The organism is Thermus parvatiensis (assembly GCF_001535545.1).
GTDB lineage: Bacteria > Deinococcota > Deinococci > Deinococcales > Thermaceae > Thermus > Thermus parvatiensis.
Genome location: NZ_CP014141.1, coordinates 57672 through 279969, shown reverse-complemented (window position 1 = coordinate 279969; position 222298 = coordinate 57672). Strand labels below are relative to the sequence as shown.

Annotated in this window: 176 protein-coding genes, 10 tRNA genes, 2 rRNA genes, 1 other RNA gene and 62 pseudogenes (2 of these 251 only partly in view); 119 read left to right on the top strand and 132 right to left on the bottom strand. The window is 68.8% G+C overall.

From position 1 onward, the window contains the following. On the bottom strand, positions 1-639 hold the 5' portion of the coding sequence (locus tag AV541_RS01590; RefSeq protein ID WP_060384092.1) for a DEAD/DEAH box helicase family protein. The gene continues 75 nt to the left of window position 1, outside the view; only the first 639 of its 714 coding nucleotides appear in the window; its start codon is at positions 637-639; its stop codon lies off the left edge, out of view. Between the two features lie 32 nt (positions 640-671). On the opposite strand from AV541_RS01590, the gene AV541_RS01585 reads away from it, so the two are divergent. Next, positions 672-1169: a hypothetical protein gene (locus tag AV541_RS01585; RefSeq protein WP_008633771.1), complete on the top strand. Its 498-nt coding sequence runs from the start codon at positions 672-674 to the stop codon at positions 1167-1169. Positions 1170-1172: 3 nt separating this feature from the next. After that, complete coding sequence (locus tag AV541_RS01580; protein ID WP_060384091.1) at positions 1173-2018, top strand: carbohydrate ABC transporter permease; 846 nt, start codon at positions 1173-1175, stop codon at positions 2016-2018. Here AV541_RS01580 and mltG read toward each other — a convergent pair. The 4 genes from mltG to alaS are packed head-to-tail and all read right to left on the bottom strand — an operon-like array spanning position 1997 to position 6729. Beyond that, positions 1997-3016: an endolytic transglycosylase MltG gene (gene mltG / locus AV541_RS01575; protein WP_060384090.1), complete on the bottom strand. Its 1020-nt coding sequence runs from the start codon at positions 3014-3016 to the stop codon at positions 1997-1999. The two genes, AV541_RS01580 and mltG, sit on opposite strands and share 22 nt — an antisense overlap. Beyond that, the gene (gene ruvX / locus AV541_RS01570; RefSeq protein WP_060384089.1) at positions 3000-3407 is read right to left on the bottom strand and encodes a Holliday junction resolvase RuvX; all 408 of its coding nucleotides are present in this window, start codon (positions 3405-3407) and stop codon (positions 3000-3002) included. Before ruvX ends, mltG begins: the two co-directional genes overlap by 17 nt. After that, the gene (locus AV541_RS01565) at positions 3388-4071 is read right to left on the bottom strand and encodes a hypothetical protein (protein WP_060384088.1); all 684 of its coding nucleotides are present in this window, start codon (positions 4069-4071) and stop codon (positions 3388-3390) included. The genes ruvX and AV541_RS01565 overlap by 20 nt, the downstream gene beginning before the upstream one ends. 9 nt (positions 4072-4080) lie before the next feature. Then, positions 4081-6729: an alanine--tRNA ligase gene (alaS, locus tag AV541_RS01560; RefSeq protein WP_060384087.1), complete on the bottom strand. Its 2649-nt coding sequence runs from the start codon at positions 6727-6729 to the stop codon at positions 4081-4083. A gap of 23 nt (positions 6730-6752) precedes the next feature. Here alaS and AV541_RS01555 point away from each other — a divergent pair, with 23 nt between their 5' ends. The 10 genes and pseudogenes from AV541_RS01555 to AV541_RS01510 all read left to right on the top strand — a co-directional run bounded on the left by AV541_RS01555 (position 6753) and on the right by AV541_RS01510 (position 18507). Then, on the top strand, positions 6753-7037 hold the full coding sequence (locus AV541_RS01555; RefSeq protein WP_008633778.1) for an NIPSNAP family protein: 285 nt from the start codon (positions 6753-6755) through the stop codon (positions 7035-7037). Between the two features lie 44 nt (positions 7038-7081). After that, positions 7082-8224, top strand: coding sequence for an ABC transporter permease (locus AV541_RS01550; protein ID WP_008633780.1), 1143 nt, complete (start codon positions 7082-7084; stop codon positions 8222-8224). 17 nt (positions 8225-8241) lie between these two features. Continuing rightward, positions 8242-8922 carry an ABC transporter ATP-binding protein gene (locus tag AV541_RS01545; RefSeq protein ID WP_008633781.1) on the top strand — a complete coding sequence of 227 codons (681 nt, stop codon included), beginning with the start codon at positions 8242-8244 and terminating at the stop codon, positions 8920-8922. A gap of 47 nt (positions 8923-8969) precedes the next feature. Next, the gene (locus tag AV541_RS01540; protein ID WP_060384086.1) at positions 8970-10301 is read left to right on the top strand and encodes an FAD-dependent oxidoreductase; all 1332 of its coding nucleotides are present in this window, start codon (positions 8970-8972) and stop codon (positions 10299-10301) included. Positions 10302-10447: 146 nt separating this feature from the next. Continuing rightward, positions 10448-11755: an isocitrate lyase gene (gene aceA / locus AV541_RS01535; protein ID WP_060384085.1), complete on the top strand. Its 1308-nt coding sequence runs from the start codon at positions 10448-10450 to the stop codon at positions 11753-11755. A gap of 71 nt (positions 11756-11826) precedes the next feature. Then, a pseudogene (locus AV541_RS12965) lies at positions 11827-14581 on the top strand (hypothetical protein). Positions 14582-14663: 82 nt separating this feature from the next. Further along, on the top strand, positions 14664-15416 hold the full coding sequence (sufC, locus tag AV541_RS01525) for a Fe-S cluster assembly ATPase SufC (protein ID WP_060384084.1): 753 nt from the start codon (positions 14664-14666) through the stop codon (positions 15414-15416). Beyond that, a pseudogene (gene sufB / locus AV541_RS01520) lies at positions 15413-16818 on the top strand (Fe-S cluster assembly protein SufB). Before sufC ends, sufB begins: the two are co-directional and overlap by 4 nt. A 62-nt stretch (positions 16819-16880) precedes the next feature. Beyond that, positions 16881-18175, top strand: a pseudogene (sufD, locus tag AV541_RS01515) (Fe-S cluster assembly protein SufD). Between the two features lie 29 nt (positions 18176-18204). Next, a complete protein-coding gene (locus AV541_RS01510) occupies positions 18205-18507 on the top strand; it encodes a Rieske (2Fe-2S) protein (RefSeq protein ID WP_038035633.1) in 303 nt (100 codons plus the stop codon). Here the strand turns inward: AV541_RS01510 and trpD are convergent. The 4 genes and pseudogenes from trpD to AV541_RS01490 form a co-directional block, all read right to left on the bottom strand. Beyond that, the gene (trpD, locus tag AV541_RS01505; RefSeq protein WP_008633798.1) at positions 18504-19493 is read right to left on the bottom strand and encodes an anthranilate phosphoribosyltransferase; all 990 of its coding nucleotides are present in this window, start codon (positions 19491-19493) and stop codon (positions 18504-18506) included. The genes AV541_RS01510 and trpD overlap by 4 nt on opposite strands. Next, entirely contained in the window at positions 19481-20062 is a 582-nt protein-coding gene (locus AV541_RS01500) for an anthranilate synthase component II (protein WP_060384083.1), read from the bottom strand. Before AV541_RS01500 ends, trpD begins: the two co-directional genes overlap by 13 nt. After that, positions 20059-21446: pseudogene (trpE, locus tag AV541_RS01495) on the bottom strand (anthranilate synthase component I). Before trpE ends, AV541_RS01500 begins: the two are co-directional and overlap by 4 nt. A 136-nt stretch (positions 21447-21582) precedes the next feature. After that, entirely contained in the window at positions 21583-21984 is a 402-nt protein-coding gene (locus AV541_RS01490) for an acyl-CoA thioesterase (protein ID WP_060384082.1), read from the bottom strand. 38 nt (positions 21985-22022) lie between these two features. On the opposite strand from AV541_RS01490, the gene AV541_RS01485 reads away from it, so the two are divergent. From AV541_RS01485 to AV541_RS01470, 4 genes are all read left to right on the top strand, one after another. Further along, a complete protein-coding gene (locus AV541_RS01485) occupies positions 22023-22205 on the top strand; it encodes a P-loop NTPase family protein (RefSeq protein WP_008633803.1) in 183 nt (60 codons plus the stop codon). Continuing rightward, positions 22184-22660: a hypothetical protein gene (locus AV541_RS01480; protein WP_060384081.1), complete on the top strand. Its 477-nt coding sequence runs from the start codon at positions 22184-22186 to the stop codon at positions 22658-22660. The genes AV541_RS01485 and AV541_RS01480 overlap by 22 nt, the downstream gene beginning before the upstream one ends. Before the next feature lie 390 nt (positions 22661-23050). Beyond that, positions 23051-24745, top strand: coding sequence for a M3 family oligoendopeptidase (locus AV541_RS01475; protein ID WP_060384080.1), 1695 nt, complete (start codon positions 23051-23053; stop codon positions 24743-24745). Positions 24746-24769: 24 nt separating this feature from the next. After that, the gene (locus AV541_RS01470) at positions 24770-25222 is read left to right on the top strand and encodes an arsenate reductase ArsC (RefSeq protein WP_060384079.1); all 453 of its coding nucleotides are present in this window, start codon (positions 24770-24772) and stop codon (positions 25220-25222) included. On the opposite strand, the gene ubiE is transcribed toward AV541_RS01470, so the two are convergent. Then, on the bottom strand, positions 25219-25881 hold the full coding sequence (ubiE, locus tag AV541_RS01465) for a bifunctional demethylmenaquinone methyltransferase/2-methoxy-6-polyprenyl-1,4-benzoquinol methylase UbiE (RefSeq protein ID WP_060384815.1): 663 nt from the start codon (positions 25879-25881) through the stop codon (positions 25219-25221). The genes AV541_RS01470 and ubiE overlap by 4 nt on opposite strands. 91 nt (positions 25882-25972) lie before the next feature. Here ubiE and AV541_RS01460 point away from each other — a divergent pair. Further along, a pseudogene (locus AV541_RS01460) lies at positions 25973-27786 on the top strand (ABC transporter permease). Then, positions 27783-28705, top strand: a pseudogene (locus tag AV541_RS01455) (ABC transporter permease). The pseudogenes AV541_RS01460 and AV541_RS01455 overlap by 4 nt, the downstream one beginning before the upstream one ends. Here AV541_RS01455 and AV541_RS01450 read toward each other — a convergent pair. From AV541_RS01450 to AV541_RS01430, 5 genes and pseudogenes are all read right to left on the bottom strand, one after another. Continuing rightward, complete coding sequence (locus AV541_RS01450; RefSeq protein ID WP_060384078.1) at positions 28693-28950, bottom strand: hypothetical protein; 258 nt, start codon at positions 28948-28950, stop codon at positions 28693-28695. The pseudogene AV541_RS01455 and the gene AV541_RS01450 overlap by 13 nt on opposite strands. Next, positions 28947-29483: a flavin reductase family protein gene (locus tag AV541_RS01445; protein ID WP_060384077.1), complete on the bottom strand. Its 537-nt coding sequence runs from the start codon at positions 29481-29483 to the stop codon at positions 28947-28949. The genes AV541_RS01450 and AV541_RS01445 overlap by 4 nt, the downstream gene beginning before the upstream one ends. Beyond that, positions 29480-30246 (bottom strand): annotated as a pseudogene (locus AV541_RS01440) (PSP1 domain-containing protein). Before AV541_RS01440 ends, AV541_RS01445 begins: the two are co-directional and overlap by 4 nt. Beyond that, positions 30243-31049 (bottom strand): DNA polymerase III subunit delta', encoded by an 807-nt coding sequence (locus AV541_RS01435; protein WP_060384076.1) that lies wholly within the window; start codon positions 31047-31049, stop codon positions 30243-30245. Before AV541_RS01435 ends, AV541_RS01440 begins: the two are co-directional and overlap by 4 nt. Then, positions 31016-31736, bottom strand: a pseudogene (locus AV541_RS01430) (metallophosphoesterase family protein). The gene AV541_RS01435 and the pseudogene AV541_RS01430 overlap by 34 nt, the downstream one beginning before the upstream one ends. Before the next feature lie 14 nt (positions 31737-31750). Between AV541_RS01430 and AV541_RS01425 the strand changes: the two are divergent. After that, positions 31751-32380 carry a hypothetical protein gene (locus AV541_RS01425; RefSeq protein WP_082709616.1) on the top strand — a complete coding sequence of 210 codons (630 nt, stop codon included), beginning with the start codon at positions 31751-31753 and terminating at the stop codon, positions 32378-32380. Between the two features lie 10 nt (positions 32381-32390). Continuing rightward, positions 32391-32591, top strand: a complete 201-nt coding sequence (locus tag AV541_RS01420) for a hypothetical protein (protein WP_060384075.1) — start codon at positions 32391-32393, stop codon at positions 32589-32591. 5 nt (positions 32592-32596) lie between these two features. Here the strand turns inward: AV541_RS01420 and AV541_RS13455 are convergent. From AV541_RS13455 to AV541_RS11550, 3 genes and pseudogenes are all read right to left on the bottom strand, one after another. Beyond that, a pseudogene (locus AV541_RS13455) lies at positions 32597-32910 on the bottom strand (hypothetical protein). Between the two features lie 241 nt (positions 32911-33151). Then, entirely contained in the window at positions 33152-33850 is a 699-nt protein-coding gene (locus AV541_RS01415; protein WP_060384074.1) for a hypothetical protein, read from the bottom strand. Positions 33851-33892: 42 nt separating this feature from the next. Next, positions 33893-34885 (bottom strand): hypothetical protein, encoded by a 993-nt coding sequence (locus AV541_RS11550; RefSeq protein ID WP_060384073.1) that lies wholly within the window; start codon positions 34883-34885, stop codon positions 33893-33895. 337 nt (positions 34886-35222) lie between these two features. Here AV541_RS11550 and thrS point away from each other — a divergent pair, with 337 nt between their 5' ends. The 3 genes and pseudogenes from thrS (at position 35223) to AV541_RS01395 (ending at position 39181) form a co-directional block, all read left to right on the top strand. Then, positions 35223-37202: a threonine--tRNA ligase gene (gene thrS / locus AV541_RS01405; RefSeq protein ID WP_060384072.1), complete on the top strand. Its 1980-nt coding sequence runs from the start codon at positions 35223-35225 to the stop codon at positions 37200-37202. Between the two features lie 3 nt (positions 37203-37205). Continuing rightward, positions 37206-37987, top strand: a pseudogene (locus AV541_RS13295) (PaaX family transcriptional regulator). 10 nt (positions 37988-37997) lie between these two features. Further along, positions 37998-39181: pseudogene (locus AV541_RS01395) on the top strand (ABC transporter substrate-binding protein). 12 nt (positions 39182-39193) lie between these two features. Here the strand turns inward: AV541_RS01395 and folE are convergent. From folE to AV541_RS01370, 5 genes and pseudogenes are all read right to left on the bottom strand, one after another. Then, positions 39194-39814 (bottom strand): GTP cyclohydrolase I FolE, encoded by a 621-nt coding sequence (folE, locus tag AV541_RS01390; RefSeq protein WP_008633832.1) that lies wholly within the window; start codon positions 39812-39814, stop codon positions 39194-39196. 38 nt (positions 39815-39852) lie between these two features. Beyond that, positions 39853-40544 (bottom strand): annotated as a pseudogene (locus tag AV541_RS01385) (gamma carbonic anhydrase family protein). Continuing rightward, positions 40525-40904, bottom strand: a pseudogene (locus AV541_RS01380) (NUDIX hydrolase). The pseudogenes AV541_RS01385 and AV541_RS01380 overlap by 20 nt, the downstream one beginning before the upstream one ends. Further along, positions 40895-41755, bottom strand: a complete 861-nt coding sequence (locus tag AV541_RS01375) for a DUF1028 domain-containing protein (RefSeq protein ID WP_476756168.1) — start codon at positions 41753-41755, stop codon at positions 40895-40897. Before AV541_RS01375 ends, AV541_RS01380 begins: the two are co-directional and overlap by 10 nt. A gap of 335 nt (positions 41756-42090) precedes the next feature. Continuing rightward, positions 42091-42767 (bottom strand): annotated as a pseudogene (locus tag AV541_RS01370) (hypothetical protein). 30 nt (positions 42768-42797) lie between these two features. Between AV541_RS01370 and AV541_RS01365 the strand changes: the two are divergent. Then, positions 42798-44063: a replication-associated recombination protein A gene (locus tag AV541_RS01365; protein WP_060384071.1), complete on the top strand. Its 1266-nt coding sequence runs from the start codon at positions 42798-42800 to the stop codon at positions 44061-44063. A 286-nt stretch (positions 44064-44349) separates the two neighbouring features. On the opposite strand, the gene AV541_RS01355 is transcribed toward AV541_RS01365, so the two are convergent. Further along, positions 44350-45135 carry a carbohydrate ABC transporter permease gene (locus AV541_RS01355; RefSeq protein WP_060384070.1) on the bottom strand — a complete coding sequence of 262 codons (786 nt, stop codon included), beginning with the start codon at positions 45133-45135 and terminating at the stop codon, positions 44350-44352. Between the two features lie 30 nt (positions 45136-45165). Here AV541_RS01355 and AV541_RS01350 point away from each other — a divergent pair. Then, a pseudogene (locus AV541_RS01350) lies at positions 45166-46344 on the top strand (CaiB/BaiF CoA transferase family protein); the annotation flags it as partial. Positions 46345-46353: 9 nt separating this feature from the next. Here AV541_RS01350 and ffs read toward each other — a convergent pair. Further along, positions 46354-46448: signal recognition particle sRNA small type (gene ffs / locus AV541_RS01345), an RNA gene on the bottom strand. 19 nt (positions 46449-46467) lie between these two features. Between ffs and AV541_RS01340 the strand changes: the two genes are divergently transcribed. Together AV541_RS01340 and AV541_RS01335 are read left to right on the top strand one after the other, a co-directional pair. Continuing rightward, entirely contained in the window at positions 46468-47346 is an 879-nt protein-coding gene (locus tag AV541_RS01340; RefSeq protein WP_008633847.1) for an ABC transporter ATP-binding protein, read from the top strand. Beyond that, positions 47339-48109 (top strand): ABC transporter permease, encoded by a 771-nt coding sequence (locus tag AV541_RS01335; protein WP_060384069.1) that lies wholly within the window; start codon positions 47339-47341, stop codon positions 48107-48109. The genes AV541_RS01340 and AV541_RS01335 overlap by 8 nt, the downstream gene beginning before the upstream one ends. Here AV541_RS01335 and AV541_RS01330 read toward each other — a convergent pair. Then, on the bottom strand, positions 48106-49200 hold the full coding sequence (locus AV541_RS01330; protein WP_060384068.1) for an aminopeptidase: 1095 nt from the start codon (positions 49198-49200) through the stop codon (positions 48106-48108). The two genes, AV541_RS01335 and AV541_RS01330, sit on opposite strands and share 4 nt — an antisense overlap. A gap of 20 nt (positions 49201-49220) precedes the next feature. On the opposite strand from AV541_RS01330, the gene AV541_RS01325 reads away from it, so the two are divergent. Then, complete coding sequence (locus AV541_RS01325) at positions 49221-50228, top strand: E3 binding domain-containing protein (RefSeq protein ID WP_008633851.1); 1008 nt, start codon at positions 49221-49223, stop codon at positions 50226-50228. A 47-nt stretch (positions 50229-50275) separates the two neighbouring features. Here AV541_RS01325 and uvrB read toward each other — a convergent pair whose 3' ends face one another. Next, a complete protein-coding gene (uvrB, locus tag AV541_RS01320) occupies positions 50276-52276 on the bottom strand; it encodes an excinuclease ABC subunit UvrB (protein WP_060384067.1) in 2001 nt (666 codons plus the stop codon). A gap of 64 nt (positions 52277-52340) precedes the next feature. After that, entirely contained in the window at positions 52341-55193 is a 2853-nt protein-coding gene (locus tag AV541_RS01315) for an S-layer homology domain-containing protein (protein WP_060384066.1), read from the bottom strand. A 500-nt stretch (positions 55194-55693) separates the two neighbouring features. On the opposite strand from AV541_RS01315, the gene glmS reads away from it, so the two are divergent. The 3 genes from glmS (at position 55694) to AV541_RS01300 (ending at position 58374) form a co-directional block, all read left to right on the top strand. Beyond that, positions 55694-57508, top strand: a complete 1815-nt coding sequence (gene glmS, locus AV541_RS01310; protein ID WP_060384065.1) for a glutamine--fructose-6-phosphate transaminase (isomerizing) — start codon at positions 55694-55696, stop codon at positions 57506-57508. A gap of 45 nt (positions 57509-57553) precedes the next feature. Further along, positions 57554-57629, top strand: a tRNA-Trp gene (locus tag AV541_RS01305). 46 nt (positions 57630-57675) lie between these two features. Continuing rightward, complete coding sequence (locus AV541_RS01300; protein ID WP_060384064.1) at positions 57676-58374, top strand: FAD-dependent oxidoreductase; 699 nt, start codon at positions 57676-57678, stop codon at positions 58372-58374. Here AV541_RS01300 and mutY read toward each other — a convergent pair. The 12 genes and pseudogenes from mutY to AV541_RS01240 all read right to left on the bottom strand — a co-directional run bounded on the left by mutY (position 58291) and on the right by AV541_RS01240 (position 68045). Further along, positions 58291-59267: pseudogene (gene mutY, locus AV541_RS01295) on the bottom strand (A/G-specific adenine glycosylase MutY). The gene AV541_RS01300 and the pseudogene mutY overlap by 84 nt on opposite strands. Before the next feature lie 2 nt (positions 59268-59269). Continuing rightward, positions 59270-59692: a CoA-binding protein gene (locus AV541_RS01290; protein WP_008633859.1), complete on the bottom strand. Its 423-nt coding sequence runs from the start codon at positions 59690-59692 to the stop codon at positions 59270-59272. Between the two features lie 11 nt (positions 59693-59703). Beyond that, a pseudogene (locus tag AV541_RS01285) lies at positions 59704-60548 on the bottom strand (NAD+ synthase). Next, positions 60535-61407 carry a nitrilase-related carbon-nitrogen hydrolase gene (locus AV541_RS01280; protein WP_060384063.1) on the bottom strand — a complete coding sequence of 291 codons (873 nt, stop codon included), beginning with the start codon at positions 61405-61407 and terminating at the stop codon, positions 60535-60537. The pseudogene AV541_RS01285 and the gene AV541_RS01280 overlap by 14 nt, the downstream one beginning before the upstream one ends. Positions 61408-61447: 40 nt before the next feature. Next, positions 61448-63004, bottom strand: a pseudogene (locus AV541_RS01275) (1,4-alpha-glucan branching protein). A gap of 4 nt (positions 63005-63008) precedes the next feature. Further along, a complete protein-coding gene (locus AV541_RS01270) occupies positions 63009-63818 on the bottom strand; it encodes a [LysW]-aminoadipate kinase (protein WP_014630355.1) in 810 nt (269 codons plus the stop codon). Between the two features lie 31 nt (positions 63819-63849). Beyond that, a complete protein-coding gene (gene argC, locus AV541_RS01265) occupies positions 63850-64884 on the bottom strand; it encodes an N-acetyl-gamma-glutamyl-phosphate reductase (RefSeq protein WP_060384062.1) in 1035 nt (344 codons plus the stop codon). Beyond that, positions 64877-65721, bottom strand: a pseudogene (lysX, locus tag AV541_RS01260) (lysine biosynthesis protein LysX). The gene argC and the pseudogene lysX overlap by 8 nt, the downstream one beginning before the upstream one ends. Before the next feature lie 104 nt (positions 65722-65825). Then, positions 65826-65990 carry a lysine biosynthesis protein LysW gene (lysW, locus tag AV541_RS01255; RefSeq protein ID WP_060384061.1) on the bottom strand — a complete coding sequence of 55 codons (165 nt, stop codon included), beginning with the start codon at positions 65988-65990 and terminating at the stop codon, positions 65826-65828. Further along, a complete protein-coding gene (locus tag AV541_RS01250) occupies positions 65984-66301 on the bottom strand; it encodes a paraquat-inducible protein A (RefSeq protein WP_060384060.1) in 318 nt (105 codons plus the stop codon). The genes lysW and AV541_RS01250 overlap by 7 nt, the downstream gene beginning before the upstream one ends. 9 nt (positions 66302-66310) lie before the next feature. After that, on the bottom strand, positions 66311-66802 hold the full coding sequence (locus AV541_RS01245; RefSeq protein WP_008633870.1) for a LeuD/DmdB family oxidoreductase small subunit: 492 nt from the start codon (positions 66800-66802) through the stop codon (positions 66311-66313). Then, positions 66795-68045, bottom strand: a complete 1251-nt coding sequence (locus AV541_RS01240; protein ID WP_060384059.1) for a 3-isopropylmalate dehydratase large subunit — start codon at positions 68043-68045, stop codon at positions 66795-66797. Before AV541_RS01240 ends, AV541_RS01245 begins: the two co-directional genes overlap by 8 nt. Before the next feature lie 22 nt (positions 68046-68067). Between AV541_RS01240 and AV541_RS01235 the strand changes: the two genes are divergently transcribed. Then, complete coding sequence (locus tag AV541_RS01235) at positions 68068-68292, top strand: type II toxin-antitoxin system HicB family antitoxin (protein ID WP_060384058.1); 225 nt, start codon at positions 68068-68070, stop codon at positions 68290-68292. Further along, positions 68282-68488 (top strand): type II toxin-antitoxin system HicA family toxin, encoded by a 207-nt coding sequence (locus AV541_RS01230; RefSeq protein WP_008633873.1) that lies wholly within the window; start codon positions 68282-68284, stop codon positions 68486-68488. Before AV541_RS01235 ends, AV541_RS01230 begins: the two co-directional genes overlap by 11 nt. A gap of 2 nt (positions 68489-68490) precedes the next feature. On the opposite strand, the pseudogene lysS reads toward AV541_RS01230, so the two are convergent. From lysS to AV541_RS01185, 9 genes and pseudogenes are all read right to left on the bottom strand, one after another. Next, positions 68491-69620, bottom strand: a pseudogene (gene lysS, locus AV541_RS01225) (homocitrate synthase). Between the two features lie 143 nt (positions 69621-69763). Continuing rightward, positions 69764-70555, bottom strand: coding sequence for an isoprenyl transferase (locus AV541_RS01220; RefSeq protein WP_060384057.1), 792 nt, complete (start codon positions 70553-70555; stop codon positions 69764-69766). Positions 70556-70601: 46 nt separating this feature from the next. Further along, positions 70602-71719: pseudogene (locus tag AV541_RS12960) on the bottom strand (acyl-CoA dehydrogenase family protein). A 37-nt stretch (positions 71720-71756) separates the two neighbouring features. Further along, the gene (locus tag AV541_RS01210; RefSeq protein WP_014630363.1) at positions 71757-72323 is read right to left on the bottom strand and encodes a UbiX family flavin prenyltransferase; all 567 of its coding nucleotides are present in this window, start codon (positions 72321-72323) and stop codon (positions 71757-71759) included. A gap of 9 nt (positions 72324-72332) precedes the next feature. Continuing rightward, a pseudogene (locus AV541_RS01205) lies at positions 72333-73546 on the bottom strand (DUF4127 family protein). A gap of 7 nt (positions 73547-73553) precedes the next feature. Beyond that, positions 73554-74530: pseudogene (gene trxB, locus AV541_RS01200) on the bottom strand (thioredoxin-disulfide reductase). Positions 74531-74671: 141 nt separating this feature from the next. Then, positions 74672-74747: transfer RNA gene (locus AV541_RS01195), tRNA-Glu, on the bottom strand. 20 nt (positions 74748-74767) lie between these two features. Next, a tRNA-Glu gene (locus AV541_RS01190) sits at positions 74768-74842 on the bottom strand. Between the two features lie 6 nt (positions 74843-74848). Then, positions 74849-74922, bottom strand: a tRNA-Gln gene (locus AV541_RS01185). A gap of 70 nt (positions 74923-74992) precedes the next feature. Here AV541_RS01185 and AV541_RS01180 point away from each other — a divergent pair. Together AV541_RS01180 and AV541_RS12955 are read left to right on the top strand one after the other, a co-directional pair. Beyond that, a complete protein-coding gene (locus AV541_RS01180) occupies positions 74993-75589 on the top strand; it encodes a hypothetical protein (protein WP_060384056.1) in 597 nt (198 codons plus the stop codon). Continuing rightward, a pseudogene (locus AV541_RS12955) lies at positions 75586-77255 on the top strand (hypothetical protein). Before AV541_RS01180 ends, AV541_RS12955 begins: the two are co-directional and overlap by 4 nt. Before the next feature lie 6 nt (positions 77256-77261). Here AV541_RS12955 and AV541_RS01170 read toward each other — a convergent pair. Both AV541_RS01170 and AV541_RS01165 read right to left on the bottom strand, forming a co-directional pair. Beyond that, on the bottom strand, positions 77262-78440 hold the full coding sequence (locus tag AV541_RS01170) for an ABC transporter permease (RefSeq protein WP_060384055.1): 1179 nt from the start codon (positions 78438-78440) through the stop codon (positions 77262-77264). Continuing rightward, complete coding sequence (locus AV541_RS01165; protein WP_008633889.1) at positions 78440-79156, bottom strand: ATP-binding cassette domain-containing protein; 717 nt, start codon at positions 79154-79156, stop codon at positions 78440-78442. The genes AV541_RS01170 and AV541_RS01165 overlap by 1 nt, the downstream gene beginning before the upstream one ends. Positions 79157-79192: 36 nt before the next feature. On the opposite strand from AV541_RS01165, the gene AV541_RS01160 reads away from it, so the two are divergent. Then, positions 79193-79468 carry a hypothetical protein gene (locus AV541_RS01160; protein WP_008633890.1) on the top strand — a complete coding sequence of 92 codons (276 nt, stop codon included), beginning with the start codon at positions 79193-79195 and terminating at the stop codon, positions 79466-79468. On the opposite strand, the gene AV541_RS01155 is transcribed toward AV541_RS01160, so the two are convergent. From AV541_RS01155 to AV541_RS01145, 3 genes and pseudogenes are all read right to left on the bottom strand, one after another. Beyond that, positions 79465-80028 (bottom strand): cob(I)yrinic acid a,c-diamide adenosyltransferase, encoded by a 564-nt coding sequence (locus AV541_RS01155; RefSeq protein ID WP_008633892.1) that lies wholly within the window; start codon positions 80026-80028, stop codon positions 79465-79467. The genes AV541_RS01160 and AV541_RS01155 overlap by 4 nt on opposite strands. 59 nt (positions 80029-80087) lie before the next feature. Continuing rightward, a tRNA-Arg gene (locus AV541_RS01150) sits at positions 80088-80164 on the bottom strand. Beyond that, positions 80155-81272, bottom strand: a pseudogene (locus AV541_RS01145) (integrase core domain-containing protein). The gene AV541_RS01150 and the pseudogene AV541_RS01145 overlap by 10 nt, the downstream one beginning before the upstream one ends. Positions 81273-81351: 79 nt before the next feature. On the opposite strand from AV541_RS01145, the gene AV541_RS01140 reads away from it, so the two are divergent. After that, positions 81352-81573 (top strand): hypothetical protein, encoded by a 222-nt coding sequence (locus AV541_RS01140; protein WP_014510949.1) that lies wholly within the window; start codon positions 81352-81354, stop codon positions 81571-81573. Here the strand turns inward: AV541_RS01140 and AV541_RS11545 are convergent. Beyond that, a complete protein-coding gene (locus AV541_RS11545) occupies positions 81541-81690 on the bottom strand; it encodes a hypothetical protein (RefSeq protein WP_008633896.1) in 150 nt (49 codons plus the stop codon). The genes AV541_RS01140 and AV541_RS11545 overlap by 33 nt on opposite strands. Positions 81691-81720: 30 nt before the next feature. Between AV541_RS11545 and proB the strand changes: the two genes are divergently transcribed. From proB to AV541_RS01125, 3 genes are read left to right on the top strand one after another with little or no spacing between them, the layout of a single operon-like run. Further along, positions 81721-82833, top strand: a complete 1113-nt coding sequence (proB, locus tag AV541_RS01135) for a glutamate 5-kinase (RefSeq protein ID WP_008633899.1) — start codon at positions 81721-81723, stop codon at positions 82831-82833. Beyond that, the gene (locus AV541_RS01130; RefSeq protein ID WP_060384054.1) at positions 82830-84071 is read left to right on the top strand and encodes a glutamate-5-semialdehyde dehydrogenase; all 1242 of its coding nucleotides are present in this window, start codon (positions 82830-82832) and stop codon (positions 84069-84071) included. Before proB ends, AV541_RS01130 begins: the two co-directional genes overlap by 4 nt. A 59-nt stretch (positions 84072-84130) precedes the next feature. Next, entirely contained in the window at positions 84131-84928 is a 798-nt protein-coding gene (locus tag AV541_RS01125; RefSeq protein WP_060384053.1) for a YhjD/YihY/BrkB family envelope integrity protein, read from the top strand. Positions 84929-85013: 85 nt separating this feature from the next. On the opposite strand, the gene AV541_RS01120 is transcribed toward AV541_RS01125, so the two are convergent. The 6 genes from AV541_RS01120 to AV541_RS01095 form a co-directional block, all read right to left on the bottom strand. Further along, positions 85014-86276, bottom strand: coding sequence for a cytochrome b (locus tag AV541_RS01120; protein WP_060384052.1), 1263 nt, complete (start codon positions 86274-86276; stop codon positions 85014-85016). A gap of 9 nt (positions 86277-86285) precedes the next feature. Continuing rightward, positions 86286-86918 (bottom strand): QcrA and Rieske domain-containing protein, encoded by a 633-nt coding sequence (locus tag AV541_RS01115; protein WP_060384051.1) that lies wholly within the window; start codon positions 86916-86918, stop codon positions 86286-86288. Between the two features lie 8 nt (positions 86919-86926). After that, a complete protein-coding gene (locus AV541_RS01110) occupies positions 86927-87409 on the bottom strand; it encodes a DUF1129 domain-containing protein (protein ID WP_060384050.1) in 483 nt (160 codons plus the stop codon). A gap of 10 nt (positions 87410-87419) precedes the next feature. Beyond that, a complete protein-coding gene (locus AV541_RS01105; protein WP_060384049.1) occupies positions 87420-88151 on the bottom strand; it encodes a c-type cytochrome in 732 nt (243 codons plus the stop codon). A 79-nt stretch (positions 88152-88230) separates the two neighbouring features. After that, on the bottom strand, positions 88231-88998 hold the full coding sequence (locus AV541_RS01100; protein ID WP_060384813.1) for a sugar phosphate isomerase/epimerase family protein: 768 nt from the start codon (positions 88996-88998) through the stop codon (positions 88231-88233). A 10-nt stretch (positions 88999-89008) separates the two neighbouring features. Further along, positions 89009-90205, bottom strand: a complete 1197-nt coding sequence (locus AV541_RS01095) for an ABC transporter substrate-binding protein (protein ID WP_060384048.1) — start codon at positions 90203-90205, stop codon at positions 89009-89011. Positions 90206-90246: 41 nt separating this feature from the next. Between AV541_RS01095 and rlmN the strand changes: the two genes are divergently transcribed. Further along, the gene (gene rlmN, locus AV541_RS01090; protein WP_060384047.1) at positions 90247-91314 is read left to right on the top strand and encodes a dual-specificity RNA methyltransferase RlmN; all 1068 of its coding nucleotides are present in this window, start codon (positions 90247-90249) and stop codon (positions 91312-91314) included. On the opposite strand, the gene AV541_RS01085 is transcribed toward rlmN, so the two are convergent. From AV541_RS01085 to prfA, 3 genes and pseudogenes are all read right to left on the bottom strand, one after another. Further along, the gene (locus tag AV541_RS01085) at positions 91283-92446 is read right to left on the bottom strand and encodes an acyl-CoA dehydrogenase family protein (protein ID WP_060384046.1); all 1164 of its coding nucleotides are present in this window, start codon (positions 92444-92446) and stop codon (positions 91283-91285) included. The genes rlmN and AV541_RS01085 overlap by 32 nt on opposite strands. A 166-nt stretch (positions 92447-92612) precedes the next feature. Then, positions 92613-93079, bottom strand: a pseudogene (locus tag AV541_RS01080) (NUDIX hydrolase). Continuing rightward, positions 93079-94143: a peptide chain release factor 1 gene (gene prfA, locus AV541_RS01075; protein WP_060384045.1), complete on the bottom strand. Its 1065-nt coding sequence runs from the start codon at positions 94141-94143 to the stop codon at positions 93079-93081. Before prfA ends, AV541_RS01080 begins: the two are co-directional and overlap by 1 nt. 65 nt (positions 94144-94208) lie before the next feature. Here prfA and AV541_RS01070 point away from each other — a divergent pair, with 65 nt between their 5' ends. Further along, the gene (locus AV541_RS01070; RefSeq protein ID WP_060384044.1) at positions 94209-95003 is read left to right on the top strand and encodes a ZIP family metal transporter; all 795 of its coding nucleotides are present in this window, start codon (positions 94209-94211) and stop codon (positions 95001-95003) included. A 17-nt stretch (positions 95004-95020) separates the two neighbouring features. Here the strand turns inward: AV541_RS01070 and AV541_RS01065 are convergent, their stop codons facing one another. Next, complete coding sequence (locus AV541_RS01065; RefSeq protein WP_060384043.1) at positions 95021-95605, bottom strand: SCO family protein; 585 nt, start codon at positions 95603-95605, stop codon at positions 95021-95023. Next, a complete protein-coding gene (locus AV541_RS01060) occupies positions 95602-96012 on the bottom strand; it encodes a copper chaperone PCu(A)C (protein WP_060384042.1) in 411 nt (136 codons plus the stop codon). Before AV541_RS01060 ends, AV541_RS01065 begins: the two co-directional genes overlap by 4 nt. A 69-nt stretch (positions 96013-96081) precedes the next feature. Between AV541_RS01060 and AV541_RS01055 the strand changes: the two genes are divergently transcribed. The 5 genes and pseudogenes from AV541_RS01055 (at position 96082) to AV541_RS01035 (ending at position 98393) form a co-directional block, all read left to right on the top strand. Further along, positions 96082-96417: a YbjQ family protein gene (locus AV541_RS01055; RefSeq protein ID WP_167345962.1), complete on the top strand. Its 336-nt coding sequence runs from the start codon at positions 96082-96084 to the stop codon at positions 96415-96417. Continuing rightward, positions 96417-96860: a hypothetical protein gene (locus AV541_RS01050; protein WP_060384041.1), complete on the top strand. Its 444-nt coding sequence runs from the start codon at positions 96417-96419 to the stop codon at positions 96858-96860. Before AV541_RS01055 ends, AV541_RS01050 begins: the two co-directional genes overlap by 1 nt. Then, on the top strand, positions 96835-97431 hold the full coding sequence (locus AV541_RS01045) for a MazG family protein (protein WP_060384040.1): 597 nt from the start codon (positions 96835-96837) through the stop codon (positions 97429-97431). Before AV541_RS01050 ends, AV541_RS01045 begins: the two co-directional genes overlap by 26 nt. 29 nt (positions 97432-97460) lie before the next feature. Beyond that, positions 97461-97930, top strand: a pseudogene (locus tag AV541_RS01040) (NUDIX hydrolase). Continuing rightward, the gene (locus AV541_RS01035) at positions 97893-98393 is read left to right on the top strand and encodes a type 1 glutamine amidotransferase domain-containing protein (protein WP_008633926.1); all 501 of its coding nucleotides are present in this window, start codon (positions 97893-97895) and stop codon (positions 98391-98393) included. Before AV541_RS01040 ends, AV541_RS01035 begins: the two are co-directional and overlap by 38 nt. Here the strand turns inward: AV541_RS01035 and argB are convergent. Together argB and AV541_RS01025 are read right to left on the bottom strand one after the other, a co-directional pair. Then, on the bottom strand, positions 98383-99129 hold the full coding sequence (gene argB, locus AV541_RS01030) for an acetylglutamate kinase (RefSeq protein ID WP_008633927.1): 747 nt from the start codon (positions 99127-99129) through the stop codon (positions 98383-98385). The two genes, AV541_RS01035 and argB, sit on opposite strands and share 11 nt — an antisense overlap. Beyond that, complete coding sequence (locus AV541_RS01025) at positions 99122-99613, bottom strand: hypothetical protein (RefSeq protein WP_082709612.1); 492 nt, start codon at positions 99611-99613, stop codon at positions 99122-99124. The genes argB and AV541_RS01025 overlap by 8 nt, the downstream gene beginning before the upstream one ends. A 17-nt stretch (positions 99614-99630) precedes the next feature. Between AV541_RS01025 and dnaX the strand changes: the two are divergent. From dnaX to AV541_RS01000, 6 genes and pseudogenes are all read left to right on the top strand, one after another. Further along, positions 99631-100812, top strand: a pseudogene (gene dnaX, locus AV541_RS01020) (DNA polymerase III subunit gamma/tau); the annotation flags it as partial. Next, positions 100758-100994: pseudogene (locus AV541_RS13290) on the top strand (DNA polymerase III subunit gamma/tau); the annotation flags it as partial. The pseudogenes dnaX and AV541_RS13290, both read left to right, overlap by 55 nt. Positions 100995-101226: 232 nt before the next feature. Continuing rightward, a complete protein-coding gene (locus tag AV541_RS01015; protein ID WP_008633933.1) occupies positions 101227-101508 on the top strand; it encodes a metal-sensitive transcriptional regulator in 282 nt (93 codons plus the stop codon). A gap of 49 nt (positions 101509-101557) precedes the next feature. Beyond that, a complete protein-coding gene (locus tag AV541_RS01010; protein ID WP_008633934.1) occupies positions 101558-102019 on the top strand; it encodes an HD domain-containing protein in 462 nt (153 codons plus the stop codon). A gap of 73 nt (positions 102020-102092) precedes the next feature. Further along, positions 102093-103946: a 2-oxoacid:acceptor oxidoreductase subunit alpha gene (locus tag AV541_RS01005; protein WP_060384039.1), complete on the top strand. Its 1854-nt coding sequence runs from the start codon at positions 102093-102095 to the stop codon at positions 103944-103946. Between the two features lies 1 nt (position 103947). Then, a complete protein-coding gene (locus AV541_RS01000) occupies positions 103948-104862 on the top strand; it encodes a 2-oxoacid:ferredoxin oxidoreductase subunit beta (protein ID WP_060384038.1) in 915 nt (304 codons plus the stop codon). On the opposite strand, the gene AV541_RS00995 is transcribed toward AV541_RS01000, so the two are convergent. Continuing rightward, positions 104859-105254 carry an FAD-dependent oxidoreductase gene (locus AV541_RS00995; RefSeq protein ID WP_060384037.1) on the bottom strand — a complete coding sequence of 132 codons (396 nt, stop codon included), beginning with the start codon at positions 105252-105254 and terminating at the stop codon, positions 104859-104861. The two genes, AV541_RS01000 and AV541_RS00995, sit on opposite strands and share 4 nt — an antisense overlap. A gap of 70 nt (positions 105255-105324) precedes the next feature. Here AV541_RS00995 and pheS point away from each other — a divergent pair, with 70 nt between their 5' ends. The 3 genes and pseudogenes from pheS (at position 105325) to AV541_RS11860 (ending at position 109278) form a co-directional block, all read left to right on the top strand. After that, positions 105325-106377: a phenylalanine--tRNA ligase subunit alpha gene (gene pheS / locus AV541_RS00990; RefSeq protein WP_060384036.1), complete on the top strand. Its 1053-nt coding sequence runs from the start codon at positions 105325-105327 to the stop codon at positions 106375-106377. Then, positions 106374-108730: pseudogene (gene pheT, locus AV541_RS00985) on the top strand (phenylalanine--tRNA ligase subunit beta). Before pheS ends, pheT begins: the two are co-directional and overlap by 4 nt. Positions 108731-108996: 266 nt before the next feature. Further along, positions 108997-109278, top strand: a complete 282-nt coding sequence (locus AV541_RS11860; protein ID WP_244880553.1) for a hypothetical protein — start codon at positions 108997-108999, stop codon at positions 109276-109278. On the opposite strand, the gene pfkA is transcribed toward AV541_RS11860, so the two are convergent. The 5 genes from pfkA to AV541_RS00955 all read right to left on the bottom strand — a co-directional run bounded on the left by pfkA (position 109255) and on the right by AV541_RS00955 (position 112744). Continuing rightward, on the bottom strand, positions 109255-110223 hold the full coding sequence (pfkA, locus tag AV541_RS00975) for a 6-phosphofructokinase (RefSeq protein ID WP_060384035.1): 969 nt from the start codon (positions 110221-110223) through the stop codon (positions 109255-109257). The two genes, AV541_RS11860 and pfkA, sit on opposite strands and share 24 nt — an antisense overlap. Beyond that, positions 110220-111017, bottom strand: coding sequence for a 16S rRNA (cytidine(1402)-2'-O)-methyltransferase (gene rsmI / locus AV541_RS00970; protein ID WP_060384034.1), 798 nt, complete (start codon positions 111015-111017; stop codon positions 110220-110222). The genes pfkA and rsmI overlap by 4 nt, the downstream gene beginning before the upstream one ends. A gap of 1 nt (position 111018) precedes the next feature. Beyond that, entirely contained in the window at positions 111019-111513 is a 495-nt protein-coding gene (locus AV541_RS00965; protein ID WP_060384033.1) for a hypothetical protein, read from the bottom strand. Positions 111514-111576: 63 nt separating this feature from the next. Next, positions 111577-112104 carry an inorganic diphosphatase gene (locus tag AV541_RS00960; protein ID WP_060384032.1) on the bottom strand — a complete coding sequence of 176 codons (528 nt, stop codon included), beginning with the start codon at positions 112102-112104 and terminating at the stop codon, positions 111577-111579. Positions 112105-112114: 10 nt separating this feature from the next. Next, positions 112115-112744 carry a glycerophosphodiester phosphodiesterase gene (locus AV541_RS00955; protein WP_038035668.1) on the bottom strand — a complete coding sequence of 210 codons (630 nt, stop codon included), beginning with the start codon at positions 112742-112744 and terminating at the stop codon, positions 112115-112117. Between the two features lie 22 nt (positions 112745-112766). Between AV541_RS00955 and AV541_RS00950 the strand changes: the two genes are divergently transcribed. The 3 genes and pseudogenes from AV541_RS00950 to AV541_RS00940 all read left to right on the top strand — a co-directional run bounded on the left by AV541_RS00950 (position 112767) and on the right by AV541_RS00940 (position 115754). After that, complete coding sequence (locus AV541_RS00950; RefSeq protein WP_008633955.1) at positions 112767-113429, top strand: hypothetical protein; 663 nt, start codon at positions 112767-112769, stop codon at positions 113427-113429. Further along, complete coding sequence (locus AV541_RS00945; RefSeq protein WP_060384031.1) at positions 113402-113710, top strand: ComEA family DNA-binding protein; 309 nt, start codon at positions 113402-113404, stop codon at positions 113708-113710. Before AV541_RS00950 ends, AV541_RS00945 begins: the two co-directional genes overlap by 28 nt. Continuing rightward, a pseudogene (locus AV541_RS00940) lies at positions 113697-115754 on the top strand (ComEC/Rec2 family competence protein). Before AV541_RS00945 ends, AV541_RS00940 begins: the two are co-directional and overlap by 14 nt. Here the strand turns inward: AV541_RS00940 and AV541_RS00935 are convergent. The 4 genes and pseudogenes from AV541_RS00935 to mnmG form a co-directional block, all read right to left on the bottom strand. Next, a pseudogene (locus AV541_RS00935) lies at positions 115742-116550 on the bottom strand (ParB/RepB/Spo0J family partition protein). The pseudogenes AV541_RS00940 and AV541_RS00935 sit on opposite strands and share 13 nt — an antisense overlap. Continuing rightward, entirely contained in the window at positions 116534-117283 is a 750-nt protein-coding gene (soj, locus tag AV541_RS00930; protein WP_060384030.1) for a chromosome-partitioning ATPase Soj, read from the bottom strand. The pseudogene AV541_RS00935 and the gene soj overlap by 17 nt, the downstream one beginning before the upstream one ends. After that, positions 117277-118026 (bottom strand): 16S rRNA (guanine(527)-N(7))-methyltransferase RsmG, encoded by a 750-nt coding sequence (gene rsmG, locus AV541_RS00925; protein WP_060384029.1) that lies wholly within the window; start codon positions 118024-118026, stop codon positions 117277-117279. The genes soj and rsmG overlap by 7 nt, the downstream gene beginning before the upstream one ends. After that, positions 118026-119818, bottom strand: a pseudogene (gene mnmG, locus AV541_RS00920) (tRNA uridine-5-carboxymethylaminomethyl(34) synthesis enzyme MnmG). The gene rsmG and the pseudogene mnmG overlap by 1 nt, the downstream one beginning before the upstream one ends. Before the next feature lie 62 nt (positions 119819-119880). On the opposite strand from mnmG, the gene dnaA reads away from it, so the two are divergent. The 4 genes and pseudogenes from dnaA to pyk all read left to right on the top strand — a co-directional run bounded on the left by dnaA (position 119881) and on the right by pyk (position 125351). Next, positions 119881-121191: a chromosomal replication initiator protein DnaA gene (gene dnaA / locus AV541_RS00915; protein WP_008633967.1), complete on the top strand. Its 1311-nt coding sequence runs from the start codon at positions 119881-119883 to the stop codon at positions 121189-121191. A 301-nt stretch (positions 121192-121492) separates the two neighbouring features. Next, a complete protein-coding gene (gene dnaN, locus AV541_RS00910) occupies positions 121493-122620 on the top strand; it encodes a DNA polymerase III subunit beta (RefSeq protein WP_011227630.1) in 1128 nt (375 codons plus the stop codon). Between the two features lie 52 nt (positions 122621-122672). Further along, a pseudogene (gene eno, locus AV541_RS00905) lies at positions 122673-123940 on the top strand (phosphopyruvate hydratase). After that, positions 123927-125351 carry a pyruvate kinase gene (pyk, locus tag AV541_RS00900; protein ID WP_060384028.1) on the top strand — a complete coding sequence of 475 codons (1425 nt, stop codon included), beginning with the start codon at positions 123927-123929 and terminating at the stop codon, positions 125349-125351. The pseudogene eno and the gene pyk overlap by 14 nt, the downstream one beginning before the upstream one ends. A 27-nt stretch (positions 125352-125378) precedes the next feature. Here the strand turns inward: pyk and AV541_RS00895 are convergent, their stop codons facing one another. The 8 genes and pseudogenes from AV541_RS00895 to AV541_RS11850 all read right to left on the bottom strand — a co-directional run bounded on the left by AV541_RS00895 (position 125379) and on the right by AV541_RS11850 (position 132220). Further along, the gene (locus AV541_RS00895; protein ID WP_008633975.1) at positions 125379-125807 is read right to left on the bottom strand and encodes a c-type cytochrome; all 429 of its coding nucleotides are present in this window, start codon (positions 125805-125807) and stop codon (positions 125379-125381) included. A gap of 28 nt (positions 125808-125835) precedes the next feature. Continuing rightward, a pseudogene (locus tag AV541_RS00890) lies at positions 125836-126904 on the bottom strand (TIGR04053 family radical SAM/SPASM domain-containing protein). 37 nt (positions 126905-126941) lie between these two features. Further along, a complete protein-coding gene (locus AV541_RS00885; RefSeq protein ID WP_008633977.1) occupies positions 126942-127934 on the bottom strand; it encodes a hypothetical protein in 993 nt (330 codons plus the stop codon). Continuing rightward, positions 127931-128545, bottom strand: coding sequence for an MBL fold metallo-hydrolase (locus AV541_RS00880; RefSeq protein ID WP_060384027.1), 615 nt, complete (start codon positions 128543-128545; stop codon positions 127931-127933). Before AV541_RS00880 ends, AV541_RS00885 begins: the two co-directional genes overlap by 4 nt. Beyond that, a pseudogene (gene dxs / locus AV541_RS00875) lies at positions 128532-130378 on the bottom strand (1-deoxy-D-xylulose-5-phosphate synthase). The gene AV541_RS00880 and the pseudogene dxs overlap by 14 nt, the downstream one beginning before the upstream one ends. Before the next feature lie 8 nt (positions 130379-130386). Continuing rightward, a complete protein-coding gene (locus AV541_RS00870) occupies positions 130387-131031 on the bottom strand; it encodes a hypothetical protein (protein ID WP_060384026.1) in 645 nt (214 codons plus the stop codon). 43 nt (positions 131032-131074) lie between these two features. After that, entirely contained in the window at positions 131075-131737 is a 663-nt protein-coding gene (locus AV541_RS00865) for a PspA/IM30 family protein (RefSeq protein ID WP_008633982.1), read from the bottom strand. A gap of 297 nt (positions 131738-132034) precedes the next feature. Continuing rightward, positions 132035-132220, bottom strand: a complete 186-nt coding sequence (locus tag AV541_RS11850; protein WP_223966770.1) for a hypothetical protein — start codon at positions 132218-132220, stop codon at positions 132035-132037. Between AV541_RS11850 and AV541_RS00855 the strand changes: the two genes are divergently transcribed. From AV541_RS00855 to AV541_RS00830, 5 genes and pseudogenes are all read left to right on the top strand, one after another. Next, complete coding sequence (locus AV541_RS00855; RefSeq protein ID WP_224065233.1) at positions 132162-132809, top strand: transposase; 648 nt, start codon at positions 132162-132164, stop codon at positions 132807-132809. The genes AV541_RS11850 and AV541_RS00855 overlap by 59 nt on opposite strands. A 49-nt stretch (positions 132810-132858) precedes the next feature. After that, positions 132859-133949, top strand: a pseudogene (locus tag AV541_RS13450) (ISAs1 family transposase). A gap of 138 nt (positions 133950-134087) precedes the next feature. Further along, positions 134088-136999, top strand: a 23S ribosomal RNA gene (locus tag AV541_RS00840). A gap of 84 nt (positions 137000-137083) precedes the next feature. After that, positions 137084-137200 (top strand): 5S ribosomal RNA (gene rrf / locus AV541_RS00835). A gap of 12 nt (positions 137201-137212) precedes the next feature. After that, a tRNA-Gly gene (locus tag AV541_RS00830) sits at positions 137213-137288 on the top strand. A 33-nt stretch (positions 137289-137321) separates the two neighbouring features. Here AV541_RS00830 and AV541_RS00825 read toward each other — a convergent pair. The 10 genes and pseudogenes from AV541_RS00825 to AV541_RS11835 form a co-directional block, all read right to left on the bottom strand. After that, entirely contained in the window at positions 137322-137954 is a 633-nt protein-coding gene (locus tag AV541_RS00825; RefSeq protein ID WP_008634004.1) for a histidine phosphatase family protein, read from the bottom strand. Continuing rightward, entirely contained in the window at positions 137951-138952 is a 1002-nt protein-coding gene (gene purM, locus AV541_RS00820; RefSeq protein ID WP_008634005.1) for a phosphoribosylformylglycinamidine cyclo-ligase, read from the bottom strand. The genes AV541_RS00825 and purM overlap by 4 nt, the downstream gene beginning before the upstream one ends. Before the next feature lie 5 nt (positions 138953-138957). Further along, positions 138958-140367, bottom strand: coding sequence for an Asp-tRNA(Asn)/Glu-tRNA(Gln) amidotransferase subunit GatB (gatB, locus tag AV541_RS00815; protein ID WP_060384025.1), 1410 nt, complete (start codon positions 140365-140367; stop codon positions 138958-138960). Positions 140368-140377: 10 nt separating this feature from the next. Next, positions 140378-141463 carry a type IV pilus twitching motility protein PilT gene (locus AV541_RS00810; protein ID WP_060384024.1) on the bottom strand — a complete coding sequence of 362 codons (1086 nt, stop codon included), beginning with the start codon at positions 141461-141463 and terminating at the stop codon, positions 140378-140380. Positions 141464-141475: 12 nt separating this feature from the next. Continuing rightward, a pseudogene (gene pilB / locus AV541_RS00805) lies at positions 141476-144145 on the bottom strand (type IV pilus assembly ATPase PilB). Next, positions 144142-144626 (bottom strand): annotated as a pseudogene (locus tag AV541_RS00800) (YqeG family HAD IIIA-type phosphatase). Before AV541_RS00800 ends, pilB begins: the two co-directional pseudogenes overlap by 4 nt. A 32-nt stretch (positions 144627-144658) precedes the next feature. Next, positions 144659-145384, bottom strand: coding sequence for a peptidoglycan editing factor PgeF (gene pgeF, locus AV541_RS00795; protein WP_060384023.1), 726 nt, complete (start codon positions 145382-145384; stop codon positions 144659-144661). Then, positions 145381-146136 carry a 5'/3'-nucleotidase SurE gene (gene surE / locus AV541_RS00790; protein WP_060384022.1) on the bottom strand — a complete coding sequence of 252 codons (756 nt, stop codon included), beginning with the start codon at positions 146134-146136 and terminating at the stop codon, positions 145381-145383. The genes pgeF and surE overlap by 4 nt, the downstream gene beginning before the upstream one ends. Positions 146137-146192: 56 nt before the next feature. Next, the gene (locus AV541_RS00785) at positions 146193-146399 is read right to left on the bottom strand and encodes a cold-shock protein (RefSeq protein ID WP_008634012.1); all 207 of its coding nucleotides are present in this window, start codon (positions 146397-146399) and stop codon (positions 146193-146195) included. A gap of 338 nt (positions 146400-146737) precedes the next feature. Further along, entirely contained in the window at positions 146738-146923 is a 186-nt protein-coding gene (locus AV541_RS11835) for a hypothetical protein (protein WP_223966770.1), read from the bottom strand. On the opposite strand from AV541_RS11835, the gene AV541_RS00775 reads away from it, so the two are divergent. The 4 genes from AV541_RS00775 (at position 146865) to AV541_RS00760 (ending at position 150650) form a co-directional block, all read left to right on the top strand. Further along, positions 146865-147512, top strand: coding sequence for a transposase (locus AV541_RS00775; RefSeq protein ID WP_224065233.1), 648 nt, complete (start codon positions 146865-146867; stop codon positions 147510-147512). The two genes, AV541_RS11835 and AV541_RS00775, sit on opposite strands and share 59 nt — an antisense overlap. Positions 147513-147595: 83 nt before the next feature. After that, positions 147596-148885 (top strand): ABC transporter substrate-binding protein, encoded by a 1290-nt coding sequence (locus AV541_RS00770; RefSeq protein ID WP_008634018.1) that lies wholly within the window; start codon positions 147596-147598, stop codon positions 148883-148885. Between the two features lie 50 nt (positions 148886-148935). Continuing rightward, positions 148936-149811, top strand: coding sequence for a carbohydrate ABC transporter permease (locus AV541_RS00765; RefSeq protein WP_060384021.1), 876 nt, complete (start codon positions 148936-148938; stop codon positions 149809-149811). Then, complete coding sequence (locus AV541_RS00760) at positions 149808-150650, top strand: carbohydrate ABC transporter permease (protein WP_060384020.1); 843 nt, start codon at positions 149808-149810, stop codon at positions 150648-150650. Before AV541_RS00765 ends, AV541_RS00760 begins: the two co-directional genes overlap by 4 nt. A gap of 14 nt (positions 150651-150664) precedes the next feature. Here AV541_RS00760 and AV541_RS00755 read toward each other — a convergent pair whose 3' ends face one another. Both AV541_RS00755 and AV541_RS00750 read right to left on the bottom strand, forming a co-directional pair. After that, the gene (locus AV541_RS00755; RefSeq protein WP_060384019.1) at positions 150665-152239 is read right to left on the bottom strand and encodes a phosphoglucomutase; all 1575 of its coding nucleotides are present in this window, start codon (positions 152237-152239) and stop codon (positions 150665-150667) included. A 55-nt stretch (positions 152240-152294) separates the two neighbouring features. Next, entirely contained in the window at positions 152295-154118 is a 1824-nt protein-coding gene (locus tag AV541_RS00750) for a peptidylprolyl isomerase (RefSeq protein WP_060384018.1), read from the bottom strand. A 43-nt stretch (positions 154119-154161) separates the two neighbouring features. Here AV541_RS00750 and AV541_RS00745 point away from each other — a divergent pair. The 4 genes from AV541_RS00745 (at position 154162) to AV541_RS00730 (ending at position 156754) form a co-directional block, all read left to right on the top strand. Beyond that, positions 154162-154238 (top strand) — tRNA-Arg (locus AV541_RS00745). A gap of 101 nt (positions 154239-154339) precedes the next feature. After that, positions 154340-155476 carry an MFS transporter gene (locus AV541_RS00740; protein WP_060384017.1) on the top strand — a complete coding sequence of 379 codons (1137 nt, stop codon included), beginning with the start codon at positions 154340-154342 and terminating at the stop codon, positions 155474-155476. After that, positions 155473-156279: a universal stress protein gene (locus AV541_RS00735; protein ID WP_060384016.1), complete on the top strand. Its 807-nt coding sequence runs from the start codon at positions 155473-155475 to the stop codon at positions 156277-156279. The genes AV541_RS00740 and AV541_RS00735 overlap by 4 nt, the downstream gene beginning before the upstream one ends. A gap of 43 nt (positions 156280-156322) precedes the next feature. After that, a complete protein-coding gene (locus tag AV541_RS00730) occupies positions 156323-156754 on the top strand; it encodes a CBS domain-containing protein (RefSeq protein WP_060384015.1) in 432 nt (143 codons plus the stop codon). On the opposite strand, the gene AV541_RS00725 is transcribed toward AV541_RS00730, so the two are convergent. Next, entirely contained in the window at positions 156751-157098 is a 348-nt protein-coding gene (locus tag AV541_RS00725) for a phage holin family protein (RefSeq protein ID WP_014628830.1), read from the bottom strand. The genes AV541_RS00730 and AV541_RS00725 overlap by 4 nt on opposite strands. Positions 157099-157110: 12 nt before the next feature. Beyond that, positions 157111-158025: a cysteine synthase A gene (gene cysK / locus AV541_RS00720; protein ID WP_060384014.1), complete on the bottom strand. Its 915-nt coding sequence runs from the start codon at positions 158023-158025 to the stop codon at positions 157111-157113. A gap of 108 nt (positions 158026-158133) precedes the next feature. On the opposite strand from cysK, the gene AV541_RS00715 reads away from it, so the two are divergent. The 4 genes and pseudogenes from AV541_RS00715 to AV541_RS00700 all read left to right on the top strand — a co-directional run bounded on the left by AV541_RS00715 (position 158134) and on the right by AV541_RS00700 (position 161226). Continuing rightward, on the top strand, positions 158134-158583 hold the full coding sequence (locus AV541_RS00715) for an FKBP-type peptidyl-prolyl cis-trans isomerase (protein ID WP_060384013.1): 450 nt from the start codon (positions 158134-158136) through the stop codon (positions 158581-158583). A 57-nt stretch (positions 158584-158640) separates the two neighbouring features. Further along, positions 158641-159545: pseudogene (hemC, locus tag AV541_RS00710) on the top strand (hydroxymethylbilane synthase). A 42-nt stretch (positions 159546-159587) separates the two neighbouring features. Continuing rightward, positions 159588-159983: a manganese-dependent transcriptional regulator PerR gene (gene perR / locus AV541_RS00705; protein WP_008634036.1), complete on the top strand. Its 396-nt coding sequence runs from the start codon at positions 159588-159590 to the stop codon at positions 159981-159983. Then, positions 159984-161226, top strand: a pseudogene (locus AV541_RS00700) (bifunctional folylpolyglutamate synthase/dihydrofolate synthase). Positions 161227-161235: 9 nt separating this feature from the next. Here the strand turns inward: AV541_RS00700 and AV541_RS00695 are convergent. The 3 genes and pseudogenes from AV541_RS00695 to AV541_RS00685 all read right to left on the bottom strand — a co-directional run bounded on the left by AV541_RS00695 (position 161236) and on the right by AV541_RS00685 (position 163550). Then, a pseudogene (locus AV541_RS00695) lies at positions 161236-162365 on the bottom strand (aminotransferase class I/II-fold pyridoxal phosphate-dependent enzyme). Continuing rightward, positions 162358-162851: pseudogene (locus AV541_RS00690) on the bottom strand (MogA/MoaB family molybdenum cofactor biosynthesis protein). The pseudogenes AV541_RS00695 and AV541_RS00690 overlap by 8 nt, the downstream one beginning before the upstream one ends. A gap of 6 nt (positions 162852-162857) precedes the next feature. Further along, positions 162858-163550: a hypothetical protein gene (locus AV541_RS00685; RefSeq protein ID WP_060384012.1), complete on the bottom strand. Its 693-nt coding sequence runs from the start codon at positions 163548-163550 to the stop codon at positions 162858-162860. A 48-nt stretch (positions 163551-163598) separates the two neighbouring features. On the opposite strand from AV541_RS00685, the pseudogene AV541_RS00680 reads away from it, so the two are divergent. The 3 genes and pseudogenes from AV541_RS00680 to AV541_RS00670 all read left to right on the top strand — a co-directional run bounded on the left by AV541_RS00680 (position 163599) and on the right by AV541_RS00670 (position 166297). Continuing rightward, positions 163599-165037 (top strand): annotated as a pseudogene (locus tag AV541_RS00680) (tetratricopeptide repeat protein). Beyond that, on the top strand, positions 165037-165804 hold the full coding sequence (locus AV541_RS00675) for an SAM hydrolase/SAM-dependent halogenase family protein (RefSeq protein WP_008634046.1): 768 nt from the start codon (positions 165037-165039) through the stop codon (positions 165802-165804). Before AV541_RS00680 ends, AV541_RS00675 begins: the two are co-directional and overlap by 1 nt. Positions 165805-165892: 88 nt before the next feature. After that, entirely contained in the window at positions 165893-166297 is a 405-nt protein-coding gene (locus tag AV541_RS00670) for a DUF4395 family protein (RefSeq protein ID WP_060384011.1), read from the top strand. Here AV541_RS00670 and ribH read toward each other — a convergent pair. Beyond that, positions 166284-166757, bottom strand: coding sequence for a 6,7-dimethyl-8-ribityllumazine synthase (gene ribH / locus AV541_RS00665; RefSeq protein WP_008634050.1), 474 nt, complete (start codon positions 166755-166757; stop codon positions 166284-166286). The genes AV541_RS00670 and ribH overlap by 14 nt on opposite strands. A gap of 20 nt (positions 166758-166777) precedes the next feature. Here ribH and crcB point away from each other — a divergent pair. The 4 genes and pseudogenes from crcB to AV541_RS00645 all read left to right on the top strand — a co-directional run bounded on the left by crcB (position 166778) and on the right by AV541_RS00645 (position 168480). Beyond that, positions 166778-167154 (top strand): annotated as a pseudogene (gene crcB / locus AV541_RS00660) (fluoride efflux transporter CrcB). 4 nt (positions 167155-167158) lie between these two features. After that, positions 167159-167491: a DUF190 domain-containing protein gene (locus AV541_RS00655; RefSeq protein ID WP_008634053.1), complete on the top strand. Its 333-nt coding sequence runs from the start codon at positions 167159-167161 to the stop codon at positions 167489-167491. A 38-nt stretch (positions 167492-167529) separates the two neighbouring features. Then, positions 167530-168191 (top strand): annotated as a pseudogene (locus AV541_RS00650) (sulfite oxidase-like oxidoreductase). 22 nt (positions 168192-168213) lie between these two features. Continuing rightward, entirely contained in the window at positions 168214-168480 is a 267-nt protein-coding gene (locus AV541_RS00645) for a hypothetical protein (RefSeq protein WP_014628840.1), read from the top strand. Here the strand turns inward: AV541_RS00645 and AV541_RS00640 are convergent. From AV541_RS00640 to AV541_RS00625, 4 genes are read right to left on the bottom strand one after another with little or no spacing between them, the layout of a single operon-like run. Then, positions 168456-169259 (bottom strand): histidinol-phosphatase, encoded by an 804-nt coding sequence (locus tag AV541_RS00640; protein ID WP_008634057.1) that lies wholly within the window; start codon positions 169257-169259, stop codon positions 168456-168458. The genes AV541_RS00645 and AV541_RS00640 overlap by 25 nt on opposite strands. Further along, complete coding sequence (locus tag AV541_RS00635; RefSeq protein ID WP_011174019.1) at positions 169249-169845, bottom strand: hypothetical protein; 597 nt, start codon at positions 169843-169845, stop codon at positions 169249-169251. Before AV541_RS00635 ends, AV541_RS00640 begins: the two co-directional genes overlap by 11 nt. Then, positions 169821-170378, bottom strand: coding sequence for a DNA-3-methyladenine glycosylase family protein (locus tag AV541_RS00630; protein ID WP_008634060.1), 558 nt, complete (start codon positions 170376-170378; stop codon positions 169821-169823). The genes AV541_RS00635 and AV541_RS00630 overlap by 25 nt, the downstream gene beginning before the upstream one ends. After that, the gene (locus AV541_RS00625; protein ID WP_008634062.1) at positions 170371-170961 is read right to left on the bottom strand and encodes a nicotinamidase; all 591 of its coding nucleotides are present in this window, start codon (positions 170959-170961) and stop codon (positions 170371-170373) included. The genes AV541_RS00630 and AV541_RS00625 overlap by 8 nt, the downstream gene beginning before the upstream one ends. A gap of 60 nt (positions 170962-171021) precedes the next feature. Between AV541_RS00625 and metF the strand changes: the two are divergent. The 11 genes and pseudogenes from metF (at position 171022) to AV541_RS00570 (ending at position 180176) form a co-directional block, all read left to right on the top strand. Continuing rightward, positions 171022-171911, top strand: a pseudogene (gene metF, locus AV541_RS00620) (methylenetetrahydrofolate reductase [NAD(P)H]). A gap of 114 nt (positions 171912-172025) precedes the next feature. Further along, positions 172026-172997 (top strand): AFG1/ZapE family ATPase, encoded by a 972-nt coding sequence (gene zapE / locus AV541_RS00615; RefSeq protein WP_008634066.1) that lies wholly within the window; start codon positions 172026-172028, stop codon positions 172995-172997. A gap of 9 nt (positions 172998-173006) precedes the next feature. Continuing rightward, a pseudogene (locus tag AV541_RS13285) lies at positions 173007-173246 on the top strand (hypothetical protein); the annotation flags it as partial. Between the two features lie 10 nt (positions 173247-173256). After that, complete coding sequence (locus AV541_RS00605; protein ID WP_060384010.1) at positions 173257-174402, top strand: phosphopentomutase; 1146 nt, start codon at positions 173257-173259, stop codon at positions 174400-174402. A gap of 3 nt (positions 174403-174405) precedes the next feature. Beyond that, positions 174406-175129: pseudogene (cdaA, locus tag AV541_RS00600) on the top strand (diadenylate cyclase CdaA). Then, positions 175122-175930: pseudogene (locus tag AV541_RS13280) on the top strand (YbbR-like domain-containing protein). Before cdaA ends, AV541_RS13280 begins: the two co-directional pseudogenes overlap by 8 nt. 5 nt (positions 175931-175935) lie before the next feature. Further along, positions 175936-176514 (top strand): peptide deformylase, encoded by a 579-nt coding sequence (gene def / locus AV541_RS00590; protein ID WP_014628849.1) that lies wholly within the window; start codon positions 175936-175938, stop codon positions 176512-176514. After that, on the top strand, positions 176511-177428 hold the full coding sequence (gene fmt, locus AV541_RS00585) for a methionyl-tRNA formyltransferase (RefSeq protein ID WP_008634076.1): 918 nt from the start codon (positions 176511-176513) through the stop codon (positions 177426-177428). Before def ends, fmt begins: the two co-directional genes overlap by 4 nt. Positions 177429-177436: 8 nt before the next feature. Then, a pseudogene (gene rapZ / locus AV541_RS00580) lies at positions 177437-178256 on the top strand (RNase adapter RapZ). After that, positions 178237-179463, top strand: coding sequence for a gluconeogenesis factor YvcK family protein (locus AV541_RS00575; RefSeq protein ID WP_038035684.1), 1227 nt, complete (start codon positions 178237-178239; stop codon positions 179461-179463). Before rapZ ends, AV541_RS00575 begins: the two are co-directional and overlap by 20 nt. An 8-nt stretch (positions 179464-179471) precedes the next feature. Continuing rightward, positions 179472-180176 carry a glucodextranase DOMON-like domain-containing protein gene (locus AV541_RS00570; protein ID WP_060384009.1) on the top strand — a complete coding sequence of 235 codons (705 nt, stop codon included), beginning with the start codon at positions 179472-179474 and terminating at the stop codon, positions 180174-180176. On the opposite strand, the pseudogene AV541_RS12945 reads toward AV541_RS00570, so the two are convergent. Next, positions 180123-180565, bottom strand: a pseudogene (locus tag AV541_RS12945) (hypothetical protein). The gene AV541_RS00570 and the pseudogene AV541_RS12945 sit on opposite strands and share 54 nt — an antisense overlap. Before the next feature lie 148 nt (positions 180566-180713). Further along, the gene (locus AV541_RS00560; protein WP_082709610.1) at positions 180714-181679 is read right to left on the bottom strand and encodes a tetratricopeptide repeat protein; all 966 of its coding nucleotides are present in this window, start codon (positions 181677-181679) and stop codon (positions 180714-180716) included. Positions 181680-181752: 73 nt separating this feature from the next. Here AV541_RS00560 and AV541_RS00555 point away from each other — a divergent pair. Then, positions 181753-182855: pseudogene (locus AV541_RS00555) on the top strand (MFS transporter). A 170-nt stretch (positions 182856-183025) separates the two neighbouring features. Here AV541_RS00555 and AV541_RS00550 read toward each other — a convergent pair. The 3 genes from AV541_RS00550 to AV541_RS00540 all read right to left on the bottom strand — a co-directional run bounded on the left by AV541_RS00550 (position 183026) and on the right by AV541_RS00540 (position 183260). Next, a tRNA-Val gene (locus tag AV541_RS00550) sits at positions 183026-183102 on the bottom strand. Between the two features lies 1 nt (position 183103). Next, positions 183104-183178: transfer RNA gene (locus AV541_RS00545), tRNA-Glu, on the bottom strand. 6 nt (positions 183179-183184) lie between these two features. After that, a tRNA-Lys gene (locus tag AV541_RS00540) sits at positions 183185-183260 on the bottom strand. Positions 183261-183493: 233 nt separating this feature from the next. Between AV541_RS00540 and AV541_RS00535 the strand changes: the two genes are divergently transcribed. From AV541_RS00535 to AV541_RS13275, 3 genes and pseudogenes are all read left to right on the top strand, one after another. Beyond that, positions 183494-184618, top strand: a complete 1125-nt coding sequence (locus AV541_RS00535; RefSeq protein WP_008630830.1) for a transposase — start codon at positions 183494-183496, stop codon at positions 184616-184618. A gap of 164 nt (positions 184619-184782) precedes the next feature. Then, a complete protein-coding gene (locus AV541_RS00530) occupies positions 184783-185907 on the top strand; it encodes a transposase (RefSeq protein WP_008630830.1) in 1125 nt (374 codons plus the stop codon). Between the two features lie 52 nt (positions 185908-185959). Then, positions 185960-187048, top strand: a pseudogene (locus AV541_RS13275) (ISAs1 family transposase). An 18-nt stretch (positions 187049-187066) separates the two neighbouring features. Here the strand turns inward: AV541_RS13275 and AV541_RS00515 are convergent. The 4 genes and pseudogenes from AV541_RS00515 to AV541_RS00500 form a co-directional block, all read right to left on the bottom strand. Next, positions 187067-187771 (bottom strand): hypothetical protein, encoded by a 705-nt coding sequence (locus AV541_RS00515; protein WP_060384007.1) that lies wholly within the window; start codon positions 187769-187771, stop codon positions 187067-187069. A 58-nt stretch (positions 187772-187829) separates the two neighbouring features. After that, positions 187830-190204: pseudogene (gene ctaD / locus AV541_RS00510) on the bottom strand (cytochrome c oxidase subunit I). 10 nt (positions 190205-190214) lie between these two features. Next, positions 190215-191228 (bottom strand): cytochrome c oxidase subunit II, encoded by a 1014-nt coding sequence (coxB, locus tag AV541_RS00505; RefSeq protein WP_060384006.1) that lies wholly within the window; start codon positions 191226-191228, stop codon positions 190215-190217. A 10-nt stretch (positions 191229-191238) separates the two neighbouring features. After that, the gene (locus AV541_RS00500) at positions 191239-193068 is read right to left on the bottom strand and encodes a heme o synthase (RefSeq protein WP_060384005.1); all 1830 of its coding nucleotides are present in this window, start codon (positions 193066-193068) and stop codon (positions 191239-191241) included. A gap of 150 nt (positions 193069-193218) precedes the next feature. Here AV541_RS00500 and AV541_RS00495 point away from each other — a divergent pair, with 150 nt between their 5' ends. After that, positions 193219-194316, top strand: a complete 1098-nt coding sequence (locus tag AV541_RS00495) for an AI-2E family transporter (RefSeq protein ID WP_060384004.1) — start codon at positions 193219-193221, stop codon at positions 194314-194316. Here the strand turns inward: AV541_RS00495 and AV541_RS00490 are convergent. The 4 genes and pseudogenes from AV541_RS00490 to AV541_RS00475 form a co-directional block, all read right to left on the bottom strand. Further along, positions 194313-195547 (bottom strand): annotated as a pseudogene (locus AV541_RS00490) (uracil-xanthine permease family protein). The gene AV541_RS00495 and the pseudogene AV541_RS00490 overlap by 4 nt on opposite strands. Before the next feature lie 85 nt (positions 195548-195632). Then, positions 195633-196788: pseudogene (gene tgt, locus AV541_RS00485) on the bottom strand (tRNA guanosine(34) transglycosylase Tgt). Then, positions 196788-198008, bottom strand: coding sequence for a flavodoxin-dependent (E)-4-hydroxy-3-methylbut-2-enyl-diphosphate synthase (ispG, locus tag AV541_RS00480; RefSeq protein ID WP_060384003.1), 1221 nt, complete (start codon positions 198006-198008; stop codon positions 196788-196790). The pseudogene tgt and the gene ispG overlap by 1 nt, the downstream one beginning before the upstream one ends. 35 nt (positions 198009-198043) lie before the next feature. Beyond that, positions 198044-198825, bottom strand: a pseudogene (locus tag AV541_RS00475) (enoyl-ACP reductase FabI). A 32-nt stretch (positions 198826-198857) separates the two neighbouring features. Here AV541_RS00475 and AV541_RS00470 point away from each other — a divergent pair. Beyond that, positions 198858-199367: a DinB family protein gene (locus AV541_RS00470; protein WP_008632585.1), complete on the top strand. Its 510-nt coding sequence runs from the start codon at positions 198858-198860 to the stop codon at positions 199365-199367. On the opposite strand, the gene AV541_RS00465 is transcribed toward AV541_RS00470, so the two are convergent. Continuing rightward, complete coding sequence (locus AV541_RS00465) at positions 199346-199600, bottom strand: glutaredoxin family protein (RefSeq protein ID WP_008632584.1); 255 nt, start codon at positions 199598-199600, stop codon at positions 199346-199348. The genes AV541_RS00470 and AV541_RS00465 overlap by 22 nt on opposite strands. 130 nt (positions 199601-199730) lie before the next feature. Here AV541_RS00465 and AV541_RS12940 point away from each other — a divergent pair, with 130 nt between their 5' ends. Then, positions 199731-200024, top strand: coding sequence for a hypothetical protein (locus AV541_RS12940; RefSeq protein WP_276325497.1), 294 nt, complete (start codon positions 199731-199733; stop codon positions 200022-200024). Next, positions 200015-200623, top strand: a complete 609-nt coding sequence (locus AV541_RS11790) for a hypothetical protein (RefSeq protein ID WP_244880678.1) — start codon at positions 200015-200017, stop codon at positions 200621-200623. Before AV541_RS12940 ends, AV541_RS11790 begins: the two co-directional genes overlap by 10 nt. Here AV541_RS11790 and AV541_RS00455 read toward each other — a convergent pair. The 5 genes from AV541_RS00455 to rlmB are packed head-to-tail and all read right to left on the bottom strand — an operon-like array spanning position 200543 to position 203659. Beyond that, the gene (locus AV541_RS00455) at positions 200543-200755 is read right to left on the bottom strand and encodes a DUF2905 domain-containing protein (RefSeq protein WP_008632579.1); all 213 of its coding nucleotides are present in this window, start codon (positions 200753-200755) and stop codon (positions 200543-200545) included. The two genes, AV541_RS11790 and AV541_RS00455, sit on opposite strands and share 81 nt — an antisense overlap. After that, positions 200742-201650, bottom strand: a complete 909-nt coding sequence (locus tag AV541_RS00450; protein ID WP_060384002.1) for a glucokinase — start codon at positions 201648-201650, stop codon at positions 200742-200744. The genes AV541_RS00455 and AV541_RS00450 overlap by 14 nt, the downstream gene beginning before the upstream one ends. After that, positions 201647-201883 carry a hypothetical protein gene (locus tag AV541_RS00445; RefSeq protein ID WP_060384001.1) on the bottom strand — a complete coding sequence of 79 codons (237 nt, stop codon included), beginning with the start codon at positions 201881-201883 and terminating at the stop codon, positions 201647-201649. Before AV541_RS00445 ends, AV541_RS00450 begins: the two co-directional genes overlap by 4 nt. Then, positions 201868-202938, bottom strand: a complete 1071-nt coding sequence (locus tag AV541_RS00440; RefSeq protein ID WP_060384000.1) for a M20 family metallopeptidase — start codon at positions 202936-202938, stop codon at positions 201868-201870. Before AV541_RS00440 ends, AV541_RS00445 begins: the two co-directional genes overlap by 16 nt. 4 nt (positions 202939-202942) lie before the next feature. Beyond that, positions 202943-203659 carry a 23S rRNA (guanosine(2251)-2'-O)-methyltransferase RlmB gene (gene rlmB / locus AV541_RS00435; protein WP_060383999.1) on the bottom strand — a complete coding sequence of 239 codons (717 nt, stop codon included), beginning with the start codon at positions 203657-203659 and terminating at the stop codon, positions 202943-202945. A gap of 52 nt (positions 203660-203711) precedes the next feature. Between rlmB and AV541_RS00430 the strand changes: the two genes are divergently transcribed. The 4 genes from AV541_RS00430 to AV541_RS00415 are packed head-to-tail and all read left to right on the top strand — an operon-like array spanning position 203712 to position 205773. Next, positions 203712-204146, top strand: a complete 435-nt coding sequence (locus AV541_RS00430; protein ID WP_008632570.1) for a universal stress protein — start codon at positions 203712-203714, stop codon at positions 204144-204146. Continuing rightward, positions 204147-204662 carry an LOG family protein gene (locus AV541_RS00425; protein ID WP_060383998.1) on the top strand — a complete coding sequence of 172 codons (516 nt, stop codon included), beginning with the start codon at positions 204147-204149 and terminating at the stop codon, positions 204660-204662. Next, the gene (locus AV541_RS00420; RefSeq protein ID WP_008632565.1) at positions 204659-205027 is read left to right on the top strand and encodes a hypothetical protein; all 369 of its coding nucleotides are present in this window, start codon (positions 204659-204661) and stop codon (positions 205025-205027) included. Before AV541_RS00425 ends, AV541_RS00420 begins: the two co-directional genes overlap by 4 nt. Continuing rightward, positions 205024-205773: an HAD family hydrolase gene (locus AV541_RS00415; RefSeq protein ID WP_060383997.1), complete on the top strand. Its 750-nt coding sequence runs from the start codon at positions 205024-205026 to the stop codon at positions 205771-205773. Before AV541_RS00420 ends, AV541_RS00415 begins: the two co-directional genes overlap by 4 nt. Here AV541_RS00415 and ruvA read toward each other — a convergent pair. After that, on the bottom strand, positions 205756-206331 hold the full coding sequence (ruvA, locus tag AV541_RS00410; protein WP_011174059.1) for a Holliday junction branch migration protein RuvA: 576 nt from the start codon (positions 206329-206331) through the stop codon (positions 205756-205758). The genes AV541_RS00415 and ruvA overlap by 18 nt on opposite strands. Further along, complete coding sequence (locus tag AV541_RS00405) at positions 206328-207092, bottom strand: enoyl-CoA hydratase/isomerase family protein (RefSeq protein ID WP_011174060.1); 765 nt, start codon at positions 207090-207092, stop codon at positions 206328-206330. The genes ruvA and AV541_RS00405 overlap by 4 nt, the downstream gene beginning before the upstream one ends. Before the next feature lie 77 nt (positions 207093-207169). Between AV541_RS00405 and AV541_RS00400 the strand changes: the two genes are divergently transcribed. The 3 genes from AV541_RS00400 to lpdA are packed head-to-tail and all read left to right on the top strand — an operon-like array spanning position 207170 to position 212460. Then, positions 207170-209860, top strand: coding sequence for a 2-oxoglutarate dehydrogenase E1 component (locus AV541_RS00400; RefSeq protein ID WP_060383996.1), 2691 nt, complete (start codon positions 207170-207172; stop codon positions 209858-209860). A 10-nt stretch (positions 209861-209870) separates the two neighbouring features. Further along, entirely contained in the window at positions 209871-211091 is a 1221-nt protein-coding gene (gene odhB, locus AV541_RS00395; protein WP_060383995.1) for a 2-oxoglutarate dehydrogenase complex dihydrolipoyllysine-residue succinyltransferase, read from the top strand. Between the two features lies 1 nt (position 211092). Then, a complete protein-coding gene (lpdA, locus tag AV541_RS00390) occupies positions 211093-212460 on the top strand; it encodes a dihydrolipoyl dehydrogenase (RefSeq protein ID WP_060383994.1) in 1368 nt (455 codons plus the stop codon). A 52-nt stretch (positions 212461-212512) separates the two neighbouring features. On the opposite strand, the gene AV541_RS00385 is transcribed toward lpdA, so the two are convergent. Next, positions 212513-214576, bottom strand: coding sequence for a S8 family serine peptidase (locus AV541_RS00385; RefSeq protein WP_008630402.1), 2064 nt, complete (start codon positions 214574-214576; stop codon positions 212513-212515). A gap of 6 nt (positions 214577-214582) precedes the next feature. Further along, a pseudogene (locus AV541_RS11780) lies at positions 214583-216881 on the bottom strand (Ig-like domain-containing protein). Between the two features lie 196 nt (positions 216882-217077). Between AV541_RS11780 and AV541_RS00375 the strand changes: the two are divergent. The 6 genes and pseudogenes from AV541_RS00375 (at position 217078) to carA (ending at position 221814) form a co-directional block, all read left to right on the top strand. Further along, positions 217078-218279 (top strand): annotated as a pseudogene (locus AV541_RS00375) (argininosuccinate synthase). After that, positions 218269-219657: an argininosuccinate lyase gene (argH, locus tag AV541_RS00370; RefSeq protein WP_060383993.1), complete on the top strand. Its 1389-nt coding sequence runs from the start codon at positions 218269-218271 to the stop codon at positions 219655-219657. Before AV541_RS00375 ends, argH begins: the two are co-directional and overlap by 11 nt. Further along, a complete protein-coding gene (locus AV541_RS00365) occupies positions 219650-220183 on the top strand; it encodes an N-acetyltransferase (RefSeq protein ID WP_060383992.1) in 534 nt (177 codons plus the stop codon). The genes argH and AV541_RS00365 overlap by 8 nt, the downstream gene beginning before the upstream one ends. Position 220184: 1 nt before the next feature. After that, entirely contained in the window at positions 220185-220448 is a 264-nt protein-coding gene (locus tag AV541_RS00360) for a type II toxin-antitoxin system HicB family antitoxin (RefSeq protein WP_014628886.1), read from the top strand. 84 nt (positions 220449-220532) lie between these two features. Continuing rightward, entirely contained in the window at positions 220533-220652 is a 120-nt protein-coding gene (locus tag AV541_RS11775; RefSeq protein WP_238569918.1) for a type II toxin-antitoxin system HicA family toxin, read from the top strand. Then, positions 220640-221814: pseudogene (carA, locus tag AV541_RS00350) on the top strand (glutamine-hydrolyzing carbamoyl-phosphate synthase small subunit). The gene AV541_RS11775 and the pseudogene carA overlap by 13 nt, the downstream one beginning before the upstream one ends. A gap of 54 nt (positions 221815-221868) precedes the next feature. Here carA and AV541_RS00345 read toward each other — a convergent pair. Continuing rightward, positions 221869-222298, bottom strand: a pseudogene (locus AV541_RS00345) (formate--tetrahydrofolate ligase) (it continues 1201 nt past the right edge of the window).

Below are 222298 nucleotides of genomic sequence, written 5' to 3'. Positions count from 1 at the left end.
GACCAAGGCCCTGGGGTGGCCCTCGAGGAGGCGTAAAGGCCCCTCGGGATCATAGTTTTTCTTCTCCTCGGCCACGATCTTGAGCTTGGCGAGGACCTCCTTGAGGGGAGCAAGGGAAAGGGCCTCGGCGAGCTCCTCCTCCGTGAGGACCCCTTGGGCCAGGGCCTTAAGGCGGGCCTCCTCCTCAGGGGCGAGGCGCACCCGGTCAAAGGCATCTTGGCGGGAGAGGAGCCGCTTAAGCCGGGTGGCCTCCCGGGCGTGGAGGAGGACGAAGCGGGCCCTGGGGAGGTGCTCCAGGGCGTAGGCCACCTCCCCTTCCCCCCTCAGGCCGTCAAAGAGGAGGAGGGGCTTCGGGGGCACGTACCCCCGGGCGAGGACCTCCGCCACCCCCCCGGGGAACTCCTCCCGGAAGCGCCGGGTGAGGCGGAAGCGCTCCTCCCGGGGGATGGGAGGCTCTGCCCCGTAGCGGGGGAGGACGAAGCGGTCCACGAGCTCCCGGCGGTCGGGGAGCCGGGGAAGGCCCAGGGCCTCCACCAGGGTGCTCTTCCCCACCCCGGTGAGGCCCACGAGGACGAGGAGGGGCGCCTCCCTCGCGGGGACGAGGGAGGGCGCAGGCTCCAGGGAGAAGGCCACCTCCATGCCCCCATGCTACCTGGTAGGATGTAGGGGCTATGAAGCGGCTTTTCGCCCTCCTCGGCCTCGCCCTAGGCCTCGCCCTGGCCCAGGCCCCCGCCTACCCGGAGAACACCCTGGGCTTGGGCTACGCTCCGGACAGGGGCTTTTACCTCCAAGGAAGCGCCCTCCTGCCCTTTAGCCCCTTGGGGCTGGACACCGGCCTGGACGCCCAGGTCCTCCTTTCCCAGAGCCCTGAGGCCTACGCCCTCCTCAAGGCCAACCTCTTCCCCGGACTCGTGGTGGAGGGCCTCTTCGCCTCGGTGGGCCTGGGCCTGGACCTCCGCTACCCCTTTGGGGCCCACCTCGGCCCCCTCGCCAGCCTGGAGCTTCCCGGCGGAGCCCTCTCCTTAGGCCTCGGCCTCGGCTACCAGGCGGGGGCGGGCCTCCATCTGGCCTGGGGCGCGGGGTTCAGGCTCTACCTGGAGCCTCTGGCCCTCGAGGTTTCCGCCTCGGACCGCTACCCCTTCCTCCTTTCCCTCCTCTACCTCTGGTAGCCCGTGCGGAAGAAGCTTCCCCTCCTCCTCTTCTCCCTGCCGGCCCTCCTCCCCCTCCTCCTCTTCGTCCTCTACCCCTTCCTGGAGGTGGTCCGGTTCTCCACCTGGGACTGGTCGGGGCTTTCCGAGCCCAAGCCCATCGGCCTCAAAAACTACCAGGACCTCCTGCGGGACCCCGCCTTCTGGGGGAGCCTATGGGTGACCCTCAAGTTCATGCTTCTGGCCCTCCCCCTCTTCGTGCTCCTCTCCATCGGGCTGGCGGTGGCCCTGGAGGGGGCCCCCTACGAGCGCTTCGCCAAGGGCCTCCTCTTCCTGCCGGGCCTGGTCACCTTGGGCGGGGCCACCCTTTCTTGGTACACCCTCTTCACCCCGGAGTACGGGGCCTTGGCCCAGTTCCTCCCCATCCCTCCCTGGGACCGGGAAGGGTTTTGGGCTTTGGTGATGGTGGTGGTCTTCACTCTCTGGCGCCACCTGGGCTACGGGGTCCTGGTGGCCTCGGCCAGGCTCAAGGCCATCCCCAAGACCCTTCTGGAAGCCGCCTACGTGGACGGGGCGGGGCCCTTTGAGGCCTTCCGCTACGTGGTCCTCCCCCTGATGCGGCCGGCGGTGGCCTTCCTCCTGGTGGTGGGCACCATCCTCTCCTTGCAGTCCTACTCCGCGGTCTTCCTCCTCACCCGGGGCGGGCCCTACGGGGCCACGCGGGTTCTCGGCTACTACCTCTACGAGGCGGGGTTTGAGAACTTCCGCCTGGGGTACGCGGCGGCCATCACCGTGGTCCTCCTCGTCCTCACCCTCCTCTTCGCCTACGCCCAGCTCCGGCTCCTCCGTCACGGGGACGGGGAGGCGTAGCGGTATCGGGCAAGGTCCCGGAGGTGGCCTGCAAAATCAACGTTGAGGAAGAGCTTTCCCTGGGCATGGAAGAAGTAAAGGTAGGGGCGGCCCCTTTCGTCGGTACGCACCGGATTGAGGACGGCGAGGAGGGCCCTCTGCCCGGGGTTGGCGATGGGCCCCGGGGGTAGGCCAGCGTAGCGGTAGGTGTTGTAGGGGGAGTCCACGGCGAAATCCCCATCGGGCCGGGAAAGCTCGGGAAGCCTTTTCCCCAGGGCGTAAGCCACGGTGGGGTCGGCCTGGAGGGGCATACCCCGCTCCAGGCGGTTCAGGAAGACCCCGGCGATATAAGGCATTTCCTCGGGGCCTCCCGCCTCCTTTTCCACGATGGAGGCCAGGGTGACCCAGGCGTGGACGGAAAGCCCCCGCTCCTCTAGAAGCCTCTGCACCGGGGGGGTGAGCTCCGCCTCAAAGCGGCGGAGCATGGCCCGCACCACCTCCTCGGGGGTGGCGAGGAGGTCAAAGGTGTAGGTGGCGGGGAAGAGGTAGCCCTCCAGGGTCTGCGCCTCCACGTAGGGGGGCTTCAGGGCCCCCGGGCGTTCCACGAGCCTGAGGAAGCCCTCCCCGTCAAGCCCCGCCTGGGAGAGCCTCCGGGCGTAGTCCACCGCCCTCTCCCCCTCGGGGAAGGTGAGGGTGACGCTTAGGGGCTTCACGCCCCCGGTGAGGGCCCGGGCCAGGCGGAAGGCCCCCTCGCCCTTCAGGCGGTAGACCCCGGGGACGAGGCGCTTCGCCCGGCCCGAGAAGCGGAGGTAGGCGGAAAAAGCGTGGCCCGAGCGCAGAAGCCCCGCCTCCTCCAAAATCCTCGCCACCTCCGCCCCCGTGGCCCCCCGGGGAATGCGCACCACAGCTTCCTTACCCGTGGGGCCGAGAAGCCAGAGGGCGTAAAGGAGAAGGAGAAGAAAGGTGAGGAAAAGGGCCACCACCCCACGCCGAAGCCAGTTCCTAGATCCCTCGGGCAAGGTAGTCCTCCAGAAGCACCACGGCCGCGAGCTCGTCCAGCTTCCCCTTGTCCCGGCGAAGCCGCTTGGGAGCGTGCTTGAGGCGTTCCTGGGCGAGCTTGGTGGTGAAGCGCTCGTCCCATAGCTCCACCTCCACCCCCCTTGCCTTCAAGGCCTCCACCAGGGGGAGGACCCTCTTGGCCTGGGCGCTCTCCTTGAGGTCGGTGCGCAAGGGGAGGCCCACCACGAGCTTTCCCAAACCCTCCCGCCGCACGAAGTCCAGGAGGGCCTCCACGTCCTCCTCCAGGGTCCTGCGCACCAGGTACCCCCGGCCCGAGGCCAGGGGCACCCCCTCCTCCCCCACGGCGAGGCCGATCCGGGCCTCTCCCACGTCAAGCGCGCCCACCCGCATAGGCCACGCTCCGGTCGGCAAAAGCGACCCCCAGGTAAAGGAGGCCCACGCCCAAGGCCCGCCCCACCTCCTCGAGGCCCGCCACCCCGAAGCGGTTTAGGGCGCTGGTGGAGGCGAGGACCAGGGTAGCGAGGAGGATGAGGGCCGTGCCCCGGGCCCGCAAGGGGTTTTGGCGCCGGAAGAGGAGGGTGGTGTAAAGGGCCACCCCGGCCATGAGGGCCGTGCCCAGGAGGTTGAAGGGGATGGTCCAGAGCCTGGGCGAGGTGAGGCTAGGCGGGGGAAAGGCCGCCCCCAGGGGGGCGTAGGGCTCGGGGAGGCGGGCGAAGTCCAGGGGAGCGGAGGCCACCAGGTAAAGGCCCCAAAGGAAGAGGGGGCTTAGGGCGAGGAGGAGCCCCCGGGCCGCCCTGGGCTTGAGGAGGGCGAGGCTTCCTAAGCCCAAAAAGGTCACCCCGTGCATCGCCCCGGTGAGGTACCAGAGGCGGTAGAGGAAGGGGCTCCAGCCCCCCTGGAGTCGGGCGAGGAGCTCGGCGGAGACCGCCAGGGCGAAAAAGAAGAGGCCGAGGCTGTAGAGGGCGTTGGGCAGGGAAGGCCTCCTCCGAAACCGCCCGAAGGTGAGGGCGAAGAGGGCCCAGGAGAGGGCCGTGGCCAAGAGGCCGAGGACCATGCCCCCATTCTAGGGGAGGAGGCCGGGGAGGGCCTCCCGGGCCTTCTTGGGGTCCAGGCCGCCCCCTTGGGCCAGGGCCCCCTTGCCCCCGCCCCGGCCCCCGGCCTTTTCCGCAAGGGCCCGGAAGAGGGCCCCCGCCTCGAGGCCCATTCCCTGGGCCTTCGGGGAGAGCTTCAGCACCGCCTGCCCCCCCGAGAGCACCAAGGCCACGTCCGCCCCCCGGGCCACCAGGTCGTCCGCCGCCTGGCGGAGGGCCTTGGCGTCCAAGCCGGGAAGCTCCGCCACCGTCCACCTGAGCCCCCCCTTCTCCTCCAGGGAAGCCCCCCCGCCGCCCCCCAAGGCCGCCTGGACCAGGCGGGCCTTGAGGCGTTCCACCTCCCGCTCCTTCTCCTTGAGCTCGGCAAGGAGCTTCTCCAGCCTTTCCTCCAGAGCGGCCTCCCCCACCTCGAGGCGCTCGGCGAGGGCCTTCAGGCGGTTCAGGCTCCCGCGGGCGAAGCGGATGGCCTCCTCCCCCGTCACCGCCTCTATGCGGCGCACCCCGGCGGAGACCGCCTCCTCGCTCCGGATGAGGAAGGCCCCGATCTCCCCGGTGCGGCGCACATGGCACCCGCCGCAAAGCTCCTTGGACTCGAGGCCCGGAAGCGGGCTTCCCTCCACCCGCACCACCCGGACCACCTCCCCGTACTTCTCCCCAAAGAGGGCCATGGCCCCCTCCTTCCTCGCCTCCTCCAGGGGCATGTAGCGCCAGGTCACGGGGAAGTCGGCCATGATCCAGCGGTTCACCAAAAGCTCCACCCGCTCAAGCTCCTCAGGCTTCAAGGGCTCGGGGTGGGTGAAGTCAAAGCGGAGCCTATCTGGGGCCACCAGGCTTCCCGCCTGGCGCACGTGGGGGCCGAGGACCGCCCTGAGGGCGGCGTGCAGGAGGTGGGTGGCGGTGTGGTTCCTCTCGGTGTCCCGCCGCTTGGGGTCCACCACCGCCCGCACCCTTTCCCCTACCCTCAGCACCCCTTCCTCCACCCGGGCCTTATGGAGGAAGATCCCCCGCTCCGTCTTCTTCGTGGTCTCCACCCGGGCCCGGCCCCCTGGCCACTCCAAGAAGCCGAAGTCTCCGATCTGGCCGCCTCCCTCGGCGTAGAAGGGGGTCTTGTCCAGGACCACCTGGACCTCGGTGCCGGGGCCCGCCTCCAAAAGGCTTTGGTCCCCGGCCAGGAGGGCCAGGACCTCGGCCTCGGCCTCGAGGGCGTTGTACCCCAAAAACTCCGTGGCCCCCCGCTCGGCGTAGAGCTCCTCCAGGACCTGGGCGCCCTTCTTGAAGATCTCCCGCTCAAAGGCCATGGCGGCCCGGGAGCGGCTTTGCTGCTCCTCCATGGCCTTCTGAAAGCCCTCCGTGTCCACGCCATAGCCCCTTTCCGCGGCGATCTCCACGGTGAGGTCCAGGGGGAAGCCGTAGGTGTCGTAGAGCCTGAAGGCCTCCTTCCCGGGAAGGACCTCCCCGGGCTTGAGGCCGGAGAGGAGGGCGTCCAGGCGCTTGAGGCCCCCCTCCAGGGTCTCCAGGAAGCGCTCCTCCTCGAGGCGGATCTGCTTCTCCACCGCGGGCAGGTTCTCCCGCATCTCCGGGTAGAAGTCCCCGAGGAGCTCGGCCACCAGGGGGGCGAGCCTGTGCAGGAAGGGGTCGGAAAGCCCCAGGAGGTAGCCGTGGCGCAGGGCCCGGCGGAGGAGGCGGCGGATCACGTAGCCCCGGCCGGTGTTGGAGAAGGTGGCCCCGTCGGAAAGGGCCGCCACCACGGCCCGGACGTGGTCGGCGATCACCCGGTGGCTCACGCTCGTCTTCCCCTCGTAGGGCCTGCCGCTCATCCGGGCCACTTCCTGGATGAGGGGGAAGAAAGTGTCCGTGCGGTAGAAGTCCTCCACGTCCTGGAGGATGGCCGCCACCCGGTAGAGGCCCATGCCCGTGTCAATGTTCTTCTGGGGCAGGGGCTTGAGGATCCCGGGCCCGGGGATGGGCCCCTGGCGGTCGTACTGGGTGAAGACCAGGTTCCAGATCTCCACGAACCGGTCCCCGCTTCCCGTGTTGGGGCCGGTCTCGTCGGGAGTGCCGTAGGCCGGGCCCCGGTCGTAGAAGATCTCCGAGCAGGGGCCAGAAGGCCCGTTCGGCCCGTGGGTGATGGCCCCGCCCGGCCAGTAGTTCTCGTCTTCGCCGAAGCGGCCGATTTTTTCCTCGGGGACCCCCACCAGGTCGCGCCAGATCTCGTAGGCCTCGTCGTCGTCCTCAAAGACCGTGACCCAGAGGCGCCCGGGGTCAAGCTTGAGGTGCTCGGTGAGGAACTCCCAGGCCCAGAGGATGGCCTCCTTCTTGAAGTAGTCCCCGAAGGAGAAGTTGCCCAGCATCTCAAAGTAGGTGTTGTGCCGGCTGGTGCGGCCCACGTTCTCTATGTCCCCCACCCTCAGGCACTCCTGGCAGGTGGTGACCCTGCGCCACTCCCTGCCCCCGAAGATGGGCTTCGCCCCCAGGAAGTAAGGCTTTAGGGGGGCCATCCCCGCGGAGGTGAAGAGGAGGGAGGGGTCGTCCTCGGGGATGAGGCTGAAGGAGGGGAGGCGCAAATGCCCCTTGCCCTCAAAGAAAGAGAGGAACTTCTCGCGGATCTCCGCCGTGCGCATGGATTTGATTATAGGCGCTTACAATGGGCCCCATGAAGGTCCAGATGCGCCGCTACACCCTGAAGGAGGGGGCCAAGGAGGCCTTCCAAAGGGTCTTCCTGGAAACCATCGTTCCCCTGAGGCAGGCCCTGGGCTTTAGGATCCTCGGGGCCTACTGGCTTTCCGAGCGGGAGTTCCTCTGGTTCGTGGCCCACGAGGACTTTGAGGAGGCGGAGAGAGCTTATTACGCCCATCCCGAGAGGCAGAAGGTAAACCCCAGCGCCTTCCTGGAGGAGGTGGAAACCCGCTTCGTGGAACGCCTTCTGTAGGCCAGGCCACGCCCCCGGCCCCGCCTTGGGGTAGCCTCGGGGGGATGGAGCTTTTCCTCCTCGTCCTCCGCAACCTCCTGGCCCGGCCCGTCCGGAGCCTCCTCACCCTGCTCGGGGTCCTGGTGGCCACGGCGAGCATGGTCCTCTTCCTCTCCTTCGGGGAGGGCCTTAGGCGGGCCCTCTTCCAGGAGCTCTCCCGGGTGGGCCCCGCCATCCAGGTGGTGCCAGAAGGGGCGGAGGGCTTCGTCTTCGGCGCCCTCCCCGAGATCCCCCCCGAGACGCTGAAGGCCCTGGAGGAAGCGGGGAAAGCCCTGGGGGTGCGGGCTTTGGTCCCCACCCTCTTCCTGGCCCGGGGCGGGTTTGACCCGGCGACGAGCTTCTTCTTCCAGGGCCTCCCCCAAGGGGTAGGGCCAGACCTCCTCTACCCTGGGGTGAAGGCCAAGGAGGGCCGCCTGAGGCCCACCGAAGGGGGGGCGGTGGTGGGGGGCAAGGTGGCCAAGCGGAGCCAGCTCTCCCTGGGAAGCCCCTTAAGGCTGTCCCCCCAGGTGAGCCTTAAGGTGGTGGGCATCCTGGAGGAAAGCGGGGGCCTGGCCGACAACCTGATCTTCGTCCCCCTCGCCCCCCTGCAGCGGGTCTTGGGCACCGAGAACTTCAGCGCCATCCTGGTGGCCCTGAACCCGGGGCAGAAAGCGGAGGCGGTGGCCCGGGCCCTGGAGGAAGCCGTCCCCGGCCTTAAGGCCCAGACCACGGGGGACGTGATGCGGTTTGCGGAGCGGGCCTTGCGGATCAGCGACCTGGTGCGCTTCGGCATCAGCCTGGTGGCCCTGGTGGTGGGCGGGCTTCTCGTGGCCAACACGGTGATGATGTCCGTGTACGAGCGCACCCGGGAATTCGGGGTCATGCGGGCCCTGGGGGCCAGGCGGGGGTTCATCTTCCGCCTGGTGGTGCTGGAAGCCCTCCTCCTCGCCCTCCTGGGAGGGACCCTGGGCCTGGCCCTGGGGGGCGCCGTGTCCTTTGCCATCAACCTCTACACCCTGGACCAGGTGGGCCTGGCCCTCTCCGCCGTGACCCCCCGCCTCTCCCTCTTCGCTCTCCTGGTGGCCCTCCTCCTGGGGCTTGTGGCCGGCCTCCTGCCCGCCTACCACGCCAGCCGCATCCCGGTGGTGGAGGCCCTGGGGCGGGTATAGCCCAACAAGGAGGCCCGATGCTGCGTGCCGAACACCTCAGCAAGCGCTACCGCCAGGGAGAGAAGGAGGTGGTGGCCCTCCTAGGCTTTACCTACGCCTTCCCCAAAGGGGCCACCGCGGTGGTGGGCCCCTCGGGAAGCGGCAAGACCACCCTCTTGAACCTCCTGGCGGGCTTTGACCTGCCCAGCGAAGGCGGGGTTTACCTGGACAACCTCCCCCTACACCAGCTCCCCGAGGACGAGCGGGCCCGGGTTCGCCTGGAATACATGGGCTTCGTCTTCCAGCAGTGGAACCTGATCCCCACCCTCACCGCCTGGGAGAACGTGGCCTTTCCCCTCCTCCTGGTGGGGCGGCCGCGCAAGGAAAGGCAGGAGCGGGCCTTCGCCCTCCTGGAGCGGGTGGGGCTCGCCCACCGCCTCCACCACCTACCCAGCCGCCTCTCGGGAGGGGAGCAGCAACGGGTGGCCCTGGCCCGGGCTTTGGCCTTGGACCCCCCGGTCCTCTTTGCCGATGAGCCCACGGGAAACCTGGATGCGGAAAGCCGCGAGCAGGTGGCAACCCTCCTCTTTGAGGCGGGGAAAGAGCGGACCCTCATCCTGGTCACCCACGACCTGGAGCTCGCCCGAAGGGCGGGACACATCCTCCACCTGAAGGGTGGGCGGCTCGTGCGGGAGGAAACCCCCAAGGCCAAGGGCTAAGGCCTCTGGGACATTCCGCCCACCCCTTCTGTGGCAGAATACCCCCCATGGGCAAGCGGATGGTGGTCGTGGGCGGGGTGGCGGGCGGCGCCTCCGCCGCCGCCAAGGCCAAGCGGGAAAACCCCGAGCTGGAGGTGGTGGTCTACGAGAAGTCGGGGTGGGTTTCCTACGGGGCCTGCGGCCTGCCCTACGTGCTTTCCGGGGAGATCCCCCGCCTGGAAAGGCTGGTGGCCCGCACCCCCGAGGAGTTCCGGAAGCAGGGGGTTCTGGTCCACACCCGCCACGAGGTGGTGGACGTGGACTACGAGCTCCGCACCCTGACGGTGCACGACCACGCTGAGGGAAGGACCTTCCAGGACCGGTTTGACCACCTGGTCCTGGCCACGGGGGCGCGGCCCAGCCTCCCCCCCATCCCCGGCACGGAGCAGGAAGGGGTCTACACCCTGAGGACCATGGAGGACGGGGAAAGGCTCCTGAAGGCCCTCCCCCAAGCCCGGCGGGCCGCCATCCTGGGGGCGGGGTACATCGGCCTCGAGGTGGCGGAGGCCTTCCGCAAGCGGGGCCTGGAGGTGACCCTCCTGGAGGCCAAGGAGCGCCCCCTCCCCCACTGGGACCCGGAGGTGGGCGCCCTCCTCAAGAAGGAGCTGGAGCGGCACGGGGTGGAGGTCTGGACCGGGGTGAAGGTGGAGGCCTTCCGGGGCATGGGCCGGGTGGAGGCGGTGGAGACCTCGGAAGGCGTGGTGCCCGCCGACTTGGTCCTCCTCGCCACGGGGATCCGGCCCAACACCGAGCTCGCCCAGGCCATGGGGGTGGCCTTGGGCCCCACCGGGGCCATCGCCACCGACGAAAGGATGCGCACCAACCTGGAAGGGGTCTACGCCGCCGGGGACGTGGCGGAAAGCTTCCACCAGGTCCTCAAGCGCCCCTACTGGCTTCCCTTGGGGGACGTGGCCAACAAGCACGGCCGCACCGCGGGAAGCGTCATCGCCGGCAGGGAGGCCCGCTTTCTGGGCGTGGTGGGCACGGCCATCTTCAAGGCCTTCGGCCTGGCCGTGGCCACCACCGGGCTTTCCCTGGAGACGGCCCTCAAGGAGGGCTACCGGGCCAAGAAGGTCTTCATCCAGAGCCGGGATGGGGCCCACTACTACCCGGGAAGCGGGCCCCTCTGGGTGGAGCTCGTCTACGAGGAGGGGACGGGGAGGCTTTTGGGCGGCGCGGTGGTGGCCTATGGGCACGGGGCCCTGCGCATAGACGTCCTCGCCGCCCTCCTCCACCGGGAGGGGAGCGTGGAGGACCTTTTGGCCCTGGACCTGGCCTACGCCCCGCCCTTTAGCCCCGTCTGGGACCCCCTCCTCATCGCCGCCCAGCAGGCCCGCTAAGCGCCCCGTGGGGCCAAACCGGGGTGGGGGCGCTTATCCGGTGTAAACCCGGGCGAAGCACACCAAAAGGCCGTGTCAAGCCCGGGCGGCTACACCCTACACCGGAAGCGCTTCCCCCCCGAAACTGGGTCCCGGGAGGTGAAGGAATGGAAGGGCTGACCCCCGAGATGCAAAGGGAAGCGGAGGCGCTCCGCCGGGAGTGGGAGACAAACCCGAGGTGGAAGGGCGTCCGGCGGGACTACCGCCCCGAGGACGTGGTGCGCTTAAGGCCCAGCGTGATGGTGGAGTACACCCTGGCCAAGCGAGGGGCGGAGAAACTCTGGAAGCTCCTCCACGAAAGGCCCTACGTGCACACCTTCGGGGCCTACACCGGGGCCATGGCGGTGGAGATGGTGCGGGCCGGGCTGGAGGCCATCTACCTCTCCGGCTGGCAGGTGGCCGCCGACGCCAACCTGGCCTGGCAGACCTACCCCGACCAGTCCCTCTATCCCTACAACTCCGTGCCCCAGATCGTGAAGCGCATCAACAACGCCCTCATGCGGGCCGACCAGGTGGAGCGGATTGAAGGCCGGGTGACCCGGGACTGGTACGTGCCCATCGTGGCCGACGCCGAGGCGGGCTTCGGCGGGGCCCTCAACGTCTTTGAGCTCACCAAAGCCATGATCGAGGCGGGGGCCGCCGGGATCCACTACGAGGACCAGCTCGCCAGCGAGAAGAAGTGCGGCCACCTGGGCGGCAAGGTCCTGGTGCCCACTTCCCAGCACATCCGCACCCTCCAGGCGGCCAGGCTCGCCGCGGACGTGATGGGCGTGCCCACGGTGATCATCGCCCGCACCGACGCCGAGGCCGCCACCCTCATCACCAGCGACATCGACGAGCGGGACAAGCCCTTTATCGTCTCCGACGAACGCACTCCCGAGGGCTTCTACCGCTTCAAGAACGGGATTGAGGCCGGCATCGCCCGGGCCCTGGCCTACGCCCCCTACGCCGACGTGATCTGGATGGAGACCTCCAAGCCCGACCTGGAGGAGGCCCGGAAGTTCGCCGAGGCGGTGAAGAAGGAGTTCCCCGACAAGCTCCTCGCCTACAACCTCTCCCCCTCCTTCAACTGGAAGAAGTTCCTGGACGACGAGACCATCGCCAAGTTCAACCGGGAGCTCGGGGCGATGGGGTACAAGTTCCAGTTCATCACCCTGGCGGGCTGGCACGCCCTGAACTACCACATCTGGGAGCTGGCCAAGGGCTACAAGGAGCGGGGCATGCCCGCCTTCGTGGAGCTCCAGCAGAAGGAGTTCGCCGCACAGAAGGAGGGCTTCACCGCCGTCAAGCACCAGCGGGAGGTGGGGGCCGGCTACTTTGACGAGGTGGTCCTGGCCCTGACCCAGGGGCAGGCCTCCACCCTGGCCCTCAAGGGCTCCACGGAGGAGGCCCAGTTCAACGAGCCCGTCCACTGAGGTAGCGGTGTGCAAAAAGGCCGGGGTGTGCCCGGCCTTTTTTGCACCGGCCTGGTAGAGTGTAAGAAGGAATGGATAAGGCCGCTACACCCTGGCTGCGCTACCTGGAGGAGCTCCGCCCCCACCTCCAAGGCCGGGACCACCGGGGGAGGAAGGGCTCCCTGCGCTGGCTCGAGGCCCTCATGGCCGAGCGCGGGGGGCGGGCGGGCACGGTGCGCAACATCCTCTACAAGGACCTGGGAAGCCCCGAGGAAAAAGAGCGCCTTTACCGCATCCTGGCCGACCTCTACCGGGAGGCGGGCCTGAAGCCCCCGCCGCCCCCGGCGGAGCTCTTCCTGAAGAGCGCCCGTAAGGTCCTGGGGCGGGACAAGCGCCGCATCTTCCGCCACTTCCTCCGGGAGCTGGAGGCGGGCCGGAGGCCCCAGGTGGTGGTGGTGGGCGGGGCGGCCACGGGCAAGGGGGTCCTCCTCTCCGCCCTGCGCCAGGCCCTCGCCGCCTTCCCCGGAAAGACCCCCTTCGTCCTCAACCTGGGCGGGGAGCTCGCCCAGGCCCTCATCCCCCTGGCGGAGGCGCTTGGGGTGGAGGCGGAAACCCTCCTCTCCCAGCTTTCCCCCACCCAGCCCTACATCCTCCAAGGCGCTCTCCAGCAGGAGTTCCTCGCCGCCTTAGCCCAGGCCCTGAACCGGGCAGGCCGCCCCCTCCTCCTCCGGGCCGAGGCCCAAGGGACCCTGGAGGGCCTCCCCTTGCGGGGGCCGGACGGGGGGCAGCGGGGCCTCTCCGCCTGGCTTGAGCCCTTCTTGCGGAGCCTGGAAATCCCCTACCTCGCCGCCCTCACCGAGCCGCCCCCCACCCTCCCCTACCAGCCCCTCTCCCCCCGAGCCGGGAGGAGGCCCGCCGCTTCGTCCGGGAAAGGCTCCCCCACCTGCCTCCGGAGCGCCTCGAGGCCCTGGTGAACCAGGCGGGGCGGAACTTCGGGGAGCTTTCCCGCCTCGTCCTCCTGGAGGCGGCCAAGCACGACCCCAAGACCCCCCTCCAGGACGACCCGGCCCTAAGGCCCATCCTCGAGGCCCTGGCCGCCTTCAGCCCCGAGGCGGACCCCGCCTTCCCCGCGGCCCTCCTGGAAAGGGCCTTGAACCGCCCCCTAGAGCGCCTCTCCCAGGCGGAGAAGGCCCTCTTGGAGTGGGTGGGGGACGGGCTCGTCCGCCCCTCCCTGCGAAGCCTCCTGCCCCAGGAGGCCCCGCGGGAGCTCCACCGCCTCGCCCTGGAGTTCTTCCCCCGGGAGAACCTCTTCCGCCGCCTCTACCACGCCCGCAAGGCCGGGGAGCGGCGGATCCTTCTGGACCTCCTCACCGAGGACCCCGCCCGCCTCGCCCTCCTGCCGGGCCTCTGGCAGGAGGCCCGGTCCTGGCCTAAGGAGGACCGGGAGGCGTTGGCCGCCGCCTTGGTGCGCTACCGGGCCGTCTTGGGCCAGTACGCCCACCCCGAGGTGGAGGAGGCCCTCGCCCTCTTGGCCCAGGCCGAGGACCCAAGGCTTCGGGCCTCGGCCCGCATCAAGGCCGCCGAGGCCAAGGCCGACGCCGGCCTCTACAAGGAGGCGGAGGCCCTTCTGCCCCCGGAGGAGGAGTTCCCCCTCCTGGACGAAACGGCCCGGGCGGAGGGTCTTCTGGTGCGGGCCGCGGTGGAGCGGTGGAAGGGGGACTACGAAAAGGCGGCCCGCTACGCCGAGCGGGCGGCCGAGCTCTCCGTGGCCCCCTTCCTCAAGGACCGGGTCCAGCTCTGGCGGGGGCTTGTGGCCAAGGACCTGGGGCGGTACGAGGAGGCCCTCACCGCCCTCGCCCAGGTGGGGCATGACCCCCTCCTCCTGGGCCGGGCCCGTTACCAGATGGGCGACCTCCTCATGCGCCTGGGAAGCCCGGAGGCCAGGGCCCGGATGGAGGAGGGGCTCAAGGCCCTGGAAGAGGCCGGGGCCCCCCAGGACGAGGTGGCCCGGGTCCGGGCCCGGTACGCCACCCTCCTGAGGCGCCTCGGCCTCTACCCCGAGGCCGAGGCCGCCATAGGGAAGGCCCTGGAGGAGGCCCAGGACCCTTTCACCTGCGCCCGGGTGGAGAGCGAGGCGGGCATCCTGCAAGCGGCCCAGGGCCGTCCCCTGGAGGCCCTGGCCCTCCTCGCCCGGGCAGAGGCCTACTTCCGCACCACGGGGGAGAGGCCTAAGGAGGCCCGTTACCGCCACCTCCGCACCCTCTTCCGCCTGGCGGCGGCCTACCTCCTCCTGGAGACCGGCACCCCATACCGCCCGCCCCTCCTCGGGGGCCTCGAGGCCCCCGAGGCCGAACGGCTCCTCTGGGACCTCCTCGCCAAGATCCCCGAGGAGGCCACCGACCGGTACACCGCCTTGCGCCTGGACGCGGAAAGCCTCCTCGCCCTCCTCCTCCCCCCCAAGGAGGCCCGGGAAAGGCTCCGCCCCTTCCTCGGCCTCGCCAACCCCTACCTCCGGGCCCAGGCCCGCCTGGGCTACGCCGAGGCCCTCCTCAGGGAGGGGGCTTACGGGGAGGCCCTGGCCCAGACGGTGGCCCTCCCCCCCTCTTGGACCCCGGGCTCAAGGCCCAGGCCAAGGCCACGGAGGTCCTCGCCCTCCTCGCCCTGGGGGAGGAGGAGGCCGCCTGGCAGAAGCTCGGGGAGGCGAAGCGAAGCGCCCTCCCGAAGCCCTTCCGCCTCCAGCTGGGAAGGGCCGTGGGCCGGGCCCACCCGGGCCTCGCCGCCCGCCTGCCCCCCACCCCCCTCGCCCCCCCCGAGGCCCTGGGCCTCCACCTGGCCAATCCCGACTAAATCACTAGACTTTCTCGGCGCCAGGGGCTATACTGCTTGTTGCGAACGGGTCGCGATAAGACCCGTCTGAGGAGGATGGAGCATGAGCCAGCTGGAGATCCGCGACCTCTGGGCTTCCATTGACGGGGAGACGATCCTCAAGGGCGTGAACCTGGTGGTCCCCAAGGGGGAGGTCCACGCCCTCATGGGCCCCAACGGGGCCGGGAAGAGCACCCTGGGCAAGATCCTGGCCGGGGACCCCGAGTACACGGTGGAGAGGGGGGAGATCCTCCTGGACGGGGAGAACATCCTGGAGCTCTCCCCGGACGAAAGGGCGCGGAAGGGGCTCTTCCTCGCCTTCCAGTACCCCGTGGAGGTGCCCGGGGTGACCATCGCCAACTTCCTCCGCCTCGCCCTCCAGGCCAAGCTGGGCCGGGAGGTGGGGGTGGCGGAGTTCTGGACCAAGGTGAAGAAGGCCCTGGAGCTCCTGGACTGGGACGAGGGCTACCTCTCCCGTTACCTCAACGAGGGCTTCTCCGGCGGGGAGAAGAAGCGGAACGAGATCCTGCAGCTTCTGGTCCTCGAGCCCACCTACGCCGTCCTGGACGAGACCGACTCGGGCCTGGACATTGATGCCCTGAAAGTGGTGGCCCGGGGCGTGAACGCCATGCGGGGGCCGAACTTCGGCGCGTTGGTGATCACCCACTACCAGCGGATCCTGAACTACATCCAGCCCGACAAGGTTCACGTGATGATGGACGGCCGGGTGGTGGCCACGGGCGGCCCCGAGCTCGCCCTGGAGCTCGAGGCCAAGGGGTACGAGTGGCTTAAGGAGAAGGTGAAGGAGGGCGCATGAGCGAGCTGGAGATCCGCCAAATTGGCGAGGAGTACCGCTGGCACTTCATTGACGAGATCCGGCCCGTCTTCAAGGCGGAGAAGGGGCTCACCCGCAGGGTGATTGAGGCCATCAGCTACCACAAGGGCGAGCCCGAGTGGATGCTGAAGTTCCGCCTGCGGGCCTTTGAGATCTTCCAGAAGAAGCCCATGCCCACCTGGGGCCCCGACCTCTCCGGGCTCAACCTGGACGACCTCGTCTACTACGTGAAGCCCGCCGAGGTCCGGGACGCCAAGAGCTGGGACGAGGTCCCCGAGGAGATCCGCCGGACCTACGAGCGGCTTGGCATCCCCGAGGCGGAGCGCAAGGTCTTGGCCGGGGTGGGGGCCCAGTACGACTCGGAGATGGTCTACCACCGGGTCAGGGAGGAGCTTGAGCGCCAGGGGGTCATCTTCGTGGCCATTGAGGAGGGGATGAAGAAGTACGAGGACCTCTTCAAGGAGTACTTCGCCAAGGTCGTCCCCCCGAGGACAACAAGTTCGCCGCCCTGAACTCGGCCGCCTGGTCCGGGGGCTCCTTCGTCTACGTGCCCCCTGGGGTCAAGGTGGAGCTCCCCCTGCAGGCCTACTTCCGGGTGAACACCCCCGAGTTCGGCCAGTTTGAGCGCACCCTCATCATCGTGGACGAGGGGGCCGAGGTGCACTACATCGAGGGGTGCACCGCCCCCATGTACTCCACGGAAAGCCTCCACACGGGCGTGATTGAGATCGTGGTCAAGCGGGGGGCGCGGAGCCGCTACACCACCATCCAGAACTGGTCCACCAACATGTACAACCTGGTGACCCAGCGGGCCCTGGTCTACGGGGACGCCTACCACGAGTGGGTGGACGGCAACCTGGGCTCCAAGGTCACCATGAAGTACCCCTCCAGCTACCTCCTGGAGCCGGGGGCAAGGAGCGAGATCCTCTCCATCGCCTTCGCCAAGACGGGCCAGCACCAGGACACGGGCGGCAAGCTCATCCTGGCCGCGCCCCACACCTCGGGGACCATCGTCTCCAAGAGCATCTCCAAGGGGGAGGGGCGGGCGAGCTACCGCGGCCTGGTGAAGGTGATGGAAGGGGCCCGGCACGGCAAGGTCAACGTGGAGTGCGACGCCCTCCTCATTGACCCGGAAAGCCGCACCGACACCTACCCCTACATTGAGATTGAGGAGGAGACCGCCCACGTGGGCCACGAGGCCACGGTCTCCAAGATCAACGACGAGCAGATCTTCTACCTGCAGACCCGGGGGCTCAAGGAGGACGAGGCCGCGGCCCTCATCGTGCGCGGCTTCATTGAGCCCATCGCCAAGGAGCTGCCCCTGGAGTACGCGGTGGAGCTGAACCGGCTCATCGAGCTGGAGATGGAGGGGTCCGTAGGCTAGACCCCAGGCCGGGCGGCGGACGGGCACCCCTCGTTCGCCGCCCCCTTGTGCAAGGAGGCCCGATGCAGGTACTGGACAAGACGCATGTGGAAACCCTCTCCCAGGCCCTGGGGGAACCGGCCTGGGTGCTGGAGAAACGGTTTAAGGCCCTCGAGGCCTTCGCCCGCCTCCCTTACCCCAGCAAGAAGGACGAGAACTGGCGGTACACCGACCTCTCCGAAGCCCCCCTGGAGCTTCCCGTGGAGGCCCCCAAGGGGCTTAAGCTCTCCCGGGACGAGCTTCCCGAGCCCGTCCGGCGCAGGCTGGAAAAGACCGACGTCTCGGGCTTTCTGGTCTTCGTGGGGCCGGACCTCGTCTACGCCGAGGTGCCCGAGGCGCTAAAGGAAAAGGGCCTCGTCTTCACCTCCCTGGCCGAGGCCCTGAAGACCCACCCCGACAAGGTGGAGGCGGCCCTCTTCCAGGCGGTCTACACCGAGGACAAGTTCGCCGCACAGAACAGCGCCTTCTTCACCCACGGGGCCTTCCTCTACGTGCCCGCGGGGCTAGAGGTGGAGAAGCCCCTCGGGGTCTTCAAGGTGCTCCTGGAGGGGGAAAAGGCCTCGGCGGGGCGGAGCCTCCTCTTCCTGGAGGACAACGCCAAGGCCGCCTACATTGAGGAGTACCTCTCCTTGGACCTCCCCCCACCCTGCACCTCTCCGCCACGGAGATGGTCCTGAGGCCCGGGGCCCGCCTGCGCCACGCCCACGTCCAGACCTTCGGCGAGGGGGTGTGGCACTTCCACCGGCAAAGGGCCCTTCTGGAGCGGGATAGCGGCCTCAACGACCTCGTGGTGAACCTCGGGGGCGCCTACGCCCGGAGCGAGGTGGCCTCGGAGCTCGTGGGCCCGGGGGCGGAGAGCGAGATGCTCGGCCTCTACTTCGGCCACGGGCGACAGCAGTTTGACCACTACACCCTGCAGCACCACGTGGAGCACCACACCCGCTCGGACCTCCTCTACAAGGGGGCGGTGAAGGACGAGGCCCGGGCGGTCTTCTCCGGCCTCATCAAGCTGGAAAAGGGGGCCCAGAAGACGGACGCCTACCAGGCGAACCGCAACCTCCTCCTCTCCCCCACGGCCCGGGTGGACTCCATCCCCCAGCTGGAGATCGGGGCCAACGACGTGCGCTGCACCCACGGGAGCACCACCGCCCCCGTGGACGAGATGCAGCTTTTCTACCTCCAGTCCCGGGGGCTTCCTCGAGGCCTCGCCCAGGAGCTCCTGGTCAAGGCCCACCTCGCGGACGTCCTCTCCCGCATCCCCTTGAAGGCGCTGAGGGCCCACATTGAGGCGGTGATCGAAGAAAAGGTCCGCATTTAGCGGGCGCGGGAAGCCTATAGGCTAAAGCCATGTGGACTCCGGTAGCCAAACTCAGCGAGTTCCAAGATGGCCGCCTGGTGGTGCGGCGGCCTGAGCACAAAAAGCCCATCCTCCTCCTTTACACCGGGGAGGAGGTCTTCGCCCTGGAGGACGTCTGCACCCACGACGACGGCCCCCTCCACGAAGGGGAGGTGGAGGACGGGGCCATCGTCTGCCCCCGCCACGGGGCCCGGTTTGACCTGAGGACGGGGCGGCAGACCCTCCCCGCCCCCAGGCCCGTGAAGGTCTTCCCCGCCCGCCTCGAGGGGGACACCGTCCTCCTGGACCTCTAGGCCCTGAGAAAGGCCACGTAGCGCTCCAGGAGGAGGTAGGCCTCCCCCGAGGCCAGGACCTCTCGGGCCAACGCCACCCCCTCCTTCAGGGAGGGGGTTTTTCCTGCGGCGTAGAACCCGGCCCCCGCGGCCAGGGCCACGGCGTCGGCCAGGGGGCCCTTCTCCTCCCCTTTGAGGAGGCGGCGGGCGAGGGCCGCGTTCTCCTCGGGGCCTCCGCCTTTGAGGGCCTCGAGGGGGGCCCTCTTTAGGCCCACCGCCTCAGGGGTGAGGGTGTAGGCCCCCTTCCCTACCTCCACCACCCGGTTCTCCCCGAGGACGAGCTCGTCCGCCCCCTCCCCGTGGACCACGAGGCCCCTCGCCCCAAGCCGCTCCAGGGCCTCGGCCATGGGGGAAAGCCACTCCGGGCTATAGACCCCGAGGACGTAGGCGTCCGCCCCGGCGGGGTTGGTGAGGGGTCCCAAGAGGTTGAAGACGGTGCGCACGCCGAGCTCGGCCCGCACCGGGGCCACGTGGCGCATGGCAGGGTGGAAGACCCGGGCGAAGAGGAAGCCAAAACCCAGGGCCTCTATGGCCTCCCCCACCCGCTCAGGGGGGGCCTCCAGGTCCACCCCCAGGGCCTCGAGGAGGTCCGCGCTCCCCGCCTTGGAGCTTGCCGCCCGGTTCCCGTGCTTGGCCACGGCCACCCCCCCCGCCGCCGCCACCAGGGCGGCCAGGGTGGAGAGGTTCAAAAGGCCCTTATGGTCCCCCCCGGTCCCCACGATGTCCAAAAGGGGCCTTCGGGCCACCCGAAGGGGCCTTGCCGCCTCCCGCATGGCCCGGGCCATGGCAGCGATCTCGTGGGGCCGCTCTCCCCGGACACTCAAGGCCACCAGAAGCCCCGCCGCCCGCACCGGGGAGACCTCCCCCGCCATCAGGGCCCGCATGACCTCGTAGGCCTCGTCCTCCTCCAAGACCTCGCCCAAAAGCGCTTTCTTTACCGCGTCCATGGGTCCTCCAAGAAGTTCTTGAGGATGAGCTTACCGGCTTCCGTCAGGTAGCTTTCCGGGTGGAACTGCACCCCGTGGGTGGGGAAGGTTTTGTGGCGGAAGCCCATCACCGTCCGCCCCCCCGCCTCCTCCACCCAGGCGTTCACCAAAAGGTCCTCCGGCACCTCCGCCACCGCCAGGGAGTGGTAGCGGGTGGCGGGGAAGGGGCTAGGCAGCCCCCGGAAGACCCCGGTGCCGTCGTGGTGGATCTCGCTCACCTTTCCGTGCATGAGAACGGGGGCGGGGACGACCTTCCCTCCAAAGGCCGCCCCGATGGCCTGGTGGCCGAGGCAGACCCCCAGGATGGGGTAGCGGGGGGCGTAGCGCTGGACCAGGGGGATGGAAAGCCCCGCCTCAAAGGGGGTGCAGGGCCCGGGACTTATAAGGATCCGGTCCGGGTCCAGGGCCGCCACCTCCTCCAGCTCAAAACGGTCGTTCCGCCACACAATGGGGCTTGCCCCCAGCTCCCCCAGGTACTGCACCAGGTTGTAGGTGAAGCTATCGTAGTTGTCCACCACCAAGACCTTCATAGCCCTTCCTCCGCCATCTCCACCGCTTTTAGGAGGGCCTTGGCCTTGTTCAGGCACTCCTGGTACTCCCTTTCCGGCACCGAGTCCGCCACGATCCCCGCCCCCGCCTGCACGTGCATCCACCCTTTAGCGATGACGAAGGTACGCAAGGTTAAGGCCACATCCATGGCCCCGTCGTAAGCGAGGTAGCCGAAGCTTCCCCCGTAGGGCCCCCGGCGGTGGGGCTCCAGCTCCTCAATGATCTCCATGGCCCGGATCTTCGGGGCCCCGGAGACCGTCCCCATGGGCAGCACGCTGGCCAGGGCGTCCAGGGGGGTCTTCCCCTCGGCCAAGACCCCTTCCACCGTGGAGACCAGGTGCATCACGTGGGAGTAGTGCTCCACGTGGAGGGGCTCCAAGACCCGCACCGTGCCGAAGGCGGCGACCCGGCCGATGTCGTTGCGGGAGAGGTCCAGAAGCATCACGTGCTCCGCGACCTCCTTCTCGTCCTTAAGAAGCTCCTCGGCAAGCCTTTTGTCCTCCTCCTCGTCCTTCCCCCTCGGCCTCGTGCCCGCGATGGGCCGGGTGACCACCCTTCGGCCGTCCGAGCGCAGGAGGCTTTCCGGGCTGGCCGAGACCAAAATCACCTCCCCCAGGTCCAGATAGCCCATGTAGGGGCTCGGGTTCACGCTCCTTAAGGCCCGGTAGAGGGCAAAGGGATGGACGGTGAGGGGGGAGGAGAGCCTCAAGGAGAGGACCACCTGGAAGATATCCCCCGCGCGGATGTAGTCCAAGGCCCTCCTCACCGCCTCCAGGTAGGCCTCCCGGGAAAAGTCCTCCTGGAAGCGGGCCCTCCCCCCGCCCTCTCCCCCGGCACCCCGGGCAGGGGGCCCTTGAGCCTCCTCTCGGCCCAAAAGAGACGGGCCTCTGCCTCCTCGGGGTCGGTGCCCGGGGCTACGAGGTGGAGGAGGTTTTTCAGGTGGTCAAAGACCGCCACCACCTCGGGCTCCACGAAGAGGAGGTCGGGGAGGCCGAGGTCGTCGGGCTTGAGGCTCGGAAGCCTCTCGTAGTAGCGGATGAGGTCGTAGGCGACGTACCCCACCACCCCGCCAAAGAAGGGGGGAAGGTCGGGGAGACGCTCCAAGGGGGCGTGGACCGCCTCGTAGAGGGCGCGCAAGGGATCCTGGGTCGCCACGGGGGTGCCGTTCACGGTGAAGACCCCGTCCTTAAGGCGGAAGGTGCGCCGCGCCCCCACGCCCACGATGGAGAAGCGGCTTTGCCGGCCCATTTCCACCGACTCCAGGAGGAAGCTCACCGGGGCCTTCTCGGCAAGCTTCAGGTAGGCGGTCACCGGGGTCTCCAGGTCCGCGAGGAAGGTTTTGCGGTAAGGTTGGATCCGCTCCATGCCGTCCCCCAAAAACAAAGCCCCGGGGTGTGCCCCGGGGAAAGGCCTCCCGCCCCGGGGCCTAGCCGGGCCACCAGAGGGCGGAGGGAAGGGCCATGGCCTCAGGATAGCGGGATAAGGGGGCCCTGTCCAGGGGCTATAGGGGCCGCCCCTCCAAAGCCCGGATCCTCTCCCGGATGGCCTCGGGCAAGGGAGCGGGGCTGCCCCCTTCCAGCCAGACCTGGACGGTCCGGCCCCGGGCCGCCTCCTCCCCACGGACCTCCACCCGGTACTCCATGTCAAAGCTGGAGCGGCCGATCCGCACCACCCGCACCCCCACCTCCACGGGGTCCTCGAGGTGGATGGGCCTCAGGAAGTCCACCTCGGCCCGGGCCAGGATGAAGTGGCCCCGCCCCACCCAGTCCCGCTCCAGCCGACTGAAGTAGGCGACGCGGGCCACCTCAAAGTAGGTAAGGTAGACGGCGTTATTCACGTGCCCCAAGGCGTCCAGATCGCGGAAGCGGACCTGCACGGGAACCTTTACGGGAAAGCCCTCCATGCCCCAAGCTTACCCCACCTTCGGGGCTATCCTGAAAAGTGTACCTCCACCGCCCGAGGCTTCACCAAGCCCTGGAGGAGGCGCTCCCCGAAGGGGTCCTGGTCCACGCGCCCCCCGGCTTCGGCAAAACCCTCCTCCTGAAGACCTTCGCCGAGGCCAAGGGGCTTCCCTACCGCCGGACCTGGCTTCCCGAGCCCGGGTGTTACGACCTGAGGTCCTGAAGGCGGAGGCCGGGCCTACGGAGCCCTTCTTCCAGATCCGGCTCCACCCCCTGGAGGACGTTCCCCTGGACCTCTACACTCTAGACCCGCCCCGGCTTCCGGGCGGGGAGCGGGTGGCGGCCTTCCCCTACCCCGGCTTTGACCGCGACCCCACCCAGCCCCGCTACGCCCTGAGCCTGCACGAAGGGCAGAGAGGTTTCTTCCTCTGGATCCTCCAGCCGGAGGTGCACACCTTCACCTTCTACGCCCGCCTGGTGCGCTGCCGGGAGGTGGAGGGCGGGGAGGTTTCCCCCCTCAACCCGCCCCCCGGGGCCAGCTGCCCAAGCCTTCCCCTGGTCCAGGCCTTCTACACCCACCGGGGGCTCTTGGGGACGGGAGCGCCCCTTTCCCTGCGCCTCCAGTTCCGCTCCCCCAAGGGGTGGCGCTCGCAGCCCTTTGTTCTAAGCCTTCCCTGAGGGCTTTCCCAAGCGTCCTCTTCACCGGAAGTCAACCTGTTCTATGCTACAAAGAGTCCGCAAGGAGGTGAGGTCCCATTTTGGCTTCTGGCCCTAGGCGCCCTCCTGGTGGCCTGCGCGCCCCGGATCACGGCGGAGCCTCTTCCCGGCGTGCGAGTGGACGTCCCGGTGCAGGTTCCGCCCCCGGCTCCCTCCCAACCCCAAAAACCGGAGGCAAGGGGGGCATGAGCGGGCCCGTGATCAAGGTCCTCCCCGGAAACCCCCTGGACCCCGGAAGGGGTGGGCATGGAAACCCTGGGCCTAGGCTTCATCGCGCTTCTGCGGCTTCGCATCTACCTGGAGCCCGTGGCCTACTGAGGGCCTGACCCGCCGGTCAGGTATAGTGGGGGCATGACCGAGACCACCTGGGACCTGACCCCCCTCTTCCCCGGCCTGGAAAGTCCCGAGTTCCAGAAGGCCTGGGAGGACCTAAAAGGGGAAATCGTCCGCCTGAAGGGGCTTTTGGAGGAAAGCGCCCTCCTCGAGGAGGTCCTGACCTCCCTGGACACCCTGAGCGAAAAGGCCACCCCCCTCCGGGCCTACCTCTACGCCCGCTACAGCGCCGACACCCGGGACGAGGCCGCCCTCGCCAAGCTCTCGGAGCTCCAGGTCCTCTTCCTGGACTTCCAGCGCTTAAGGCCCCGCCTCACCCGCTACCTGGCCCTCCAAGACCCCGAGGAGGCCGGGCCCTACCGCCTCCTGGTGGAGGAGGCCAAGGAGGAGGCCCTGCACATGATGCCCGAGGGGGAGGAGGTCTTGGCGGCGGAGCTATCCCTCTCGGGGAGGGCGGCCTGGGACAAGCTCCACGAGAGCCTCACGAGCCAGATCACCGCGGTGGTGGACGGGGAGGAGATGCCCATAAGCCAGGTGCGCAACCTCTACTTCCGCCCCGAGGAAGCGGTGCGCAAAAAGGCCTACGAGGCGGAGCTAAAGGCCTGGGAGGCCCACGAGGTGCCCCTGGCCTTCGCCCTAAACGGGGTCAAAGGGGAAGCCTCGGTCCTCAACCGGAGGCGGGGCTACCGGGACGACCTCGAGCCCACCCTCCTCCAAAACCGCATCACGAGGAAGGCCCTCTCCGCCATGCAGGAGGCGGTAGGGGAAAGCCTTCCCCTCTTCCGCCGCTACTTCCTCCTCAAGGCCAGGGCCCTAGGCAAGGAGCGCCTGGACTGGTGGGACCTCTTCGCCCCCCTGGGCCGGGGAAGGCGCTGGAGCCTGGAGGAGGCCCGGGCCTTCATCCCGGCCAAGCTCGCCCTCCTGGTGCCGAACGCCGCCAAGGTGGCGGAGATGGCCTTCAACGAGCGCTGGATGGACCTCCTCCCCCGAAAGGGCAAGGTGGGCGGGGCCTACTGCATGGGGCGGGGCGGGGGGAAGAGCCTCATCCTCGCCAACTACGAGGAAAGCTTTGAGTCCGTCTCCACCCTGGCCCACGAGCTCGGCCACGCCTACCACAACTTCGCCTTGAGGGAGGCCCCCGCCTCCTTAAGGGAGGTCCCCATGACCCTGGCGGAGACGGCGAGCATCATGAACGAGACCCTGGTGGTGGAGGCGGCGCTCAAGGAGGCCTCCCCCGAGGAAGGCCTCCTCATCCTGGACGCCTACCTCCAGGGGGCGGCCCAGGTGGTGGTGGACATCCATAGCCGCTTCCTTTTTGAGTCCTGGGTCTTCCAAAAGCGCAAGGAACGGGAGCTTTCTCCCAGGGAGTTCAAGGAGCTCATGCTCAAAGCCCAGGAGGAGGCCTACGGGGAGGTTCTGGCCACCCGCCACCCCTACATGTGGGCGGTGAAGAGGCACTACTACGGGGCGGACTTCTACAACTACCCCTACACCTTCGGCCTCCTCTTCGGGCTTGCCGTCTACGAGACCGCCAAGGAGGACCCCGGCTTCGCCGAGCGTTACGAGGCCCTTTTGGCCGAGTCGGGCCGGTACCGGGCCAAGGAGCTCGCCCTCCGCTTCGGCTTTGACCTGGAAAGCGTGGACTTCTGGCGCCGGGGGATAAGGGTCCTCGAGGAGAAGGTGGCCCAGCTTGAGCGCATGATCTCCCCCTGACCGAGGGGGGCTAGGCTTTGGAGGATGCGGGTCCTCGTCCTCTGCACCCACAACTCCGCCCGGAGCCAGATGGCGGAGGCCTGGCTCAAGCACTGGGCGAAGGTCCTGGGGGTAGATCTTGAGGTCCACTCCGCCGGCACGGAAAAGGCCTTCGTGAAGGAAGAGGCCAAGCGGGTCATGGCCGAGGTGGGGCTGGACCTCTCGGGCCACTTCTCCAAGACCCTCTTTGAGGTCCCCGACCCTTGGGACTTCGGCCTCGTCCTCACCGTGTGCGACCAGGCCAAGGAGGCCTGCCCCGCCTACCCCGCAAGGACCGAGAAGCGCCACGTCTCCTTCCCCGACCCCACGGGGAAACCCCTGGAGGAGTGGCGCAAGGTGCGGGACGCCCTCGGGCGGATGGCCCGCTTCCTGGTGGAAGCCCTCAAGGAGGGAAGGCTTCCCAGCGACGAGGAGCTGAGGCAAGCGGCCGGGCTTTAGGGCCTGTCCCCCACGTGGATGGCCGCCACCCCGAAGGTGAGGAGCTCGTAGCGCACGGAAAACCCCGCCGCCGCCATCATGGCCTTCAGGGCCTCAGGAGCAGGGAAGGCCTCCACGCTTTCCGGCAGGTAGCGGTAGGCCCCGAAGTTCCCCGAAAGAAGCCCCCCAAGGAAAGGGAGGATCCGCCCGAAGTAGACCCGGTAGACGAGGCCAAAGGCCCCCTTAGGGGGCGGGGGAAACTCCAAGAGGACGAGCCTCCCCCCGGGGGCCAGGACCCGGTAAAGCTCCCTTAGGGCCTTTTCGTAGTCGGCGAAGTTGCGGAAGCCGAAGGCGATGGTGACGGCCTCAAAGGATTCATCGGGAAAGGGGAGGGCGAGGGCGTCCGCCTCGAGGAAACGGACCTCTAGCCCCCTCGCCTCCGCCTTCTTCCGGGCGATCTCCAGCATGGGCGGGGCGAAGTCCGCCCCCACCACCTCGGCCGCCGGGGCCCTTTCCTTGAGCATGAGGGCCAGATCCCCCGTGCCCGTGGCCAGGTCCAGGATGCGCCTGGGGGCCTTCTCCAGGGCCAGGTCCACCGCCCGCCTGCGCCAGCGGAGGTCCGCCCCGAAGGAGAGGAGGCGGTTTAGGAGGTCGTAGCGGGGGGCGATCTCCGAGAACATCCGCCGCACCCTTTTCGCCTTTTCCTCCGGGGAAGCCGCCACGAGGGGAGTCTAGCACGAAAGGCCACCCCCTTAGGGTAAAATCCTCCGCGTGTTGACCGACCGCAAGCGCCTGGGGCTTCTCGTCCTCCTGGGAGGGGGGGTCACCCTCCTCCTCTGGTACCTGGCCCCCTGGGCCGTGCCCCATCGGATCTTCGGCGGGGAGGGGGTGCTCCTCAACCCCTTCGGCCACCACCTGCCCCAAGGCCGCCTCCCCCAGGGCTACCAGGACGCCTGGCTCTACCCCGTCTTCTACCTCTCCCTGGCCTGGCTCCTCTTAAGCCTCCTCCTCCCCTGGACCCGGGCGGGCGTCCGGGGGCTCTACTGGGCCGGGGCCTTGGGCCTAGGGCTCTTCCTCCTCACCTACCTCCTCTTTCAGGGGAGCGTGGCCCAGGTGAACGCCGGGGCGGAAAGGCCCCTCCTGCGCCGCTTTAGCCTCGGCCTCGGGAGCTACGCCACCTTGGCCTATGGCCTCTACCTCCTCCTCCTCGCCCGGCTCTTTTCCCCTGGGGGGCTCGCCTTTTTGGTGCGAAGGCGGGGCGTGGTGGTGCCCCTTTTCTCCCTCCTCCTCGCCTCCTTCCTGGGCGGGGTCATCGTGGCCCTCCTCAAGGAAACCCCGGCCCGGGCCCAGGGCCTCCGGGACGCCTTCCTCCTGAAGCTGGACCTCATCACCTACACCTACCAGCTCCTCTATAGCCCCCTGGTGAACCCCTCCGGGTTCCTCCAAAGCCTCCTCCTCGCCACCCCCCTCGTCTTCACCGGGCTCGCCGTGGCCTTGGGGTTTAGGGGCGGGCTCTTCAACATCGGGGCCCCGGGGCAGCTCATCCTGGGGGCCATCGCCGCCATGCTGGTGGGGGTCTACCTCCCGGGCCCCAGGTGGCTCGTCCTGCCCCTCGCCCTCCTCGCCGCCGCCCTGGCCGGGGGCTTTGGGGGGCGATCCCGGGCTGGCTCAAGGCCCGCTTCGGGGCCCACGAGGTGATCAACACCATCATGTTCAACTACATCGCGGCGAGCCTCTTCCTCTTCCTCATCTCCGCCAACGAGTACAAGTTCTTCGGCAGGACCCTGTACCTCCCCTTCAAGTACCCGGGCTACGAGGCCCGGAGCTACGAGATCCGGCCCGAGGCCCGCATCCCCCACTGGACCGACCTGGTGGCCCCCGGCGGGGAGCTCTCCTTCGCCCTGCCCCTGGCCCTCCTCTTGGGGCTTTTGGGCTACTTCCTGGTGCGGAAGAGCCTGGGCCACCGGCTCCTCGCCGCAGGCCTCCTCGGGGCCTTGGGCTACGGGCTTGGGGGGCTTCTTCCCGGCCCGGAGGTGGCCTTCGGCCCCGACCTCACCTCGGTGCGCCTGAACGGGGCCTTCCTCCTCGCCCTCCTCGCCCTCCTCTTCTTCCACTACTACGTCTTCCGCACCGTGGGCGGGTACGAGCTTCGCGCCTTGGGCCTCGCCCCCAAGGCGGCGGAGTACGGGGGCGTGGCGGTGGGGCGGAAGGTGGTCCTCGTGATGTTCCTCTCCGGGGCCTTGGCGGGCCTCGCCGCCGCCCACTACGTCCTGGGCGGGGGGATTGACGAGTACCGGCTGAAGCAGTCCCTCCCCTACTCCGTGGGGTTTGACGGCATCGCCGTGGCCCTTATGGGGCAGAACACCCCCCTTGGGGTGGGCCTCGCCGCTTGGCTTTTCGGCATCCTCCTCACGGGGGGGCTCCAGGTGAACCTGCAGCTCGGCATCAGCCGGGAGCTGGTGGCGGTGCTCCAGGCCCTCATCGTCCTCTTCATCGCCGCAGGGGGCTTTTTGCCCCGCTACTTCACCGACCCCCTGAGGGCGGCGGAAGTAGAGCTCAAGTCGGAAAGGGAGGTGAAGGAATGAGCCTGGACACCGCCTTCCTCACCGCGCTTCTCCTCTCCACCCTGCGCCAGACGGCGCCCCTTCTCCTCACCGCCCTCGGGGGATGTTCTCGGAGAGGAGCGGGGTGGTGAACATCGCCCTCGAGGGCATCCTCCTCTTCGGCGCCCTCACGGCGGCGGTGGTGGTGGAGCGCCTCGAGGCCGCCCTAGGTCCCGGGCCTCACCCTTGGCTCCCCTGGGTGGGGGTGCTCGCCGCCATGGGGGTAGGGGGCCTGGTCGCCTTCGTCCACGCCCTGGTCTCCATCAAGTACCGCGCCGACCAGATCATCAGCGCCACGGCCATCAACCTCCTGGCCCTAGGCGCCCCGAGCCTCGTCCTCACTTATTTCTACGGCAACGCCACGAGCTCCAAGGAGGTGGAAAACCGCCTCCCCCTCTGGGGCCCCGAGGGCTTCCAGCTTTCCCCCTTGGTCTACGTGGCTTTCCTCCTCGTGCCCCTCACCTGGTGGATCCTCTTCAAGACCCCCTTCGGCCTCCGCCTGCGGGCCGTGGGGGAGCACCCTGAGGCCGCCGACACCCTGGGGGTGAACGTCCACCGGATGCGCTACACCGGGGTCGTCCTCTCCGGGGTCCTCACGGGCCTCGCCGGGGCCTACCTCTCCATCGGCTTCCTGAACCAGTTCGTGCGGGGGATGTCGGCGGGGATGGGGTTCATCGCCCTGGCGGCCCTCATCTTCGGGAAGTGGCACCCCGTGGGGATCCTCTTCTCCACCCTCCTCTTCGGCTTCGCCTCGGCCCTCGCCATCCAGCTCCAGGGGAGCGAGATCCTGCCCGCCGTTTTGGTCCAGGCCTTCCCCTACGTGGTCACGGTGCTGGTCCTGGCGGGCTTCATCGGCAGAAGCCGTCCCCCGGCCGCCGTGGGCAAGCCCTACGAGAAGTAGGCGCGAAGCCGCCCCAGGCGGTGGAGAAGCCTCAGGCGGCTCCCGTCCCGGAAGACGAGCTCCACCCCGTTTTCCAGGAGGGCGAAGCCCTGGAGGCGCTCCGCCCCCACCCCCTGGGCGAAGCGGGCGTGGGCGTCCGCCCGGAGGTAGAGGAAGCCCTCCTCAAAGAAGACCTGGGCCTCCGTCCCCTGGCGGTTGAAGACCAGGCGGCGCACCTTCTGGGCGAGAGCCTCCGCCTCCCTCACGGCGCGGACGCCTCCTCGGCAGGGCGCCCGTAGAGGCCCTTGCCGTAGTAGAGGAGGGCAAGGCCGGGCTTAGGCCTTCCCTTCTCGTCCAGGAAGCCCTCCTCCTCCCAGACCGCCACCACCCGGCCCACGAAGAGGTCGTGGTCGCCAAAGGTACGGACCTCCACGAGCTCCAGCTCGTAGGCGGCGTAGGCCCCCTCCAGGATGGGCACCCCGGTGTGGCCCAGGAAGTGGGGGGCCTGGCCCTTGTCCACCTCCCGGCCCGAGTGGCTTCCCAGCCAGTGGACGAGGTCCCTTTGCCCAAAGGGGTGGAAGCTCGCCGAGAAGCGGCGGGCCTTTAGGAGGAGCCCGTGGGTGAAGCGCTTAGGGCTGATGGAGACCCCGAAGAGGGGGGGGTCGGCGGAAAGGCCCGTGTTCCACACCGCCGGGCAGAAGTTCACCCGCTCCTCAAGCCGCACCCCCACCACGGCGGGGACGCCGGGGTAGTAGTGGTAGAAGCCCGGCAGGGGACCTTGCGCCCGGTAGGACCTCATGCCAGATCCTCCTTGCCCACTTCCACGGTCTTGCCCTCCTCCAGGAGAAGTTCCACCGTGCCCTTCAGGGGATTCACCTTCTGCACCTTGCCGCAAAGACCGGCCTTGGTGCAGACCCGGGCGTTCTTCTTGGGAAGCTCCTTGAGAAGCTCCTGGTAGACGGGGTGCTCGTAGGTGAGGCAGCAGAGAAGCCTCCCGCAGGGGCCCGAGATCTTCTCCGGGTTCAGGGGAAGCTGCTGGTCCCGGGCGAGCTTGATGGACACCTGGGCGAAGCCCTGGAGCCAGGTGGAGCAGCAGGACTCCATGCCGCAGGCCCCCAAGGTCCCAAGGTACTGGGCCTCCTCCCGGGGGCCTTCGGCCACGAACTCAATCCGGGCCCCCAGGGCGCGGGCGAGCTCGGGGGCAAAGCGCCTCAGGTTCACCCGCTCCTCGGCGCTGTAGTGGATGACGAGGTGGCGGCCGTCCAGGGTGAAGTCGCACCCCAAAACCTTGGCCCGCACCCCCTCCTCCCGGAACCGGGCCCGGACGAAGTGGAGGGCCTCCTCCGCCCGGGCGCGGAGCCTCGCGGCCCGGTCCAGGTCCTCCTTGGAGGCGAGCCGCACCACCTCCCCCGAGGCCGGCCGGTCCACGGGGGGGTGCGGACCCGGCCCACCTCCAGCCCCCGCCCGGTGCGGACCACCACGAAGGCGTCCACGGGTGGGGCCTCCCCCCGGAAGCGGACGTAGCGGAGGACGGGGGTGCGGAAGCGTACGCCCACGGTCATGTCTCTAAGTCTAAGGCCAGCCGGGCGAGGACCAGCTCGGGGCTCACGTACCCCTCCAAAGCTTCCCGCGCCCGCTCCAGGGCGAGGAGGTGCTCCGGGCGTTCCAGGACGGCGTGGAGGGCGTGGACCCCCTCCTCCTCGGCCAAAAGCTCCCGAAGCAAAGCGAGGCGCTCCAGGGGCGGTGCCTTTAGGACCTTTTGCGCCCTGGCCATGCGGGCCCGGTACCCCTCCGGGTCCTGGAGGGCCCTAAGGAGGCGGCCCGGGGCTCCGGCGGCGTAGCGGAGGAGCTCCGGGTCCTGGGTGAGGGGGCGCATGGCCTCCTCGGGCACCGGGGCGAAGGCCACCTCCGTGGCCCGGGAGGCCAGGGTGGGCAGGAGGGTGGCGCGGCTTGGGGCGATGAGAACGATGCGGGCGTAGGAAGGGGGTTCCTCCAGAAGCTTAAGGAGGGCGTTGGCCGCGGCCTCGGTGAGGAGGTGGGCCGAGTCCAGGATGGCCACCTTCACCCGCTCCCGGGGGTGGCTGGAGAACCACTCCAAGAGGGGCGCCACCTCCTCCAGCCGCACCTCGGCCCGGCCCCGGAGGTCCCGGGCCTTGGGCCCCACCTCGAGGACGTCCGGGTGCTCCCCCAGGGAGGGCGGGGGGAAGCCGCGGTTGAGCCCCCAGGCGTACCAGCGGGCCACGGTGCGCCGCCCCACCCCCTCGGGGCCGGAGAAGAGCAGGGTCTGGGCGGTGAGGCGGGGAAGGAGGGCGAGAACGGCCTCGTGCCCGATTATTGCCCCAGGGTGAGCCGGGTGTAGAGCCATGGGGGAAAGCCCTCCTCCGCAAGGCGGGCGGCCACGCGCCCCAGGTCGTAGGCCACCCGGTAGAAGGCGATCCGGTCCCCCTCCCAAAGGGCGAAGGCCGCCCCCGGGACCCCGTCCCTGGGCTGGCCCACGGAGCCCGGGTTCACCAGGGCCCGCACCGAGGGGGCAGGACGAGCTCCCCCCCTTCGGGGAAGGCCTGGTAGCGCACCCAGGGGCGGGGGCCCTGGAGCTCCAGAAAGGCCCCCGCCAGGTGGGTGTGCCCGTGGAAGGCGAGCCGGGCCTCGCTGCAGCGGAAGGCCTGCCGGGCGGGGGCCAGGTCGTCCAGGTACTCCCAGGGGTCGCAGGGGCTTCCGTGGACGAGGAGCGCCCCCTCCACCTCCCGCTGCCAGGGCCAGGAGGCGAGGAAGGCGAGGTTTTCGGGGGAGAGGCGGCGCCTTTGCCACTCCAGGATCTCCAGCACCACGCCCTCCACGGGGAGCCGGTCCAGGGCGAGGAGCCAGGCGTCGTGGTTCCCCAGGACGCACTCCGCCCCCACCTCCCGGAGCCAGCCGAGCACCCGGTCCCCGTCCGGGTAGTAGCCCACCGCGTCCCCCAGAAAGAGCACCCGGTCAAAGGGGGGGCGGCCTGGAGCACCGCCTCCAGGGCGGGCCAGTTCCCGTGGATGTCGGAGAGGACCAGGTGGCGCACGGGGTTAGAATAGCATGGGCATGGCCTCGGACCTTTTGGAACGCCTGAGCGAGGACCTCGAGGTCCTCTCCCTCCACACCCGCGCCTACCTGGACGAGTTCGGCACCCTTCTTTGCTACCTCGAGGGGGGAAGGGGTGGGGGCACCACCCTCCTCCACGCCCCCTACGCCGAGGCCCTCCCCGTGCTCCAGGCCCTAAACGGCCTCGCCTTCCGGGGCCGGGTCCTCCTCGCCCTGGACCCCTCCCCCCTCTCCCCCACCCTGGAGGGCCTCCCCCTCACCGGGCCCACCCGCGCCCCCCTGGAGCACCTCCTCCGCCGCCACCGCCCGGACCGCCTCCTCCTGGCCTTTTACGGGCAAGGCCTGGGGCGGGGCTTCCCCGGGGGGAAGGAAACGGAGGCGGGCTGGCGGCCCCTCGAGGCCGAGGGCGAGCCCCTCCACCTCCGGGTGCGAAGCCCCACGGGCCTCGTCTACCCCGAGCGCCGGGCCTACCCCGCCTGGGAGAGCCCGCCCCTCCCCGTGGACCTGCCCGAGGCCGAGGGCCCCTACCTCGGGGGGGTAGGGCGGGCCCTGGGGGTTCCCACCTACGGGGTGGGGCTGGTAGACTTGAAGGCAAGCTTGGAGGCGCTTTTCCGCCTCTTCTAGGGAGGGAAGTATGGTGTACATCGCGCTGTTCGCCCTGGGTGCGGCCCTGGTGACCCTCTTCTTCTACCTCATCCTCAACCCGCGGGTCCTCACCACGGAAGGGGAGACCTTTGACCTCAGGTTCGTCCTCTTTATGCTCCTCCTCATCCTCCTGGCCGCGGGCACCGTGGCCCTGATGCTCCTCATCGGAAAGGCCTACCACCTGCTCTGAGGCGCCTAGGCGCCCTGGCCCTGGAGGTGCTCCAGGGCCTGCCGGGTAGCCTTGAGGACTGGCAGGAACTCTGGGGGAACACCCCTTCCAGGTGGGCCACGCAGACCCAAAGCCCCTCCACCAGCTCCCGCCCCTTCCTGCCCCCCCGGAGGGCGCTTCGCGCCAGGTGCTCAAGCCGCCGCGCCAGGCAGACCCTGGGCTCCCCCCACCCCGGCGCAGGGAGGCTCCTCCGCCCCCGAGCAGAAGGCGTAGGCCCTCTCGTAGAGGGGGGCAAGCTCCCCTGGCCCAAGGGCCCCGCGTGGGCCGCGGCCAGGCGCAGGTAGCGGGCGTGGCGGGCGCGCCGGACCTCCCACCTCCATACCCCGAGTACGCCCCTTCGCCCACGGCAAAAGACCCCCGACTACCTGGCGGACCGCCTGGGGTTTCCCGCCCTCTTCCTCCTGGCGGCGGGCCTCTACGCCCTGCCCCTCTACGCCGGGAGGAGGCTTCCCGAGGAGGGGTAGGCCGTGGCAAAAGACCCCCGGAGGGGGCCGAACCCCCTCCGGGAGGCAACTTGACGGCTACTGCACGTTCACCGTGCCGGTGGCGAAGCCCAGGTTGCTGACGCCGTCCTGGGCCGTCACCAGGATGGTGTGGGAGCCGACGTAGTTGGGCGCCGTGGCAGAACCGGACAGCGTACCACTGCTGTTGGCAACCGCCACCGTGTAACGGAACCAGGTGTACCCGCCCACCGTGGCCTGGCTCCAGTAACCACTCACGCTGATGGAGCCCGCAGCCGTCACGTCGTCGGAAACGGAGCCGGCGATCGTGATGCTCCCGGTAGGCGTGGCCGTGCTAGGCAGGTTCAAGGTGACGCTCGGAGCGGTCTTGTCGGAAGCGGGCTGGCTCACGGTGACCCCGAGGTCCTTCACAGCGTAGTTGCCCGCGCTGTCCACAGCGTAGACCACGTACTGGGCCCCGGCCAGCGCCTTCACGGACCCGACCAGGCCGTAGTCCACCAGGTTCGTCCCGAGCTTCAGGGCCACCCGCGTGGTGGTGCTCCCCACCCCGCCGGAAGCGGTGGCCGAAACAGTGAAGTTGTTACCAGCCGAGGGGTTGGTGTTGCTCACGCTCACGCCGCTCAGCGTGATGGTGGCGTCCGCGAGGGTGAGGTTGTTGTAGGTGACGATGGGGGATGCGGGCGCGTTCTTGTTGCCCAGGGCGTCTTCCACCGCGACGAGCTGGAGGTTGTACTGCATGCCGTTGGTCAGCCCGCTCACCGTCACCCCGGCGGAAGGATCGCCAGGCAGGGTCGCGGTGACCTAAGCCCCCACGCCCGAAGAAGGCACGAACTTGACGGTGTAGACTATGCCTCCGACACCGCCATCGGTAGCACCGGTGCCCCGGAAGAGGGTCTGGGAGTTGAAGTAGCTCAGGGAGAGGTTGGAGGGGGTATCAAAGTCAAAGTCCACTAGAGGCCTGCGGGCCTCAATGTCGCCACCGTTGGGGTGCACGTTGTCCAGACCAAAGGTAACGGAAGGTCCCGAGGCAACTTGAACCGTGACCGAACCGCTTACCGAAGAATTGCTGGACTTGGCGAACTTCAGCTGGGGCTGGCCCGAAACGGGCACGGCGCTCGCACGAGTACCAGTTACGGTAATGTTAATGTTGGTGGACGTAAGGCTACCCCCAGCGCCGCCGGAAGCGCTCAGGGTGAAGGGGGAAGAAGTACCGGAAATGGTGTAGGTCGCCCCGGAGTAGTTGACGATGTCCACGGTCACGTAGACGTCCCCGTTCCCGTACCACTTGGTGCTCCCCACGGTCACCGGGGCCTTGGGGTTGTCCGTCTGGCTCACGATGAGGCCACGGACGTAGTCCTTGTTCAGGAAGGTCACCTGGGTGCTGGCGCTCTTGGTGTTGTTGTTGACGTCGGTGACCTCCACCGTGAGGGTGTGGGTACCGTTCAGGAACTTGGGCTGGTTGGTGGTGGGGTCAAGCTGGGCGGTGTTGATGGAGATGGTGTACTGAAGCGCCTGGGGACGGAGCCCCTGCACGGTGATCTGGTTCACCTGCTGGCCGTCCACCTTGGCCACGATGGTCTTGACCTGGGCCCCCTCGTTGACGTTGACCCCGATGTTCACCGTGCCCTGCAGGGCGCCCGCTCTAGGCAGGGTGATGCCCACGCTGGTCACATTGCCCGTGCCGCCGCCCCCACCACCGCCGCCGGTGCCGGCCTGCTGCCCGCACCCCGCGAAGAGCAGGGCCAGGCCGCCCGCAAGGGCGAAACCCAACGTCTTTAGCCTGTTTCCCTTCATAGCCTCCTTACCTCCCTTTCTCTGCGTGCTCCGGGAAGGTTTCCGCCGTTGCCCTTCCCGGCTCCGGCGCCGCGCGGGCCGGACCCGCTTGCCTTGAAGCCCTTCTCGCGCGGCATCCGAGGCTAATCTTACGCACACCCCTCCCTCATGTCAAGCCGGTCGGCCCGTGTCTTAAGGCTTCCCTTTAGCCTTCTCTTTCCGCACTTGGGCCACGCGTTTCACCCCCTTTCTCCAAGTTGCCCCGGCCCCGTCAGGCCAGGGTCAGGGGGAGCACGGGAGGCCTGAACGAGGCCTGAAGCAAGGGCGAAGCCGGGTAAATGCCCGTATAGTAGAGGGCATGACGGTCTACCTGCCGGACGGCAAGCCCCTGGAGCTCCCCGAGGGGGCCACGGCGAAGGACGTGGCCCGGGCCCTCGGGGAGGGCTGGGAGAGGCGGGCGGTGGGGGCCATCGTGGACGGGGAGCTCTACGACCTCCTAAAGCCCCTTCCCCAGGGGGCGAAGGTGCGCCTCCTCACGGAGAAGGACCCCGAGTTCCAGACCCTCTTCCGCCACACCCTGGCCCACGTCCTGGCCCAGGCGGTGAAGGAGTTCTTCCGGGAGAAGGGCTACGATCCGGAAAGCGTGAAGCTCGGGGTGGGACCGGTGATAGAAAAGGGCTTCTACTATGACATAGAAGCCCCCGAGCCCCTCTCCGACGAGGACCTGCCCGCCATAGAGGCGAAGATGCGGGAGATCCTCAAGCGGGACCTCCCCCTAAAGCGCTTCGTCCTCTCCCGGGAGGAGGCCCTCGCCCGCTACCGGGGAAAGGACCCCTACAAGACGGAGCTCATCCTGGAGATCCCCGAGGGGGAGGAGATCAGCTTCTACCAGCAGGGGGACGAGGCCTATGGCTTCACCGACCTCTGCCGCGGCCCCCACGTCCCCTCCACGGGCCGCATCCCCCCCCACTTCAAGCTCACCCACGTGGCGGGGGCCTACTGGCGGGGGGATGAGAAAAGGCCCATGCTGCAGCGGGTCTACGGGGTGGCCTTCCGCACCGCCGAGGAGCTTAAGGAGTACCTCTGGCAGCTGGAGGAGGCCAAGAAGCGGGACCACCGGCGGCTTGGGCGGGAGCTGGAGCTTTTCCTCATCGACCCTATGGTGGGGAAGGGGCTTGTGCTTTGGCTTCCCAAGGGAAACGTGGTCCGGGAGGAGCTCATGGCCTTCATGCGGGAGGAGCAGGTGAGGCGGGGCTACCAGCTCGTGACCACGCCCCACATCGGGAGCCTAGAGCTCTACAAGACCAGCGGCCACTACCCCTACTACGCGGAAAGCCAGTTCCCCCCCATCAGCTTCAAGGAGCGGGGCGAGGAGGAGGCGTACCTCCTCAAGCCCATGAACTGCCCCCACCACATCAGGATCTACGCCTACCGGAAGCGCTCCTACCGGGAGCTTCCCCTAAGGCTTGCCGAGTTCGGCACCGTCTACCGCTACGAGAAGGCGGGGGAGCTTTTGGGCCTCACCCGGGTCCGGGGCTTCACCCAGGACGACGCCCACATCTTCTGCACCCCCGAGGAGGTGAAGGGGGAGTTCCTGGGGGTCTTGGACCTGGTCCTTAAGGTCTTCGCCACCTTGGGGCTTAAGGACTACCGGGCCCGGATCGGGGTGCGGGACCCGAGAAGCGACAAGTACGTGGGGGACGAGGCCAAGTGGGCCCTGGCGGAAAGGCAGATTGAGGAGGCCGCGGCCGAGGCCGGGCTCCGGTACACGGTGGAGGAGGGGGACGCCGCCTTCTACGGCCCCAAGCTGGACTTCGTGGTGAAGGACGCCCTGGGGCGGGAGTGGCAGCTCGGCACCATCCAGGTGGACTACAACCTGCCCGAGCGCTTCGGGCTGACCTACGTGGGCAAAGACGGGGAGGAGCACCGCCCCGTCATGATCCACCGCGCTCCCTTCGGGTCCTTGGAGCGCTTCATCGGCATCCTCATTGAGCACTTCGCCGGGGACTTCCCCCTGTGGCTCGCCCCGGTGCAGGCGGTGGTGGTCCCCGTGTCCGAGAAGCAGGAGGACTACGCCCGGGAGGTGGCGGGTAGGCTCAAGGAGGCGGGCCTACGGGCCGAGGCCGACACCCGGCCCGAGAGGATGCAGGCCCGGATCCGGGACGCCGAGGTGCAGAAGGTGCCCTACGTCCTCGTGGTGGGGGAGCGGGAGAAGGCCGAAGGAGCGGTGAGCGTGCGCCGCCGGAAGAAGGGCAACCTGGGGACGATGCCCCTCGCCGCCTTCCTGGAGGGGGCCCTCAGGGAGTACCGGGAAAGGCGGCTTGAGCCTGTCTTCTAGGGCATGCGGGCCAGGTCCACCATCTTCACCCTGTTCGTGGAGTACGTCTACCCGGAACGGGCGGCCCGGGTGCGGGACCTCGTGGCCATGATGGCCGCCCTGGGCTTCTCGGAGATGGCGGTGCGGGCGGCGCTTTCCCGGAGCGCCAAGCGGGGCTGGGTGGTGCCCAAGCGGGAGGGGCGGGCCGCCTACTACGCCCTCTCCGACCGGGTCTACTGGCAGGTACAGCAGGTGCGCCGCCGCCTCTACGGCGCCCTCCCCCGTGGGACGGGCGCTTCCTCCTCGTCCTTCCCGAGGGGCCCAAGGAGCGGGGGGAGAGGGAAAGGTTCCGGCGGGAGATGGCCCTTTTGGGCTACGGGGGGCTACAGAGCGGGGTCTATCTGGGGGTCGGGGTGGACCTCGAGGCCACCCGGGAGCTCCTCGGCTTCTACGGCCTCGCCGCCACCTGCTTCCAAGGGGAGCTTCTCGGGGGAAAGGAGGAGGTCCTCAGGGCCTTCCCCCTGGAGGAGGCCAAGGCGGGCTACGGGCGGCTTTCCGCCCTCCTGGGTCAAAGCCCCGAGGACCCCGTGGAGGCCTTCCGCCACCTCACCCGGCTCGTCCACGAGGCGAGGAAGCTCCTCTTCCTGGACCCCGGCCTCCCCCAGGAGCTCCTCGGCCCCGGCTTTCCGGGGCCAAAGGTGCGCCGCCTCTTCCTTTCGGCCCGGGAGGAGCTGAGGGCCCGGGCGGCCCCCTTCCTCAAGGGCCTTTCCCTCCCCCTTTCAGACCTCTCACCCGTTTCCCGGTAGGCTTAGGGGCATGAGGGGACTTCCCGCCCTTCTGCCCGTTCTTTCCCTGGCCTTGGCCCAGACGGTCATCCCCTTCTGGCACACCGCAGGCCCCCCCGGCGACCGGGTCCTGGAGGAGGCGATCCGCTCCTTCAACGCGGGCCAGAACGCCTACCGGCTCGAGGCCCGGTACGTGGGGGACTACCGCGAGGCCGGGGTGAAGCTCCTCGCGGCCTTGCGCTCCGGAAGGCCGCCTGCCCTCTTCCACGCCGAGCTCTCCTTCCTGCCCCGCCTCGCCAAGGAGGGGCTCGCCCTTCCCCTGGACGCCTACCTCCAGGACCTGCCCCAGGACCTCTACCCCGCGCCCCTCAAGGCGGGCCAGGTGCAGGGAAGGACCTACGGCCTTCCCCTCGGGGTCTCGGTCCCCGCCCTCTACTACAACAAAGACGCCTTCCGCGCCAAGGGGCTCAAGCCCCCAGGACCTGGGCCGAGGTGGAGCGGGCGGCGGAGGCGCTCACCAGCCGCACCGCCAAGGGGATGGTGATCGCCACCGACGTGTGGAGCTTCAACGCCATCGTCATGAGCCTGGGGGGAAGCCTGGTGAAGGACGGGCTTCCCGCCTTCACCTCCAAGGAGGCGGTGGAGGCCTTGGAGATGCTTTACCGCATGGTGCAGAAGGGGCACGCCCAGGCCAGGAACCTGGCAGAGGCCCAGTTCGCCGTGGCCGACTTCCTCAGGACCAAGGCCTTCATGGGGATCGGCCCCACCACGGCCCTCCCTGTGGTCCTGGCCCAGACCGCCCTGCCCTTCCAGGTGGGGTACGCCCCCTTGCCCCGCGTTGCGGACGGGGCCGTTCCGCTTTCGGGGGCGGTCCTCGTGGTCCTCAAGGGGGCGGGCCCCGAGGAGGCCCGGGGGGCGGTGGCCTTCTGGCGCCACTTCCTGGAACCCAAGCGCCAGGCGGACTGGGTGCGCACCACCTGGTACCTGCCCTTGAGGCGGGCGGCGGAGGCGGAGCTTAAGGACTTCCTCCAGGACCCCGAGCGGCGCGCGGTTTTCGCCCAGGTGGAGGTGGCCCGTCCCTGGAGCCAAGACCCGGAGATGGTGGTCTGGTACGGCTACCTGGAGGAGGCCCTGGAGAGAAGCCTCAAGCAGGGGGTAAAGCCCAGGGTGGCCCTCGAGGAGGCCCAGAAGAAGGCCCTGGCGGCGGAGCGTTGACCGGGCGGGGCCTTAGGCCGTCCCGTCCCTGAGGTGGCTCAAAAACTCCTCCCGGGTCTTCTGGTTCTCCCGGAAGACCCCCAGCATGGCGCTCGTCACGGTGCGGGAGTGCTGCTTCTCCACCCCCCGCATCATCATGCAGAGGTGGACCCCTTCCACCACCACCCCCACCCCCTGGGGCTCCAGAACCTCCTGGATGGCCTCGGCGATCTGGACCGCGAGGCGCTCCTGCACCTGGAGCCTGCGGGCGAACATGTCCACGATGCGGGCGAACTTGGAGAGGCCCAGGATCTTCCCGTCGGGGATGTAGCCGATGTGGACCTTGCCGAAGAAGGGAAGGAGGTGGTGCTCGCACATGGAGTAGAACTCCACGCCCTTCACCACCACCATCTCGCTCCCCTCCGCGGGGAAAACGGCGCCGCCCACCACCTCCTCCAGGCGCTGCCGGTAGCCCCGGGTGAGGAAGGCCCAGGCCTTGGCCACCCGCTCCGGCGTCTTCAAAAGCCCCTCGCGGCCGGGGTCTTCCCCGATGACCTGGAGCCACTCGGCAGCCAGGGCCTGAAGGCGCTCCAGATCCACCTCGGTCGCGAAGGTCAAGCCCGTGTCTTCAAGCTCCACCATCTTGCGCTCCATGCTGCCCCTTTCTTGCCCCCCGCTCTGTGGCCCCGGGCTCACTCGGGAGCGAGGAGCCCCTCCGCCAGAAGGGGCAAGGCCTCCTCCGGGTCCAGGGGAAAGCCCTGGGCCGCCCGCCTGAGGACCTCGAGGGCCTCCCGCCGCGTGCGCTTGAGCCGAAGGTGCACCTCGCTGAAGGGGTTCAGGGCGTCCTGACCCCTCAGGGTGAGGCGGTAGCGCCGTGGGGGCGCCACGGGGAAGAGGGCCTTCCGGTAGCGTTCGGCAAGGGCCCGGTAGCGGGGGGCATTCCCGGGAGGATCCACGGGGCGAACCACCCGGGCCGGGACCCCGAGGGCGAGCCTCCCCTCGGGCACCTCCATACCCGGCGGTACCACCGCCCCCGCGCCCACCACGGCGTTTTTGCCGATCCTCGCCCCGTTCAGCACCACCGCCCCCATGCCCACGAGGGCCCCTTCCTCCACCACCGCCCCGTGGACCACCGCCCGGTGGCCCACGGTGACCCCGGGGCCCAAAAGGCAGGGAAACCCAGGGTCGGCGTGGAGCACGGCCCCGTCCTGGACGTTGGTCCCGGGGCCCACCACCACCCTTTCCAGGTCCCCCCGGACCACCGCCCCAAACCAGATGGAGGCCCCTTCCCCACCTCCACCGCCCCCACCACGTAGGCCCCGGGGGCGATGAAGGCCGTGGGGTGGACCGCAGGGGTCTTGTCCTCAAAGCGGTAGACGCTCAAGGGCCACCTCCAAAAGCCCCAGGTCCTCGGGGAAGGCAAGGAGGGTGCGGGCCTCCTCGGGGGAAAACCAGCCCGTCCCGGTCATGCCCTCCTCCAGGCGGGGCGCCCCCTCCCCCGCATGAGGAACCAGTGCACCTCCCGCTCCACCCCCTTGGGGTTGACGTAGCGGGTGGGGTAGAGGGGAAGGAGGACCTCGGCCCTAATCCCCGTCTCCTCCCAGACCTCCCGCACCGCCGCCTCCTCCAGGCTCTCCCCCGGCTCCGGGTGGCCCTTGGGGAAGACCCAGAAGCCCATGCGGTCGCGAAGGAGGAGGACCTCCCGTTTGGCGTTGAAGACCACGCCCCCGGCCCCTAGCTCCATCCGTACCTCCCCTTGAGGTAGCTTAGGGTGGCCTCGTCCACCTCGGGCCCGCCTTGGTAGCGCTCCTCCAGGTTCTCCATGCCAATCAGGGCCAAAAAGGCGCGCTCCGTGGCCTCGTCAAAAACCCCGTGCGCCTCCCCGGCGTAAAGCCCGAGGCGCCCGAGCACCCCCTGGAAAAAGCGCACCTCCTCCTCGGTGAGGGGGCGGCGCTCCTTAGGCCGTTCAAAGAGGAGGCGGTGGAGGGAGAGGAGCCGGAAGAGCTCGTCTATGGGCTCGGGGTGGTCGTCCACGCGGAGGTCCACGTACCGGTCCCAAAGCCCCCCGTACCCCTTTCCCTCCCCCACCACCAGGAGGGCGGCGGACTGTTTCCCCCGCCTGTCCCCCCCGCCTTCTCCCCCGCCTTCAGGGCGAGGAGGAGCCGCTCGGGAAACGGGGCCTTGGCGGTGAGGAAGGTCTCCACCATGGCCTCCACCACCTCGCCCCCGAAAGGAGGTTCCCCTGGGCGGCGAAGCCCTTACCCGCCACCCCCCGGCCCAGGGGTGGCACTCGGCCCCGGTGAAGGTGAGGCTCTCCCCCGTGGCCGCCACCAGGCCGAACTGGCGTTTCTCCAGATCGGGGTCGGTGCGGCGGAAGGCCTCGAGGACCCCTTCCGGGCTTGCCCCCTGGCGGAGGAGGGCGAGACCCTGGGGCCCGTAGCGGGGGTTGGCGTAGGACTGGGTGGCGATGGCCCCCACCCCCGCCTCGGCGAAGGGGACCACCGCCCCCACCGCCAGGAACTTGCTGGCCACGGCCACGCCCAGGTCCCCGGTCTTGGGGTCTTGGGCCACCAGGGAGAAGGTCGCCACCCGCATGCCCTTATCCTAAGGGCCTTCCCGTGGTAGAGTGGGGGGATTGGTGCACCCATGGAGATTGGGCGGTCCTGGACCCCCCCGGAGGAAGCGCCCGGTGGGGCGGTAAAGGAAAATCGGGGGCGGCTTCCCCGCCCCCGGGCACCTTTAGGACTACTCCTCTTCGCGCTCTCCGTAGGTTTCCAGGGCCTCTTTCCAGGCCTCGCTGATGGCTTTCCCCTGCTCCATGGTCCACCTCCTTAAGCCCCAGGGTAGGGGAAGCCCGAGGGAAGCCGGGGGCTCTAGGGGGCAGACCCGTACACCCCTTGTGGGTGTAGGGACGAGGAGGCTACACCGCTTCAGGACTGGAGGAGGGCCTCGGCCTCGAGGCGGGCGAGCACCTTCTCAAAGCTCCCCCCCGCCAGCGCTCCACCGCGTAGGCCGAGAGGGGAAACCGGGCCTGGAGCCGCTTGAGGAGGCCCAGGGCGTCCTCGGGGCGGCCCCCCTGGAGGACGAGGAGGTACCCCCCCCGAAGCCTAAAGGCCAGATCCCCCCGCCTGAGCTCCGCCTCCAGCCTCTCGGGCGGGGCCTCCGTGGCCAGGTAGACGAGGACCAAGGGCCGCCTTAAGGCGAGCCCCTCCAGGGCCCCGGCGAGGCGCAGGAGGTCCTCCCGCTCCCCCACCCCCGGCAGGGGGGGAAGGAGGGGGGCCTCCCGCCCCGTCCCCAGGAAGAAGGCCACCCCCAGGGCCAAAGCCCCGAGCACCCCCCCAAGGGCGGCGTAGCCGGGGGGGTCAGACCCCACCAGGCGCAGGGCGCCTTCCAGGGCGCGCTCAAAGGCCAGAAGGCTGAGCCCCAGCACCAGGGCGAGCTGGACGGGGAAGGCCACGGGGAAGCGGGAGTAGAGGCTCGCCACGGCGGCAAGGAGTAAGGCGGCGAGAAGAGCGCCCCACCCCGCCGTCCCCACGGGGTCCGCCACGGCCAGGGGGAGGAGGCCAAGGAGGAAAGACCCCCACGGCAAGAGAAATAGGGCCCACATTCTCCCCAAGCCTACCACAGGCCCTTTACCATGGGGGAAGTGGAACCCCTGGCCGAGCGCCTCAGGCCCCGAAGCTTAGACGAGGTCCTGGGCCAGCCCCACCTCACCGGCCCCAAGGGGCTTCTAAGGCGGATGCTGGAGGCAAGGCGGCTTTCCTCCATGGTCCTCTTCGGCCCCCCGGGCACGGGTAAGACCACCCTGGCGAGGCTCCTCGCCGAGGGGGTGGGAAGGCCCTTCCTAAGGCTCTCCGCGGTGGAGGCGGGGCTTAAAGAGGTACGCCAGGCCGTGGAGGAGGCCAAGGCGAAGGGGGGTCTTGTCCTCTTCCTGGACGAGATCCACCGCTTCAACAAGGCCCAGCAGGACGCCCTTCTGCCCCACCTGGAGTCGGGCCTCCTCACCCTCATCGGGGCCACGGCGGAAAACCCCGCCTTCGCCCTCGTCCCCGCCCTCCGCTCCCGCCTCCGCCTCTTCCCCTTAAGGCCCCTGGGGGAGGCCGACCTCCTCGCCCTCCTCAAGCGGGCCCTCGAGGACCCAAGGGGCCTTCCCGGCACGCCCTACGAGGAGGAGGCCCTCAGGGTTCTCGCCCAGGCGGCCGGGGGCGACGCCCGCTTTGCCCTGAACACCTTGGAGCTCGCCGCAAGCTTCGGCCGGGTGGACCTAGGGAGCGTGCGGGAGGCCCTGGGGGCAGAGCGCTTCGGCATGGACCGGGAGGGGGACCGGTTTTACGACCTGGTCTCCGCCCTCCACAAGTCCATCCGGGGAAGCCACGTGGACGCCGCCCTCTATTACCTGGCGAGGCTCCTTCAGGGCGGGGCCGACCCCCGCTACCTGGCCCGCAGGCTCATCCGGGTGGCGGTGGAGGACGTGGGCCTCGCCGATCCCCTGGCCCTCCGCCTCGCCGTGGCCGCCAAGGAGGCCTACGAGGCCCTGGGAAGCCCAGAAGGGGAGCTCGCCCTGGTGGAGGCGACGGTCTACCTGGCCTTAGCCCCCAAGAGCAACAGCCTCTACGCCGCCTGGAAAAGGGCCCAGGAGGCGGCCAAGGCCCACCCCGAGGCCGAGGTCCCCCTGAACCTGAGAAACGCCCCCACCGGCCTCGCCCGCGCCCTGGGGCACGGGGAGGGGTACGCCTATTACCACGAGGATAAGGAGGGTAGCTTCGCCCAAACGTACCTTCCCGAAGGCCTGGAGGGCCTCACCCTCTTCGAGGCCACGGGGGAAGGGTGGGAGGAGCGGGTGCGGGAAAGGCTAAAGGCGCTTAGGGGGCGGTTCCAAACCGCCAGGCAGCGGAGAGGCTGAGGAGCACCCCCGAATCAAACCCTCCGAGAAGCCCCACCTCCCCGATCCCCTCCCCACCGTAGACCTCCCAGAGAGCTGGTAAGCCAGGTAGGGCAGAAGGAGGGCGGGCGACCGGCCGCCAAAGGGGTTCGTCATCAGGGTTGCCCCCAGGGAGAACCCCGCCCCGCGGGCGGGCTCCGGGGGCCGCAGCATAGCCACGGGGAGGCACCCGGAAAGGACGAACGCCAGGCCTAGGGCGCGCACAGCCTTCACCCCCTTTCCCTAAGCCCTCAGGGTATCCGTGCAGCTACCCTTTCAGCCCCTCCTCAAAGGTGGCCACCACCCGCCGTTCAAAGAGGAGGTAGAGGAGGGCGATGGGGAGAACGCTGAAAAGGGCCGCCGCCGAGAGGAGGCCCCAGTCCGTGGGGTACTTGCGCTGCAGGTCTGTGAGCCAGGTCTGGAGCGTCCAAAGCCCCGGGTCGGAGACCACCACCCGGGGGTAAAGGACCAGGTTCCAGTGGGCGGCGAAGGCCAAAACCCCGGCCGCCACCAGGGTGGGGCGCACCAAGGGGAGGAGGATGCGGAAAAGGAGGACCCGGTGCCCGGCCCCGTCCAGCTTGGCCGCCTCCAGAAGCTCCTCGGGTACGGCCCGCATGCCCTGGTAAACGAGGTAGATGACGAAGGGGCTCGCGGCGAAGGGCAGAAGCAGGGCCCAGAAGGTCTCCAGCAGGGCAAGGTTCTTCAGGACCCCGTAAAGGGGCACCAGCAGAAGCTCGGTGGGCACCGCCATGAGCACCAGGTAAAAGGGGAGAAGCCCCAGGCCCGCCCTCAGGGCGTAGGCCGCCAAAAGGCCGGTAAGGAGCTGCAGGAAGACCACGGTGGAGGAAAGGCCCAAGGAGAAGAGGAGCCGCTCCCAGAAGCCCTCCTTGGCCAAACCCCGCACATTCTCCAGGCTGAAGCCGACCTTGGAAAAGATCTCCCCAGAGTAGACCGCCTCCTTGGGCATGAAAGCGGCGTAGGCCATCCAGAGGAAGGGGAGGAGGACGGCAAGGAGCACCGCAAGCGCCAAGGCGTGCCGGAGGAAGCGGCCCACCCCCCCACTATACCGGCGTAAGATGCCCCTATGAAGCCCCTTTCCGGCCTCAAGGTCCTGGACCTCTCCCGGGTCCTGGCTGGGCCCCTTTGCACCATGATCCTGGCCGACCTGGGGGCCGAGGTCACCAAGGTGGAGCCCCCTTGGGGGGACGAAACCCGGGGCTGGGGCCCGCCCTTCGTCCAGGGGGAAAGCGCCTACTTCCTGGCGGTGAACCGGGGCAAGCGAAGCCTGGCCTTGGACCTGAAGGCCAAGGAGGGCCAGGAGGTGGTGCGCCGCCTCGCCCAGAAGGCGGACGTCCTGGTGGAGAACTTCAAGACCGGGGACCTCAGGCGCTTCGGCCTGGACTACGAGAGCCTAAAGCCCCTAAACCCCCGCCTCATTTACCTCTCCATCACCGGCTTCGGCCACACCGGGCCTAGGGCCAAGGAACCCGGCTACGACGCCGCCTTACAGGGCTACACCGGCATCATGTCCGTGACCGGGGAGCCCGAAGGCCCCCCCATGAAGGTGGGGGTGGCCTGGATCGACGTGATGACGGGGATGATGGGGGCGGTGGCGGTGCTCTCCGCCCTTTACGAGCGGGAGCAAAGCGGCCTGGGCCAGCACATCGACCTCTCCCTTTTTGACGTGGGCCTCTTCGCCCTGGCCAACCTGGGGGAAAGCTACCTCCTCACCGGGAGGCCCCCAAGGCGGCTGGGGAACGCCCACGCCCAGATCGTCCCCTACGGGGCCTTCCCCGCAGAGGACGGCTGGCTCGTCTTGGCGGTGGGCAACGACGAGCAGTTTGTAAGGCTCTGCCAGGCCGTGGGCCTTCCCTGGCTTGCAGAGCGCTTCCCCACAAACGCCGAGCGCGTGGCCCACCGGGAGGCGGTGGTGGAAGCCCTTTCCCAAACGCTCCAAGCCCGCCCCCGGGCCTACTGGCTGGAAAAACTCAAGGAGGTGGGCGTCCCCGCCGCCCCCGTGAACGACCTGAAGGAGGCCTTCCAGGACCCCCAGGCCGAGGCCCGGGGAGCGGTCTGGACCCTCCCCCACCCTCTCCTGGGCACCCTTCCCACCCTGGCCAACCCCTTGCGCTTCCTCTCCCGGACCCCCGCGGGGCCGGGCCTTCCCCCGCCCCTTCTTGGGGAGCACACGCGGGAGGTCCTCCTCGAGGCGGGCTACACCTCGGAGGCAGTGGCAGACCTGATCCAAAGGGGAATCGCCAAGGAAGCGCCCCCGGCTTCCCAGCGGCGCCCGGACCAAGGCGCTTAGGGCTGCTTCCTTCCGGACCTGACCCGGTTCACGCCTGGCCCGCCGCGCTGGACCGGGGGCTTAAGTAGTATAGCACCCATGGAAGCCCTTAGGCTAGAGGGCATCGGCAAGCGCTACGGCCGCAAGCCCATCCTCGAGGGGGTAAGCCTCGCCGTGCGCCCGGGGGAGGTCTACGCCCTGGCGGGCCCCAACGGCTCGGGCAAGACCACCCTGATCCGCCTGGTGACCGGCCTGGCCTTCCCCACGGCAGGCCGGGCCCTGGTCCTGGGGGAGGACGTGCACAAAAACCCTGGGGCCCGGCGCCACCTGGGGGCGGTGGTGGAGGCCCCCGCGGCCTTCTACCCCTACCTCACCGGCCGGGAGAACCTCAGGATGCACGCCCACCTGGCGGGGGTGCGGGAGGAGGGCCGGCTGGGGGAGGTCCTGGCCCGGTTGCGGCTTCTGGCGGTGGCCGACCAGAAGGTGGCAAGCTACTCCCTGGGCCAGCGGCAACGCCTGGGCCTGGCGGCGGCCATCCTGCCCAGGCCCAAGGTGCTGGTGCTGGATGAACCCACCAGCGGCCTGGACCCCGAGGGGGTGGCCCTGGTCCACGGCCTCCTGCGGGAACTGGCCCAGGAGGGGGTGGCGGTCCTCCTCTCCACCCACCACCTGCAGGAGGTGGCCCAGTACGCCCACAAGGTGGGGATCCTGGGGGGCGGGCGGCTTCTGGACGAGGTGGCCCTTTCGGGCAAGGAGGCCTACCGCCTCGAGGCCGACCCCCCGGAGGGCGCCTTAGCCCTCCTCAAAACCCTGCCCCAGGTGCGCTCCGCGCGGCTCCAGGGGAGGGCGTTGGTCTTTGAGGGAGACCCCGAGGCAGCCCTAAAGGCCCTTTTGCAGGAGGGCTACCGGGTGCGGGCCCTACACCCCCAGCGCTTTGACCTGATGGCCTACTACCAGGAGCGGGTGAAGCATGCTTAGGCTCTTCTCCTTTGAGGTCTATAAACTCTTCCGGCTCCGCTCGGTGCAGCTTGGCCTGCTGGCCGCCTTCCTCCTGCCCTTCCTCTGGGCGTTGGCCCCCGGGCTCAAGGAGGTCTACGGCTTGGTCCTGGCCTCGGGCTGGCAGGTGGTGGCCCTGAGCCTTTTGGCGGGCATGGAGTTTCTCTTCCCGTTCCTAGTGGTCATGGCCGCCAGCGAGGCCCTGGGAAGCGAGGTGGCCCAGGGCACCCTCAAAAGCCTCCTCCTCCGCCCCCTCCCCCGGAGCCTCCTCCTCCTGGCCAAGCTCTTAGCCCTCCTCCTCTACCCCTTCGTCCTCCTGGCGGTGAGCTTCCTGGGAGGGCTCCTGGCCGGCCTGCCCCACGGCCTGGGCCCCTTCTACGGGGGCACGGGGGTGGGGGCAGGGGGGTTCGCCGGGGCGGGGCTTCTGAGCCCCCAGGCGGCCCTCGCCGAGCTCCTGAGGGCCCACCTCCTCGCCGGGGCCGTGCTCCTTCCCCTCGCCTCCTTGGCCCTCCTCTACGGGACCGTCTTCCTCTCCACCACGGCGAGCGCCCTGGCCGCCGTGGCCACCCTGCTCCTCATGCGCCTCCTGGTGGCCTTCCCCGCCCTCACCCCCTTCCTCCTCACCACCTATTTGGACCTCCACCTGCGGCCGGAGGCGGCCGGCCTGGGACTTCCCCTCCTTTTCATCTACACCCTGGGCTTCGCCTTTTTGGCGGCCTTGGTCTTTGAGCGCAAGGACCTCTAGGCCTCCCAGGGATGGGGCACGGGAAGGCCCACGAAGCGCCCGTCCACCAGGAGGGGCTCCCCGTCCAGGAGAAGCTCCCCCTCCTTGAGGGAAAGCACCAGGTCCAGGTGCAGGGCGCTTTCGTTCCTCCCCCCGGTCTCGGGATAGCTCCGGCCCAGGGCCAGGTGGACCGTGCCCCCCATCTTCTCGTCCAGGAGGACGAGGCCGGTGGGCCGGTCCAGGGCGAAGTTGGTGCCGATGCCCACCTCCCCAAGCCGCCGGGCCCCCTCGTCGGTGGCCAAGGCCGCCCGCAAGTAGTCCTCCCCCACCTCAGCCCTGGCCTCCACCACCTGTCCTTCCTGGAAGCGCAGGTAGACCCCCTCCACCCGCCTTCCCCCAACGAAGGCGGGGAGGTTGAAGCGCACCTCCCCCTCGGCGGAGTCCTCCACGGGGCCGGTGAAGACCTCCCCCGAGGGCATGTTGCGCCGCCCGTCAGAGTTCACCCAGGTCCTTCCCGCCACGGAAAGGCGGAGGTCGGTACCTGGAGCCCGGATGCGAAGCTCCTTGCCCTGGGAAAGCCTCCGGATAAGCCCCTCCTGGAAGCGGGAGAGCTCCTGCCAGGCGGCCACGGGGTCCTCCCGGTCCAGGAAAAAGGCCCGCTGCAGATAGGCCCGGAACTCCTCCGTCCCCATCCCCGCCCCCACGGCGTAGCCCACCGTGGGGTAGAGGGTGAGGGCCCAGCGCTTCCCCAAGCGGAGCTCGGCGAGGGGGCGCCAAGCCCGCTGCCTGCGCAGGGCCAAGGCGGGGTCCACCGCAACCGCCTCCAGGGGGTTCTCTGCGGAGAGGACGCGCAGAAACTTATCCGCCCGCTGGTAGAGGACAAGCTCCGCCTCCGGGACCTCCTCTAGCCAACGCCCGCCGAAGAGGAGGAAATCCCGCTCCTCCCCGGGGTAGCTCAGGCGGATGAGAGGGTAAGCGCCCCGGCGCAGGAGGGCCCGCTTTAGGTGGGGAAGAAGGGGGAGGGCCGGGGTTTCCGCCTCCACCAAGACCACCTCCCCGGGCTGGGCCTCGAGGCAGTACGCCGCCAAAAGCTCAGCGAAGCGCGCTTCCACCCTGCTATCATAGGGCCAAGATGGAAGAACCCAAAATCACGCCCCTGGCCCGGCGCCTCGCCGAGGAGAACGGGATTGACTGGCGCCAGATCCAAGGCACGGGCCCCGACGGGACCATCCTGGAGCGGGACATCCTGGCCTACCTGGCCAAGGTCATGGCCGGGGAGGTGGACCTTCCCCCCCAGCCCGAGGCCCCGCCCCCGCCCCCCAGGGAGGACGAGCTGAAGCGGGCCCAGGAGGTCCTGGGCCGGGAAGGGGTGGACCTCGCCGAGGTCATCCCCCAGGAGCCCGAGCCCACCCCCTCGCCCCTCACCCTGGAGGAAGAGGAGCTGGACTTCCCCGAGGTGGAGCTGGACCTCTCCTTAGAGGAGGAAGAGGTCCTCCTGGCAGAGGAGCCAGAGGCCGCTTTCCTCGAGGCCTGGGAGGAGGGGGGACCGCCCGAGGAAGCCCTCCTGGAGGAGGCCTGGGAGGAAGACCTCCTCCCCGCCGAGGAACCTTCCCTAGCCCCGGAGGAGGCGCCCCCGGCCGCGGAACCCCTTCCCCCTTTGCCCCAGGCGCAGGAGGAGGCGGGGATCGCGGCGGCCCCAGCCCCTGTGGCCCCTTCCCCGCTCCTCCGCGTCCACCGCAGGCGGGTGGCCCTCGAGGCCCTGGAGGAGGCCATGGCCCTCTTCCAGCGGGTCCACGGGGTGGAGAAGACCCTTCTCCCCTTCCTCCTCCGGGCCGCGGAGCGGGCCCTCGTAGAGCTGGAAATCCCCTTGCAGCCCCTCGTGGGCCAAGTGGAGGGCGAAAAGGTATGGGGGCTTAAGCCTTCCTCCGCCTTCCTCGCCCTCTTCCGGGAGGCGGGCGGGGAGGAAGGGGAGGGCCTTCTCTGCTTCTACGGGGAGGAGGAGGTCCACACCGGCAGGCCCAGCCTCTTCCTCTCCCCCGAAGGCCTCCTCGCCGCCTCGGGGCTGGAACCCCCCCTGGGGCAAAGGCTCCTGGAGCGGGTGGCCCTCTACCTGGAAAACCCCCTCCTCCTCCTCGCCTGAGGGCGCACCTTAGGGCCCCCACCGCAGCGAAAGCCGCGGTGGGGTCCTCACCTCCTCTTCCGCTTCCGCCGCCCCCCGGGGACGGGCTCGGGGGTCCTCACGCCCTGGAGGCGGGCCTCGAGGGCCCTAAGCTCGTCCCTAAGCCTCGCCGCCCGCTCAAAGTCCAAAGCCTCCGCCGCCTGCCACATCTGTAGCTCCAGCTCGGCAATCCGCTCCCGCAGGTCCTCCGTCTCCAGCTCCTCGCCTAAGGGGGCCTCCTCGTACCCCTCGGGGCGGATGATGGCCCTTACCTCCTTGCGCACGGTCTCCGGGACGATGCCGTGCTCCCGGTTGTAGGCCTCCTGAATGGCCCTCCTGCGGTTGGTCTCCTGGATGGCCCGCTCCATGGCCTCGGAGACCCGGTCGGCGTAGAGCCAGACCTCACCCCGGGCGTTCCTAGCCGCCCGGCCGATGGTCTGGATGAGGCTCCTTTCGCTCCTTAGGAAACCCTCCTTGTCCGCGTCCAAAATGGCCACCAAGGAGACCTCAGGGATGTCCAGCCCCTCGCGGAGGAGGTTGATCCCCACCAAGCAATCGTAGTGGCCAAGCCTTAGGTCCCGGATCAGGGCCTGGCGCTCAAAGGCGTCCAGCTCGTGGTGGAGGTAGCGGGCGCGGATGCCGTGCTCTACCAGGAAGCTCGTGAGCTCCTCGGCCATGCGCACGGTGAGGACCGTGACCAGGGTGCGCTCCCCCCTTGCCGCCCTTTCCCGTATCCCCTCCATGAGGTCCAGGATCTGGTTCTCCGTGGGCTTCACCACCACCAGGGGGTCCAAAAGCCCCGTGGGGCGGATGATCTGCTCCACCACGCGGCCCGAATGTTCTAGCTCAAAGGGCCCCGGGGTTGCGGAGACGAAAACCACCTGATGGACCCGCTCCAGGAACTCCTCAAAGCGAAGGGGCCGGTTGTCCAAAGCCGAGGGGAGGCGGAAGCCGTAGTCCACCAGGGTCTTCTTGCGCACGTAGTCCCCCCGGTACATCCCCTGAAGCTGGGGCACGGTCACGTGGGACTCGTCGATGAGGACCAGAAAGTCCTCGGGGAAATAGTCCAAGAGGGTGTAGGGAGGTTCCCCCGGGGCTTTGCCGGTGAAGTAGCGGGCGTAGTTCTCCACCCCCGGGCAGGTGCCCATGACCCTAAGCATCTCCAGGTCGTAAAGGGTGCGCTCCTTGAGGCGCTGGGCGTAGAGGACCTCCCCCCTTTCCTCAAAGTAGCGGACCCTTTCCCAGAGTTCCTTTTCTATTTCCTTCAGGATCTCCTCAAGCCCTTCCGGGCTTAGGTAGTGGGTAGCGGGGAAGAGGACGAATCCGGGAAGCTCCCTGAGCCTTTCCCCGGTGACGGGGTGGACCTGGGTGATGCGCTCTACCTCGTCGCCAAAGAGCTCCACCCGGATGGGCTCGGTCTCATAGGCGGGGAAAACCTCCAAAACCTCCCCCTTGGCCCGGAACCGGCCCGGGGAGAGGTCAAGGTCATTCCGGGTATAGCCCAGCTCCAGAAGCCTCTCCAACAGGGCCTCCCGGGGGTAGACCGCCCCCCTTTCCACCACCAGGTTCCTGGCCCTATACTCCCTGGGGTCCCCCAGGCCGTAGATGGCCGAGACCGAGGCCACCACCACCACGTCCTTGCGGGTGAGGAGGCTCCGGGTGGTGGAGTGGCGCAGGCGCTCAATCTCGGGGTTGATGCTGGCGTCCTTCTCAATGTAGAGGTCCTTCCCCGGCACATAGGCCTCAGGCTGGTAGTAGTCGTAGTAGCTGATGAAGTACTCCACGGCGTTTTCCGGGAAGAGCTCCCGGAACTCCGCCGCCAGCTGGGCGGCCAGGATCTTGTTGGGGGCCAGGACCAAAGCAGGCCGCCCCAGGGCCTCTATCACCTTGGCCATGGTCACCGTCTTCCCCGTGCCCGTGGCCCCCAGGAGGGTGACGAACCTTTCCCCATCCCCAAGGGCCTCCACGAGCTCCCGTATGGCCTTGGGCTGGTCCCCCTTGGGCTCTGGGCCTTGGTAGCGGAAGGTCATCCCTTTAGTGTAGCCCAAAGGAAAACCCCCCGCCCAAGGGCGGGGGGGAAGGCCCTAAGGAGCCTTAGAACTTCAGGTCGTAGCTCACCTTGAAGGCCCGGCCGTAGGACTGGACAGTGTTGGCACCGTCTAGGAGGACGGCGTCCAGGTAGGCCAGGGTGAAGCTGTAGTACTTGGCCTCCACGTAGATGCCGTCCACGCCGCCAGACTGGCTCCCTGCTCCAGTGGTGAGGTTCCAGGGGAACTGGACCTCACCGGGGTAGGTGAAGAGGCGGTCGGTGGTGGCGCTCAGGGAGTAGTCGCCGTAGCCCCGGGTGAGGAAGCTCCCTGCGGGGTCCACCACGTTGGTGCCGCGGTAGGAGGCGTAGCCCACCTTCACGCTGGCGCCGGGAGCCAGGAACTCGTTCAGGGTGAGGCCCACGCGCCAGTAGGTCTCCTGGGCATCGTTGGTGGAGCCACGGGTGATATCCGTGGAGCGGGCGGCGTAGACCCCCTCCAGGCCGGGCTTCAAGGGGATGGCCAGGGGATCCGTGGCCACCTTCACCCCGTACTTGAGGGTGGTGTAGTCGTAGGTGCCCGCGCTGGCGCTAGCATCGGTGAAGCTGTGGTAGCGCACGTAGGGCTGGAGGCTGAGGAAGGCCAGCTTGCCCTGGTAGGAGGCGTAGGCCAGGAGGTCCTCGTAGGGGTAGTTGCCGCTGCCGTCGTCAAACTTCTGGTAGCCCAGAGCCAGGCTCAAGCCCGGGACGAGAGCGTCCTCGGCCTTGGCGTCGTGGGTGAGCTTGACGCCGAAGCTCGTGGAGTAGCGGGAATCCTGGATGTTGTAGAAGTAGTAGTTGTAGTTCCCGTAGGCCCCAAGGCCGCCGCTACCCGGCTGCACAACCCCGCCCACGGTCAGCTGGTTGTAGAAGGGGTTCAGGGCGAAGCCGCGGAAGAGCTTGAGGGTGGCCCCCACCCCCCAGGCGACCTGCTCGGTAGCGGGAGCACCGGCGTAGTTCGTGGAGTCATCGTAGTAGCCCCGGACCTCCAGGCCGCCCAGGAGGCCAAGGCTCAGCTTGGCGTCCACGCCGAAGCCCCTGTTGTCGGCGGCGAAGGGCGCGCTGCCGTTCCCGCCCACGCCGAAGTAGAAGTAGTGGTAGTTGGAGGACATCCCGGCCACGCCGTTCTCGTAGGCCGGGTCAATGGCCCGGTAGTTGGCGGAGAGGGAGAGGGGCCCCAGGCTGAGGTCGCCCTTGACGTAGTAGGCCCAGTCGGCGAGGGTGCTGTCAAAGAAGTTCTGCAGGCCGCCCGTGGGCCAGGTCTTGGAGGTGTCAAAGAGCCCGCTGAGCTTGACCGGCCCCAGGGCCAGGCTCGCGTCCACGCCCAGGGCGGAGCGGTTGCCGTAGTTCTCAGCGTAGTTCAGGGCCAGGCTGAAGCCCTCCACCGGCTTGAAGGCGGTGCGGATGCCGAAGTAGCCGCCCTGGAGCACAGCGGGGGCGGGGGGGGTAGCAGCAGCCCCCTCATTATTGGCCACGCCCGCCACCACGGTGACCTCGGGGGAGAGGGGGAACTTGGTGCCGGAGAAGGTGGCCACCATGCCCTGGCGGGTGGTGGCGGGGTAGCTGTCCTTGTCGTTGGCGAAGAGGTAATCGTTGAAGCTGAAGGAGCTGGTGCTGGAGCTGTAGACCACGCTGAAGGCCTGGCCGTCCACGTTCCCCTTGACGCTGGCGTCGGTGAGGTAGGCGTTGGTGGTGTTAATGCTACCGGAGCCGAAGGCGTCCACGGAGAGGGAGGCGCTGGCCTCGGAGACGTTCACCCCGCTCGTGCCGGGCTGGGCCACCTTGACCCCGAAGGTGAGGGTGGCGGAGCCCCCGGTGAAGGTCTGGTCAAAGTCGCCCCGGCGCTGGGCCACCCGGTTGCGGTAAGGCGGACCAGCACCGTAGTCCTGCTGGCCGGAGCCCGAGGAGACCTGGTTCCCGGGGAAGAAGCGGTCAATGTCAAAGTTGATGCCGGTGTTGGTGGCCGTGCCGTAGGTGGCGGAGAGGGAGCCCTTGATGGAGTACTGCACCTTGGAGAGCTCCGCCACCTGGCCCTCGAGCTTGGCCACCTTCTCGGAGAGCCCCACCAAGTCGGAGCGGAGGGCGGCGGCGAACTCCTGGACCGCGGCCACGTCCTCCTTGGTGGCAAACTGCTTGAAGTCCACACCCTGAAGGTCCGCCAGCCCCTTCTCCAAGGCAGTGGCCCGGTCCTGCAGGGCCAAGACATCCTGGTTGAGGAGGACGGCGAGCTCGTTCAGGGCCTGGATGGCGTCGGCGTTGGCCTCCACCTGGCTCCTAAGCCCGGCCAGGTCGCCCTTCACGCCCTCCACGTCCTGGGCCAGGGCGTCCAGCCGCTCGGCGAGCTGCTGGGCCTGGGCCAAAGCGGTGTCGGCGGCGATGGAGGCAGCCTCCACCCGGTCGGCCAGGTCCTTCAGGGCGGCCTGGTCCATGCCGGGCTCAGGCATGGGCTGGGCCTTGAGCTCGGCGATCATCGCCTCGAGGCGGGCGATGTCCTCCTTGGTGGCGGCGCTGTCCTCCAGGGCGGAGACCCGCACGCCCAGGGAGGCGAGCTCGGCGGCGAGCTCCTGGACGGCGTTCTTCAGGGCCTCGAGGTCCTCGGCGGACAGGGCCTCCATGGTGGGGGACTTGCCCTGGGCCTTCAGCTCCTCCTCAATCTGCTGCAAAAGCCGGTAGATGAGGAGGGCCGCCTGGTAGCGGGTGAGGTTCTCGTTGCCCCGGAAGGTGCCGTCCGGGAAGCCCAGGATGATGCCCTTGGCCGCCAGAGCCTCCACGGCCTCCTTGGCCCAGTGCCCGGCGGGCACGTCGGAGAACTGGGCCAGACCGAACCCCATGGAGAGGACGGTCAAGAGCCCTGCCAGTAGTGTGACCAGCCTTTTCTTCATATGCCTCACACCCCCTTAAGGGTCGTGGGCGGGAACCCGAGACGGGCGAGTTGCCGCGTTTCCTCTCCGCCCAGGTCCGCCCGGTGCGGGGAAAACCCCCAAAAAGGAGCCCTTTTTCCCCGCATCCGGGGCTATCATAAAAACCTCACGCGCCCTTGTCAAGCGGTTGGGCCTTAAGGTTTCTGCTATACTCCCCCCGGGAGGGAGGTGGGAGGCGGAAAGACACATCGGTGGAAGGCGGGAAGCGCAGGGGGCCATTGGCCTCACGAGGTGGCGGACCCCGCGAAGGGGATAACCGGCTTCGGCCGGGAAAGATCGAGGGATCCGCGGATGCCGCCCGGGGTGTGCCCGCCCCGCCCGCCTGCGAAAAGCCCCGAGGGAAAGCCGGCCCCGCGAGGGGCGGACAACCGAGGGGCAGGGCGTATCCAGAGGAAAACCGCCGGGAAGAAGGCGCAGCCCTTGGGGGCTTCGGCCCCTTCCCGGTGGCCTTTTGAGGCCATATGTGCGGGATTGTAGGCTACGTAGGTTTTAGGAACGCGACGGACGTGCTTTTGGATGGGCTTCGGCGCCTGGAGTATAGGGGGTACGACTCCGCCGGCATCGCGGTGCGGACTCCGGAGGGCCTCAAGGTGGTGAAGCGCTCGGGGAAGCTCTCCTCCCTGGCGGAGGCCGTGGGGAAGACGCCCCTCCAGGGGGCCTTGGGCATCGGCCACACCCGCTGGGCCACCCACGGGGCCCCCACGGACCCCAACGCCCACCCTCACACCACGGAGGACGGGAGGATCGCCCTCATCCACAACGGCATCTTTGAGAACTACCTGGAGCTCAAGGAGGCCCTTCAGGCCCGGGGGCACCGCTTCCGGTCGGAGACGGACACCGAGGTCCTCGCCCACCTCCTGGAGGAAACCTACCGAGGCGACCTCCTTGAGGCCCTGCGGGAGGCCCTCAAGGCGGTGCGCGGGGCCTACGCCGTGGTGGTGGCCCACGAGGACCACGAGGAGATCGTGGCCGCCCGCACGGTGAGCCCCTTGGTGGTGGGCCTGGGGGAGGGGGAGAACTTCCTGGCCTCAGACGTGCCCGCCCTCCTCCCCTACACCCGCCGGGTCATCTTCCTGCACGACGGGGACGTGGTGCGCCTCACCCGGGAAGGGGTGGAGATCACCGACCTGGAGGGCAGGCCGGTCCAGAGGGAGGCGGTGGAGGTGGACTGGACCCTGGAGGCCGCCGAGAAGGGGGGCTTCCCCCACTACATGCTGAAGGAGATCTACGAGCAACCCTGGGTCCTGGAGAACACCCTGGGCGGGCGCCTGAGGGAGGAGGAGGGGACCGTGGAGCTCGGCCTCGCCCTGGACCCACGGGAGGTGGACCGGGTCCACGTCATCGCCTGCGGAACGGCGGGCTACGCTGGGCTTTACGGGAAGTACCTCCTGGAGACCCTGGCCCGCCTCCCCACCGAGTGGGACGTGGCCAGCGAGTACCGCTACCGCGACCCCGTGGTGGACTCGAGGACCCTCGCCCTCGCCATCAGCCAGTCGGGGGAGACCATAGACACCCTGGAGGGCCTGAGGGAGGCCAAGCGCAAGGGGGCCCGCTCCCTCGGGGTCATCAACGCCAAGGGGAGCACCCTGACGCGGGAGGTGGAGGACGTCCTCTACATCCACGCCGGGCCGGAGATCGGGGTGGCCTCCACCAAGGCCTACACGGCCATGCTCGCGGCCATGGCCCTCCTCGCCGTCTGGTTCGGCCGGGCCCGGGGCGCCCTCGCCCCCGAGGAGGCCCAACGCCTCCTCCGGGAGATGCGCCGCCTTCCCAGGCTCGTGGAAGAGGTCTTGGAGAAAAGGCCCCTCGTGGCCCACGTGGCCGAGAAGTACCACCAGGCCCAGGACTTCCTCTTCCTGGGGCGGCACGTCCAGGCCCCCACCGCCTACGAGGGGGCCTTGAAGCTCAAGGAGATCAGCTACATCCACGCCGAGGCCTACCCCGCCGGGGAGATGAAGCACGGGCCCATTGCCCTCATTGATGAGCACCTCCCCGTGGTCGTCCTCGCCACCAAAGGCCCCCTTTACGAGAAGACCCTTTCCAACATCCAGGAGGTGCGGGCCCGGGGCGGGAAGGTGATCGCCATCGCCACCGAGGGGGACGAGGAGATCCCGAGGCTCGCCCAGGACGTGATCTACGTCCCCGAGGTCCACCCCCTCCTCGCCCCCATCGTGAGCGTGGTCCCCCTCCAGCTCCTCGCCTACGAGATCGCCGTGCTCCTGGGGCGGGACGTGGACCAGCCCCGCAACCTGGCCAAGAGCGTGACCGTGGAGTGAGGCTTGGCCTTCCCGCCAGGGGTGTGCTATGATCCTCCTTGGCGGGGGCCGTTAGCTCAACTGGCAGAGCACCGGTCTCCAAAACCGGGGGTTGGAGGTTCGAGTCCTTCACGGCCCGCCAGGCTTTCCCCTGGGCCCTTGAGGCCCAGGGGTTAGGCTTTTAGCGTATGGCGGCGTACCAAGTCCTCATCGTGGGCGCAGGGTTTTCCGGGGCCGAGGCCGCCTTTTGGCTCGCGCAACAGGGGGTGCGGGTGGGCCTCCTCACCCAGAGCCTGGACGCGGTGATGATGCCCTTCCTGCCCCCTCAGCCTCCCTTTCCGCCGGGAAGCCTCTTGGAAAAGGCCTACGACCCCCAGGACGAACGGGTCTGGGCCTTCCACGCCCGGGCCAAGTACCTTTTGGAAGGGCTTAGGCCCCTCCACCTCTTCCAGGCCACGGCCACGGGGCTTCTGTTGGAGGGGAAACGGGTGGTGGGGGTCAGGACCTGGGAAGGCCCCCCGGCCCGGGCGGAAAAGGTGGTGCTCGCGGTGGGAAGCTTCCTCGGGGCGAGGCTTTTCCTGGGCAGGGTGGTGGAGGAGGCAGGAAGGCTTTCCGAGGCGAGCTACCCTGACCTGTGGGAAGCCCTTAAGGCCCTGGGCTTCCACTTCGTGGAACGGGAAGGGGGGGTGCCGGAAACCCCCTCCACCCCCGGCTACCGGGTGCGCTACCACGCCTTCCACCCCGAGGAGTGGGAGGAGGCGACCTTCCGTCTCAAGCGCCTGGAAGGGCTTTACGCCGTGGGCCTATGCGTCCGGGAGGGGGACTACGCCCGCATGAGCAAGGAGGGGAAGCGCCTTGCGGAGCACCTTCTCCATGAGCTTGGGTAGGGGCCTCTTCCAAGGGTCCTCCCCCTCTCCCAGCCAAAGGGCCCCCCGCACCTCCACAAGAAGCCTCCGGTGGGTAAGGGCGTGGCGCACCTCGCCCAAGGAGGAAGAGCGCACCCCGAAGACCGCTTCCCGCCGCGGAAGCTCCTCCGGGGGAAAAAGGGGCACGCCGTAAAGCCCCTGGAAGCGCCCCTGAAGGCGCTCCAAATGGACGCCCTTCCGCCCCAAGAGAACCAGGGCCACAAGGCGCTCCTCGGGCGCCCTCCTCTTCCGGGGAAGGGGGTAGCGCCCCCAATCCCCCTTGCCCCGGCAGAAGGCCGCTAGGGGCATTCGGGGCAGCGGGGGTTTTTCGGCAGGCAGACCACCGCCCCGAGCTCCATGAGGGCCTGGTTCCACACCCCCGGGTCCACGCCCTCGGGGAGGAGGCCCTGGGCGAGGGCGAAAAGCTCCTTCTCCTTGGGGCTTTCCCGGGCGAAGAGGCGGGAGAGGACCCTCCGGACGTTCCCGTCCACCGCCGCCACCCGTTCCCCGAAGGCGATGGAGGCCACCGCCGCCGCGGTGTAGGGCCCAAGGCCAGGGAGGCGCAAAAGCTCGCGGTAGCTCGAGGGGAGGGCTACCACCTGCTGGCTCAGGCGGTGGAGGTGCTCCGCCCGGCGGTAGTAGCCCGCCCCCTGCCAAACCCGGAGGACCTCCTCTAAGGAAGCCGCCCGCAGGGCCTCTAGGGCAGGAAACCGCTCCAGAAAACGCCGGTAGTAGGGGATGGCCTGCTCCACCCGGGTCTGCTGCAAGAGGACTTCGGAGACCAGGATCCAGTAGGGGTCCTTCTCCCCCCGCCAGGGGAGGGGGCGGGCGTTTTCCCGGTACCAGGCGAGGAGGGCTTTCTGCCAGGCCTCCACGGCTAGAGGGGAAGGGCCCCCCGGAAGAGGCGCTTGTGCTCCACCATGAGGCAGCGGTTGGCCACTACGGGGATGCCCGCCTCCTCCAGGGCCCTTTCAAAGGCGGAGTGGGTGATCCCTGACTGGAGCCAGACGAGGCCCGGCCTTAAGGCGAGGATCTCCGGAAGGTGGTCCATGAGGGCGGAAGCGGGGCGGAAAACGTCCAGGATGTCTACAGGCTTCGTAAGGTCCTTTAGGCCCGCCACCACCTTTGCCCCGAAGAGCTCCTCCCCGGCGAAGCGGGGGTTCACAGGAAGGATGCGGTAGCCCTGTTCCCAAAGGTACTTGGGCACGTAGTGGGCGGGGCGGCCTGGGTCCTTGTGAGCCCCGAGGACGGCGATGGTCTCGGCCTCCGAAAGAAGGCGCTTAAGCTCCTGGTCTTCCATCGGCAACCCCCTCAAACTCGGTAGTCCAAAGGCCTGAGGTAAAACTCCCCGATGGCGGTGGAGGAAAGGAGGGCCACCGTGGGAAGGGCTCTTTTCCAGTGGGTGCGGTTCACCCGCGCCTTGACCCGCCTAAGCTCCTCCTCGGTGAAGCCGAGGCCCAGGATGTACTGGTCGGAGTAGCCCTTCAGGTAGTGCTCCAGGATCACGTCGGCCCGGAGGTAGCGCAACCCCAAATCGGCCTCGTCCGTCTGGCCGGGGATGAGGTCGGCGGTGGGGGCTTCCTCACCACCTCCTCCGGCACCCCGAGGTACTCGGCGAGCCGCCAGACCTGGGTCTTGTAGAGGTCTCCCAGGGGGTTCACGGGGGGCGTGTCGTCCCCGTGCCAGGTGAAGTAGCCGAAAAGCCTTTCCGTCTTGTTGCCCGTGCCCAAGGGGAGGGCCCTGTAGGCCTCGGACTTGTCAAAGAGGACGATCATCCGCGCCCGGGCCATGACGTTTCCCTTGCGGTGGGGAGTGAGGTCCGGGGTGAGGGCGGCGTAGCCCTCCACCATGGGGGTGATGTCCACCTCCTCCAGGGCGACGCCGAAGGTTTCGGCCACCAGGTAGGCGTGTTCCCGGGAGGTGGGGCTACTCTCCCGGTGGGGCAGGAAGAGGGCGTGGACCCTTTCCGCCCCCAAGGCCCGCACCGCCAAGGCCAGGGTGGTGGCCGAGTCCACCCCGCCGGAGACGGCCACGATGGCCTTCTCGTAGCCCCGCCAGGAAAGCTCCTCCCGGATAAACCGGGTGAGGAAGTCCGCCACCAGGGGCCAGTTGAGCTCCAGGACCTCCTGGGCTTTGGGCGCCTCAAGTATCCGCATCCCGCCTCCCTAAGACCCTTTGCAGGTCGGAAAGAAGCAGGGGCAGGCCCGCCTCGAGGTCGGAGAGGAGGGGGCTGTCGTAGCGCACCGGAGGGATTCTCTCCCGGTCCAGGTGGAAGAGGAGGGCTGCCTCCTCAAAGAGGGGGGCCTCGGCCAGGACGCGGCCGTCCGGGCCCACCACCAGGCTCCCCCCGCTCATCCCCTTCCCCCCCTCAAACCCCACCAGGCTCGCCACCACCACGTAAAGCCCGTGCTCCGCCGCCACCGCCCGGGCCAGGGTGCGCCAGCGCTCCACGTTCTCCGGCCTTTCTCCCTGGAAGCCCCGGGCCGGGCTCGCCGAAGGGACATAGATCACCTCGGCCCCGTCCAGGGCGGCGATGGTGGCGGTGATGGAGTGCCAGAAGTCCTCGCAGATGAGGAGGGCCGCCCGGCCGAAGCGGGTGTTGAAGGCCTCCACCCGCCGCCCCCGGGCCAGGTAGCGCTCCTCGTCAAAGACCCCGTAGGTGGGGAGGAAGACCTTGCGGTGGACGTGGACGATGCGGTGGGGGAGTTCCAGGTAGGCAGCGCTGTTGTAGTAGGCCCCCTCGTCCCGCTCGTAAAAGCCCACCACCACGTCCAAAAGCCCCTCCCAGGCTAGCTCCTTGTGCACCTGGGAGAGGAGCTCTAAAAGCTCAAAGCGGGTGAGGGCGAGCTCCCTTACCCCCCCTTGCAGGAAGTAGCCGGTGAGGGCGGTCTCGGGAAGGACCACCACCTCGGGGGCCTGGGGGCGGAGGGCCTCCAGGTGGGCCCGAAGCCGGGCCAGGCTTTCCCTGAGCCGGGACTTTTCCGGCCGGAACTGCAGGATCGCGTGCCGCGCCACGCCCTTATCCTACCCCCAGCCCAGGCCCCCTCCCCGTGGGCTAGCCCACCCCCAGGTAGAGCCGGGGGTCGGCCTCAGGAAAGGGGTTGTCCTGGGCCTCCAGGGCGCTCAGCTCCTCCGGGGAAACCCCCTTAAGGAGGTGGAAGAAGGCCGCGGCGTGCCCCTGGTAGCGCTCCTTGGCGTAGGCTTCCGCCTGGCCGGTGTCTATGAGGAAGGGCCAGTCGGAGGCCTCGAGGAGCAAAAGCTCCCGCATGGCCTGCTGCAGGACCCGGGAGGGAAGCCCCCCCGGCGCACCGCCTCCCGCATGGCCCCTTCCGCCCGGTAGACCGTGCGCCAGTAGTCCAGGGTCTTCTCGTTGAGCCAGACCCGGTGGTCCCCACCCCGGCCCCAGGAGCCCTCGGGGAGGGCGGTCCGCACCGCGGGGCCCTGCACCGCCTCCCGCGCGGTCACGGGCCGGACCTTGGGGCTTTGGGCGAGAAGCCTCAGGACGGCCTCGAGCCAGGCCACCCCCTCGTACCACCAGTGGCCGAAAAGCTCGGCGTCGTAAGGGGAGAGGATGACCCCCTCGGGGTGCTGCCCGGCGAGGCGCTCCAGGAGGCCCACGAAGTGGCGGGCGTGCTCTTCCGTCTTGGCGAAGGCCGCCTCCGGATCGTAGGGGGCCTTCTCCGCGAGGTCGGCCTTGCGGTGGGTCACCCGCCAGTGGTGGAGGCCGGAGAGGGGGTCCTTGCGGTGGAACTCCCGGTAAAGCCCCTCCCCCGGGTAGCCATAGTCGGCGCTCCACACCTGGAGGGTGGTCTCCGGGTTGCGGGCGAGGACCCTAAGGCCCGACTCCAGCTCGTGGACGTAGTAGGTGGCCTCCTGGCTCTCCACGGGACCCAAGGCGGCCTCCCCGTAAGGGGAGAGGGGCTCACCCCCCTGGACCAGGTGGGCGTCCACGAAGGTGTAGCGGATCCCGGCCCGCATCAAAAGCTCGTCCACCCCGGGCCTCACCCCCTCCGGGGGGCCTTCCACGGGGGGCTTCCATAGCCCCTTGGGCCGGTAGGCCATCTCCGGGAGCCAGAAGCCCGTGGGGTCCTTGGCGAAGTGGCGGCGGTAGGTGCTAACCCCGGTCTTGATCTGGGCCCAGAGGGCCTCGTCGTAGCCCAAAAGGGGGAGTAACCGTGGGTGGCGTTGGAGGTGATGAGCTCCACCTGCCCCCGGTCCTGGGCCCGGCGGAAGGCGGCGAGGAGGTCCCCCCCAGGTGGTGGAAGTGGTCCAGGGTGAGCTCCCAGAAGGCCACCTGGTGCCGGGCGCTCTTCTCCAGCTCCGTGCCCCCATAGCGCAGGTAGTCGCCCTGGGCCCGGGCCAGGCGGTCCTTGGCGTAGGCCAAAAACCCCTCCTTGATCCGCGCATCCCCCAGCTGCTCCGCCAGGATGGGGGTGATCCCCAGGGTGAAGCGGGCCTCCACCCCTTCCTGCCAAAGGCGCTCCAAGACCCGGAGGAGGGGGAGGTAGGTCTCGGCCATGGCCTCGTAGAGGGTCTCCTCCCCAAAAGGCCACATCCCGTGGGCCCGCACGTAGGGGAGGTGGGCGTGGAGGACCAGGGCGAAGCGCGCCATAGGCCTAGCGTACCACGGTGCCTTCCCCGGAAAGGGCCCGCCGTATGGGGTTTTCCACCCGGGCGTCGGCGAAGACCACCCGCTTCACCCCGCCCTTCACCGCCTCCACCGCCCCCATGACCTTGCGCTTCATCCTGCCCTGGGCTAAGGCCAGGTACTCCGGGTCCTCTATCCTCTCCACGGGGATCTCCCGCACCAAGGAGGCCTCGTCGGGGTAGCGGGCGAGGAGGCCGGGGACGTTGGAGAGGTAGACCAGGGCCTCGGCCCCGTAGAGGGTGGCGAGGAGGGCGGCGATCTGGTCCCCATCGGTGTTGATGGCCTCGTTCTCGTAGCTTAGGGCGGGGGGGGTGAGGACGGGGAGGTAGCCCGCCTGAAGGAGGAGGTCCAAAAGGGCCTTGTTCACCTCCTCCACCGTCCCGGTGTAGTCCCCGCGGTGGACCTTCACCTTGCCGTTTTCCACGTACTTGACCGCCGTCTTCCTGCGGCCCACAAAAAGCCTTCCGTCCAAGCCGGAAAGGCCGATGGCGTTCGCCCCCTCCTTCTGCAAAAGCTCCACCAGACGCTTGTTGACCAGGCCGCAGTAGACCATCTCAAAGATCTCCAGGGTCTTCCGGTCGGTGAGGCGGCTCACCTGCCCCCCGGGGTGGGTGAGGAAGCGGGGCGGGTGGCCCAGGGCCTCCGCCACCTTGTTGGTCTCGGCGCTCCCCCCGTGGACGAGAAGGAGCTTTACCCCCTCCTTCCACAAGGAGGCGGCGTCCTTGGCCACGGCCTCGTAGTTGATCCCCTCGGCGCCTCCCACCTTGACCACGATCACAAGCTCACCTCCCCCTGCCAAGCGGTTGGCCTTAGGGGTGAAGCCCCGGGAAGTCCAGGCCCAGGGTCTCGGGCCAGCCCATGCGGATGTTTAGGGCCTGGAGGGCGTGGCCGGCGGTGCCCTTCACCAGATTGTCAATGGCCACCATGACCACCAGCCTGCCGGTGTCCTCCTCCAGCTCAAAGCCGATGTCCGCGTAGTTGGTCCCCTGGACGAAACGGGGGTCGGGGTAGCGGTGGATTCCCTTTTTCTGCTTGACGATGCGGACAAAAGGCTCCCCGGCGTAAGCCTCCCGGTAGGCCTGCCACACGTCCCTTTCGCTCCAACCGTCCTGGACGAAGCACTGGGCGGTCATGAGGATACCCCGCACCCGGTCGGTGGCGATGGCGGTGAGGTGGACCTCGGGGCGGCCCGGAAGGTTTTCCACCACCTCGGCGGTGTGGCGGTGACCCGTGGGCTTGTAGACCCGGATGGACCCGGCCCTTTCGGGGTGGTGGCTCGCCGGGCTCGCCTCGGCCCCCCCTGCCGAGGTGGAGATGAGGAGGGTGACGAAGATGGGGGTGGGCTTCAGGACCCCGGCCTTGAGGAGGGGGTAGAGGCCGAGGAGGGTGGCCGTGGCGTTGCACCCGGCCCCGGCGATCCAGTCCGCCTCCTTTAGGGCCTCCCGGTGGAGCTCGGGCACGGCGTAGACGAAGCGGCCAAGGAGGTCCGGCCTCGGGTGCTCCCCGTAGTACCTGCGGTAAAGCTCCGGGTCCTTCAGGCGGAAGTCCGCGGAGAGGTCCACGAGGACGGGGGCCAGGGCGCTGTAGCGGTCAAACTCCCGGGCGAAGACCCCGTGGGGCAGGGCCAGGACCAGGATGTCGGCGGGCTCTAGCTTCTCCGGGAGGACGAACTTGAGGTTCGTGCGCCCTCGGAGGTTGGGGTGGACGAAGTGGACGGGCTCGCCCGCGAAGCGCCTCGAGGTCACCTGCTTTACCTCCAGGTAGGGGTGGGAGAGGGCGAGGCGCAAAAACTCTCCCCCGGCGTACCCCGAGGCCCCCACGATGGAGATCGTCTTCCTATCCACGGGCCACCTCCCAGGCGTAGCGCAGGATCTCTCCGGGGATATCCACCCCCGTGGTGTGCACGGAGTTCTTGAACTCCATGGTGTGGTTCACCTCGTTGACCAGTAGACCCCGCTCCGACTCAAAAAGGTCAATGGCCACCACCCCGCCCCCCACGGCCTTGGCCGCCCGCACCGAAAGTTCAGCGATCTCCTCCGTCAAGGGGCAGTTTTCCGCCTCGCCTCCCCGGGCGGTGTTGGTGATCCAGTGAGGGCTTTTGCGGTAGATGGCGGCGATGGCCCTCTCCCCCACCACGAAGACTCTGATGTCCCGCCCGGGCTTTGCCACGTACTCCTGGATGTAGAAGAGCTGGTGCAAGAACCCCCCAGGACCTCCTTGTGCTCCAGGATGGCCTCCGCCGCTTCCCGGTCGGTGACCTTGGCGAGAAGCCGCCCCCAGCTCCCCACCACGGGCTTCAGCACCACGGGGTAGCCGAAGGCCTCCATGAGCCTCAAGGCCTCCTCCCGGTCCGTGGCCAAGGCGGTCTTGGGCTGGGGAAGGCCCGCCCTTTCCAGGGCCACGCTCGTGGCCCACTTGTCCCCGCAGGCCTCGATGACCTCGGGGCGGTTCACCACGGGGATGCCGAGGGCGGTGAGGTAGCGGGCGGCGGCGAGGCCCCGGCTCTGGCTCACGCACCGCTCCAGGGCCACCGTAACCCCCTCAAGCGCCTCGGGCCTTTCGCCCAGGACCATGGGGAGGGCGGGGACGTAGACCTTCTTGTAGGGGAGGCCCAGGGCCTCCGCCCGCTCAAAGAGCATCCGCTCGTCGGGGCGGATGCGGTCGTAGAGGATGGCCAGCATCTAGCCTCCGGGAAAGAGGGCGCCAGGCCCTGCCAGGGGCGCAGGCCGGCATGGGGCGGCGCCGCCGGGGCCCCCACGCCGGCCTAGACCGGCGTGGTGTGGGATCACTCGCCCCAGTCTTCCGCCTCCTCCGGGGCGGGCTCGAGCCTCAAGGGGTCAAGCCCCACCACCTCCAGCTCCGCGCCGCAGTCCTCGCAGACCACAAGCTCGCCAAGCTCCGGGTTCTCCAGGGTAAGTTCCGCACCACACTCAGGGCAAATGGCTACCATTCCTCGTCCTCCTCTTCCACCTCGCTCCAGTCGGGGATGAAGCGGAAGCCGCACTCGGGGCACTGCACCTCCTGGCCTTGGTCCTCCTCGGAGAGCTCAAAGGTGTAGCCGCAGCGGGGGCAGTCCACGAAGAACCCCTCCAGGCCCTCCTCCGTGACCTCCACCTCCAAGGGGTCCAGGGAAACCACCTCCAAAAAGGCCCCGCAGGCCTCGCACTCCAGGACGTCCCCGACTTCGAGGTCCTCGAGGTCCTCGGCCAGAACCACGCTGGCCTCGCCGCACACCGGACAGACGATCTCTAGGTCCTCCATGGGCCCAGTTTACTCCCCGGGAAAGCGCCCGTGCTTCTTGTAATAGTCCAGAAGCGAACCCTCCTTGAGCGCCTCCAGGAGGAAGGGGGGCGGGGGACGGAGGAGGAAGCGCTCCTCCCCCCGCGTCAAGACCCCCGTCTCCAGGTCCAACTCCACTTGGTCGCCGTCCTCTAGCGCATCCACCACCTCCTCCGACTCAAAGGGGACGATCCCCAGGTTCACCAGGTTGCGGAAGAAAATGCGAGCGTAGCTTTTGGCGATGATGGCCCGGATGCCGAGGCGCTTCAGGGCCTCGGGGGCGTACTCCCGGCTGGAGCCAAGCCCGGCGTTCCGCCCGAAGACGAGGATGTCCCCGGGGCGCACCTCCTTGGCGAACTCGGGCCTCAGGTGGGCGAAGGCGTAGAGGTGGAACCGGTCCTCCCCCACCATGAAGGGGGCGTACTTGCCGGGAAGGATGTCGTCGGTGTTGATCTGGTCGCCGAACTTCCAGACCCTAGGCATGGGTTTCCTCCAGTTCCTCCGGGGTGGTAAGGTAGCCCGCCACCGCGCTGGCCGCCGCCACCCGGGGGCTTGCCAGGTAGATCTCGGCGTCCGGGGCCCCCATGCGCCCCCGGAAGTTGCGGTTAGAGGTGGAGACGCACACCTCCCCCGGGGCCAGAACCCCCATGTGCCGCCCCATGCAGGGGCCGCACCCCGGGGTGCCGATGGTGGCCCCCGCCTCCAAGAGGGTGAGCAGGGTGCCGTCCCGGGCGGCCTCCTCCAGGACCTGGGAGCTCGCCGGAATCACCAAAAGCCGCACCCAAGGGGCCACCTTCCGCCCCTTAAGGACCTCCGCCGCCGCCCTGAGGTCCTCAATCCGGCCGTTGGTGCAGGTGCCGATGAAGACCTGGTCCACCCGCTTGCCCTTCACCTGGGCCACCTCGTGCACGTTGTCCACGTAGAAGGGCACGGAAACCCTGGGGGTGAGGGCGGAAAGGTCAATCTCCACCTCCCTCACGTAATGGGCGTCGGGGTCGGGGTAGAACCAGTCCGGCACCCGGTACATCTCCAGGATCTCCCCGCTCGGCACCACGAGCCCCGCCTTGGCCCCGGCCTCCACGGTGAGGTTGGCGAGGGTCATGCGCTCCCCGCGGGAAAGGCCTTCCGCCCCGTCCAGGAGGTGGATCTCCACCGCCATGTAGGTGGCCCCTTCGGCGGTGAGGAGGCGGACCATCTCCAGGGCGGCGTCCTTGGCCGTGACCCCCTTGGGAAGCCTTCCCCGGAAGACCACCTTGACGCTCTCGGGCACCCTAAGCCAGGTGCGCCCACTGGCGGCGGCCAAGGCGATGTCCGTGGCCCCCATCCCCGTGCCGAAGGCCCCCACCGCCCCGTAGGTGGTGGAATGGGAGTCCGAGCCCACCACGATCCACCCGGGCTGGGCCAGACCCTCCTCTATAAGGACCTGGTGGCAGACCCCCCTTCCCACGTCAAAGACCCGGATGCCCAGGCGCTTCCCCCACTCCCGGATCTCCTTCTGGGCCTTGGCCACCTCCAGGTTCGCCGCCGGGGCCACGTGGTCTATGACGATAGAAACCCTTTCCGGGTAGCGGGGGGTGGCGTTGAGGTACTCCAGGCGCTTGAAGAAGCTCCCGGCGATGGAGTCCACCACCATCACCTGGTCCACCTCCACCACCACGAGCTCCCCCGCCCGCACGGGCCTTCCCACCTTGTGGGAGAGGATCTTTTCCGCTAGCGTCTGTCCCACACGCACCTCCTATACTGAGGGTATGCCCAAGTACACCGCCCTCCTCTACCCGGACCCGGAGACCCCAGGGATCTGGATCGCCGAGTTTCCCGCGGTGCCCCAAGCCCACTCCTTCGGCCAAAGCCCCGAGGAAGCCTTGGCGCGGGCCAAAGAAGCCCTGGAGCTCGTCCTGGCCTATCTGAAAACCGAGGGGCGCCCCCTTCCCCGGGACGTACAAGCGGTAGAGGTAGGCGTGGATGCCGCCTAGACCGGAGGAGGTGGCCCGGAAGCTCCGCCGCCTCGGGTTCGTGGAGCGCATGGCCAAGGGGGGACACCGGCTCTACGCCCACCCTGACGGCCGCATCGTGGTGGTGCCCTTCCACAGCGGGGAGCTTCCCAAGGGCACCTTCAAGCGCATCCTGCGCGATGCCGGGCTCACCGAGGAGGAGTTCCATAACCTCTAGCCTCACGCCGTGATCCACTCCCGGAGGATCCGGTCCAGCTCCTCCAGGGTGAGCTGGCCCCGGTCGGCCAGGGCCTTGATGTGCTGGGTGACCCGGTGGAGCTCCTCCTCCCCGTAGTGGAGGCCGAGCTCCTCCGCCCGCGCCTTGATGGCGTGCCGCCCGGTGAGCCTCGAGGCGATGATGAGCTTCCGCCGCACCCCGAAGACCTCGGGTGGGTAGGGCTCGTAGGCCTCGGGGTTGATGTAGATGGCCTTGAGGTGCATCCCCGCCTTGTGGCTGAAGGCCGTCTCCCCGGTGATGTAGTTGTTGAAGGGGATCTCCACCCCCACCATCCTCGCCACCATCCGGTCCAGCTCGGGGAGCATCTCCAGCTTGTACTTCCTGCGCACGTACTCGGGCTGGAGGGTGTACATGCGGGCGAGGAACCCCCCAAAGGCGTGATCCCGTTCCTCTCCCCGATCCCCAGGATGGTGGTGTCCACGTGGGTGGCCCCGGCCTCAATGGCTTCATAGGCGTTGGCGATGGCGCAACCCGTGTCGTTGTGGCCGTGGAACTCAATGTCTACCCTTGGCCCCACCACCCGCCGCACCTCCCGCACCAGGGCGTAGACCTGCCGGGGCGTGGCCACGCCCACGGTGTCCGCCAGGCCCACCCGGTCCACGTAGGGGGCCACGGCCTCGTAGACGGCGAGGAGGTCCTGCTCCTCGGAGCGGAAGGTGTCCTCGGCGGAGAAGCGCACCTCCACGTGGGGGGCCGCCTCGCGGATGTAGGCGATCACCTCCTTGGCCTCCTCAATGATCCTGGAGATGTCCCGCCCATGGGCGGCCCGGAGGTACTTGCTCGTGCCGAAGAGGAGGTCAATCCCCTGGACCCCCGTCTCCACCGCCACCTTGGCCGCGTCCAGGCGGCACTGGATGTGGGTCACCACCTTGGCCTTGAGGCCCAAGGAGGCGAGGACCTCGGCGTCCTTGCGGGACTGGGGGGAGGCCACCGGGGTGGTGACCTCAATGTACTCAATGCCGAACTCGTCCAGGGCCTTGGCGATCTCCACCTTGTCCTGGGTGGAGAAGTTCGCCCTTTCAAACTGTTCCCCTTCCCGTAAGGTGGAGTCAATAATCTTCCACTCCCGCATGCACCCCTCCCCAAAAGAAAACCGGCCCGAACCCGGGCCGGGGGATAAGAAGCCCTTGGAGGGCTATCCTACCCCCCGGCGGCCGAGTTTTTTCACACGGGCCAGCATCTTGCCAGTAAGGGTATACGAAACGCCGCGAGTTGTCAACGCCCAAACCGCCTCTCCCGGGCCTGGTAGCTCCTTAGGGCGCGCAGGAAGTCAATCTTGCGGAACTCGGGCCAGAGGACGTCGGCGAAGTAGAACTCGGAGTAGGCGGACTGCCAGAGGAGGAAGCCGGAGAGGCGGATCTCCCCCGAGGTGCGGATGATGAAGTCGGGGTCGGGAAGCCCGGCGGTGTAGAGGTGGCGGGCGATGTCCTCCGGGGTGAGGCCCTCGGCCACCTCCTTGGGGGAGAGGCCCCGGGCCTCCGCCTCCAAAAGGAGCCGCTTCACGGCGTCCACGATCTCCTCCCGCCCCCCGTAGCCTAAGGCGATGTTGAGGAACATGCCCCGGTGCCCCTCCGTCCTCCGCTCCAGGCGCTCTATGGCCCGGACCACCTCCGGGGAAAACCCCTCCCGCCTGCCGATGAAGCGGACCCGCACCTGGTTTTCCAGGATCCGGTGGTCCTCCGCCATCCGCTCGGCCTCCCGCAGGAAGAGGTTCATGAGGGTCTCCACCTCCTCCGGGGGGCGCTTGAAGTTGTCCGTGGAGAAGACCCAGACGGTCACGGTCTTGATGCCCATCTCCAGGCACCACTCCAGGACCTCGTAGGCCTTCTGCACCCCGAACTCGTGCCCCTTGGTGGGGGAAAGGCCCAAAGCGCGGGCGTAGCGGCGGTTTCCGTCCAGGATGAGGCCCAGGTGCTTGGGCATGGGGCCTCCCTTGACCTCCCTCAGGAGGCGCCTTTCGTAGAGCCAGTAAAGGGGACGGGAGAGGGCGAGGAGGCGGCGGAGCATACCCTACCCACCCTAAGCCGGGGGATGAGAAAGGGAAGGGGTCTTCCTAGCGGTAGAGCTCCCGGGCGATGACGAGGCGCTGGATCTCCGAGGTGCCCTCGTAGATCTCCGTCACCTTGGCGTCCCGGTAGTACCGCTCCACCCGGTAGTCCCGGTGGTAGCCGTACCCCCCCAGGACCTGGACCGCCTCCCGGGTCACCTCCACGGCGGCGGCGCTGGCGAAGAGCTTGGCGGCGCTGGCCTCGAGGGTGAACCTCTCCCCCAGGTCCTTCTTCCTCGCGGCCTCGAGGACGAGGGCCCTTGCGGCGGCGATCTTCACGTGCATGTCGGCGATCTTGAAGGCGATGGCCTGGTGCTCGCGGAGCTTCTTCCCGAACTGCTCCCGCTCCTCGGCGTAGGCCTTGGCGATCTCAAAGGCCCCGCGGGCGATGCCCACCGCCTGGGCCGCCACCCCCACGCGCCCCGAGTCCAGGCCCGCAAGGGCATAGGCCAGGCCCCGCCCCTCCTCCCCGAGAAGGTTCTCCTCGGGGACGAAGACCTCCTCGAGGCGCACCTCGGCGGTGTGGGCCGCGTGGAGGCCCATCTTCTCCTCGGGGCGGCCGAAGGAAAGCCCTGGAGTACCCTTCTCCACCAAGAAGGCGCTGATCCCCTTCTCCGTGCGGGCCATGACCACGTAGAGGTGGGCCTGCCCGGCGGAGGTGATCCAGCTCTTGACCCCGTTCAGCACGAACCCGCCCTTGACCCGCCGCGCCTCGGCACGAAGGCTTTTGGCGTCGGAGCCCGCCTGGGGCTCGGTGAGGCAGAAGGCCCCGATCCACTCCCCCGGGCCAGGGGCACGAGGTAGCGCCGCTTCTGCGCTTCGCTCCCGAAGCGGAGGAGCATGTACTGGGGAAGGCCGCCCGTCACGGAGACGATGACGGCCACGCTGGGGTCGGCGGCGGCGAGCTCCTCCAGGGCCAAGGCCCAGGTCACGGAGTCCAGGCCCACCCCTCCCCACTCCTCCGGGGTGGTCATGCCGAGGAGGCCGAGCTCGGCCAGGGCCTTGAGCTGGGGCCAGGGGTACTCGGCCTTCCGGTCGTACGCGGGGGCGAGGGGGTAGAGGACCTCCCGGGCCACCCGGCGCACCGCGTCCAGAACCAGCCGTTGCTCCTGGGTGAGGGTCATCCTCCCTATCGTAACATCGCAGGTCGGCAAAAAAGCGTCACGTTTCCCCCCACCGGGGGGCGCGCTTCCCGGGAAGCCCCAGGTGGTCCAGGATGCGCTGGGTGACGAAGCCGAGGAGGTCCCTAATCTCCTTGGGGCGGTGGTAGAAACCGGGGCTCGCCGGGAGGATGGTGGCCCCGGCCTCCGCCGCCTGGACCATGGCCCTTAGGGTGGGGAGGGGCAAAGGGGTCTCCCTCAGGACGAGGACAAGGGGGCGGCGCTCCTTCAGGTGGACGTAGGCCGCCCGGGTGAGAAGGGTGTCGGCGAGGCCCATCGCCACCTTGGCCAGGGTGGTGGCCGAACAGGGAACCACCACCATCCCGCGGGTAGGAAACGAGCCCGAGGCGATGGGGGCGCCCAGGTCCTGGTCCTTGTAGACCCGGTGGGCCAGGGCGTGGAGGTCCTTGGGGCTTAAGCCCATCTCCTCCCAGAGCACCCGCTTGGCCCCCTGGGAGAGGACGAGGTGCACCTCGGCGAGGTCCTTGAGCGCCTCGAGGAGGTCCAGGGCGTAGGGCATGCCGCTCGCCCCGGAAACCCCCACCACCACCCGGAAAGGCGCGTCCACGGCGCCATTCTACCGGCCCAAGGCGGGGCCCGCCCGGCGGGGCACCAGGGCGAGCTCGGGCCAGGCCTCAAAGCTCCGCCTCCAGGGGAAGGCGAGGCCCCGGAGGTCCAGCCAGAACCCGTCCAGCTCCACCCGGGGAAAGCCCTCGGCCACGGCCTGGGCCTCCTCGGGGAGGGGCTCGGGGAAGCGGGCCCGCACCCAGGGCCTGCCCACCTCCCCCCACCAGTACTGGAAGTAGGCCTCGGCGAGGCGCGAAAGCCGCCCCTCCCGGTCCTCGAGGAAAAGCCCCCCCTGGGCCAAGGCGCTCCCCAGGTTGTTCGCCGGGGTACCCCAGGCGGCGTAGGCGGCGAGGCGGGCGTAGAGGCCCATCCCCTCCAGGTAGGCCATGAGGCGGGGGTCCCCCCGGTTCACCCGGGCGAGGTCGGCCAGGGCCACGGGGTGACGGGCCATGAGGCGGAGGAGGTCCAGGGCGGCCTTTCTCGGGTCCCCACCCCCGTAGACGTAGAGGACGAGGTCGGGGCCCTCGGCCAAGGGCACCGCCACCGCGCGGGCGCTGGCCAAGACCCCGGCCACGGTCTTTTCCAGGGGAAGCCCCTCGTAGGGGGTGACCCGGGCGCGCAAGGCCTCGTCCTCGTAGACCACGGCCACCCGGAGGCCGGGCCTAAAGGCCCTAAGAAGCAGGACCTGGCCCGCCTCGTCGGCCCCGGGGCGGGCGGGGTAGCCCAGGGCCCGGGCCTCCCGGGGGCCCGGGGAGTTCCTCAGGGCGTCGTCCCAGACCGCCTCCAGGTAGACCCCCCGAAGGCCCCTCCAGGAGGCGAGGGCCTGGAGGACCCGGAGGTTCCGCTCCCGCCTCGAGGCGTCCCACCTCGGGACGACGCCGAAGAGGTATAGCGCCCCGCCCCCGCGGGCCTTCCAGGCGAGGAGGGGGGCGAGGCGGGCCAAGGCGTCCTCCGGGGCGAGGGGGAGGTGGCGGCTTTGCACAAGCCCCCCGTAGGCCAAGGCGTCCAGGCTCGCCACAAGCCCCCACCCGGGGGTGGCGAGGAGCCAGGCCCTCAAGGCCTCGAGGTCGGCCCCCTCTGGTCCCCGGTAGGCCTCCCGGGGCGGACAGAGGACCACCCCCCAGGCGCAGGGGGCGAGGTTGGGGGGCGGTCGTCCAGGGGAAGGTAGAGGAGCTGGGCGAGGCCCAGACCCCAGGCCACGAGAAGCGCCCAAAGGCGCGCCACGTCCGCCCTAGCCCTTGACCTTTTCCGCCTCCTCCGCCAGGTAGCGCTCGGCCATCATGGCGGCGCGGGTGCCTGCCCCCACGCTCGTGGTGAGCTGGCGGTAGATGGGGTCGGCCACGTCCCCGGCGGCGAAGATGCCGGGCTCCGAGGTGAAGACCTCGTCCCGCACGGCGATGTACCCGTCGGGCCTGAGCTCCACCACCCCCTTGAGGAAAGCGGTGTTGGGCTCGTGGCCGATGAAGACGAAGACGCCGTCCGTGGGGTAGACGTACTCCTCCCCGGTCTTTAGGTTCTTAAGCCGCACCCCCGTCACCTGGTCCTCCCCCAGAATCTCGGTGACCACGTGGGAGAAGAGGAAGTGCATCTTGGGGTTCTGGAAGGCCCGCTTCTGGGCCACCTTGTTGGCCCTAAGCTCGTCCCGGCGGTGGACCAGGGTCACTTTTCGGGCAAACTTGGTGAGGAAGAGCCCCTCCTCCACGGCGGCGTCCCCCCCACCCACCACGACCACCTCCTTGTCGCGGTAGAAGAAGCCGTCGCAGGTGGCGCAGGTGGAAACCCCCCGGCCGTAAAACTTGTCCTCCCCGGGGACTCCAAGCCGCCTCGGGTTCGCCCCCGTGGCCACGATCACCGCCCGGGCGCGGTAGTTCCGCTCGTAGCCCCGGACCAGGTAGCCCCCCTCGGCCTTCTCCAGGCCCAGGACCTCGTCCATGACGATCCGGGCCCCGAACTTCTCCGCCTGCTGCACCATGCGGCTCGCGAGCTCCGGCCCGGAGATGCCCTCGGGGAAGCCCGGGTAGTTCTCCACCTCGTCCGTCTGGGCGATCTGCCCCCCGGGAAGCCCCTTCTCCACGATGACCGTCTTGAGCTGGGCCCGGCCGGCGTAGATCCCGGCGGTAAGCCCCGCGGGCCCCCGCCGATGATGACCACATCGTAGGTGTCCTCCGAGGCGGGGGTGCTCCCTAGTGCGCTCAGGTTGAACTCCATTCTTTCCCTCCTCCTTGGACGCCAGTTTACCCCCTCACATACTTATAGGGGGTATACCTCGCCCCATTTTGGGGGTAAGGGGAAGGGTGTCAAGAAAAAACCAACCGAGCCGCGGAAAAAACACCCCCGAAGGGGTGTTCCTGGTGACCCCAGGGGGATTCGAACCCCCGTCTCGGCCTTGAGAGGGCCGTGTCCTAGGCCTCTAGACGATGGGGCCATGCGCGGCTCGGCTGGCTTTGGTGACCCCAGGGGGACTCGAACCCCCGCCGCCGGCTTGAAAGGCCGGTGACCTAACCGCTAGTCGATGGGGCCAAAGTTTGGCTGGGGTGCGTGGATTCGAACCACGACCGGCGGATCCAGAGTCCGCTGTCCTACCCTTAGACGACACCCCAGCGACGGGCGCCCGAAGCCTCGGGCAGTCGTTATGGTACACTCTAAAGGGCGGATTGGCAAGCCCCTCCTATGGAACGCGAGGTCGTAGACATCCTCAGCGAGTACCTCTCCCCGCAAGCGGCCGCCAACCTCCTCGCACGGGCCCAAGCGCGGCTCAGCCCGACCACCCCCCAGGACTGGGCGCGGCTTTTGGAGGGGCCGCTTTGGGAGGAGCTACGGGCCATCCTCCCCTTCCGGGAGATGCCCCCCGGGCTTAAGGCCCTCGTCCGGCGGCTCAAGGCGGCCACCCCCCCTCCGCCCAAACCCCAAGGCGAGGCAGTGCCGGAGACCGCGCCGGCCCTCGAGGCGGTGGACCTGGCCGACCCCGAAGAGCGGGACCGCCTCGCCCGGAGCCTCGCCCGCCTCGAGGGGGTGACGGGGGTGGTGGTGGCCCACCCCTCGGGGAAGGCGGAACTCCCCGAGGGCTTCCCTATTCCCCTGGACACCGCCCACCTCCTCCTCCGCCGCCAGGGGTACGCCCTCTTTTACCTGCGCACCGCCTCGAGGCTCCTCCTCCTCCGTCCCGTGGGCGGGGGCTTCGTGGGCGTGACGGCCCGGGAGGAGGCCAACATGGGGCAGCTCATGCACAGGCTCAAACGCCTGGCCCCCAAGGAGGTAAGCGGATGAGAAGAGGTCTGGTCCTGCCCTTCGCCCTCGTCCTTTCCCTGGCCCTGGCCGCGGGCCTCACCGATTTTTACGACCGCCTGGAGGCCGCCTTGGGCCAGGTGCGCCTGGAAAACCCGGCCCAAGCGGTGAACGCCCTCAACCGGGCCCAAAGCCTTCTCCGGGAGGAAGGAGGGTTGCCCCCGGTCCTGCGGGACGCCGCCCTCACCAACCTGCAGGAGGCCCGCCAGTTCCTGGCGCAGAAGAGCGCGGTGGACCTCGAGGCCCGCCTCCTTCTGGTCCGCCACCTCGTGGGCAAGGCCCTCTACGACGCCTTCCTCCAGGCCCAGGGGGAGGAGAAGGCCGCCTTGGGCCAGCGTCTGGCCCGGGCCACGGGCCTTCCCCCCGCCGTGGTGGCCCAGGCCCGCTCCGCCCCCCCGAGGAGGCCCGGAGGCTCCTGGAAGCCCGCTACCTCCAGGCCATGGCGGAGGACCTGGGCCAAGCCCTCGCCGCCCAGAGCCGCCCCCAGGCCTACCTGGCCCTGGCCCGGGCCTACGCCCGCTACCTCATCGTCCAGGACAGCCCCCAAAGCCGCCTCAAGGCCCAGGACTTCGTCCAGGCCCTGGCCCTCGTCTCCTCCGGCCAGCCCTTCCGCCCCGAGGTCCAGAGGCTCCTCGGCCAGGTCCAGGCCTGGCGGCAGGACCTCCTGCGCCTGCAAACAGACCAAGCCCCTTCCCCGACCGAGGCCGCCCCACCCCCGACGCCCGCGCCCGCATCCCAACCCCAGGCCTCCCCGCCCCGTCCCGGAAGCGTGGGCGCCCTCTTCACAGGGGGGCTTCCGGAGGGACTCGAGGAGGAACTCAGCTTCCTGGCCCTAGAACCCGAAACGAAAACGCGCCTAGGCGAGGCCCTCCAGGCCCTCGGCTATGGGAGCGTTCTGGACTGGCTCGCCGTGGCGGACGAGGTGCGGGGGGCCCTCGCCCTGGCCCAGCTCTACGTGGAAAGCGGCCACTTCGCCCAGGCCCGGGCCCAGCTGGACTACGCCCACAGCCGTTTCCGGCTCAAGCTCCTGCCCGTGGCCGAGGCCTATGCCCCGGGCGTGGCCAAGCGGACAGACCTGCTCTTCCAACGCCTGCGGGAGGCGGTGGGGCTCAGGACGCTGGACATCACCGTGCTCCTCGGCGAGCTCCAGGAGTTGGAAGAACGGCTCCTGGGCAACACCCTCGGCCCGTGGCACGCCCTCCAGGTCCAGGCAGAACTCCTCCTCCTGGGCATCCCCCGTTCCGTCTTCTTTATCCTGGCGGCGGTCCTTTCCTTCTTCCCCCTCTACCTCGTCCGGATCACCTTCGGCGGGCGGAACGTCTACTGGAACCTCCTCGGGCTGGGCTTTTTCTTCCTCTTCCTGCCTATCTTGGCCGAAGGCCTCTCCTACATGGGTTCCATCCTGGCCGAGTACGGGGGGCTCCCCGCCTTAGGCGCCCTGGCCAACCTCTCCGTGGCCCAGTCCCTCCTCGCCTATTGGGGCTGGGGGCTTTCCGTCTTCCTCGTGGTGGCCCTCGCCGGGGCGGGCCTCCGGGGCATCGCCGCCCAGTTCGGCCTCCTGCGGGAGCGGGAGCCCGAGGCCTCGAGGCGGGAGACCACCCCCACCCTCACCAGCGAGACCATCGTGGAGTGGGACGAGGAGTTCTGAAGGGGCCTAGTTGCGGAACACCACGTCCTCGCGCCCGAAGACCCAGACGGCCAAACCCAGGGCGAGGAGGGCATAGACCAGGGTGGAGGCCCAGGTGAACCCCACCTCCAAAGGGGTAGCGCTTCCCTTGAGGAGAGCGTCCATGAGAAGGGCCACGTTGAAGAGAGGGAGGAGGTAGTGCCAGGCCTCAATCTCAAGAAAGCCCCTAAACTGCAAAAAGAGCAAGGGAAGGAGGAACAAAAGCTGTAGGGGCGCCATGTAGCTTTGGGCCTCCTTGAAGCTTCTGGCGTAAAGCCCCAGGGCCACCATCACCGCCCCCATGAAGAGGGCGAGGAGGAAGGCGGTGAGGAAGAGGGCGAGGAAGCTTCCTCCATCCAGGCTCACCTGCCCTCCCAGGGCCAGGGTCTCGCCCCTCTCCGTGAGGACGCCTCCGCCAAAGCGGGCGCTCCAGGCCCCGCCCAAGGCGAGCCCCAAAAGCCCCGCCACCCCCGAGAGGAGGGCCATGGCCACCGTGGCCAGGGTCTTGCCCAGGGCTACCTGGACCAGGGGGACTGGGGCGGCCAGAAGGGCCTCGAGGGTCCCCTTCTCTTTCTCCCCCGCGGTGGCGTCCACCGCCACCACCTGGCCTCCGGAGAGGACGAAGACCACCAGAAAGAAGGGGAGGAGGAACCCCAAAAGCCCCCCGGCCCTTTCCCTAGGCGGGGAGGCGTCCACCACTTCCACCCCGAAAGGGGAAAGGACCTCCTGGGGAAGCCCCGCCCGCCGGAGGGCCTCCGCCACCTTGGCCTCCTTGAGGGCCTGCAGGGCCCCCTTGACCTTCTCCACGACCACCTGGCTTTCCGTGAGGCCGGAGGCCAGGCGGCCGTAGACCCGGTACACCCCTTCCCGGAAGGCCACCCCCGCAGGGTAGCGGCCTTCCCGCACCGCTTTTTCGGGGTCCGGGTGGGGCACGGGCTCAAGCCGCGCTTCCTCCAGGGCCTTTAGGGCCTCTTGGGGAAGCCCCGCCACGGCCACCTCCTGCACCTTTTCCGCCGCGCCCTGCATGAGCCGGCTCAGGAAGAGGCTTGGGCCGAACATGAAGACCGGCATCAGCAGCACGGGAAGGACCAGGGTGGAGAAGACCAGCTTCCGGTCGCGAAAGACCTGGACGAGCTCCTTTCGGAATATTCTTAAAACGGCTTCCATCACGCCCTCCCCACCTCGCGGACGAAGGCCCGCTCCAGGCTCCCTTCCCCCAGGGCCAGGGCCTCGTCCCGGCTTCCCTCGTAGACCAGCCGTCCCCGGTGGAGGAAGCCCACCCGGTCCGCCACCTCCTCGGCCTCACCCATGACGTGGGTGGAGTAAATCACGGCGTGGCCCAGGTCCCGGTAGGCCTTCACGAAGTCCAGAAGGGCCCTACGGGCGAAAACGTCCAGACCCGCCGTGGCCTCGTCCAGGAGGAGGACCTTGGGTCGGTGGAGGATGGCCCGGGCGATGACCACCTTCTGCCGCATCCCGGTGGACATCTCCCCCACCTTCTTGTCCAGGGTCTCCTCCATTTCCAAGAGGTCCACCACCCAGTCCAAGGCCTGGAGAAAGGCCCGCCCCTTGAGGCCGTAGAAGCCCGCGAAGAACTCCAGGACCTCCCGCCCCGTGAGGCGCTCGTAGACCCGCATGCCCCCGTTCACCAGGCCGAGGTTGCGGCGCACCTCGATGGGCTCCCGCATCACGTCAAAGCCTGCCACCAGAGCCCTCCCGGCGCTCGGGCGGACGAGGGTGGAGAGGAGGCGCAAGGTGGTGGTCTTCCCCGCCCCGTTAGGGCCGAGGAGGGCGTAGACCTCCCCGGGCCCCACCCGGAAGGTCAGGCCCTCCACGGCCACGGCCTTGCGGTAGCGCTTGGTCAGGCTTTCCGCCTGGACCATGGCAAGAACTTACCAAATAATGGGGGCGTGAAGGCCATGACCTTCTGGGTGAAGCCCAAAAGCTCCATAGAGGCCCTGCCCGAGGCCCAGGCCCTGGTTCAGGACCTCTTGGAGCTTTTCTACGAGTACTTCCCGGAGTACGAGGGGTGCTTGGGCTTTTCCCAGTCGCCCAGAAGGCCCCGCTACCTCTTCCTCTACATGGAAGGCCCTTGCGGCGGGCTTTTTCCCGAGGCCACCCGGTTTCTTAAGGAGCTCCTCGAGGCCGCCTTCCCCCAGGCCGAGGTGCGGGTCTACGGCAAGCCTTGGCCCTAACGGCGTTTTTTCACCAGCCACCCCTCCTCCTTAACCCCTTCCCGGGCGTTCACCACCCGGGCCAGGACGAAGAGGAGGTCGGAAAGCCGGTTCAGGTAGCGGATCACCTCCGGATTCACCGGCTCTTCTCGGCTCAAGGCCACCGCCTTGCGCTCGGCGCGGCGCACCACGGTGCGGGCGAGGTGAAGCGCGGCCGCCGCCGGGTGCCCTCCCGGGAGGATAAAGCCTTGGAAGGGGGGGCTTTCCTCCTGGTAGCGGTCAATGGCCTCCTCGAGGGCCCTCACGTCCTCGGCGTCCATGCGGGCGATGTTCTTCTCGTAGGGGCTTCCCATGCGGGTCGCGAGGTCCGCCCCCAGGTCAAAGAGGGCGTTTTGAAGGCGCTCCAGGAGGTCGTGGAGGTCCCGGTGCTCCCCGGGGAGGAGGCTTCGGGCGAGGCCGATGGCGCTGTTGGCCTCGTCCACGGTGCCGTAGGCCTCCACCCGGGGGTGGGCCTTCACCACCCGCTCGGCCCCGTAAAGGCCGGTCTCCCCCGCGTCTCCTGTCCTGGTGTAGATCTTCATGGCCCCATTCTAGGGGTAAAGCGAAGCCCCCTGGGGTTTTCCCAGGGGGCTTCGGCCTTTGGCGGGCCCGGGAGGACTCGAACCCCCGACCTGCTGATCCGTAGTCAGCCGCTCTATCCAGCTGAGCTACGGGCCCAAGCCAACCTCAACCATAGCATGCCGGAAAGCCCCTGTCAATAATGTGTAGTCGGTCAACACATTTGAGACTCTGTGGGGACCGCCTCCCCCCGTATTCTAGCCAGGTACTCTAAAGGGGCCAGGCCCCCCAAGGCCTGGTGGGGTCGCCGGCGGTTGTAGTGGTCCAGGTAGGCGTCAAGCTCCCTTTGGAGCTCGGGGATCTGTGAAGGCAACGGCCGTGTGTAGAACTCATCCCTAAAGGTCCGCTGCATCCGCTCCACGTGACCATTGAGCTTGGGGCTCCTCGGAGGAAGAACGAAGAGCTTAACGCCCAAACGTTCACAGGCCTCCTCAAAATCGGACATAAACTCGCTGCCCCCATCCACCTGCACCGCACGAATAGGAAAAGGCGCTCGCACCATCAGGCGGGCAAGAAAGCTGGCCGCCAGGTTGGCCGTGGCTCGGGTGTGGACTTCCGCAAGGGAGAAACGGGTGAAGAGGTCGACGGCCGAGAAGTGCTGGATCCTCTCCCCAGGACCCAGGGTCACGGTGAGGGTATCCACCTGGATAAGGTCGCCAGGGTGACCCACCTCGTATCCCTTGGGCTTCCTTTGCGCATAGGGCCTCCTTGGCCTTCCCCTTCCCTTTCCCCTTCCCCTCCTGGCCAAAAAACTGGCCACGCTCTCCACGCGTCCGCTCCCTTCCAGGTAGGCCAGGATCCGCCCCACGGTGCGCTCGCTCACCGCAAAGCCCTCCTTCCTTAGGGTCAGCCAAATCGGCCAGCGGCCCCAGGTGGGGTTCTCCTTCCTTAGGGCTTCCACCCGGATCAGCAGATCGGAAGACCAGTAAATCCTCCGCCGCAAGCGCTGAGGACGTCTTGACCGAGGCTTAAGACCGGCAAGGCCCTCTTCCTTGAGGCGTTTCCGCCAGCGGTAATAGGTGGCCCGGCTGATCCCCAAAAGCTCCTGGATCTCGGGCCAGCCCACCCGGTATTTCCTGAGCGCCTCCACCTGTTTGAGCTTCCGTAAGCGGTCCTGAACCGTGGGATCGCCGGCCCCGGCCTCTTGGAGTTCCCGGGCCTTCCGCGCTCCCCGCAAAACCTCTTTGCCAACCGTGGTAAGCTGCATCCGTGGGGACCTCCTCTCTCTTGGAGTGGTCCCCACATTTTTACTCGTCCAGTCTCATATGTGTCTGTCCGGGTTCATAATGGAAGGCGTGCGGGAAAGGCGCCTGGAAGCCCTCCTCCTCCAGGCCCTGGGACAAGAGCGCACCCTGGAGGAACTCCACGCCGCCCTCAAACCCCTGCACCCGGGCCTCACCAAGGCCCGCCTGTTCGCCCTCCTGGTGCGGCTGAAGCGGGAGGGGAAGGTGGCCTTCCAAGGGGGTCGCTTTAGGCTAGCGGGGAAAGACCAGGGTGCGGACCCCTAGGCCGTCCGAGAGCTGGACCTCAAAGGCTCCGCCCTGGGGAAGCCCCTCCAGGGCGAAGCGGCTCTCCCCACCCCGGTGCCAGAGGCCGAGGGCGGTGCGGGTGCCGTCTTCGGCCACGTGGTGAGGGAGGTGCTATCCTGGGCCTTAATGCGCCCGGGGCTTTCGGCCAAGCGCCTGGTGGTCAAGGTGGGAAGCGCCGTCCTCACAGGGGAAAGGGGCCTGGACCTCGAGGCCATGGCCGAGATCGCCCGCCAGGTGGCCGCCCTGAGGGAGGAAGGCCGGGAGGTGGTCCTCGTCTCCTCGGGGGCGGTGGCGGCGGGAATGCGACGGCTCGGGCTAAAGGAGCGCCCCAAGGACATGCCCAAGAAGCAGGCCCTCGCCGCCCTCGGCCAGCCCCTCCTCATGGCCTTCTGGCAAGAGGCCTTCGCCCCCTTCGGCCTTCCCGTGGCCCAGGTCCTCCTCACCGCCGAGGACCTCTCCTCCAGGAGCCGCTACCTGAACGCCAAGGCCACCTTGCGGGCCCTTCTGGACCTGGGGGCCATACCCGTGATCAACGAAAACGACACCGTGGCCTTTGAGGAGATCCGCTTTGGGGACAACGACCAGCTCTCCGCCCGGGTGGCGGCCCTGGTGGAGGCGGGCCTCCTCGCCCTCCTCTCTGATGTGGACGCCCTCTACGAGGAGGACCCCAAGAAAAACCCCCAGGCCCGCCCCATCCCCGAGGTGGAGTCCGTGGAGGCGGTTTTGGCCCACGCCGGGGAGGAAAACCCGCTAGGAAGCGGGGGGATGAAGAGCAAGCTCCTCGCCGCCCGCATCGCCGGTAGGGTGGGGATCCCCACCCTGCTTCTCCCCGGGAAGCGGCCAGGGGTCCTCCTCCAAGCCCTCTCCGGGGCCCCCCTGGGCACCTACTTCCACGCGCGGCGGCGCTACCGGGGGGAAAAGGCCTGGCTTTTTGGCCTCCTCCGCCCCAAGGGGGAGCTCGTCCTGGACCGGGGGGCGGTGCGGGCCTTAAAGGAGCGGGGAGCAAGCCTGCTTCCCGCCGGGGTTAAGGAGGTGCGGGGGAGGTTCTCCCGGGGCGAGGCGGTCCGCCTCCTCTCGGAGGAGGGCGAGGAGGTGGGGGTGGGGCTCGCCAACTACGCCTCGGAGGAGATCGCCCGCATCAAGGGGCGGCGGAGCGCAGAGATTGAGGCCGTTTTGGGCTACCGCTACACCGAGGAGGTGGTCCACCGGGACCACCTCGCCTTGAAGGAGGAAGCATGACGGCGACTAGCCTTCGGGAACTGGCAGAGCGCGCACGCAAGAGGCTTTCCGAGATCGCCAAGGGGAACCGGGACCGGGCCCTTCTCGCCATGGCGGACCTCCTCGAGGCCCGCTGGGAAGAGGTCCTGAGGGCCAACCGGGAAGACCTGGAGGAGGCGGAAAGGGCGGGCCTTTCCAAGGCCAAGCTGGACCGCCTGGCCCTCAAGGAGAAGGACCTCAAGACCCTCACGGAGGGCCTGAGGCAGATCGCCCGCCTCCCCGACCCCCTGGGGCGGATAGAGGGCCTGGCCAAGCGGCCGAACGGCCTGAGGGTGGGCAGGATGCGGGTGCCCCTGGGCCTCATTGGCTTCATCTACGAGGCGCGGCCCGGGGCCACGGTGGAGGCGGTCTCCGTGGCCCTGAAGGCAGGGAACGCCATGCTCCTCAGGGGGGGCAAGGAGGCCTTCCGCTCCAACCGGGCCCTGGTGGCCCTCTGGCACGAGGCCCTGGGAGAGGCGGGCCTTCCCGAGGAGGCGGTCACCCTCGTCCCCACCACGGACCGGGAGGCCGTCTTGGAGATGTGCCGATTGGAGCTCCTAGACCTCCTTATCCCGAGGGGAGGGGAGGAGCTTATAAGGCTTGTCCAAAGAGAGGCCCGGGTTCCCGTTTTGGCCCACGCCAAGGGGGTGAACCACCTTTACGTGGACAAGAAGGCGGACCTTTCCATGGCCCTTCACCTTGCCCTAAACGGCAAGACCCAGCGCCCGGCGGTGTGCAACGCCCTCGAGGCCGTTCTGGTCCACGAGAAGGTGGCGGAGGCCTTCCTACCCATGTTGGAGGAGGCCATGCGGGAAAAGGGGGTGGAGCTCAGGGCCTGCCCTAGGGCCCTTCCCCTCCTTAAAGAGGCGGTCCCCGCCCAGGAGGAGGAGTGGGACCGGGAGTACCTGGACCTCATCCTTAGGGTGAAGGTGGTCTCGGGTCTGGAGGAGGCCCTGGCCCACATCGCCCGCTACGGCTCCCGCCACACCGAGGCCATCTGTACCGAGGATACTCGGGTGGCCTGGCGCTTTTTGGAGGAGGTGGACGCAAGCCTCGTCCTCTGGAACGCCTCCACCCGCTTCAACGACGGGTTTGAGCTGGGGCTTGGGGCGGAGATCGGCATCAGCACCTCCAAGCTCCACGCCTACGGCCCCATGGGGCCCATGGAGCTCACCACCCTCAAGTGGGTGGCCCTAGGGGAGGGCCAGGAGCGCACGTGAGGCGGGAAGGCTCCGTGGCCCGGGCCTGGGACCCCGAGGGCGCGGAGGGGTAGGGGGCCTTGCTTAGGCGCTTTTACCGCCTCTACCAGGAGGCCCACGTCCCCTTCTTCGCCGCGGCCCTCGCCTACTACGCCCTCCTCTCCCTCATGCCCCTCCTCTTCCTCCTGGTGGGCCTCTTCGGCTTCCTCCTCTCGGGAAACCCCGCCCTGAGGAACGAGGTGTTCCAGGCCCTCACCGAGCTCACCCTGGCCCTCTTCCCCGCCCGCCCCGAGATGGCCCAAAGCCTCCTGGACTTCCTCACCCGGGGCGCCTTCCCCCTGACCTTGGGAAGCGGCCTCCTCCTCCTCTGGTCGGGAAGCAACTTCTTCGCCGCCCTGAGCTACGCCCTGGGCCTGATCTTCGGCCGCCCGCCCGGGGTGCGAAGCCGCCTCCTCGCCCTGGTCACGCCCTTCCTTCTGGGCCTAGGCCTCATCCTCCTCGCCCTCCTCGGCCTCGCCCTGGGGTTTCTCGCCCGCTTCCTCCCCCAAGGGCTTCAAGGCCTCTTGGGGCCCTTGGAGGAACTCGTTCCCTTATCCACCGCCTTCCTCCTTTTTCTCCTCACCTACGCCCTCCTCCGGGGCAGCGGAGGCCTTAGGACCCTCCCTCCCCTCGCCGCCGGGGCGGGGGTGGCGACCCTCCTCTTTGAAGGCATCCGCCTCGGGCTTCCCAGGCTCCTTCCCCGCTCCCAGTACGAGCTCCTCTACGGCCCCTTGGCGGGCTTCGTCCTGGCCCTGCTCGGCCTCTACCTCATCCTCCTCGCCCTCCTCGTGGGCGCCGTGGCGGCGCGGGTCCTGGAAGAGGCCCGCGAGACGGACTAAAGGCAACCGGGGACCGGGCGCAAGCCGGCACGGCGGTGTACAAAGCCCCCACCGCGGCTGCGGTGGGGGCGAAGGCGGGCAGGGGCTAAAGGGCCTCTCCCTCCCGCGCCTTCCCGTAGAAGACCCGCATGAGCACGTAGGAAACCAGGAAGGTGAGGAGGGGCCCGCCCAGGACCAGGGTCCAGAGGACGGCGTTCTCGCCCAGGATGGAGCCCTGTTGCTGGAAGTCAATCTTGTACCCCGCGAGGCTCGCCATGAGGAAGAAGACGAGGAGGGCTAAGACGACGCTGGTCCGCACGGGGTGTTCCGAGGGAAGCTCCATGTAGCGCATCTTGTCCTTACGGGTGTCCACGAAGGGGAGAAGAACCGCCACCAGGCCGAGGACCCCGGGGACCACGACGCCCCCGATGAACTCCGGCCCGATGGTGGCCCCGAAGAGGCGGAACTCCCAGCTGGAGGGGATGATCTGGAGAAGCCCGTAAAGCCAGAGGAAGTACCAGTCGGGCTTCACCTGGGGGGTTTGGGGCGTGGGCGGGCCAAAGGCCTCCACGGGGTGGGCCAGGAAGGCCCCGGCGATGATGGTCATGATGCCCACGTAAAGGGCGAAGAGGATGACCATCATCACCATCTGCTGGGGGTACATGGGCACGCCCAGGATCTTCCCCGGGGCCACGCGCTCGGCGTAGCGGGGCTGGGTGTGCTTCTGCTTGATCATGATGGCGAGGTGGAGCCCGATGAGGGCCATGAGCCCGAGGGGAAGCCAGAGGACGTGGAGGCTAAAAAGCCTAGGGATGGACTTCTCCGAGCCCGGGAACTCTCCCCCGAACATCACCTGGGCCAGGGTGGTACCCACCCAGGGGATGGAGTTTGCGATCCCGTAGCCGATGCGGGTGGCGGTGACCGCGTAGTTGTCGTAGGGAAGGGCATATCCGGTGAAGGCGGTGACCACCGCCAGGCCCAAAAGGGCCAGGCCCACCAGGTAGTTGAGCTCCCGGGGTTTCTTGTAGGCCCCCGAGAGGAGAATGCGGAGCATGTGCAGGAAGGCGGCGGCGATCATCACGTTGGCCGACCAGTGGTGGAGGCTCCGGATCACCGCCCCGAAGGGAAGGCTGTCTATGTAGAGGACGCTGGCGTAGGCAGCGGGCACGGTGCGGCCGTCGGGGAGCTTCACCTCCCGGATGGAGGGTTCAAAGTTGAGGGTGAGAAAGATGCCGGTAAGCACCAAGACGATGAAGGCAAAGAGGGTGATCTCGCCCAGGAAGAAGGAGTGGTGCACGGGAAAGGCCTTGCGCAGGACCTTGTGGTAAAGCCCCTTGAGGTCTAGGCGCTCGTCAAGCCACCGGTACATGCTTCCCTCCTAGACGTGGCGGCAGCAGGCCGAGGCGCTCGCCTGCACACCCACGGGCCCCAAGAACTCCCCGGCAGCCACCAAGACCCCGTCCTCCACCCTTAAGGGAAGCTGGGGCACGGGGCGGGGCGGGGGGCCGGCGAGGACCTTGGCCCCATCTTTCAGGTCATACTCCCCTCCGTGGCAGGGGCAGAGGGCGGCCTTCTTGTCCGCCACCCACTGGCTCACGATGCACCCCAGGTGGGTGCAGACGGCGGAGTAGGCCACCACCCCCTCCACGGCGTGCTGGGCGGTTTCCGGGGAGAGCTCTTCCGGGTCAAAGCGGGCCACAAGGACGGTGTTCTTGGCCTCGCCGCTTTTGACCACCCTAGTCCTTGGGTCCATGGGGTAGGCCAAGACGAAGGGGTCGTTGGGCTTGAGCTCCTCGAGGCGGATGGGCTGGGGCTCCCCGCCCCCCTGGGCGTAGACCAGAATGTCCCCGGGCTTCAAAGGCTCCTTCTCCGGGGTCACCTCCTCCCGGGGCCTGAGGCTTGCCCCCACGTAGAAGGCGGAGACCAGGGAGAGGCCGATGCCGGTGCCGATGACCGTCTTCAGGAAAAGCCGCCTACGGGATTGGCGCAAGCGGACTTCGCGCTCGTCCATGCTTCACCTCACCAGGGAAACTCGCTCTTCTCCTCCTCGGTGATCACCTCTTCCCGGCCGAAGAAGCGGCGGTAGATCCCGAAGAGGGCCGCCACCACGAGGCTTATGGACCCGAAAATCAGGCCCTGGAGCCAGGTGGGGTTGTGCCCGGTCTGGGCGGCGTAGACGAGAAGCCGCACGAAAAAGCCGGAAAGGGCGGTAAGGAGGAGGACCAGGATGACGCCCGCGGCCACGGGGGCGGTGGAGGGGGTGGGGAAGTGGCGGCCCGGGCGGAGCTCCATACCCTCAAGCCAGTAGGAAACCAAGCCCATGAGCCCGTAGAGAAGCAGGACCGCCCCGAAGGCCATGAGCCCGATCTGGCCCACGGAAAGCTTCTCGGGGACGTGGCCCAGGAGGCGGGCGATGTGCTGGCCGTCCAGGTAGGCGGCGTAGAAGAGGCCGGCCGCCAGGATCAGGGCAAAGGTGGGCAGGATGGGGTCGTTGCGGTACATCCTCCCTCCTTTACTCCACGGGGCCGAAGCTGTTGCCGAAGCTGTTGCGGATGTAGGTGGCCACGGCGATGAGCTCCTCCTCGCTGAAGTTGGCCCCCACGGCGGGCATGGCCCCGCGGCCGTTCTTGACGACGTTGAGGATCATCTGGGCGTCCTGGAGGTTGGGGTTGCCCGCCAGGGCGGGGAAGGCGGGGGGCATGCCCTGGCCGTTGGCCTGGTGGCAAGCGGCGCAGTAGGCTTCGTAGATGGCCTTGCCCTTCTCCATGAGGGCGGGGTCCACCCCCGCGGGCGCCGCCGTCTCCTGGCCGCCCCCCTGGGCCTGGGCCTCCTGGGCGGGCGGGGCCACCTCCTCCACGATGCGCTCCGCGGCCGGAGAGAGGGCGAAGTAGCTCCAGATTCCCCCAAGGACCACCACGGCGGCCACGGCGTACCAGAGGGGGTTGAAGCGGGGGGTTTCCACGGGAAGCTCCGGCTCGCCCACGTGCATGCGGAGCTCCACCTCCCCCGCCACCTCTCCCCCTTCGTCCACGCCGAGGACCAGGACGTCGGGGTAGTTGTTGACGGTGAAGGGGATGACCCGGATCTCCTGGCCTCCGCCGCGGAAGTGGGTCACCACCCTTAGGGTGTGCTCCCCGTCGGGGAGGTTCCGGGTGTCCAGCTTGAGCCGGTAAGGAGGTTCTTTCAGGACGGCCACAGGCTCCGTCCCCTGGTCCAGGTAGACTTCAATACGGTCTACGATCATCTCGCCTCCCTCTCGTGAAAAGGGGCGCAAGACCCCACTTCACCACTATACGACCCCTCGGCCAAGGACAGATGTCCCGTCAGGGGGCGAGAAGGGCAGCAAGCCGCTCTACGCTCCGCCGCACCCCCTCAGCGCCGCCCCCTACCTCCAAGGCGGCCGTGCCGGAAAACCTCTTGAGGAAGGGGGCAAGCCCCTCCCAAGGGACGCGCCCCGAGCCCACGGGGAGGTGGTCGTCCCGCCGCCCGTGGTTGTCGTGGAGGTGCAGGTGGAGAAGCCGGTCTCCCAGGGCCTCGAGGTAGCGGAAAGGCCCCTTGGGGCCGAGCTCCACCAGGGCGTGTCCCACGTCCAGGCAGAACCCGAAGCGGGGGTGGCGTTCCAGAAGGCGGCGGAGTTCCTCCGGACCTCGGACGAGGTCCCGCTCCCAAAGGGCCAGGTTCTCCAGGGCCACGGGAATGGGTGGGTCGTGGAGGAGGGCGAGGGTCTCCTCCAGGGCCTCCCAGGCGAGCCGCTCCGCCACGGGGTGGCGCACGGGGATGAGGCCCGTGTGCAGCACCCCCACCTTCGCCCCCAAGGCCTCCCCGAACTCCAGAGCCCGGAGAAGCCGCTCCTGGGAGAGCTTGCGCACGCTGGGGATGAGGCTTGCCGGGTTCAGCTCCACGAAGGGGAGGTGGAGGGTGAAGCCCACGCCCAAGGCCTCCCCCGTGGCCCTAAGCTCCCGCGCCCCCGGGAGGGGAAAGGCCTCGTGCAGGTCGTAGGCCACCTCGAGGTCCAAGGAAAGCTCGGCCGCCAGGCGGAAGGCCTCCTCGTAGCCCATCTCCGCGTTGAAGGGGCCAAAACCTAGGCGCATCCCCGGCATTTTAGCGCAGGGCCTCCGCCTTGCGCTGGGCTTCCTCCAGGACCTGCTGGGGGGGCACGCCCCCTTTGAGGGCCTTCTCCAAGGCCTCGGCCAGGAGGCTGGCCCAGGCGGAGAACTGGGGGAGGCGGGGGCGTTCCTGGGCCACGGCGATCTGTTCAAAGGCCACCTTGCGGAAGGGGTTCTCCCGGTAGAAGCCCTCCAGGAGGGGGATAGCGGACTTGCGCACCGGCACGTAGTAGCCGGCCTGGACCCAGCGGGCCACGTTTTGGGGTTCCATCAGGTACTTCCAAAACTCCAAGGCCCCCCGCACCTGGGCCTCCGAAGCCCCCTTGAGGACCACCAGCTGCGCCCCTCCCATGGGCACCCTTCCCCCAGGCTCCCGGGGCACAGGGGCCACCCCCAGGGTGAAGGCGAAGGAGAAGTTTTCGGCGGCGGGCCAGTTGGCGATGGAGGCCATGACCATCATCCCCTTGGTGCGCACGAAGTCCAGCTGGGCGAAGGTGGCCTCGGCCATGCTGCGCACGGAAAGCGCCCCGGCCTCCTTGAGGCGGTGGAGCATCTCCAAGGCGGCCACGACCTCCCGCGAGGTGAAGTTGGGCCGCCCATCCCTCACCAGGCTTCCCCCCCGGCTGGTGACCATGGCCTCAAAGAGCCAGGCCTGGGGGTCGGTGACGAAGATGAAGCCCTTGGCCTGACGGGTGGTCAGGGCCCTGGCCACCTCCTCAAACTCCTTCCAGTTCCTGGGGGCCTTGAGCCCTTTGGCCCGGAAGGCGTCCAGGTTGTAGAAGAGAACCGGGGTGGAGGTGTTGAAGGGCAGGCCGTACCGTCTTTCCCCCACCACCCCGTAGTTCCAGGCGGGCGCAAAGAGGTCCTCCACGAAGGCCTTTTCCAAGTTCAGGTAGGGGTCAAGGGCGAGGGCCTGCCCTTCGGCCACGAGGCGGGGGAAGAAGGAAAGCTCCGCCTGGAAGAGGACGGGACCGCTCCCCGTCCGGAGGGCGGCCACCAGCTTGGTCTCCGCCTCTTCGTAGGTCCCCTGGTACCGGGGAAGGACCCGGTAGCGGTCCTGCCGGGCGTTGAACTCCTGGGCGAAGGCGGCGATGAGCCTCCCCGCCGGGCCGTCCATGGCATGCCAGAAGGGCACGTCCACCTGAGCAAAGGCGGAAAGGCACAGAAGCGCCAAGGGAAGAAGCTTCCGCATGGCCCGGATTCTACTACCCTCCTCGGCTACAATGGGAGGGTATGGCCTCTTCCCATGCCCTCAAGCCCATCCTGGAGCTTCTCCCCGAGGAGCTCCCCGGCGAGGGCTACCGCAGGGCCCAGATCGCCCACTGGCTCTACGCCAAAGGCGCGCGGGACTTCTCGGAGATGACCGACCTGCCCAAGGCCCTTCGGGAGGCCTTGGCGCGGGAGTGGCGCCTCTCCGAATTCAGCCTGGTCCAGGCCTTCCCGAGCCAAGACGGAAGCGTCAAGTACCTCTTCACCCTCCTAGACGGCAAGAAGACCGAGGCCGTCTACATGCCCTACGAGAACCGGAAGACCGTCTGCCTCTCCACCATGGTGGGGTGCCCGGCGGGGTGCACCTTCTGCGCCACCGGGGCCCTGGGCTTCGGGCGGAACCTCACCGCGGCGGAGATCCTGGACCAGCTCCTCACCATCGCCTACCACCAGGGCCTCTCCCCCAGGGAGATCCGGAACGTGGTCCTGATGGGAATGGGGGAGCCCCTTCTCAACCTGAGGAACGTCCTCAAGGCGGTCCGGATCATGCTTCACAAAAAAGCCCTCGCCCTAAGCCCCAGGCGCGTCACCCTCTCCACCGTGGGCATCCCCAAGGGGATCTACCGCCTGGCCGAGGAGGACCTCGGGGTGCGGCTCGCCCTCTCCCTCCACGCCCCGGACGACGAGACCCGGAAAGCCATCATCCCCACTGCCCACCGCTACCCCATCGCCGAGATCATGGAGGCCGTGCGCCACTACTACGCCAAGACCAAGCGGCGGGTCACCTTTGAGTACACCCTCCTCAAAGGGGTGAACGACCACCTTTGGCAGGCCAGGCTCCTCGCCAAGCTCCTTAAGGGCCTAAGCGCCCACGTGAACCTCATCCCCTTCAACCCCTGGGAAGGGGCCCCGGTGGCGGGGACGCCCAGGGCAGCGATCCTGGCCTTCGCCGAGGAGCTTAAGCGCCTGGGGGTGCCCGTCTCCATAAGGTGGAGCCGGGGCCAGGACGTGGGGGCGGCCTGCGGCCAGCTCGCCCTGAAGGTTCCCAAGCCCTTGACCTTCAGACCGCTTCCAGAAGGCGCCGGGCGATGACGAGCTTTAGGATCTCGCTCGTCCCCTCCCCGATGCGGGTCAGGCGGGCGTCCCGCCAGTAGCGCTCCACGGGGTAGTCCTTGACGTAGCCGTAGCCCCCCAGGATCTGGATGGCCTCGTCGCAGGCCTTCACCGCCACCTCGCTGGCGAAGAGTTTGGCCTGGGCGGCCTCGAGGGTAAAGGGCCTTCCCGCGTCCTTGAGCTCCGCCGCCTTGAGGTAGAGGAGCCTCGCCGCCTCCAAGGCGGTGGCCGCCTCCGCAAGCTTGAAGGAGACCCCCTCAAACTCGGCGATGGGCCTGCCGAAGGCCTCCCGCCCCTTGGCGTAGGAAAGGGCGTAGTCCAAAGCGGCCTGGCCCAGGCCCACGGCCATGGCGGCGATGCCGATCCTGCCCCCGTCCAAAACCCGGAGCACGTCGTAAAAGCCCTTCCCCCTTTCCCCAAGAAGGGCCTCCTCGGACACGAAAAGGTCCTCCAGAACGAGCTGCGCCGTGTCCGAGGCGTTGAGGCCAAGCTTCTCCTCCTTCCGCCCCACCTTTAGCCCCCGCTCGGGGCGGAAGAAGGCGAAGGCGGAGATGCCCTGGTGCTTCTTCTCAGGGGAAGGGGCGGGGTCGGTACGGGCCATGATCACGTAGACCCCGGCCACGCTCCCCTGGGTGATGAACTGCTTGGTGCCGTTGAGCCGCCACCCCCCCTCCACCTTCTCCGCCTTGGTCTTGAGGGCAGCGGCGTCCGAACCCGAGCCGGGCTCCGTGAGGCCCCAGGCCCCTAGGGCCTCCCCCGAGGCAAGCTTGGGGAGGAAGGCCTCCTTCTGCGCCTCGCTCCCCGCAAGGAGGATGTGCCCCGTGGCCAAGGAGTTGTGGCTGGCCACGGTGAGGGCCAGGGCCCCGTCGTGGTAGGCGATCTCCTCCACCATGCGGGCGAAGAGCCGGGTGGAAAGCCCCGCCCCCCCGTAGGCCTCGGGCACCGTGGCCCCGAAGACCCCGAACTGGGCCAGCTTCCGCACCAGCTCCCAGGGGAAGGCTCCCGTCCGGTCCCGCTCCGCCGCCCCCGGGGCCACCTCCGCCTTCAGGAACTCGCGAAAAGGCCCCAGGACCTGCCGCTCCTCCGCGCTTTCCTCAAACCAGAGGCCCATGGGGGCATTATATAACTCCTAGGCGATCGCCTGTAAAAAAGCGTCATGTTAAGGGCTTCAAGGCCCCCACCCTCCCGGCCTGCGGAGCTTCCGGGGACCCTCTGCCGAGGCTCCATGCTGGTTTAGGCCTAAGATGGCCTTAAAGACCCCCGCCGCCTCGGGGCACCTAAACCACAACCCCCGGGGCGTGCCAGCCCGCGTAGGCGTAAAACCGGCCCCGCTCCCCCTGCAGGTAGGCCTTCAGGGGCTCGAGGAGGGGGAGGTGGCCCTTGAGCCGCTCCTCCACCTCCTCCAGGGTGAAGAAGCGGGCCTCCACGATGTGCCCGTCGGGGTCCCTTGGATTCAAGAGCCCCTCGTAGGTGGCCCGGAAGGCCATGGCCAGGGTGCGCTCGTTTTTGCGGCGGTCCTCCACCTGGATCACGTAGGCCAGGTGCTCCACGGACCGGACCCGAAGCCCCGTCTCCTCCCGCACCTCCCGCACCAGGGCCTCCAGGGCCGTCTCCCCGGGCTCCACCGTCCCCCGGGAAGGGTGTAGCGGACCCGGCCCCGGCGGCCCCAGTCGTTGCCCACAAGGAGGACCCGGCCCCGAGCGTCCAGGAGAATGGCCGCCGCCACCAGGATCTCCCGGCGCATTACCCTTCCGCCAGCGCCGCGAGCTGGCGCTCCTGGTCGGCCCGCTTGAGCGCCTCCAGGATGGGGGTCAGGTGGCCGGAGAGGACGCCCTCGAGGTCGTGGGTGGTGAACCCGATGCGGTGGTCCGTGACCCGGGACTGGGGGAAGTTGTAGGTGCGGATCTTCTCCGAGCGCTCCCCGGTGCCGATCTGGGCGAGGCGGGTCTTTCGGAGCTTTTCCGCCTCCTCGGCCCGCTTCATCTCCAAAAGGCGGCTTCTTAGGATCATGAGGGCCTTCTCCCGGTTCTTGATCTGGCTGCGGGAGTCCTGGCAGGTGACCATGATCCCCGTGGGCAGGTGGACCACCCGCACCGCCGAATCCGTGGTGTTCACCCCCTGCCCCCCGGGCCCCGAGGCCCGCATCACGTCAATGCGGATCTCGTCCATGTTGAGGGCGAAGTCCTCCTCCTCCGCCTTGGGGAGGACGGCCACCGTGGCGGTGGAGGTGTGAATCCGCCCCTGGGTCTCGGTGACGGGCACCCGTTGCACCCGGTGGACCCCGCTCTCGTACTTGAAGGTGCCGTAGGCCCCCGGGCCCCGGACCTCAAAGACCACCTTGGAGAAGCCCCCGAGGTCCGTGGGGTGGGAGTCCAGGACCTCCGTCTCAAAGCCCATCTCCTCGGCGAAGCGGAGGTACATGTTGAAAAGGTCGCGGGCGAAGAGGGCGGCCTCCTCCCCTCCCGTCCCCGCCCGGATCTCCACGATGGCGTCCCTTTCGTCCATGGGGTCCTTAGGCAGGAGGTGGCGCTCCAGCTCCTTCTCCAGGGCCTCCTTGCGGGCGAGGAGGGCCTCCCGCTCCGCCTTGGCCATCTCCTTGAGCTCGGGGTCGTCAAGGAGGCTTTCCGCCTCCTCAAGGTCCTGAAGGACCTTCCGGTACTCCCGGATGAGGCCGATCACCTCCCCCATCTCGGCGTAGCGGCGGGAGAGGCTCTGGTAGCGCCCCTTGTCCTTCAGCACCTCCGGGTCGGAGAGGAGCGCCTCCAGCTCCCGGTACTCTTCCTCTAGGCGGTCAAGCTTGTCCAGCATACCTGTTTCCAGGATAGCGCACCCGGCCCTTGACCCCGGTTTTAGGTTAGCCTAAACTCGGGGGCATGGAGCCCTTTCTCCTCTACGCCCTGCTGGGCGGCCTCTTCACCTGGGGCCTCACGGCAGTGGGGGCGGCGAGCGTCTTCTTCGCCAGGGAGCCGAGCCGCAAGCTTCTGGACGCCATGCTGGGCTTCGCCGCCGGGGTGATGCTTGCGGCGAGCGTCTTCTCCCTCCTCGTCCCCGGGATGGAGATGGCGGAGGCCCAGGGGAAAAACCCCATTTTCCCGGCGGTGGTGGGGTTTCTCCTGGGCGGGGGGCTTATCCGGCTTCTGGACCGCTACCTGCCCCACGTCCACCTGGGCCCCAAGGACGCCCCCGAGGGGCTCAAGACCCTCTGGCGCCGCACCACCCTCCTGATCCTCGCCATCACCCTGCACAACTTCCCCGAGGGCCTGGCCGTGGGGGTGGCTTTTGGGGCTGCGGGGCTGGACCCCACGGGGACGGCCACCCTGGGCGGGGCCATCGCCCTCGCCTTGGGCATCGGCCTCCAGAACCTCCCCGAGGGGCTCGCCATCGCCTGGCCCTTGCGGCGGGTGGGGATCGGGGCGGGCCTCGCCTGGTTCTACGGGCAACTCTCCGCCATCGTGGAGCCCCTGGGCGCGGTGCTCGGGGCCCTCCTCGTGGCCCAGATGATGGCCCTCCTTCCCTACCTCATGGCCATGGCGGCGGGGGCCATGGTCTTCGTGGTGGTGGAGGAGGTGATCCCGGAAAGCCAGGCGGAGGGAAACGGGGACCTCGCCACCTTCGGGGTCATGACGGGCTTCGCCCTGATGATGGCCCTGGACGTGGCCCTGGGCTGAGCGCCGGGGCGAAGCCCTTAAAGAAGGGCCTGAAGGTCCGCCACCACCCTGTCCGTGGCCTCCGCCTTGTCCGGGCTATAGAGGAGGACGAGCCTCCCCTCCTTCACCACGAAGGTGGTGGCGGTGTGGTCCACCAGGTACTCCCCCGGGCCCCGGTACTGGCTCTTCTGGTAAAAGACCCCGAAGGCCTGGGCCGCCTCCCGCACCGCCTCCGGGCTTCCCGAAAGCCCGAGGAAGCTCGGGTGGAAGGCCTTGGCGTAGCGGTCGGCGACCTCCGGGGGATCCCGCTCGGGGTCCACGCTCACGAAGATCACCTGGACCCCTTCCTGGGCCTTCGGGGGGAGTTTCTCGTAGGCCCGCTTGAGGGCGAGGAGGGTGGTGGGGCAGACGTCGGGGCAGCGGGTGAAGCCGAAGAAGAGGAGGACCACCTTGTCCTGGAACTGGGAGAGGCGCACGGGGCCTTGGGGGCCTTCCAGGGCGAAGTCCACAGGCTTGGGGTTGAGAAGCCTCGTGCCGTAGAAGGTGTGCCCCCGGGGAAGGAGGAGGTAGGCCAGGGCCAAGAGGGCAAGGACCAGAAGGAAGGCGGGCAGGAGCCTCTTCATCGCGCCTCCACGGGAAGGACCACCTTAAGGACCCGCCCCCCGGCGAAGAGGAGGTAGACCTCCACCTCCTCCCCCGCCTTTAAGGGCCGCTTCAGGCCAAGAAGCATGAAGTGGTACCCCCCGGGCTTGAGCTCCACCCGGCCCTTGGGCGGGACCTCGAGGAAGGGCACGGGGCGCATCCCCATCACCCGCTTCCCCTCCACCTCCCGGACGTAGGTCTCGTGGAGCTCCACCCGCTCGGCCACGGGCGTCCTTGCCCCCACGAGGCGGAGGGGAAGGTCCCCGGGGTTCTCCAGGGTGAGGTACGCCGCGGCGTTGGGGCCGGGAGAGAAGCGGACCCACCCCTCCCGGACCACCTGGGCCGAGGCCAAGGCCAGCAGGAAGAGAAGTCCAATCCAGCGCCTCATGCCCCCCACTATAAGGAAGGCCCTTGGGACAAACGTACCTCCCGGAGGGGTGCAAGTAGGATGGGGGTTATGGAGATCCTGGTGTCCACCCTCGAGGCCGTCCCCGGGTACCGGGTCGCCCAGGTCCTGGGCGTGGTGAAGGGAAGCACGGTGCGCTCCAAGCACCTGGGAAAAGACCTTCTGGCGGGCCTCCGCACCCTGGTGGGCGGGGAGCTCCCCGAGTACACGGAGATGCTCCAAGAGGCCCGGGAGGTGGCCGAGGCCCGGATGCTGGAAGAAGCGAGGAGGCTTGGGGCCCACGCCGTCTTAGGCGTCCGTTACGCCACCGCAAGCGTGATGCAGGGGGCGGCGGAGATCCTGGTCTATGGGACGGCGGTCCGGCTGGAGCCCGTCCGGGAAAGGTGATGCGCCGCGCCGCCCTCCTCCTCATCCTCCCCTTCTTCCTCCAGCTTTTGGGCCTGGGGGACACCCCCTTGGGCGGGGGGCTTTGCGGGGAGGTCTTCCGGGTGCAAGACCCCGCCTTCGCCCTGAGGACCCCGGGCTTTTGGTACGGCCTCCTCTTCATGGTCCTCCTGGCCTTGCAGCTGGGCTACGGCCTTTCCCTTCTCCTCCTTCCCCTTCTGGAGGTGCGCCCGGGAAAAGGGTGGGTGAGGGCGGGGCGCTACCTGGTGGGGACGCTTTTTCTCCTCTTCCTCCTCACCCGCACCACCGGACTCCCCACGCCGGGCCCCGGGGGATGGACCTTGGAACCTGCCCCCCTGGACCCCTTAAGCCTTCTTTTGGTGGGGCTTTCCCTAGCAGGGGGGCTTCTTCTAAGGGAGAATGGAGGGCATGGAAAGGCTGCTTGAGGTGGTGCGCCGCTTAAGGGGCCCCGGGGGGTGCCCCTGGGACCGGGCCCAGACCCACGAGAGCCTGGTCCCCTACCTCCTCGAGGAGGCCTCGGAAGCGGCGGACGCCCTCCTTAAGGGAAACCCCCAGGAGATGGCCGAGGAGCTCGGGGACGTCCTCCTGCAGGTGGCTTTCCACAGCGTCATCGCCGAGGAGGAGGGCCGCTTCACCTACGGGGACGTGGAGGCGGCCATCGTGGAGAAGCTCATCCGCCGCCACCCCCACGTCTTCGGGGAGGCCACCGCCAAGACCCCGGAGGAGGTGAAGGCCCGCTGGGAGGACCTGAAGGCCAAGGAGGGCAAGAAGGAGGACCCCTGCGGCCTGCCCAAGGGGCTTCCCACCTTGCTCCGAGCCTACGAGCTCCAGCGGAAGGGGATAGACCCGGGAAGCGAGGAAGGCCTGAGGAAGGCCCTGGAAGCGGGTGACCTGGAGGAGGCGCTTTGGCACCTGGTGGGGCTTTTCGCCGCCAAGGGGATGGACCCCGAGAGCGCCTTAAGGAAGCGCTCCCTCAAAGCCTGCCGGCAGGGCTAGAGCCCCCGCCCGGCTTCCGCCTGGCGGCGGTGGCCGTGCCCCTTCTGGGGGAGCACCTCCTCTTCACCTTAAGGAGCCCCCGCCTCCCCACCCACGCCGGCCAGGTGAGCTTCCCCGGGGGGGTGGTGGAGCCGGGGGAGGGCGTGGTAGAGGCCGCCCTAAGGGAGGCCGAGGAGGAGGTGGGGCTTGAGGGGGTAGAGCCTTTGGGTTTTCTCTCCCCCACCTACTCCCCCCAGGGCTTTTTGGTGCAGCCCGTGGTGGTCTTCCGCGAGGACCTCCCCCCCTAAAGCCCAACCCCGAGGAGGTGGCCCAAATCCTCCTCGCCCCCCTGGAGGAGCTTCTAAAGGTGGAGCCTTGGAACGAGGTGCGCCTGGGCCGCACCGTCTGGCACTTCCCCTTTCGGGGGGTGGACATCTGGGGGGTGACGGGGAATATCCTCAAGGAGTTCCTGGAGGTGTGGCGTGAGGCGCATCGGGATCCTTCTCGCGGACCTCTTTGACGAGCGGGAGTTCCTCTACCCCTACTACCGGGTGCAGGAAGCGGGGTACGCCCCCATGGTCCTCGGCCCCGAGGCCCGGGAGTACCGGGCCAAGTCGGGCTTTGCCTGGAAGGCGGAGGCGGCCGCGGGGGAGGCCCCGCCCCTAGAGGGCCTCCTCATCCCCGGGGGCTTCGCCCCCGACTACCTGCGGCGAAGCCCCGAGGTGCTCGCCCTGGTGCGGAAGGTGGCGGAGGAGGGGAAGCCCCTAGGGGCCATCTGCCACGGGCCCTGGGTCCTGGTGAGCGCCGGGCTCGTGCGGGGGAGAAAGGTGACGGGGTTTTTCTCCATCCGGGACGACCTGGAAAACGCCGGGGGGCTTTACCGGGAGGAGGGCGTGGTGGTGGACGGCAACCTCGTCACCGCCCAAGGCCCCAAGGACCTCCCCGCCTTCATGCGGGCCTTTTTGGGCCTCTTCAAAGGGTGAAGCGGGTCCCCGCCTCCCCCCGGAGGACGGCCTCGAGGACCCCCCTCTCCCCCTTGGCGATGGCCGCCCAGGGGGCCCCGGCCCTTAAGGCGAAAAGGGTCGCCTCCACCTTGGGGATCATCCCCCCTTGGAGGACGCCCTCCCCCTTTAAGGCCTCCACCTCCCCTGGGGTGAGGCGCAGGAAGCGGGTCTCCGGGTCTTTAGGGTCCCGGTAGACCCCCTCCACGTCGGTGAGGAAAACGGCGGGCCACCCCAAGGCCCCGGCCACGGCCCCCGCGGCGGTGTCGGCGTTCACGTTTAAGGGGCCCTCCTCGTCCAAGGCGATGGGGGCGAGGAGGGGGGTGTAGCCCTTCGCCAAAAGGTCCTGGAGGAGCCCCACCTCCACCTCCACCACCTCCCCCACCCGGCCCAGGCCGGGTAGCGCCCTCCCCTTCAGGCATAGGGCGTCCCGCCCCGAGAGGGCCAAAGCCTTCCTCCCCCTTCGGGAAAGCCCCTCCGCCAGGCGCTTTCCCGTGAGGTAGAGGGCCATCTCCACCACCTCGAGGTGCTCCGGGGGCGTCACCCGAAGCCCCCCCACGAAGCGGCTCTCGTACCCCAGGCGCTTGAGCCAGGCCCCGATCTCGGGCCCACCCCCGTGGACGAGGACAAGGGGGCCGGAGTAGGCGGCAAGCTCGGAAAGAAGGGCCTCCGCCCCCCTCAGGCTTCCCCCCACCTTGACCAAAAGGGCTTCACTCAAGGTAAATCACCTCCTCGGGCAAATCCCCCTCCTCCTCCGCCTCCAGGAGGTCCAGAAAGCCCAGAAGGGCGTGGTCCGGGTGGAGGCCCAAGGCGAGGGCCAGGGCCCGAACCCCGTGCTCAGGAGGAAGGGCCTTGGCCCGCTCCAGAAGGGGCGCCAACCCGGGAGGGGCCTTAAGGGCCTCCCCGAGCTCCGGCCCCGCCCTTAGCTCCGCCTGCACCTCCCCCCCCTCGGCCAAAAGAAAGAGGAGGTCCTCCTCCCCTAGGACCATAAAGGCCAGGGCCCGCCCCAGGCGGGAAAGCTCCCGGAGGAAAGCCCGGATGGCCTCCTCGTCCTCCTCTGCCTCGAGGGCCTCGTGGTAGAGGCTCGTCCAAGGGGGGTCGGGGACCAGGTAGACCCCGGCCCCTCCCGTGCGCTCCCGAACCCAGGCCGCCACCCTCTCCAGGGGGGCCTGCACGTGCAAGGAGAGGAAGCTCCGCACCACGCCCTATACTAGCCCTTGTGAGCGCCCTCTACCGCCGCTTCCGCCCCCTCACCTTCGAGGAGGTGGTGGGGCAGGAGCACGTGAAGGAGCCCCTCCTCAAGGCCATCCGGGAGGGGAGGCTCGCCCAGGCCTACCTCTTCTCCGGGCCCAGGGGCGTGGGCAAGACCACCACGGCGAGGCTCCTCGCCATGGCGGTGGGGTGCCAGGGGGAAGACCCCCCTTGCGGGGTCTGCCCCCACTGCCAGGCGGTGCAGAGGGGCGCCCACCCGGACGTGGTGGAGATTGACGCCGCCAGCAACAACTCCGTGGAGGACGTGCGGGAGCTGAGGGAAAGGATCCACCTCGCCCCCCTTTCTGCCCCCAGGAAGGTCTTCATCCTGGACGAGGCCCACATGCTCTCCAAAAGCGCCTTCAACGCCCTCCTCAAGACCCTGGAGGAGCCCCCGCCCCACGTCCTCTTTGTCTTCGCCACCACCGAGCCCGAGAGGATGCCCCCCACCATCCTCTCCCGCACCCAGCACTTCCGCTTCCGCCGCCTCACGGAGGAGGAGATCGCCTTTAAGCTCCGGCGCATCCTGGAGGCCGTGGGGCGGGAGGCGGAGGAGGAGGCCCTCCTCCTCCTCGCCCGCCTGGCGGACGGGGCCCTTAGGGACGCGGAAAGCCTCCTGGAGCGCTTCCTCCTCCTGGAAGGCCCCCTCACCCGGAAGGAGGTGGAGCGCGCCCTAGGCCTCCCCCCCAGGGAGGCCCTGGCCGAGATCGCCGCCTCCCTCGCGAGGGGGAAAACGGCGGAGGCCCTGGGCCTCGCCCGGCGCCTTTACGGGGAGGGGTACGCCCCGAGGAGCCTGGTCTCGGGCCTTTTGGAGGTGTTCCGGGAAGGCCTCTACGCCGCCTTCGGCCTCGCGGGAACCCCCCTTCCCGCCCCGCCCCAGGCCCTGATCGCCGCCATGACCGCCCTGGACGAGGCCATGGAGCGCCTCGCCCGCCGCTCCGACGCCTTAAGCCTGGAGGTGGCCCTCCTGGAGGCGGGAAGGGCCCTGGCCGCCGAGGCCCTGCCCCAGCCCACGGGCGCTCCCTCCCCAGAGGTCGGCCCCAAGCCGGAAAGCCCCCGGCCCCGGAACCCCCAAGGCCCGAGGAGGCGCCCGACCTGCGGGAGCGGTGGCGGGCCTTCCTCGAGGCCCTCAGGCCCACCCTACGGGCCTTCGTGCGGGAGGCCCGCCCGGAGGTCCGGGAAGGCCAGCTCTGCCTCGCTTTCCCCGAGGACAAGGCCTTCCACTACCGCAAGGCCTTGGAACAGAAGGCGAGGCTCCTCCCCCTGGCCCAGGCCCATTTCGGGGTGGAGGAGGTCGTCCTCGTCCTGGAGGGAGAAAAAAAAAGCCTGAGCCCAAGGCCCCGCCCGGCCCCACCTCCTGAAGCGCCCGCACCCCCGGGCCCTCCCGAGGAGGAGGTAGAGGCGGAGGAAGCGGCGGAGGAGGCCCCGGAGGAGGCCTTGAGGCGGGTGGTCCGCCTCCTGGGGGGGCGGGTGCTCTGGGTGCGGCGGCCCAGGACCCGGGAGGCGCCGGAGGAGGAACCCCTGAGCCAAGACGAGATAGGGGGTACTGGTATATAATGGGGGCATGACGCGGACCACCGACCTCGGACAAGAGACCGTGGACAACATCCTCAAGCGCCTCCGCCGTATTGAGGGCCAGGTGCGGGGGCTCCAGAAGATGGTGGCCGAGGGCCGCCCCTGCGACGAGGTCCTCACCCAGATGACCGCCACCAAGAAGGCCATGGAGGCGGCGGCCACCCTGATCCTCCACGAGTTCCTGAACGTCTGCGCCGCCGAGGTCTCCGAGGGCAAGGTGAACCCCAAGAAGCCCGAGGAGATCGCCACCATGCTGAAGAAGTTCATCTAGCCCCTTGCTGGGTCGCAGGAGCCCGGGCTTAGGACGAGGGTTTGGGAAGGTGCCGAAGAGGCTCAGGCGCCTCTTTCAGGCTTTTTTCCCTCGAGGCGAGGAGCCGGACGATGCCTTCGCCCTGGCCTTTCTGCAGGAGGAGGAGCGCACCCTTTACCTTTCCATGGACCCCAGGGACCGGGCCCATGCGGTGCGGGTGGCCCGCCGGCTCCTGAAGCACTACCCTGAGGCCCCTGCCTTCGCCATCCGGGCTGCCCTTCTTCACGATGCGGGAAAGGCCCTGAGGCCCTACCGTCCCCTGGAGCGCATCCTCACCGGGCTTTACGCCCTCCCCGTACCCCCTTATCCCCTGCGCAAGGGGATCTTGGGGGCCTTCCAGGTGCGCCGCCACCACCCCCTTTATGCCGCGGAACGCATCCGGGACCCGGAGGTCCGGACTTTGGTATTGGAGCACCACCGCCCGCAAAGCCTCTGGGGAAAGCGGCTTCACCAGGCGGACCAGGAGGAATAGCCCCTTTTGGGCAAATGCCCCTAGCCAAGCTGGACCCTTAAGGAGTAGGGTATCAATGAGCGAAGGAGGGCTTATGGATGACTTCACGTGGCGCGTGGGCGGCCCCCAAGGGGGCGGGATAGAGACCGCGGCTACCCTCTTCGCCCGGGCCGTGGGCAAGGGGGGGTGGTGGGTGGCCACCAAGCGGGAGTACCACTCCAACATCATGGGGCGGCACTCCTACCTGGATGTGCGGCTAGGGCGAAAACCCGTGGCCTCCTTCCGAGAAAAGGTGGACATGCTGGTGGCCCTGGATGGGGAGACCCTGGCCCGGCACCTGGACGAGGTCCGGCCGAGCGGCGTCCTTCTCTACGACCCCCAGGTTCTGGAACTCACGGTGCACAAGCTTCCCATGCTGGACCACCGGGTGGCGGAGGCCCTTTCGGAACGCTTCGGCAAGCTGGACCCCAGCCTGAAGGATCTCCTTGCCGCCTACGTGGAGTCGGGGGTCCAGCCCCTGCCCTACCCCTTTGAGGAGGTGGCGGACCGGATCGGGGCGGAGCTGGGTGTCCCTTCCCTTCAAGCCCGGCGCACCCTGAACACCATCGCCGTGGCGGCGAGCCTTCACTTCCTGGGCTTCCCCCTGGAACCCTTGCTGGAGGCCCTAGCCCTGCAGTTTAGGGGCAAGGTGCTGGAGCTGAACCAAAGTGTGGCCCAGGCGGTCTACCGGGAGGAGGTCCCCAAGCTTTCCTTCCAGCTCCACCTAAACGGGTACGAGCCCGGCCGGGTCTACCTCACCGGGGCCCAGGCCGCCGCTTTGGGCAAGCTCGCCGGGGGGCTCCGCTTCCAGACCTACTACCCCATAAGCCCGGCCACGGACGAGTCCACCTACCTCGAGGCCCACACCCACTTCCCGGGGGCCGACGTGATGGTGGTCCAGACCGAGGACGAGATCGCCGCGGTGACCATGGCCGTGGGCGCGGCCCTCGCCGGGGCCAAGGCGGCCACGGCCACGAGCGGCCCCGGCTTCAGCCTCATGGCCGAGGGCATGGGCTTTGCCGGCATGATCGAGGCCCCCTTGGTGGTGACCCTCTACCAGCGGGGTGGCCCGAGCACCGGCCTTCCCACCCGCACCGAGCAGGGCGACTTGATGTTCGCCATCCGGGGCGGGCACGGGGAGTACCCCAGGATCGTCCTGGCCTCGGGGGACATCCAAGATGCCTTCATGGATGCCCAGAAGGCCCTCGCCTGGGCTTGGCGCTACCAGACGGTGGTGGTGCATCTTTTGGACAAGTTCCTGGCGAGCACCGGACAGATCCTCCCCCAGGAGACCCTGAAGCCCCTGGCCTTGGACGGGGAGCGGCGCCTTGCCCCAAAGGAGGGGAAGCCCACCCCCTATGCCCGCTACGCCCCCACGGAGGACGGCATCTCTCCCTTCGCCCCCCTGGGCACGCCCGGGGTCTTCTACTGGATGACCTCGGACGAGCACGACCCCTTGGAGCACATCACCGAGGACCCCGTCCTCCGGGAGGCCCAGATGGAAAAGCGCATGCAGAAGCTCCTCACCGCCCGGAAGGAGATCCCCCTCGCCGACCAGTACACCCTTTTCCGGGATGGGGAGGTCCTGGTCCTGGGCTTTGGCTCGGTGAAGGGCACCCTCCTCGAGGCCCTGGACCACCTCGAGGGGGTAGGGTACCTGCACCTAAGGCTCCTCTGGCCCTTCCCGGAGATCACCCACCTCCTGGAGGGGAAAAGGCTCGTTACTGTGGAGCACAACTACTCGGGGCAGCTCGCCGACCTGGTCCAGCAGGAGACCCTAAAGAGGGTCCACCACCGGGTGGTGAAGTACAACGGCCGGCCCATCACCCTGGAGGAGGCCGTGGAGGCTCTGAAGGCGGTAAAGCGGGGCGAGGCCCCGGGGAGGATCGTGCTCAGGAAAGGGGTGTAGCGTGGTAGAGCTCAAGCTTACCGACTACAAGGCGGACAAGCATCCGGACTGGTGCCCGGGCTGCGGGGACTTTGGCATCCTCTCGGCCCTGCAGATGGCCCTCTTTGAGCTCAGGCTGGACCCGAGTCGGACCGTGATCTTCTCGGGGATCGGCTGCTCGGGCAAGACCCCCCATTACCTCAATGTCTACGGGGTCCACACCCTCCACGGCCGGGTCCTGCCCATCGCCCAGGGGGCCAAGCTCGCCAACCCCCACCTCACCGTGGTGGCCGTGGGCGGGGACGGGGACGGCCTGGGGATTGGAGCTGGGCACTTCGTGGCCGCAGGCCGCCGGAACGTGGACATGCTCTACATCCTCTACGACAACGAGGTCTACGGCCTCACCAAGGGCCAGGCCGGGCCCACGCTGGGCCTCGGGGAAAAGACCAAAAGCCTCCCCAAACCCAACCCCCAGGGGAAGGTCAACCCCCTCCTCCTCGCCTTCGCCTCCGGGTACACCTGGATCGCCCGGGGCTACGCCTACGACGTCAAGGGCCTGAAAGAGCTCATCAAGGAAGGCATAAACCACAAGGGCCTCGCCTTCCTCCACGTCCTCCAACCCTGCCCCACCTACAACGACCTTCACACCAAGGAGTGGTTCGCCCCGAGGCTCTACCGGCTGGAGGAGGAAGGCTACGACCCCCTTATCCCCCCAGGCCTTCCCCCGGAGGCCCTCGAGGCCCGGATGGCCCGCTTCCAGCAAAAGGCCCTGGAGTGGGGGGAGAGGATCCCCGTGGGCGTCTTCTGGAAGGCCGAGCTGCCCACCTTTGAAGCGCGGCTCAAGGCCTACCTCCCCCGCTACCCCGAGGCCTACCCGGCCCAGGGTCCGGAAGCCCCCTTGGACCTGGAGGGCCTCCTCCAAGAGTTCGCCCTCTAAAGCTGGAACCGGGCCGCTTCTCCCTTCAGGCGGTAGGACGGGTCCAGGAAGCGCCCGGGTGCGAAGGCCAGGGCCCAGGGGGGTGGCTCTTCCCCCGTGGCCCAGGCCTCCAGGGCCTCGAGGCGGCCCACGTACAGGTAGCCCCGCCGGTTAGGGCGGGCCACCCCGGCGAAGGGCGAAAGGAGGTCCAGGCTCTCCCGGACCAAGGCGGCCAGGTCCTCGTCCCCGGGCCAGAAGAGGCGGTAGGCCTCCGTGGACTTGTCGCTGGTGCAGGAAAGGGGGGCCTCCCGCTCCAGCACCCAGGGCCTGAGCCCTCTCCGCGCCAAAAAGTAGGCCGCGGAAAGGCCGGCAAGGCCCCCGCCCACCACCAAAGCCTCCACGCGCCGCTCCATGCCCAAAGCCTCCTTCTGGGTTCGCGCCCATCCTACACCGAGGCGGTATCCTCTTGGGAAGAGGGGTGCCATGCTGGAAGAAGCCTTGGCCGCCATCCAAAACGCCCGGGACCTGGAGGAGCTCAAAGCCCTCAAGGCCCGCTACCTGGGGAAGAAGGGCCTCTTGACCCAGGAGATGAAGGGCCTTTCGGCCCTTCCCCTGGAGGAGCGCCGCAAACGGGGCCAGGAGCTGAACGCCATCAAGGCCGCCCTCGAGGCGGCCCTGGAGGCGCGGGAAAAGGCCCTGGAGGAAGCGGCCCTCAAGGAGGCCTTGGAGCGGGAGCGGGTGGACGTGAGCCTTCCCGGGGTGCGCCTCTTCTCCGGAGGGCTCCACCCCATCACCCTCATGGAGCGGGAGCTCGTGGAGATCTTCCGCGCCCTGGGCTACCAGGCGGTGGAGGGCCCTGAGGTGGAGAGCGAGTTCTTCAACTTTGACGCCCTGAACATCCCCGAGCACCACCCGGCGCGGGACATGTGGGACACCTTCTGGCTCACGGGGGAGGGCTTTCGCCTGGAAGGCCCCCTGGGGGAGGAGGTGGAGGGGCGGCTCCTCCTCAGGACCCACACCTCCCCCATGCAGGTCCGGTACATGGTGGCCCACACCCCCCCTTTCCGCATCGTGGTCCCGGGCCGGGTCTTCCGCTTTGAACAGACGGACGCCACCCACGAGGCCGTCTTCCACCAGCTGGAAGGCCTCGTGGTGGGCGAGGGAATCACCATGGCCCACCTCAAAGGGGCGATCTACGAGCTCGCCCAGGCCCTCTTCGGCCCCGACTCCAAGGTGCGCTTCCAGCCCATCTACTTCCCCTTCGTGGAGCCCGGGGCCCAGTTCGCCGTGTGGTGGCCCGAGGGGGGGAAGTGGCTGGAGCTGGGCGGGGCCGGGATGGTCCACCCCAAGGTCTTCCAGGCGGTGGACGCCTACCGGAAGAAGCTCGGCCTGCCCCCCGCCTACCGGGGGGTCACGGGCTTCGCTTTCGGGCTTGGGGTGGAGCGCCTCGCCATGCTCCGCTACGGCATCCCCGACATCCGCTACTTCTTCGGGGGCAGGCTCAAGTTCCTGGAGCAGTTCAAGGGGGTTCTATGAGGGTGCCCTTCTCCTGGCTCAAGCAGTACGTGCCCGAGCTGGAAAGCCCCGAGGTCCTGGAGGAGCGCCTGGCGGGCCTGGGGTTTGAAACGGACCGGATGGAGCGGGTCTTCCCCATCCCAAGAGGGGTGGTCTTCGCCCGGGTCCTGGAGGCCCATCCCATCCCCGGCACCCGGCTTAAGCGCCTGGTCCTGGACGCGGGCCGGACGGTGGAAGTGGTCTCGGGGGCGGAAAACGCCCGCGAGGGCATCGGGGTGGCCCTGGCCCTCCCCGGGACGGAGCTTCCCGGCCTGGGCCAAAAGGTAGGGGAACGGGTCATCCAAGGGGTGCGGTCCTTCGGCATGGCCCTCTCCGCCAAAGAGCTCGGGGTAGGGGAGTACGGCGGGGGGCTTCTGGAGTTCCCCGAGGACGCCCTCCCCCCGGCACCCCCCTGGCGGAGGCTTGGCCGGAGGAGGTGGTGCTGGACCTCGAGGTCACCCCGAACCGCCCGGACGCCCTGGGCCTTTTGGGCCTCGCCCGGGACCTCCACGCCCTGGGCTACGCCCTGGTGGAGCCTGAGGCGGCCCTAAAGGCGGAGGCCGTCCCCCTTCCCTTTGCTCTCAAGGTGGAAGACCCCCTAGGCGCCCCCCACTTCACCCTGGGCTACGCCTTCGGCCTAAGGGTGGCCCCAAGCCCCCTCTGGATGCAGCGGGCCCTCTTCGCCGCGGGCATGCGGCCCATCAACAACGTCGTGGACGTGACCAACTACGTCATGCTGGAAAGGGCCCAGCCCATGCATGCCTTTGACCTGCGTTATATCGGGGAAGGGATCCTGGTGCGCCGGGCGCGGCCAGGGGAAAGGCTCAAGACCCTAGACGGGGTGGAAAGGACCCTCTTCCCGGAAGACCTGGTGATCGCCGGGTGGCGGGGGGAGGAAAGCTTCCCCTTAGGCCTTGCCGGGGTCATGGGCGGGGCGGAAAGCGAGGTCAGGGAGGACACGGAGGCCATCGCCTTGGAGGTGGCCTGCTTTGACCCCGTCTCCATCCGCAAAACCGCCCGCCGCCACGGCCTGCGCACCGAGGCGAGCCACCGCTTTGAGCGGGGGGTGGACCCCTTGGGCCAGATCCCCGCCCAGAGGCGGGCCTTAAGCCTCCTCCAGGCCCTGGCGGGGGCGAAGGTGGCGGAGGGGATCCTCGAGGCGGGAAGCCCCAAGCCTCCGGAGGCCATCCCCTTCCGCCCCGAATACGCCAACCGCCTCCTGGGCACCTCCTACCCCGAGGCCGAGCAGATCGCCATCCTCAAGCGGCTCGGATGCCGAGTGGAAGGCGAAGGCCCCACCTACCAGGTCACCCCGCCCAGCCACCGCCTGGACCTCAGGCTGGAGGAGGACCTGGTGGAGGAGGTGGCCCGCATCCAGGGCTACGAGACCATCCCCTTGGCCCTCCCCGCCTTCTTCCCCGCCCCCGACAACCGCGGGGTAGAAGCCCCTTACCGGAAGGAGCGGCGCCTAAGGGAAGTCCTCTCCGGACTCGGCTTCCAGGAGGTCTACACCTACAGCTTTATGGACCCCGAGGACGCCCGCCGCTTCCGCCTGGACCCCCCCCGCCTCCTCCTCCTCAACCCCCTGGCCCCGGAAAAGGCGGCCCTCAGGACCCACCTCTTCCCCGGCCTGGTCCGGGTGCTGAAGGAGAACCTGGACCTGGACCGGCCCGAGCGGGCCCTCCTCTTTGAGGTGGGCCGGGTCTTCCGGGAGCGGGAGGAGACCCACCTGGCCGGCCTCCTCTTCGGCGAGGGAGTGGGCCTCCCCTGGGCCAAGGAGCGGCTTTCCGGCTACTTCCTTCTCAAGGGGTACCTCGAGGCCCTCTTCGCCCGGCTCGGCCTGGCCTTCCGGGTGGAGGCCCAGGCCTTCCCCTTCCTCCACCCCGGGGTCTCGGGACGGGTCCTGGTGGAGGGGGAGGAGGTGGGCTTCCTCGGCGCCCTCCACCCCGAGATCGCCCAGGAGCTGGAGCTTCCCCCCGTCCACCTCTTTGAACTCCGCCTGCCCCTCCCGGAGAAACCCCTCGCCTTCCAAGACCCCTCCCGCCACCCCGCCGCCTTCCGCGACCTCGCCGTGGTGGTCCCCGCCCCCACCCCCTACGGCGAGGTGGAGGCTTTGGTGCGGGAGGCCGCAGGCCCCTACATGGAAAGCCTCGCCCTCTTTGACCTCTACCAAGGCCCGCCCCTGCCCGAAGGCCACAAGAGCCTCGCCTTCCACCTCCGCTTCCGCCATCCCAAGCGCACTCTGCGGGACGAGGAGGTGGAGGAGGCCATCGCCCGGGTGGCCGAAGCCCTGAGGGCCAAAGGGTTCGGCCTGCGCGGCCTGGACACCCCGTAATACCGCCCCGGCAAAAGGCCCTCAGAGGGTTTCCCCGGGTTCGCCGGGCGAAGGAACCAGGGAGAAAGGGTATAAGCTGGGGGCATGCTCACCTGGGTGGACCTTCTGGCCCTCATGGTCCTGGCCCTCTCCCTGGCCCTGGGGTACCGGGGGGGCTTGTCCTCGCCTGGGTCGGGCTCCTGGGCCTTCCCCTCTACGCGGCCGCCCTGGCCCTCGGCCTCCCCGCCCCGTGGACCGCCCTCGCCCTGGGGCTTTTCCTCGGGGCCTTGGCCAAAAGCCTCCCCCTCTTCCTCTCCGAGGCGGCGGAAAGGGGCCTGGGGCTCCTCGGGGGCGGCCTCCTCGGCCTCTTCCTCGCCGCGGCCATCTGGGCGGGCTTCCCCAGCGAGCCCGCCCCTTCCGGGGGGATCCGCTACCCTTCCCTCAGCCTGCCCACCCCCATCTACCAGGGGGTGGCGCAAAGCCCCTTCGCCCGCCGGGTCTTCGCCTGGGCCTGGGGAACGCCCTGGGCGCGGAAGGCCCTGGGCCTAGAGGGCCAGCACCTGCGATAGGCGCAAGAGGGCCCGGTTGATGTCCTTCCTGCGCTCCACCGCTTCCTTCAGGGGGGTGAGGTCCACCTCGCCCTCCACCTCCCCCACCATGACCCCGCTCGCCCCGCCCACCAGGGCCTCCACCGCGGCCGCCCCCAGGCGGCTCGCCAGGATCCGGTCCTTGGCCGTGGGGCTCCCGCCCCGCTGGATGTGCCCCAGGACGGTGACCCGGGCCTCCACCTGGAGGTGCTCCTGGATGGCGGCGAGAAGCCCCTCGGCCCCGCCGGGGTAGGCCCCCTCGGCCACCACCACGATGGAGCTCTTCTTCCCACGCCTCTGGGAGGCCTCCAGCACCTCGGCCACGGCCTTGGGGTCCACGGGCTCCTCGGGGACGGCGATGACCTCTGCCCCGCCGGCAAGCCCCACGTCCAGGGCGATGAACCCCGCGTTCCGCCCCATGACCTCTATGAAGAAGACCCGCTCGTGGCTCGCCGCGGTGTCCCGGATCCGGTCTATGGCCTCGAGGGCCGTGTTCACCGCGGTGTCAAAGCCGATGGTGTAGTCCGTGCCGTAGAGGTCGTTGTCTATGGTGCCCGGAACCCCCACCACCGGCATCCCGTGCTCCTCCACGAGGCAAAGCGCCCCGCGGAAGGTCCCGTCGCCGCCGATGGCCACCAGGCCCTCAATCCCCGCCGCCTGCAGCTTGGCGTAGGCCTTGGCCCGCCCCTCCTTCGTAAGGAACTCTTGGCTCCTCGCCGTAAGGAGGATCGTCCCGCCCCGCTGGATGATGTTGGCCACGTCCCGCACCCCCAAGGGCACCATCTCCCCCTGGATCATGCCGGCGTAGCCACGGCGGATGCCGATGACCTCCACCCCAAGGGCGTGGGCTTGGCGCACCACCGCCCGGATGGCCGCGTTCATGCCCGGGGCATCGCCCCCGCTGGTGAAAACCCCGATGCGCTTCATACGTCCCCTTTCGCCTCCATGGCGAGCCGGTAGGCCTCGTTCCGGGGAACCCCCTGTTCCAGAAGGGCCCGGAAAAGGGCCTTCCCGTGAAGCCCTTTTGCCCTCAGCTCCTGCGCCAACCCCGCCCCTTCCGGGGCCGGGACCCCCTTGGGCCCCAGGACCACCACGAACTCCCCCCGGGGCTCCTTGAAATGCTCCAAGGCCTCCCTGAGGCTTCCACGAAAGACCTCCTCGTGGAGCTTGCTGAGCTCCCGGGCCACCGCCACGGGGTGGTCCGGCCCGTAGACCTCAATGAGGTCCTCCAGGGTCCTCTGCAGGCGGTAGGGGCTCTCGTAGAGCACGGCCGTCCTCCCCTCCCGGGCCAAGGCGAGGATCCGCTCCTTCCGCTCCCTTCCCCCCTTGGGCAGAAACCCTTCAAAGGTGAAACGGTGGGTGGGCAGGCCGGAGGCCACCAGGGCGGGGATGAGGGCGGTGGGGCCAGGAAGCGCTTCCACCCGCCAGCCCCATTCTAAGGCCAGGCGCACCAGCTCAGCTCCAGGGTCGGAGATCCCCGGGGTGCCGGCGTCGGTGGCGTAGGCCACGTACGCGTAGGGGGCGAGAAGCTCCCTGGCCCGCCCCACCGTGTGCTGGTCCAGGCGGAGGGTCGGGGTGGGGATGCCGTAGTGCTTGAGGAGGAGCCCGGTGCGCCGGGTGTCCTCGCAGGCCACCACCTCCACCTCCTTGAGGACGCGGAGGGCCCTCAAGGTGATGTCCTCCAGGTTGCCGATGGGCGTGGGGACCAAGACCAGCCGCACGTCAGCCCACCACGGGGCGAAGAAGGGCCAGGGCCTCCCGGAAGGGAAACTCATAGACGGAGCCCGAGGGCAGGGTGAACTCCAAAAGGTCCGACGCCCCCCGGTAGACGATGCGCCGGAGCACCAAAGGCCCGGGCTCGGCCCCCACGTGAAGGGTCAGGTAGTCGGGCTCCTGGTTGGGCTCGTCCTCGGCCTCCTCGGGGGCCTCGTCCCCCACCCCCTCCTCCAGGCGGCGCAAGGCCTCGGCCAGCTCCACCTTGGCCACGCGCACCTCCTCCTCCAGGGTCCCATCGGAGAAGCGGAGGACGGCCTCCTCCCCGTCCCCGTAGGCCTCGAGGCCCCAGAGGGGCTCCTTCTCCTCCCCCGGGGGCACCACCACCTCCAGGCCCCCGTCGGAAAGGAGGCGGAGGACCGCCCCGCAGGCCTCGCAGTCCACAAGGTCCCCCACCTCGTACCCTTCCAGCTCCAACGCCTCGCCGCAGACCGGGCAGACCATGCGCACCCCCCTGGATTCTAATGGGGCCGGGGACGCCCCGGCCCGGAAAGCGCCCTTAAGCCCCTAGCCCTTATAGCGGGCAATGCAGGCCCGGACCTCCTCCAAGGCCGCCTTCCGGTCCCGCCAGCCCGTGACCTTGACCCACTTCCCCTTCTTGGCCTCGAGGGCCTTGTAGGTCTCAAAGAAGTGCTGGATCTCTTGCTTCACGCCCTCGGGGACGTCCCCGATGTCCTGGATGTGGTCCAGGCGCTGGTCCTCCGCCACCACGCCGATCACCTTGGCGTCCCCGCCCTTCTCGTCCTCCATGAGGAGGAGGCCCACCACCCGGACCTCCACCACCACCCCGGGGAGGAGGGGGTAAGTGGAGAGCACCAGGCCGTCCAAGGGGTCCCCATCCTCCGCTAAGGTGGAGGGGATGAAGCCGTAATCCCCAGGGTAGAACTGGGCCCCTGGTAGCACCCGGTCCAGCTTGATCACCCCCAGCTCGGGGTCGTACTCGTACTTGTTGCCCGAGCCTCGAGGCACCTCAATGACCATATTCACCACCTGAGGCGCGCCCTTACCCACGGGAAGAGTCTTCAGGTTCGCCATACCCCCCCCATTATACGAGCACCTCTGGAAAATCGCTCACCAAGGCGTCCACCCCCCAGGCGGCCAGGGCCTCTGCCTCCTCACGGCGGTTCACCGTCCAGGCCAGGACGCGGTAGCGCGCCTTTAGGGCCCGCACGCCCTCCTCGGTGAGGAGGGAGGCCTTGGGGTGGACCCAGGCCACCCCCAGGCAGGGGGCGAGCTCCAGGGCCTCGGGCTTTTCGTAGAGGAGGCCCAGGGGACCCACCCCCAGGCGCCTCAGGCGCACCAGGGCCAGGGGGTCAAAGGAGCTCACCCAAAGGCGCTCCGAGGGGTAGCGGGCCAAAAGCCGGGCCAAGGCCTCCTCCCGCCCATCGGTCTCCGGGGGGAGGCTTTTTAACTCCACGTTGATCCAGGCCCGGGGGAAGGCCCGGAGCACCTCCTCCAGGGTGGGCACGAAGGCGGGAAGCTCGTTCCGGGAGAGGGTGTGGATGGGCACTCCGCCCAAGTGGAAATCGTGGTGGACCACCAGCACGCCGTCTTGGGTGAGGTGGACGTCCAGCTCAAAGCCATCCAGGCCCAACTCCAGGGCCATTCTGAAGGATTCCAGGGTGTTTTCCCGGGCCCGGTGCAACGCGCCGCGGTGGCCTAAACGCAAGGGCACGGGGGAAGTATACAATGGGGCCATGGGCAAGTATGAAGCGGCCTTCGCCCGTCTGGGTGAGAAGGCCTTGGAAAAGCTGGAGGGCCCTGGCGGCTTCCTGGCCATAACCGAAACCCACCTGGTCCTGGTGGACGAGGGGGGCATCCAGCGCCTGGAGCTCGCCCGCATTCGCCGGGTGGGCCGGGGCGAGGCGGGTACCCTTCTGGTCCAGGGGGAGGAAAGCTCCCTGGTGGTCCCCCTGAAGGCCTTCCCCATAGAGGAGCTGAAGGCTTTCCTGGAAGGCTTAAAGCCCCATGTGGCCCGGGCCCGCAGGGCCACGGCCACCCCCTCCCCCCTCCAGGGGCCAGGCCCCACCCGGGAGGCCAGGCCCCCCGAACCCCCCCCGCCTCCGCCCGAGCCCCCCAAGCCCCCGGTGTGGGAGGAGGAGGCGCCCCCCAAGCGGGCCTCGGTGGAGCTGGCCCCAGAGCCAGAGGCCCCCGGGACACCCCTCCCCGCCCCCAGACCGGAGGGGAGGAGAAACCCTTTGGCCCTGCCCCTGCGGGTCCTCGCCCTCCTCACCCTGGGGTACACGGTGGGCTTCGTGGCCCTGAACCCCGGGGCCGACCCTTGGGCCCTGGCAGGGGTGGTCCTGGGCGGTCTCGGCCTGGCCTTGACGGAGTGGTCCTTGGCTACCTCCTCGCAGTAGCCCTCCTGGGGCTTTGGGCCCTCTGGCCCAAAGTGGCCCCCAGGCCTGCTCCGGTCCAGGTGGTGGCCATGGTGGAGGCCTCCTTTACCCCTCCGCCCCCTGAGCCCGTGAGCCTGAACGCCGCCAGCCTCGAGGACCTGGAGGCCCTGCCGGGTATCGGCCCCACCCTGGCGCGCCGGATCGTGGAGGGAAGGCCCTACCGCCAGGTGGAAGACCTCCTGCGGGTGAAGGGGATCGGCCCCGCCACCCTGGAGCGCCTGCGGCCCTATGTCCGGCCCTGAACCCGCCACCATACGGACCTCCCTCCGGGGCCCGGGGGTGGGGCTCGGCCTGGGGGGCTTCTGGGGGCTTGGGGGCTTTTGGAGCCCTGGGCCCTTGGGCTTGCCCTCCCCCTCCTGCCCCTCTTCCGCCTGCCCCTCCTCCTGGGCCTGGCCCTGGTGGGCCTCCGGGCCCTCCTCTTTCCCCTACCCGAGCCACCCCCCTCCACCCGGCTCTCGGGGGAGTTCCGGGTGGAGGGGGGGTTCACCACCTGGGAGGGGCACCGGCTCTTCGTGCGCCACTACCCGCCCTTAGAGGACGGCCACTACCGCCTCAGGGGCTACCTGGCCCCCCTGAGGGGAAGCGGAACCCCGGGGACCTGGACCAGCGGGCCTGGCTCCTCGCCCAGGGGGTGCGGGGCGTGTTTCACGTGGAACGGGCGGAGGCCCTCGCCCCTTTGCCCGACCCCCGGGCCCCCCTGCGGGCGCGGCTGGCCCAAGGCCTCTCCCCCCCGGCGAAGGAGGTGGCGGAGGGGCTTGTCCTGGGGAGAAGGCGGGGCTGGAGGAGATCTATGCCCGCTTCCAGCGGTCCGGGCTGGCCCACCTCCTGGCCCTCTCCGGCCTGCACGTGGGCTTCCTGGTGGGAAGCCTGCTCCTCCTCTACCCCCTGGGACGCTGGCGGTACCTCCTCGCCCTTTGCCTCCTCCCCCTCTACCTCTGGCTGGCGGGCCCAAGCCCCTCCCTGGTGCGGGCCAGCCTGATGGCGGGGCTTTCCCTCCTGGGCCTCTTCCTGGGCCTCGGCGGGGCCGGGGTGCTCCAGGGACTGGGCCTCGCCCTCTTCCTCCAGCTCCTCCTGCGACCCGAAAGCCTCCTCAGCCTGGCCTTCCAGCTCTCCCACCTGGCGGTCCTGGGCATCGCCCTGGTCCTCCCCGCCCTGGGCCGTCCCCAGGGGGTCTTTGGGTACCTTTTGGGAGGGCTCGCCGCCTCCTTGGCCGCCCAGGCCTTCCTCCTGCCCCTCCTCCTGGACCGCTTCGGCTTCTTCCCCCTTCTTTCCCCCCTGACGAACCTCCTGGCCCTCCCCCTGGTGGCCCTTCTGGTCCCCTTGGGGTTCGCAAAGCTCCTCCTCGGGGGGCTCCTGGCTCCCCTCGTGGAACCCCTCGTCCGGGGCCTCCTCTTCCTGGCAGAGGTGGGAAGCCAGGGGCCCCTGCTCCGCTGGGGAGAGATCGGCCCCCCCGGTTTCGCCCTCTACTACCTGGGCCTCCTTCCCCTCCTCCTCGCCCTCCACCGCCTTCTTTCCCCGAGAAAAGCCCTTCTCCTCAGCGGCCTGCCCGCCCTTTTGGGCCTCCTGGCCGCCTGGCCCAAGCCCTTGGATCTCTGGGCTCTGGACGTGGGGCAGGGGGATGCCCTCCTCGCCCGAATGGGAGGCGGGGAGGTCCTGGTGGACGGGGGACGGGTGGAGAAAGGAGAAACAGTGGTCCGGGCCCTTCGCGCCCTCGGGGTGGAGGCCCTGGAGCTTTTGGTGGCCACCCACCCCGACGCGGACCACTACGGGGGACTCCTCCGGGTGGCGGAGGAGGTTCCCGTGGGCCTCGCCCTCCTCGCCCCCGGCTTCCCCGAGGAACACCCCCTGGCCCAGGCCCTAGGGGCCCGGGGCGTCCCCGTGGTCCGGGCCGGGGCGGGAACCCGCCTTAGGGTGGGCCGGGGCGAGGTCCGGGTGCTCTGGCCCGAGGCCCTCTCCGGGGACGACAACCGAGACGGCCTCGCCCTCCTCCTGGACTTCGGCCGGGGACGGGCCCTCCTCCTCGCCGACCTGCCCCAGGAGGTGGAGGCCAGGCTTCCCGTGGGAGAGGTGGAGGCGCTCAAGGTGAGCCACCACGGTTCCAAAAGCGGCACCTCCGAGGCCCTGCTGGAAAGGACCCGGCCCCGGGTGGTCCTCATCGGGGTGGGGAAAAACCCCTTCGGCCACCCCCACCCCGAGGTCCTGGAGCGCCTTAAGCGCCACGGCGTGGAGGTGCGCCGCACCGACCGGGACGGGGCGGTGCGCGTCTTCTTCGGCTACGTCTGGTAGCCGAGGCGCCGCAGAAGGGCCTCCAGCTCCTCTAAGGAGCGGTACTGGATCACCACCTTGCCCTTCTTCCCCCCCACCACCCTCACGGGCAGGCCCAGGTGGCGGGAGAGCTCCAGGGAGAGGGGGGAGGGCTCAGCGGGGCGCCTGGAAGCCATGGCCAGGCGCTCCCTCAGGGCCTCCGCCTGCCGCACCGAAAGCCCCTTCTCCAGGATCTCCTTAAGCCCCCAGAGCCGGTCCTCGGGCTCCAGCATGAGGAGGGCCCGGGCGTGGCCCGCGGTGATCTCCCCCCGCTCCAGGGCCTCGAGGGCCTCGGGGGAAGCTGGAGAAGCCTGAGGGCATTGGCCACGGTGGAGCGGGCCTTGCCCACCCGCCGGGCCACCTCCTCCTGGGTGAGACCCATCTCCAAAAGGGCCTGGTAGCCCCGGGCCTCCTCCACGGGGGAGAGGTCCTCCCGTTGGAGGTTCTCCACCAGGGCGAGCTCCAAGGCCTCCCGGTCCGTGAGGTCCTTGACCACGGCGGGGACCTCCTGAAGCCCCGCCATGAGGGCGGCCCGGTAGCGCCTCTCCCCCGCCACGAGCTCGTACCCGTCCCCCTGGGGCCGGACGAGGAGGGGCTGGAGGAGGCCCTTCTCCCGGATGGAGTCGGCGAGCTCCTTGAGGCTCTCCTCGGCGAACCGCTTCCGCGGCTGGCGGGGGTTGGGGCGGATGCTGGCGAGAGGCAGGCGGACCACCCCCGCCCCCGTTTTGGGGAGCAGGGCCTCGAGGCCCCTTCCTAGGCCACTAGGCTTCTTGGACACGGGCGATCACCTCCTCGGCCAGGCGGCGGTAGGCGTGGGCCCCGGGGGAGGTAGGGGCGTGCTGAGCGATGGTCTTGCCGAAGCTCGGGGCCTCCGCCAGGCGAACGTTCCTGGGGATCACCGTCCAAAACACCTTCTCCCCGAAGTGGGCGCGGAGCTGGGCCTCCACCTGCTGGGCAAGCAGGGTGCGGCCGTCGTACATGGTCACCAGGATGCCGAGGAGGCGGAGCCTGGGGTTGAGGCCCGCCCGCACCTCCTCCAGGGTAGCGAGGAGGCCCGCCACCCCTTCCAGGGCGTAGTACTCGGCCTGGACCGGGACCACCACCCCTTCCGCCGCAGCCAGGGCGTTGAGGGTGAGGGGGGAAAGGCTCGGGGGTGCGTCCAGGAGGACGAGGTCGTAGGCCTCGTCCCGCAGGGCCTCCCGCAGGGCGGTGGGGGCTCCGGCCAGCTCCACCGTGGCCCCCACCAGGTCCGGGGTGGCGGGCAGGAGGTGGAAGCCGTCCACAGGGCGCACGAGCTCTTCCAGGGGCTCCCCCTGGAGGAGATGGTACACCCCCCGCTCCGCCCGCACCCCGAGGCCGCTGGTGGCGTTCCCCTGAGGGTCCAGGTCCAGCAGGAGGACCCGCTTGCCCAGGCGGGCCAGGTAGGCCGCGAGGTTGATGGCCGTGGTGGTCTTGCCCACCCCGCCCTTCTGGTTGGCCAAGGCGATGCGCCGCACCTTGGCCTTTAGCATAACGGATGCCGCTCGGGAACCCCAGGGCGCCGAGGGTAGGCAGGGGGGGTGGGGGCGGCCTTCTCCAACACCACGAGGTGGCGCGCCTCCCCGGAGAGGGGAAGCCGAAGGGCGAGGACCTCCCCAAGCCGCCCGCCGAGCCGCTCTAGGACGGGGGGCAGGGGGGCGAGCTCCTCCTCCACCCGGGGCCCCTTCATGGCCACCGCCGCCCCGCCCACCTCGAGGAAGGGCAAAAGGAGCTCGGAGAGGACGCAGAGAGGGGCCACGGCCCGGGCCACCGCCCGGGCGTAGGCCTCCCGGTGGCCCGCCTCCCGGGCGAGGACCTCCGCCCGGCCCCAGAGGGCCCGGGCCCCCTTGAGCCCCAGGACCTCTATGGCCCGCTCCACGAAGGCCACCTTCTTTCGGGTGGCGTCCACGAGGACGAGTTCCAGCTCGGGGCGGACGATCTTCAAGGGAAGGCCGGGAAACCCCGCCCCCGTCCCCAGGTCCAGGACCCGTAGGGGCCCTTGCCAGAGGGGAAGCCTGAGGAGAGTCAGGGAGTCCAGGAAGTGCTTGACCACCACCTCCTCCTCGCTGCGGAGGGCGGTGAGGTTGACCTTCCCGCTCGCCTCCTGGAGGAGGGCGTAGAGGCGGGAAAAGGCCTCCAGGTGGGGCTTTAGGTCCAGGCCCAAGGCCTTTCCCCCCTCCAAGAGCAGGGCCCGGCCCCTTTCGCTCAGGCCCTCCGGGTGTTTCCCGTGAAACATCAGGCGCCCCGCCGCAGGTGGACGGCCAGGGCCGTGAGGTCCGAGTCCCGCACCCCGGGGATCCGGGCCGCCTCGGCGAGGCTTTTGGGCCGGTGGCGGGAGAGCTTCTCCGCCGCCTCCCGGGAAAGCCCCGGCACCTTGGGGAAGTCCATCCCCTCGGGGATGCGGAAGGCCTCGAGGTCCCTCATCTTCTCCCGCAGGCGCTCCTGCCGCTCAATGTAGCCCGCGTACTTGGCCCGCACCTCCACCTGGTAGGCCTCCTCGGGGGAGAGGGGCTCGGGCGGGGGGAAGCGCTCCATCAGGGCCCGGTAGGTGTTCTCCGGCCGCCTAAGCCACTGGAGGCCGGAGACCCCTTCCACCCGAAGGGCCTGAAGGCGCCTAAGCTCCGCCGCCACCCTGCGGTACTTGGCCTCCACCCGCTCCAGATCCTCCCTGGGCCTCAGACCCCAGGCCACGGCCAAAGGGGTGAGGCGCTCGTCGGCGTTATCCGCCCGGCAGAGGAGGCGGAGCTCCACCCGGGAGGTCATCATCCGGTAGGGCTCGTCCGTGCCCCGGCCCACGAGGTCATCCACCAGAACCCCGATGTAGCCGCTTTCCCGGGGGAGGTGGACCTCAGGAAGCCCCAAGGCGAAGCGGGCGGCGTTGAGTCCCGCCAACACCCCTTGGGCCGCCGCCTCCTCGTAGCCCGAGGTGCCGTTCACCTGCCCGGCGCTGAAAAGCCCGGGGAGGAAGCGGGACTGAAGCCCCCGGGTGAGCTCGGTGGGGTCCAGGCTGTCGTACTCCACGGCGTAGGCGTAGCGCTGGATCACCGCCCGCTCAAACCCAGGAAGGCTCCGCACCATGGCCTCCTGGAGCTCGGGGGGAGGCTTGAGGAGAAGCCCTGGAGGTAGACCTCGGTGGTGGAGAGCCCGTCCGGCTCCACGAAGAGGAGGTGGCTCTCCTTGTCGGCGAAGCGCACCACCTTGTCCTCGATGGAGGGGCAGTACCGGGGGCCGATGCCCTGGATGTCCCCGGCGTAGAGGGGGGAGAGGTGGAGGTTTTCCAGGATGAGGCGGTGGGTCTCCTCCGTGGTCCGGGTCTGCCAGGTGGGAAGCCTCGTGGCGTAGGGCCCCGGGTTTCCCGTGAAACTCCCGGGCGGCACCTCGGGGGGGACCACCTCCAGCCGACCGAAGTCCACGCTATCCGCGCGGATCCTGGGCGGGGTCCCCGTCTTGAACCGCCTCAGGGTGTGGCCCACCGCCTTGAGGCTTTGGGAGAGGAAGCGGGCCGGGGGCTCCCCCTGGCGCCCGGCGGGACGGCTCTTCCTTCCGTACCAGACCACCCCGGAAAGGAAGGTCCCCCCCGCCACCACCACCGCCTTGGCGGGGAGGGTCCGCCCGTCCACGGTGCGGACGCCAAGAAGCCTCCCCCCCTCCACCCAGAGGGCCGCCACCTCGCCCCGCAGCACCTCCACGGGCCTTTCCGCGAGGATCTCCTGGGCCTTGAGGGCGTAGAGGTCCCGGTCCACCTGGACCCTGAGGCTTTGCACCGCGGGGCCCTTGGAACGGTTCAGGACCCGGGTGTGGATGGCGGCGGCGTCCGCCGCCCGGCCCATGAGCCCGCCCAGGGCCACCACCTCCGCCACGAGCTGGCTCTTCCCCGGCCCCCCCACGGCGGGGTTACAGGGCATCATGCCGATCCGGTCGGGGTTCACCGTCACCAGGGCCACCCGGACCCCCAGGGCGGCCGCCGCCCAGGCCGCCTCGAGGCCCGCGTGGCCCCCTCCCACCACCACCACGTCGTAGCCCGCCATCCTATCTCACTCTAGCGGGTCCCGGGGTTAAAATGGGGGACCGGGACGACGGAGGGGGAAGGTTGTCGCACGAGGCCGTCTGGCAACACGTTCTGGAGCACATCCGCCGCAGCATCACCGAGGTGGAGTTCCACACCTGGTTTGAAAGGATCCGCCCCTTGGGGATCCGGGACGGGGTGCTGGAGCTCGCCGTGCCCACCTCCTTTGCCCTGGACTGGATCCGGCGCCACTACGCCGGCCTCATCCAGGAGGCCCTCGGCCTTCTCGGGGCCCAGGCGCCCCGGTTTGAGCTCCGGGTGGTGCCCGGGGTCGTGGTCCAGGAGGACATCTTCCAGGCCGCCCCCGCCGAGGCCCCCCGGCCCAAGCTCAACCCGAAGTACACCTTTGAGAACTTCGTGGTGGGGCCCAACAACTCCATGGCCCACGCCGCCGCCGTGGCCGTGGCCGAGTCCCCCGGCCGGGCCTACAACCCCCTCTTCATCTACGGGGGCGTGGGCCTGGGGAAGACCCACCTGATGCACGCCGTGGGCCACTCCGTGGCCAAGCGCTTCCCCCACCTGAAGATTGAGTACGTTTCCACGGAAACCTTCACCAACGAGCTCATCAACGCCATCCGCGAGGACCGGATGACGGAGTTCCGGGAGCGGTACCGCTCCGTGGACCTCCTGCTGGTGGACGACGTCCAGTTCATCGCCGGAAAGGAGCGCACCCAGGAGGAGTTTTTCCACACCTTCAACGCCCTTTACGAGGCCCACAAGCAGATCATCCTCTCCTCCGACCGGCCGCCCAAGGACATCCTCACCCTGGAGGCGCGCCTGCGGAGCCGCTTTGAGTGGGGCCTGATCACCGACATCCAGCCCCCCGACCTGGAAACCCGGATCGCCATCCTGAAGATGAACGCCGAGCAGCGGGGCCTGAGGATCCCCGAGGACGCCCTGGAGTACATCGCTCGGCAGGTCACCTCCAACATCCGGGAGCTGGAAGGGGCCCTCATGCGGGCCATCGCCTTCGCCTCGCTCAACGGCGTTGAGCTGACCCGCGCCGTGGCCGCCAAGGCCCTCTCCGACATCTTCGCCCCCAGGGAGCTGGAGGCGGACCCCTTGGAGATCATCCGCAAGGTGGCGGACCACTTCGGCCTGAAACCGGAGGAGCTCACGGGGAGCGGCCGCAAGAAGGAGGTGGTCCTCCCCCGGCAGCTCGCCATGTACCTGGTGCGGGAGCTCACCCGGGCCTCCCTGCCCGAGATCGGCCAGCTCTTCGGCGGCCGGGACCACACCACGGTCCTCTACGCCATCCAGAAGGTCCAGGAGCTCGCGGAAAGCGACCGGGAGGTGCAGGGCCTCCTCCGCACCCTCCGGGAGGCGTGCACATGACCCCTGTGGATAACCTGTGGATAACCCTGTGGATAACCGGGCTCAAGCTGTGGATAACCCTGTGGATAACCTGTGGAAAACTCCGGGGGGGCCGACCCCTGTGGATAACCCGCCCTTTATCCACAGGTTATCCACAGGCCGGGGCCGGTTATCCACAGCAGTTATCCACAGCCCGTTTCTCGTCCTGGAGGGCGTTTTCCCCCGCTTATCCACATTTCCACAGGCCCTACTACTACGACTACGGATCTTTTAAAAGCTTTAAAAAGAGAGTCGTAATAGCCGTTAAAGGAGGCGTCGGGCAATGAACATAACGGTTCCCAAGAAACTCCTCTCGGACCAGCTTTCCCTCCTGGAGCGCATCGTCCCCTCTAGAAGCGCCAACCCCCTCTACACCTACCTGGGGCTTTACGCCGAGGAAGGGGCCTTGATCCTCTTCGGGACCAACGGGGAGGTGGACCTCGAGGTCCGCCTCCCCGCCGAGGCCCAAAGCCTTCCCCGGGTGCTCGTCCCCGCCCAGCCCTTCTTCCAGCTGGTGCGGAGCCTTCCCGGGGACCTCGTGGCCCTCGGCCTCGCCTCGGAGCCGGGCCAGGGGGGGCAGCTGGAGCTCTCCTCCGGGCGCTTCCGCACCCGGCTCAGCCTGGCCCCTGCCGAGGGCTACCCCGAGCTTCTGGTGCCCGAGGGGGAGGACAAGGGGGCCTTCCCCCTCCGGACGCGGATGCCCTCCGGGGAGCTCGTCAAGGCCTTGACCCACGTGCGCTACGCCGCAAGCAACGAGGAGTACCGGGCCATCTTCCGCGGGGTGCAGCTGGAGTTCTCCCCCCAGGGCTTCCGGGCGGTGGCCTCCGACGGGTACCGCCTCGCCCTCTACGACCTGCCCCTGCCCCAAGGGTTCCAGGCCAAGGCCGTGGTCCCCGCCCGGAGCGTGGACGAGATGGTGCGGGTCCTGAAGGGGGCGGACGGGGCCGAGGCCGACCTCGCCCTGGGCGAGGGGGTATTGGCCCTGGCCCTCGAGGGCGGAAGCGGGGTCCGGATGGCCCTCCGCCTCATGGAAGGGGAGTTCCCCGACTACCAGAGGGTCATCCCCCAGGAGTTCGCCCTCAAGGTCCAGGTGGAGGGGGAGGCCCTCAGGGAGGCGGTGCGCCGGGTGAGCGTCCTCTCCGACCGGCAGAACCACCGGGTGGACCTCCTTTTGGAGGAGGGCCGGATCCTCCTCTCCGCCGAGGGGGACTACGGCAAGGGGCAGGAGGAGGTGCCCGCCCAGGTGGAGGGGCCGGGCATGGCCGTGGCCTACAACGCCCGCTACCTCCTCGAGGCCCTCGCCCCCGTGGGGGACCGGGCCCACCTGGGCATCTCCGGGCCCACGAGCCCGAGCCTCATCTGGGGGGACGGGGAGGGGTACCGGGCGGTGGTGGTGCCCCTCAGGGTCTAGGGGGTAGTATGGGGCGGGGAAGCGTGAAGCGCTTCCACAAGGGAGGTTGGGCATGACCACCATCGTCGGCGTCCGGGCACGCGAGGTTTTGGACTCCAGGGGCTTTCCCACGGTAGAGGCGGAGGTGGAGCTGGAAGGCGGGGCCAGGGGCCGGGCCATGGTGCCCTCCGGGGCCTCCACCGGAACCTATGAGGCCCTTGAGCTCAGGGACGGCGGCAAGCGTTACCTGGGCAAGGGGGTGCGCCGGGCGGTGGAGAACGTCAACGAGCGCATCGCCCCCGAGCTCATCGGCATGGACGCCCTGGACCAGGAAGGGGTGGACCGGGCCATGCTGGAGCTGGACGGCACCCCCAACAAGGCCAACCTGGGGGCGAACGCCGTCCTCGCGGTTTCCCTGGCCGTGGCCCGGGCGGCGGCCGAGGCCCTGGGCCTGCCCCTTTACCGCTACCTGGGTGGGGTCCAGGGGGTCACCCTCCCCGTGCCCCTCATGAACGTCATCAACGGGGGAAGCACGCCGACAACCGGGTGGACTTCCAGGAGTTCATGCTGGTGCCCGCGGGGGCGGGAAGCTTCGCCGAGGCCTTGAGGATCGGGGCCGAGGTCTTCCACACCCTCAAGGCCGTCCTCAAGGAGAAGGGCTACAGCACCAACGTGGGGGACGAGGGCGGCTTCGCCCCCGACCTCAAGAGCAACGAGGAGGCGGTGGAGCTTTTGCTCCTCGCCATTGAGCGGGCGGGGTACACCCCGGGCCAGGAGGTCTCCCTGGCCCTGGACCCGGCCACGAGCGAGCTTTACCGGGACGGGAAGTACCACCTGGAGGGGGAGGGCAAGGTCCTCTCCTCGGAGGAGATGGTGGCCTTCTGGGAGGCCTGGGTGGAGAAGTACCCCATCCGCTCCATTGAGGACGGCCTCGCCGAGGACGACTGGGAGGGGTGGCGGCTTCTCACCGAGCGCCTGGGGGGAAAGGTCCAGCTCGTGGGGGACGACCTCTTCGTCACCAATCCGGAAAGGCTCCGGGCGGGGATTGAGCAGGGGGTGGCCAACGCCATCCTGGTCAAGGTAAACCAGATCGGGACCCTCTCGGAGACCCTCGAGGCCATCCGCCTGGCCCAGCGCTCGGGGTACAGGGCGGTGATCAGCCACCGCTCCGGGGAGACGGAGGACAGCTTCATCGCCGACCTCGCCGTGGCGGTGAACGCCGGGCAGATCAAGACCGGTTCCCTTTCCCGCTCCGACCGCCTGGCCAAGTACAACCAGCTCCTGCGCATCGAGGAGGAGCTGGGCCGGGCCGCGAGGTTTTTGGGGTATGCCGCCTTTTAAGCGCACCAAGATCGTGGCCACCCTGGGGCCGGCCACGGACGACAAGGAGGTGATCCGCGCCCTGGCGGAGGCCGGGGCCGAGGTCTTCCGCCTGAACTTCAGTCACGGCACCCCCGAGGACCACAGGCGTCGGGTGGGCTGGGTGCGGGAGGTGGCAGAGGAGCTCGGCCGAACCCTGGCCGTCCTCCAGGACCTCCAGGGCCCGAAGATCCGGGTGGGCCGCTTCCGGGAGGGACAGGTCCTCCTCCGCCCGGGGCAGAGGTTTGTTCTCACCACCGAGCCTGTGGAGGGGGACGAGCACCGCGTTGCCGTGAGCTACAAGGGGCTTCCCGAGGACGTTTCCCCTGGGCAGACCCTCCTTCTGGACGATGGCCGCATCCGGCTTAAGGTCCTGGAGGTCCGGGGCCCGGAGATCCACACGGAGGTGGAGGTGGGTGGGGTCCTCTCCAACAACAAGGGGATCAACATCCCTGGGGCGGACCTCTCCATCCCCGCCCTCTCGGAGAAGGACATCCAGGACCTGGCCCTGGGGGCGGAGCTCGGGGTGGACTGGGTGGCGATCTCCTTCGTCCGCACCCGGGACGACCTCCTCCTCGCCCGGCACTACCTCTCCCGCTACGGCTCCAAGGCCAGGCTCATGGCCAAGATCGAGAAGCCCTCGGCCGTGGCCCGGTTTGAGGAGATCCTGGAGGAGGCGGACGGGATCATGGTGGCCCGGGGGGACCTGGGGGTGGAGATGCCCCTGGAGGAGGTGCCCATCGTCCAGAAGCGCCTCGTCCTCCGGTGCATCGCCGCGGGGAAGCCGGTGATCACCGCCACCCAGATGCTGGAGTCCATGGTGCAGAACCCGAGCCCCACCCGGGCCGAGGCCTCGGACGTGGCCAACGCCATCTTTGACGGGACCGATGCGGTGATGCTCTCCGCGGAGACGGCAGCCGGGGCCTACCCGGTGGAGGCGGTGGCCATGATGGCGAGGATCGCCAAGGCGGTGGAGTCCTCCCCGGAGTTCTTGCAAAAGCTCAACGTCCTCCGCCCCGCCCCCACCCCCACCACCCAGGACGCCATCGCCCAGGCGGCGGACGACGTGGTGGAGGCGGTGGGGGCCCGGGCCATCGTGGTCTTCACGGCCACGGGCGGCTCGGCGCGGAGGATCGCCCGCACCCGGCCCCAGGTGCCCATCCTGGCCCTCACCCCGAACCCCGAGGTGCGGAACCAGCTGGCCTTGGTCTGGGGGGTCTACCCCCATCTCGCCCCCGACCCCCAGGACACCGACGACATGGTCCGCATCGCCCTCAGGGAGGTGAAGGCCCTGGGGCTCGCCCAGGTGGGGGACCGGGTGGTCATCGCCGCCGGGGTTCCCTTCGGGGTGCGGGGAACCACCAACCTGATCCGGGTAGAAAGGGTGAGCTAAAGGCCCCGGGGGAGGGAGTACACCGGTCTACTTGACCGGGGGACGGGACTTGAGCACCTCCTGCGGGGAGAGGGGTTTAGCCCTTTGGGCCTTTACCTCCTGGGCGGTGATGGGCTTGGCCTTGGACTTGGCGAAGGCGGTGAGGATGTGGTTCAGGAGGTCGGCCACCTCCTGGTCCTTGAGATGGCGGAAGGGGGGCATGACCCCATTGTAGGTTTTGCCCTCCACGGTGAGGGGCCCTTGGAGGCCGTAAAGGACCACCCGGATCAGGTACTCCCGGCCCCCCTTGGCCTGGACCACCTTGTCTAGGTGGGTGAGAGGGGGGAAGGCTCCGGGGATGCCCTGCCCGGTGGCCTGGTGGCAGCTTTGGCAGTTGGCGGAATAGAGCTTGGCCCCGGGGCTTTGGGCCAGGGCCATGAGTCCCAGGAAGGCCATAAGCGGAAGCAGGCGCTTCATGCCCTAAGGATAAGGGGGTGTTTGCCCCTCAGGCCAGGGACATTTGTCCTAGGGCCTTGGGGACGTAGGCGCACCGGGGGTCTTGGGCCAGGTGGTCCCCGGTTTCCGCCCAGGCCCGGGCCCGGCTTCCCCCGCAAAGCTCCCGGTACTCGCAGACCCCGCACTTGCCCTTTAGGAGTGCCCGGTTACGGAGCTCGAGGAAAAGGGGGCTGTTCCGGTAAATCTCCAAGAGGGGTTTCTCGCGTACGTTCCCCGCAAAGAGGGGCAGGAAGCCCGAGGGGTAGACCTCTCCCGTGGAGGAGATGAAGACGAAACCGAAGCCGTCGGAGAGGTGGACCCCCCGGCCTTCGCCCACCAGGGCCCCGTCCTCTCCGCCCTCGGCCCGGCGGCGTTCCAGGGCCACCGGCGGAACATGGGGCCTTCGGTGGTGCGTACCTTGAAGGGGTACTGGCGGGAGAGGTCGAAGAGGAGTTGCATCGCCGCCTCGTACTCCTCCGGGGAGAGCTGCTCTAGAAGGGCTCCCCGGCCCACGGGCACCAGGAAGAAGACCTCCCAGGTGGCCACGCCCTTTTCCGAAAGGATTTTGGCGATTCCGGGAAGCTCTTTGGCGGTGCGCCGGGTCACGGTGGTGTTCACCTGAGTCATAAGCCCCACCTCCTTGGCCCAGGTGAGGGCCTTTAGCGCCAGGGCGAAGGTGCCCGGCACCCCGCGGAAGCCATCGTGGGCCTCGGGGCTTGCCCCGTCCAGGGAGATGGCCATCTGGTGTATGCCTAGTTCTCGGAAGCGGGCCACCACTTCCCGGGTGAGCCTTGGGGTGACGGCGGGGGTGATCCCTACCTTGATCCCCAGGCGTTGGGCTTCCTCCAAGAGGAGGAAGAGATCGGGGCGGGCCAGGGGGTCTCCGCCGGTGGGCAGAAGGATGGGCTTTGGGGTGTAGGTGGAAAGCTCCCGCAGGAGCCGCAAGCCTTCCTCGGTGGTGAGCTCCCCGGCAGGGGGTCGGGCACGGCGGAGGCCCGGCAGTGGAGGCAGGCCAGCAAGCAGGCCCGGGTCATCTCCCAGGCCACCAGGAGGGGGAAGCGGTGGAGGTCGGGCTTCATGCCCTTAACATAGGGAAGGGGGGAAGGGCAGGTGTCCCTAGCGGGAAAGGGTGAGGCGGTAGGTGAGGGTTTTGGCCTCCTGGGGTTTTAGGGGGAGTTCCAGGCGGTAGCCCTCAGGTAAGCGGTTGGCCCCGGGGAAGTCCAGGCGGAAGGGCTTGGGGAGGCTTTCGGCAAGGAGCAGGGTCACGGGGTAAGGGTAGGGGTTTTCCAGGCGGGTTTCCACCAGGTAGGTGGCCTCCTTCTCCCCCTGGTTCAGAAGGCTGACCCGGCGTTCCAGACGGGCCTCGAGGTCCCGCCCCAGCCACGCCTCCGCCCACTCCCCCTTGGGGGTACCGGGAAGAGGGGCCTGGCCAAGGAAGAGGCCTCCTTCCACCACCTCCAGGCTTCCAGGGGCCAGGGGGAAGGGGGCCGTAAAGCGGTACCCCCGTTCCAGGGGTAAAAGGCGGTCGGTGCGAAAGGGGCCCTGGTAGCGCAGCAGGCGCACTAGAGCCACGTCCGCCCTGAGGAAGGGGATTTCCGTGAGGCCGGCCTCTATCCTCCGGGGAGGGAGCTCGTAGCGGAAGAGGCCAAAGGGGGTCTCTCCGGGGGCTTCGGTCAGGGCGCGTAGGGCCATCCCCGGGGCGGCCTTGGCCTCCAGCAGGGGGGCTTCCCCCGCCAGGAGGGTGAGCTTTTGGGCCTCGAAGGCCTCCCCCTCCAGCTTGAGCCGGGCCCAGGCGGTGAGGCGGCCCTCCTCCAGGGTGTAGAAGACCTCTCCGGAAAGCCCGGTGTAGAGGTAGCGCAAGGTGGCTGGCCCTTCCCCGCGGTAGCGGAAGAGGACCGCGGTGCCCTGGTAGACCCGTTCCACCTCTTCCACTCCCAGGAGCCTTAGCGAGCCCGGGGCCGTGCGGGAAAGCTTCTCCCCCGCCAGATAGACCCAGGCCCCAGGGGGCAGGACCACGGGCTCCTTGACCTCGGCGAAGCCAGGGTAAACCACCACCTCCTGGGCCAGGGCCAGGAGGCCCAGGGAGAAGAGGGCGAGGAGTTTTTTCATACCCCCAGTCTACGGGCCAAAGCCTCCACCTCGTCCCGGGAGAGGGGCCTTCCGTGGCCGATGTGGATCCTTTCCACCCCCAGGTCCAGGATCTTCCGCACCGTCTTCTGGGCCAGGGCGTGGTCCTCGTTGATGAAGTGGGGGGGAAGCCCCCGGCCCCGCAGGGCATCCCCGGCCACCAGCACCCCTTCCCGCAGGAGGCCCACCTGCCCCAGGGTGTGCCCCGGGAGGTGGACCACCCGCCAGCCGAAAAGCTCCATCCCTTCCTCCGCCGGCACCAGGGCCTCCTTAGGGAGGGGCGGGGCCAGGTTGGCAAGCCGCCTGCCCAAAAGGGGGATGGGCAGGGGAGGGCGGGGCTTTTCCCCCGTGAGGTAGGGCCACTCCTGGGGGTGGGCGAAGACGGGCACCCCATACCGCTCCCAAAGGGCCCTCGCCCCCCCGGCGTGGTCTAGGTGGTGGTGGGTGAGGAAGAGGAGCTTGGGGGGCTCCTGGAGGAGGGAAAGGAGCCTTCTTGCCTCCCAGGGAAGCCCGGCGTCCACCAGGAAGTAGCCCTCCTCCAGGGGGATGCGGTAGAGGTTGGCGGCGAAGCGCAGAACCTCAGGCCCGTTCATGCACCAAGGCCACCCCCATCGCCGCCAGGGCCTTCCGGATCCCCTCGGCGTCAATGCCCGCCTGGCGGTGGAGGCTCGGGATCGCCCCGTGCTCAAAGAAGCGGTCGGGAAGGCCGAGGATCTGGACCTCGGGCTTCAGGCCCAGTTCGTTCAGGGCCTCCAGCACGGCACTCCCAAACCCTCCCATCCGCTGGTGGTCCTCCACGGTGAGGAGCTTGTAGCGGGAGAGCGCCCTCAGCATCTCCCGGTCCGGGGGCTTAAGGAAGCGGGCGTTCACCACCCCCACCCTGGGGTCGTCCCCGGCGGCCTCGAGGGCGTACCTCAGGGTCTTGCCGAAGGCCAGGATGTAGGCCTCCGTGCCCTCCTTCAGCACCTCCCACTTGCCCCAGGCGATCTCCGGCCAGACGCCCTCGGGGGCCCGCTCCACGTTGTCCCGGGGGTAGCGGATGGCCACGGGGCCTCCCACCTCCAGGGCCTTTTTCAGCATGGCCCGAAGCTCCAGGGCGTCCTTGGGGGCGGCGATCTGGAGGTTGGGGACGGTGCGCAGATAGGCGATGTCAAAGACCCCGTGGTGGGTGGCCCCGTCGGCCCCCACGATCCCCGCCCGGTCAATGGCGAAGACCACGGGGAGGTTCTCAATGGCCACGTCGTGGATCACCTGGTCGTAGGCCCTCTGGAGGAAGGTGGAGTAGATGGCCACGATGGGCTTCATCCCCCGTAGCGCAAGCCCCGCCGCCGTGGTCACCGCCACGTCCTCGCAGATCCCCACGTCCAGGTAGCGCTCCGGGTGCTCCAGGGAGTAGCGCACGAGCCCCGAGCCCTCCCGCATGGCCGGGGTGAGGACGAAGAGCCTGGGCTCCATGTGGGCGAGCTCGGTGACGGCGTCCCCAAAGGCCTGGCTCCAGGTGTACCCCTTGGACACCTTCTCCGGCTTCTTGGGGTCAAAGCCCGGGGGACCGTGCCAGTAGATGGGGTCGGCCTCGGCCACCTTGTACCCCTTCCCCTTCTTCGTGACCACGTGGAGGAGGGTGGGGCCGTCCAGGGCCTTGAGGTGCTCCAGGATGTGGACGAGCCCCTTGAGGTCGTGCCCGTCCACCGGGCCGATGTACCGGATCCCCCAGGCGTAGAAGGGGTTTTCCTGGTGGAGGATGAGCTTCGCCGCCTCCTTGGCCCGGTCCACCAGGCCGAAGAGCTGGGGGGAGATGCGTTCCAGGATGTTCTTCCCCAGCTTCTCCGCGTCTTGGACCCACTTTCTGATCTGAAGCTCCTTGAAGTACTTGTTGAGGGCCCCCACGTTCTCGGAGATGCTCATCTCGTTGTCGTTGAGGACGATGAGCATCCTCTTTTGGAGCTCCCCGATCTTGTTGAGGGCGGCGAGGGCCATCCCCCCGTCAAGGCCCCGTCCCCGATCACCGCCACCACGTGGTAGTCCTCCCCCATGAGGTCCCGGGCGAGGACCATCCCCAAGGCGTTGGCGAGGGAGGTGGAGGCGTGGCCCGCGGTGATGGCGTCGTGGGGGGACTCGGAAACCTTGGTGAACCCGGAGATCCCCCCTTCCTTCCGCAGGGTGTGGAACCGGTCCTTGCGCCCCGTGACGAGCTTGTGGGCGTAGGCCTGGTGCCCCACGTCAAAGAGGATCCGGTCCCTGGGGGAGTCAAAGACCCGGTGCAGGGCGAGGACGAGTTCCACCGCCCCCAGGGAGCTCGCCAAGTGCCCGCCGTTTTGCGCCGTGACCCGGATGATCTCGCTCCGGATCTCCTCGGCCAGGAGGAGAAGCTCCTCCAGGCTCAGGCGCTTCAGGTCCTCGGGGCTGTTCACCTTGTCCAAGATCATGGCGCACCTCACCGGAAGTTGCGGTCCGTAAGAAGCCTCCCCTCCCGGGTCCGGACCTCCCCCACCTTGGGGGCGAACCAGACCTCGTAGAGGGTCTCGCCCTTTTCGTCCCGGTAGCGTTGCCGGATGCGGAAGACGCGGAACACCCCTGCGGGCACCCGCACCTCCTTCTCCTCCAGGACCTCAAAGGTGTAGGCGAGCCGCCCCGAGGCCAAAGGCTTCTCCCCCTGGGGGATGAGGAGGGTGGCCCTGACCTCGCTTTCCCCGCCCCAGCGGTAGCCCACGGCGAGGAGCCCCTCCGGGGGGTACTCGGGGATGGGCGGGGCGAAGACCACCCGGGCCGAGGGGTCCTCAAAGCCGAAAAGGCGCACGCCGAAGGGCCCCACCCCTCGGTAGTAGACCCGGTTCTCCCCCCGGCCGAAGCTCCGGAACCTCAAGACCTCCTCCCCCTGGAACACGGCGGGGCCCTCCACCCGGACCCGGTAGGGGGGGTTGGAGAGGGGCTCGCCTTCCAGGAGGTAGCTCCACTCTAGCCCGGTGGCCGCGGGGTAAAACGCCTCCGCCCGAAGCTCGGGCCGAACCTCCGGGGCCTGGGTGACCTGGGGGGCGCAGGCGGCGACGAGAAGGGCGAGGGCCATAAGGTACCGCTTCATCCTAGGGAAGTTTACTCCCTGGGTCTTGGGTCTGGGCCACGGTCTACGCCTGTCCGAGCTCCCGCTTCAGACGAAGGAGGTCTTCCTCCACCTCCTTTTCGGCGGAGAGGGCCTGGAACTCCTTCTCCAGGTCGGCCTGGTCCAGGGCCTCGAGGGCCTGGTGCCGGTCCTCCATGGCCAGGATCCTCGCCTCCATCTCCTCAAAGGCCTCCAGGGCCGGGTGCTGGTCCAGGCGCGACTCCATCCGCCGTACCGTTTCGGCGGCCTCCACTCCCTTCTTCCGGGCGAGGAGGAGTTTTTTGCGGGCCTCGGCCTCGTCGATTTTGGCCTCGAGGGCCTTGAGCTGGGTCATGAGGCGTTCGGTGAGGGCCTTGTGCTCGGAAAGCTGCGCTTTGAAGCCCTCCGCCAGGTCCAAGGCCCGCTTCTTCCGCCTTAGCGCCTCCCGGGCGAGGTCCTCGCGGCCCGCCTTCAGGGCCTCCCTGGCCTTCTCCTCCCAGAGGGCCGCTTCCCGCTCGTGGCTCTCCACTTCCCGCTCCAGGCGCTTTTGCTCCGCAAGGGCCTCCGCCACCTGCTCCCGGGCCTCCCGGAGGGCCTGCTTCATGTCCAAAAGGGCCTGCTCAATGATCTTCTCCGGGTCTTCCGCTCGGCGCAAAAGGTCGTTGAGGTTGGCGCGGACGAGCCGGCTTAGCCGATCCCAAAGGGTCATGGGAACCTCCTTCGCCCCGAAGTATACCCCTTGGGAGACCCGGGGGGATGTGGGCTTGCCTTGCAAAGGTCAGGAGGACGGGTGTATATCTCTCTCCTGATGGGCAAGCGAGGCTTCCTTCGCAGGGAGGCAAGCCCCAAGGAGGTCCTGGAACACTGCCTGCGCCTGGCCCGGGAGGTGGCCCCTCCCACCCCCAAAGGCAAGCGGGGCCGCCCCTGGCGCTACAGCCACGCCCTTTACCTGGCCCTCCTTCTCTTCCGCGCCTTCTTCCACCTCACCTACCGCGAGACGGAGGCCTCACTCCAGGACCTGATGGAAGGCCCCTTCCCTTCCCACCAGTCCCTGGCCCGCTACGCCCTCAAGCACCTGGACCCCAAACTCCTTGAGGCCCTCCTGGAGAGGCTTTCCCGGGAACTGGAGGCCCATCTCGCCCCGGAGTCCTCGCCGGAAGGCGAAGCGGCTTCGGACGAGGCGCCGGCACACCTGGCGGCGCTTTCCCCCCCTCTACCTCATGGACACCACGGGGCTGGCCTACCGGAGCAAGGACCGGCTTCTCCGCTTTCGTCGGGGGAAGGAGGTGCGGCGGGTGCGGGGGCACGCGCGGCTTCTGGCCCTGATGCGGTGGGATAGGGAGAGGCGGCTCTTATGGCCCTGGGGTGGAGTGGTGGGGGAGGGCTACGCCCCGGACCCCCGGCTTGGGGGGGAGGTGCTGAGGCGGTTTCCTCCTTCCCGGGGGTGGCTTTTGGCGGACGCGGGGTTTGACGGGAAGGAGGTGTGGGGGGTTTTGGGGGAGGCGGGGGTGCGGCCGGTGATCCGGCTTCGGGGCGGGGGCGAGGCCAGGGAGGAGGCGCGGGTGCGGGCGCGGGAGGGGTGGGACCCCGAGGTGTACCGGTTTCGCGGGGTGGTGGAGGGGGTGTTTGGGGGGATGAAGACGCGGCTGGGTGGGGGGTACCTTTGGGAGCGGAAGCCTTGGACGGCCATGGCGCGGGCGCTTTTGGAGCTCATCGCCTACGGCCTTAGGGTTCTTCTCTCCCTTCTCCCGCCCCCTCCGGGGTACAAGGCAATTTACTAGGCAAGCCCCAGACTTGACCTATATGCGGCTCCTGGAGTAAAGAGGGGGCATGACCCTGCGCGAAGCCCTGTCCCAGATCCCCGACCCTCGGGCCCGCAACCGGCAGTACCCCCTTTGGGGCCTCCTGGCCCTCATCCTGGTGGCTTTTCTTTCCCGCGTGGACTCCCTGAGGGGCGTGGAACGCTTCGCCCGCGCCAACCCCCACCTCTTGCCCCACCTCGGCCTGCGCAAGGCCCCAGGCCACACCGCCATCACCCTTCTCCTTCACCGCCTGGATCCTGAAAAGCTCCAAGCGGCCCTCCTCCAGGTCTTCCCCGAAGCCGACCTTGGGGAAGTCCTGGTGGTAGACGGGAAGCACCTGCGGGGAAGCGGCAAGGGGAAAAGCGCCCAGGTGAAGCTGGTGGAGGTCCTGGCCCTGCACCTCCATACCACCCTGGCCCAGGCCCGGGCGGAGGGGAGGGAGGACCAAGCCCTTTTGGAGCTCCTGGACCGCCTGGGGGCGGAGGGGCTCAAGGGGAAGGTGGTGGTGGGGGACGCGGGGTACCTGTACCCGGAGTTAGCGGGGAAGGTGGTGCAAAAAGGGGGGCGTACCTCTTTGTCCTGAAGGCTAACCAGGGGGAACTTTTGGAGTGGGCCTTGGAGGTGTTCAAGGGCATGGAGGAGAGGCGGCTTCCTGGCGAGACCGAGGCGGTGTGGAATCTGGTGCGGGATGGGGAGGTGTGGACCTACCGGGTTTGGGCTTCCCCCTACCTGCCGGAAGAGGTGCGGGCCTTTCCCGGGTGCCGGCAGGTGGTGCGGATGGAGCGGGAGGTGAGGCACAAGGGGACGGGGGAGGTGCGGCGGACGGTGAGCTACGCCCTCACCAGCTTGGGGCCGGAGGTGGCGGAGGCGAGGCGGCTTGGGGAGCTTCTCCTTTACCGGTGGGAGGTAGAGAACCGGTCCTTTTGGGTACGGGACGTTCTCCTCCACGAGGATGCCTGCCAGGTGCGGGGGGTGGGGGCACAGGTCTTGGCGGCCCTCCGGGCCTTTCTGGTCTCCATGCTTCACCGCCAAGGGGTCAGGGAGAAGAAGGCGGCCTTGGAGGCCTTCTCCTTCAACCCCCTCTCCGCCCTGCGCTTCCTGGGGCTCTATGCGGCATAGCGGTCAAGTCTGGGCAAGCCCGGGGGATGTTGACAAGGAAAAGCCGGGGTGCTAACTTAGGGATTGCGCTGCCCTGAGGGGGGTAGCGGGGGATCTTGAAAGCTGGGGTGGATGAAGGGCTTTGAGGGTCCTTTGAGGGGTCAAGATGGTAAGGGCCCACGGTGGATGCCTCGGCACCCGAGCCGATGAAGGACGTGGCTACCTGCGATAAGCCAGGGGGAGCCGGTAGCGGGCGTGGATCCCTGGATGTCCGAATGGGGGAACCCGGCCGGCGGGAACGCCGGTCACCGCGCTTTTGCGCGGGGGGAACCTGGGGAACTGAAACATCTCAGTACCCAGAGGAGAGGAAAGAGAAATCGACTCCCTGAGTAGCGGCGAGCGAAAGGGGACCAGCCTAAACCGTCCGGCTTGTCCGGGCGGGGTCGTGGGGCCCTCGGACACCGAATCCTTAGCCTAGCCGAAGCTGTTGGGAAGCAGCGCCAGAGAGGGTGAAAGCCCCGTAGGCGAAAGGTGGGGGGATAGGTGAGGGTACCCGAGTACCCCGTGGTTCGTGGAGCCATGGGGAATCTGGGCGGACCACCGCCTAAGGCTAAGTACTCCGGGTGACCGATAGCGCACCAGTACCGTGAGGGAAAGGTGAAAAGAACCCCGGGAGGGGAGTGAAATAGAGCCTGAAACCGTGGGCTTACAAGCAGTCACGGCCCCGCAAGGGGTTGTGGCGTGCCTATTGAAGCATGAGCCGGCGACTCACGGTCGTGGGCGAGCTTAAGCCGTTGAGGCGGAGGCGTAGGGAAACCGAGTCCGAACAGGGCGCAAGCGGGCCGCACGCGGCCCGCAAAGTCCGCGGCCGTGGACCCGAAACCGGGCGAGCTAGCCCTGGCCAGGGTGAAGCTGGGGTGAAACCCAGTGGAGGCCCGAACCGGTGGGGGATGCAAACCCCTCGGATGAGCTGGGGCTAGGAGTGAAAAGCTAACCGAGCCCGGAGATAGCTGGTTCTCCCCGAAATGACTTTAGGGTCAGCCTCAGGCGCTGACTGGGGCCTGTAGAGCACTGATAGGGCTAGGGGGCCCACCAGCCTACCAAACCCTGTCAAACTCCGAAGGGTCCCAGGTGGAGCCTGGGAGTGAGGGCGCGAGCGATAACGTCCGCGTCCGAGCGCGGGAACAACCGAGACCGCCAGCTAAGGCCCCCAAGTCTGGGCTAAGTGGTAAAGGATGTGGCGCCGCGAAGACAGCCAGGAGGTTGGCTTAGAAGCAGCCATCCTTTAAAGAGTGCGTAATAGCTCACTGGTCGAGTGGCGCCGCGCCGAAAATGATCGGGGCTTAAGCCCAGCGCCGAAGCTGCGGGTCTGGGGGATGACCCCAGACGGTAGGGGAGCGTTCCCGATGCCGATGAAGGCCGACCCGCGAGGGCGGCTGGAGGTAAGGGAAGTGCGAATGCCGGCATGAGTAACGATAAAGAGGGTGAGAATCCCTCTCGCCGTAAGCCCAAGGGTTCCTACGCAATGGTCGTCAGCGTAGGGTTAGGCGGGACCTAAGGTGAAGCCGAAAGGCGTAGCCGAAGGGCAGCCGGTTAATATTCCGGCCCTTCCCGCAGGTGCGATGGGGGGACGCTCTAGGCTAGGGGGACCGGAGCCATGGACGAGCCCGGCCAGAAGCGCAGGGTGGGAGGTAGGCAAATCCGCCTCCCAACAAGCTCTGCGTGGTGGGGAAGCCCGTACGGGTGACAACCCCCCGAAGCCAGGGAGCCAAGAAAAGCCTCTAAGCACAACCTGCGGGAACCCGTACCGCAAACCGACACAGGTGGGCGGGTGCAAGAGCACTCAGGCGCGCGGGAGAACCCTCGCCAAGGAACTCTGCAAGTTGGCCCCGTAACTTCGGGAGAAGGGGTGCTCCCTGGGGTGATGAGCCCCGGGGAGCCGCAGTGAACAGGCTCTGGCGACTGTTTACCAAAAACACAGCTCTCTGCGAACTCGTAAGAGGAGGTATAGGGAGCGACGCTTGCCCGGTGCCGGAAGGTCAAGGGGAGGGGTGCAAGCCCCGAACCGAAGCCCCGGTGAACGGCGGCCGTAACTATAACGGTCCTAAGGTAGCGAAATTCCTTGTCGGGTAAGTTCCGACCTGCACGAAAAGCGTAACGACCGGAGCGCTGTCTCGGCGAGGGACCCGGTGAAATTGAACTGGCTGTGAAGATGCGGCCTACCCGTGGCAGGACGAAAAGACCCCGTGGAGCTTTACTGCAGCCTGGTGTTGGCTCTTGGTCGCGCCTGCGTAGGATAGGTGGGAGCCTGTGAACCCCCGCCTCCGGGTGGGGGGGAGGCGCCGGTGAAATACCACCCTGGCGCGGCTGGGGGCCTAACCCTCGGATGGGGGGACAGCGCTTGGCGGGCAGTTTGACTGGGGCGGTCGCCTCCTAAAAGGTAACGGAGGCGCCCAAAGGTCCCCTCAGGCGGGACGGAAATCCGCCGGAGAGCGCAAGGGTAGAAGGGGGCCTGACTGCGAGGCCTGCAAGCCGAGCAGGGGCGAAAGCCGGGCCTAGTGAACCGGTGGTCCCGTGTGGAAGGGCCATCGATCAACGGATAAAAGTTACCCCGGGGATAACAGGCTGATCTCCCCCGAGCGTCCACAGCGGCGGGGAGGTTTGGCACCTCGATGTCGGCTCGTCGCATCCTGGGGCTGAAGAAGGTCCCAAGGGTTGGGCTGTTCGCCCATTAAAGCGGCACGCGAGCTGGGTTCAGAACGTCGTGAGACAGTTCGGTCTCTATCCGCCACGGGCGCAGGAGGCTTGAGGGGGGCTCTTCCTAGTACGAGAGGACCGGAAGGGACGCACCTCTGGTTTCCCAGCTGTCCCTCCAGGGGCATAAGCTGGGTAGCCATGTGCGGAAGGGATAACCGCTGAAAGCATCTAAGCGGGAAGCCCGCCCCAAGATGAGGCCTCCCACGGCGTCAAGCCGGTAAGGACCCGGGAAGACTACCCGGTGGATGGGCCGGGGGTGTAAGCGCCGCGAGGCGTTGAGCCGACCGGTCCCAATCGTCCGAGGTCTTGACCCCTCCATCCGCACTCATCCCATCCCACCCCAGCTACCCCCTACCCCCCCGCAGCGCGGGATTTTGAAAACCCAAAACACCAGAATCCCCCGTGCCCATAGCGGCGTGGAACCACCCGTTCCCATTCCGAACACGGAAGTGAAACGCGCCAGCGCCGATGGTACTGGGCGGGCGACCGCCTGGGAGAGTAGGTCGGTGCGGGGGATTTTCCCTTTCGCGGGAGTAGCTCAGTTGGTAGAGCACGACCTTGCCAAGGTCGGGGTCGCGGGTTCAAGTCCCGTCTCCCGCTCCAATACCCAAACCCCCAGGTTTTGACCTGGGGGGTTTATCCTTTTAGGTCCTCGTCGCTGAGCCAGTCGGCCCACACCTCCAGGTGGGCGGCGTCCGCCACGGTGAGCACGGCGTTTTCCGGGTAGAGGATCCGGGTGATGGAGGTGTTTTGGATGTGGAAGCGGCGCCAGGTGTCCCCGGCGAGGTCTAGGGCGAGCTTGAGGGCGGCGCGGATGACGCCGCCGTGGGTGACCACGAGGTGGCGGCCGGGCGGCACCTCTTCCAGAAAGGCCTGAAGCCTTCGGGCCAGGTCAGCCATGCTCTCTCCACCGGGCCTGCGGGCGTTCCAGGGGTCCTCGGCCGCTTCCGCCAGGAAGCTGGGGAACCGGGCCTCGGCCTCGGCCCGGGTCAGGCCGGCGAGCTCGCCCACGTGGATCTCCCGGAGAAGAGGCGTGGTGGCGATGGGGAGGCCGAGGACCTGGGCGAGGGGCTCGGCGGTCTGGCGGGCCCGCCGCAGATCCGAGGCGTAGAGGCGGTCAAAGCTTATGCGGCTGCGGCTGAGGCGCTCGGCGAGGCGGAAGGCCTGCCCGATACCCACGGGGGAGAGGGGGATGTCCAGGTGCCCCTGGAAGCGCCGCTGGGCGTTCCACTCCGTCTCCCCGTGGCGGACGTACCAGATCTCCTTCATACCAGGCGGACGCCCTCTCCCGGGACCACCCGGCCCACCAGGAAGCCCTCCACCAGCTTCAGGGCCTCCTCGGCCGCTTCCTGGGGGAGGACGAGGACCATGCCCAAGCCCATGTTGAACACCCGGTACATCTCCTCCTCGGGGATGCCCCCCAGGCGCTGGAGGTAGGGGAAGACGGGGGGGATGGGCCAGCTTCCCCGCCGGACCTCCGCGCCGAGGCCCGGGGGCAGGGCCCGGGGCAGGTTCCCCGGGAGGCCCCCGCCGGTGATGTGGGCGGCGGCGTGGAGCTCCACCCCCGCCTCCCAAAGGAGGCGGAACTCCTTCAGGTAGGCCCGGTGGGGGCGGAGGAGGGCTTCTTTAAGGCTTTCGCCGAGTTCGGGGACGGGGGCGGAGAGGTCCTGGCCCGCCACCACCTTGCGGATGAGGGAGTAGCCGTTGGTGTGGGGGCCGGAGGAGGGGAGGGCGAGGAGCACGTCCCCTTCCCGCACCCGCTCGGGCCCGAGGATGCGGCTCCGCTCCACCACGCCCACCAGGGTGCCGGCGATATCCCAGGCGCCTTCCCGGTAGACGCCGGGCATCTCGGCGGTTTCCCCCCCTAAGAGGGGGATGCCGTGCGCTCGGCAGGCCTCGGCCAGGGAGGCGAGGAGGGCGGCCAACACCCCTTCGTCCAGGCGGCTTGCCGCCAGGTAGTCCAGGAAGAAAAGGGGCTCCGCCCCCTGGGCCAGGAGGTCGTTGACCGAGTGGTTGACCAGGTCAAAGCCAAGCCCCGAGACGTCCCCCGCTTCCAGGGCCAGGAGGGTTTTGGTGCCCACGCCGTCCGTGGTGGCCACCAAAACCGGTTCCTCTAGGGCCTTGAGCCGGCTTGCGGCGTAAAGCCCGCCGAAGGCCCCCATGCCCCGCAGGACCTCGGGGGTGTAGGTGGCGGCGATGGCCTCCCTGGCCCGCCTCAGGGCCTCGGCCTTGGCCTCGATGTGGACCCCGGCCTCCTCGTAGCGCATCGGCCCTATCCTACCCCAAGGGCCTCGAGGAGGAGGCGGCGCACCAGGTCGGGCCGGGCCTGGCCCCGGGTCTTGCGCATCACCTGGCCCACGAGGGCGTCCAGGGCCTTGACCTTTCCTTGGCGGACGCTTTCCGCCGCCTCGGGCATGGCGGCGATGGCCTCGGCCACCAAGGCCTTGAGCGCCCCCTCGTCCGCCACCACCTTGAGCCCCCGTTCCCGCACCAGGGCCTCCGGGTCCTGGCCCTCGAGGACCTCGGGGAGGAGGCTTTTGGCCACCCGGCTCGTGACTTCTCCCCGCTCAAAGAGCCCCACGAGCCGGGCGAGGCCCTCGGGGGAGAGCCGGGTCTCCTCCAGGCGGAGGCCCCGCTCGTGGAGAAGCCCCGCCACGTCGGCGAGGAGCCAGTTGGCCAGGGCCTGGGGGGAGGCGAGGCCCAAGGGAAGGGCCTGGTCTAGGAAGCGGGCGAGGGAGGGGGTGTAGGCCAGGACCTCGGCGTCCTTTTCCTTGATGCCTAGGGCGCGGTAGCGGGCCTCCTTCTCCCAGGGGAGTTCGGGAAGGCTTCGCCGCACCTCCTCAAGCCAGTCCCGGGGGATGGCCACCGGGGGCAGGTCGGGCTCGGAGAAGTAGCGGTAGTCGGCCTCTTCCTCCTTGGTGCGCATGGGGTAGGTTTTGCCGCTTCCTTCCTCAAAGCCCATGGTCGCCTGCTTCACCTTCTCCCCCCGCCTTAAGATCTCCGTCTGGCGGCGGATCTCGTACTCCAGGGCCCGTTGCACGCTCTTGAAGGAGTTGAGGTTTTTGATCTCCACCTTGGTGCCTAAAGGCTCCCCCACCCGCCGCACGGAAACGTTGACGTCGGCCCGGAGCTTGCCCTCCTCGGGGGAGGCGTCGGAGATCCCCAGGGTCTGGACCAGGGCCTGGATGCGCTGGAGGAAGAGCCTGGCCTCCTCGGGGGCCTTGAGATCGGGCTCGGTGACGAGCTCGATGAGGGGGCTTCCCGCCCGGTTGAAGTCCAAAAGGGTCCTGCCCTCCAGGTGAAGGCTTTTCCCCGCGTCTTCCTCCAGGTGGAGGCGCTTGATGCGCACCCTTCGCTCCCCCAAGGGCAGGCTTCCCCCCCGGCCTAAGGGGAGGTCGTACTGGCTGATCTGGTAGTTCTTGGGGAGATCGGGGTAGAAGTAGTTCTTGCGGTGAAAGACGAGCCTTTCCGGCACCTCGGCCCCCAAGGCCAGGGCGAGCCTGAGGCCGTACTCCACCGCCACCCGGTTGGGCACGGGGAGGGCGCCCGGGAGGCCCAGGCAGACCGGGCAGGTGTGGGTGTTGGGCTCCTTTCCGAAGTAGTCCGCCTGGCAGCCGCAGAACATCTTGGTGCGGGTCTTGAGGTGCAGGTGGACCTCGAGGCCGATGACGGCTTCGTACATCGGGGAAAGTTTACCGCCTGGCGCCCTCGGGCGCGCCCGCGAGCCTCATGAACTCCTTGGGGTCCACGGCCCTGGCGAGCCCCATCTCGTAGGTGATGAGCTTGCGCTTGTACAGATCGGCGAGGCAGGCATCCATGGTGATCATCCCGTACTGGCCCCCGGTCTGGATCACGCTCCTTAGCTGGTGGCTCTTGCCCTCCCGGATCAGGGCCCTCACGGCCGGGGTGGCGATCATGAGCTCATAGGCCAGCACCCGCCCGCCGCCAAAAGCCTTGGGCAGGAGCTGTTGCGTGAGGACGGCCACCAGGTTGTTGGAAAGCTGCACCCTGACCTGCTCCTGCTGGTTTTCGGGGAAGACGTCCACGATGCGGTCAATGGTCTCGGGAGCGGAGTTGGTGTGGAGGGTGCCCATGACCAGGTGCCCCGTCTCGGCGGCGGTGATGGCGGCGGCGATGGTCTCGTAGTCCCGCATCTCCCCCACCAGGATCACGTCGGGGGCCTGGCGGAGGACCGAGCGGAGCGCCCGGTGGAAGTTCTTGGTGTCGGAGCCGATCTCCCGTTGGTTCACAATGGCCCGCTTGTGCTTGTGGAAAAACTCTATGGGGTCCTCGATGGTGACGATGTGGCAGGCTTTGCGTTCGTTGATGTAGTCGATCATGGAGGCCAGCGTGGTGCTCTTGCCGCTTCCCGTGGGCCCCGTGACCAGGACGAGGCCCCTTGGGCTCATGGCGATCTCGGCGATGCTCTTGGGGAGGCCGAGCTCCTCAAAGCTCTTCACAGCGCTCGGCACCACCCGTAAGACCCCGCCCACGCTTCCCCGTTGCAGGAAGACGTTCACCCGGAAGCGCCCCTTGCCCGGGAGGTTGAAGGAGAAGTCTAGTTCTTTCTCCTCCTCAAAGATCCGCTGTTGCTTCTCGTCCATGAGGGCGTACATGAGGCGGCGGGTCTCCTGGGGGGTGAGGGGCTCGTACTCCGTGGGGTGGAACTCCCCGTCCACCTTGATCATGGGGGGCAGGCCCACGGTGATCACGAGGTTGCTCGCCCCCCGTTCCACCGCGAGCGTCAAAAGGTCCACCACGTCTGGGGCTTTGGCCATCGCTTTCCTCCTTTACTCAATGGTACGCGCCAGGACCTCCTCGAGGGTGGTGATTCCCTGGAGGGCCTTGTAGAGGCCGTCCTCCCTCAGGGTCTTCATCCCCTTCCTCCGGGCGATCTCCTTGATTTCCGTGGCCGACTTCCCCGCCACGATGGCGTGGCGGATCTCGTCGTCCACCACCAAAAGCTCGTGGATGGCGTAGCGGCCCTTGTAGCCGGTGCCGCCGCACCGCTCGCACCCCATCCCCTTGAAGAGCCTGGCCCCTTGGATTTCGGCTTCGGAAAGCCCGAGGCGCCTTAGAACCTCGGGGTCCGGCTTCACCTCCACCTTGCAGTGGTCGCAGATCCGACGCACCAGGCGCTGCGAGAGGACGCCGATGAGGGCCGCGGAGACGTTGAAGGGTTCCACCCCCATCTCGTCCAGGCGGGTGATGGCCTGGGCGGCGTCGTTGGTGTGCAGGGTGGCGATGACGAGGTGGCCGGTGAGGGCGGCCTCGGTGGCGATCTTGGCCGTCTCGGAGTCCCGGATCTCCCCCACCATGATGATGTCCGGGTCCTGCCTGAGGAAGGCCCTTAGGGCCCGGGCGAAGGTGAGGCCCGCCTGCGGGTTCACCTGGGTCTGGTTGATGCCGGGGATCTCGTACTCCACGGGGTCCTCAATGGTCTGGGTGTTCTTATCGGGGGTGGCGATGCGCTTGAGGATGGAAAAGGTGGTAAAGCTCTTGCCCGAGCCCGTGGGTCCGGTGATGAGGAAGATGCCGTAGGGCTTGGAGATCACCTCCTTGAAGCGTTCAAACACCCCCGGGGCGAAGCCCAGGTCCTCAATCTCGGGGATGTCCGAGGCCTTCTTGAGGAGGCGCATCACCGCCTTTTCCCCATAGACCGTGGGCAGGGTGGAAAGCCGCAGGTCCACGTCTATGGCCCCTTCCCGGTAGCGCACCCGGCCGTCCTGGGGGAGGCGCTTCTCGGCGATGTTGAGCCCGCCCATGATCTTGACCACGCTGATCACCGGGCCCAGGGCCCCCTTGGGCAGGGTGCTGTACGGCCGCAGGGCGCCGTCAATCCTTAGGCGCACCTGGACGTCGTTCTGCCTGGGCTCAATGTGGATGTCGGAGGCGTCCTGGAGGAAGGCTTCCCGGATCACCTGCTTCACGAACTTCTGGGCGGCGCTCTCGTCCAGCTCCAGGGGACTTGGAGCCTCTTCCACCACCTGTTTTTGGGCGAACTCCTTGGCGATCTCCGAGAGCTCGGCCTTGCCGTAGAAGCGCTCGATGAGCTTGGTGATGGCGGCCTCGGTGGCCACCGCCGGGGCCACCTCGTGGTTCAGGCCTTTCCGCTTGAGGGCGAGGCGCACGTCGTCCAGGGCCAGGATGTTCCTCGGGTCTTTCATCAGGAGGACGAGGCGGTTCCCCTCGAGGCGGTGGGGGAAGACCCCATAGCGGCGGCAGAGGTCCTCCGGGAGGAGGAGGGAGGCGCCGGGATCGGGGGGATCCTCCTCGGGGTCAACGTAGGGGTAGCCCAGCTGGGTGGCCACCGCCTGGGCCAGGGCCTCGGGTTTGAGCTTTCCCGACTGGATCAGGGTGTCCTCCAGCCTTCCCCCCCTTGGCGCTGCTTCTTGAGGGCTTCTTCCACGTCCTCGGGGCGGGCGAGGCCGAGCTCCACCAGGATCTCCCCCAAAGGCTTGGTCCGGGGCAGGCCTTTCTGCACCTCCAGGGCTTCCTTTAGCGCCTCCCGGGAGAGCTTGCCCTCCTGGACCAGGACCTCCCCTAGGCGGTTCTTCTGCGGGTAGGCCCGGCGGAAGAGCTCCTCCCAGGCCTGGGGGAGGGCGAGGTAGAAGCGGGCGGGCCGCTTGAGGAGCTGGGCCACCGCCTCCTTGTGCCGTGGGTCGGAGAGGACCACCTCTATCTTCCCGTTTCGGAAGCCGATGGGCACGGCGCCGTAGCGCAGGGCGTCGGAGCGGAGGAGGAGGAGGGCGGCGGCGGAGGGGTCGGGGACGATTCCCTCGGCGCTTTCCAGAAACTCCATTCCCTTCTGCTCCGCCAAGGCCCGGTAAAGGGCCTCCTCGGGAAGCCCTTTTCGCACCAGGATCCGCCCGAGGAGGTCCCCCGTCTTCTCCTGTTCCACCAGGGCCTCCTCCAGGGCCTCGCGGGAGATCAGCCCCTTTTTCAGGAGGAACTCCCCGAGCATGAGGTCCTTTTGGCCCTCGCCCGAAGGCGGCGGGGGACGGGAAGGCCAAGCTCCGGGTAGTGCTTGGCCAGGGCGTAAAGGAAGTCGCTTTTGGTGGTTTGGTACGGCTCCACCACGAGCCCCGTGAGGTCCTCCACCTCCTCGAGGCTCAGGGTGTCCAGGGGGTTGAGGAAGGCCACCCGCACCACCCCCGCCTCCTCGTCCAAGGCAAAGGGGATGGCCTTGAGCTCCTTGGCCTTTTCCGCGGGGAGGAGGGCCTTGGCCTTGGGGGGATCTCCACCCGGTGGAGCTCCACCAGGGGGATGCCGAAGCGGTCCTCAATGGTCTGGGCGATCCTCCGCTCGGAGAGGAGGCCCATGTCCACCAGGACCTCGGCCAAGGAGCCCCCCACCTCCCGGTGCCGTTCCAAGGCCCGCTGCAGCTCCTCGTCCGTGAGGAGGCCGGCGTCCAACAGGGCCGCCCCGAGCCTTTTGTCCCCTATGGTGAGCACGCTCATCTCGTCACACCCCCTCGAGGCCTCCTAAAGGGAGCTTCCAGCATGCGTATGAAACGGGTGTAAAAGAACTCCTGCTCCCGCAAGGGGGGACCAGGACGGTGTAGGCCCCCACCAGGTTGCCCCCGAGGACATCGGTGAAGACCTGGTCCCCCACCGCCGCCACCTCCCGGGCGGGCAGGCCCAGGGCTTTGAGCGCCTTGCGGAAGCCGAACCAGGGTTTGAGGGCGGGGGCGTGGCCGGGGAGGTCCAGGAGGCGCTGCACCCGGGCGAAGCGCTCGGGGAGGGCGTTGGAGAGGAGGTAGACGGGAACCGCCCCCTTCAGGTCCGAAAGCCACGCCCGGTAGGCCTCCGGCAGGTCCTCCTCCCCGTAGGGGAGGAGGGTGTTGTCCAGGTCCAGGATCACCCCCTTGAGGCCCCGGGCCTTAAGCCACGCCGGGGTCAGGTGGAGGAGGGAGGGGAGGACCTCCCGGGGGAAGAGCATGCTTCCATTGTGCCACGGGCCCCTTGTGTGCCTTAACGGGGAAGCATGACGAGGCCCCACATCCTGCCCGTCCTTCCCCGGTCCCGGCGGTGGGAGAAGAGGTTGGGGGCGCAGTGGGTGCAAAGCCCCACCCGGTAGATCCGCTCCTCCCTAAGCCCCGCCCTTTTGGCCTGGAGGAGGAGGGCCTTTTCCAGGTCCAAGAGGTACTTCCCCGGGGCGGCGGGGTCCTCGCGGAAGGTGAAAAGCCCCGCCTCGGCGAAGCGGGCCACCACCTCTTCGCCCACCTGGTAGCACGCTCCCCCAATCCCGGGGCCGATGGCCAGGTGGACCTCCGTGGGGTCCAGGCGGTAGACCGCCTCGAGGCGCTCCAAGGCCTTGGGCAGGATCCCCCCCACCACCCCGCGCCAGCCGGCGTGCAGGGCCCCCACGGCCCCCTTTGGGTGGTGGAGGAGGAGGGGATAGCAGTCGGCCACCCCCACCCGGAGGAGGAGGCCGGGGGTGCGGGTGAGGAGGCCGTCCCCCTCCCAAAGCCCCGGCCCCTCCACCGGGTGGACCTCCGTGCCGTGGACCTGGCGGAGGCCCGCCACGGGCGGATGGCCGAAGGCCACGAGCACCCGGCGTTGATTCTCGGCTACCCTCTCGGGGTCGTCCCCGGTGGCGGCGGAGAGGTTGAGGCTGCGGAAGGGCCCCTCGGAGACCCCGCCTTCCCGGGTGGTGAAGCCGTGGGGCACCGGGAGGGGGGTGCGCAGGAGGGTCACGAGGCCACCCCCTCCAGAAGGCCTGAAAGCGCCTCGAGGAAGCCGTGGGCGGTGAGGTCCAGGCTCACCGGGGTCACGGAAACGTATCCCCGCCGCACCGCCCAGAGGTCCGTTCCCTCCTCCTCCTCCCCGGCGGGGGTGCCGGCGATCCAGTAGTAGGGCTTGCCCTCCGGGTCCAGCCGCTCCACCACCTGATCCTCAAAGCGGTGGGTGGAGAGGCGGGTGACCCGGAGGCCTTTGGGTTTGGAGGCGGGGAAGTTCACGTTGAGGAGCACCCCCGGGGGCAGGCCCCGTTCTCCCACGGCCCGGGCAATGGCGAGGGCCCAGCGGGCGGCCTCCTGGAAGTCCAGGACTTCCCCCGAGGTGTCCAGGCTGAAGGCGATGGAGGGGATCCCCAAGGAGGCCCCCTCGAGGGCCGCGGCCACCGTCCCCGAGTGGGTGAGGTCCAGGCCCAGGTTCACCCCCAGGTTGATCCCCGAGACCACCAGGTCCGGCCGGCCCAGGAGGTGGACGCCCAGGACCACGCAGTCGGCGGGCGTACCGTCCACCCGGTAGGCGGGGATCTCCCCGAAGCCGGCGCTTTGGGTGTGCTTGAAACGCAAGGGGCGGCGGACGGTGATCCCGTGGCCCACGGCCGACTGCTCCATGTCCGGGGCCACCACGAACACCTCCCCCAGCGCCCGCATGGCAAGGCCGAGGGCCTTGATGCCCGGGGAGAAGATGCCGTCATCGTTGGAGACCAGGATGCGCATGGCCCCTCCATGATAGAAAAAGCCCCCCACTTGGGGGGCTTAGGGCAGCCCGCCTGTTAGAGGCGCCGAACCCGCCTGGCCTGGGGGCCCTTGCCGTTGCGGCCCGGCTCCACCTCAAACTCCACGCGCTCCCCCTCGTTCAGGGTGCGGAAGCCATCGGCCTCAATGGCCGAGAAGTGTACGAACACGTCGGGACCTTCCTCCTGCTGGATGAAACCGTAGCCTTTTTCCGCGTTGAACCACTTTACGATGCCTTTGTTCATGCCTACTCCTTCAAATCCCTTTCCAAACCCATCTTTGGCTTCGGAAAGTAACTTATTGTTTCACGCGCCCAAGCAAAAGTCAACCCCTCCCGGGGCTTGCCTTGCAAAGGTCAGGAGGACGGGTGTATATCTCTCTCCTGATGGGCAAGCGAGGCTTCCTTCGCAGGGAGGCAAGCCCCAAGGAGGTCCTGGAACACTGCCTGCGCCTGGCCCGGGAGGTGGCCCCTCCCACCCCCAAAGGCAAGCGGGGCCGCCCCTGGCGCTACAGCCACGCCCTTTACCTGGCCCTCCTTCTCTTCCGCGCCTTCTTCCACCTCACCTACCGCGAGACGGAGGCCTCACTCCAGGACCTGATGGAAGGCCCCTTCCCTTCCCACCAGTCCCTGGCCCGCTACGCCCTCAAGCACCTGGACCCCAAACTCCTTGAGGCCCTCCTGGAGAGGCTTTCCCGGGAACTGGAGGCCCATCTCGCCCCGGAGTCCTCGCCGGAAGGCGAAGCGGCTTCGGACGAGGCGCCGGCACACCTGGCGGCGCTTTCCCCCCCTCTACCTCATGGACACCACGGGGCTGGCCTACCGGAGCAAGGACCGGCTTCTCCGCTTTCGTCGGGGGAAGGAGGTGCGGCGGGTGCGGGGGCACGCGCGGCTTCTGGCCCTGATGCGGTGGGATAGGGAGAGGCGGCTCTTGTGGCCCTGGGGTGGAGTGGTGGGGGAGGGCTACGCCCCGGACCCCCGGCTTGGGGGGGAGGTGCTGAGGCGGTTTCCTCCTTCCCGGGGGTGGCTTTTGGCGGACGCGGGGTTTGACGGGAAGGAGGTGTGGGGGGTTTTGGGGGAGGCGGGGGTGCGGCCGGTGATCCGGCTTCGGGGCGGGGGCGAGGCCAGGGAGGAGGCGCGGGTGCGGGCGCGGGAGGGGTGGGACCCCGAGGTGTACCGGTTTCGCGGGGTGGTGGAGGGGGTGTTTGGGGGGATGAAGACGCGGCTGGGTGGGGGGTACCTTTGGGAGCGGAAGCCTTGGACGGCCATGGCGCGGGCGCTTTTGGAGCTCATCGCCTACGGCCTTAGGGTTCTTCTCTCCCTTCTCCCGCCCCCTCCGGGGTACAAGGCAATTTACTAGGCAAGCCCACCCCTCCCCCCCTTGACGCTTCCTTTAAAGGGGCTTTATAATCGCGATGGAATAGCTTCCAAAGGAGGTGCGGTATGCAAAGGCGGACCTTTTTGAAGAAGCTCGGCGTGGGCGTGGCGGCAAGCTTCGTTCTGGGTCCCGCCCTGGTGCGGGCGCAGTCCGGCCCCGTGATCCGCGTGGCCGGGGATTCCACCGCCGTGGGGGAGGGCGGCCGCTGGATGAAGGAGATGGTGGAGGCCTGGGGGAAGAAGACGGGCACCCGGGTGGAGTACATTGACTCCCCGGCGGACACCAACGACCGCCTGGCCCTCTACCAGCAGTACTGGGCGGCCAAGAGCCCGGACGTGGACGTCTACATGATCGACGTCATCTGGCCGGGCATCGTGGCGCCCCACGCCCTGGACCTGAAGCCTTACCTCACGGAGGCGGAACTTCGGGAGTTCTTCCCCCGTATCGTCCAGAACAACACCATCCGGGGGAAGCTCACCTCCCTGCCCTTCTTCACCGACGCCGGCATCCTCTACTACCGCAAGGACCTCCTGGAAAAGTACGGCTTCAAGAACCTGCCCCGCACCTGGGCCGAGCTGGAGCAGATGGCCCAGCGGGTTATGGAAGGGGAGCGCCGGGCGGGCAACCGGGACTTCTGGGGCTTTGTCTTCCAGGGCAAGGCCTACGAGGGCCTGACCTGCAACGCCCTGGAGTGGATCTACTCCCACAAGGGCGGGCGCATCATTGAACCAGACGGCACCATCAGCGTCAACAACAGCCGTGCTGCCCTGGCCCTGAACACCGTGCGCCGCTTCGTGGGCACCATCGCCCCCCAAGGCGTCACCAGCTACGCCGAGGAGGAAGCCAGGAACGTCTGGCAACAGGGGAACAGCCTCTTCATGCGCAACTGGCCCTACGCCTACGCCCTGGGCCAGGCGGAGGGAAGCCCCATCCGGGGCAAGTTCGGGGTCACGGTCCTGCCCAAGGCCTCGGCGGACGCCCCCAACGCCGCCACCCTGGGCGGCTGGCAGCTCATGGTCTCCGCCTACAGCCGCTACCCCAAGGAGGCCGTGGACCTGGTCAAGTACCTGACCTCCTACGAGGTCCAGAAGGACAACGCCGTCCGCCTCTCCCGCCTGCCCACCCGGCCCGCCCTTTACGCCGACCGGGACGTCCTGGCCAAAAACCCCTGGTTCCGGGACCTCCTGCCCGTCTTCCAAAACGCCGTTTCCCGCCCCTCCGACGTGGCCGGGGCCCGGTACAACCAGGTGTCCGAGGCCATCTGGACCGAGGTGCACAGCGCCCTCACGGGCAGGAAGAAGGGCGAGCAGGCCGTGCGGGACCTCGAGGCCCGCATCCGCCGCATCCTCCGCTAGCCCCTCGCCTTCCCGGGGAGGCCTGGCCTCCCCGGGTTCACCCCAAGGCCATGCTCACCCTAAGACAGGTCCGTTTGGCCTGGATTCTGGTCCTGCCCACGCTCCTGGTGGTGGTCCTGGTGGCGGGCTACCCCCTGGCCCAGGTCTTCTACTGGTCCTTCTTCAAGGCCGACATCGCCTTTGTGGAACCCCCGGAGTTCGTGGGGTTGGAAAACTACCTCCTCCTTTTCCAAGATCCCGACTTCCGCCAGGCTCTCTGGAATACCCTCAAGTTCACCGTGGTCTCCGTGAGCCTGGAGACGGTTTTGGGCCTGGCCATCGCCCTCATCATCCACTCCAACTTCCGTGGCCGGGGCCTGGTGCGCACCGCCATCCTCATCCCCTGGGCCATCCCCACGGTGGTCTCGGCCAAGATGTGGCAGTGGATGCTCCACGACGTCTACGGGGTCATCAACGTCATCGGGGTCAAGCTGGGCCTCCTTTCCCAGAAGGTGGCCTTCCTGGCCCGGCCCGAGCTCATCCTGCCCGCCATCATCGCTGTGGACGTGTGGAAGACCACCCCCTTCATGGCCCTTCTGCTTTTGGCGGGGCTCCAGCTCATCCCCGAGGAGCTCTACGAGGCGGCGAGCATTGACGGGGCCTCGAGGTGGCAACAGTTCTGGAGCATCACCCTGCCCCTCCTCACCCCCGCCTTGGTGGTGGCCCTCATCTTCCGCACCCTGGACGCCCTCCGGGTCTTTGACGTGGTCTTCGTCATGAGCGGCGTGAACCCCGCCACCCGCACTCTGGCCGTCTACAACCGCCAGACCCTGATTGACTTTCAGGACCTGGGCTATGGTTCGGCCATCAGCGTGGCCATCCTCGTAATCATCTTTGTCTTCGTCCTTCTTTATATGCGCACCATCGGGAAGGAGGCGTTGAAGTGAGACGCGCAAGCCGCCTTCTGGGAAGGCTTTTCTTCTACCTCCTCGTGATCTTCGTCGTCGTTTACAGCGTTTTCCCCTTCTACTGGGCGGTGATCTCCAGCTTCAAGCCCTCGGACGCCCTCTTCTCCCCCGACCCCAGCTTCCTCCCCGTGCCCTTTACCCTGGAGCACTACGAGAACGTTTTCCTTCAGGCCAACTTTGGCCGCAACCTCCTCAACTCCCTCATCGTCGCCGGGGGGGCCACCCTCCTCTCCTTGGTCCTCGGCGTCCTCGCCGCCTACGCCTTGGGGAGGCTTCCCTTCCCGCCCAAAAACGCCGTGATGTACATCGTCCTCTCCATGACGATGTTTCCCCAGATTGCGGTTTTGGGCGGTCTCTTCCTCCTTCTGCGCCAAACGGGGCTTTTCAACACCCACCTCGGCCTCATCCTCACCTACCTCCTCTTCACCCTGCCCTTCACGGTCTGGGTGCTGGTGGGCTACTTCAAGGGGCTTCCTAGGGAGCTGGAGGAGGCGGCCTACGTGGACGGGGCGACGCCCCTCCAGACCCTCCTCAAGGTGATGCTCCCCCTCACGGGGCCCGGCCTCGTCACCACGGGCCTCCTCGCCTTCATCGCCGCCTGGAACGAGTACCTCTTCGCCCTCACCTTCACCGTGGGGGACTCGGTGAAGACCGTCCCCCCCGCCATCGCCAGCTTCGGCGGGGCCACGCCCTTTGAGATCCCTTGGGGCTCCATCATGGCGGCGAGCGTGGTGGTCACGGTGCCCCTGGTGGTCTTGGTCCTCATCTTCCAGCAAAGGATCGTCGCCGGCCTCACCGCGGGGGCGGTGAAGGGCTAGGGGCCTGAAAGCCTTTAGGCGAGGGCCTTATGGAGGAGGGCGGTGGCTTCCTCCAGGACCCTTTCCAGGTGGGCTTCCCCGAGGAAGCTTTCCGCGTAGACCTTGGCCACGTCCTCGGTGCCGCTTGGCCTTAGGGCGATCCAGGCGTCGGCCGCCACCACCTTGATCCCGCCCAGAGGCTCCCCGTTGCCCGTGGCCCGGTCCAGGACCTGGAGGACGGGCTCCCCGGCGAGGGTGGCGGGATGAACCTCCTTGGCGGAGAGCCGGGCCAGGCGGGCCTTGGCCTCGGGGGAGACGGGGAGGTCCTTGCGGGCGTAGTAGGGGCGGCCCAGCTTTTCCGCCAGGGCCTCGTAGAGGGCGTCCGGGGCCTGGCCCCGCTTGGCCATGAGCTCGGCGGCGAGGAGGCCCATGAGGATCCCGTCTTTGTCGGTGGAGAAGGGCCTCCCGTCAAAGCGGAGGAAGCTTGCCCCGGCGCTCTCCTCCCCGGCGAAGCCGAGCCACCCCTCGAGGAGCCCCGCCACGAAGTGCTTGAACCCCACGGGGGTCTCGTAGACCTCCCGCCCCAGGGCCTGGGCCACCCGGTCCAGGAGGGCGCTGGTCACCGCCGTCTTCCCCACCTTGGCCCCGGGCCAGGACCGGGTGGTGTAGAGGTGGTGGAGGGCGGCGGCCAGGTAGTGGTTGGGGTTCATCAGGCCCCGCGGGGTGACGATCCCGTGGCGGTCGGCGTCGGGGTCGTTGCCGATGGCGAGGTCAAAGCGGTCCTTGATGGCGAGGAGGCCCGCCATGGCGTAGGGGCTGGAGCAGTCCATGCGGATCTTGCCGTCGTGGTCCTTGGGCATGAAGCGGAAGGTGGGGTCTAGGGTGGGGTTCACCACCTCCAGGGGGAGCCCGTGGACCTCGGCGAGCCGCTCCCACACCCTTAGGCTCGCCCCCCCTAAGGGGTCCACCCCGATCCTAAGGCCCGAGGCCCGGATGGCCTCGAGGTCCACCGCCTCCGCCACCTTTTCCACGTAAAGCCCCGCGTAGTCAAAGGGCTTGGCCCGGGCCAGGGCCTCCCGGAGGGGGAGGCGCTTCACGCCCTTGAGGCCCTCCTTGAGGAGGGCGTTGGCCCGTTCCTCTATGGCCCGGGTGATGCGGGTATCCGCCGGGCCCCCCGTGGGGGGGTTGTACTTGAGGCCCCCGTCCTCCGGGGGGTTGTGGCTCGGGGTGAGGAGGACGCCGTCGGCCTTGGCCTCGTGGTGGGCGTTGTGCTCCAGGATGGCCAGGGAGACGAGGGGCGTGGGGGTGTAGTCCCCGTCCGCCTCCACGCGGACCTCTATCCCGTGGGCGGCGAAGACGGAGAGGGTCGTGGCCCAGGCGGGCTCGGAGAGGGCGTGGGTGTCCTTGGCCAGGAAAAGGGGCCCCGTGGCCCCGAAGCTCGGCCGGAGCTCGGCGATGGCCTGGGCGATGGCCAGGACGTGGGCCTCGGTGAAGGTGGCCTTCAGGCTGCTTCCCCGGTGGCCGCTCGTGCCGAAGCGGACCCTCTCCAAGGGGTTTTGGGGGTCTGGGGTCGCTTCGTAGTAGAGGGTGAGGAGCCGGGTGATCTCCATGGGGCCATTGTAAAGGGGCGGGGAAGCCCCCGCCCCTCCTGCCCGGGCTCCGGGGTTAGGGGTTGTTGGCCGGAGCCTCTTCGGGCTTGGGTTCTTCCTGGGAGTTGGGCTCCTGGGAGGGGGTTTCGGGGGTGAGGGCCTGCAAGACCTCGGCCAGCCGGTTCTCGATCTTCGCCTCCTTGCGCAGGGCCTGGATCAGGGCCTGGGCTTTTTCGCTCCGCTTCCGGTTGACCGCCCCCTGCTGGGCCTCCTCGGCCACCTGGGCGAAGCCCTTCAGCTCCTCCGCCTTGCGGTCGGAGATGAGGAGGACGGTGTAGGAGCCGTCTTCCATCTTGATCACCTCGCTCACCTCCCCCAAGGGGCCTTTGGGGAAGGTCTCGGTGATCTTGAAGACCAGGCGGTCCAGGACGGCGGGGAGCTGGTTGGGGTTCACGGTGCCGTAGTCGGTGACCGTGCCTTCTTGGGCCTTGGCCAGGGCCTCGAGGTCCCCGCCCTTTAGGGCTGCGGCCCGGAAGGCCTTGGCCTGGGCTTCCTCCTTGAAGTTCACCCCGATCACCTTGGCGCTCGCGGGCACGGTGAAGAGGGCGGGGTTCTCGCTGTAGAAGGCCCGGGCCTCCTCCTCGCTCGCCGTCACGTCCCGGGTCTCGTAGCGGAGGTAGGCCTCGGCGATCTCCGCCTTGGAGCCGATGAAGGGCTTGCCGCTCTTTTTGGCCGCCTCCACCAGGAGCTCCCGGTCAATGAGGTTCTCCAGGGTTTGGGGAAGGAAGAACTGGACGGCGAGCTCCCCCAGGCCCTGCTGGACCAGGGCCACCGTCTGTTGGTTGGAGAAGACGGGCTGGAGCACCTCGCTGAGGAGGATCTCCTTCTCGTTGACCTTGGCCACGGGCGGGTTCTGGTAGGTGTAGGGGTTGTCCTCGGCGAAGCGGACCTGGGCCTTCTTGCGGAGTTCTTCCAGGTAGGCCTCGAGGGCCCCGTTCCCCTTGGCTTCCTGGGCGTCCTTCTCCACCTGCTCCTTGACCTCCTCAAAGCTGGGGGTCTTGGCGGACAGGTACTCCTCCACCTTCACGATGTAGTACCGGCCCCCGGCGGCGATGGGCCCCACCACGCCCGGCCCCTTGAGGGCGAAGACCGCCTCCGCCACCTTCTCGGGGAAGACCACCTGGGTCACGGGCTTGGGCTCCGCCTCCCCGGGGCCCGCCCCCAAAGCGCCCCCTTGCTCCGCCCCCACCTTGGAGTGCTGGCGGGCCAGGGCGGCGAAGTCCTCCCCGGCCTTGGCCTTGGCGGCGAGCTCCTCGGCGAGGGCCTTGTTGTCCACCACGATCTGGCGGGCCTTCACCCGGGGCTCGGTCCTGTAGTTCTCCTTGAAGACCTCGTAGTAGAACCGCACCTCCTCCTCGGTGGGCTTGACGCCCGAGCGGATCTGCTCCAGGCGCTTCTGGATCTGGAGCTGGGTCTTGACCTCGGCCCTAAGCTGGGCGTCGGTGTAGCCCATCTGGTTGAGAAACTGCTCGTAGGCCGCCTTGTCCTTCAGGCCGAACTGCTCCCGGATGCGGTTCACCTCCTGGCGCACCTCGGCGCTGGAGACCCGCACCCGGGCGGCGTCCTGCTTCAGGGCCTCGGTGAGGATGACCTGCTCCAGGAAGTAGGTGTCCACCAAGGTCTTGAGCAGGCCCTCGGGGCTTGCGGCGTAGAGGGGGTCGTTCCCCTGGAGCCTGAGGAGGTCCAGCTCGTAGAGGGCCTTTCCGTTCACCCAAAGGACCGGCTTGCCCCGGGTCTGCTGCCCCGCCTGCGGGGTGAAGAGGAGGATGGCGCCCAGGGCGAAGGCCAGGGCCAGAAGGCCGAAGAGGATGGTGATGGCGCGTTTGCTGAGACCGAACACTTGACTGCCTCCTTTGCGGGTGCTAAAGTAGCTCTTGCTGTATGCGCCCGTAGCTCAGCTGGATAGAGCGTCGGCCTCCGGAGCCGAAGGTCAGAGGTTCGAGTCCTCTCGGGCGCGCCATTTTTCTTTTTTCCCCAAAGCCTTTGGGCATCCGAGCGAGATCCTTGCGCACGGAGGGATTGTAGCACACCTTCCGTGAGAAGCCGTAATAGCATGGGGGGGTGCTGCCCCTCCTTCTCGCCTGGCTCCACACCACCAACGACCTCTTCTCCAACTTCCTCACCCCCCTTCTGCCCAAGCTCATGGACCGCTTCGGGGTCGGCCTAGGGACGGCGGGCCTTCTGGTTTCCGTCTACTCCCTCACGGGAAGCCTCCTCCAGCCCTTCGCTGGCCTCTTGGCCGACCGGGTGGACCGGAGGCTCCTCGCGGCCCTCGGCCCCGTGCTGGTGGCTTTGGGCATGGGTTCCATGGGCCTTTGGCCCCGGTTTGAGGCCCTGCTCTTCGTCCTGGCCCTGGCGGGCGTGGGCTCCGCCCTCTTCCACGCCTCCGGGGCGAGCCTCGTGGGGGAGTACGCCCCCAAGGAAAGGAGGGGCTTCTGGCTTTCCTTCTTCGGCTCCGCGGGGAACCTGGGGCTTTCCCTGGGGCCCATCGTGGCCCTGTACGTGGCGGGGCGGTGGGGCCTCGAGGCCCTCTTCTGGCTCACCCCCCTGGTCCTCCTCCCCGCCCTCGTCCTCCTCCGCCTGCCCCCGGTGCGCCGCGCGGGGAGGCCCGCGGGCTTCCGGGACTTCCTGCGCGTCTTCCGGGGGGACGTGGCACGGCTTTGGGGGATGGCCACCCTGCGGAGCCTGGTCTTCCTCAGCTTCTCCACCACCCTGCCCTACTGGTACGCCACCAAGGGCCTTTCCGACGGGTACACGGCCCTCTCCCTCTCCGTCTACAGCCTTTCCGCCACCTTGGGCATCCTCGCCGGCGGGACCTTGTCGGACCGGCTGGGGCGGAAGGCGGTCTTGGTGGGCACCCTCACCCTGGGCCTGCCCCTTTACCTGGGCCTCCTCTTCTTCCCCGCGGAAAACCCTTTGTACCTCCTCCTCCTCGCCGCCACCGGGGCCCTGATGAACGCGGGGATCCCCGTGGCCGTGGCCCTGGCCCAGGAGCTGGAGCCGGGGCAGACGGCCACGGTCTCGGGCCTCCTCATGGGGTTCACCTGGGGCTTCGCCGGCCTCTTCTACGCCCCCATCGGGCGGCTCATTGAGGCCTTCGGGGTTCTGCCGGTGCTCTTGGGCCTCGGGGTGTTGCTCCTGCCCGCCTGGGCCCTGGCCCGGGAGGTGCGGGAGCCCGCCCGTACAATGGGGGTATGAGGATCCTCCTCGCCACCGACGGCTCGCCCCAGGCGCGGGGGGCGGAGGCCTTGGCCGAGTGGCTGGCCTACAAGCTTTCCGCCCCCCTCACGGTCCTTTTCGTGGTGGACACCCGCCTCGCCCGCATCCCGGAGCTTTTGGACTTCGGGGCCCTCACGGTGCCCGTGCCCGTCCTCCGGACCGAGTTGGAGCGGGCCTTGGCCCTTAGGGGGGAGGCGGTGCTGGACAGGGTGCGGCAGAGCGCCTCGGCGGCGGGGGTGGCGGTGGAGGCGGTTCTGGAGGAGGGCGTGCCCCACGAGGTCATCCTGCGGCGCGCCCGGGCGGCGGACCTCCTGGTCCTGGGGCGGAGCGGGGAGGCCCACGGGGACGGGTTCGGCGGCCTCGGCAGCACGGCGGACCGGGTGCTCCGGGCCTCCCCCGTCCCCGTCCTCCTCGCCCCCGGGGAGCCCGTGGAGCTCGAGGGCGCCCTTTTGGGCTACGACGCCTCGGAGAGCGCCGTCCGGGCGCTGCACGCCCTCGCCCCCCTGGCCCGGGCCTTGGGGCTTGGGGTCCGGGTGGTGAGCGTCCACGAGGACCCGGCCCGGGCGGAGGCCTGGGCCCTCGAGGCCGAGGCCTACCTCCGGGACCACGGGGTGGAGGCGAGCGCCCTCGTCCTGGGGGGGGACGCGGCCGAGCACCTCCTCCGCCTCCAGGGCCCCGGGGACCTCCTGGCCCTGGGGGCGCCCGTGCGGCGGTTCGTCTTCGGCAGCACCGCCGAGCGGGTGATCCGCAACGCCCAGGGCCCCGTCCTCACCGCCCGCTAGCCCTAGGGGGGGATACTGTCCCCCAAACGGGAAAGGGGGAGGAATGACGGTTCGCCAGGTGCTCGTGCACAAGGGGGGTGGGGTCCACGCCATCCACCCCGAGGCCACGGTGCTGGACGCCCTGAGGAAGCTCGCGGAGCACGACATCGGAGCCCTCCTCGTCATGGAGGGGGAGCGGCTTCTCGGCATCTTCACCGAGCGGGACTACGCCCGCAAGCTCGTCCTCCTGGGGCGCTTCTCCAAGGACACCAAGGTGCGGGAGGTGATGACCATGGGCGTCCCCACCGTGGCGCCCGAGGCTTTCTTGGAGGAGGCCATGCGCCTCATGACCGAGCGCCGCACCCGGCACCTTCCCGTGGTGGAGGGGGAGCGGGTCGTGGGGGTGGTGTCCATCGGGGACCTGGTCAAGGCCATCATCACCCACCAGGGGATGCTCATCGCGGAGCTTTCCCGCTACGTGAGCGAGAACCGCTAGTCCCTCAGGGCCCAGCTGAGTACCAGGCTCACCAGGCTCAGCACCAAGGCCCCTACCAGGGCGGCCCCGAACCCCGCCACCTCCAAGGGGGTGACGGCGGCGACGAGGAAGAGGACGAGGCCGTTCACCACCAGGGTGAAGAGGCCCAGGGTGAGGAGGTTTAAGGGAAGGGTGAGGAAGAGGAGGACGGGGCGCACGAGGGCGTTGGCCAGGCCCCACACCGCCCCCGCCACCAGGTAGTCCAGAAGCCCCGCCCCGGGGCGGAAGTAGACCCCGGGGTAGAGGAGGGTGAGGAACCAGAGGGCCACGGTGTTCAAGAGGAGGCGGGCGAAGAGGTTCCGCATGGCCTGAGGATACTAGGGCTCGGCGTAAAGGGGGGTGGAGAGGTACTTCCAGCCGCCGTCCGGGCTGATGCAGGCCACCCGCTTCCCGGGGCCGAGCTCCCGGGCCACCTGGAGGGCGGCCCAGACGATCCCCCCCGAGCTCATCCCCAGGAAAAGCCCCTCCTCCCGTGCGAGCCGCCGGGCCAAGGGAAAGGCGTCCTCCTCCCAGACCTGGATCACCCCGTCCAGGAGGGAAAGGTCCAGGTTCTCGGGGATGAAGCCCGGGCCCATGCCCTGGAACTGGTGCGGCCCCATCTTCCCCCCGGAGAGGACGTTGGAGCGGGCGGGCTCCACGGCGATGACCTTGACGTGGGGGATCCTTTCCTTGAGGTAGCGGCCCACCCCCGTGATCGTTCCCCCGGTGCCGGAGCCGTAGACGAAGGCGTCTATGCGGCCCTCCAGGGCCTCGTAGAGCTCGGGCCCCGTGGTCTCGTAGTGGGCCCGGACGTTGGCGGGGTTTTTGAACTGGTCCGGCATGAAGGCCCCGAGCTCCTCCTTGAGCCTTAGCGCCTCCTCCCTCGCCGCGAGCATCCGCCTTTCCGGGTCGGTGAGGACGAGCTCGGCGCCAAAGGCCTTGAGGACCCGCTTCCTCTCCTCAGACATCTGGGCCGGCATGGTGAGGATGAGGCGGTAGCCCCGGCTTGCGGCGATCATGGCGAGGCCGATGCCGGTGTTGCCGCTCGTGGGCTCCACGATGACCTGTCCCGAGCCCGGCCTCAGGATCCCCCGCTCCTCGGCGTCCTTGATCATGTACCAGGCGGGGCGGTCCTTGATGGAGCCCCCAGGGTTCAGCCCTTCCAGCTTGACCCAGACCTCGGCCATATCCGGCTCCACCACCTTGACGAGGCGGACCACGGGGGTCTTGCCGATGGCGCCCTCCACCCGCATGCCCCCACTATAGCCCTTGGGAAGGGGTTCGGAGGGGTGGGGGTTCCCTCTTGGGCCGAGGTCTGCTACCCTAGGAGGAGCAAGCAAGGCTTGCGAAAGGAACGTGCAATGAAGGTTGGACAGGACAAGGTTGTGACCATCCGCTACACCCTCCAGGTGGAGGGTGAGGTTCTGGACCAGGGGGAGCTTTCCTACCTCCACGGCCACCGTAACCTCATCCAGGGCCTCGAGGAGGCCCTGGAGGGCCGGGAGGAGGGGGAGGCTTTCCAGGCCCACGTCCCCGCCGAGAAGGCCTACGGCCCCCACGATCCCGAGGGGGTCCAGGTGGTGCCCCTCTCCGCCTTCCCCGAGGACGCCGAGGTGGTCCCCGGGGCCCAGTTCTACGCCCAGGACATGGAGGGGAACCCCATGCCCCTCACCGTGGTGGCGGTGGAAGGGGAGGAGGTGACCGTGGACTTCAACCACCCCCTGGCGGGCAAGGACCTGGACTTCCAGGTGGAGGTGGTGAAGGTCCGCGAGGCCACCCCCGAGGAACTCCTGCACGGCCACGTCCACTAAGGGCGCGGAAAAGCTAGAGCCCCGGCTTTCGCCGGGGCTTTTGTAGTATGGGGTGGTATGCGCGTCATCGTGGTGGGAACCCGGGGGAGCGCCCTGGCCCTGGCCCAGACCCGATTCGTGGTGGAGCGGCTCAAGGAGAGCTGGCCCGAGACTGAGTTCAAGATCCGCACCATCAAAACCCGGGGGACCAGGGGGCGAGCCCCAGGGAGGAGGCCATCTTCGTCAAGGAGATCCAGGAGGCCCTGCTCTCCCGGGAGATCGACATCGCCGTTCACTCCCTTAAGGACCTGCCCACCCAGTCACCCAAGGGGCTCAAGATCGCCTCCGTGCCCCGGCGGCAGGACCCCCGGGACGTCTTCCTGGGCAAGGCGGCCAAGCGCCTCAAGGACCTCCCCCCGGGGGCGGTGGTGGGGACGAGCTCCGTGCGCCGCAAGGCCCAGATCCTCGCCCTGAGGCCGGACCTGGTGGTGCGGGACCTCCGGGGCAACGTGGACACCCGGCTCGCCGCCTTGGGCAGCGGGGAGTACGACGGCATCGTCCTCGCGGCGGCGGGGCTCATCCGCCTGGACCTCAGGAACCGCATTGACGAGTTCCTGGATCCCGCCGAGATCCTCCCCGCCCCCGGCCAGGGGGCCTTGGCCCTGGAGGTGCGGGAAGGGGACGACCTGGCGGAGGAGCTCTGCTATGCCCTGCACCACCCCCCTTCCTACCACCGGGTTCGGGCGGAGCGGGCCTTCCTTAGGGGCCTTGGGGCCGGGTGCCTGGCCCCCGTGGGGGCCCTCGCCCACGTGGAGGAGGACGGGACGCTCCGGCTTGAGGGGGTCCTCCTCACCCCGGACGGGAAGGGCTTCATCCGGGCGGAGATTGAGGGGGACGTTTCCGAGGCGGAGGAGCTGGGGTTGGACCTGGCCCGGGACGTTCTGGAGCAGGGCGGGCGGGAGATCCTCGCTCAAATCCGATAGGTTTACTGGAGTTTTGCCCCCCCGTGGGGTATAGTGGGGGTGATGGCGCTGAAGCGTCTTACCCGCCAGCGCAAGGCCATCCTCGAGGTGGTGCGGCAGGCCCGGCACCACCCGGACGCCGCCTGGATCTACCAGGAGGTGCGCAAGCGGGTGCCCAAGGTGAGCCTGGGCACCATCTACCGCAACCTCGAGGCCCTGGTGGCCGAAGGCTACCTCGTCCCCATCACCAAGGCGGGGGAGGCCACCCGCTACGACGCCAACCTCCACCCCCACCACCACCTGGTCTGTGAGGCCTGCGGGGCCATCGTGGACCTGGAGGTGGACCTCCCCGACCTCCGCGCCCTTGCCCAAAAGGCCCACCCCGGGGTGGAGGTGCGGGAGGCCGAGGTGACCTTCAAGGGGCTCTGCCCCGCCTGCAAGGCCGCCCTCAAGGGCTAGATGGACCCCCTCTCCTGGCTCTACGCCCGGCAGGGCCGCTTCGCCCCGGGCCTGGAGCGGATCCGGGCCCTCCTCGCCCGCCTCGGCCACCCCGAGGAGGCCTATCCCGTGGCCCTCGTGGGGGGACGAACGGGAAGGGCACCACCGCCCGGGCCCTCGCCGCCATTCTGGAGGAGGCGGGGTTTAGGGTGGGCCTCTACACCAGCCCCCACCTGGTGGACTTCCGGGAGCGCATCCAGGTCCAGGGAAGGCCGATCCCCGAGGAGAAGCTCCTCGCGCTTTTGGCGGAGCTCCGTCCCCACGCCGAGCGCCTGGAGGCGAGCTTCTTTGAGGTTGCCACCGCCCTCGCCCTCCTCCACTTCGCCCGGGAGGGGGTGGAGTTCGCCGTCCTCGAGGTGGGCCTGGGGGGGCGCCTGGACGCCACAAACGCTACAGAGCCCGTCCTCTCCGTGGTCACCAACGTCGGCCACGACCACCTCGAGGTCCTGGGCCCCACCCTGAAGGACGTGGCCCGGGAGAAGGCGGGGATCTTCCGCGGGGGCGTCCCCGCCCTCACCGCCGCCCGGGGGAGGGGCTTGGGGTTTTGCGGGCCGAGGCCTTGGCCCGCAAGACCCCCTTGTGGGTCCTGGGGGAGGACTTCCACGCCGAAGGGGTGGAGGCTCTGCCCGAGGGCCTCGCCTTCACCCTGCGCCTGGAGAGGACGGGGGAGGCCCTGAGGCTCACCGCCCGCCTCCTCGGCCCCCATCAGGCGGAGAACCTGGCCCTGGCCGCCCTTTCGGGCCGCCTCCTCGGGGCGGGCTGGGAGGCGGTGAAGCGGGGCGTGGCCCGGGCGGAAAACCCGGGGAGGCTCCAGCGGCTTCTTTGGCGAGGGAGGGAGCTCCTTCTGGACGGGGCCCACAACCCGGAAGGGGCCTTGGCCCTGAGGGAGGCCCTGCGCTTCCACGGTCTGCTTCCCGCCGCCTTCGTCCTCGGTTTCAGCCGCGCCAAGGACCACGCCGCCATGGCCGAGGCCCTGAGGGGCTTGGGCCCCGTGGTCCTCACCCGCTACGCCTCCCCGAGAAGCGAGGACCCCAAGGCCCTCCTTCCCCTCTTCCCGGGGGCCAAGGTGGTGGAGGACCCCCTCGAGGCCCTGGAGGAGGCCTTCTCCCGGGAAGGCCGGGTGGTGGTGGCGGGAAGCCTCTACCTGGTGGGGGAGGTTCTCCGCCGCCTTGAGGGGCTTCCCGCCGAGGAGCGGTGGCAGTAGGCTGGGCGCTTAGTCCAGGGCCCCGCGGATGCGCTTGGCCGCCTCGAGGAGCTCCGCCAAGGGGCGCACCAGGGCGATGCGGACGAACCCCTTTCCTCCAGGGCCAAAGCCCCTTCCCGGGGCCAGGGCCACGCCCCTTTCCACCAGGCCGAGGGCGAACTCCAGGTCGTCCACCCCCTCGGGAAGCCGCCCCCAGAGGTACATGGTGGCCCTGGGGGGGAGGAGGCTTAGGGCCCCCTTTAGGGCCTCGGCCATCCCCAAGGCCCTTTCCCGGTAGACCCGGGCGTAGCCTCGGATCACCTCCTTAGGGGTCTTCAGGGCCTCCACCCCCATGCGCAGGATCCCGGCGTACTGGTTGAAGTCAACGACCCCTTTCACCCGCTCCAGGCGGGCGAGGGCCTCCTCGCTTCCCAGGGCGAAGCCCAGGCGGAAGCCCGCAAGGTTGTAGCTCTTGGAGAGGGAGAAGAGCTCCACCACCCGCTCCTTGGCCCCGGGGAGGGCCAGGGGGGAGGGGGCCTCTCCCTCGTAGACCTGGTCCACGTAAGGGTTGTCGTGGATGAGCCAGAGGCCGTGCTTCCGGGCCAAGCCCAGGGCCTCCTCAAAGTAGCCCCAGTTGGCCACGGCCCCCGTGGGGTTGTTGGGGTAGTTGAGAAGGAGGACCTTGGCCTCCCGCCACGCGCCTTCCGGCACCGCCTTAAGGTCGGCGAGACCGTCCTCCCTTAGGGGGATGAGAAAGGTCCTCAAGGAGGCCACCCGGGCCGCCCCGAAGTAGCTGGGGTAGGCCACCTCGGGGAGGAGGAGGAGGTCTTCGGGCTCCGTGAGGGCGAGGAGGAGGTGGGCTAAGCCCTCTTGGCTTCCGATGAGGGCCAGGGCCTCCCGCCTGGGGTCCAGGCCCACCCCGTAGCGGCCCTCGTACCAGCGGGCCGCCTCCTCCAGGAAGGGGAGGGTACAGCTCTTCAGGCAGTAGCCGTAGGTGGTGGGGTCGTTCAAGGCCTCGGCGAGGGCCTTCAGGGGGGCCTCGGGGGCGGGAGGTCGGTGGAGCCGATGGAGAGGTCAATGAGCCCCACGCCCCGTTCCCGGGCCTTCCGCTTGGCTTCATCTACGACAAGAAAAACCGAAGGCTCCGGGACCCTACTCATGGTGCCCCTCCTTCCAGGGCTTGCCCGTCACCAGGGAGAGGGCGTGGGGCAAAACGGGGAGCACGGCCTCCAAGGACTCCCTCGCTCCCTTGGGGCTTCCCGGGAGGTTCAGGATCAGGGTTCTTCCCCGGACCCCCGCCACTCCCCGGGAGAGGGCGGCCATGGGGGTCTTCCTGAGCCCCACGAGGCGCATGAGCTCGGCGAGGCCCGGGACCTCCCGGTCCAGAAGCTCCCGCGTGGCCTCCGGGGTCCGGTCCCGGGGGGCGAGCCCCGTCCCCCCGTTGGTGAGGATGAGGTCCAGGCCCTCCCGGTCTGCCCAGAGCCTAAGGACCTTCTTGATCATGGGGGGCTCGTCGGGCACGAGCTCGTAGGCCGCCACCTCAAAGGGCCCCCGGCCAGGACCTCCCGGATGGCGAGGTGGGTGGTGTCCGCCCGTTCGCCGCGGAAACCCTTGTCGGAGACGGTGAGGATGCCCACGCGGAACATGGCCCCTCAGCGCAGCTCGGCGAGGGCCTTCTGCGCCCTTTCCTTCTCGTACCGGTCCGCGGCGGTGCGGGCCGGGAGGGCGAGGGCGGTTTCCAGCTGTTCCCTTGCCTTCTCCTTCCTTCCCCAGGCGGCCAGAACCCTGGCGTACTCCACCCGGTGCACGATGGCCTCGGGCTCCAGCTCAATGGCCCGGCGCATCAAGGGCTCCACCCGGGCCCGGTCGGCCCCCTGGGTGGCGGCCACCAGCCAGCCCTTTTGCACCAGCTCAAAGTGCCACAGGGCCAGGGCCACCATGGCCCCCGCGTGGTCGGGCTTGCGCTTCAGGGTTTCCTCCAGGTCGGCGCGGATCCGGGGGGCGAGGCCCTCGGCCAGGGCCTCGAGGATCCCCTTGAACTGGGAAAGCCGTCCCAGGGCCCGGGCCCGTTCAAAGTAGGCCTCTGCGAGGCTAGGGTCCTGGGCGATGGCCTGGGAGGCGGCCTTCTCCGCCCGCTCAAACCAGGCCCGTTTTTCCTCGGGCTTGGCCACGTACATGGCGTGGTAGCTCGCCGCCTGGGCCGCGAGGACCAGGGCCTGGGGGGTGGCCTCCCGGACGCCCCGTTCGTAGGCCTCGGTGAAGCGCCCCTGGGCGATGAGGCCAGCGAGGTCCCCTTGGGCCAGGGCCACGGCCAGAAGCGCGGCCGCGAAGAGGGCTTGGCGCATGGTTCTCACCCGCTCCAGGATACCACCCCTTGGGTGTAGACTCGGGGCATGCGCGGCGTCTGGGCGCTGGCGGTGGCCTTGGGCCTCGCCTGGGGCCAAGAGGGGGACTACGCGGCCCGGTGTGCCCGCCTCTACGCCCAGGGGGCGCTGGAGGCGGCCCAGGCCACCTGCGAGCTGGGCCTTGTGGTCGCCCCCCAGGACCAGGAGGCCCTGCGGCTCCTCGTGCGCATCCACCTGGACAAGGGGGAGGTGGCCCAGGCCCAGGCCTACCTGGACCGCCTGGGCGAGGACCCGGAGGCCCCCTACCTCCGGGCCCGGGCCCTCCTCGCCGAGGGGCGGTACCGGGAGGTTTTGGCCATGGGCCTCGAGGGAACGGAGGGGAGGCTTCTCCGCGCCCTCGCCTTGGAGCGCCTCGGGCGCCTCGAGGAGGCGTTGGCCCTGGCCCGGGGCCTTCCCTTGGACCGGGAGGTGCGGCTCCTTTTGGGGCGGCTTTACCTCGAGCTCGGCCGGCCCCTGGAGGGGGTGGCCTACCTGGGGGACACCCCGGAGGAGGCGGTCCTCAAGGGGAGGCTCCTCCTGGCCGGGGGGCGGCTTGCCGAGGCGGCCTCCCTCCTGGAGGAGGTCCGCTCCCGGCTTTCTCCGGAAAGCCCCCTCTACCGGGAGGCCCTCGCCGCCCTGGCCCTCGCCCGCTTCGGGCGGCTGGACGGGCAGGGGGGGTTTTCCGCCCTGGGGGAGCTCGCCCAGGTGGAGAACCTCCCGGGCCTCTGGCTCGCCCGCCTCTGGCCCTGGCTCCTCTGCGCGGTGGCCTTCCTCGGGCTTCTCGTCTACGGGGAAAGCCGCATTGAGCCTTTGCGCACCGTGGAGGTGGTGGAGGACCCCCTGCCCGGCCCGGGGCGGCTCTACCTCTTCGCCCTAGGGGGCTTGGGGTGGCCCTCCTGGTCTCCGTGGCGACGGGGCTTGGGCTTTACGGCAACGCCCTCGCCCTCTTCACCCCCTACCAGCAGGGGGTGGTCCTGCCCCTCTTCCACCTGGCCTACGGCCTCTACCTCTTCCTCGGCCTCTACCTCTGGCAGCGGAGGTGGTTTCCCGGGCTTCTCGGGCCCAAGGAGGGCTGGGTGGAGGGGTTCTGGGTGGGGCCGCTTCTCCTGGGGCTCCTTTGGGCCTACGGCCAGGTGCGGGGCTTCCTCGGGCTTGGGGGCCTGCCCCCAAGCCTCCTCACCTTCCTAGGGCTCGCCCTGGCGGAGCCTTTCTTCCGGGGCCTGGTGCCCTGGGTCTTCCGGGAGCGGTACCGGGACCTCGCCCTGCCTTTGGCCGCCCTCCTCTTCGCCGTGGCCTGGCCCGGGCCCGCCCTCTTCCTCTTCCTGGTGGGCTGGCTTCTCCTCCGGCTGAAGGAGCGCACGGGGGGGCTTCTCGGCCTCGCCCTGGGCTGGGTCGTAGCCGGGGTGGTCTTGGGGCTTTTCCCCTCGGCCTGGCTGAGGAGGTTTTAGTGCGCCCCGTCTACTTCCTCTCGGATTTCGGCCTCGAGGACCCCTACGTGGCCGTGGTGAAGGCGGTGCTGGCGGAGCGGGCCCCGGGGGCGGCCGTGGTGGACCTGGCCCACGCCCTCCCGCCCCAGGACCTGAGGCGGGCGGCCTACGCCCTCTTTGAGGCCCTGCCCTACCTCCCCGAGGGGGCGGTGGTCCTGGCCGTGGTGGACCCGGGAGTGGGGACGGCGCGCCGGGCGGTGGCCGCCCTGGGGCGGTGGACCTACGTGGGTCCGGACAACGGCCTCTTCACCTTGGCCTGGCTTCTGGACCCTCCCCGGCGGGCCTTCCTCCTGGAGCCGCCCAGGCCCCGGCCCAAGGCCGCCCTCCCGGGCTGGGCCCCCGGGGAGGCCACCTTCCACGGCCGGGACGTCTTCGCCCCCGCGGCCGCCCACCTGGCCCTGGGCCTCCCCCCGGAGGGGCTTGGGCCGGAGGTGCCGGTGGAGACCCTGGCCCGTCTCCCCCTTGCCCTCACGGAGGGGCCGGAAGGGGAGGTCCTCACCTTTGACCGCTTCGGCAACGCCATCACCACCCTCCTCCGGGCGCCGGTGGGCGGCTTCGTGGAGGTGGGGGGAAGGCGGGTGCCCGTGCGCCGCACCTTCGGGGAGGTGCCGGAAGGGGCCCTGGTGGCCTACCTGGGGAGCGCGGGGCTTTTGGAGGTGGCGGTGAACCGGGGGAGCGCCCGGGAGGCCTTGGGGCTTAAGGAGGGGATGCCTGTCCGCCTCCTCTAGGCACCTCAAGCGGCTTTCGCCGCGAGGAGGGCCCGGGGATTGTGCCTTTTACCCCTGATACGCACAGGCTCAGGCGTATATTGGGGGCATGCGGACGGACCGGAACCAGCTCCGCTTCAACCAGGCCCTCCTCGTCCTCCTTCTGCCCCTGGCGGCGCTTCTGGACCTGCCCTGGCTCGTCTACCTCCTCTTCCTCCTCGTGGCGAGCCAGCACACCCCCCTGGACCTGATGGCGGTCCTTAAGCGCCTCCTCCGGGTTCCCCCGCAGATGGTGGACGAGGACCCGAGGCCCCACCGCTTCGCCCGCTTTTTGGGGGCGGTCTTCCTGGGGCTTGCCTCCTTGGCCCTCCTCCTCGGCCTGAAGCCTTTGGGCTACGCCCTCGCCCTTCTCGTGGCCCTCCTCGCCTTCGTCAACCTGGCCTTCGGCTTCTGCCTCGGCTGCTTCCTCTACCTCCACCTCCGCTACGCCCGCGCCCTCTTCACCGGGAAATAGCCTCCAGAAGGCGCACCATCTCAATGGCGGTGAAGACCGCCTCGGCGCCTTTGTTGCCCGCCTTGCCCCCGGCGCGCTCCTGGGCCTCCTCGGGGGTATTGGTGGTGAGGACGCCGAAGACGATGGGCTTCTCCGTCTGGAGCATGGCCTGCATGAGGCCGCTCGCCGCCTGGCCCGCCACGTACTCAAAGTGGGGGGTCTCGCCCCGGATCACCGCCCCCAGGGCCACCACCGCGTCCACGTCGGGCCTTTGGGCCAGGCGCTTGGCCACCAGGGGAAGCTCAAAGGAGCCGGGGACCCAGGCCACCAGGACCTCGGCGGGGTCCCCGCCCAGGCGGGCGTAGGCCTCGAGGGCCCCCTCCAAAAGGAGCTTGGTCACCCGCTCGTTGAAGCGGCCCACGGCGATGGCGAGCCGTACCCCCTTGGCGGTGAGGATGGGGGAGAGGGTCTTGGGTTTCATGGCCCCAATATACTTTGGGGGTGGAGCGGTACCTCCTGGTGGCCCTGGGCGGGGCGTTGGGCTCGCTTTTGCGCTACGGCCTCGGGGCCTTGGTCCAGGGAAGCCTGGGGGCGGGGTTTCCCTGGAGCACGCTTTTCGTCAACGCCCTGGGGAGCTTCCTCATCGGCCTCACCCTCCGCCTCTCCCTGGAAGGGGCCCTCTCCGGCGAGGCCCGGCTCTTCCTCGCCGTGGGGGTTCTGGGGGGTTCACCACCTTCTCCTCCTTGAGCTACGAGACCCTCGCCCTCCTCCAGGGAGGCGAGGTGGGGAAGGCCTTGCTCTACGCCCTTGGGAGCCTTTTCCTCGGCCTCTTCCTCGCCTTCTTGGGCTACCGCCTGGGCGGGGCCCTGGTAGGCTAGGGGCATGCGCTTGGAGGGCGAGGCCCTGCTCCTCCGCGTCTTCCTGGGGGAGTCGGACCGGTATGAAGGGAGGCCCCTTTACGAGGCCATCGTCCTCGAGGCCCGGCGCCGCGGCCTTTCCGGGGCCACGGTCCTCAAGGGCTTCATGGGCTTTGGGGCCCACTCCCGCATCCACACCGCCAAGATCCTCCAGCTCTCCGAGGACCTCCCCGTGGTGGTGGAGATCGTGGACACGGAGGAGAAGATCCAGGCCTTTCTCCCCGTGCTGGACGGGATGGTGCGGGAGGGGCTCGTCACCTTGGAGAAGGTGCGGGTCCTCCTCTACCGGAGCCGGTGATCCCCCAAAACGGCCTCCCCGGGCCAGCCGGGCGGAGGATGACCTGGCCCGCTTTCTCCCTCGGGGTTTGGGGCTATCCTGATGGCATGAACCCCCGCGTGCCCCCGGGCCAGTTCGTCACGGAGCGCTTCCCCATCCTCACCTACGGGGAGACCCCGAGGATCGCCAAGGAGGCGTGGCGCCTCGAGGTCACGGGACTCGTGGAAACGCCCCTCGTCCTCACCTACGAGGACCTCCTCGCCCGGCCCCAGGTGGAGCTCACCCGGGACTTCCACTGCGTCACCCGCTGGAGCCGCCTGGACGTGACCTGGAAGGGGGTGCGGACGCGGGACCTCCTGGAAGAGGCCCGCCCCAGGCCCGAGGCCGTGGCCGCCTTGGTGGAAAGCTACGGGGGCTACACCACCAACCTCCTCCTGGAGGACCTCCTTAGGGAGGACGTGCTCCTCGCCCACACCCTCTTCGGCAAGCCCCTCCCCCGGAAAGGGGAGGCCCCGTCCGCCTCCTCGTGCCCCACCTCTACGCCTGGAAGAGCGCCAAGTGGGTGCGCCGTATTGTTCTTTTGGATCACCTGGAGCTCGGCTTCTGGGAGCGGCTGGGCTACCACTGGCGGGGGGACCCCTGGAAGGAGGAGCGCTTCCAGGAGGGGCCGGTCCCCGCCCACCGGATCCGGTTTGCGGCGCGCAATAAACCTGAGCGTTAAAATGTTGGGGGGAGGTGAGGGCATGCGCCTGGAAGAGGCCCGGATTGCCGTGGACGAGGCCCTTTCCGCCTACCGCCGCTGCGTGGAGGCGGAGGTGGAGGAGTACGGCCCCGAGTACGAGCGGGTGACCTTCATGGAGTACGAGGCCCCCGCCCCCGACCCTTGCGCCGAGGCCTTTTCGCGCCTCGTGGAGGCGGTGCGGGCCTACGAGGCCGTGGGGGGAAGCCGGGACGATCTGGACCTGGGGGCCGAGAGGAAGCGGGTTTACAAGGCCTTGGACAGGGAATAGGCCCGGGGCCGTCCCTCCTGGAAGAAGTAGGCCTCCTGGAAGCCCAGTTCCTGGAGGAGGGCTACGGTCTCGGGAAAGGCAAAGCCCACCTGCTCGGGGCGGTGGGCGTCGGAGCCCAGGACCACCCCGATGCCGAGCTCCCGGGCCCGCCGGAGGAGGGCGGGGGCGGGGTAGACCTCCTTCGCCGGCCTCCTCAGCCCGGCGGTGTTCACGTCCAGGAAGAGCCCCGCCTCGGCGACGGCCCTTAGGGCGGGCTCGGCGAGCTCCAAAAGGGCCTCCTCGGGGAGGCGGTGGCCGAACTTCTTGGGGAGGTCCAGGTGGCCGATGGCGTGGAAGAGGCCGCTTCGGGCCGCCTTCTCCACCTCCTGGAAGTAGGCCCGGAAGACCTCCTTGAGGTCGCGCCAGGCGTACTCCTCCTGGTGGTCCGGGTGGTCCAGGGGCCAGGCCCCCAGGTAGTGGACGCTCCCGATGACGTAGTCAAAGGGGTAGCGGCGCAAGAGCTGGGCCACGAAGCCCTCGGTGCCGGGATGGAAGTCCGCCTCGAGGCCGATGCCCACGTAGAGGTCCTGGGCCCGTTCCCGCACCCTTTCCAGGGCGAGGAGGTAGAAGGGGAGGGCCTCGAGGCGCATCCGGCTTCCCGGGTCGTACCAGGGGGGCATGGGGCTGTGGTCGGTGAAGACCACGCCTTTAAGCCCCTTGGCCCGCGCCTCCTCCAGGTAGGCCTCGGGGTGGCCCTCCGCGTGGCCGCAGAGGGGAGTGTGGACGTGGCTATCCACCATGGGGGGATTCTACCCGCACGAGCTTCCCCGCCCAGGCGTAGGCCACCACCTCCCGTCCCAGGGCCCGGGAGAGGTCCAGGGAGAGGAAGGGGTCCTCCGCCACCTCCCCCGCCACCTCCTGGACCAGGACGGGGGTGAAGGGGGGCAGGAGGGCGGGGTAGCGCTCCAGGATGGCCTCCACCTCAAAGCGCCGGGCCCAAAGCCGCTTCAGGGCGAAGAGGGCCTCCTGGGGGGTGGAGGCCCTTTCCCCCTCGGCCTCCCCCGCGTAGCGGAGGAGGAAGGGCCCGCGCCCCTTTAGGGCTTCCAGGAAGGCCTCGGCCCGCTCGGGGAGGAGGTAGCTTTCCCGCACCGCCCGCCGGGCCTCCTCCGCCGCCACCAGGAGGCGCTCCTCGTCTATGCGCACGCCGAAGACCCCTTGGAAGAGGGCCGTGATCCTCTCGGGGAGGTTGGCCAGGCGGTAGAACTCCGCCTCCAGGTCCACCACCCAGGTGGGGACCACCTCCTGGCCCCGGGCCTCGAGGAGGCGGAGGAGGGCCACCTCGCCCGAGGCCGGGGCCTCCTTTAGGGGGAGGACAGGCTTCGCCATAGGTACCACGCGAGGTGGCTCCGGTAGGGGCGGAAGGCCTCGCCGAAGGCGGGAAGGGCCTCGGGGGCCACGCCGAAAAGGCGCGCCGCGGCCCGGCGAAGCCCCAGGTCCCGCACCGGCCAGACGTCGGGCCTTCCCAGGCCGAACATCAAAAACATCTCCGCCGTCCAAAGCCCCACCCCCCGGACGCGGGTGAGGCGCTCCACCACCGCCTCGTCCTCCAGGCGGTCAAGCCCGTCCAGAAGCCCTTCCTCCGCCTTAGCCGCGAGGTCTTTCAGGGCCAAGGCCTTGGCCCGGGAGAGGCCCGCCTGCCGCAGGAGGTCCAAGGGGGCCTCGAGGAAGGCCTTTGGCGTGGGGGGGACGAGGCGGAAGAGGCGCTCGGCGAGGCGGGCGGCCGCCTGGGTGGAGAGCTGCTGGGCCACCACGCTCTCCGCGAGCACGCGGAAGGGGGGCCTTTGGGGAAAGGGGTTGGGGGCGAAGGGGGCGGGGCCGTGCCGCCTGTAAAAGGCGGCGAGGACGGGGTGCTCAAACAAACCGAACCCCCTCGGCCCGGGTGACCTTGCCCTGGTAGAGGAAGGTCACCTGGCGCAAGGTGGCCTCCAGGTCAAAGGGGGTGAGGGCGCTGGTGGCGTCCTCGGGAAGGACCACGTTGTACCAGCGCAAGGCCGCGGACCCCGCCGTGTGCAGGACGCAGATGTTGGCCACCGTCCCCGTGACCACCACGTGCTTTACCCCGAAGAGGTGCAGGTAGTGGTCCAAGGGGGTGCCGTAGAAGGCGTCGTAGCGGACCTTCCGGATGACGAGGTCTTCGGGCTCGGGCTTAAGCTCCTCCAGGATCTCCGCGCCCCAGGTCCCGGCCACGGTGTGCCGGGGCCAGATCTGGAACTCGGGGTCGTCCTCCCGGTGCCAGTCCTGGGTGTAGACCACCTTGGCCCCCGCTTGCCTCGCCCTCTCCAGGAGGAGCCGGATGGCGGGGACGCTTTTGGGGGCGTCGGGGACGAAGAGGGCGCCCTTGGGGTGGGCGAAGTCGTTCTGCATGTCCACCACGATGAGGGCCGTCTCCTTGGCGGGGAGTTCCACGGTTTCCACCTTGGGGATCTCGGGCACCTGGACCATGCCCTCATGGTACCCCGGCCGCCTTGACCCCGGGGAGGAGGGGGGGCTACACTCGTTCGCATGAAAATACGGGACCTCCTCAAGGCGCGGCGGGGCCCGCTTTTCTCCTTTGAGTTCTTCCCCCGAAGGACCCGGAGGGGGAGGAGGCCCTCTTCCGCACCCTGGAGGAGCTCAAGGCCTTCCGCCCCGCCTTCGTCTCCATCACCTACGGGGCCATGGGGAGCACCCGGGAGAGGAGCGTGGCCTGGGCCCAGAGGATCCAGGGCCTCGGCCTCAACCCCCTCGCCCACCTCACCGTGGCGGGCCAGAGCCGAAAGGAGGTGGCCGAGGTCCTCCACCGCTTCGTGGAAAGCGGTGTGGAAAACCTCCTCGCCCTCCGGGGCGACCCCCCAAGAGGGGAAAGGGTCTTCCGCCCCCACCCGGAGGGTTTCCGCTACGCGGCGGAGCTCGTGGCCCTCATCCGGGAGCGGTACGGGGACCGGGTCTCCGTGGGCGGGGCGGCCTACCCCGAGGGGCACCCGGAAAGCGAGAGCCTCGAGGCCGACCTCCGCCACTTCAAGGCCAAGGTGGAGGCGGGGCTGGACTTCGCCATCACCCAGCTCTTCTTCAACAACGCCCACTACTTCGGCTTCCTGGAGCGGGCGAGGCGGGCGGGGATAGAAATCCCCATCCTCCCCGGGATCATGCCCGTCACCAGCTACCGCCAGCTCCGCCGCTTCACCGAGGTCTGCGGGGCGAGCATCCCCGGGCCCCTCCTCGCCAAGCTGGAGCGCCACCAGGACGATCCTAAGGCCGTCCTGGAGATCGGGGTGGAGCACGCCGTCCGCCAGGTGGCGGAGCTTTTGGAGGCCGGGGTGGAGGGCGTCCACTTCTACACCCTGAACAAAAGCCCCGCCACCCGCATGGTCCTGGAGCGCCTGGGCCTCCGCTCCGCCTCGGGGCAGCCTTAAGCGGCTTTCGCCGCGGTGGGGGCTCTCTTGTTTCGGGCGCCCCGTGCCGCGCGGCCCGCGTGCGGCCCCTTTTTGTGTTGCGGGACCCAGGTGTGGGCCCTTAGCCTTAGAGCCATGCGGCTCGTGGAGCGCACCCCCGAGGTGGACCTGGACCGGCTCCTCCAGGGCTTCGTGCCCCCGCCCCGCTTCCTCGGGGCCACCTTCCAGACCTACCGGCCCGACCCCCGGTACCCCTCCCAGGCCCTGGCCAAGGAGCGGCTCCGCCGCTGGGTGCACGACCGCCCCCGGGGGTTCCTCCGCCCCCGGCTTCCCGGGCCCCAGGGGATCTACCTGGACGGGGGGTTCGGGGTGGGGAAGACCCACCTCCTGGTGGCCGCCTACCTCGAGGCCCCTTCCCCCAAGGCCTTCCTGACCTTTGAGGAGCTCACCTACACCCTGGGGCTCTTGGGCCTTAGGGAGGGGGCGAGGCGGTTTTCCGGGCTCCGCTACCTCTTCCTGGACGAGTTTGAGCTGGACGACCCGGGGAACGCCCAGATGGTCACCCACTTCCTCGCCCTCACCATGGACCGGGGTCTGAGGGTCGCCACCACCTCTAACACCCCGCCCGGGGCCCTGGGGGAGGGGCGGTTCAACGCCGAGCAGTTCCGCTACCAGATCCAAAGCCTCGCCCGCCGCTTCGCCGTGGAGCGGATTGAGGGGGAGGACTTCCGCCACCGGGACCCGGACCGCCTGCCCGACCCCCTCCCCGAGGAAAGGCTCCTCGCCCTTTACCGGGAGGACCCCAGGCCCAAGAGCCTGGACGATTTTCCCGAGCTCATCGCCCACCTGAGGCGGCTCCACCCCATCCGCTACCGCTACCTCTTTGACGGCCTGAAGGCCGTCTACCTCCGCGGCTTAGAACCCCTCCACGACCAGAACGACGCCCTCCGCTTCGTCCACTTCGTGGACCAGCTCTACAACCTGGGCCTGGACCTCAAGGCCTCCGGGGCCCCCCTGAAGGACCTCTTTCCCGAAAGCTACCGTCACGGGGCCTTCGCCAAGAAGTACGGCCGGGCCCTTTCCCGGCTCGCCGAGCTTTTGGGGTAGCATGGGGGCATGGACCTGGCGGAAAAGCTTTCCGAGCTGGCCCAGGCCCTCTCCCAGGCGAGCGCCGCGGTGGGGGTGCTGGAGGCCATAGAGGAGGTTTTGGACGAGTACAAGGACGGGGAGCTCACCCTCAAGGAGGCCATGGAGGAGATCCAGGGGCTCGTGGAGGAGTTCCAGGCGGTGCGGGCCCTCTCCGAGATGTCCCCGGAGGAACTCATGGCCCTGGCCGAGGAGGAGGAGGACGAGGGGGCCTCAGGTCTTGAAGGCGGTGGCCATCGTTTTGGACTCCGTGGGCCTGGGCTACCTGCCCGACGCCCCCCTCTTCGGCGACGAGGGGGCGGACACCTTGGACCACACGGTCCTGAAGACCGGGATCGCCCTCCCCCACCTGGCCGGCCTCGGCCTCGGCCGGGTCCCCGGGGTCCACACCCTGCCCCGCGCCGAGCGGCCCCGGGGCGGGTTCGGCCGTATGCGGGAGGTGAACCCCGGCAAGGACACCACCACGGGGCACTGGGAGTTCGTGGGGATCCACCTGGAAAAGCCGTTCCGCACCTTTCCCCAGGGGTTTCCCGAGGACTTTCTCCGGGAGTGGGCCGAGGCCATCGGGGTGGGAGGGTGGCTTTTGAACCGCCCCTACTCGGGGACGGAGGCCATTCGCGACTACGGGGAGGCCCACCTCAAGACGGGCTACCCCATCGTCTACACCTCCGCCGACAGCGTCTTCCAGGTGGCGGCCCACGTGGACGTGGTCCCCGTGGAGGAGCTCTACCGCTTTTGCCAGGTGGCCCGGGAGAGGCTCGTGGGCGAGCTCCAGGTGGCCCGGGTCATCGCCCGGCCCTTCGCCGGGGAGCCGGGGAGGTTCTACCGGCTGGAGCACCTACGGAAGGACTTCGCCCTGGAGCCCCCGAGGAACGTCCTGGACGTCTTGCGGGAAGGAGGCCTCGAGGTGGTGGGGGTGGGGAAGATCCCCGACATCTATGCGGGGCGCGGCTTCACCCGGAAGGTCAAGACCAAGGACAACCGAGACGGCCTGGAGAAGACCCTGGCCCTCATGGGGGAACCCTTTTCCGGCCTCGTCTTCACCAACCTGGTGGACTTTGACTCCAAGTACGGCCACCGCCGCGACCCCGAGGGGTACGGGAGGGCCCTCGTGGAGCTGGACGCCTTCCTTCCCAGGCTTCTTGCCGCCTTGGGGCCCGAGGACCACCTCTTTCTGGTCTCGGACCACGGCAACGACCCCACCTTCTTCGGCACGGACCACACCCGGGAGTACGGGATGCTCCTCTGGGTGGGGCCGGGGGTGGAGGGGGAGCTCGGCACCCGGGAGACCTTCGCCGACCTCGGGGCCACCTGGGCCCGCCTCTTCGGCCTGGCCTGGGACGGCCCCGGCACGAGCCTCGTCTGAGCCATGCCCCTCACCTGGCGCGACCTCTTGGACATCTTCCTGGTGGGCGTCCTCCTCTACTCCCTCTACCGCATCCTCGCCGGCACCCGGGCCCTGAACCTTGTCCGCGGCGTTTTGATCTACCTCGCCACCTGGTTCCTGGCGAGCCTCCTCGGTCTTTCCACCTTAAGCTGGATCCTGGGGAACGCCGCCACCTTGGGCGCGTTCGCCCTCATCGTGGTCTTCCAGCCTGAGCTTCGCGGGCTTCTGGAGCGGCTCGGCCGTGGCCAGGGGGCGCTTAGGCCCCCCCCGGTGGCCTTGGAGTTGGAAGAGCTCTTCCTCGGGCTTCGCCGCCTTTCCGAGCGGCGCCACGGGGCCCTCCTCGCCCTGGAGCGGCGCACCCCCTTGGGCGAGTACGCGGCGAGCGGCGAGGTGCTGGACGCCCGGCTTTCCGCCCGGCTTCTGGAGACCCTCTTCTACCCCGGCACCCCCCTGCACGACGGGGGGCCATCGTGCGGGAGGGAAGGCTGTTCGCCGCGGGGTGCGTCTTCCCCCTCTCCGAGGTGGGCATGGGCCTCGGCACCCGGCACCGGGCCGCCTTGGGCCTCTCCGAGGTGTCCGACGCCCTGGTCATCGTGGTGAGCGAGGAAACGGGGGCCATCCGGGTGGCCGAGGGGGGAGGCTCTCCCCGCCCCTCTCCCTCGAGGCCCTGCGGGCGCGCCTCAAGGAGGTGGTGCGGGATGCGTGACTGGCCCGCCTTCCTGCTGGCCCTTCTCGTGGCCTTCGCCCTCTGGTACAGCCTCCAGGAGCAGGCCCCCGTGGTGGAGCGGAGCCTCAAGGTTCCCCTCCAGGTGGTGGGGCTTGGGGAGGGGCGGCGCGCCCTGGGCCTTCCCCGGGAGGTCCTCCTAAGGCTTAGGGGGCCTGCGCCCTTGTTGGAGGGGCGGGCCCTTCCCGTCTCCGCCTACCTGGACCTCTCCGGGGCCGAGGGGGAGGTGGTGCGGGAGGTGCGGGTGGCGGCCCCCCAGGGGGTGGAGGTCCTCGAGGTGGTGCCCGCCCGGGTGGGGGTGGTGGTGGAGGTGGAGGCCCAGCGCCAGATCCCCGTGGAGGTCCTGGCCCAGGGGCCTGGGTCCTTACCGATCCCGCCTTCGTGGAGGCGGTGGGGCCGAAAAGCCAGGTGGAGGCCGCTGTGAGCGCCGTGGGCCTGGACCTGGGGGACGAGGTGGCCCTTTTCCCCTTCGGCCCGGAGGGCCCCTTGGAGGGCGTGGAGCTCCGGCCTAACCGGGTTCGGGTGGTGGAGCGCCGGGAAGCCCTCTTCCTCAAGGAGGTGCCCCTCTCCCTTAAGCCTCCCCCGGGGCGCCGCCTCCTGGACTACGCCCCCAAGACGGTGCGCCTCGTGGGCCCGCGGGAGGCCCTGGAGGGCCTTACGGGCGTGACCGCCGTCCTCGAGGAGGCCCTGGGCCCGGGGGAGGCGGAGGTGGCGGTGGTCCCGGACCTCCCCCCGGGGGTCCAGACCCTGGGACCGGTTCGGGTGCGGGTTGCGCTAGAATAGCAAGGATGGTCTACCCCATCCGGCTTTACGGAGACCCCATCCTCCGCCGCAAGGCCCGGCCTGTGGAGGACTTTTCGGGGATTAAGCGCCTGGCGGAGGACATGCTGGAGACGATGTTTGAGGCCAGGGGGGTAGGGCTTGCCGCCCCCCAGATCGGCCTTTCCCAGCGCCTCTTCGTGGCGGTGGAGTACGCCGACGAGCCCGAAGGGGAGGAGGAAAAACCCCTAAGGGAGCTCGTGCGCCGGGTTTACGTGGTGGCGAACCCGGTGATCACCTACCGGGAGGGGCTCCTGGAGGGGACGGAGGGGTGCCTCTCCCTGCCCGGCCTCTACTCCGAGGAGGTGCCCCGGGCGGAGCGCATCCGGGTGGAGTACCAGGACGAGGAGGGCCATAAGCGCGTGCTGGAGCTCGAGGGGTACATGGCCCGGGTCTTTCAGCACGAGATCGACCATTTGGACGGGATCCTCTTCTTTGAACGCCTGCCCAAGCCCAAGCGGGAAGCCTTCCTGGAGGCCAACCGGGCGGAGCTCGTCCGCTTCCAGAAGGAGGCCCGGGCCTTGTTGAAGGAGCTTTCCCAGGGATGAGGGTGGCCTTTTTCGGCACCCCTCTTTGGGCTGTCCCCGTTCTGGACGCCCTGCGCAAGCGCCACCAGGTGGTCCTGGTGGTTTCCCAGCCCGACAAGCCCCAAGGCCGGGGCCTGAAGCCCGCTCCGAGCCCCGTGGCCCGCTACGCCGAGGCGGAAGGGCTTCCCCTTTTGCGCCCGGCGCGGCTTAGGGAGGAGGCCTTTCTCGAGGCCCTGCGCCGGGCTGCGCCCGAGGTGGCGGTGGTGGCGGCCTACGGGAAGCTCATCCCCAAGGAGGCCTTGGACATCCCCCTCCACGGTTTCCTCAACCTCCACCCTTCCCTCCTTCCCAAGTACCGGGGAGCGGCCCCCGTCCAGCGGGCCCTCCTCGCCGGGGAGCGGGAGACCGGGGTCTCCATCATGCGCCTGGACGAGGGGTTGGACACCGGTCCCCTCTACGCCGTCTGGCGGACGCCCATCCTGCCGGACGAGGACGCCGTGGCCTTGGGGAATCGGCTCAGGGACAAAGGGGTAGAGCTCCTTCTTGAGGTGCTGGAGCGCCTCCCGGAGCTCACCCCTAGGCCCCAGGAAGGGGAGGCCTCCTACGCCCCGCCCCTCACCAAGGAGGAGGGACGGCTGGACTTCGGGGAGAGCGCCGAGGCCCTCTACCGCCGCCACCGGGCCGTCCAGCCCTGGCCCGGGAGCTACTTCTTCCACCGGGGCCGGCGGGTCAAGGCCCTGAGGCTCCGCCCCGAACCCGGGGAAGGGGAGCCTGGGGTGGTGGCCCGGGTGGGGCCGGAGGGCGTGGCGGTGGGCACGGCCTCGGGCCTCCTTCTCCTGGAGGAGGTCCAGCCCGAGGGGAAGCGGGCCATGCCCGCCGCCGACTGGGCCCGGGGCCATGGCGTGGCCCCGGGGACCCGGCTTGGCCAGGTATAGTCAGGAGGATGCGCTTCCTCGTCCTCACGGGCCTCTCCGGGGCGGGCAAGACCACGGCCCGGGGTTTTCTGGAGGACCTCGGCTACTTCATGGTGGATAACCTCCCCCCCAGGCTCTGGCCCCCCCTCCTCCAGGAGGCGGCGGCCCGGGGCCTCGCCCGGGTGGGGGTGGTGGTGGACGCCCGGGCCCTGGCCTTCTTCCAGGACCTGGAGGAGGTCCTGGCGGCGTTGCGGCCCACCGTGGTCTACCTCGAGGCCCGGCCCGAGGTCCTCCTCCGCCGCTACAACCTCACCCGCCGGGTCCACCCCTTGGGGGCGGGGAACCTGATGCGGGAGATCGCCGAGGAGAGGCGGGCCCTGGCGGGCCTGAGAGGCCAGGCCCACCTTGTGGTGGACACCTCGGAGCTCTCGCCTCGAGGGCTCAAGGAGGTCCTGGCCCGCTTTTTGGGCGAGGAGGGGGGTTCCTCCTCCGCCTGGTTTCCTTCGGCTTCAAGTGGGGCCCCCCCAGGAGGCGGACCTGGTCCTGGACGTCCGCCCCCTGCCCAACCCCCACTACGACCCGGCCCTCAGGCCCCGGACGGGCCTGGACCCCGAGGTCCGGCGCTACGTCTTCTCCGAGGCCGCGGAGCCCTACTACCGGGCCCTCCTCGCCGTGGCCGGGCTCGCGGCTGAAGGGGCGCGGGCGGAGGGGCGGGCCTTCTACACCGTGGCCGTGGGCTGCACCGGGGGAAGGCACCGGAGCGTGGCCGTGGCGGAGCGCCTGGCGGAGGAGCTTTCCGGCAGGTTCGCCGTGGAGGTGGTGCACCGGGATGTGGAGCGGGAAGGGTAGGGGCGTGTGGGCCCACCCGGCGTGGCGCTGGCTCCACCCCGGGATGCGGGTCAAGCGCTACGCCGCCCTGGCGGGCCTCGGGGTGGGGATGGCGGCCTGGGGGCTGGGCCAGGCCCTCCCCTTGCCCGCCCTGCCGCCCCTCGCCGCCTGGGGGGTCGCCGCCCTGGGTGGGGGGCTTCTGGTCCTCGGGGTGCGGGCCATGAACCGGAGCATGCTTTCCGCCTTCACCCGGCCCGAGGAGGTGCCGGAGCGGGTCTACGTCCGAAGGCGGCTGGAGCGGGGGCCTAGGGTCGTGGCCTTCGGGGGGGGGACGGGGCTTTCCCGGGCCCTTTCCGGCCTCAAGGAGGGGACGGCCAACCTCACCGCCGTGGTGGCGGTCACGGACGACGGGGGCTCCACGGGGCGGCTCAGGCTCGCCTACGGCCTCCCGGCGGTGGGGGACCTGGTGGACTGCCTGGCCGCCCTCTCCGACCACCCCGCCCTTCCCCGCCTCCTCGCCTACCGCTTCCGCCGGGGGGAGTTTTCCGGCCACACCTTCGGCAACCTCTTCCTCGTCACCCTGTACGAGGCGAGCGGGGACTTCGCCGAGGCGGTGCGCCAGGCCAACGCCATCCTGAACCTTCGGGGCCAGGTCCTGCCCGCCACGCCCCAGGCGGTGCGCCTCGCCGCCCGCCTCCAGGACGGGCGGAGGGTGGTGGGGGAGGTGGCCTTGAGGGAGGCCGGGGGCCGGGTGCGGGAGGTGGGGCTGGAGCCTGAGCCCAGCGTGGTCATGGGGGAGGTCCTCGAGGCCCTCCGCCGGGCGGACCTCGTCCTCCTCGGCCCGGGAAGCCTCTACACCAGCGTCATCCCCAGCTTCCTCCCCGGGCCCATCCGCGAGGCGGTGCGGCGGTCGGGGGCCCTTGTGGTCTACGTGGTCAACCTCATGACCGAGCCCGGGGAGACGGACGGGTACACCGCCTACGACCACTACAAGGCCGTGGCCCACCATCTGGGGCGGAGGCCGGACGTGGTGGTGGTCCACACCGCCCCTATTCCCGAGCCGGTGCTCCGGCGCTACGCCGCCGAGGGGCGCCACCCCGTGCCCTACGACCCCCGTCCCTTCAGGGTGGACGGGGTGCGGGTGCTGGAGGGGGACTTCCGCGAGGCAGGGGAGCTTGCCCAGCACGACCCCAAGAAGCTGGCGCGGGCGGTGCTGAAGCTGGTATAAAGGGGCTCGTGCTCTTCTTTTTTCAAGACCCTCTTGGGGATGCCCAAGGCCTCGCCTACCTCTATCCCCAGGCCGCCCTTTACCGGGAGGCCGGGGAAGGGTACGCCGACCTCACCGCCTTGGCCGGGGAGGTTCGGCAGGGGGAGCTCGTCCTCAAGCTGCGGCTCGCCCGCTACCCCAACCCCTTGGGCGGGCCCTTGGGCTTCAGCCTGGCCACGGCCCTGGTCTACCTGGACCTCGCCCCGGGCGGGGAGGAGGCCCTTCTTCCCGGCCTCCGCACCCCTCCGGGCCAGGGGTGGGAGGCGGCCTTCGTGGTCACGGGCTTCGGGGTGGAGCGGAAAAGCCCCGAGGGGAAGAGGGAGGCGGTGCGGGCCTGGCGGGAGGGGGAGTGGGTGGTCTGGTCCACGGGCCTGCCTCCAGGCGAGTACGGCTATTACGGGGCGGTGGGGCTCTTTGACCCCTTCGCCTCCTGGTACCTGCGCCCCGTTTCCCCGGAAGGGGGGGCCTGGGTCCTGGGGGCCCCCTTGGGCATGCCCCCGGTGGTGGACGTCCTCGCCCTCCGCCCCGAGGACCAAAGGGCAGCCTACCAGGAGGGGGTGCTCAGGCCCCTGCGCCCCAAGCGGTTCGCCCTGGAGGCCCCAAGCCTCGCCGCCTTCGGCCTAGGGGCCTTGTCCCTGGTCCTGGCCTTTCTGCTCGGGCGAAAGGGGCGCTGAGGCGACGCTTCGGAGGTAGTCCAGGTCTTGGCGCAGGGCCTTTTCCGTGGCCTCGAGGAGGGGAAGGAACTCGGGGGGAAGCTCCTTTTGGAGGTGGCCCACGCAGAGGAGAAGCTCCTCCACCAGGGCCTTCTCCTGGGCGCGGCGCCGCCTTCCGCCCCGCTCGGCGCTCCGGGCGAGCCTTTCCAGGCGGCGGACCAGGCAGACGCGGGGCTCCCCCCCACGCCGGCGCAGGCCAGCCCCGGGGCCCCGCCACAGCGGGCGTAGGCCTCCGGGTAGCGGGGGGCGAGCTCCGGCCGCCCCGCCCAGGCGAGGCCCAGGGGCCCCGCGTGCCAGGCGGCGAGGCGGAGGTACATGGCGCGGCGGGTCCTGCGGAGCTGGACCTCCATGCCCTAAGGATAGCCCTTGCTTCCGGGACAAATGCCCTGGTTGGGGTTTCCTCTTTCTCGGGTAGCCTTCGCATACTTTAGGTCAGGAGGCTCGCGCCTAAGGGATTTCCGGAGCCCCCTTCCTGGCGCAAGCCAGGATGGGGTGGTATTAAAGGCGGAAGGGCGTCTTCAGCCCCGCTAAGGCCACGGCCCTCGCCTCCTCCGGGGCCCAGGAGAGGGCCAGGACCCCCCGGTAGGCCCGCAAGGCCCGCTCCCGCTCCCCGGCGAGGTCCAGAAGCTGCCCCATCCGGGCCAGGACGTACCCCGGGAGGTAGCCTGGGTGCTGGAAGTCCATGCGGAAGACCTCCTCCATGAGGGCCAGGGCGTCCTCCCACTGCCCCGAGGCCAGGTAGACCTGGGCCGCAAGGTACAGGGCCTCCGGGGAGCCGATGGCGAAGAGCTGCTCCACAAGCGCGCCCCAGTCGTCCTCCTCCTTAAGGAGCCAGGCCCGGTCCAAAAGGGCTCGGACGCGCTCCGCCTCCGTGGGTCGGTGGGGCGGGGGGCCTTCCTGGGGGAAGGCCTCGAGGAGAAGGAGGAAGTCCAAAAGGTCCGCCACCACGGCCCCCTCCCGGCCCTTCAGCGCCTCCACCACCCCCGCCACCCGCCTGGCCCGGAAGCCCGTGGCCGGACCTTCCCCGAAGGTGCGGACGAAGCCCTCGTAGAGGGCGCCAAGCTCCCCCAGGAACTCGGGAGCGTAGAGGCGCTCCGGGGTGAGGGGCTTTTGCAGGAGGGCGGAGAGGTCCCGGTCAAAGGCGGCCAGGCGCTCCAGGTGGGGCCGGGCCGCCGGGTACTGGGCCAAGGCCTCCCGGAAGGCCTCCGCCTCCCCCTTTAGGTGGGCCTCCCGGTCCACGGGCACCACGGGCACGCCCCGCGCCTCCGCCCAGGGGAGGAGGTGGAAGAGGAGGGGGTCCTCCTCCCGCCAGGTGCCCTCGGCGAGGGAGGCCTCGGAGTGGGAGGCCAGGTAGACCACGGGGGGGTTGGCCGCCTCGAGGATGGCCAGGACCGTGGCGGCGTTGTAGCGTGGGTGGAGTATGTGGAGGGGACCGAGGGAGGGCAGGAGGATCATCCTTAGCATTTTAGGCGGGCTTCGCGGGAACCGGGGCCGGATCCTCCTCAACGGCTGGCTGATCTGGCTCGGGGACACGCTGATGAACCCCAACATCATCCTGGCGAGCTTCGCCGCCCGCTTGGGGGCCTCCCCGATCCTCATCGGCCTCGTCCCCGCCCTTCCCCTGGCGGGAGGCCTGCTTCCCCAGGCCCTTTTGGTGGGGTGGGTGGCGCGCCACAGAAAGAAGCTTCCCCTCTACCGCAAGGCCTCGGCCTTCCGCTTCGCGGGGCTTCTCCTTCTCGTCTTTGGGGCCTTCTTCCTTGGGGCGTGGCCGGGCCTGCTTCTCGGCGTTTTCCTGGCGGGGCTTTTTCTTTTCGCCCTCTTCACCGCCTTGGCCAGCCTGCCCTACTGGGAGGTGCTGGCCAAGGCCGTGCCCCGCGAGGAGCGGCCCGGGCTCTTCGCCGCGATCTACATGGGAGGCGGGGTTTTGGCCTTTCTGGCCGGCTTCGGCGTGCGCGCCCTTCTGGGTCTGGACCTCCCCTTTCCCCTGGGCTACGCCCTCCTCTTCGCCCTGGGGACCCTGGCCTACGGGGCGGCGTGGTACGTCTTCGGGCGGGTGGAGGAGCCCGAGGAGGAGGTGGCGGTGGGGCGCACCGACCTCCGCCTTCCCCTAAGGCGCCCCGGGTTTCGCGCCTACCTCACGGCCCGGCTCTTCCTGGGGCTTGCGGGCATGGTGGAGCCCTTCTACGCCGCCTACGCGGTCCGGGTCTTGGGGAAGGAGGCGGAGCTCGGCCTCTACCTCGCCCTGAACGCCCTGGCCTTCATCCTCTCCAACGCCCTCTGGTCCGCCCTGGCCCGGAGGGGGGCGAAGGCCGTCTTTCTCGGAGGGGGGGTGCTGGTGCTCGCCACGCCCCTCCTCGCCCTCGCCCTTCCCCCGGGGCCTTCGCCCTGGTCTTCTTCGTGCAGGGGGCCTACCTCGCCGCCTTGGGCATCGCCGGCAACACCTACCTCCTCAACCTGGCCCCGCCCGAGGAGCGGACCGCCACCGTGGGCCTCGCCAACAGCTTCCTGGGCCTCTTCGCCTTCTCCCCGGTCCTCGGAGGGTGGGTGGTGGGGGCTTGGGGCTACCAGGCGCTCTTCCTCCTCTCCGCAGGCCTAGCCGTCCTGGGCCTCTGGGCGGTCCGGCGGCTTCCGGAGGTGTGATACCACCCCATGCTGGCTTGTGCCAGCATGGGGGCCCTGGTCAAGGGGCTTTCCCGGGCTAACCCAGCAGGGTATGAGGCCACTCCGTGGGGGCAAGCCGGGGAAAGGGTGGGAGGGGGTCCCGGGGCGGGAAAAGAAGGAAAGGGCGGGCCCTTTGGGCCCGCCCCGCCTGGTGGGCGGCAGAGGACTTGAACCTCTGACCCCTCGCTTGTAAGGCGAGTGCTCTGGCCAGCTGAGCTAGCCGCCCGTGGTGACCCCAGGGGGAATCGAACCCCCGTTTCGGCCTTGAGAGGGCCGCGTCCTAACCGCTAGACGATGGGGCCTTGGCTTGGTGGGCCGTGCAGGATTCGAACCTGCGACCTACCGATTAAAAGTCGGTTGCTCTGCCAGCTGAGCTAACGGCCCAATAGCCTTTGTGATTATAGGCCAAGGGGAAAGGGTTGTCCACCGTTTACACAGGACTTTACCCACATCTCCGTTTCGTGGTAAATCTCCCCTTGCGGGCGCAGCCCGTATCTGGTACCGGGGGTGATCCATGGACATGCTCAAGGTGGCCGAGGCCAGGCTCCAGGAGTTCACGGGCCGTTTTGCGAGCGTTTTCCCCCGATAAGCGCCTCCACCGACGGTTTGAAGAGGTGGTGCGGGGCGCCTTGGCCGCAGGCTCAGCCCGGGTGAGCGAGATGGTGGCCTCGCTCCCTTCTCCCCTCCAGAACCGCTTCCACCAGGCCAAAGCCCTTTACCGCTTCCTGTCCAACCCACGGGTGGAGGCAGAAGCCCTCCTTGACCGGGTCTATCAGGAGAGCGCGACTGCCCTGGAGGGTGAGGAGGTTCTGGTCCTCCTGGACCTGAGCCCGGTGGTCAAGCCCTATGCCCGGGCCCTGGAGGGGATAGCCCGGGTGGGGAAGGATAGGCGGCCCGGGTACGAGCTCCTCACCGCCCTGGGGTTGGACCCCGCGGGGCGGCTGGCCCTGGGGTACGCCCACCTGGTGGCCTACGGGGAGAGGGGGTTTGCCAGCCTGCCCAAGGAGGTGGAGGGAGCCATTGAGGCGGCCCGGGAGCGATTGGGGGGCGTGGGCAGGAGGCTGGTGTATGTGGCGGACCGGGGGTTTGACGACCGGAAGGTGTTTGGGCAGGTGCTGGCCCTGGGGGAGGAGTTCGTGGTGCGGGTCTACCGGGACCGGAAGCTTGGGGAGGGGGGTTCTCTGGCGAAGGTGGCTTCTTCCCTGGCCCTTCCCTGTGGGGAGGAGGTGGAGCTGAGGGTAGGGGGCAGGTACCAGCGGGTGCGGCTCCACTTCGGATGGAGGGAGGTGGAGGTGGAGGGGAGGCGGCTCCACCTGGTGGTCTGCCGGGTGCCAGCCCTGGGGCGGCGTGGGGAGTGGTGGCTACTGACCAGCTTGCCGGTGAGGGGGAGGGAGGAGGCGGCGCGGGTGGTGGAGGCGTACCGCAGGCGGTGGGAGGTGGAGCGGTTCTTCCGGCTTTTGAAGACGGGGCTGGGGCTTGAGACCTTCCAGGTGCGGGGGCTTGCCCGGATCCGGAAGGTGGTGGCGGTTTTGCTGGGGCTGGCGGTGTTCCTTTGGGAAGTTGAGCGGTTGGGGGATCCGTTCAAGGGGTTTCTTTTGCAGCTCGGGGGCAAGCTGGGGCTGCCCAGCGAGAGGGATGGTCCGTACCTGCTCCTGAGGGGCCTGGTTCGCCTGCTCAACTATGAAGTCACCCAAGAACTCTTGAAGCAGGCTAAGGGAGGGCGAGGAAGGAGTTTTGGGTAAAGCCCTGCGTGGTAAATCTCCCCTTGCGGGCGCAGCCCGTATCTGGTACCGGGGGTGATCCATGGACATGCTCAAGGTGGCCGAGGCCAGGCTCCAGGAGTTCACGGGCCGTTTTGTGAGCGTTTTCCCCCGATAAGCGCCTCCACCGACGGTTTGAAGAGGTGGTGCGGGGCGCCTTGGCCGCAGGCTCAGCCCGGGTGAGCGAGATGGTGGCCTCGCTCCCTTCTCCCCTCCAGAACCGCTTCCACCAGGCCAAAGCCCTTTACCGCTTCCTGTCCAACCCACGGGTGGAGGCAGAAGCCCTCCTTGACCGGGTCTATCAGGAGAGCGCGACTGCCCTGGAGGGTGAGGAGGTTCTGGTCCTCCTGGACCTGAGCCCGGTGGTCAAGCCCTATGCCCGGGCCCTGGAGGGGATAGCCCGGGTGGGGAAGGATAGGCGGCCCGGGTACGAGCTCCTCACCGCCCTGGGGTTGGACCCCGCGGGGCGGCTGGCCCTGGGGTACGCCCACCTGGTGGCCTACGGGGAGAGGGGGTTTGCCAGCCTGCCCAAGGAGGTGGAGGGAGCCATTGAGGCGGCCCGGGAGCGATTGGGGGGCGTGGGCAGGAGGCTGGTGTATGTGGCGGACCGGGGGTTTGACGACCGGAAGGTGTTTGGGCAGGTGCTGGCCCTGGGGGAGGAGTTCGTGGTGCGGGTCTACCGGGACCGGAAGCTTGGGGAGGGGGGTTCTCTGGCGAAGGTGGCTTCTTCCCTGGCCCTTCCCTGTGGGGAGGAGGTGGAGCTGAGGGTAGGGGGCAGGTACCAGCGGGTGCGGCTCCACTTCGGATGGAGGGAGGTGGAGGTGGAGGGGAGGCGGCTCCACCTGGTGGTCTGCCGGGTGCCAGCCCTGGGGCGGCGTGGGGAGTGGTGGCTACTGACCAGCTTGCCGGTGAGGGGGAGGGAGGAGGCGGCGCGGGTGGTGGAGGCGTACCGCAGGCGGTGGGAGGTGGAGCGGTTCTTCCGGCTTTTGAAGACGGGGCTGGGGCTTGAGACCTTCCAGGTGCGGGGGCTTGCCCGGATCCGGAAGGTGGTGGCGGTTTTGCTGGGGCTGGCGGTGTTCCTTTGGGAAGTTGAGCGGTTGGGGGATCCGTTCAAGGGGTTTCTTTTGCAGCTCGGGGGCAAGCTGGGGCTGCCCAGCGAGAGGGATGGTCCGTACCTGCTCCTGAGGGGCCTGGTTCGCCTGCTCAACTATGAAGTCACCCAAGAACTCTTGAAGCAGGCTAAGGGAGGGCGAGGAAGGAGTTTTGGGTAAAGCCCTGTTTACAGACTTGACCTATATGCGGCTCCTGGAGTAAAGAGGGGGCATGACCCTGCGCGAAGCCCTGTCCCAGATCCCCGACCCCCGGGCCCGCAACCGGCAGTACCCCCTGTGGAGCCTCCTGGCCCTCATCCTGGTGGCTTTTCTTTCCCGCGTGGACTCCCTGAGGGGCGTGGAACGCTTCGCCCGCACCAACCCCCACCTCTTGCCCCACCTGGGCCTGCGCAAGGCCCCAGGCCACACCGCCATCACCCTTCTCCTTCACCGCCTGGATCCTGAAAAGCTCCAAGCGGCCCTCCTCCAGGTCTTCCCGAAGCCGACCTTGGGGAAGTCCTGGTGGTAGACGGGAAGCACCTGCGGGGAAGCGGCAAGGGGAAAAGCGCCCAGGTCAAGCTGGTGGAGGTCCTGGCCCTGCACCTCCATACCACCCTGGCCCAGGCCCGGGCGGAGGGGAGGGAGGACCAAGCCCTTTTGGAGCTCCTGGACCGCCTGGGGGCGGAGGGGCTCAAGGGGAAGGTGGTGGTGGGGGACGCGGGGTACCTGTACCCGGAGTTAGCGGGGAAGGTGGTGCAAAAAGGGGGGCGTACCTCTTTGTCCTGAAGGCTAACCAGGGGGAACTTTTGGAGTGGGCCTTGGAGGTGTTCAAGGGCATGGAGGAGAGGCGGCTTCCTGGCGAGACCGAGGCGGTGTGGAATCTGGTGCGGGATGGGGAGGTGTGGACCTACCGGGTTTGGGCTTCCCCCTACCTGCCGGAAGAGGTGCGGGCCTTTCCCGGGTGCCGGCAGGTGGTGCGGATGGAGCGGGAGGTGAGGCACAAGGGGACGGGGGAGGTGCGGCGGACGGTGAGCTACGCCCTCACCAGCTTGGGGCCGGAGGTGGCGGAGGCGAGGCGGCTTGGGGAGCTTCTCCTTTACCGGTGGGAGGTAGAGAACCGGTCCTTTTGGGTACGGGACGTTCTCCTCCACGAGGATGCCTGCCAGGTGCGGGGGTGGGGGCACAGGTCTTGGCGGCCCTCCGGGCCTTTCTGGTCTCCATGCTTCACCGCCAAGGGGTCAGGGAGAAGAAGGCGGCCTTGGAGGCCTTCTCCTTCAACCCCCTCTCCGCCCTGCGCTTCCTGGGGCTCTATGCGGTATAGCGGTCAAGTCTGCACCGTTTAGCCGGCCCGGCCTTTCAGGCGCTCCATGAAGCGCAGGCCGAACCCCTCCTCCACCGCCCGCCGCCGGAGGGTCTCCTGGGAGAAGGGCCGGGGGTGGACCGCCTCGAGGGCCACCTTAGGCAAGGGCGCTTTCCCTAAGAAGGCGAAGAAGTCCCCGTCGGCCCAGGGAGGGACCCAAGCCCCACTCCGGCAGAGGAAAACCCGGTGAAAGACCCCTTCCACCCGCCCCCCGGGGTCCAGCGCCCGCGCCACCGGGACCTGGGGCTCGGGCTCCAAGGAGGGGTCCCGCCAGGGAGGGTAATAGACCCGAAGCCTCGCCCCCAGGCGGTGGTAGAAGACCATCCAGTCGTCGCAGGCGGGCTCCTCCCCCAAGGGGCGGTAGCCCGCATCGTGGTGGGCGTCAAAGAGGACCACCTCCCTCACACCTTCCCGTACCTCGGGGTGGAAGGCCAGGGCGTTGCTTTCGGCGTAGTAGAGCACCGCCCCAGGGGCGAAGGCGAAGCGCCCCCAGAAGCCCTCCCACCCCCGGGCCCCGGGCAGGGGAAGCCCCCGGAGGAGGAAGGCCAAGGCCCGCTCCTCCCAGGCCTCCTCCAAGTAATAGGGGGTTTCAAAGTGGGCCCAGGCGAAGAGGGGGGCCAGGGGGTCCTTGGCGTCTTGGGGCACGGGGAAGAAGTAGTCAAAGTCCACCACCAAAAGCCGCATCCCCTTCTATCCATAGCAAAGGCCCCCGCCCCAGGGCGGGGGCCCAGCACCCGATGCCTCACCAGATGTAGAAGAGGACCACGATGACCAGCCAGACGGCGTCCACCAGGTGCCAGTACATGCTGGCGGCCTCGAGGGTGCCGTGGTTATGGAGGGTGATCTTGCCCCTAAGGGCCTGGAGGTAAGCGAGGATCAGGCCAAAGCCCCCGATCACCACGTGCAGGCCGTGGAGGCCCACGATGGTGAAGAAGGCCGCCGTCCAGAGGTTCTCCTGCCAGCTGGAGTGGCTGTGGAACTGGTAGAACTCCCAGGCCTGGAAGAGGAAGAAGAGAACCCCCAGCAGGATGGTGAAGAGAAGCCCGAAGCGGAAGGGGTTGAACCGGCCCCGCCTGAGGTCGTGGTGGGCGAAGTGCACGGTGAAGGAGGAGCTCACCAGGAAGAAGGTGTTGAGGAGGGCAAGCCAAAGGGCAGGCCTTTCCTCAGGGGGCACCGCCGCCCCGGAAAGCCTGAGGTAGAGGTAGCCGGCGATGAGGATGGCGAAGAGGCCCACCTCCGAAACCATGAACCAGGCCATCCCCATCCAGGCGTTGGACTTGCCCGTGAGGGTGTGGTGCTCCACCGGGTGGCTGTACTCGTCCTCGAGGGCCCAGCGGATAAGGCCGTAGGCGAAAAGGGCCAGGAAGACCCACATCCAGACGTTGGGCACGGGCAGGGCCGCCACCGCCACGAAGAAGGCGAAGAGGGTGGCGGCGGCGTAGAAGGGCCAGAAGGAGCTGTTGGGCAGGTGGATGTGGCTCGGGTCCTCGGGCTCGAGCTTGACCCCCTTCTTGGCCCAGTCGTAAAGGGGACGCTCGGAGGGGAACTCCGTGGGGAGCTTCACGTCAAAGTTGTGGGCCTTGGGCGGGGAAGCGGTGAGCCACTCGAGGGTGTAGCCACCCCAGGGGTTCTCGGGGGCCTTGGGACCGGAGCGGAGGCTTTTCAGCATGTTGTAAACCCAAACGATCCCGCCCAGGCCCAGGATGAAGGCCCCGACGGTGGAAATGAAGTTGAGCTCGGGCCAGCCGGCGATGTCGGCGTTGTAGGTGTAGTAGCGCCGGGGCATGCCCAGGTAGCCCAGGGCGTACTGGGGAAGGAAGGTGACCAGGTAGCCCACGAGGAAGAGCCAGAAGTGGAGCTTGCCGAGCCGCTCGTCGTACATGCGGCCCGTCATCTTAGGCCACCAGTAGTAAAGCCCGGCAAAGGCCCCGAAGGCGCTCCCCGCCATGAGGACGTTGTGGAAGTGGGCCACCACGAAGTAGGAGTCGTGGAACTGGTAGTCCAATGGGGTCATGGAGAGCATGACCCCGGTAATCCCCCAAGGAGGAAGTTGAAGATGAAGCCCAGGACCCAATAGAGGGGGGTGTGCATCTGGAGCTTGCCGCCCCAAAGGGTGCCGATGAGGTTAAAGAGCTTCACCCCCGTGGGCACGGCGATGAGGGCGGTGAAGAAGGCGAAGGCGATCTGGAAGAGGGTGGACTCGCCCACGGTGAACATGTGGTGGGCCCAGACCATGGTGCCCAGGACCACGATCCCCATCTGGGCCCAGACCATCTGCTTGTAGCCGAAAAGGGGCTTGCGGGCGAAGGTGGAGGCCACCTCGGCGAGGATGCCCAGGTAGGGCAGGAGCATCACGTAGACCGTGGGGTGGGAGTAGAACCAGAAGAACTGCTGGAAGAGGACGGGGTCGCCCCCGATGTCGGGGTTGAACCAGGTGAGGCCGATCTTGCGGTCCAGGAGGACCAGCAGGGTGGCCGCAGTAAGCCCCGCCAGGCTGAAAAGGTTGAGCACGCTGGCAGCGAAGACGCTCCACACGTACATGGGCATCTTCCACATGCTCATCCCCTGGGCCCTGAGGTTGTAGATGGTGGCGATGAAGTTGGCGTTGCCGAGCAGGCTGGAGAAGCCCAGGAGGAGGATGGCCGCCAGGTAGAAGTCCACCCCGCTCCCCGACTGCACGGAGAAGGGGTAGTAGAAGGTCCAGCCTACGCTAGGGGCCCCGCCCGGGAAGAAGTAGCTCATGAGGGCGAGGATCATGGCCCCCAGGAAGGCCCAGTAGCTAAAGGCGTTCACCCGGGGTAGGGCCACGTCCCGCGCCCCCAGCATCAGGGGCACCACGAAGTTGCCGAAGCCGGTGAGCCCGGCCTGGATGATGAAGAAGAAGAGCATGGTGGCCCCGTGCAGGGTGAGGATCTGGTTGTACTGCTCGCCGGTGAGGAGGGTGTTGTTGGGCACCGCCAGCTGCGCCCGGATGAGGAGGGAGAAAACCCCCGCCAGGGCGAAGGCGAAGAAGGCGGTGGCCGTGTACATGAGGCCGATCTTCTTGTGGTCCACGGTGGTGAGCAGGTCCCAGAGGACCGCCCACAGTCCGGCTTTGGGTTTTGCAGTGATGGCCATCCCTAACCTCCTAGAACTTGGGCAAGGCCTTGAAGTCAAACCCTTCCACCTTTAGGCCCTCCAGGTAGCGGACCAAGGCCTCCAGGTCCTCCTCGGAAAGCTGAGGGAAGCCAGGCATCTGCACCCCGGGCTTCATCCCCGCGGGGTCCCGGATCCAGGCCTTGAGGTTTTCCGGGGTGTTCTCCACGATGCCCGCCCCCAGGCTCGTGCGGTTGCCCAAAAGCCCAAGATCGGGCCCGATGACCCCAGGGGGCATGCTCCGGGCCACGCCGTGGCAGGCAGCGCAGTTCTGCTGGAAGACCTGCTGGCCTCTTTCGTCGGCCACGGGGGCCGGGGAGGCCTTGGCCTGCTCCACGAAGCGGTCAAACTCCTCTTTGGGAAGGACCACCACGCGGAAGAGCATCCGGGCGTGGCTTGCCCCGCAGAGCTCGGCGCAGAAGCCGTAGTAGAGGCCAGGCTCCTTGGCTTCAAAGGAGATCCGGGTCGTTTGTCCCGGTATGGCGTCCCGCTTGCCGGCGAGCCCCGGCACCCAGAAGGAGTGGATCACGTCCTTGGAGGTGATCTCCAGCTCCACGGGGACCCCGGCGGGAAGGACGAGCTCGTTGGAGTTCCTTAGGCCAAGCTCAGGGTAGTGGAAGTCCCACCAGAACTGGTAGCCCGTGACCTCCACCTTCAGGGCCCCGGGGATGGGGCGGTTCACCTGGATGAGGGCCTTGGCCGTGAGGCCGAAGAGGACGAAGACGATGGCCAAGGGGATGAGGGTCCAGACCACCTCGAGGCGGTCGTTCCCGTGGATCTGAGGGGGTTCCCCCGTATCGCCGGGCCTCGCCCTAAACTTCCAGGTGACGTAGGCCAAGGCCCCCGCCACCACGGCGAAGATGACCACGGAGAAGAAGTAGACCCAGGGCCAGAGGAAGGCCACCTCCTGGTTGTAGGAGCCTCCTGGGTGGGTGATGGCCACCCGGTGGGCTTCCTGGGCCAGGGCCATGCCGACCAAACCAAACACCGCTAAGGCTCTCCGCATTCCTCCCTCCCTAAAGCACCCGGTCCACCGCCATGGCCACGAAGAGCAGGGCCAGGTAGAGCATGGAGTATTTATACAGCGAAACCGCCGTCCTCCGCTCGGGCCGGCGGTAGAGGGCCAGGCTCTTGAGGATCAGCAACCCATTTAGGAGAAGGCTTGAGGTCAGGTAGAAAAAGCCGAGTTCCCCCATGGCCAGGGGCATCACCGAGATGAGGGCGGTGAGGAGGGCGTAGAGGGCGATCTGGATCACCGTGGCCCGCTCCCCCAGGACCACGGGGAGCATGGGCACCCCCACCGCCCGGTAGTCGTCCTGGATCATAAGGGCCAACGCCCAGAAGTGCACCGGCGTCCAGAAGAAGATGAGGGCGAAGAGGTACCAGGCGAAGAGGCTGAGCTCCCCGGTGACCGCGGCCCAGCCCACGAGGGGCGGGAAGGCCCCGGCCGCCCCCCCGATCACGATGTTCTGCCAGGTGCGCCGCTTGAGGTAGAGGGTGTAGACCAAAACGTACCAGATGAGGCCCATGAGGGCGAGGGTGGCGGCGAGGAGGTTCGCCCCCCACCAGAGGACGGCGAACCCCAATACGGCGAGGGCGAAGGCGAAGAGGAGGGCGTCGCGGCTGGATATCCTTTGGGTGACCGTGGGCCGCTTGGCGGTGCGGCGCATGCGGGCGTCAATGTCCCGGTCCACCACCATGTTGATGGCGTTGGCTGCCCCGGCCATCATGTAGCCTCCCAAGGCCACCGCCAGGAAAAGCCCGGTCCCCGGCCACCCCTTGGCGGCGATGAGCATGGCGAGAAGGGTGGTGAGGAGGAGGAGGCTGATGACCCTGGGCTTGGTGAGGGCCAAATAGTCCTTCCAGGTGGCCCCGCCCGTGCCCCGGTGGACCTGGCTGGCCTCCCCTTCCCCCAGCTCCACCCGCCTGGCCCCCCAGGCCAAGGCCGCCGCCCCCAGGAGAAGGAAGGCCAGCCAGACGGCGTAGGCCAGGAAGAGGTGGAGGAGCTGCATCCAGACCGGAGCCTTGAGCCAGACGTTCACCAGGCCCGCCAGGAGCTGCGCCCCGTAGAGGTAGGCCAGGGCTTGGGCCAGGCTCCGGGTGTGGGCCGAGGGACGGAGGTGGGCCACCAAAAACCCGGCGAAGACCACGTAAAGCCCCACGCTCACGGCGATGAGGGGGTGAAGGACCCTAAGGCGCACCAGGAAGTGCTCCCCCGGGGTCAGGGAGCGCTCCAGGGCCTCGAGGCTATTCCGCACGGGGAAAAGCAGGTCCCCCAAGGCGGTCACCGCCCCGCTCATGCTCAGGAAGAGGAGGGCCAAAAGGCCAAGAAGCAGGGCGGGCCCCACAGCCCCCTGTCCCCGAAGGCGCAAAGGGCCTCCCCCGGAGGCCCACCAGGCGGTGAGGGCCAAGGCGGCGAGGAGGAAGTAGGTGTTGGCCAGGTGGACCATCTGGACCACGGCCCTTTCCGGGCTCACGTTATCGGCCACCCAGCCGAAGAGGACCAAGGAGGCCCCCACCAGGCTCTCCGTGATCATGAAGAAGAGGGATAGCCCCGCCCCAAGCCGGGCCGGGTGCCCCTTGGGAAAGGCGCGCCAAACCCAGAGAAAGAGGAAAAGAACGGAGAGGAAAGCCAGGCCCGAGGTGGCCCGGTGGGTGAACTCAATGAGGGTCTCCACCTGGGGCGCGCGGGGGATGATCTCCCCGTTGCAGGTGGGCCAGTGGGCCCCGCACCCTGCCCCCGAGCCCGTGGCCCGCACGTAGGCCCCGAAAAGGGCCACGAGGATGTTCCAGAAGAGGACGCCCCAGGTGTAGCCGGCGAGTCTGGACCAAGCAGGGGTCTTCATCCCTACGCTCCCGTCAGCGGCTCCCATTCTGCCACAGGGACTCTCCGCGTGGGTGGGTACATTTGTCCCTTACCCCCGCTGTACCCCACCCAGGGTAATACCCACCATCCCTATAGCACAAGCCCCCCGGGGCTGGTGTAAGAATGGGCCATGCGCGAGGCCTTCCTCAAGGTCTGGGAAAACCCGTACGTGCGGGTGGCCGCCTACCTCCTCTTTTTCTACGGCCTTTTCCTTTTGGTGGCGCGGGCCTGGCCCGCCCTTTCCGTCCTCCTCACCGCCTTCGCCTTCGCCTACCTCGTCCATCCCCTGGTCCAGGCCCTGGAAAGGCGCCGCCTGCCGCGGGCGGTCGGGGTGGTCCTCGTCTACCTGCTCCTCGGGCTTTTCCTCGCCCTGGCCTCCTTCCTCGCTGCCCAAACGGTGGTGGAGCTTTCCCATCTCGCCCGCGAACTCCCCCGCCTCCTGGACCTCCTCCTGGCCTGGCTCGTGGCCCTACCCGACCGGGCCCAGGCCATGCCCATCCCCGAAAGCCTGAGGCCCGTCCTGGAGGAGCTCACCCGGAACCTCCAGGGCCTTCTCCAGGGCTTTTTGGAAGCCCTCGTCCGCTGGCTCCAGGGGCTTCTGGCCCAGGGGGGAAGCCTCCTCGGGTTTTTCACCTCCCTCCTCGGCGGGGTCTTCCAGCTCTTCACCGCCTTGATCCTCTCCGTCTACTTCCTTTACGACCTTCCCCGCCTAGGCCGGGCGGCCCTCGCCGTCTTTCCCGAACCCTACCAGCCCCTGGTCCAGGACCTCGCCGCCAAGCTCAACGCCAGCGTGGGCGGCTACGTGCGGGGACAGCTTCTGGTGGCCCTTTGCGTGGGGTTTCTCGTGGGGCTCGGCTTCTGGCTCGTGGGGGTGCCCTTGGCGGCGAGCCTAGGATTTTTGGCCGGGGTCTTCAACCTCATCCCCTTCGTGGGGGTGGTGGTCTCGGGGGTGCCGGCCCTGCTCCTCGCCGCCACCGGGGGGCTAGGGAAGGCGGCCCTCGCCCTTTTGGTCATGGTGGCGGCGAACCAGCTGGAGGCCCACGTCCTCGGGCCCCTCATCGTGGGACGGGCCACCCGGCTCCATCCCGTCACGGCCATCGCCGCCATCCTTACGGGGGGCACCCTCTTCGGCCTCTGGGGGGCCCTCCTCGCCGTTCCCGCGGCCGCCTTCCTCAAGGTCCTTCTGGAGGACTACTACAAGGGAAGCCGCTTCTACCGCGAGGGCTAGGGGAGCCGCTCTTCCTCTTCCAGGAGGGCCGGGGGTTCCAGCCGCGGGGGCAGAAGGAGGTTGAGGACCACCCCCACCAGGGCGGCCAGGGCCATACCGCTCACCTTGAGGGGGACCGCCGCCCCGGCCACCTGGACCGTTCCCAGGTTGGCCACGGCCCCGCCTAGGCCCAGGACAAGGATGGCGGAGACCACGATGAGGTTGCGGCTTTGGGTGAAGTCAATCTCCGCCTCCGCCAGGGTGCGGATGCCGATGGAGGCGATCATCCCGAAGAGGAGCATGGAGATGCCCCCCAGAACCCCCTGGGGCAGGGTCTGGAGGAGGGCGGAGAGCTTGGGGATGAAGGCGAGAAGGATGGCGAAGCCCGCGGCGATGCGGAGGACCAAGGGGTCGTACACCCGGGTCACTGCCAGGACCCCGGTGTTTTCGGAGTAGGTGGTGTTGGCGGGGCCGCCTAAAAGCCCGGCGAGGCTCGTGGCGAGCCCGTCCCCGAGGAGGGTGCGGTGGAGGCCGGGCTTGACGAAGAAGTCCTTCCCCACCACCCGGCCGTTGGTGAGGATGTCCCCGATGTGCTCCATCACCGTGACGAAGGCCACGGGGGCGATGAGGAGCACCGCTCCCCACTCAAAGGCGGCCGGGGTGAAGGGGGGCAGGCCGAACCAGGCCGCCTCCCCCAGGGGCCTCAGGTCCACCCGCCCCAGGGCCAAGGCCACCAGGTACCCCACGCCCACCCCCACCAGCACTGGGACCATCTGGAAAAGCCCCCGGAAGAAGACCGCGCTCACCACCGCCCCCGCGAAGGTGACCACCGCCAGGAGCCAGTCCTTGCTCGCCATCTCCACCGCTACCGGGGCCAGGGTGAGGCCGATGACCACGATCACCGGCCCGGTGACCACGGGGGGAAGACCTGGCGCACCCTTTCGGAGCCGATGAGGAGGACGAGGAGGGCGAAGAGGACGTAGACGAGCCCCGCGGCCACGATCCCGCCCCCGATGGCGCTCAAAGAAAAGCCCGCCTCCTTGGCCGCCAGGATGGGGGCGATGAAGGCGAAGCTGGAGCCCAGGAAGACGGGGACCATCCGCCCCGTGACCAGGTGGAAGAGAAGCGTGCCCACCCCGGCGGTGAAGAGGGCCACCGCTGGGTTGAGGCCGGTGAGGAGGGGGACGAGCACCGTGGCCCCGAACATGGCCACCGTGTGCTGGAGGCCCAGGATAAGATGCCTTGGCGTCATACCGGGGAGATTTTATCCCCTCTTCGGTCCACCAGGCGCCTTTTGCCGGGGCCCCCATGCCGGCGCAGGCCGGCATGGGGTGGTGTTACCAGTGGCCCCCGGCGGCCAGGGCCTCGCGGAACCAGGGGGGCACCTCCCGGCCGAAGCGCCTCCCGGCGAACTCCCGGGCGAAGTCCCCGTAACGCCCCTCGCGGATGGCCTGCCGGGCGGCCTCGGTGAGGCGGTGGAGGTGGCGCAGGTTGTGGAGGGAGAGGAGGATCCCCCGAGCATCTCCCCGGCGCGCACCAGGTGGGCGAGGTAGGCGCGGCCAAAGGTCTGGCAGGTGTAGCAGTCGCACCCCTCCTCCAGGGGGCGCCTGTCCTCGAGGAAGCGGGCGTTTTTCAGGTTGAGCCGCCCCTCTGGCACCAAGGCGCTCCCGAAGCGGCCCGTGCGGGTGGGGTAGACGCAGTCAAAGAGGTCCACCCCAAGCCCCATGGCCGCCACCAGGTCCTCGGGGTGGCCGACCCCCATGAGGTAGCGGGGGCGGTCCTCGGGGAGGAGGCGGGTGGAGAGCTCCACCATGGCCAACATGGCCTCCTTGGGCTCCCCCACAGCCAGGCCCCCGATGGCGTAGCCCGGGAAGTCAAACCGGATCGTCTCCAGGGTGGAGCGGCGCCTGAGCTCTGGGTCCGTCCCCCCCTGGGCGATGCCGAAGAGGGCCTGGTCGGGCCGGGTCTTGGCCTTGAGGCTCCGCTCCAGCCAGCGGAGGGTGCGCTCCAGGGAGGCCTCGAGGTACTCCCGGGGGAGGGGTAGGGGGGGCACTCGTCAAAGGCCATGATGAGGTCGGCCCCCAAAGCCTCCTGCACCGCGATGCTCCTTTCGGGGGTGAGCTTGATGAGGCGCCCGTCCAGGTGGCTTTGGAAGACCACCCCCTCCTCGTCAATGCGGCGCATGTGCCCGAGGCTCATCACTTGGAAGCCCCCGGAGTCCGTAAGCCAGGGGCCTTTCCACCCGGCGAAGCCGTGAAGCCCCCCGAGGGACCTCACCCTTTCGGGGCCCGGGCGGAGGAGGAGGTGGTAGGTGTTGGCGAGGAGGACCTGGCTTCCGATGGCCTCGAGGTCCTTGGGCATGAGGCCCTTCACCGAGCCCGCCGTGCCCACGGGCATGAAAAGGGGCGTCTCCACCGCCCCGTGGGGGGTGAAAAGGCGGCCCACCCGAGCCCTGCCCGCGCGGGCTTCCACCTGGAAGGAAAAGGGTTCCATCAGGCCTTGGGGGCGAAGCGCGCCTTGACGTAGTCCTCCACGAGCCTAAGGAACGCCTCGGCGATTCCCTCCCCCTTGAGGATGGTGAGGAGCTTGCCGTCGGCGTAGACCGGGGCCTTGGGCTCCTCCCCCGCCCCCGGGAGGGAGATGCCGATGTGGGCGTGCTTGCTCTCCCCAGGGCCGTTCACCACGCACCCCATTACCGCTACCTTGAGCCCCTCCACCCCGGGGTAGCGGGCCCGCCACTCGGGAAGCCTTTCCTTGAGGCGGCGGGAGACCTCCTCGGCGAGCTCCTGGAAGAAGGTGCTGGTGGTGCGGCCGCACCCAGGGCAGCTTGTCACCTCGGGGGCGAAGGCGCGAAGCCCCAGGGCCTGGAGGATCTCCTGGGCCACCTCCACCTCCTTGGTGCGGGGCTCGCCCGGGGCCGGGGTAAGGGAGACCCGGATGGTGTCCCCGATGCCCTCCAGGAGGAGGGGGGCTAAGGCGGCGGCCGAGGTCACGATCCCCTTCACCCCCATCCCCGCCTCGGTGAGGCCCAGGTGGAGGGGGGCTTGGGTGCGGCGGGCGAGCTCCCGGTAGACCCACACCAGGTCGCGCGCCTTGGAGACCTTGGCGGAGAGGACGAGCTTGTCCTCCCCGAGGCCCATCTCCAAGGCGGCTTCATAAGCGCGCACGGCGCTTTCCACCAGGGCCTCGAGGACCACCTCGTGGGCGCTTTTGGGCTCAGGGCGCCTGGCGTTTCGGTCCATGAGCTCGGTGAGGAGGGCGGGGTCTAAGCTTCCCCAGTTGGCCCCGATCCTTACGGGCTTCCCCAGGTCCATGGCGATGCGGATCATCTCGGCGAAGTGCTCGTCCTTGTGCCGCCCCCGCCCCAGGGTGCCCGGGTTGATGCGGAACTTGTCCAGGGCCTCGGCCATCTTGGGGTACTTGCGCAGGAGGAGGTGGCCGTTGAAGTGGAAGTCGCCCACCAGGGGCACCTCCGCCCCCTCGGCGAGGAGCCTCCGCTTGATCTCGGGCACGGCCTTCGCCGCCTCCTCGTCGTTCACCGTGAGGCGGACGATCTCGCTTCCCGCCCGGTAGAGGGCCAGGATTTGCGCCGTGGTGGCCTCCACATCCTGGGTGGGGGTGTTGGTCATGGACTGCACGGCCACGGGGTGGGCGCCCCCTATGGGGACGCGGCCCACATAGACCGTGGGGGTAGGTCGCCTCATCCCCTCCATGCTAGCCGAGGCCCGGTGGGAAAAAGGGGGGTGGCCTACCCTTCCAGCTCCATCCCCATGATGTGGTAGCCCGCGTCCACGTAGACCACCTCCCCGGTGATGCCGCTCGCCAGGGGGGAGAGGAGGAAGAGGCCGAGGTTGCCCACCTCCTCCTGGGTGATGTTCCGCCTGAGGGGGGCGGTCTGGGCCACCCGGTCGTACATCTTGGTGAAGCCGGGGATGCTCCTCGCCGCCACGGTGCGCACGGGCCCCGCGGAGATGGCGTTCACCCTAACCCCCTTGGGCCCGAGCTCATAGGCCAGGTAGCGGACGCTGGCCTCGAGGGCCGCCTTGGCGATGGCCATGACGTTGTACTTGGGCACCACCTTCTCGCTGGCGTAGTAGGTGAGGGTGACGATCCCCCGCCTCCCCTGAGGAGGGGCTCCGCCCTTTGGGCCACGGCCACCAGGGAGTAGGCGGAGACCTCGAGGGCCAATAACCAGTCCTGGCGCCTGGTGTCCAGGTACCGCCCCTCCATGGCCTCCCGGGGGGCGAAGGCGATGGCGTGGACCAGGTAGTCCAGCTCCCCCCAGGCCTCCTGGATCCCGGCGAAAAGCCGGTCCAGCTCCTCATCCTGGGTGACGTCCGCCTGGAAGGTGAGGGCCTTAAGGGGGGCGGCCAGCCGCTCCACCTCCTCCCGTAGCCTTTCCCCCTGGTAGCTGAAGGCCAGCTCGGCTCCCGCCTGGTGGAGCTTCTCGGCGATGGCGTAGCCCAGGCTCCGCTGGTTGGTAACCCCCATCACGAGGGCCTTCTTGCCCGAAAGGTCCAGGGTGAGCATGGGGGGATTATACCCGGTGGGTATACTGGGGCATGGTCCAGTTGGAAGCCTATGGGTCCTGGGAGGAGGCCCTGGCCCGCTTGGGGGAAAGCCGTAAGGCCCTCTTGGCCCTACTCCAGGGGGCGGACCCCACCTGGCTCACCACCCCCTTGCGGGAAGGGGCCTGGACCCCCCTGATGGTGGCCGAGCACATCGCCCTGGTGGAGGCCTCCACCGCCCGGGTGTTGAGGCGGCTCCGCCGCATGAGGGCGGGGGAGGCCCTGCCCCCGGTGCAGGCGGTGCCCGGGGAGTACAAGGACGGGAAGCCCCAGGCCCCCGAGGGGGTGCGCCCCCAGGGGGGGATGGGCCTGGAGGAGGTGCTGGCCCTCCTGGCCCGGGCGCGGGCCGCCCTCCTGGAGGAGGCGGCCCAGGCCGACCCTCACCACCCCGCCACCTTTCCCCACCCCTTTTTCGGCGAGCTCAACGCCCTGGGCTGGGTGAGGGCCGCGGCCTATCACGAGGCCCACCACCTTAAGGCCCTTCAGGAGGCCTTCTCCCGGTAGCGGGCGTACCAGGCGTTGAGGGTGGCGGGGGATACCCCCCGGATCACCTCAGTCTTGCCGTCCCACTCTAGGACCACGCCGGCGGTGGGGCTTCCCGCCAGGGCGGTGATCTTCTTCAGGGCCTCCTCGTCTTCCCGGGCGTTCATGAAGGCAAAGGGGACGCCCTTTTGCGCCAGGAACATCTTCACGATCTCGCAGGGGCCGCAACCGGGGATGCCGTAGACCCGCACCATACCCCTAAGGGTATAAGGCGGCCCGCCAGGGTTCAAGACAAACGGTAACGGCGGTTCACGCGGGGGTAACGCTCCCCTTTACGTCCTCCCCCTCTACGGCCCCGCCCGCCTTCTCCACCGGGGGCGGCCGGTGCGGGTGCCCCTCCGGGCTTTGGGGCTCCTCTACTACCTGGCCCTCGAGGGCCCCACCCCGAGGGGCCTCCTCGCCGATCTCCTCTACGGCCACGCCCAGGCCCGGCAGAACTTGCGGGTGGAGCTCCACCGCCTGGCCCGGGCCCTGGGGCGCCCCGCCTTCCCCACCGGGTCCTGGCCCAGATCCGGCTCCGGACGCGGTGGCTTTCCCAGGAGGGCCGGCTGGCCCTGGAGCGGGCCTCCGTCCACGGAGGGGCCTTCACCGAGGCGGTCCTGGAGGCCTTGGGCCTGAAGCCCCACCTGGAGGAGCTGGAGCGCAAGGGGTGGCTGGTCTACGGGGACGGCTGGCGCTTCGTCCGGGAGGCGGAGCGGCGCCTCCTTAGGGCCGCGCTTCCCCCGGGGCAGCGGGCGGCCCTGGAGGCCCGGGTGGTGGAGGCCCTGGGTGGGGCGCCTCCCCCGGCCCGGCCTTCCCTGGCGCCTCCTGGGGCGCTCGGGGAGGAGGCGCTCCTCCTTCCCGGGGAAGCCTTCGGCCTGGAGGAGGAGGCAGGGGAGTACCGGGCGGCCCTCCTGGAGCCCAGTGCGGAGGCCCGGCTGGAGCTCTTCCTGGAGGAGGCGGGGGTCCTCGGCCTGGAGGGGCGGGCCATGGGTTTGGGAGACCCCCCCTGGCCCGTCCTTACCCTGGAACAAGAGGAGGTGGGGGTCTTGGACCTGGCCCCCGTGTTCCGCTACGCCCTTTTGGTGAAGGAAGGCCCCCTTACCCTCGGGCTTCGCGGCCCTGTGGTCGCGGCCTTTACCCTCGCCTTCCACCGGCTAGCGGCGGAAGAGGTTGAGGAGGAGGGTGAGGAGGAGGGAGAGGAGGAGGGCGGAGGTGATGGGGATGTACACCCTTAGGCCCTCCCGCTCAATGCGGATGTCCCCGGGCAGGTGGCCGAACCAGGCGAAGAGCTTGGGGAAATAGAGGAGGAGGAGCCCGAGGAGGAGAAGGAAGGCTCCGGCGTAGACCAGGACCTTACCCGCTTCCATCCTTCACCTCCAGGTAGGCGGTGAGGGCCGCGCCCAGAAGCCCGGCCTCGGCCCCCAGGCGGGCCCTCCGCAAGGGGGGGGCCTCCCAGCCCTGGAGGTAGTGGCGGTAGGCCGCAAGGAGGGCCTCCCAGTACCCCTCGGGGGCGTTCAGGGCCACCCCGCCCCCCAGGACCACCACCCCGGGGTCAAAGGCCTTCACCAGGCTGGCGAGGCCGATGCCCACGTACCGGGCGGCCTGGAGGACGAGGCGCTCCGCCTTGGGGTCCTTCTCGCGGAAGAGGCGGAAAAGCTCCCGCGTGTCCACGGGGCGCTGGAAGGCGTAGGTGGCGTCCCGCTCCAGGGCGCGGCCCGCGGCCAGGGCCTCGAGGCAGCCCTCCAGTCCGCAGCCGCAGGCGGGCCCCCCGGGGAGGAGGGTCAGGTGGCCGAGCTCCCCGCCCTGCCCCCGCTCCCCCCGGAGCACCCTTCCCCCCAGGACCACCCCGCCCCCGATCCCCGTGGAGACGGTGAGGTAGAGGGAGCTCTCCTCTCCCTGGGCCGCCCCCAGGTGGTGCTCGGCCAAAGCGGCGGCGTTGGCGTCGTTTTCCAGGAAGACGGGCCTCCCCGTGGCCTCCTCCAGGATCCGGCGGATGGGGAAGTCCTGGACCCCCGGGATGTTGGGGGCGAAGCGGATCACCCCGCGGCGGAAGTCCAGGGGGCCGGGCGTCCCCAGGCCGATGGCCTCCCCCCGGACCCCCGCCTCCCTCTCCGCCCGCTCCGCGGCCTCGGCCAGGGCCTCGGCCACCCGCTCCCCGCCCTCCTTGGGCGTGGGGACGACCACCTTGGAGAGGAGCCTCTTTCCGTCAAAGACGCCGGCGGCGATCTTGGTGCCGCCCAGGTCCAAGCCCACCACCTTCACGGCACGTCCTCCCGCAAAAGGGCCTCGGCCTCGCCCAGGACCTCCTCGGGCACGTAGAGGGCCACGTCCCCCATATAGGTGCCCGTGGCCGCCTCGGGCAGGCCGGAGAAGGGGGTCTCCAGGTAGACGGGGAGGCCCCGGGCCTCGAGGCGGGCCTTCATCCCCTCGGCCACGGGCCTCGGGGCCACGAGAAGCCTGCGGTAGGGTTTCCCTGCGATCAAGCGGCGTTCCATAGCGCCTCCACCAGCCGCACGTAGGCCTGGGCCGCCTCCTCCACGGCCCGCAAGGGGACGTGCTCCATGGGGGTGTGGGCCAAGGCGGGGTCCCCCGGGCCCAGGCCCAGGACGGGGGCCTTGGCCCCGAGGTAGGGGGCGTCGGTGGTGAAGGGCCAAAGCCCCGCCTCCTCCTGCCCCAGGGCCTGGAGGGCCCGGCGGAGCAGGGGGTGGTCCTCCGGGAGGCGGTAGGGGGGCCAGAGGGCGGGGAGGGTCATCCGCACCTCCCCGGAGGCCCGCTCCTCCTCGGGCAGGTAGACCGAGGCCGGGCCCAGGGTGCGCAAGGCGGCGAGGAGTCCGTCCAGGTCGGCCTCGGGCTCGTAGCGCACGTCCAGGTAGAGCCGCACCACCCCGGGGGTCTGGTTCCGGGCCCCGGGGTAGGTGTCCACCCGGGTGGGGGTGAGCTTGATCCCTTTAGGCAGGGGAAGCTCCTGGAGGGCGAGGAGGTAAGCCCCCAGGTCAAAAAGGGGGTTTTCCGGCCCAGCGAGGGCGGCGTGGATCTCCCTGCCCTCAAAATCGGCCCACACCTCTGCCCGCCCGCGGTGCCCCCGCATGAGCCGTCCCAAGGAGGGCTCCCCCAGGACGAAGGCCAGGGGGGAAAGCCTTTCCGCGGCGAAGCGGCTCCCGAGGCCCCCCACCTCCTCCTGGACCACGGCGAGGAAGCGGACCCGCCCTTTTAAGGCCCCCCGCGCCAGGGTCTCCAGGGCGAGGAGCATGGCCACCAGGCTTCCCTTCATGTCCACGGCCCCCCGGCCCCAAAGGGCCCCCTCGGCCACGGCCCCCTGGGGGTAGGGCCAGCGGGCGGGGTCGCCCACGGGCACCACGTCCATGTGCCCGGTGAGGACCACCTCGGGCTCCTTCTCGCCGAGGAGGGCTTCCACGTTGCCCGCCTCGTCCAGGGTGGCCTCGAGGCCCATCCCCTTCAGGGCCTCGAGGAGGAGCCCCGCCGCCTCCCCTTCCTCTCCGGGGAGGCTTTCCGCCTGGACGAGGCGGGAGAGGAGCCTGACCCAGTCCACGCCCCTATCCTACACCCCGGGCGAGCCTCGCCTGGTAGAGGGCGATCCCCAGGGCCACGGAGGCGTTCAGGGACTCCGCCTCCTCCCGGATGGGGATGCGGAAGAGCTCGTCGCAGGTCTCCCGCACGAGCCGGCGCATCCCCTCCCCCTCGGAGCCCACCACCAGAACCAGGGGCCGGGCGTAGTCCAGCTCCCAGGGGGCCTTCTCCCCGCGGACGTCCAGGCCGTAGACCCAAAGCCCCTCCTCCTTGAGGGCCTTCAGCGTCCGGGGGAGGTTTTTCACCTTGACCACGGGGAGCTTCAGGGCGGCCCCCGCGCTCGCCTTCAGGGCGAGGGGGGAGAGGGGGGCGGCACGCCTTTCCTCGGAAAGAACCCCGTGGGCCCCGAGGGCGAGGGCGCTGCGGATCATGGCCCCGTAGTTCCTGGGGTCGGTGACGCCGTCCAAGGCCACGAGGAGGGGAGGTTCCTTCCGGGAGGCGGCGAGGCGGAGGGCGTCCTCCAGGCTGGCGTAGGGGGGGTCCTCCACCTCGGCGGCGATCCCCTGGTGGTGGGTGGTGCGGAGGAGGGTGTCCAGCTCAATGCGGGGGACCAGGGTGTACGGGGCCCCGAGCCTTTCCAGCTCCTTCAGGAGCCAGCCCTCCACCCCTCTCGCCACGAGGACGCGCCGGGCCCGGCCTGCCCGCAGGGCCTCGAGGACCGGGTTTCGCCCGTAGATCCACATCCTCCCAGTCTACCTACTGGTGCCGCCCGCGCCCTGCCCGTATGATGGAGCCATGTACCAGAAGATCCTAATGCCCACCGACGGGAGCCCGTGCAGCCTCCAGGCCCTGGAGCACGGCCTGGACCTGGCCAAGACCCTGGGGGCCAAGGTCCACTTCCTCTACGTCCTGGAAAACCCGGCCCAGGCCATCTGGATCGCCCCGGAGAGCGTGCCCTACGGGATGGAGCTCTTGGAGGACCTCAGGAAGGCGGGGGAGGAGGCGATCAAGAAGGCCTTGGACCTCGCCCGCGCCAAGGGGGTGGAGGCCACGGGGGAGGTGAAGGAGGGGGTGCCCATCCCCACCATCGTGGAGGCGGCCAAGGAGTACGACCTCCTCGTCATGGGGACCCACGGGCGGACGGGCCTGGACAGGCTCCTTTTGGGCTCGGTGACCGAGGGGGTCCTCCACCGGACCTCCGTCCCGGTGCTGGTGGTCCGCTGCCGCTAGATGCGCCTGCTCGCCGTTTTCGTCTCCTCCAGCCTCTCCCCGGAAGACCCCCTTTACGCCCGGTGGGTGCGCTACGGGGAGGTCCTGGCCGAGGAGGGGTTTGGCCTCGCCTGCGGGGGGTACCAGGGGGGGATGGAGGCCCTGGCCAGGGGGGTGAAGGCCAAGGGCGGCCTCGTGGTGGGGGTCACGGCCCCGGCCCTCTTTCCCGAGCGGAGGGGCCCCAACCCCTTCGTGGACCTGGAGCTCCCCGCCGCCACCCTTCCCCAGCGCATCGGCCGCCTCCTGGACCTCGGGGCGGGGTACCTGGCCTTGCCCGGGGGGGTGGGGACCCTGGCGGAGCTCGTCCTCGCCTGGAACCTCCTCTACCTGAGGCGGGGTGTGGGACGCCCCCTGGCCGTGGACCCCTACTGGCTCGGCCTCCTCAAGGCCCACGGGGAGATCGCCCCGGAGGACGTGGGCCTTCTTCGCGTGGTGGCGGACGAGGAGGACCTGAGGCGGTTTCTGAGGAGCCTATGAGCGAGACCCTCTTGGTCTACGTGCCGGACCTGGGGCAGGGGGTGAGCTTCTACCAGGCCCTGGGGCTCGCCCTGGAGGAGCTCCTCCCCGAGCGGGAGGCCCTTCTTTCCCCCCTCGAGGGCCCCCTGCTCCTCCTGCGCCCGGGGGAAGGGGGCGTGGCGCGGGGCCCCCAGCGCCCGAGGCCCGAGGGGCAGGGCTTCGCCCGGCTTAGGGTGGAGGAGGGAAGGCTTGTCTTCCTCGTGGACAACCTGGCCCACGAGAAGCTCCGCCTCGCCAAGTACGGCCTCGGCTTCCGGGAGGCGGGGGACCACCTCCTCCTCTTTGACCCCGGGGGGAACCCCGTCCTGGTGCGGGAGGAGGCGTGAAGCTTCTCCTTCTGGACCTGGACGACACCCTCCTTCAGGACCTGCCGGTAAGCCGCGCGGTCCTGGAGGACCTGGGGCGTAAGGCGGGGGTGGAGGGCTTCTTCGCCCGGGTCAAGGCGCGGGCCGAGGCCCTCTTCCGTGAGGCCCCCTTCTACCCTTGGGCCGAGGCCATCGGCCACTCGGCCCTGGAGGCCCTCTGGGCCCGGTACAGCACCCCGGGCCTCGAGGCCCTGGCCGCCTGGGCCGGGCCTTTCCGGGAGCGGGTCTTCCGGGAGGCCTTGGAGGAGGCGGGGGGGGCCCCCGAACGGGCGCGGGAGCTCGCCGAGGCCTTCTTCCGGGAGAGGCGCCGCTACCCCCTGTACCCGGAGGCGGAGGCCTTCCTGGCGGAGGCCCGGCGCCGCGGGCTCGCCCTGGTCCTCCTCACCAACGGGGTGCCCGACCTCCAGCGGGAAAAGCTCGTCGGGGCGGGGCTTGCCCACCACTTCTCCCTGGTCCTCATCTCCGGGGAGGTGGGGATCGGCAAGCCCGACCCCAGGCTCTTCCGCATGGCCCTCTGCGCCTTTGGGGTGGCCCCGGAGGAGGCGGCCATGGTGGGGGACAACCCCCAGAAGGACGTCCGGGGGGCCCGCCTGGCGGGGGTGCGGGCCGTATGGGTGGACCGGGGCCTGCGGCCGGAGGACCCGGAGGCCTCCCCCGACCTCCGGGTGGGAGACCTGAGGGAGGTCTTCCTAGCGGAGGCGCTTTAGGGCCTCCTTGATGAGGTCCTGGGCCCGGGCCTTGGGGTTTTGGGCCAGGAGGTCCAGGACCACCGCCCGCGCCTGGGCCTCCTTGAACCCCAAGGCGGCGAGGGCCATCACCGCCTCCTCCGCGGCCTCGCTCTCCACCTTCTCCCCGGCGAGGAGGTGGGGGGGCACCTTCCCCTTGAGCTCCAGGGCGATCCTTTCGGCGAGCCTTCTCCCCACCCCGCTCGCCGAGGTGAGGAGCCTCGCGTCCCCCTCCAGGAGGGCCCGGGCGAGGAGCCTAGGGGGCAGGGCCGAGAGGAGGGCGAGGGCCACCTTGGGCCCCACGCCGCTCACCGAGAGGAGGAGTTCAAAGAGGGCGAGGTTCTCCTCGTCGGGGAAGCCGTAGAGGGACAGCCCCTCCTCCTTGAGGAGGAGGTGGGTGTGGACCCCCACCTCCTTCCCCTCCTCCAGGGCCTGGAGGAAGGGCGTGGGGGCCTGGAGGAAGAACCCCACCCCCCCGGCGAGAAGGACGAAGCCGCCCGCCTCCTTCTTGAGGACCAGGCCCCGGAGGTAGCGGATCATCGGCCCTGGAAGCGGGGCGGCCGCTTCTCCCTAAAGGCCCGGACCCCCTCCTCGTGGTCCTGGGTCTGGCCGGCCTGGCCCTGGAGGACGGCCTCGAGGGCCAAAGCCTCGGTGAGGGAGAGGCGGTAGGTCTCCAGGAGGAGCTTCTTGGTGAGGGCGTAGGCCCGGGTGGGGCCCTGGGCGAGCTCTTTGGCCAAGGAGAGGGCCTCCTCCATGAGCTTTTCCGCGGGCACCACCCGGTGCACGAGCCCCAGGGCCAGGGCCTCCTCGGCGGAGAGCCTCGGGGAGAGGAGGAGGAGCTCCTGGGCCTTGGCCAGGCCCACGAGCCGGGGGAGGAGGAAGCTCAGCCCCGAGTCCGGCACCAGGCCGATCCTGACGAAGGCGGTGGTGAAGCTCGCCCCCACGGCGGCGAGGCGGAGATCCCCCCATAGGGCGAGGCTCATCCCCGCCCCGGCCGCCACCCCGTTCACCGCCACCACGAGGGGCTTCTCCAGGCCGCTCAAGGCCTCCACCACCCGGTTGTAGCGGCGCAGGTGGGCCTCGTAGTCGGGCTTCCGGTCGCCGAACTCCGTGAGGTCCTGCCCGGCGGAGAAGGCCCGGCCCGCCCCTGTGAGGAGGAGGGCGCGCACCTCCCGGTCCTCCTCCCCCTCCTTGAGGGCGGCGTAAAGGGCGTCTAGGAGCTCCCCGGTGATGGCGTTGAGCTTCTCGGGCCGGTTCAGGGTGAGGACCAAAACCCCGTCTTGGCGTTCCTTCAGGATCATGCCCCCATTGTACGGGGCGTGGCGCACTACACCGCTTTTTGGTGTAGCTTAGGTAGGGGGTGACCCCCGGAGGCGCCATGGAGCTCACGCTGGAAAGCCAAGGCTATCTAGAGTCCCTTTACCGGGCCTACTTGGAGGATCCCCTTTCCCTCCCCGAGGACTGGCGGCGCTACTTCTCCGCCCTCACCCTGGAGGACCTGGAGGACGGCCGACGAGAACGCCAGGCCGCCCCCCTCCCGGGCGAGGCCTTGGACCTGGGCTTCCTCCTCAAGGTGGAGGCTTTGCGCCAGGCCTACCGGGAGCTCGGGCACCTCGCAGCCCGCATAGACCCCCTGGGCCGGGAGCGGCCGAGGCCTAAGGCGCTTTCCCTCGAGGCCCACGGCCTCTCCCCGGAGGACCTAAAGAGGCCCCTTCCCCCCCTCTTCGGCGCGCCCACCTTAGGGGCCCTCCTTGAGCGCCTGGAGGCCACCTACCTGGGCCCCGTGGGGTTTGAGGTGGCCCACGTGGAGCCCGAGGAAAGGGCGTGGCTCCTTTCCCGGATTGAGGCCCCGTGGCCTAAGCCCGCCCCCGAGGTGCGGAGGCGGGTCTTGCGGAGCCTCCTCCAGGCGAGCCTCTTTGAGGCCTTCCTCCAGCGGAAGTACCTGGGGGCGAAGACCTTCAGCGTGGAGGGCCTGGAAAGCCTCATCCCCCTCCTTCAGGAGGCGGTCCAGGAGGCGGCCCGCTTTGGGGTGCGGGAGGTGGTGCTGGGCATGGCCCACCGGGGCCGGCTCAACGTCCTGGCCCACGTGGTGGAGAAGCCCTTTGAGGCCATCTTCCGCGAGTTTGAGGAGCTCTTCCCCGAGGGGTACGTGGGGGACGTGAAGTACCACCTGGGCCACTCCACGGACGTGGAGACCCCCTGGGGCCCGGTGCACGTCTCCCTCAACTTCAACCCGAGCCACCTGGAGTTCGTGAACCCCGTGGCCCTGGGAAGGGTCCGGGCCAAGCAGGACCGCTTCGGCGACCGGGAGAGGAAGCGGGGCCTCGCCGTCTTGGTGCACGGGGACGCGGCCTTCATCGGCGAGGGTATCGTCCAGGAGACCCTGAACCTCTCCCAGCTTCCCGGCTACCGGGTGGGGGGCACCCTCCACGTGGTGGCCAACAACCAGCTGGGCTTCACCACCCTCCCCTCGGAGTACGCCTCCGGCCGCTACCCCACGGATGTCGCCAAGATGGTGGGGGCGCCCATCTTCCACGTGAACGCCGAGGCGCTGGACGAGCTCCTCTTCGTCCTCGCCCTCGCCCTGGAGTACCGGAGCCGCTACGGCAAGGACGTGGTCATTGACCTCGTGGGCTACCGCCGCCGGGGACACAACGAGACGGACGAGCCCACCTTCACCCAGCCGGACATGTACGCCCTCATTGCCAAGAAGCCCGAGCCCTGGCGGGTCTACGCCGAGAGGCTTGAGGCCGAGGGCCTGGTCTCCGAGGAGGAGCTTAAGGCCTGGCAGGAGGCCTACCTGGAGCGGCTGGAAAGCGAGTTCGCCCGGGTGAAGGCCGAGGCCACCCCCGTGGTCTACAGCACCCTGGGCGGGGTCTGGCAGGGCTACGTGGGCGGGCCCGACCACCTGGTGCCCGAGGCGGACACCGCCTTCCCCAAGGAGGGGCTGAAGAACCTCCTGGTGCGGCTTAGCTCGGTCCCCGAGGGCTTCCAGGTGCACCCCAAGCTCAAGCGTTTCCTCGAGGCCCGCCGGGAGATGGCCGAGGAGAAGCGGCCCGTGGACTGGGCCACCGCCGAGGCCCTGGCCTTCGCCACCTTGGCCGTGGAAGGGCACAGGGTGCGCCTCACGGGGCAGGACGCCCTTCGGGGCACCTTCACCCAGCGCCACGCCGCCCTTTACAACTACCGCACTGGGGAGCGTTACATTCCCTTGCAGCACCTGGCCGAGGGGCAAGCGGAGGTGGAGATCCACAACTCCCCCCTCTCCGAGGCTGGGGTCTTGGGGTTTGAGTACGGCTACAGCCTGGACTACCCGGAGGGCCTCGTCCTCTGGGAGGCCCAGTTCGGGGACTTCGTCAACGTGGCCCAGGTCTACATAGACCAGTTCCTGGCCAGCGCCGAGGTCAAGTGGGGGCGGCTTTCCGGGCTGGTCCTCCTTTTGCCCCATGGGCTAGAAGGCCAGGGCCCCGAGCACTCCTCGGCAAGGCTAGAGCGCTTCTTGCAGCTTGCCGCCAAGGACAACCTCCAGGTGGCCTACCCCACCACCCCCGCCCAGTTCTTCCACCTCCTCCGCCGCCAGGTGAAGCGGAAGATCCGCAAGCCCCTGGTCGTCATGACCCCCAAAAGCCTCCTCCGCCACCCTGAGGTGGTCTCCGCTTTGGAAGAGCTCGCCGAGGGGCGTTTCCAGAAGGTCATTCCCGAAAGGGTCAAGGGGGCGCGGAAGGTCCTCCTCACCTCGGGCAAGGTCTACTACGACCTCCTGCAGAAGCGTAAGGAGCTTCAGGCGGAGGACGTGGCCATTCTGAGACTGGAACTCCTCTACCCCTTCCCCGAGGCCGAGCTCAAGGAAGCCCTCAGCTTCTACCCCAAGAAGACCCCGGTGGTCTACGTGCAGGAGGAGCCCATCAACCAGGGGGCCTGGTGGTACCTCTCCGCCCGCTTCTGCGGGGAGATCTACGGCCATCCCTTCTCCGTGGTGGCCCGGCCCGAGTCCCCAAGCCCCGCCGTGGGTTCCTCCAAGGTCCACAAGCTGGAGCAGGAGGAGCTTTTAGAGGAAGCGTTCAGGTAAGGAGGTAGCCGTGCAGGAACTCAAGGTGCCCTCCGTGGGCGAAAGCATCGTGGAAGTGGAGATCGGCGCTTGGCTCAAGAAGGAAGGGGAAAGCTTCGCCCAGGACGAGCCCTTGGTGGAGCTCATCACCGACAAGGCCACCCTGGAGCTCCCCGCCCCCTTCGCCGGTACCCTGAAGCAGATCCTGAAGAAGACCGGGGAGACCGCCCGGGTGGGGGAGGCCATCGCCCTTCTCGAGGCGGGGGCAGCGGAGGCGAAGCCCCAGGCCCAGGCCCCCGCCGAGGCCCCCAAGGAGCCCGCCCAAGGGCCCCTGGCCATGCCCGCTGCGGAGCGCCTCATGCAGGAAAAGGGCGTCTCCCCGGCAGAGGTCCAGGGGACGGGCCTCGGCGGGCGGATCCTCAAGGAGGACGTGATGCGCCACCTGGAGGAGCGCGCCCCCGCCAAGCCCGTGGAAGCCCCGCCGCCCCCTCCCCCCTCCCGCCCCGCGCCCCCGCCGCCCACCCCCACGCAGGCCCCCGCCGATAAGCCCTGGCGGGTGAGCGAGGCGGTGCCCATGACGCCCCTTCGCCGCCGGATCGCCGAGCGCCTCCTCATGGTCCGCCAGACCACGGCCATGCTCACCACCTTCAACGAGGCGGACATGTCGGCGGTCATCGCCCTACGCAAGGAGCTGGGGGAGGCCTTCCAGAAGAAGCACGGCGTCAAGCTCGGCTTCATGAGCTTCTTCGTCAAGGCCGTGGTCCAGGCCCTCAAGGAGATCCCCGAGCTCAACGCCGAGATCCGGGACAACCACATCGTCTACCACCGCTACTACGACATCGGCATCGCCGTGGGCGGGGGCGAGGGGCTGGTGGTGCCGGTGATCCGCGACGCCGACCGCCTCTCCTTCGCGGAGATTGAGCGGCAGATCGCCGACTTCGCCGAAAGGGCCCGCACCAAGAAGCTCAAGCCCGAGGAGCTCATGGGGGGCACCTTCACCATCACCAACGGGGGGATCTACGGTTCCCTCAATTCCACCCCCCTCCTCAACCCGCCCCAGGTGGGCATCCTTGGCATGCACGCCATCCAGGAAAGGCCCGTGGCCCGGGACGGCCAGGTGGTCATCCGCCCCATGATGTACCTGGCCCTCTCCTACGACCACCGCATCGTGGACGGGCGGGAGGCGGTCACCTTCCTCCGCCGGGTGAAGGAGCTCATTGAAAACCCGGCGCGGCTCCTTCTGGAGGTGTAGCGTGTACGACCTTCTGGTGATTGGCGCCGGCCCCGGGGGGTACGTGGCCGCCATCCGGGCGGCCCAGCTCGGGATGAAGGTGGGGGTGGTGGAGAAGGAGAAGGCCCTAGGGGGGACCTGCCTCAGGGTGGGGTGCATCCCCTCCAAGGCCCTCCTGGAGACCACCGAACGCATCTACGAGGTGAAAAAAGGCCTCCTTGGGGCCAAGGTGAAGGGCTTTAGCCTGGACCTTCCCGCCCTCATGGCCCACAAGGACAAGGTGGTCCAGGCCAACACCCAGGGGATCGAGTTCCTCTTTAAGAAAAACGGCATCACCCGCCATCAAGGTACGGCCCGTTTCCTCTCTGAGCGCAAGGTTTTGGTGGAGGAGACGGGGGAGGAGCTAGAAGCCCGCTTCATCCTCATCGCCACGGGAAGCGCCCCCCTCATCCCCCCTTGGGCCCAGGTGGACTACGAGCGGGTGGTGACCTCCACCGAGGCCCTTTCCTTCCCCGAGGTGCCGAAGAGGCTCATCGTGGTGGGGGGCGGGGTGATCGGGCTGGAGCTCGGGGTGGTCTGGCACCGCCTGGGGGCGGAGGTCATCGTCCTGGAGTACATGGACCGCATCCTCCCCACCATGGACGCCGAGGTCTCCCGGGCGGCGGAGAGGGTCTTCAAGAAGCAGGGCCTCACGATCCGCACCGGGGTGCGGGTCACCGCCGTGGTGCCTGAGGCCAAGGGGGCCCGGGTGGAGCTTGAGGGGGGCGAGGTCTTGGAGGCGGACCGGGTCCTCGTGGCCGTGGGCCGCAGGCCCTACACCGAGGGGCTTGCCCTGGAAAACGCCGGGCTTTTCACGGACGAGCGGGGAAGAATCCCCGTGGACGAGCACTTGAGGACCCGTGTGCCCCACATCTACGCCATCGGGGACGTGGTGCGGGGTCCCATGCTCGCCCACAAGGCGAGCGAGGAAGGGATCGCCGCCGTGGAGCATATGGCGCGGGGCTTCGGCCACGTGGACTACCAGGCCATCCCCAGCGTGGTCTACACCCACCCCGAGGTGGCCGGGGTAGGCTATACCGAGGAGGAACTCAAGGAAAAGGGTATCCCCTACAAGGTAGGGAAGTTCCCCTACTCCGCCAGCGGCCGCGCCCGGGCCATGGGGGAGACCGAGGGCTTCGTCAAGGTCCTGGCCCACGCCAAGACCGACCGCATCCTTGGGGTCCACGGGATTGGCGCCAGGGTGGGGGACATTTTGACCGAGGCCGCTTTGGCCATCTTCTTCAAGGCCAGCGCCGAGGACCTGGGTCGGGCCCCCCACCACCACCCCTCCCTCCCCGAGATCCTGAAGGAGGCGGCCCTGGCCGCTTGGGAGAAGCCCATCCACCTATAGGAAAAAAACCACAGCCCCGGCCAGGCAGACCTGGCCGGGGCTGTGCCGTGCCTCAGTTGGTCTTCACCAGCTCCAGGCGGTACTTGTTGAAGGGGCTGTTGTCCGAGGCTGCCAGATCAGAGGCGATGGTGTAGCTGGTCACCACCAGGTAGTAGGTGCCGCTTGCGGGCAGGGAAAAGGTGATTTCGGAGTCGGTGATCTGGCCGGGTACCAGGTCGTCGTTCTCCTCCAAGACGTTCCCCGCGGCGTCCAGGAGGAAGAGGTAGGAGTCCAAGGTGCCGCCGATGCTGGACTTGGCGTAGACCCGGGCTCGAATCTCGTCGCCTGCGGTCCCGGTGAAGGCGAAAAAGTCAAAGTCCCTGGGCTGGCTGAAGATGTAGGCGAGCTGGGTAGTGATCCCGTAGGCGATGGGCGTGGCTTGGGATGGGCTGTCGTTGGGCTCGTAGGGGTCGGTGGGGTTGAGGTTGACCTCGGTGGCGTTCAGGCGCACCAGCTTGAAGACGGGGTTAGCTGCTGTGGAGCCGGAGGTGGCTATCAGGGTGCCCACGAAGGTGCCCCGCTCCTCGGGGAGCCCGCCTGTGAGGGAGAGGTCAGCCCCAGCCACGTAGATGTCGTACTCCCCGGGGGCGATCTCGTGGAACCAGGCTTCCCCATTCATGTCGGTGCGGGCCCAGTAAACTGGGGTGGGATCGTCGGGATCCCCGGCCCTTAGGCCTTTGCCGCGGAGCATCACATCGGCGAAAAGGCCAGGGAAGAGGCCATTTTCATTGAAGTACTCCACCTTGACCCTGACCACAGAGCCAGGTACCGGCAAAGCGGTACAACCCTGGCTGAGGAGGTTTGCCAGGTTCCCGACATTAAGGTGCCCCCAGCCCTTTTCCCGGGTAAAAGTTTTTTCCCAGGTGGTGGTCTCCAGGGCCCGGCGCACCTGGTAGGGGGTAGCGCTCGGGCAGGCTCCCTTGACCAGGGCGGCGGCGGCCGCGGTATAGGGACCGGAGAAGGAGGTCCCCGAGATCAGGCCATATCCGCCCCCAAGCCAGGTGGGGTTGGCCAGGAGGACATCCACCCCGGGCGCAGCGCTGGAAACGTGGCGGCCGTGGGTGGAGAAGTCGGCGCGGTTGCGGTTCCCGTCTGCCGCCACCGAGGCGATGATGCCCGGGTAGCCCGCGGGGGTGCGCACCTCGTCCTTGGAGGAGTTCCCGGCGCTGGCCACCACCACCACGTTGTTGGCCAAGGCGTAGTCAAAGGCCTCCTTCACCAGGTTGCCGTAGCCCAAGCCTCCCCAGGAGTTGTTGAGGATGTGGGCTCCGTTGTTGACCGCCCAGACAATGCCCCGGGCTACGTAGAAATCCCCCACGTAGTCAGGCTGGAATATGGCCACGGGTAGGAACTTGGACTTGGGGGCTAGGCCGGCGATGCCCTGGCCATCTTTTGCCGCGCTCACCGTGGAGGCTACGAAGGTGCCGTGAGAGATGTTGGCAGGGTCCAAACTCTCAATGAAGTTAACCCAGGCTTCTGCGTCGGTGTAGACGGTATTGGTCATGGGGTCATAGGCCTTTCCGGCCCAGTTGGCCGCCAGGTCCGGGTGGGTTACGTCCGCGGGATCGTCAATGATGGCCACCACCACCCCCTCACCCTCAAATCCCCTGTCCCAGGCCGCCTTGGCGGCGAGGTGGCGGGGGTCCAGGGCGTACTGGGGTAGCCCATCCAGAATCTGGTCGGCGGGGTTGGCCAGGGGCACCAGGCTGCTTTCCTGGCGAGGACGCTCCACGGGGTCCTCGCTGGGCGGGGTGACCTGGGCCAAGTGGGGCTCGGCGAAGCGCAGCCCCCGAAGCCCCTTCAAGCTACGGCTCGCCTTCAGGGCATCCCCCTCCACCTGGAGGAGGGCGGCCTTGAGCTCGGGGATCCGGGCAATCTCCCTGGCCCGGAGCTTTTGGATGGCGGTCTGGAGGGCGGCCTCGTCCTGGTAGCCCACCACCACCTGCCCCCGGAAGTGGCGGATGCCCTCCGAGACAGCGAGGGTGGCCGAGGGGGCGGCGCCCTTAGGCGGAGTGGAGCAAGCCCCGAGCAGGGCGGCAAGACCGAGGATAAGGGTTAGGCGAAGGTTCTTCATCATGCCTCCTTACTGCCCCGTGGTGAAGTCAAAGACCTGGGTTTCCGTGCGGCTGATGCGGAAGGGGGTGGCGGTGTTGGGCCAGGTCTGGACGCTGTAGGCCGAGATCCGGTAGTTCTCCGCGGGGTTGTACTTGTAAGCGTAGGCCACGTAGAGCTGCCAAGCGTAGGAGCGCAGGGCCTGGAGGGCCGGGAGCTGGGCCAGGCCGTCAAAGTTGTAGGGGATGCTCACGGTACCCTGGGTTACGTCCACCGGCACCCGGTTGGGCTTTGTCGGGTCCATAATCCCGGCGGTGTCGGTGAAGAACACCACGCCGTTCGTGGGAGGATGGAAGCCATAGACCAGGGCTTCCCCGCTGGGGATGTCGTTGTCTGGGGTGCCGAACTCCACCAGGAGGTTATATCCCGCCAGGCTCTGCCAGGCCACGCTGTCCCCGGTAAGGGTGTCCCAGAGGACCAGGTTGTAAGCTGCCCCGTCCGCACCGATACCCAGCTGCGGATGGCCGATGGTGAAGTCGGGCGTGCGGGAGACCCCCGTGCTTTCGTCCGCGGGGCTCAGGAGGGGGGCGAAGAAGGGGGGTAGGGGGGTAGTGGAGCTAGCGCTGGCTTTCAGCGCGGTTGGCCCCTCGGGCCACTACCCGGTAGTAGTAGGTCTGGCCGGGGGTCAGGTCGGGCGAGGCGTCGCGGAAGAAGAAGGGGCGGTCCAAAGGGTTGTCGGGGCAACTGCTGCTTCTAGCCCCACCCACGGTGCCCACCCGGGTCCAGTTGGTCCCGTCGGTGGAGCGTTCGATGTCAAAAGCGAAGGGGGTGGCAGTGGCGGTGTAGCACCAGCGCACCTCCACGTAGAGGTTGCTTCCCTCCGGTACCGCCTCAGGGTCCAGGGTGAGCTCGCCCATTGTGCCCTTGGCTACCGGCACCTTAAGGGTAGTTGGGCTTTTGACGCTGAAGAAGCCCACCGCCCGGCTCAGGGTGATGGCGGTGGCGGCCACCCTGGTGGGGGAGCTCACGTTGTTGTTCTGGTTGGCCGAAGTGTTCTTAAAGGTGATGGGAATCAGGTAGTGGCTGCGGTTCAGGTTGAAGTCGTAGGCCACCACCTCCACGTAAACGGTTTCCCCGCTGGCGCTGCCGAAGCCGGCCACATTGGCACCGCTGAGGGCGCGATTGCCGGTGTCCTCCACGTTGCTGAACACCTGGCGGGTCCAGGTGGCGCTGTTGGTGATGAAGGCCGACCCCGGAGTGCGGCCCAGGGCCACGTAGATGTAGCGCATGGGACGGACGTAGTCCTTGGTGGTGTCCACCTGGACCCGGAAGGGGATGGTGTTGGTGAAGGTACCCCCTTCCAGGGATTGGGTGCCGTCCTGGGTGATGAGGAGGGTGGGCGGGGTGGTGGTGGCGGTGGCGTCAAAGGCCTGGCGCTGAATGAGGGTGACGCTGGTCATCTCCGGCACCCGGATGCCCTCCAGAACGCTTCCCGCCATGCCGGGCTTCTGGGCCTCGAGGCGGTAGGTGCCGGGGGCCAGGGTGCCAAAGCTGAAGCTCCCATCGGCTCCGGAGAGGGTCGTGGCCACCAGGTTGCCGTTTTTGTAGAGCTTAAGCGTGCTTCCGGCCACGGGCCCGCCGGCGTACTCGCTGACCACCGTACCAGAAAGGTTGTGTACAGCAGTCGGGTCGTAGGTTACCTGGACTGTGGCGCTACCCTTGTTGTTGGCCTGGTCGTAGGCGTGGACGGTGATGGTGTTTTGGCCCTGCTGGAGGGTGACTTGGAACTGGAAGGAGACGTTTGGTCCGGGGGTGATGGTGATCTGCTGTTCCTGGCCGCCGTTGAGTTGATAGGTGATGCGGGCCACCTGGGTGTTGTCCTGGGCGGAGCCTTGGACGGTGACCTGGGGGGTGTTGACCGTGCTTCCGTCCTGGGGTTGGGTGATGGTGATGGTGGGCTTTTGAGTATCTGGGGCTGGAGTCGGGTCGTAGGTTACCTGGACTGTGGCGCTACCCTTGTTGTTGGCCTGGTCGTAGGCGTGGACGGTGATGGTGTTTTGGCCCTGCTGGAGGGTGAGGGTGAAGGCGAAGTTGACGGAGGTTCCTGGGGTGATGGGGACCTCTTGTTCCTGGCCGTTGTTGAGCTGGTAGGTGATCCGGTTTACGCGGACGTTGTCCTGGGCGGTGCCTTGGACGGTGAGGGTGTCCTGGTTGACGGTGGCGCCGTCCTGGGGGGCGGTGATGGTGACGCTGGGCTTGACGGTGTCCTGGCCGCAGCCCGCCAGGAGGAGGGCGCCCAGTAACAGCCCGAGCCCTAACGCTTTTCTCATAAATCACCCCTAACGAAAGGGATCCTTTGCGACCGGGGCCTAGGCCTATAGGTGTGGGTCATACAGCACCTCCTTCTCGCAGTTTCCGGGGCCAATCCTAACCTTGCTGTGGGAGGGCGTCAAGGGGTAGGTTATGGCGCGGGTTTGTTCATGTATACTTATGCACGCCCCCTCGAGGGGCTATACTGGGAGGGACATGAAGATCGTCTTGGCATACTCCGGCGGGCTGGATACCAGCATCATCCTCAAGTGGCTCAAGGAAACCTACAAGGCCGAGGTCATCGCCTTCACCGCGGACATCGGCCAGGGGGAGGAGGTGGAGGAGGCCCGGCAAAAGGCCCTCAGGACCGGGGCCTCCAAGGCCATCGCCCTGGACCTGAGAGAAGAGTTCGTGCGGGACTTCGTCTTCCCCATGTTCCGCGCCGGGGCGGTGTACGAGGGGTACTACCTCCTCGGCACCTCCATCGCAAGGCCCCTCATCGCCAAGTACCTGGTGAGGATCGCCGAGGAGGAAGGGGCGGAGGCCATCTCCCACGGGGCCACGGGTAAGGGAAACGACCAGGTGCGCTTTGAGCTCACCGCCTACGCCCTGAAGCCCGACATCCGGGTGATCGCCCCCTGGCGGGAGTGGAGCTTCAAGGGCCGGCAGGAGATGATCGCCTATGCCGAGGCCCACGGCATCCCCGTTCCCGTGACCCAGGAGAAACCTTATTCCATGGACGCCAATCTCCTGCATATTTCCTACGAGGGAGGGGTCCTCGAGGACCCCTGGGCCGAACCCCCCAAGGGGATGTTCCGCATGACCGTGGACCCCGAGGAAGCCCCCGATGCCCCGGAGTACGTGGAGGTGGAGTTTGAGCGGGGGGATCCCGTGGCGGTGAACGGGGAACGGCTCTCCCCGGCAGCCCTGCTGCAAAGGCTCAACGAGATCGGAGGCCGCCACGGGGTGGGCCGGGTGGACCTGGTGGAGAACCGCTTCGTGGGCATGAAGTCCCGGGGGGTCTACGAGACCCCGGGGGAACGATCCTCTACCACGCCAGGCGGGCGGTGGAAAGCCTCACCCTAGACCGGGAGGTCCTCCACCAAAGGGACATGCTCTCCCCCAAGTACGCCGAGCTCGTCTACTACGGCTTCTGGTACGCTCCCGAACGGGAGGCCCTCCAGGCCTACTTTGACCACGTGGCCAAGAGCGTCACCGGGGTGGCCCGGCTCAAGCTCTACAAGGGGAACGTCTACGTGGTGGGAAGGAAGGCCCCGAAGAGCCTCTACCGCCAGGACCTGGTTTCCTTTGACGAGGCGGGCGGCTACGACCAGAAGGACGCCGAAGGCTTCATCAAGATCCAGGCCCTGCGCCTCCGGGTGAGGGCCCTTGTGGAGAGGGAGGGCCATGGCGCATAGGACCTGGGGGGGGCGCTTCGGGGAGGGGCCGGATGCCCTTGCGGCCCGCTTCAACGCCTCCCTTGCCTTTGACCGGGCCCTTTGGCGGGAGGACCTGTGGCAGAACCGGGTCCACGCCCGCATGCTCCACGCCGTGGGCCTCCTGAGCGCGGAGGAGCTTGAGGCCATCCTCAAGGGGCTGGACCGGATAGAGGAGGAGATTGAGGCGGGCACCTTCCCCTGGCGGGAGGAGCTTGAGGACGTCCACATGAACCTCGAGGCCCGCCTCATAGAACTTGTAGGCCCCCCGGGGGGCAAGCTCCATACCGCCAGGAGCCGCAACGACCAGGTGGCCACTGACCTGCGCCTCTTCCTGAAGGGGGCCATTGCGGAGCTCCTGGAGGCCCTCCTTGCCGTGCGGCGCGCCCTGGTGCGGGAGGCGGAGAGGCACTTAGAGCCCCTCCATGTCCTCCCCGGCTACACCCACCTGCAACGGGCCCAGCCGGTGCTCCTTTCCCACTGGTTCTTGGCCTACTACGAGATGCTCACCCGGGACGCCGGCCGGCTTAGGGACGCCAAGGAGCGCTTGGACGAAAGCCCCCTGGGGGCGGCGGCCCTCGCGGGGACGGGCTTCCCCATAGACCGCCACTTCACCGCCAGGGAGCTTGGCTTCAAGGCCCCCATGCGGAACTCCCTGGACGCGGTGGCCTCCCGGGACTTCGCCCTGGAGGTCCTTTCCGCCTTGAACATCGGCATGCTCCACCTCTCCCGCATGGCGGAGGAGCTCATCCTCTACAGCACCGAGGAGTTCGGCTTCGTGGAGGTGCCCGACGCCTTCGCCACCGGGTCTTCCATCATGCCCCAGAAGAAGAACCCGGACATCCTGGAGCTCATCCGGGCCAAGGCGGGAAGGATCCTCGGGGCCTTGGTGGGGCTTTCCACCGTGATCAAGGGGCTTCCCTTGGCCTACAACAAGGACCTGCAAGAGGACAAGGAGCCCCTTTTGGACGCCCTCGCCACCTACCGGGATAGCCTAAAGCTCCTCGCCGCCATGCTCCCCGGGCTTACGTGGAACCGGGAAAGGATGTGGCGGGCGGCGGAGGAGGGTTATGCCCTGGCCACGGAGCTTGCCGACTACCTGGCGGAAAAGGGGCTTCCCTTTAGGGAGGCCCACCACGTGGTGGGGCGGCTTGTGAGGAGGTTGGTGGAGGAGGGGCGGCCTCTAAAAGACCTCACCCTCGAGGAGCTTCAAACCCACCACCCCCTCTTCGCCGCGGATGCCCTCCCCCTCCTCCGCCTGGAGACCGCCATCCATAGGCGCCGCTCCTATGGCGGCACGGCCCCTATGGCGGTGCGGGAGAGGCTAGAGGAGGCCAAGAAGGAGGTGGGCCTTGATTGAACTGGAGCTTCCCACGGTAGCGCTCCCCGAGGTGCGCCCTGAAGCGGGGGTGGAGCTCAGGAAGGCGCGCTTAAGCGACGTGGACGCCATCTACTGGCTCATCCGCTACTGGGCGGAAAAGGGCCTGATGCTGGTGAGGAGCCATAGCCACCTCTACGAGAACATCCGGGACTTTTGGGTCCTCGAGGACGAAGACGGAAAGATCGTGGGCACCGTGGCCCTCCACGTCCTCTGGCGGGACCTTGCCGAGATTCGCGGCCTCGCCGTGCACCCCACAAGGCAGGGCCAGGGCCTGGGCCGCTGGCTCGTCCTGGGGGCGGAGAGGGAGGCGCGGGATTTGGGGCTTCCTCGGGTCTTCGCCTGGACCTTACAGGTGAACTTCTTCCGCGCCCTCGGCTACCGGGTCACGAGCCGGGAGGCCCTTCCCCCCAAGGTCTGGAGCGAGTGCAACGCCTGCCCCTTCTACGAGAACTGCCGTGAGATCGCCGTCATCAAGGAGTTTTCCCCAGGGGCTTCCCGGGGCTAGAATGGACAGGATGGGCACCCTGACCCGCTACCTTGAGGAGGCCATGGCCCGGGCCCGCTACGAGCTCATCGCCGATGAGGAGCCCTATTATGGGGAGATCCCCGACCTCCCCGGGGTCTGGGCCACGGGGAAGAGCTTAAAGGAGTGCGAGGCCAACCTGCAGGCGGCCCTGGAGGACTGGCTTCTCTTTCTGCTCTCCCGGGGTGAGACCCCCCCGCCCTTGGGCGAAGTCCGCATTGAGCTACCCCATGGCGAGGCGGCTTAGGCCCGTTTCCCGGAGGGAGCTCGTGGCCAGGCTTAAGGCCTTGGGATTTTCTGGGCCCTACACGGGGGGGGCAGGCACCAGTTCATGGTGCGGGGGTCCATCCGCCTGGTCTTGCCCAATCCCCACCGAGGGGAGATTGGCGTGGACCTTCTAAAGCGCATCCTGAGGCAAGCGGGGATAGAGGAGGAGGAATGGCTGGAGTGAAGGAGCGCGCCGTTTTGGTCCTGGAAGACGGGACCGTCTACCACGGCTACGCCTTCGGCGCCCGGGGAAAGACCGTGGGGGAGGTGGTCTTCAACACCGCCCAGACCGGCTACCAGGAGATCATGACCGATCCCAGCTACCACGGGCAGATCGTGGTCATGACCTACCCTCACCAGGGCAACTATGGGGTGAACGTCTACGACATGCAGTCCAACCGCCCCTGGGTGAAGGGCTTTGTGGCCAAGGAGTTCAGCCGCATCGCCTCCAACCCGCGGGCCCAGCAAACCATCGGGGAGTTCATGGAGTTCTACGGGGTGGTGGGGATTGAGGGCATAGACACGAGGGCCCTGGTGCGGAAGATCCGGGAGGGCGGGGTCCTGAAGGGGACCATCGCCCATGCGAGCCTCTTCGGCGCCCCCGACCACGCCTTCACGGAGGAGGAGCTGGAGGCCCTCCGCCGGGAGGCCCAGGCCTGGACGGACATTGACGGCCGGGACATGACCCCCGAGGTCTCCACCCCCCTGCCCTACGCCTGGCCCACCCTGAAGTCGGGGCGGCGCATCGTGGTCATGGACTTCGGCATCAAGCACGCCATCGTGGAGAACCTGGCCGCCCTCGGCTTTGAGGTCATCGTGGTCCCCGGGAAGACCCCGGCCCACCAGATCATGGCCTTGGAGCCCCACGGCCTCCTCATCTCCAACGGGCCCGGCGACCCCACCATGCCCCGCTACGCTCACGAAACCATCTGGAAGCTCATGGGGCTTCTGCCCACCTTCGGCATCTGCCTGGGGCACCAGCTCTTGGCCCTGGCGGCGGGGGGCGGACCTTCAAGATGAAGTTCGGCCACCGGGGGGCGAACCACCCGGTGAAGAACCTGCAGACGGGCAAGATTGAGATCACCAGCCAGAACCACGGCTACGCCGTGGACATTGACTCCCTCAAGGACTTCCGCCCCACCCACGTGAACCTGAACGACGGGACCCTCGAGGGCATGGCCCACGCCCGCTACCCCGTCTTCTCCGTCCAGTACCACCCCGAGGCCGCCCCGGGCCCCCACGATGCCCTCTACCTCTTCCGCCGCTTTTTGGAGGAGGTGGAGGCCTTCCACGGGGCCACGGGGCTTCCCGTGGAGAAGCAACGGGCGGACCAGCACGGGATCTAAAGCGCCCGCTCCTTTTTGGGGCCCCCACCGCGGCCTATGCCGCGGTGGGGTCTTTCAGTAGTCCATCCCCCGGATGCTCCCCTCCTCGTCCACGTCAATCCCGAAGGCCTGGGGGGTCTTGGGGAGGCCGGGGAGGGTCTCTATCCCCCCCATGTAGACCACCACGAAGCCTGCCCCCAGGCGGCACTTCAGGTCCGTGACCCGCGCGGTGAAGCCCCGGGGCCTTCCCCGGAGCCTGGGGTTGTCGGAGAGAGAGGTGGCGGCCTTGGCCATGACCACGGGCAAGGCCTCGCACCCCTCCTTCTTGGCCGCTCTAAGGGCCCGCTTGGCCTCCTCGCTCCACTCCACCCCCTCGGCCCCGTACACCTCCTTGGCGATGATGGCCACCTTCTCCTCCAAGGGGGCTTCCAGGGGGTAGAGGGGCCGGTAGGCGTGGGGCAGGGAGAGGGCCTCCAAGACCCTTTCGGCGAGCTCTAAGCCGCCC

Bases quoted from the DNA above. Each gene is read 5' to 3' on its own strand.
- AV541_RS01585 (WP_008633771.1), top strand. From the start codon at position 672: ATGAAGCGGCTTTTCGCCCTCCTCGGCCTCGCCCTAGGCCTCGCCCTG.
- ruvX (WP_060384089.1), bottom strand. From the start codon at position 3,407: ATGCGGGTGGGCGCGCTTGACGTGGGAGAGGCCCGGATCGGCCTCGCC.
- AV541_RS01565 (WP_060384088.1), bottom strand. From the start codon at position 4,071: ATGGTCCTCGGCCTCTTGGCCACGGCCCTCTCCTGGGCCCTCTTCGCC.
- alaS (WP_060384087.1), bottom strand. From the start codon at position 6,729: ATGCGCACGGCGGAGATCCGCGAGAAGTTCCTCTCTTTCTTTGAGGGC.
- AV541_RS01555 (WP_008633778.1), top strand. From the start codon at position 6,753: ATGGGCCCCATGAAGGTCCAGATGCGCCGCTACACCCTGAAGGAGGGG.
- AV541_RS01550 (WP_008633780.1), top strand. From the start codon at position 7,082: ATGGAGCTTTTCCTCCTCGTCCTCCGCAACCTCCTGGCCCGGCCCGTC.
- AV541_RS01545 (WP_008633781.1), top strand. From the start codon at position 8,242: ATGCTGCGTGCCGAACACCTCAGCAAGCGCTACCGCCAGGGAGAGAAG.
- AV541_RS01540 (WP_060384086.1), top strand. From the start codon at position 8,970: ATGGGCAAGCGGATGGTGGTCGTGGGCGGGGTGGCGGGCGGCGCCTCC.
- aceA (WP_060384085.1), top strand. From the start codon at position 10,448: ATGGAAGGGCTGACCCCCGAGATGCAAAGGGAAGCGGAGGCGCTCCGC.
- sufC (WP_060384084.1), top strand. From the start codon at position 14,664: ATGAGCCAGCTGGAGATCCGCGACCTCTGGGCTTCCATTGACGGGGAG.
- AV541_RS01510 (WP_038035633.1), top strand. From the start codon at position 18,205: ATGTGGACTCCGGTAGCCAAACTCAGCGAGTTCCAAGATGGCCGCCTG.
- trpD (WP_008633798.1), bottom strand. From the start codon at position 19,493: ATGGACGCGGTAAAGAAAGCGCTTTTGGGCGAGGTCTTGGAGGAGGAC.
- AV541_RS01500 (WP_060384083.1), bottom strand. From the start codon at position 20,062: ATGAAGGTCTTGGTGGTGGACAACTACGATAGCTTCACCTACAACCTG.
- AV541_RS01490 (WP_060384082.1), bottom strand. From the start codon at position 21,984: ATGGAGGGCTTTCCCGTAAAGGTTCCCGTGCAGGTCCGCTTCCGCGAT.
- AV541_RS01475 (WP_060384080.1), top strand. From the start codon at position 23,051: ATGACCGAGACCACCTGGGACCTGACCCCCCTCTTCCCCGGCCTGGAA.
- AV541_RS01470 (WP_060384079.1), top strand. From the start codon at position 24,770: ATGCGGGTCCTCGTCCTCTGCACCCACAACTCCGCCCGGAGCCAGATG.
- ubiE (WP_060384815.1), bottom strand. From the start codon at position 25,881: ATGTTCTCGGAGATCGCCCCCCGCTACGACCTCCTAAACCGCCTCCTC.
- AV541_RS01445 (WP_060384077.1), bottom strand. From the start codon at position 29,483: ATGAGGTCCTACCGGGCGCAAGGTCCCCTGCCGGGCTTCTACCACTAC.
- AV541_RS01435 (WP_060384076.1), bottom strand. From the start codon at position 31,049: ATGGCTCTACACCCGGCTCACCCTGGGGCAATAATCGGGCACGAGGCC.
- AV541_RS01425 (WP_082709616.1), top strand. From the start codon at position 31,751: ATGGGCATGGCCTCGGACCTTTTGGAACGCCTGAGCGAGGACCTCGAG.
- AV541_RS01420 (WP_060384075.1), top strand. From the start codon at position 32,391: ATGGTGTACATCGCGCTGTTCGCCCTGGGTGCGGCCCTGGTGACCCTC.
- AV541_RS11550 (WP_060384073.1), bottom strand. From the start codon at position 34,885: ATGAAGGGAAACAGGCTAAAGACGTTGGGTTTCGCCCTTGCGGGCGGC.
- thrS (WP_060384072.1), top strand. From the start codon at position 35,223: ATGACGGTCTACCTGCCGGACGGCAAGCCCCTGGAGCTCCCCGAGGGG.
- folE (WP_008633832.1), bottom strand. From the start codon at position 39,814: ATGGAGCGCAAGATGGTGGAGCTTGAAGACACGGGCTTGACCTTCGCG.
- AV541_RS01375 (WP_476756168.1), bottom strand. From the start codon at position 41,755: ATGCGGGTGGCGACCTTCTCCCTGGTGGCCCAAGACCCCAAGACCGGG.
- AV541_RS01365 (WP_060384071.1), top strand. From the start codon at position 42,798: ATGGGGGAAGTGGAACCCCTGGCCGAGCGCCTCAGGCCCCGAAGCTTA.
- AV541_RS01340 (WP_008633847.1), top strand. From the start codon at position 46,468: ATGGAAGCCCTTAGGCTAGAGGGCATCGGCAAGCGCTACGGCCGCAAG.
- AV541_RS01335 (WP_060384069.1), top strand. From the start codon at position 47,339: ATGCTTAGGCTCTTCTCCTTTGAGGTCTATAAACTCTTCCGGCTCCGC.
- AV541_RS01325 (WP_008633851.1), top strand. From the start codon at position 49,221: ATGGAAGAACCCAAAATCACGCCCCTGGCCCGGCGCCTCGCCGAGGAG.
- uvrB (WP_060384067.1), bottom strand. From the start codon at position 52,276: ATGACCTTCCGCTACCAAGGCCCAGAGCCCAAGGGGGACCAGCCCAAG.
- AV541_RS01315 (WP_060384066.1), bottom strand. From the start codon at position 55,193: ATGAAGAAAAGGCTGGTCACACTACTGGCAGGGCTCTTGACCGTCCTC.
- glmS (WP_060384065.1), top strand. From the start codon at position 55,694: ATGTGCGGGATTGTAGGCTACGTAGGTTTTAGGAACGCGACGGACGTG.
- AV541_RS01300 (WP_060384064.1), top strand. From the start codon at position 57,676: ATGGCGGCGTACCAAGTCCTCATCGTGGGCGCAGGGTTTTCCGGGGCC.
- AV541_RS01290 (WP_008633859.1), bottom strand. From the start codon at position 59,692: ATGGAAGACCAGGAGCTTAAGCGCCTTCTTTCGGAGGCCGAGACCATC.
- lysW (WP_060384061.1), bottom strand. From the start codon at position 65,990: ATGGTAGCCATTTGCCCTGAGTGTGGTGCGGAACTTACCCTGGAGAAC.
- AV541_RS01250 (WP_060384060.1), bottom strand. From the start codon at position 66,301: ATGGAGGACCTAGAGATCGTCTGTCCGGTGTGCGGCGAGGCCAGCGTG.
- AV541_RS01245 (WP_008633870.1), bottom strand. From the start codon at position 66,802: ATGCCTAGGGTCTGGAAGTTCGGCGACCAGATCAACACCGACGACATC.
- AV541_RS01235 (WP_060384058.1), top strand. From the start codon at position 68,068: ATGCCCAAGTACACCGCCCTCCTCTACCCGGACCCGGAGACCCCAGGG.
- AV541_RS01230 (WP_008633873.1), top strand. From the start codon at position 68,282: ATGCCGCCTAGACCGGAGGAGGTGGCCCGGAAGCTCCGCCGCCTCGGG.
- AV541_RS01220 (WP_060384057.1), bottom strand. From the start codon at position 70,555: ATGCTCCGCCGCCTCCTCGCCCTCTCCCGTCCCCTTTACTGGCTCTAC.
- AV541_RS01180 (WP_060384056.1), top strand. From the start codon at position 74,993: ATGGAACGCGAGGTCGTAGACATCCTCAGCGAGTACCTCTCCCCGCAA.
- AV541_RS01170 (WP_060384055.1), bottom strand. From the start codon at position 78,440: ATGGAAGCCGTTTTAAGAATATTCCGAAAGGAGCTCGTCCAGGTCTTT.
- AV541_RS01165 (WP_008633889.1), bottom strand. From the start codon at position 79,156: ATGGTCCAGGCGGAAAGCCTGACCAAGCGCTACCGCAAGGCCGTGGCC.
- AV541_RS01160 (WP_008633890.1), top strand. From the start codon at position 79,193: ATGACCTTCTGGGTGAAGCCCAAAAGCTCCATAGAGGCCCTGCCCGAG.
- AV541_RS01155 (WP_008633892.1), bottom strand. From the start codon at position 80,028: ATGAAGATCTACACCAGGACAGGAGACGCGGGGGAGACCGGCCTTTAC.
- AV541_RS01140 (WP_014510949.1), top strand. From the start codon at position 81,352: ATGGAAGGCGTGCGGGAAAGGCGCCTGGAAGCCCTCCTCCTCCAGGCC.
- proB (WP_008633899.1), top strand. From the start codon at position 81,721: ATGCGCCCGGGGCTTTCGGCCAAGCGCCTGGTGGTCAAGGTGGGAAGC.
- AV541_RS01130 (WP_060384054.1), top strand. From the start codon at position 82,830: ATGACGGCGACTAGCCTTCGGGAACTGGCAGAGCGCGCACGCAAGAGG.
- AV541_RS01120 (WP_060384052.1), bottom strand. From the start codon at position 86,276: ATGTACCGGTGGCTTGACGAGCGCCTAGACCTCAAGGGGCTTTACCAC.
- AV541_RS01115 (WP_060384051.1), bottom strand. From the start codon at position 86,918: ATGGACGAGCGCGAAGTCCGCTTGCGCCAATCCCGTAGGCGGCTTTTC.
- AV541_RS01110 (WP_060384050.1), bottom strand. From the start codon at position 87,409: ATGTACCGCAACGACCCCATCCTGCCCACCTTTGCCCTGATCCTGGCG.
- AV541_RS01105 (WP_060384049.1), bottom strand. From the start codon at position 88,151: ATGATCGTAGACCGTATTGAAGTCTACCTGGACCAGGGGACGGAGCCT.
- AV541_RS01100 (WP_060384813.1), bottom strand. From the start codon at position 88,998: ATGCGCCTAGGTTTTGGCCCCTTCAACGCGGAGATGGGCTACGAGGAG.
- AV541_RS01095 (WP_060384048.1), bottom strand. From the start codon at position 90,205: ATGCGGAAGCTTCTTCCCTTGGCGCTTCTGTGCCTTTCCGCCTTTGCT.
- rlmN (WP_060384047.1), top strand. From the start codon at position 90,247: ATGGCCTCTTCCCATGCCCTCAAGCCCATCCTGGAGCTTCTCCCCGAG.
- AV541_RS01085 (WP_060384046.1), bottom strand. From the start codon at position 92,446: ATGGGCCTCTGGTTTGAGGAAAGCGCGGAGGAGCGGCAGGTCCTGGGG.
- prfA (WP_060384045.1), bottom strand. From the start codon at position 94,143: ATGCTGGACAAGCTTGACCGCCTAGAGGAAGAGTACCGGGAGCTGGAG.
- AV541_RS01070 (WP_060384044.1), top strand. From the start codon at position 94,209: ATGGAGCCCTTTCTCCTCTACGCCCTGCTGGGCGGCCTCTTCACCTGG.
- AV541_RS01065 (WP_060384043.1), bottom strand. From the start codon at position 95,605: ATGAAGAGGCTCCTGCCCGCCTTCCTTCTGGTCCTTGCCCTCTTGGCC.
- AV541_RS01060 (WP_060384042.1), bottom strand. From the start codon at position 96,012: ATGAGGCGCTGGATTGGACTTCTCTTCCTGCTGGCCTTGGCCTCGGCC.
- AV541_RS01055 (WP_167345962.1), top strand. From the start codon at position 96,082: ATGGAGATCCTGGTGTCCACCCTCGAGGCCGTCCCCGGGTACCGGGTC.
- AV541_RS01050 (WP_060384041.1), top strand. From the start codon at position 96,417: ATGCGCCGCGCCGCCCTCCTCCTCATCCTCCCCTTCTTCCTCCAGCTT.
- AV541_RS01045 (WP_060384040.1), top strand. From the start codon at position 96,835: ATGGAGGGCATGGAAAGGCTGCTTGAGGTGGTGCGCCGCTTAAGGGGC.
- AV541_RS01015 (WP_008633933.1), top strand. From the start codon at position 101,227: ATGACGCGGACCACCGACCTCGGACAAGAGACCGTGGACAACATCCTC.
- AV541_RS01005 (WP_060384039.1), top strand. From the start codon at position 102,093: ATGGATGACTTCACGTGGCGCGTGGGCGGCCCCCAAGGGGGCGGGATA.
- AV541_RS00995 (WP_060384037.1), bottom strand. From the start codon at position 105,254: ATGGAGCGGCGCGTGGAGGCTTTGGTGGTGGGCGGGGGCCTTGCCGGC.
- pheS (WP_060384036.1), top strand. From the start codon at position 105,325: ATGCTGGAAGAAGCCTTGGCCGCCATCCAAAACGCCCGGGACCTGGAG.
- pfkA (WP_060384035.1), bottom strand. From the start codon at position 110,223: ATGAAGCGCATCGGGGTTTTCACCAGCGGGGGCGATGCCCCGGGCATG.
- AV541_RS00965 (WP_060384033.1), bottom strand. From the start codon at position 111,513: ATGGTCTGCCCGGTCTGCGGCGAGGCGTTGGAGCTGGAAGGGTACGAG.
- AV541_RS00960 (WP_060384032.1), bottom strand. From the start codon at position 112,104: ATGGCGAACCTGAAGACTCTTCCCGTGGGTAAGGGCGCGCCTCAGGTG.
- AV541_RS00950 (WP_008633955.1), top strand. From the start codon at position 112,767: ATGGGCAAGTATGAAGCGGCCTTCGCCCGTCTGGGTGAGAAGGCCTTG.
- soj (WP_060384030.1), bottom strand. From the start codon at position 117,283: ATGCTAAAGGCCAAGGTGCGGCGCATCGCCTTGGCCAACCAGAAGGGC.
- rsmG (WP_060384029.1), bottom strand. From the start codon at position 118,026: ATGTTTCACGGGAAACACCCGGAGGGCCTGAGCGAAAGGGGCCGGGCC.
- dnaN (WP_011227630.1), top strand. From the start codon at position 121,493: ATGAACATAACGGTTCCCAAGAAACTCCTCTCGGACCAGCTTTCCCTC.
- pyk (WP_060384028.1), top strand. From the start codon at position 123,927: ATGCCGCCTTTTAAGCGCACCAAGATCGTGGCCACCCTGGGGCCGGCC.
- AV541_RS00895 (WP_008633975.1), bottom strand. From the start codon at position 125,807: ATGAAGCGCCTGCTTCCGCTTATGGCCTTCCTGGGACTCATGGCCCTG.
- AV541_RS00885 (WP_008633977.1), bottom strand. From the start codon at position 127,934: ATGAAAAAACTCCTCGCCCTCTTCTCCCTGGGCCTCCTGGCCCTGGCC.
- AV541_RS00880 (WP_060384027.1), bottom strand. From the start codon at position 128,545: ATGAACGGGCCTGAGGTTCTGCGCTTCGCCGCCAACCTCTACCGCATC.
- AV541_RS00870 (WP_060384026.1), bottom strand. From the start codon at position 131,031: ATGAAGCGGTACCTTATGGCCCTCGCCCTTCTCGTCGCCGCCTGCGCC.
- AV541_RS00865 (WP_008633982.1), bottom strand. From the start codon at position 131,737: ATGACCCTTTGGGATCGGCTAAGCCGGCTCGTCCGCGCCAACCTCAAC.
- AV541_RS00825 (WP_008634004.1), bottom strand. From the start codon at position 137,954: ATGAAGGAGATCTGGTACGTCCGCCACGGGGAGACGGAGTGGAACGCC.
- purM (WP_008634005.1), bottom strand. From the start codon at position 138,952: ATGCGCTACGAGGAGGCCGGGGTCCACATCGAGGCCAAGGCCGAGGCC.
- gatB (WP_060384025.1), bottom strand. From the start codon at position 140,367: ATGTACGAAGCCGTCATCGGCCTCGAGGTCCACCTGCACCTCAAGACC.
- AV541_RS00810 (WP_060384024.1), bottom strand. From the start codon at position 141,463: ATGGCCAAAGCCCCAGACGTGGTGGACCTTTTGACGCTCGCGGTGGAA.
- surE (WP_060384022.1), bottom strand. From the start codon at position 146,136: ATGCGCATCCTGGTCTCCAACGATGACGGCATCTTCTCCCCGGGCATC.
- AV541_RS00785 (WP_008634012.1), bottom strand. From the start codon at position 146,399: ATGAACAAAGGCATCGTAAAGTGGTTCAACGCGGAAAAAGGCTACGGT.
- AV541_RS00770 (WP_008634018.1), top strand. From the start codon at position 147,596: ATGCAAAGGCGGACCTTTTTGAAGAAGCTCGGCGTGGGCGTGGCGGCA.
- AV541_RS00765 (WP_060384021.1), top strand. From the start codon at position 148,936: ATGCTCACCCTAAGACAGGTCCGTTTGGCCTGGATTCTGGTCCTGCCC.
- AV541_RS00755 (WP_060384019.1), bottom strand. From the start codon at position 152,239: ATGGAGATCACCCGGCTCCTCACCCTCTACTACGAAGCGACCCCAGAC.
- AV541_RS00735 (WP_060384016.1), top strand. From the start codon at position 155,473: ATGAGGATCCTCCTCGCCACCGACGGCTCGCCCCAGGCGCGGGGGGCG.
- AV541_RS00730 (WP_060384015.1), top strand. From the start codon at position 156,323: ATGACGGTTCGCCAGGTGCTCGTGCACAAGGGGGGTGGGGTCCACGCC.
- AV541_RS00725 (WP_014628830.1), bottom strand. From the start codon at position 157,098: ATGCGGAACCTCTTCGCCCGCCTCCTCTTGAACACCGTGGCCCTCTGG.
- cysK (WP_060384014.1), bottom strand. From the start codon at position 158,025: ATGCGGGTGGAGGGCGCCATCGGCAAGACCCCCGTGGTCCGCCTCGTC.
- AV541_RS00715 (WP_060384013.1), top strand. From the start codon at position 158,134: ATGAAGGTTGGACAGGACAAGGTTGTGACCATCCGCTACACCCTCCAG.
- perR (WP_008634036.1), top strand. From the start codon at position 159,588: ATGGCGCTGAAGCGTCTTACCCGCCAGCGCAAGGCCATCCTCGAGGTG.
- AV541_RS00685 (WP_060384012.1), bottom strand. From the start codon at position 163,550: ATGCGCCAAGCCCTCTTCGCGGCCGCGCTTCTGGCCGTGGCCCTGGCC.
- AV541_RS00670 (WP_060384011.1), top strand. From the start codon at position 165,893: ATGCGGACGGACCGGAACCAGCTCCGCTTCAACCAGGCCCTCCTCGTC.
- ribH (WP_008634050.1), bottom strand. From the start codon at position 166,757: ATGAAACCCAAGACCCTCTCCCCCATCCTCACCGCCAAGGGGGTACGG.
- AV541_RS00655 (WP_008634053.1), top strand. From the start codon at position 167,159: ATGCGCTTGGAGGGCGAGGCCCTGCTCCTCCGCGTCTTCCTGGGGGAG.
- AV541_RS00645 (WP_014628840.1), top strand. From the start codon at position 168,214: ATGCGCCTGGAAGAGGCCCGGATTGCCGTGGACGAGGCCCTTTCCGCC.
- AV541_RS00640 (WP_008634057.1), bottom strand. From the start codon at position 169,259: ATGGTGGATAGCCACGTCCACACTCCCCTCTGCGGCCACGCGGAGGGC.
- AV541_RS00635 (WP_011174019.1), bottom strand. From the start codon at position 169,845: ATGGCGAAGCCTGTCCTCCCCCTAAAGGAGGCCCCGGCCTCGGGCGAG.
- AV541_RS00625 (WP_008634062.1), bottom strand. From the start codon at position 170,961: ATGGTCCAGGTGCCCGAGATCCCCAAGGTGGAAACCGTGGAACTCCCC.
- zapE (WP_008634066.1), top strand. From the start codon at position 172,026: ATGCGGCTCGTGGAGCGCACCCCCGAGGTGGACCTGGACCGGCTCCTC.
- def (WP_014628849.1), top strand. From the start codon at position 175,936: ATGGTCTACCCCATCCGGCTTTACGGAGACCCCATCCTCCGCCGCAAG.
- fmt (WP_008634076.1), top strand. From the start codon at position 176,511: ATGAGGGTGGCCTTTTTCGGCACCCCTCTTTGGGCTGTCCCCGTTCTG.
- AV541_RS00575 (WP_038035684.1), top strand. From the start codon at position 178,237: ATGTGGAGCGGGAAGGGTAGGGGCGTGTGGGCCCACCCGGCGTGGCGC.
- AV541_RS00560 (WP_082709610.1), bottom strand. From the start codon at position 181,679: ATGCTAAGGATGATCCTCCTGCCCTCCCTCGGTCCCCTCCACATACTC.
- AV541_RS00515 (WP_060384007.1), bottom strand. From the start codon at position 187,771: ATGCGGCTTTTGGTGGTGGACTTTGACTACTTCTTCCCCGTGCCCCAA.
- coxB (WP_060384006.1), bottom strand. From the start codon at position 191,228: ATGCGGAGAGCCTTAGCGGTGTTTGGTTTGGTCGGCATGGCCCTGGCC.
- AV541_RS00500 (WP_060384005.1), bottom strand. From the start codon at position 193,068: ATGAAGACCCCTGCTTGGTCCAGACTCGCCGGCTACACCTGGGGCGTC.
- AV541_RS00495 (WP_060384004.1), top strand. From the start codon at position 193,219: ATGCGCGAGGCCTTCCTCAAGGTCTGGGAAAACCCGTACGTGCGGGTG.
- ispG (WP_060384003.1), bottom strand. From the start codon at position 198,008: ATGGAGGGGATGAGGCGACCTACCCCCACGGTCTATGTGGGCCGCGTC.
- AV541_RS00470 (WP_008632585.1), top strand. From the start codon at position 198,858: ATGGTCCAGTTGGAAGCCTATGGGTCCTGGGAGGAGGCCCTGGCCCGC.
- AV541_RS00465 (WP_008632584.1), bottom strand. From the start codon at position 199,600: ATGGTGCGGGTCTACGGCATCCCCGGTTGCGGCCCCTGCGAGATCGTG.
- AV541_RS00455 (WP_008632579.1), bottom strand. From the start codon at position 200,755: ATGGAAGCGGGTAAGGTCCTGGTCTACGCCGGAGCCTTCCTTCTCCTC.
- AV541_RS00445 (WP_060384001.1), bottom strand. From the start codon at position 201,883: ATGGAACGCCGCTTGATCGCAGGGAAACCCTACCGCAGGCTTCTCGTG.
- rlmB (WP_060383999.1), bottom strand. From the start codon at position 203,659: ATGTGGATCTACGGGCGAAACCCGGTCCTCGAGGCCCTGCGGGCAGGC.
- AV541_RS00430 (WP_008632570.1), top strand. From the start codon at position 203,712: ATGTACCAGAAGATCCTAATGCCCACCGACGGGAGCCCGTGCAGCCTC.
- AV541_RS00425 (WP_060383998.1), top strand. From the start codon at position 204,147: ATGCGCCTGCTCGCCGTTTTCGTCTCCTCCAGCCTCTCCCCGGAAGAC.
- AV541_RS00420 (WP_008632565.1), top strand. From the start codon at position 204,659: ATGAGCGAGACCCTCTTGGTCTACGTGCCGGACCTGGGGCAGGGGGTG.
- ruvA (WP_011174059.1), bottom strand. From the start codon at position 206,331: ATGATCCGCTACCTCCGGGGCCTGGTCCTCAAGAAGGAGGCGGGCGGC.
- AV541_RS00405 (WP_011174060.1), bottom strand. From the start codon at position 207,092: ATGATCCTGAAGGAACGCCAAGACGGGGTTTTGGTCCTCACCCTGAAC.
- AV541_RS00400 (WP_060383996.1), top strand. From the start codon at position 207,170: ATGGAGCTCACGCTGGAAAGCCAAGGCTATCTAGAGTCCCTTTACCGG.
- AV541_RS00385 (WP_008630402.1), bottom strand. From the start codon at position 214,576: ATGATGAAGAACCTTCGCCTAACCCTTATCCTCGGTCTTGCCGCCCTG.
- argH (WP_060383993.1), top strand. From the start codon at position 218,269: ATGGCGCATAGGACCTGGGGGGGGCGCTTCGGGGAGGGGCCGGATGCC.
- AV541_RS00360 (WP_014628886.1), top strand. From the start codon at position 220,185: ATGGACAGGATGGGCACCCTGACCCGCTACCTTGAGGAGGCCATGGCC.
- AV541_RS11775 (WP_238569918.1), top strand. From the start codon at position 220,533: ATGGTGCGGGGGTCCATCCGCCTGGTCTTGCCCAATCCCCACCGAGGG.